Consider the following 230,686-nt stretch of genomic DNA (forward strand, 5'->3'; position numbering starts at 1 on the left):
AAGGCTCCAGTAAATCCACTGTGTCCAAAACTGGAGTCACTGGTACAATTACAGGTGTTTCCAACGCTATCTAACGCAGGTTTGTCCAATCCGATTCCTCTTCTCACCTGATCACCTGCAAAATATCGATGATTGAATTTGTCAAAAGTTTCTGATTTAAAGTAGGTTTTCCCACCGTAAAATCCTTTTTGAAGGTACATCTGCATCATTTTAGCCACATCGTTTGCTGTTGAAAAAAGTCCAGCGTGACCACCTATACCACCTTGCATCGCCGCACCTTGGTCGTGAACATAACCACGGATTTGCTGTCTTCTGAAGGTCTGATCATTTTCAGTGGGGGCGATTTTATTTTTGGGGAATTTCTTTAAAGGCAAATACGTAGTGTGCGTCATACCCATAGACTGGTAAAAATGATCTTGTGTCAATTCATCCAGATTTTTCTTGTAATGCGATTCTAGATAATTCTTTAATATGTAATAAGGTAAATCACTGTATTTGTAATTGAGTTTGTCCAGCAACTCACTATTTGCTATTCGATTGAAAATAGTGTCCTTAACCATGGTACTGGCATAAAAGTGATCGGCTACTTCTATTGGATAAATGTCACTTCTAGTCGTAGAATAATACTCTTTTAAAGGTGTTGAATCTAAGCTGTCTAAGGTGTATTTATAAAAAGGAATCCATGCCTGTAATCGTGCATAGTGAGAAAGCATTTCCTTCAGCTTGATATCAGATTTATTAGTATGAGCAAGTTTAGCGTTTAATTTGCTCAAAGGTTCATTTAAGGAAATCACCTTACGATCTACCAGTTCCATCACCAGTGGTAAAGTCGCTAGAATTTTAGTGACTGATGCGATATCATACAAGTCTGTAGAAGACACAGGATCATCCTTTCCATAAGTATGTCCTCCATAAGTTTTATCAAAAATTACTTTTCCTTTACGCGCTACGAGAATTTGCATTCCAGGCGCTCCTTTGTTTTCAATTGTATATCGTGCAACCGAATCAATTTTAGCAAGTATTGCGGCTTTCATACCCACACTCGCAGGTGTATCGCCGTAAGACAGTCTACTAATTCCGTCCAACTGTAAACCATCACCTACATCAAATTTTCCTGCAGATACAGGCAGTCTACCCTTGATAGCTCTCGCGCCAAAAATCATTTGAGCACTAATTTGCTGGCTCCAATCGCTGTTTTGATACGACATGAGGATTGCTTCCATTGGGGCAGTGGCTTTAAGCTGGCTCAGCATATATGGATTCACAAAAGCATCAAAAATGACTCGGTGTTTCTTGCTTATTTCAGTTAACCAATTCAACTCTTTCGCTGTCAGTTTGTATGATTTCCAAGGCGTTTCATTACTGCGATGTGCACCTATGATTACGGTATTATAATCTGACAACATTTCTAGCATGGTGTTCAAATCATCTGTGATGATTTGATCGACATTGGCATACTTATTCAATTCCTTTAAAAACACAGCTCCAGAATCATCCCCTAAATGGACGTAAGCGATCCTTTTAGTCTCCAAGTTCTTGATGGGAAGTATTTTCTTTTCGTTTTTTAATAAAGTAATCGCTTGTTCCATGGCAGATTCATAAACCATATCATCTTCCTCCGTATGTAAATCTGCTACTAGATGTTCAGTATCTATGGGAACATATTGATGAAGACCTACTTTGTATTTGGCCATCAAAATCTTGCGAACACTTACCTCTAAGCGCTCCTTAGTGATTTCTCCCGTCTTGATAGCAGCATTGATCTTAGCAATTGCGGTTGGAATATCTTCAGAAATCAATAGCACATCGTTACCAGCCTTAAACGCTGCTAGATCAATATCTCCAGGTTTACTGAAGTTGCTCGCTCCTTTCATATTCAAAGCATCAGTAAAAATGAGACCTTCAAACTTGAGTTTATCAATAAGAAGATCTGTAACTACCTTCTTGCTGATGCTGGTTGGGTAACCTGATCTAGATTCTAAACTTGGTATATTTAAATGTGCCACCATCACACTAGCCAGACCATGATTAATCAAGCGGCGGTAGGGATATAATTCTATACTGTCTATGCGGGCTGCGGTAAAGTCTACCGTAGGTAAAGTTTTATGACTGTCTTGATCGGTATCGCCGTGTCCAGGAAAATGTTTGGCACAGGCTAATGTCCCTGTACTTTGCATCCCGTTCATAAATGCGTACGACTTTTGGGTGACGTTTTCTTTATTCTCGCCAAAACTGCGATTTCCAATTATAGGATTATCTGGATTTGTATTGATATCCACATCAGGCGCAAAATTGATGTGCACACCTAGTCGTTTACAATGTTCCCCTATTCGCTTACCCACTTCATAGCTGCTAGTAGAGGTTCTAGCCGCACCTAGTGTCATATTCCAGGGAAAAGCATACACACTGTCCAGTCGCATGGCCAGTCCCCATTCTGCATCCATGGCAATCATTAAAGGTGTTTTAGATTTGGATTGCAGCTCATTTGTCAAATGAGCTTGCTGCAATGGACCACCTTTAGAGAAGATGATTCCTCCTATTTTTTGTTGCTCTACTAATTTTCGAACCTTGTTGACGTGCGCTGCTTCTTTGTTAGAGAAAAGGTCTACCATAAATAGCTGACCAATGCGCTCCTCTTGCGATAGTGAAGAATACACGCTGTCCACCCAATGTTTCTGGGCGTCTTGATCTATGGTTACTAGTGGATTTAAAGTTTGTTGGGAGTTCGCTTTCGCGAAAGCGAATACCATCAACAACCAGTACATATTCTTCATCATAATCTTCTTAAAGGCTTGTAGGCAAAGGAAATCAAGAACTGTTCCCATAACCGAAATATACCTAAAAACCTAGGGATTGAAGAAGCCTAGGAAAGATATTTCCAGCTGTTTTTAACCAACTTACCAACCATCGTAAAACTATGATTTTAGTATTCTAAAAGAATCTACTATGCCAACTTTCAGAAGCTGGAACTTCCCAGTAATCTTTGTATTCACCTACCGTTTGTACCAGATTATTAAATACTATAGTATTTGCAGTTACAGATTTTGCCTTTGCCATTTTCCTGAAATCTGCAAGCTCTTTGTAAGCAACGTATGGTCCGTTTTTAAAGGATACGTTCATCTTATCCATCAAATCGATATCGAACTCCTTCTCTACCGCTTGAATAAAATGAACAGATGCATCAATAGAACATCCTGTAGCACCGGCTTCTGTCTGATCTAAACCTATGACAATAAATCGATTGTAAGGGATCTCGTAACCCGCTTTCAAATCCTTGCCGTGAGCGGTCCACTGCTGTAAGAATGCTTCTAGTTGCGGTCTCAAAATTTCTAATTCTTCATCACTTAAAGTGCGATTTGCCTGATAGATCCACACTCTAGCATCCTCTGGTAATTCTTGAAAATCTACGAACATAATTAATTGATTTTAGTCACTTTATGACGGAAGGCAAAGCCCATAAGGGAACCGAAAATTAGAAAAGTAAAAAAGTATTGAAATGGCTTAAATGGTTCGCCATCATAGTAATCCCATCCCGCTATTAGAATAACATTGAACAAACCACACAGAAATCCTGTGAAGAGGATTGATTTAAGAGGGCGTTTTTCAATCTTGTTTGGCATTCTTGCTCCTTAAGGTGTAATACGATATTAAGAAATAGACAATGAAATTGAGAATCAAAAAGGTGATAGTACGGGTAATATGGAAAACGTATTCTTCATCAAATGATAGAATCAATTCATAAAGGAAAGTACTTATGAATGATGCAATCAATGAAAATATAAATCGCAATTTGAGACTTGGTTTTTCCTTATTCATCTTCCAAAATGCCATAAATCAGCTATTGAACTTTAACCGCATTAAGAACTTTCATATAGCGATATTCCTTAATTCGATCATCGTATAGTTCTGATTCATAATATTCTAGAACGAAGTTCTTTTCCCCTTTCAAAGCTTCTTCAAAAAGCACTGGGTTATCTATTATGGTCAACCATAGCAAATTATGTTTTCTGCCATCCACATCAATTATTTTAAAAATGGGAAAGGTTCCCTTTTCTATTTCAGTGATTTTACCAACTACATAAGGTAATTCTTCATAAACCTCTTCTCCACTTGCTTCTGCTTCTTGATTTTTTTTCCTATTTAACCCTAAGAATAGATCTGGGCAAGTGGTGGCAGCAACAATTCCAACCTGTTCCCATAAGGCTCTATTGGCCTCCATATCAGTATCTAATTTAAAACCAAGTTCATTCAATGTGTTCTTATTATCGCCATAAAACTTTAAGCCGCAAGAGGAAAAGATATTTGTTGCTTCAGCAACTGAAGCGTTTTTAAACTCATCACTTTTGAAATTCGAACATTCACAAATATGGTCTGCAATTATTCTATAGGCCTTATCAAGATCACCTTGAGCATGTGAAAAAGAAAAGATGAGTACAGTAACTAGTGATATTAAAATTCGTTTCATTCTATAAATCTTCCGCATTAGCAATCATTTCAGCGACATCTAGAACTTCTACTTTTCCTTCTTGATTTGCAGCTTTTATTCCATCAGTCATCATCGTGTTACAAAATGGACAGGCGGCAACGATTACCTCAGCTCCAGTGTCCAGAGCTTCTTCTGTGCGTTCTATATTGACGTCCTTTTTTCCTGGCTCTGGTTCCTTAAACATTTGGCCACCACCAGCGCCGCAACACAAGCCATTGCGCTTGCTGCGTTTCATTTCTACTAATGCTGCATCTAACTTTTCAATCAGGTCTCTTGGAGCTTCATAAATATCATTAGCACGTCCTAAATAACATGGATCGTGATAGGTGATTTTTTTACCCTTAAACTTACCTCCTTCAATAGTGAGTCTTCCTGTAGCAATAAGATCTTTAAGAAATGAGGTATGGTGAATCACTTCATAATTACCACCCAACTCTGGATACTCATTTTTCAAGGTATTGAAACAGTGTGGACAGGCGGTAACGATGCGCTTGATCTCGTACCCGTTAAGTACTTCAATGTTCATCATCGCTTGCATCTGGAATAAAAACTCGTTACCGGCTCTTTTTGCCGGGTCACCTGTACAGCTTTCCTCTGCTCCTAGTACGGCAAATTCAACACCTGCTTTATTTAAAAGTTTTACGAATGCTTTCGTAATTTTTTTGGAACGATCATCAAAACTACCGCTACATCCTACCCAAAATAGGACCTCAGGTTGTTTTCCCTGTGCAATAAATTCTGCTACCGTTGGTACTTTTATAGTTTCACTCATTTCTTAGTTATTCAGAATGTTGAATTGAGAATTCAGAGTCATGACGTTTATGCTGTACTTTAAAACATCAAATGAAGCACTGAAACTGAATGTATTTCGCTTTCGCGAAAGCGAACTCAACTTTGATTTATTTATGATTTTTAAATACTTCTATGGTCACTTCTTTTTCTATCAGGTGCGTAAACTCCCCAGTAAATCGAGTCGCGCGTACCATGTGGTTATCAATCCAATGATAATTCCCGCCTCGTGGCTTGCCCATCAATAAGCTGTGGTATTTGAACCCGTGCTTTTTCAACCAATTCTCTGTGACTTCTCGATGATCATCAGTTCGTGAAGTGAAAAAACAAATGATATGACCATCATGAAACCATTCATTTAAAGTAGCCAAAGCATCTGGAAAAGGTTTGCAAGTTGCCATGCGTTCTGGCTCCTCATTTGGCACATCCTCTGTAATGGTGCCGTCTATATCTATCAAATAGTTTTTCACGCCTTCTCGAAGTATGGGACTGTTAAGTGATCCATCTTCCGCTTTAGATTCTAGAAAGTTATTTTCTGCGCTCATTAAATTTCGTTTGCCCAGTTTAAACGGTCCATCTGGTTGTAAGGCCATGGCGCTCCGTTATTCTCGATATTACTCATGGTTGCATTGAGTTCTGTTGGTGCTGCGCTATTTTCTAGCACCAGATACCTTCTCATTTCCATGATAATACTTAGTGGATCAATGCCGATAGGACAAGCTTCTACACAAGCGTTACAAGTGGTACACGCCCACAACTCTTCCGGAGTGATGTAATTGTGCAATAAGGTCTTACCATCATCTTTCCATTCACCTTGCTTATTAATCACTGCTCCCACTTCTTCCAATCGATCGCGAGTATCCATCATGATCTTGCGAGGACTTAATTTTTTGCCTGTGATATTTGCCGGACATTCTGCACTACATCTACCACATTCTGTACAGGTGTAAGCATTGAGCAGTTGTACCTGGTTTAAATCAAAAATATCATTTGCCCCTAATGCTGCTGGCATCGCATCATCAGCACCTTCTGCCGGTGCTGCAAATGGGTCAGCATTAGGATCCATCATTAATTTCACCTCAGCGGTTACAGCTTCCATGTTTGTGAACTGGCCTTGAGGAGTCAACTTAGCTAGGTAAACATTAGGGAAGGCAAGCATGATATGTAAATGCTTAGACCAATAGAGGTAATTAAGAAAAATTAAGATTCCAGCAATGTGCAACCACCAGCAGGTACGTTCTATGATCAATAATGTTTCAAAACTAAGATCTGAAAACCACGGAGTCATCCAGCTGCTAATAGGAAAACTTCCTGCGCTTATATAATGTGTTGCTGCCTCACTAGTAAATCTTCCTGCTTCTACCCCTTGTTGTATGGCGAGGTCAGTCGCGTTCATAGTAAGGAATAATGCCATAAGCACCACCTCAAAATAGAGAATATAATTGGCATCATTCTTAGGCCATCCTTTAAGATCTCTAGCCAAGAAACGACGAATATTCATAATATTCCTGCGCAACAGAAAAACGATGACACTAACTAAAACTAGAAATGCGAGAATTTCAAATGTCGCGATTAATACGTCATAAACTGGACCTAGAAAAGGGGCGAAAATGCGGTGCTGTCCCGTTAAACCATCGATGATAATCTCTAAAACCTCTATGTTGATAATAACAAAACCTACATAAACAATGACATGAAGAAATCCAGCGATAGGACGCCGTATCATTTTTGATTGACCTAGTGCTATTCGTGCCATTTGCGCCCATCGTTCTCCCTTACGGTCTGATCGATCTACTTCTTTACCCAACTTGATGTTGCGTATCATCTTGCGAATATTAGTGGCAAAAAAGACTACCATTCCTATTAATAGAATGGCAAAAATGATATTAGGTAGGTACTCCATGAGTTATTGCTTTCGGTCTTCTGGTTCTTCGTATTCCTTGTTCTTTTTACCAAAAACAGAAATATTTATATATCTAGTAGGATTAAGCTTGATGTCTTGAAGCAACATCTCTGCTTGTCTAGTAGCTCTTTCTAGGTTTGTATACAGTCGGTCATCTGTCATTAACTTACCAAGACTCCCTTTACCTTCTGCCACATCATCCATAACAGCATTGAATTTGCCAATGGTCATCTCTAGGTTTTTCACTACACTCGCGATCTCAACTTTTGACAAAGTATCAGAAATAGCGGCGAAATTTTTTGAAGTTTTGTTCAGGTTTTTAATGGTAGCTGTCAACTCTTTATCATTGTTAGCTAAGAATTTATTAGCATTTGCAGATAAGCTTTGAACTTGAACTAAGGTTCTATTGAGCTCTTCAATACTTTGACCAATTGCCTTTCTAGTTTCTGGATTCAGGGTTTTATTGACTGCCATGAGAACGCTATCTGCGCTCACCACCATGTTTTCAATTTTATCTTTTAAAGGTAAAAATTCTTGCATGATTTGACCCTCGAGACCACTGTCAGTATCGGATCGCAAGGTATCACCTGGTTGTGCTATACGAGCATCTGATTCAAAATTAGGAATAATAGCAAGTGCCTTTCCTCCTATTATTCCTGTGCTGTAAACCGTTGCTGTGCTTTCTTTTGAAAAGGTAAAGGACTCTTCCACATGAAATTTTACCAATAAACGACCACGAGAATCAAGAAAGGATATATCGTCAATATTACCAACAATAAGACCGTTGATAGTTACTGGCGCTGATTTAGTCAGACCTTCTACATTATTATACACTGCATAATAAGAACGATCTGCTTTTAAAAGATTACGCCCGTTAAGAAAGGAATAGCCAAATATGAATAACGCGACTGCGGCCACTGTGAGTAGGCCGACTTTAATTTCTTTGGTAAATTTCATGTTATAGCAATTTCAGCAAATGTAAATATAAGGCTTGCCCAAATATTATGAGTAACATTTTATTAGGAGTTCTTATAACCTGCGGCGTACTCCATTTTCAACCACCACTATAAATGCTGTCTTATACCCTTTACTCACGGCTTGTGCTCTTAGCTCACTAGCCTCTTCTAGAGAATCTGTCTCCCCAGTAAAATATCGATAAATGTTACCCTCTTTTTCTCTTGAAATTTGAGGAAGCTTTTTAAAGTTCGCTGATCGTGCTTCTACTGACTTACTTCCAGCGGCAATTTGAACCATATAAACAGCATTCGAGCTTATGGGTTGAATCGCTGTCGCACTGCTAGAAGGTCTGTTTTCTTTTACTGGAGTGAAATTGACATCTCTAGTTTTTATATAAGAAATAATACCATCATGGATAGATTGTACGATTTTTAACTGACCACTTTCACTAGTTATGTAACTGCGTTCATTATTATTTGACAAGAAGCCGATTTCTACTAAAACGCTTGGCATGTAAGTTTTCAATAATACGACAAACCAGTTCTGTTTTACACCCCTATTCGTTCTCTTTACATTAGAAGCAAAGTTATTTTGAATCATTGCTGCAAGCTCTATACTCTGCTCCATATTGGCTTCTTGAGTAAGAACCCCAGTCGCATAAGAGGATGGATCGTTTGGGTCAAACCCATTATAATTCTCCTTATAATTTTCCTCCAGTAAAATCACACTATTCTCCTTCATAACTGTTTCTAGGTTATCCTTGCTTTTTGTCAAACCTAGCACCCATGTTTCATTGCCATTAGCACTTTCTTTAAAAAATGCATTACAGTGAATAGAAACAAAAAGATCAGCCTGTGCATTATTTGCAATTTCTGCTCTCTTCCATAAATCAACATATACGTCCTTTGTACGAGTATAAATCACCTCTATATTAGGATGTTCTTCCAGTTTTTTTCCGAGCTTTAATGTTACCTCAAGTGAAACCTCTTTCTCTTGAGAGTTGCCCGAAATATTTCCTGGATGCTTCCCACCATGACCTGCATCTAGCACAACCACAAATTTTCTAGGAGGATCTGGAGTCGCCGCGGTTGAAAAAACCGACGCAAAAATCAAGGTCGGTTGTAGGAGTAAGACAATAATGAACTTTAAATTCGTTTTCATAGAATGCAAATAGGTTGCAGGATGCTGCTGTTTAGTTCGCTTTCGCGAAAGCGTAATTATCATAAAAACGCTGCAAAATTATATGTAGTTTTGACTTTTCAAAAACCAGACCAATTCTGTTAACGAATATACCTTAGTCCAGATTGTATCCCATTTTACGGCATATCATTTTATCAATAGTTTTTTTAACAGGATTGTGCAGCGTGTACAGCCAGGAATTGCCTATTACTCAACGACCTATCCCTAAGGTTGTCGATACACCAACCACTGAAGTCACCCTCCCAGCGGAAGAAGCGGTCCAATTGATAGCCGAGCCAGCGCAAGACACAACGAAACCCAAAGCCTTTTTACAGTATAAACTAGAGTCCAATGCCCTAGGTTATAGCCAGCTTGACCGTAAAAAAAATATCATTACGCTATACGATCAAGCGCTTATTATTTATGGAGATATCAAGCTGGAAGCTGGGAAAATAATTATTGACAACAATACGGGAGATGTTTATGCCTATGGTATTGTAGAAGATTCCACCGGTAATTATGTTCAAAAGCCCGTTTTTACTCAAGGTGCTAATGTGGTAGAACCAGACTCTATCATTTTCAATAAGAATACTAAAAAAGCACTGACGTACAATTCAAAAACAGCGCAAGGCGAATTTAATGTAGTGGCGGAAATCACTAAAAAAGTGAACGATTCCGTTTTCTTTATGCGCAACGCACGGTTCACCACTTCAAAAAATCCTGAAAATCCCGAGTATTATTTTTTAGCACGTAAGATCAAATTTGTCCCTAAAAAGAAGATTGTCACAGGACTGGTCAATATGTACATTGCTGATGTGCCTACACCTTTAGGATTGCCGTTTGCCTTCTTCCCTATGACTACTGAAAGGCGTAGTGGTATCATCATACCATCGTTTGGAAACAATAATAACCAAGGCTACTTTTTGCAGAATGGAGGCTATTATTTTGCCGTCAACGACTATGTGGATTTAACCTTACTTGGGGATTATTTTACAAACGGTAGTTATGGAGCTCGAGTAGAAAGTAATTATAGAAAGCGCTATAAATATAATGGTAGTGTGCGATTCTTGTATGAGGTGTCGATTCAAAGTGAACGCGGATTCTCAGACTTTAGAAAATCAGGTCGTTATAATTTGAACTGGCAGCACAGCCAGGATCCTAATTCCAATCCTAATTCCAGATTTAGCGCCAGTGTCAACTTAGGTAGTCCTGATTTCTATCGGAATTCTTTTAATCAGACCAATCAAAGTGCAACGCTCATCAACAACTTGAGCAGTTCGATCTCTTATACTAAAACCTTTCCTGGAGAACCTCAAGTAAATTTAAACACTACGGTATCTGTGAATCAGAATGTGAACACCAGTCAAACAACTATGAAACTGCCTAATTTTCAAGGTAGTGTTTCCAGGGTGTATCCGTTTGAACCTAAAGTAGGTGCTAAAAAAGGAATCATAGAAAACATCAATTTACAATACACCGTAAATGCTGAGAATACGATCAATTCCCAAGACACAGAATTCTTCGGTCCTGGTTTTTTAGATCAAGCACGTGCTGGTGTACAGCATACCATACCTGTAGCGACGAACTTTAAAATAGGCTATTTCAGTGTTAGTGGTAATGCTAACTATGAGGAAACCTGGGTATTTGACACGGTAGATCAAACCTCCTTCTTTGATGAGAACGGGACGGTGCGAGTACAACGAGACACCATCAATGGATTTGACAGCTACCGCACCTATAATTATGGCGCTAGCATAGGGACTACGGTTTACGGACAATGGAATTCAAAAAACAAAGATTCTAAAGTACAAGCGATACGTCACATCCTGAGGCCTTCCGTATCCTATACCGCAAACCCTAGTTTTGATCAATATTACGAGCGCCTTTTAGACGAGAGCGGTGAGATCATATCTGATGAGGAGCGGTTCTTTAGCCGGTTCGAAGGTTCCATCTATAGTGCTCCAGGTCGGATTTATTCGAGCAGCCTAGGTTTTAGTGTTCAAAACACGCTAGAAGCCAAAGTAAAAGATCCTGAAAATGAAGACGGCGAGCTCAAAAAAGTCCAATGGATCAAAAGTTTAAATTTTGATACCGCTTACAATCTAGCAGGAGATTCCTTGAATTGGAGTCCACTAAATATACGTGGTGTAGTTCCCGTTTTTAAAGATGTGGACTTACAATTAAATGCAACTTTAGATCCTTATGCCTTAGACAACTCTAACCAGCGCATTGATCGATTCAATATTGAAAATGGGGGAAGCCCTTTCCGTTTGACAAATGCTGGGGCGCGTTTCAATTTCAAATTGAGTAACAAAGATTTTATCAAAGGTGATTCAGAGGAAGAACTAGGAAAAGTAGAAAATGAAACCTTGCGCAACGGTGGTCGCGCTGATGACTTATTTGGAGATCCTATTGACCCGGCTGATGGGGTGTATTATGAGGAAGAGCCCGCGGTGGAACAAGAGGTAGATTTGAAAAAAAGCCGTTATAATTTTGAATTGCCCTGGACCTTGAATTTTGCCTATACGCTGAACTACAACAATACCGGACGGCAAAATGCCATTACTGGCAATAGCATCATGGTGAGTGGTGATCTGGAACTGTCCCCACGATGGAGTGTGGGCGGCAACACAGGTTATGATTTTGTAGGAGACGGAATTTCCTTTACTACCATCAGATTTCAGCGAGATCTAGAGAGTTTTAGAATGAGTTTCAACTGGAATCCCATAGGGGTCAACAACAGCTGGTTCTTCTTTATAGGGATCAAAGCAGGCGCGTTGAGCGACATCAAATACGACCAAAGAAAACAGCCGGACCCTAGGTTTTAAAGACGACAAACGCCCCATCTAAAAAAGATAGGGCGTTTTGATTTTGATTTTATTTTTGCCTAAGCTTTCGGAATCTCCTTTAAAATCTCCTGAAGCAACTTCCAGAATTTCTGTACGGATTCAATTTCAACATGCTCATCAGGACTGTGCGCCCCACGTATGTTAGGCCCGAAGGAAATCATATCCAGTCCAGGATAACGCTCGCCTAGAATACCACATTCTAATCCTGCATGGCAAGCCACCACTCTAGGCACTGATTTGAACAGCTCTTCATATTTAGATTTGGCTACTTTTAAAATAGCACTGTCTGGTTTAGGCTCCCAACCTGGATAGTCACCAGAGAATGTCACTTCTACCCCATTCAATTCCATTACTCCACGCACACTCGCCTTCAAATCATCCTTCACACTTTCTACTGACGAGCGTGTCAAACAAGCCACTTCTAGATTCCCATCCTTCAAGGTAACACGAGCTAGATTGTTACTGGCTTCTACCAGTTCTTCAAAATCTGGACTCCAGCGGTACACTCCATTGGGAATTCCCAGCAGCATATAAAGTAGGTGTTTGCTATGAGTATCGTCCAGCGCCGGTGCTGGATCTGCAGGCGTTATGCTGATGTTTAAATTTGGCTCCAGTGAATGGTACTCTTTTTCGATTGCAGTACGACACCTTTGAAAAGCACTGAGAATGTCGTTTTTTTCGCTTTCGCGAAAGCGAACTATACTAACAGCTTCCCGCGGTATCGCATTTCTCAAACTACCGCCTTGAAATTCCTGAATGTGGATGGCGCCTTGGTTTTGCATCGCATCCATAAGTCTGGTGGCAATTTTATTAGCATTTCCCAATCCTTTATGGATGTCCATACCGCTATGACCACCTTTTAATCCTTTAACGGTAATTTTTTGCGTGATAAAATTCTCGCCTAAATCAGTCAAAGCGTAATTCTTCACACCAGTAACGTCGATCCCACCGGCGCAGCCTATGTCAATCTCGTCATCTTCCTCTGTATCCAGATTAAGCAAAATGGAGGAGGTAAGTATGTTCTTATCGAGCTCTTTAGCTCCAGTCATCCCTGTTTCTTCGTCGATGGTAAATAGGGCTTCTATCGCAGGGTGTGCAATATCAGTTGATGAAAGCAGCGCCATGATCGCGGCCACTCCCATACCATTATCAGCTCCCAGAGTGGTTCCATTTGCTTTTACAATGTTGCCATCTACTTGCATTTCAATACCCTGATTGTCAAAATCAAAGTTGGTATCGTTATTTTTTTGATGTACCATATCCAGGTGAGATTGTAAAATCACGCTTTGGCGATCTTCCATTCCTGTGGTCGCTGGCTTCTTAATGATCACGTTCCCAATGGCGTCTTCTAAAACCGTAAGATCAAGACTATTCCCAAAGTCGACCATGAATTGACGGACCCGCTCCTCTTTTTTAGAAGGTCTGGGAACCGCGTTTAAGTCGGCAAAATGATTCCAAACGGATTGTGGTTCTAACTGTCTTACTTGGTCACTCATGGTACTGTGTTTTTTTATGCATTACAAAGCTACATCACAATAGACTGTTACTCGTGAACCTTATATTAAAAGACGTGGCTAGGAGCTGGAGGTTTAAGGTTTAAGGTTTAAGGTTTAAAATTTTTGATTTGAGCTCTGATAGTCAAGGCCTTTTTGTTAAAGCTGCTGACTTTCACTTCTTAAATCACCTTGCAAATTACCAGCCACGACCATCCAGCCTCAAACTTTTCACTTTCAACTTTTCACTCCTCACTTTCAACTTTTCACTTTCCACTTTTCACTCTTCACTTTTCACTTTTCACTTTTCACTCAAAACTTTTCACTCAAAACTAAACCACCTTCCTACCTCGCAGCATTTCTCGTTTTCCAGGCGGTCCAGGCAATCGTTCTACCTGAAATCCTGCTTCTTGAAGATTGCGTCGCACCTGACCGGCGGCACAATAAGTCACTAAAACACCAGTATTAGACAATGCCTTGTAAGCGGACTCAAATATCTCTAGCGACCATAGTTCTGGCTGCGTGCGTGGACCGAAGGCATCAAAATAGATCAGATCAAATGAATTGTCAAAATCGATTTGTTCAAACTTCAATTGTCTCTTAGTCAACTTAAATTGATCTGAGATGGTTTCTTGCTGCTCCCAAATAGCTTGATGCAAGCTAGAAAATAGGGCAATATCATTGAGCATGCTGCCATAATCCATGGCTTCTATTTCGTCATTTGTGATAGGAAAAGCTTCTACACCCGTATAGTCTACCTTGCATGATGTAGGATACTGAGCTGTGAGCAACGCATTAAGTCCAGTACCAAAACCGTATTCTAAAATCCGAATTGATTTCAAATCAGCGGTTACCGATTCCAGAAAATGTTGTAACCCCATTTTTATAAACACGTGACGCGCCTCTTGAAGCGCGCCGTGTTTAGAATGGTATTGTTCATTGAGCTCAGGCATGTGTATGGTTTTAGAACCATCGCCTGTAGTCATGATTTCTCTTTTCACTTACTCTGATTTTGCAGATGATGTTGCTCCAACTACATCTGGGTTCTCAAAAGGTTCCACTAAGGCTCCTGTAGCTTCAAAGCTCAACGTGATTTCATCTTGAACAATCGCGTCAATTTCTTGCTGGCTTTTGCCGCCGTCCTGGGCGTAGTGTTTTAAATCATCTATCGAAGTTTTGCTCTTATAGGCCATACCTTCAAGAATGACTTCTTGTCCCTGGCTATTTCTAGGAAGGAAAAAACCATAATCCTTAAATGTAACTCTTGCAGTAGCATCTCCTGCCGGCACTTCTATCCAGCAGCCTTTTTTTGCACAAACTTCATTGATGGTAGTACGTACCTTAACTGCAGTACTATCGTTAGGTTGAAGGTTAGCATACACATCAGCCAGCTGATCAGAACTTATCGCATCAGTATTAGTGATAAGCTCGCCATAGTTTAAGTAAGCGACTTCCTCTAATTGTTCATCGTTTACGGCAGGCATTTCTTCAGTTTCTGAGGATTCACGACAAGAAGATATTGCTAATGTGATAAAAATGAGAGTGAATAAATGTTTCATTGTTATTAATTTCATTTTAAATTATGAATTTGACAGTGGTTCTTATAATCATAGTTCTGCTATCTTTGCAAAAACAGTTAAATACAATGACTCATACCAATCAAATTGTAATAGACAAAGTTCGTAAATCTAGAATTGATTCTACTGATTTTGATAATCTAACTTTCGGGAAAACATTTTCAGATCATATGCTAGAATGTACCTGGAAGAACGGCAGTTGGGGCGATGTGGAAATCAAGCCTTACGGGCCTATTATGGTGGAGCCTAGTTGTAAAGTTTTTCATTATGGTCAAGCGATTTTTGAAGGCATGAAAGCTTTTAAAGATGACCAGGATGATGTCTTCCTTTTCAGACCTGCTGACAACTGGATACGTTTTAACGCAAGTGCTAAACGTCTCGCCATGCCAGAAGTTCCTGAAGAAATTTTTATGGATGGGCTTAAAAAGTTGGTAGAATTAGATAAAGATTGGGTGCGCAAAGGTGATGGACAATCGCTGTATTTGAGACCTTTTATGATTGCTAGTGAGAATGGAGTGGCCGCTGCCCCTTCAACGGAATATAAATTTATGGTCGTCATGTCTCCTGCTAGAGCATACTACCGCGGCGAGGTACGTGTAGTAATCGCTACTAGTTATTCTCGTGCGGCTGATGGTGGTGTAGGTTATGCTAAAGCGGCTGGAAATTACGCAGCGAGTTTTTATCCTAATAATCTTGCACTAGAAGAAGGATTTCAGCAAATTATCTGGACAGATGCTGCCTCTCACGAGTATTTAGAGGAAGCGGGAACTATGAATATTTTTGTACGCATAGGTGATAAACTGCTCACTTCACCACACAACGACCGTATTTTGAACGGTGTAACCCGACGTAGCGTTATTCAACTGGCTAAGGATATGGGTATTGAGGTAGAAGAAAGACGTGTAAGCATTAACGAGATCAATGAAGCGGCAAGAGCTGGAGAGTTGAAGGAAATGTTTGGGAGTGGTACAGCTGCAGTAATTGTTCCTATTAAAGGGTACAAGCACTTAGAGTTTGTTCATGAACTTCCAACGATGGAACATAGTTATGCAGAACGCTTCAAGAAAGAGCTTAATGACATACAATACAATCGAACTGAGGATCCACACCAGTGGCGCGTGAAGATTTAAAAGATATAAAGCCTCTAGTACAGAGGCTTTTTTTATGCCTTGACTTATTTTAACGACGCTTTCGCGAAAGCGAAATTCCAAACGGTTTATTTTTACAACTTATGAATTTTAATATAGTTTCAGAGTTTTCGCCCACTGGTGATCAGCCCGCGGCGATTAAGAAATTAGTAAACGGTATCAATGCGGAAGAAAGGTACCAAACTCTATTAGGTGTCACCGGAAGCGGGAAAACCTTTACTGTGGCAAATGTTGTGGAAGGGGTTCAAAAACCCACTCTAGTGTTGTGCCATAACAAGACACTAGCAGCGCAACTGTACTCAGAATTCAAGTCATTTTTCCCTGATAATGCGGTGGAATACTTCGTTTCTTATTATGATTATTATCAGCCGGAAGCTTTTATTCCTACCAGCGGGACTTATATAGAGAAGGATCTCTCGATTAACGAGGAAATTGAAAAGATGCGGCTCTCTACTACTTCTTCCCTCCTATCTGGTCGTCGCGATATTATCGTAGTCGCCTCGGTTTCTTGTTTGTACGGTATAGGGAATCCAATCGAGTTTCAAAAAAATGTGATCAGAATCAATCAAGATCAAGTAATTGCTAGAACTGATTTATTGAAACAATTAGTGCAGAGCTTGTACTCTAGAACCACTGCAGAATTTAATAGAGGAAACTTCCGCATCAAAGGTGATACGCTAGACGTATTTCCTAGTTATGCAGATACCGCATTTAGAATTCATTTTTTCGGCGATGAGATTGAGGAAATTGAGCGCTTTAATCCGGTCGATGGTCGTGTGATAGAGAAGTATAAGACGATTACGATTTATCCAGCAAACATGTTTGTGACCTCGCCAGATCGCTTGCAAGGTGCCATACATGCGATCCAGGAAGATTTGGTTAAGCAAGTAGATTATTTTAAAGAAATAGGCAAGCCACTAGAAGCAAAACGACTGGAGGAACGTACGGAATTTGATCTCGAAATGATTCGAGAATTAGGCTATTGTTCTGGTATTGAAAACTATAGTAGATATTTAGATGGACGATTGCCAGGAACCAGACCTTTCTGTTTACTAGACTATTTTCCAGATGATTTTTTAATGATCATTGACGAGAGCCACGTAAGTGTACCTCAAGTAGGAGCTATGTATGGTGGCGATAGATCCCGTAAGGTGAATCTAGTGGATTATGGTTTCAGATTACCGGCAGCCATGGATAACCGACCATTAAAATTTGAAGAGTTTGAAGCCTTGCAAAATCAAGTGATTTATGTAAGTGCGACTCCAGCCGATTATGAGCTAGAAAAAAGCGAAGGAATCGTGGTGGAACAAATCATTCGGCCTACGGGATTACTAGATCCAATTATCGAAGTGCGCCCTAGCTTGAATCAGATCGACGACCTGGTTGAAGAAATACGTCTAAGAGAAGAGCGGGATGAGCGCGTTTTAGTAACTACGTTAACTAAACGTATGGCCGAAGAATTGACCAAATATCTTTCCCGTATCAACGTGCGCTGTAGATACATTCATAGTGATGTAGATACTTTAGAACGGGTGGAAATCATGTCTGATTTGCGAAAGGGAATATTTGATGTGCTTATAGGCGTCAATTTGTTGCGTGAAGGGCTTGATTTACCAGAAGTATCTCTGGTCGCCATATTAGATGCAGATAAAGAAGGTTTTTTGAGGAATAATCGATCTCTCACTCAAACCATAGGTCGAGCAGCGCGAAACGTCAACGGACTAGCTATTTTATATGCAGATAAAATTACAGACAGTATGCAAAAAACGATGGACGAAACAGACTATCGTCGATCGAAGCAAATAGAATATAACACGAAGCATGGACTTACTCCTACTGCGATTAAGAAAAGTCTCGAGTCTGCCTTATCTGGAAAAACAAAGGCCGTCTATGCGATAGAAGAAACGCTCAACCTAAAAGCTGCAGAGGAGGAGGCTACTTACATGTCTAAGGCACAATTGGAGCAAAAAGTACGGGACACCCGCAAAAGGATGGAGGCAGCTGCCAAAGAACTGGATTTTATGGAGGCGGCTCGACTGCGAGATCAGATCAAGATGCTTCAAGAAAAAATCAAGCAAGAATGAACCCTTGAGTTTTTATTAACGTCCTTCAACGAATATATTAAACGTAAAACGTTTATTTGAGACCAATAACTGGAATCGCCGATTAAAGAAGAGGTTTCCTACAAGAGCTTCATTTTCAGCATTTAGAACCCTTTTCATATGCGTATTTTTGATAGACCTAACTAGTTAATTCAAGTATGAAAAGCAAAACGACTTTACTCTACTTATTTTCGCTTTTATCACTTACTGCTTTAGGTCAGGTGGGAATACGCACCATTCAGCCCACCGCAGATTTAGAAATTGTTTCCAACCCAACGCCAGGAGCAGACAATTATAATGGAGTGATCATTCCTAAAGTAAGTGCACTACCAGTTACTGGAGATGCTACATTTCCTAAAGCTGCTCAAGCGGGTTTAATTCTATATCTGGATACTACTGATACCACTAAGGGTATTTACATGTTTGATGGCACTCAATATGTAAAGTTAGAAGCTGGGGCACTAGCTGGGGCATTTTTTAATACGGGTACTACTACTATTGCAACTACAACAACTGCAAATGTTCAAAGGACTGGTAATTTGAGTTTAGGTAGCTCGCTCAATTCAGGGAGGCTCAATCTAGAAATTTTAAACAGTGAACTGGTCTCTAATGCGCCAGAGATAGGTTTAAGAATTGCTAATGCAAATAAAACTACCGCAGCAGGTACTTCGACGTATGGCATTCTGACTGAAAACACAAGTTCATCTGGTGTTAAATTTGGTATACGAAACGTAGTTACCAGCGCCGGAAATGGTAACAAAACTGGAATTGATTCAGAGGTTACGCCAAGTAGCACTAATAACGCAGTGACTATAGGTACTCAAAGTAATATCAACAATGTACCTTCTGGAGCCAGCGGTGCTATTGTTTATGGATTCAGTAATTTCATGGGTTCTCTAAATGGAGGTAGTACAAGCATTGGGTATAATACTAAATCTGGTTTTGGAGATATTGTTTCGCAAACAAACTATGGCTTGTATTCAGAAGTAGGGCGTTCCACTAGTAGAGGAACGAAATATGGAGTGTACAGCAAAGCTTTGAATACTGGTACTGAAAATGCGTATTCCGGTTATTTTGTAGGAAATAAATTTGCAATTAGAAACCAAAATGAATCTACTGGATATGATTTAACTGTGGACACTGGTACAGCTGGTCAGGTTTTGACAAGTAATGGCGATCAAACCACTTCTTGGAAAAATGCAAATGCTAACGGGTTTAAGACGAACATAAGAACTATTAGCGGCGGTACTGCACTAAGCACAGATCATACCTTGATAATAAATGGCGACATCAGTATACCTGACGCTGTTACTTCCAACGCTGGCCAAATTTATATAATTGCTTTGGGAATTAATTCAAACAATAGAGTTATCACTGCTATAGGAGGTGATTTCAGATATCCTGGTGATGCTAATGCATTCTCAACTTATGGACTCAATAACAACGGGAACGGCACGAGAGGAATTACTATTCAAAGTAATGGGACTGACTGGTATATCATTGACGTACTACGTAATTAAAAAATAAAGGCTCCTAAGCTATTTTAAATTTAAGATTCAATAAAAAACTCCCAGCTTTTTAGTTGGGAGTTTTAGTTTCTACCTTAAAGTAAATAAATCTGGTGTCCAATTTTTCATATTCACTAAAGTAAGGCGGTGAATTACTTCAAAGAAATCATTCGCTTAGGCTGTGGTAAAGCCTCCTCTTTCTTAGGTAGGGTGATGTTTAAAATTCCATCTTCATAACTACCATCAATTTCATTCTGGTTTACCGTTTCTGGAAGATTAAAGCTTCTTTTAAACGAACGCTTGGTGAACTCTTTACGAGTAAATTGCTCCGTACGTTCTTCAGAGTTTTCGGCCACTTCAGAATAAATGGTCAATACATCTTTGTCCACTTCTATGCTGACATCCTCTTTTTTGAATCCAGGGATAATCATTTCTAAAGTAAACTTATCATCAGATTCTGAGATATTCACAGCGGGTTGCGAAGCTCTTACAGCGCTACCGCCGTCAAAGTCGTTATTGAACATTTCATCAATTAAAGATGGTAACCAATTGTTTGGGGTTCTATGTGCTAATTTCATGATATATAAATTTTTAGTTATTTGACTAGAAGAAGTCAAAATAAATACCAAACACAAAAAGCGACACTATGTCGCTTTTTACCTCTTTAAACCATGACAACATGTCTTAATTGCTGGATTGAGTATGAATTGCCAATAATTCACTTGGCGGAATATTGCCATGTGGATATTTATCCATGACTTCCAGCAATGAAAGTACAGTAAATCTGCGTATGCCGTATCGCAGTGCTACTTCATGCAACAATTGCAGTTCTTTCTCATCCACATCTCCATCGATGCGCATCATTAACATAATGCGATGAAAATGAAGAATACGCTTGATGAATTCCTTAGGCGGTTTTGGAGTGCCCGTAGATGCCTGCTCTAGCATTTCAGAAAGATCTTCTTCACCTACTCCTAAGCGCTTACCTACCACTTTTACAAACTCCACTTCTTCACGTTTCAAATGTTGGTCTACATACGCCATGGAAATCAACTCCTTTAAAATATCTGTCTTTTCTTGCAGTGTATAGGTCATCAATATCTTTCTTTGTGTGAAAATAAAGAATACTTGTGAAATACTTAACCAGTTAAATCTTTCCGTCGCCTAAATTTATAGCATGATTATCATTACCCGTTTACGTTCGTTTTTTAATATTGTCACGAGTAGTATAGCCTTCTACCCTACTTTTTATGCTGTATCCGCGGTGATTTTCGGTTTTGTCATGAAAACTGCCGAGGCAATGGGGGTTTCTCGATTCCTTCAAGAAAACGCCTCCTATCTAGTCGTCAACGATATCGACACGGCGCGAAATGTTCTTACCACATTAATTGCTGGAGGCCTGAGCATGCTGGTATTCTCTTTTTCTATGGTAATGCTTTTACTAAGCCAAGCGGCAGCCAATTATTCACCAAGAGTACTGCCCAGTTTGATTTCAAACCGCCGTCACCAGACCATATTAGGTACGTTCCTCGCGATGATCCTTTACAATATCATCACAGTCATAGGGCTACAACCACATGGCGATGATTATCAACTTCCAGGATTTTCAGTACTGATAGGTATTGCTTTTGCAGTGCTCGCTTTAGCAGCTTTTGTCTACTTTATTCACAGCATATCCTCTAGCATACAGATCAATAATATATTGGAGAATATTTATTCGCTTTCGCGAAAGCGATTGCTTTTTCTAGTGGAAGAAAATAGATTCTCCAAAGATTTTGAGGATACAGACGACTGGCATACCATCAAAACTAACAGAAGCGGAACGATACAAAATATGAGTATCACAGGCTTAAAGGAGCTTGCTCGTGAATCAGAAACCAAGTTTGATATATTGATGTCTAAAGGCGAATACCTTTTTGAACATCAACCTCTAGTCAAATCAAAAAAAGAGTTAGATGAATCCGAGTTGGAAGAACTTTTCAAAAACTTCAATTATACGGAGTCCGAATTAGTGAGTGACAACTACATTATAGGATTCAAACAAATTACAGAAATAGGCATTAAAGCCATGTCGCCTGGAATCAATGATCCAGGAACAGCGCTGGATACCATTCACTACTTGACTGAATTGTTTGCCTTACGCATGCAAAAGGGCGATATAGGCGTGGTAGAAGATGAAGACGGGAATCCGGTTATCAATCTCAAAGTTATTGATTTCAAAACCCTAATGTATAATGTACTGGCACCTTTTCGCACCTATTGTAAGCATGACATAACAGTGATGCAAAAACTATTGGGCATGATCGCTTACCTGAAGACCCTAGATGCCGCAAACGATTCTTTTTATCAGGTGCTGGATCGAGAAGCCACCATGATGATTCAAGATGTCAATAGTGCCATAGAAAACCCTATTGATCTAGAAGTATTGCAAGGTATTTATGACAGAATGAATATCCAGGAAACTTAATACTGCTCAGATGTGTTAGGGAAATCACGACTTTTCACATCTGCATTGTATCTTGTAACAGCATCGCCCATATCTTCATAAAGATTCATATAGCGTCGTAAAAATCTGGGCTCAAATTCATAGGTCATCCCAAACATATCGTGGGACACTAATACCTGTCCATCAACCCCACCTCCAGCACCTATTCCTATGACAGGTATCGTTAAACTTTCTGCTACTTCTTGTGCTAATGCTGCCGGCACTTTTTCCAGTACAATAGCAAAGCAACCCCAACGTTCCATCGCCAGTGCATCTTCTTTTAATTTTTCAGCCTCTTCCTCTTCCTTAGCACGCACCGTATAGGTTCCAAATTTATAAATCGACTGTGGTGTTAACCCTAAATGCCCCATAACAGGAATTCCAGCGTTTAGAATACGTTTAATAGATTCCTTTACCTCGCGACCACCTTCTAGCTTCACCGTATGACCGCCGCTTTCTTTCATAATGCGTATGGCAGACCTCAGTGCTTCTTTGGGGTCGCTTTGATAACTACCGAAAGGTAAATCAACTACCACTAAGGCTCTCTCAGTACCACGCACGACGCTGCTGGCATGATAAATCATTTGGTCAAGTGTGATAGGCAAGGTCGTTTCATGTCCTGCCATCACGTTACTCGCACTGTCTCCTACTAGAATCACATCAATACCCGCACTGTCAATAATCTTAGCCATCGTATAATCATAAGCAGTGAGCATGCTTATTTTTTCCTTGTTCACTTTCATCTCTGTCAAGGATTTAACGGTAATGCGTTTGTATTCTTTTTTGGCTGTAGACATATCTTCGGTTTGTGCGGTAAAAATAGTAATATTAACTTAGGATCTAATTTGAAGGTTATGATGAAATATGCACTGTTATTTGTAGGGCTTATCGCTTTCGCGAAAGCGAACTCTCAAGAAGTTACATCAACCGCTAGCAGCATGGTACACTTACAGTCTCATCCTGCAGAAAAAGTTGTGGAGGACTTTTTTGAAAGTTTTCACGCTCAAGACACTACAGCATTGCGAGCATTTATGGCAGAAGGTGCCGCTCTCAAGTCCTTATCCATAAAAGGAGAGCAGCGTCAGGTTTCTTCAACTTCACTGGATCAATTTTTAACTTCCATCGCCTCCATTCCAGCGGGAGTGGACTTTCAAGAGGAAGTGACAGGAATCACCAGTTTAGGTAATGAATCTATCGCCAGTGTTCATGCTGATTATATTTTTCATCTAAATGGTAAGAAGACGCACACGGGTACCAATGTATTTACCGTGGTATGGAAAGAAAATAGGTGGTTAATTATCCAAATAACGGACACCCGAATCTATTAATTTACATCCAGCGCTGCTGCGAACTGATCACTCGATTGATGATGCTGTTTTTAAGAGCGCTTACTTCGGTTTCTTTAAAATAACGTAATCCACGAGATCCTGCAGCTGTATGCAGCTTAAAATGGATCTGCTGACGGCGTTTTAAAAATATACTGCGCCATTTTTCTAGTGCCTGCATCTTGAAAACCGGAGTAATAATGGTGCTGTGAAACAACCATCCAGATTGTAAAACTAGCAGCTCTTGATCTGCCTCAATCCTAGTGCATTGACCATCCCTATACGCTTGATAGGTGGTCCATAATAATATCAATATAGCTATAACAGTACCTATATAAATCTCAAAATAGGCAAAAACTGCAGCAGTGGCAATTAAAGGGATCGATAGAATATAGAAACTCAAGCGGGCATGGGATGAAGCAATGGATTGCAGCACCTCATGATCCTCTGTAAGACTATTTCCATGCATCAAATGCTGCAGCCTCAACACCATTGCTGGATTACAAGCAGGTACGTCGATACTCGTGGTTTTAGAACCTTCAGACTGGGCTTGATAGATCTTTGCTGTTTGGTAATTGAGCAAACGGCGCAACGGATTGCTATGAAACTCCAACAGCTGAATTTTATTTATAGGAATTTTGACCTCTCGTTTATTAAATAAACCCATTTGCGCCTCTAGATAATTTCCAGACTTGCGCAATTCAAAGCCGTAATACTTATTGAAAGTTCGAGCCAGGCTTACTAATAAAGAAACGACAATGAATAGTACTAAAGCAAAAAGCACTAAACTCAGGCTCGCATAACTGATCACGTCTTCCCATTCAAAATTTTCAAAAACATCACCGTAAAATCGTTCTACTACGTCTTTAATTTTATACCAAAAACCCACAACCACCCCAAGCGCAAGCAAGCCACTGCGCACGTGATTTTGAGTCATGGCGATCTTCAGTAGATCCGTAAATTCAAGAATTAATAAGGTATTCTGTTCCCTTTTATATGCCGTATGAGACGTGGCATCTTTTACATCTTGTTCTTCAGTAGCAATTTCTATATTAGATTCTCTAGAAATAGGCACCTGATCTTGAAGCAAGTTTTTGAAAGATGCCGCAAAAGCACCGTCCAAACCTGGAATCTCTAATTCTTTTGCTTTAGACCCAGCAGTCTCCACCTCAACAGATACCAATTGCAGAATGCGTTGTACTAAATTTTGCTGAATATTTACCGATTGAATGCGCTCTAGAGGTATCGCCTTGCGTTCTTTATTGAGAACACCCTGCTGGATGATGAGCTCGTCATCCTCGATGTGGAACGTAAAAAAATAATATTTCAAAACAGGCATCACCAGCCCCACCACTGCAAATAGAGCCGTCAAACCTATCATGACCCTTAAGTCTGTCCAATTCCCAATTCCAAAGATGGCGTAAAGAGCAAAAATCAACAGTGCTTTTACATTCTTGAGAACATAAAGCAAAATGCTCTTTTTACTTTGTCGAGTAGGAGTTGATAAATCAAGCATGTAGTGCTGTCTTACTTGAAATAAATTCTTTGAGCTTTAGCGCATCCTCTGGATCTAAACCAGATAAGCTTAGATCTGAAGCACTACCACCGGCAGTGTAAATTTCTAATTCACATAGTGTGAACAATCGATCAATGGGTCCATCCTTGATCTCGGTATGCTGGATGCGGTTAAATGGCACTGTAATTTCATGATGGAATACCCAACCATGTTTATAGGTAATATCATGCTCTCTCAATACATAACCGCGGACAAAGTATTCTTTATAAGAGAAAAATAAAGTAATCAATAAAAGTACAATCCAGGCTGCTAGACTGGCCCAAAAGATCCAAAGTGGATCTACCAAAAAAGCAATCACGATCACTCCTATTAGCAGTGGTATGAAAAACAAAACCTTAGCAATCAGCTTTTTATTCAAAAATCGCTTAGGATGTTTTTTGAAATCTGATTCTTCCACGGCGGGTAAGTCGCTTGCTAGTACCTGAACATTAGTCATATCACTTGTATTTGCTCAATATCTTGCCAAAATCTGGCTTAAAATAATCCGGACCCTTAAGAACCTTGCCGTCCTCCCTATAAATAGGCTCTCCATCAGCTCCTAACTTACTCATGTTTGATCGCTGAATCTCTTCAAAAACATCGGTAATGACTTCCTGCATACCGTGTTCTATAATAGTACCGCATAAGATGTACAACATGTCACCTAAGGCATCAGCGACCTCTATAAGATCATCATTTTTTGCAGCTTCTAGATATTCTTCATTTTCCTCTCGCATCAACTCATAACGCAATAATTTGCGTTCTAGAGAGATTTGAACAGTAGGCTCTTCTTGAATATTCAGTTTGAAGGCTTTGTGGAATTTTTGGACGGCATCAATGCTATTCTTCATGGGTAGTTGGTCATTTGTATCGTAATTTTACGAAAAAATCAGCACTATGTTATTGCCCCTGCCTTTATTAAAAGATCCTATGTTCTCACAAGGTCAGATCATCTTTGCTATAGTGTTCTTTGTCGCCTTTGTCATCTTGATCACGTTCATGTATGGAAAAGACAAATTACTACACCGCAAAAACTACAAGGGAGTGAAGTGGATTCTAGTGGGGTTTTTAGCTTTTTTCCTATTGTTGCTTGCGATAAAATTCGGGTTAAAGCAATAAATTTAAAGGTGACGGTATCATTCTGATAAGTTCGCTTTCGCGAAAGCGAACTAAAAACAACCCTCACAAATTCTCTGACTTTATTTCAAAAAAAAGAGGCCGATCTCTCGGCCTCTATTAAACTACAATCTACTCTACAAATTGTACTTAAATTGTATAATGTCTTTTTTAGATTTACTCCACATTCAAGTAAATGCTAGAGATTCCTGATACTGCTTGCTTCATTCTAGGAGACATATTGCCACCGTTAGAAAAGTTATCAAAAGCTAGAGCCATTCCACCGTTTGTACTACGCTCTGCTGCATAGAGTACTTTAGCTTTGTTATCGTACTCAAGATCAACTGGGTTACCCAACATGGTGTTTGCTCCAGTAATAGTTTTTACATCAGATGCATTGATAGAGCTGAAGGCATTCATACCACTGTAGATTACGGAGAAGTTATCGATTGTGTGAATTGCTCCATCACTATCGTTTAATGGGTTTCCTACATCTGCAAGAAACAATTTGTCTTCTACTTCATCATAAGTTACGCCTCTTAATGACTTTGCTCCTGTAACTCTAAAGATATCGTCTGCGGTTAATTCACCTGAAGTGTTAGAGAAAAAGTCATTGTAAACTGCGATTCTACCGCTGTTATCCATGGCTGCATAAAGTGTATTACCTCTTAGGAATATTCCCCAATGTTGATATCCAGTTTCATAGATATTTACAAGTCTTACAGAGTTAGGTGTGGACTCATAAACGTAGAACTTATTGCTTTCTCCAGGTCCAGCAGCATCAGATGATACAACTATGCGATTCCCTGAAACTGCAATATCTCTAGGGTTTTCAACTTGAACGTCAGATCTAAGTGAAGGCGCTAATGAAGCACCGTTTTCATTATTGTTTAAGTTTTCAAAAACCAACACATCTCTTTCAGATCTGGAGGCTTCAAATAAACAGTCGTTGATGGGATCATAATGAATACCATCACTATCACGACTTGCAGATTGAAAAGATTTGTTGGTGATCTCGTTCATGTCTGAAACATCAAACATGTTGATTTTACCTGAAGTATTACTTCCTGTAAAAAGGGTTGCTTTAGAAAGAGTTAGTGGAGCACTAGTGTCATCGATTCCTTCAGAATCAGTAGAACATGAAACAAATGCGAAAGCGCTAAAAAGTAATGCGGCGGGTAGAGTAAAATTTTTCATTGTAGAGTGTAATTGTTTAGATGCTTCAAATATGCAACGTATTCACACGTTTATCAAACATGTTTCATCGTTAAAGTGTAATGATTACGCCTTTACTACTGATATACAGTGTTTTAAAATTTTTACTAAATTTAGATCTACATGTTTTTAATCGGTTTAACGAGTTATTTATCGGTGTTTTGAATTATAGTAGCTTAAAAAGTATTTATAGATTATTGGTATGGATAGGTGCACCAAGTAACATGAGACGGGAAATAAGTGAGGTGAATCAATTATTGAAACGCTATAATTGATTCGTCAAACGTAAAAATGCTAGTGAGTTGGTGAGGTAACTTAATGATGAACGAGCGCCTCAATCGATATTTCGATTCACTTTTAGTTCTGTTGCGCATACCTTATAACAGAAACAGTAAGAGATGATAAATAGATATAATAAAAAAGAGGCCGATCTCTCGGCCTCCTCTAATCTACAATCTACTCTACAAATTGTAATCTTTATTTATTCCACATTTAAATGTATGCTAGATATTCCTGAAACGGACTGTTGCATCATTGGAGCAAAATCTCCTGCCTCGTCGAGTTTATTAAAGCCTAAAGCCATACCACCATTCGTGCTGCGCTCAGCTGCATAAAGTACTTTTCCTATAGTATCATACTCTAAAGCCACAGGATTGCCTAACATGCTTTTAGAACCACGTACTGTTTTTACGTCAACTGCTGCAAAACTACCGTAGGATCCCATCCCACTATATTTTACAGAGAAGTTTTTAATAGTATGGATAGCACCGTCACTGTCATCTAGTGGGTTCCCAACATCTGCTAAAAACAAAGTGTCTTCAAATTCATCATAAGTGATTCCTCTTAAGGATTGCGCACCTTCAACATTAACCACATCATCTGCGGTTAATACACCTGCTGGTTTATTGAAGAAGTCATTGTACACTGCGATGGAGTTACTGTTATCCATAGCGGCATATAAGCGATTTCCCTCGATAAAGATGCCCCAGTGCTGATAACCTGTTTCAAAAATCTTCACTAAACGTAAAGAGCTACCATTGGATTCGTATACATAAAATTTGTTGCTATCTCTTGGCTCTAAAGCGTCAGCAGAAACCACAATTCTATTTCCTGAGACTGCGATATCACGAGCGTTTTTCACTTCAACATCTGCTCTTAAGGATGGTGCTAGTGATGCTCCACTTTGCATGTTGTTGATATTTTCAAAAACCAGTACATTACTTTCAGATCTAGAGGCCTCAATGAGAGATCCGTTAATAGGATCAAATCTCAAACCACCACTATCCCTACTAGAAGATTGAAAAGACTTATTAGTGATATTCTTCATATCAGAAAGATCAAACATATTGATCTTTCCTGAGGTATTGCTTCCAGTAAACAAAGTCACCTTAGGACCATCAAATGCAATGCTAGTGTCATCAACACTTTCATTGTCTGTAGAACAAGATACCAATGCATAAGCACTTAAAAGGAATGCGGTAGGTAAAGTAAGTTTTTTCATGATGTAGAGGTTTTGATCGTTTTCAATGACCAAATATGCAATCATAAAATCAGCTTAACAAACACTAAAACACGATTAACGGTATTTTATATACATAATATTCTTATTTATAGTGTTTTACGTTTTTAGTTAATACTGCGTTAACTTGTTTTTAATCTTTTAAACGGGTGTTTCATCGATATTTAAACTGGTTTTTCTAGCTGTTATACCTATGTTCCTTGAATTATTTACTTAAAAATAAGACCGCAGCTTGTCTAAAAAAATGAGTAGAGAAAAACCTATGAGAGTTTATGTAATGAATTGCGCTTTCGCGAAAGCGCTATTCAAAAGCATCGATTGATCTCTTCAAAAAACTCAGAGTTGTTCCTATGAGCGGCTTAAAATGCCAACCTCACCCCTACTTTATAATTTCTTCCGCGGGTCTGGTAGCCAAATAGCTCCTGATAATCTGCATTCAATAAATTAGACACTCCCGCAAAAAAAGTAACTTGTTTCTTCTCTAATTTATAGGTCGCATCTAGGTCTACCAATTGATAACTATCTAATACCACAGCTTCACTGGCAAAGGTTTGACTGTTAAAAAAAGCATCTCCACGACCATCGTTGTATTGGTACCTGGCGGTTAGGAAGGTTCTAGGCAATACATTTACTCTAGCGGAAGCATTTATTTTATGTTTAGGAATGCGAACCAGTAAAGGCGCATTATCACGTTCAGTAAAAGAATAATTCCCGTTTACCTGAAGTATATCATTGAATAATGATGTTTGTGCCGTGACTTCTACACCTCTTGCGGTAAGTTCATTTTCCACGTTTTGATATTGGAACACAAAGTTCACCGGATCTATATTTGTAAATATCACTAGGTTTTCTTCTTTTCTATTAAAAAAGGTAACACCTAGACTAGAACTCTTGTAAAGGAATTCAACCCCTGTTTCTATGGTTCTGTTTTCTTCTGGCTGCAAATCTGCATTTCCAAAGGTGGAGTCAAACAATTGAAATAAAGATGGCGTGATATAAGCGGTGCTATAAGTCGCATATCCTTTCAAGATCGACTCTCCCACTTCTACAGAATAGGACGGGTTGATGCTGTATACAAATTGAGCATCATATTCACTGTGGTTGTTATACCGCAATCCAGCGTTCAAATTCAATCCAAAATCACTGAGGTAAACGGCATTAACATAAGGATCATAAATCTGAGCATTTGCCTGATCTGTGCTGATTTCTTGTTCAAAACTGGAACTCCCAGAGGGAATGGAAAAACTTTCAAATTGGTCTGTTCTAAAGTTAAAGCCGCCAATAGTTTTAAGTTCGTGACCTTCTTTGAATCCAAGTGTGTATTTATGATACAGATCTAAAGAATAACCATCTGCATTAAAAATACTAGGGAATCCACTGCGAGTATCTCGTTTGGTATGGGTGCTAACGTCGGTATAAACTATTTCTCCCTTATCTGAATAGTTCCAATTGACATTAGTTCCCCAGCGTATTTGTTTATTATAGGTTTCATTATCCCCATCAGTCAAATCAAAATTATCAAATTCTGCTTTGTATTCATCCAGACTGATGTAACTGGTCAGTTTAAAATTACGATCGTTGTCATAACCTATCCTACCTAGTAAGTTGATGCGGTTAAAAGCATCGGACTCGTTTGCCGGAGCATCCTCAGCCGCTTCTGCGGCGCTGAGTCCATCTGTAGATTGATGAGAAAAGCCTGCCGCATAAGTCAATCCATTAGATGCCCGGCCACTCGCATAGATATTTGTAGTAAACTCATCTACTCCATTGATACCAAGTTCTGAACTGGTGTTCGTCCCTAAAAACGAAGACAGGGTGACTTGAAGTTTCTTGCGAGCAGCTTCTTTAAGTTTGATATTAATGACCGCTGTACTGGCGTTAGCGCCATACAATGAACTGGAAGCTCCTTTCAAAATCTCTATTTCTTCTACCTGATCCAGGCTGATCAATCGTAAATCGAAATCACTAGCAATATTACTGGCATCATTTACTTGAGCGCCATCAATTAGAAATGAGACTTGTCTGTTATTCCCACCACGAATAAAATATCCTAAATTTTGTCCTGCATTACTGCGGGCTCCATTGATCTCAATACCCGCATATTGATTGAGCAGATCTGCAATGCTTGCAGCACTTTGCTTCTCAATGTCTTCCCTAGTAATCTTGATTACAGGTTTACCGCTATCCTTGCGTTTGATTTCAAACTTAGAATTTGCTGTGACCAGCACATCTTCTAGGTTGACTAATGTGGAGTCCGTTTGAGCTGAAACTATCATGCTGACGGCCAAAATACTTACTGAAATTATTTTTCTGATCATCGATCTGTTATAGATCGGGAGCGAGCGAGAAGATGGAATGCATGATCCTAAAAAAAGAGCATATCTAATTAGTATCCTACCACAGGACCATTCCATCGCATCACCTTTATCCCGAAGGTTTTACAATATAAATTGTTATGGCAGGTCTCCTGACTTGAATATCTTACGGCCTTCCCGATGACTCAGTGGCTTTTCATAAGATCCATTTTACAATGGCAGTGCGCTAGCACAGATTCTTTACAGTTGCGGGAACAGTTCTGGAGTTTCACCAGATTCCCTTTTAATACGACTTGTGGCTTTGAGATCTAATTTTAAAAGGTTTTCGCTTTCGCGAAAGCGTAATTACTAGTAACTCATTGCAACAAGGCATAACCTATAACAAGTCGCAAAAGTAGTAATTAAATATAACGGATCAAGTAGGGTAATAAAAAAAAGTAGTCTTGCCGTGTTACCGTCCTGTTTTACAAGATAAATTCTATTTTTGGAGCCTATGAAGAATATTGTTCTAGGCTGCTCACTTTTGATCATAGCCCTACTAGTTTCTTGCAAGAATGAACATCCCGCTGAGAGTTCTGCAGCAATAACAGTAATCGATACGCTGGAGGTCAAATATGCCAAAGGTTTTGATTTATTGGAAATTAACGACGGCTATAGGATACGTATTTTCAATCCCTGGCCTGGATCTAAAGACACTTTACAACTAGACGTGAATCGTCAGGCCACAGTAGGCGATGTACAGATACCTGTTCAGAAATTTATTGCTACTTCTACAACTCATATTCCGCCTCTTGTTTTATTAAAGGAAACCGATCGGTTAATCGGTTTTCCAGATACTGATTATATAAGCTCTCCAGTGATGCGCAAACGTATTGATGCAGGAAATGTGGAGGATCTGGGCTCTAATGAAACCGTCAACCTAGAACGCACGATATCTCTAGTGCCTGATCTGGTCATGGGCTATGGCATCGATGCTGACAATCCATTGTACCAGTCCATGATGGAATCAGGGATTCCTGTGCTGTATAATGCCGACTGGACCGAGGATCACCCACTAGGTCGCGCGGAATGGATTAAGGTATTTGGAGTATTGTTTGATAAGGAAAAAGAAGCTTACGAGATATTCAATAGGATAGAATCTGATTATCTAGCTGCTAAGGCTCGTGTGAAGGATCTAGAAAAACCTACGGTTATTGCAGGCGCCACCTGGAAAGATGTGTGGTATTTACCTTATGGGAATTCCTGGCAGGGAACTTTAATCAATGATGCTGGTGGGGATTACATCTATAAACATACAGAAGGCTCTGGATCCTTATCCTATAATCTAGAACGGGTACTTACAGATGCCCAACAAGCCGATTACTGGATCGCGCCTGGTCAATACACCTCCTATTCAAAAATGCTCGCAGACAACTTATCCTACCAGCGATTCAAGGCATTTCAAGAGCAACGACTGTACACTTTTGCTCTAGGGACGGGAGCTACGGGTGGTGTGATTTATTATGAAGAAGCATCCATGCGACCTGACCTTGTCTTAAAAGATCTTATTACCATTTTTCATGGGAACGCAACTAGTGATGCTCTCTACTTCTTTGATCCATTAACCGATTGAAAACCAAAACATACATAGCGCTAGTTGCATTACTCTTGCTTCTTTTTGTGGCAGACGTGGCATTGGGTTCTGTTTATATTTCCATACCTGACATTTGGGATGCCCTCGTGGGTTCTCCTGATACTACAGGTCATTACATTATTACGCAACTACGTTTGCCAAGAGCTGTTATGGCTGTTCTAACCGGCATTGGTCTCGCTATTTCTGGTATGCTCATGCAAACTTTGTTTAGGAATCCGCTGGCGGGCCCGTTTGTTTTAGGAATTTCTTCTGGTGCTGGATTAGGAGTTGCTATTTCTATTATGGGCGGTTCATTATTAGGGCTAGGAGTCTTGTCAGGGTTCGGGATCATTACTTCCAGTATTTTAGGAAGTCTGGCTGTTTTTTTATTGATTATTTTAATTTCAATGCGTATCAAAGACACGATGGGGCTGCTGATTATAGGTTTGATGGTGGGAAGTTTGAGTAGCGCAGTGGTAGGGATTTTACAATATTTCAGTCCTAGTGAGCAGTTAAGAAGGTATGTTTTCTGGGGATTGGGAAGTCTTTCCAGTTTATCGTGGGATGAATTAGCAATTATTACCGCCATTATATTCATCTCGCTCATCGGTTTGCTTTTCATCATTAAACCATTGAATGTCTTATTATTAGGAGAAACGTATGCCCGTAGTTTAGGTATCCCATTAAAACAAACGCGCTGGATCATTATTTCAATTACTTGTCTCCTGGCAGGATCCATTACCGCATTTGCAGGGCCTATTGCATTTATAGGACTCGCCGTACCTCATATCGCACGCATGCTGTTGCCTAGTATGGATCACAAAAAATTAATCCCGCTAGTCATGATCATAGGTGCTTCACTCCTACTGGCTTGCGATATTGTCGCACAGATCCCATTCTCAAACTACTCCTTACCCATTAACGCAGTCACTTCCTTAGTGGGCGCACCACTGGTCATCTGGCTCATCGTTAAAAAAAGATACCTTAGATTCTGATGCTCGTATTGCAAGATGTACATATAGGTTATGAAAATGAAGCCATTGCTCGATGTGTGGGTCATATCGCTTTCGCGAAAGCGAAATTCATCGCCATCATAGGTGCTAACGGGACAGGAAAATCAACCTTGTTGAGATGTATGGCAAGCGGTGAACACCTTTTAAAAGGAAGCGTATCGCTCAACGGGAAAGCCATTGCTCAAATCCCATTAGAAAATTTATCCAAGGATATCGCCATTCTCACAACAGATCGTGCCATCAGCAAATCCATTACTGTAATGCAGTTGCTAGAAATAAGCCGGGCGCCGTATACTAACTTTTTAGGACGCTTGACCGCTGAGGATGAACTTGTCATCCACACTGTTGTAGCTGATTTTGAACTGAAAGACTTACAATACCGGCAATTATCCACCTTAAGTGATGGACAGCTACAACGAGCCTTGATCGCTCGTGCCCTAGTGCAACAAACGGATTACATCCTGATGGATGAACCTACCAATCATCTAGACATTCACCATAAGGCGGAATTACTGATAAAACTGAAAAATCACTGCAAGGTGCATGGGAAAACTATTTTGTTCTCTACCCATGAGATTGCTATGGCCACTTCCCTAGCAGATCAAGTTCTTTATTTTAACGAGGAATACATCAGGTTCAAAAGTGCAGAAGAGTTTAAAAAGAAGAACATCTTGCAGCAATTATTTCCATCTCCTTTTCTTTCATGGAATGATGGTCAATATACTTTAAAGGATTCCAACTTGTAAATGTGGATAACTGCTCCAAGAGAATTTTAGATCGCCCAGCTTCACTTTGTAACTTTACACTAAATCAATTTTTATGACGGCAGATGTGTTTGCGGTAGTGATGCTGATCGCAGGATTAGCAGTGGGAGCTCTAGCGGGCTGGTTTTTTGCCAAAAGTAAATTCTCTTCTCCACTTCAATTTCTAGAGAATGAAAAAGAACGTTTATCCCTTCTTGTGGAAGATGGTAAACAAATTACTAGAGAACGTGACGAATTGCGCAATTCTCAAAGCGCCTTGCATGCGGAGATCAGTCAGAAAAAAGAAACTTTAGAAGACTTGCGCAGCAGACTTTCCAAAACTGAAGAGAATTATACCACGCTCAATCAAGATAAAGAAAACCTAAGTGTTCAACTTGCCCAGATGCGTACCATTCATGAAAAAGCGGAAGAAAAATACAGCGAGTCTCAGGCCGAACTTGAAAAGCTGAATGAGAAGTTCACCAAAGAATTTGAGAATCTAGCCAACAAAATCCTTGATGAGAAAAGCACCAAGTTCACCACTCAAAATAAACTCAACATTGAACAGATTTTGAATCCGCTGCAAGAGAAGATCAAAAGTTTTGAAAAACGTGTGGAAGACACACATAAGGATACAATTGATCGTCAAAGTTCCTTACGACAGCAAATTATAGGCTTGAAGGAATTAAATGAGCAAATGAGTAAGGAGACCAGCAACCTTACTAAAGCTTTGAAAGGAGACTCAAAGATGCGCGGGAACTGGGGAGAACTAGTTCTAGAACGAGTTCTTGAAAAGTCAGGTCTTGAAAAAGGCTCTGAATATGAAGTACAACAAAGCGTGCGAACTGAGGAAGGCAAGATGTATTATCCTGATGTGGTCGTTCATTTACCAGGTGGCAATAAAATGGTGATTGATTCTAAAGTGTCGCTTAACGCCTATGAACGTTGGGTCAATGAGGAAGATGAAGCCCAACAAACTCAATTTTTGAAAGCTCATGTGATGGCTTTACGCAAACACGTGAATGACTTATCAGAAAAGAACTATCATGAGCTTTATGCTATGGACAGCCCAGACTTCGTGTTGCTATTTGTTCCTATTGAACCTGCTTTTGCAGCAGCACTGAACTTTGACTCTACGGTTTATACAGATGCATTTGAAAAGAATATTGTGATTGTTACACCTACAACATTACTAGCGACCTTGCGCACCATTGATACCATGTGGCAAAACGAGAAGCAGCAGAAGAATGCGTTAGACATTGCTAAAGCTGCTGGCTCGCTCTATGATAAATTCGTAGGTCTTACCGATGATTTGATCAAAGTAGGGCAACAAATGGACACGGTTCAGAAAACCTATAAGTCTAGTATGAATAAGTTGAGTGAGGGCTCTGGAAACTTGATAGGGCGTGTGGAGCGTTTGAAGAAACTAGGAGCTAAAGCTAATAAGGCTGTGAATGAAAAACTCGTACGTCGCGCCGTCGATAACGACCCAGACTATTTAGAACTGGATAGTTCTGACGACACAGAAGAATAATTATTACACTTTTACGTAATAATTTTAAATATTACGCTTTTATGTAATACATTTGATATATTACATATTTACGTAATACTTATGGAAGTAGTCATCGCAGGAGATATCGTCAACTCACAACAAAACAATCCAGATGAGTATCTAACGGTACTCAAATCAGTTTTGTCTGAATATTCCCAAGACGGAATGTTTCAGATTTATAGAGGCGATAGTTTTCAAGCGGTATTGAATCGACCACAACTTGGTTTGTATGCAGCTTTAAAATTAAAAACAGCCTTAAAGCGTTTAAGTTCTTTAGATGTGAGGGTTGCAATAGGATTAGGTGATGTAAATATCATCGAGAATAACGTAGCTATATCTACTGGAAATGCGTTGACACGATCTGGTGAACTATTGGATTCTCTGAAAAACAAAGAACAAAACATTATGGTCAGATCTGATCATAAATTAGATAATTATATGAATGCGGTTCTTAAAATGGCTTTGCTGTACATGGATGATTGGACAGAAAATTCAGCGTCAGTAGTATATGAACTGCTTGATAACCCTAGCTTGACCCAAGAAGAATTAGGGAAAAAATTAGGAATTCAACAATCAACAGCAAGCCGCAGACTCAATCGAGCAAACTGGCAGGAAACTCAAGAACTATACGGATTATTCCATCAATACTATAATGATGTAAATCATGACGCTAGCCATACTCGTTAAACTCATCCTCGCTCATCTGATAGGCGATTTCTTTCTTCAGACCACTAAAAGTGTCAAGAGCAAAGAAAAGAACAAACTCAAATCTGCAGCACTTTATTTTCATGTTCTGATTCATGGGATCCTTGCAGCTATTGCTGTCTGGGATATTGAGCTATGGTACATACCATTGATCATCATGATATCACATTTATTGATTGACGCAGGGAAGTTGTATGCTACCAATAAAAAAAACAAACGCTGGTTATTCCTGGCAGATCAAGTAGCTCATATTGCGGTAATCATATTGATTTTCATAGAGTCAACATCAAATTTTGCAGACTTTGAATTGGAAATACCTATTCAAGTATGGATTCTTATTTTGTGCCTAGTGTTCCTGACCACACCTGTAAGCATTGCCCTTAAAACTTTTTTTACCAGATGGAAGTTGAGCCCAGGGAACACTGGAATCAATTCCTTAAAAAATGCAGGTAATTGGATAGGTATTATTGAACGTTTATTGGTGTTCATTTTTATTGTTGTGGGGCAATTTGGAGCTGTAGGTTTTCTATTAGCAGCCAAATCTGTTTTTAGGTTTGGCGACCTTAACAGAGAGCACAATATGAAACTAACGGAATATGTATTGATCGGGACTTTGCTTAGCTTTGGCATCGCGATTCTTACAGGGCTTGCGTTTCAAAAACTCGTACAACTATGAGAAAGATCCTCGGTGTTATTCTTGCCACTATTGCCATAATGGCGATTTTGTGGTATACCTTTTTATATTTTGCGACTTATTCTGACGGGTACCGTAGTGGAGAATTGATCAAATTTTCCAGCAAAGGGTACCTCGTTAAAACTTGGGAAGGTGAGATTTCACAAGGCATCAGTGGCGCACAGATATTTTCATTCTCCGTACTTGACGAGGAAAAGGAAGTGATTGATAAATTAAAGGAATATCAAGGTCAATATGTAAAGCTCGAGTATGAAGAGCGGTTTGGAACCTTCTTCTTTTGGGGCGATACTAAATACTTTATTACAGGGGTTACGCTAGAGCAATCGCCGCATTTTAATAGAAACTAGAGTTTCTGGTCCAGTAACCTTTTTTTAGTTGTTTTCGCTTTCGCGAAAGCGAACAAACCCATCAACATGTCTGCAAAATTCAAAACACCAGAAGAATCCAGAGTTACGCTTTCCATGCTGATGTTGCCATCCCATGCTAATTTCTCTGGAAAAATTCATGGAGGCCACATCTTATCATTAGTAGATCAAATTGCATTTGCCTGTGCATCAAAACACAGCCACAACTACTGTGTAACCGCTAGTGTTGATGTTGTAGATTTCTTAGCTCCTATAGAAGTTGGCGAAATGGTGACGCTCAAAGCCACTGTAAATTATGTAGGGAACACCTCTATGGTTATAGGAATACGAGTGGATGCAGAGGATATCAAGTCCGGAATATCCAAACATTGCAACTCCAGCTATGTTACCATGGTTGCCAAAGATGAAAACGGAAAAACGGTTGCCGTTCCTGGATTGAAATTAACGACAGAAACTCACATACGTAGGTTTGCACGTGAAATAAGACGTAAGAGCATCAAGCGAGAGTCCGCTCGAGAGATGAAGGCTACCAACTTTTCGGCTGCTGAATTTGTGAAGCAGTTGAAGGATTATAATGTGGAGCTGCCATCTTAGAGAGACAAACTTATTATATAAAATAACAACGCCTGCTTGAAAAAGCAGGCGTTGTTGAGTTTAGTTCCTTTATTTACTCAAATACATCCTACGTCTTGCATACAACTCGTAAAACTCATCGTCTTTCAAGCTATCTACAAATAAGATACTTTCTCCTGTGGATTTCATTTCTGGGCCTAGGCGTTTATCTACGTTCGGGAATTTATTGAAAGAGAATACTGGTTGTTTAATCGCATATCCTTTTAATTGTGGATTGAAGTCAAAATCAGTGACTTTCTTCTCCCCTAGCATCACTTTGGTGGCATAATTCACATAAGGTTCACCATATGCCTTAGCAATAAACGGGACCGTTCTCGACGCTCGCGGGTTAGCCTCAATGATATAAACGATGTCATTTTTTATAGCAAACTGAATGTTAATCAAACCAACGGTCTTTAGCGCTAGTGCAATCTTCTTAGTATGATCCTTGATCTGCTGCATTACTAAATCACCAAGGTTAAATGGCGGTAAGGTGGCATTAGAATCTCCAGAGTGAATTCCACAAGGTTCGATGTGCTCCATAATCCCGATGATGTAGACATTTTCACCATCACAGATAGCATCTGCCTCCGCTTCTATCGCACCATCTAGGTAATGGTCGAGTAGTAAAACATTGTTTGGGATCTTTCTCAAAATGTCCACGACATGCTCTTCCAGCTCTTGTTTGTTGATCACGATCTTCATTCCTTGTCCACCTAGAACGTAGGATGGTCGTACTAGAATGGGAAAGTCTAATTTATCAGCCACTTTCAATGCCTCATCTGGTGTGGTGGCAATATCAAATGGTGGGTAAGGAATATCAATGTCTTTCAACAGTTTGGAAAAACGACCACGGTCTTCCGCTAGATCAAGCGCCTCATAACTGGTTCCTAACACTTTAATACCGTATCGATCCAACTTCTCTGCGAGTTTTAAGGCAGTTTGCCCACCTAGTTGTACGATCACGCCTTCTGGCTTTTCGTGACGTATGATGTCATATATATGTTCCCAGAATACGGGCTCAAAATAAAGTTTGTCAGCCGTATCAAAGTCGGTAGAAACCGTTTCTGGATTACAGTTGATCATAATAGCTTCATAGCCGCATTCTTGTGCCGCAAAAACTCCATGAACACAGCAGTAATCAAACTCTATTCCCTGACCTATACGGTTAGGTCCTGAACCTAGGACAATGACTTTTTTCTTATCAGTTACGATGCTTTCATTTTGCGCTGCTCGTTTCCCGTCAGGCGTTTCTACATCTGCTTCAAAAGTGCTGTAGTAGTAAGGCGTATCTGCTTTAAATTCTGCAGCACAAGTATCTACGAGTTTGTATACTCGATTGATATTCATCTCATCCCGCTTTTTATAAACTTCGGACTCTAAACAACCTAGCATATGTGCTATCTGACGATCTGCAAATCCTTTTTGTTTAGCTTCTAGAAGTAGCTTTCGCGAAAGCGAACTAATATCAAATTTTCCTATTTCCTTTTCAAGCTCATGTAATTCCTCAAATTGCTTTAAGTACCACATGTCAATACGTGTGATCTCGTGGATTCTAGATAAGGAAATTCCCATCGTGATTGCATCGTATAATGCAAAAACGCGATCCCAACTGGCATTTGTTAATTTATCAATTACTTGATTGTAGTCGGTATAACCTTTCCCATCTGCCCCTAGTCCATTACGTTTGATCTCTAACGACTGTGTGGCTTTATGCAGGGCTTCTTGAAACGATCTTCCTATTCCCATCACTTCACCTACAGACTTCATTTGTAAGCCTAGCGTGCGGTCAGATCCTTCAAATTTGTCAAAATTCCAACGTGGTATCTTCACGATGACGTAATCTAGAGTTGGCTCAAAAAGCGCAGAAGTATTCCCTGTGATTTGGTTGTTCAATTCATCCAGGGTATAGCCTAATGCTAGTTTAGTAGCCACTTTGGCTATAGGATAACCGGTTGCTTTACTTGCTAATGCGGAAGATCTTGACACACGAGGATTAATCTCTATCGCTATGATTTCTTCTCTCTCATCTGGGCTAACAGCAAACTGTACATTACAACCACCTTCAAATTCACCTATACTGCGCATCATATGAATAGCCATATCACGCATCTTTTGGTAGGTACGATCTGATAAAGTCATGGCTGGCGCTACTGTTATAGAATCACCCGTATGGATTCCCATAGGATCCATGTTTTCTATCGTACAAATGATAACCACGTTATCATTTTTATCTCTTAATAATTCTAATTCATATTCCTTCCAGCCTAATAGGGCTTTATCAATCATTACCTCATGAATAGGAGACACCTCTAGACCAAGAGTCAACAGCTCATCATAGTCTTCTTCTTTATGAACAATTGCCGCACCTGCACCTCCTAGAGTGAAGGATGAGCGTATACAAAGAGGAAAACCAAATTCTTGAGCAATTTCCTTTCCTTTCAAAAATGAGGTAGCAGTGGCTTGCGGCGCCATACCTACTCCTATTTTTTCCATTAGATTTCTAAACTTCTCTCTATCTTCAGTGATGTTGATAGCGTCGATATCTACTCCTATCAAATCTACATTGTGATCTTCCCAGATTCCTTTGTCCTGAGCCTCAATACATAGATTTAGAGCCGTTTGCCCACCCATTGTAGGCAATACTGCATCAATTTGCGGGTGCTCCTCTAAAATTTTACGTAAGGATTTAGTGGTAAGCGGTAAGAGATATACATGATCTGCCATCGACGGGTCAGTCATGATGGTGGCAGGGTTTGAATTGATCAGGATGGTCTCGATTCCTTCTTCCCTTAGTGATCTTAAGGATTGTGATCCGGCATAGTCAAATTCACAGGCTTGACCTATAACAATTGGACCGCTACCTATGAGCAGTACAGATTTGATGTCAGTTCTTTTCGGCATTGGTTTATATTTCTGGGTGATGCTAAATTTCGTTAATTAAAAGGCATAAAAAAAGGCGTTACTTCTAAAAAAGTAACGCCTATAATTTATAGATGATAAGTCATTATCTCTTATGTCTTCTTTCAGTTGAAACAGAAAGTTTCTTACGCCCTTTTGCTCTACGACGTGCAAGAACCTTACGACCATTTGCAGATGCCATGCGCTCTCTGAAACCGTGCTTGTTTCTTCTCTTTCTCTTACTAGGTTGGTATGTTCTCTTTTGTGCCATCGTGTAATTCTATATAATAAAAGGGCGAACCTTAATTTTTAATCGGGTGCAAAGATAGGAAGTCTTTAGAACTACACAACGTTTCCTTGTAAAAATAATTAGGAAAGTTAACCGGTTATCAACAATGCTTCTAATCTATAGGTATACAAAAGTCCACAATACATTTTTTCTCAGGGTGTTCCTGATAATTGTTATGATAAACCTCAAATGGATTTGCATCTGATTTTTGATAATCATTTTCTTGCATCCATATAAAAAGGCTTTTCCACGCCTGTTCAAACTCCTGCAATCCTATTTCCATAGGCGCGATGATACAGCGATGGGGCTTAAAAACGATCTGCTCAAAATCGTCAGTGTTCGTAACTTCTTGATCCACCAAGACACAGGCGCTGATTCGCACTTTATCATGCTGTGTGTCCCTGGCACTATCGTGATAGATGGTCACCATTTTTGTTTTGGCTAATTCAAGCAAACCATTCGGTGCAGCCCATTTGACCAATTTCTCATAAGCTGCAGCGACTTTATCAAAGCCTTTTACAGTCATGGCTACCAATTGCATGTCTTCTACCTCTTTAATTTCAATGCGCGTGTTCATGAAGTTGTTTTAGTTCGCTTTCGCGAAAGCGAAATATTTTCAAGTATACAGCAACTAAAAGACTTCTACCCTATCGATTACTAGTGCGTTAATCCTGCGGAAATCTCAAGCGTTGTCTATATTTGCAGCCCAAACAAAATTACAGATGTTTAATAAGAATATAAAATTGGTTTTGGCTGGACTGGTCATAGCTTTCGGCATTTACCAATTCACTAGAAACGAAATACTTACAGGGATTATGTTGATCCTGTTATCAGGAATTTTTGTATTCCTTTACTTCAAGAATGAAATCATTTTATTAGCATTCTTACGCTTAAGGAAGCAAGATTTTGAAGGTGCTCAAAAATGGCTTGCTAAAATCAAAGATCCAGAAGCTGCACTGGTGACTAAACAACAAGGGTATTATAACTACCTACAAGGCTTAATGATTTCTCAAACTAACATGACGCAAGCAGAGAAATATTTCCGCAAAGCGATTAAATTAGGTTTGAATATGGATCAAGATCTTGCAGTGGCAAAATTGAACCTAGCAGGTATTGCGATGACTAAACGCCGTAAGCGCGAGGCCACTACCCTACTTAATGAAGCTAAGAAACTAGACAAACACGGCATGCTGACTGATCAGGTAAAAATGATGAAGCAGCAGATGAAGAAGATCTAGTTCAAGACAGTTGACTTGATGATGACCGAAGATTGACTTAAAGGCGAATCAAGAAAATAGATCCAAGACACCAGAGTTTTTTGGTGTTTATAAGTAAACATGTATTTGTGCTTTCTAATTGAGTTGTTTGTAATTCCTGTTTCGAGCGAAAGTCGAGAAAAGGAATTTGCAAGAAACCTAGATTGGAACTTAAACCATATCTCGACTGTCGCTCGATACTGGTTTCACAGACTTATTTGAAGTAAAATCTAATTCGTTTCACTCTTCTATATCTTGATTCTAATTCCGACTAGAACTCAAAAACCTTCCCATCCAGCGCACAATGGGAATTCTCAAAAATAGGTCGCGCCTCGTCCGTAAACATATCATAGGATTTGTAACGAGAGGAATAATGCCCTAGGATCAGCATGCCTACATCGGCTTTCTTAGCAATCGTTGCCGCTTGCGCAGCGGTGCTGTGTTTTGTTTTCTTGCAAAGATCCTCGTGAGGTTTTAAGAATGTACTCTCGTGGTACAGGGCGGTCACTCCAGTGATCTGCGGGATGATATCCTCTTTATACATCGTATCGCTGCAAAACGCATAACTCTTGGGCGGCTTTCCAGGTGTGGTAAGTTTCTCATTATTAATAACCTCACCATTCTCCCGCACATAATCTGCTCCTTGCTTGATTTTTCGGTAGTAGGCTTTTTCTACATCCAGCTCTTCGCAGGCTACTACATCGAGATGTCGTTCACCTGGCTTTTCTCTCACTAAAAATCCGTGAGTATAGACTCGGTGATTTAGCGGTATGCTGGTGACGGTCAAACTATCATCTTCTAGAAGTAGTGTGGCTGTGGGTTCCACGCTTTCGCGAAAGCGTAATTCAAACGGCATGTAGCTACTACCGAGTCGCATTTGCAACTCGATCATCTCTTTGATCCCTTTAGGACCATACACGTGTAAAGGTTGCTCGCGACCCAAAAGGCAAAATGTGGAAATCAAGCCTACTAAACCATAAACGTGATCGCCGTGCAAGTGGGAAATAAAAATATGCTTGATTCTAGCAAACTTAACGCCATGCTTGCGCAACGCCATCTGTGTTCCTTCCCCACAATCGATCAAAAACAGATGCCCTTTCACCTCCAGCACTTGAGCGGTAGGTCTGGCATTGTCTCTAGGTGTGGCGCTATGGCAACCGAGTATGGTTAGTTTCAAAAGCTTTTTATCAGTGGATTAGTAAGGTAAACACGGACTCAGAATAGTTGATATAACTTAGTATCATTAAGTCAGAAAGACTGGCGTTGGAACAAGAAATCTTTTTAAAACCCTAAGTCCCGCTCGATCTCTTCCATATCAATAATGTCCTCTGCCTCTTTTATGGTAGGAACCACTAAAATCTCATCAGGAATCTCGTCTCTAGATAATGCTGTGTTTACAATAACTAAAGACTGCTTTCCTGCTCTATGTTGATTGCTCAAAGTCAAAAAACACAGCAAATCTTGCAGATTCATATCATCATACTTCAACAAGTCGATGACTAAGTTGACGTCAGCAAACTTTTCATGTATACGAGTTAGGAAATTTGCAAAGTCACAAACACCATCTTGGTCGTCTTGTAATAAGGTGTATTTCTCGGTAGTCTTACTGGTCATGATGTTGAATTTTTGAGGCGATCAGGTACAATACCGCCATGCGAATGGCCACCCCATTCTCTACTTGGTTTAATATGATAGCTTGGTCAGAATCTGCTACCTCGCTAGTAATTTCTACCCCACGATTGATAGGTCCAGGGTGCATGATGACAATCTCCTTATCCAGACCATCTAAAATTTCACGAGTCACTCCATATTGCTGAACGTATTCTCTAACACTAGGGAAATAAGAAATGTCCATGCGCTCGTTTTGTACGCGCAACATATTAGCTACATCGCACCATTGTAATGCTTTTTTCAAATTGAGCTCTACCTTAACTCCTAAATCTGCTATATGTCTAGGGATTAATGTTGCAGGTCCACAAACCATAACCTCAGCACCTAATTTTTTTAAGCAATAGATATTTGATAAAGCCACTCGACTGTGAAGAATATCTCCAACGATCACTACCTTTTTGCCTTCTAGACTTCCTAGCTTCTCCCTAATGGAATAACTATCAAGCAAAGCCTGAGTAGGATGCTCGTGTGCTCCATCGCCGGCATTGACAATTCTCGCCTTAACGTGTTTAGAAAGAAAGACTCCTGCACCAGGATTAGGATGGCGCATGACAACAATATCCACTTTCATAGCAAGAATATTGTTTACAGTATCAATTAGGGTCTCCCCTTTCTTAACGGAGCTTTGTGCAGCGCTAAAATTGATGACGTCTGCACTCAGTCGCTTTTCTGCAAGTTCAAAGGAGAGCTTGGTTCTTGTGGAGTTTTCAAAGAATAAATTAGCGATAGTAATATCCCGTAAGGAAGGTACTTTCTTAATAGGCCGATTGATTACTTCCTTGAATTGATCAGCAGTTTTGTGGATCAATTGGATATCCTCTGTAGTGAGGTATTTGATTCCTAACAAATGATCGACACTCAATTGACTCATTGATCTTCATTTTTAAGTAAGTACACTGCATCCTCGCCAGCAGACTCTTTCCACATCACCTTCACTTTTTGATTGCCAATAGCGTCTACCTGACGGCCATTATAGTCCGGCTGTATGGGCAAGTGTCTGGAAAAACGTCTATCAATAAGAGTAAGCAATTCTATGGTCTTAGGTCTACCAAAGGATTGCAGCGCGGTAAGAGCTGCACGTATGCTGCGACCTGTATACAAAACATCGTCTACGATTACTACATTCTTATTTTCTAAGATAAAATTGATCTCTGTACTATTTGCTTTCAAGGGTTCTTCTCCACGTCTAAAGTCATCGCGGTAAAAGGTGATATCTAGCAAGCCCGTTTGTAGGTTTTCTATTTGATACTGTTCTTTAAGCAAGCGCTCGAGTCTTTTAAGAACAAAGACTCCTCGCGGTTGTACACCTATAAGCGCAGTATTGTGAAAATCACCATGATTCTCAATCAATTGACAGGCTAACCGGTGCAATATGATGTCCAACTGGGCAGCGTTGAGAAGAATTTTCTGGCTCATGAGCGATTCTGATGGGTACAAATATAAAGTATTTGGATAACGCTTGGTTTGTAGTAGTAGGTCAAATTATTCCTTGTTGAGTAGGTCACTAGTCTTTCTCGGTAAAACTAGAAGTAGTAAGGTTTGCGGCGCCAAAGACTTAACGGGAACTAGGTATGTGGTATGTGGTATGTGGTATGTGGTATGTGGTATGTGGTATGTGGTATGTGGTAAATTATTTTTTTTTCAATCACAAATCATAAATCGCTAATCTTAAATCGTTATTCAAAATCGCGTTAGGGATCGAAGTGAAAATCCTTTTTTACGAACGCATGCAATGCGTCGTATAAAAGATTGAAGCGCAGAGCCCGACCGCAGATCGAGCGATAGCGAGGTCCAGTGGAACGCCCCATAAATTACCATAGTAGATTGAAAAAAAAATCCCTTGCCATAGTAATGACAAGGGATTCCTATTTATAAAAGTTGAAGACTATTCTTCTTCTTTAGCTGCTTTTTTAGAAGACTTTTTGGCTGGTGCAGCTTCCACTTTACCTTCCATTCTATCTTTCAATGCTTGAAGTTTAGAGTTAGCATCTCCTAGAGTTGGCTTGTCAGCGTCTTGCTGCTGCTTAGCAGCTTGCTTAACGATCTTAGCTTCCTCTTCCTTATGGATAACCATATGAGAACCTACGACACGCTTGAATTCTTTATTGAATTCAATGATTTCGATTTCGGCTTTCTCACCTTTTCCTAATTTAGATCCATCTTCTTTTTCAAGGTGACGGCTAGGGATGAATACAGTGATGTCGTCATTAAATTTAACAACAGCTCCTTTATCCACCATTTCAGTGATCTCTACTTCATGTTTAGTTCCAACACCGAATTCTCCCTGGTACTTATCCCATGGATTGTCTTCAGTCTGCTTGTGTCCTAGGGACAACTTGCGACCTTCAACATCTAATTCAAGTACTACAACATCTAGCTTATCGCCTACCGCGCAGAATTCTGATGGGTGCTTGATTTTCTTAGTCCAAGAAAGGTCAGAGATGTAGATCAATCCGTCTACTCCTTCTTCCAATTCTACGAATACTCCAAAGTTGGTAAAGTTTCTAACCACACCAGTGTGACGAGAACCTACAGGATACTTAGTAGTAATGTCAGTCCATGGATCTTGAGTCAATTGCTTCATACCTAGAGACATCTTACGATCTTCTCTGTCAAGCGTTAGAACCTCAGCATCAATGATATCTCCTACTTTTACAAAGTCACCAGCACTTCTTAAGTGCGTAGACCATGACATTTCAGATACGTGAACTAATCCTTCAACACCTTCTTCTACTTCTACAAATGCACCGTAGTCTGCAATAACAACTACTTTACCTTTCACTTTATCACCTGGTTTGATCTTGTCAGACATCGCCTCCCATGGGTGAGCTTCAAGCTGCTTCATACCTAACTGGATACGTGACTTATCTTCATCAAAGTCAAGGATTACCACGTTAAGCGTTTGATCTAGCTCTACAACCTCATTAGGGTGGTTGATACGAGACCAAGAAAGGTCTGTAATGTGTACCAATCCATCTACACCACCTAGATCAACAAACACACCGTAAGAAGTGATGTTTTTCACAACACCTTCTAGTACTTGTCCTTTCTCTAGACGAGAGATAATTTCTTTTTTCTGCTCTTCAATATCTGCCTCGATAAGTGCTTTGTGCGATACAACAACGTTTTTGAATTCGTGGTTGATTTTCACCACCTTAAATTCCATTGTTTTATCTACGTATGCATCATAATCACGTATAGGCTTCACATCGATTTGAGATCCTGGAAGGAACGCCTCGATACCGAATACGTCTACGATCATACCACCTTTCGTACGGCATTTTACGTATCCATTAACGATCTCACCTGTATCATGTGCATTGTTTACACGCTCCCAAGCTTTGATCAATCTTGCCTTACGGTGCGATAGAATCAATTGTCCTGTTGCGTCTTCACGTACATCTACAAGAACCTCTACTTTATCACCTTCCTTAAGGTTAGGATTGTAGCGGAATTCGTTAAGGGAAATAACACCTTCAGATTTAGCATTGATATCAATGATCGCATCACGATCAGTGATTTTAATTACCGTACCTGTAATTACATCGCTATCGATAGTATCTACAAAGTTCTCGGCAACTAGCTTTTCAAAAGACTTTAATTGCTCCTCATCAACCTTCTCAATACCTTCACTGTAACGTTCCCAGTCGAAAGTATCCAAAAATTCTTGAGGATCTTGTTGTTTTTTAGGAGCCTCTAGAGGAGTTTCCTTTTCTACTTGTTCTTGAACAATTTCTTGAGTGGCACCTTCTTGTGCAGCCTCTAGTTCTTGTTTTGTTGTTTCTTCAGCCATAATAGGTTGCTGATTAAAATTTGTATTCCAGGGTCTGCCGGAAACTTATAGAAACTTCCCTAGAAGATTTATATAAAGTTTTGATTCCCAATCGGTTTCCGTATTCTCGATTTGGGCTTGCAAAAGTACAGTAATTTTAAAATAATTGCAACACTTCTTTAAGGTAATCGATTGTTTGTGAGTTCGCTTTCGCGAAAGCGAAAACCTTTTTAACTTCAACGCACCATTAAGATTCACCACATGACTTCAAAAACTACAACACCAGAGGAGTATATAAAGGAACTTCCAGAGGACCGAAAGCCTGCCGTGCAGCAATTAAGACAAACCGTCCTAAATCATTTACCAGAAGGTTTTGAAGAAGCGATGAGTTATGGAATGCTCGCCTATCATGTGCCTTTAGAAACCTATCCTGCAGGCTACCATGCTGGAAAAGCATTGACACCATTGCCTTTTATAAATATAGCTTCCCAAAAGAATTACATCGCTCTTTACCACATGGGAATTTATACAAACCCAGATGTTTTAGAATGGTTTAAAAATGAATATCCTAAACATTCTAAAACGAAACTAGACATGGGAAAAAGCTGCATACGTTTTAAAAAGATAGATGCAATTCCTTATGACTTAATTGCAGAACTTTGTGGCAAGATTTCTGTTAAAGAATGGATTGAGACTTATGAAAACCAAATCAAACGTTAGCCTTTTGAAAAATTTATTTTACGCCTTTGCCTCACTACTCCTATTGAACAGCTGCAATGAAAAACCAGTGGTTATTGAGGATCCTAGAAACAATCCTGAACAGTTCAAAAAAGTGGATCCCTCGATCAAACTTCCACAAGTATTAAAACAAGACACTTACCTCAATGATCTAGACACAAGCGCAGGAATGGAAATCTCCAGCGATCGCATCAATATGTTTTACCGTACTGAGACAGATACCATAAACGATTACTACGATTATATAGTAGATCAAGAATTTAAAGGAAACAGCACGGCAGATGACGGTGTGAGTTATTTACACTTGATACGTGACGGAGACACATTAGATTATGAGATCCTTAAAAATGACCGATCTGTATTAAGATTCAAGTTTATGAGAGACAGCACGGTACATGAATATTTCCCAGAAACACGGCCTGGAAAAGCGCCTACCGTAATTCCTGATTGACCCAGTGCAGGAGAGTATCAAATTGCTGATCTCGATCCATATGACTTGTATCTAGCAATAATGCATCATCAGCCTGGACTAGCGGGCTGTCTTCGCGATTGGAATCGATGTGATCCCGTTCAATGACGTTCTTAAGAACATCATCATACTGAACTTGCTGTCCGGCCTTAGTTAGCTCTTCATAACGTCTTTGTGCACGAACATCGGCCGCGGCTGTCATAAATACTTTCAACTCTGCATCTGGAAAAACAACCGTACCTATATCGCGACCATCCATAACCACACCTTTTGCAGCTCCCATCCTTTGCTGTTGTTCTACAAGTTTGGATCGCACTGCAGATACAGATGCTACTTTACTTACCACACCACTTACTTCTAGGGTTCGTATTTGAGATTCAATATTCTTTCCATTGAGGCAAACCTCGTTTGTTCCAGTTTCTGGGTCACGTTCAAAAGAAATGTTGATATCCTTCAACCGTTGTTCTAATGCAGCTTCGTCCAGTTGTCCATCGTTGATTAAGTTTTCGCTTAAAGCGAAAAATGAAACTGCGCGATACATCGCTCCAGTGTCTACATATAAGTATCCTAATTTGTAAGCTAATTCTTTGGCTACGGTGCTTTTTCCCGTACTGGAATGGCCATCAATAGCAATAGTAATTTTACGCTGCATATTATTGCAAGTTAATATTTACACCTAAAAAACTAGTATGAGAAGCTAGGGTATATCGCGCATGAGAATAACTAAAGCGCATCTTATTGACTTTCAATGAAAAGCCAGCACTCAATCCAGAAAAAGCTCTGGTATCTTGTATGCGCAACTCCTCTGCCCTGCGGAAACTATAACCCAACCGCAATTCAAAAGCACTTTCAGGAAATATTTCTACACCTAAAACTGTATGCCTCAAAGCATTATTGAAAAAACCAGGTTCTTCACTCACCACATTTCCATCTAGATCCCGCTGCGCGTTTGCCTCATTAGAAAATGCAATATTCCATTTTTGCAGATTTTCAAGAGTCACGTGCAGCCTTACAGGCAAGGTGCGCATCGTGTTAGAAAAGCCTAGAGCGATCTCTAACGGCAAACTTTCATATATCTCATTGTATGCGGTAAACTGGGTACCCAAGTTGCGAACTACCAGCGCACCACGCATGGCTTTCTCCTCATCATAATAGAGCAAACCTAAATCTACAGCACCGCCTAACGAGGTGAAACTCTCTAGTTTAGAAGAGATTAATTTAACATTTGCACCTACATAAAAATCGGACCAGGGAATATTGTAGGCATACCCTACAGAAACAGCGACTTCATTTCCTCCAAACTCGCCAGTCGCATTACCCTGCTCATCAAAACCATTGAATTTACCGTAGTCGAGATAGGTTACTCCTGCATGAAAAGTTTGGGTGCGGCGGTCCCAAGTGTAGGCATAACTGGCCGTACCATAATTCACATCGCCTAGGTAATTAGCATAATTCACTTGCAACTGATTGTCCATTTTGGCATTGATCGTTGCCGGATTGTACAAGGCAGTGGTAGGGTCGTAATCCACAACGGTCAACACTCGACCGCCTAGAGCTGCCTGCTTAGTACCAGTAACCAAATTCAAAAATTGATACGTTGCCTCGCCACCTATTTGCGCTTCGGCAGGTGCTATCAAAACAACAGTTATTAAAAGGACCAGGTACCGGTAACGCATCAAATGCTTTGTGGATTGCACATACTTAACGACTGCAAGTTTAATTTATTTTTGACGGGCTGTAAAGTACAGGCTGGTATTTGTTGCGATATCGCTTTCGCGAAAGCGTATTAAACACAACCTTTACAAGATTTCTACCATTGAAAACAAAAGTAAACTCATGACATTTACAATTTGGGAACTTCTTAAACTACTGACAGACGTTGGACTCGTTGTGCTCATCTGGATGGTTCAACTGGTCATCTACCCTAGCTTTTGTCATTATGAAAAGTCTGGATTTGATCGCTGGCATCGCATCTACATGCGGAACATTACTTTTATCGTTCTTCCCTTGATGTTAGGTCAACTGCTACTTTCTGGTTATTTACTGTTTGATTCTGGGTTTGCAATCATGAATATGATTGATTTTATATTAGTAGGTAGCATGTGGTTATCTACTGCTTTATTTTATAAACCACTGCATGAAGAATTGCTAAAAAAACAATTTGATATTCCGTTATGTGATAAGCTTACTTCTACTAATTGGTGGCGAGTTGTGGTGTGGACGGTGATTATGTTACTTAATATTATCTAAGGTTATTTTTATCAATGAGATTTCCCAAATAATTACTATTAATAATCCTACACTTTAATATATCTTCGAATCATAATCATAAAATCAATCAAAAAATGATGAAACAAATTTTACTTATTGGAGCTGTAATTTTCAGCTCAATTGCCGCTAAAGCTCAAACGTCAAATAACGGTATCAAGGCAGGTTTCAACAGTCTTAGTTTAAGTGTATCAGACGAAAACGTATCTGCAAACTCTGATTTATCTGGATTCTACATCGGAGTTTATGGAGAGTTTGGTTTGAGTGAAAATTTTAATATACAACCAGAATTACAAGCGATCTTGTCGTTTTCTGAAGGAGAGTCTTCAAGTACTCTAGCATTACCAGTAATGTTTGAATACCTTGCTACACCTAAGCTTGCCTTGCAAGCGGGACCTCAATTTGAATTTTTACTTGATGAAAATTCGGAAGGTCTCAGGAAATTTGGTGTAGGTTTTGGTACTGGACTCTCTTTTGACCTTACAGATAAATTATTCATTGATGGTAGATATGTATTTGGATTAAACAACCGTTTTGAAGATGATTTAGGTTTTGGAGATGACATCAAACTTAATTTTAATTATATTCAAGTTGGTTTAGGATTCCGTTTATAATATTTCAATAACGTTGTACTGTTAAAAACCAAAGCCTTCGCTTTGGTTTTTTTTGTGTCTCAATTTTAATAAAACCTTGAAATAAAATTATTTTCAAGGTTCTAATGATTTAATTATTTAGCTTTTTCGAAAGCTACTTGTAAAACCAAGACTAAGGTTTCAAATCCAATTTCATGAAACTTACTCTACAACTCGCAGCTATCTATAATATTCTTTGGGGCGCTTGGGTCGTGTTATTCCCTCAAATGTTTTGGGAACTAGTGGGCATGGAGCCACTTAACCAGCCTATGGTATGGCAAGGTATGGGAATGGTGATAGGGGTTTACGGTTTGGGCTATTGGTGGGCAAGTTATGATCCCATGCGCCACTGGCCTATTGTTGCCGTTGGGATGCTGGGAAAGATTCTAGGACCGCTAGGGTTTGTTTTTAATTATGCCCAAGGCAAGGTTCCGTTTGAGTTTATCTATACATTGATCACAAACGACTTCATTTGGTGGATTCCATTTTTCTTGATTTTAAAAAAGGTTCATGTGGATTATAAGTGGAAGTTGACTTGATTAATTTGAAATAGAATCTGAACTTAAATCAAAAGTTGTGGATACGCTGAATTAGACAATACAACTTGTTCAATCATTGTAAAAGCCGCTAATTCTAGATTGACCTGTAATCTTTGTCATGCTGAACTCGTTTCAGCATCTCTTGAAATTGTGTTCTCAAGTAGATATTTTTCAACAAGGCTTTTTTCTCATGCCCTTACTTAAGTAAATGAAAATAATCAGAGCTTTATTCAAGAAGACCCTGAAATAAATTCAGGGTGACAGTAAGTTTCAACTTTTCTTCAACACATCATTAAAACGACTGGAATAGCGACAGCACCAATTGCCCTTTTGAAGTGTTGCTCGTGATTTCTCGCATATAGCCAGCTTGTGCGCGTAATGCTGGCGAGATACGGTAGCCTAGCCCTCCAAAACTCCAGTTGCGGTCAAATCTATTGACAGTGGAGTTGCGCAATTCAGTCTCGCCGTTGATAAATACCTCATTCCAGAATGGTAGGTAAAATTTAGACAACTGATCGTCTTTGTAAAAATCAATGTTTACAAAAATGGTGTAACGCGCCCTGCTACGGAAATCCTGATCTTCTATAAAACGTTCCTCAAAACGGAAACGGTGTCTAATGCTCACCGTTTTGCCAGCATTGGTATCCATCCAGATGTCCTGATGCAGTCGATGTTCTGACGTACCGGCATCACTGTCCCCAAACGGTTCACCATAAAAATAGCCGTAACCTGCATGTAGTTCTAGGGTTCCAATTTTGGGAGTATATGCGATAGCCGCTCTGGCGATAAATTGTTGGAAATCATCAGCAAGCTCATAAGTGCGGTATTGAAAATCGCCAGCGATCCTAAAGTTTTCCGCCACGGGAGCGTTATAAAAATACTGACTCCACAAGCCAGTTTCTGAAATGCCACGCTGTGCCAATCCTACCTGACAGGTAATTAGAAAAACTAATGCTGGAAGAAATGTTTTCATGCGGTGATTTAAGATTTCAAAGATAAGAATCTGCCATCGGGCCGGCAAAATAAAACCATCTGCAGCTTTTTATGGTGAGTAACTAAAACGTTGTAGTACTAGAACTTTGAAGTAATTCCGCGTTCGCGAAAGCGAAAAAATCATCTTATAGTGTAACAAGAATGATCCTCTATCGACTAATAGAAAAGTAGCGAAAGTCGCGCCAGTGCTGGTCTGAATAAGTGTCAGAGAATTCCTGTTTGGTACGATTATTGCTACATTGAATACGACTGTCAAAAGCTGTCAGTCACCTAATTTTTTAATCTTTTTATTTTAATGAGACAACTCAAAATCACCAAGCAGGTTACTAACCGTGAGTCTAAATCGCTAGATAAGTACCTACAAGACATCTCTAAGATCGACCTGATCACTGCAGAGGAAGAAGTGGAACTGGCACAGCGTATTAAAAAAGGTGATCAGAGAGCTCTAGAGAGACTGACGACTGCAAACTTACGTTTTGTGGTTTCTGTTGCAAAACAGTATCAGAATCAAGGGCTTAAATTACCCGATCTTATTAATGAAGGAAATGCAGGTCTTGTAAAGGCTGCCAAAAGGTTTGATGAAACTCGCGGTTTCAAATTCATATCGTACGCGGTATGGTGGATACGCCAGTCGATCTTACAGGCACTAGCAGAGCAGTCCCGTATCGTGCGTCTTCCATTGAATAAAATTGGTTCGATTAACAAAATCAACAAGGCTTTTTCCCACCTCGAGCAATTGCACGAGCGTCCACCATCTCCTGAAGAACTAGCAACTGAGCTGGACATGACGGTGAGTGACGTGAAACAATCGCTTAAAAATGCCGGGCGTCACGTATCCATGGATGCGCCGCTTAAAGAAGGTGAGACTTCTAACCTTTACGACGTGGTTCGTAGTGGTGAGTCACCTAATCCTGACAAGGATCTATTGCATGAATCTTTAACACTAGAGATTACTCGTGCATTAGAAACTCTTTCTCAAAAAGAGGCAGATGTTATTTCGCTATACTTCGGTATTGGAAATCAGCAGCCGATGAGTCTGGAAGAAATAGGTGAAACTTTTGACTTGACCCGTGAGCGCGTGCGCCAGATCAAGGAAAAAGGAATCAAGAGACTGCGCCAGAACAGCCGTAGTAAAATCTTGAAGTCTTATCTAGGATAAGCCATTTTATCATATTGAATTACTGAAGCGCCTGAAAGGGCGCTTTTTTATTGGGGTTGTTTGAAGTTTTTCGCTTTCGCGAAAGCGTGCTCTACAACCATCATCATAACTTGTTTGATCATCTAATTAACTACTAGGCATTCTAAAAACAATGAAAGGATAATCATGTAGAGCGCGAGTCTCGACCGTTTTCCTACTATCTTAGTTGACTATAAAAATTACCAATACATGGCATTAAGCTGGAATGAAATCAAGGACAGAGCACTGAAGTTCTCTATTGAATGGGCAGATGAAACCAAGGAACGAGCAGAGAAGGACAGCTTTTGGAATGATTTTTTCAATGTGTTTGGAATCTCCAGACGTCGTGTGGCGACCTTTGAAGAACCTGTCAAGAAATTAAGTGGCAATCAAGGTTTCATCGATTTATTCTGGAAAGGTACCTTACTTGTGGAACACAAATCCAAAGGCCGTAACCTTGACAAAGCATACACTCAAGCTACCGATTATTTTCCTGGACTCAAAGATCATGAGTTGCCTAAATACATCCTGGTGTCTGACTTTGACCGCATCAAACTCTTTGATCTTGATGAGCGTACAGAACATGAATTTCCAGTCTCAGAACTCTACAAGAATGTAAAGTTGTTTGGCTTTATCGCTGGATATCAAAAAAGAACCTTTCAAGAAGAAGATCCCGTAAACATCAAGGCGGCAGAGTTGATGGGCAAGCTGCACGACCAACTGGAAGAATATGGCTATGAAGGCCATGATCTGGAAGTCTACCTGGTACGACTGCTTTTTATTTTATTTGCTGATGATACCAGCATTTTTGAAAAAGACACTTTTAAAGAGTTTGTCGATCAAAAAACCAATGAGGACGGCAGCAATCTAGGCGCTCTAATGGCACAATTTTTCCAAGTGCTCAACACTCCACGAGAGAAACGCTTTAAAAATCTTGATGAACATTTAAATGCGTTCCCTTATGTCAATGGAAAGTTATTTGAAGAAGTACTGCCTATTGCATCATTTAATTCCAATATGCGTAGTGTGCTACTGGAAGCCTCTGGACTGGATTGGGGAAAAATATCTCCGGCAATTTTTGGATCGCTGTTTCAAAGTGTGATGAATCCTGAGGAACGTCGCAATCTGGGCGCCCACTACACATCTGAGAAAAACATTTTTAAACTGATCAAACCTCTGTTTCTGGATGAACTGCGAGCAGAATTTGACAAAGTAAAATCTTCCACTAAAAAGCTTCAAGAATTCCATCAAAAACTGTCCACACTTAAATTTCTAGATCCAGCCTGTGGTAGTGGTAATTTCCTGATCATTACATATCGCGAGTTGCGCCTATTAGAAATAGATATCCTGCGGGAGCTTTTCAAAAAAGGTGAGCAGGTGCTGGATATCTCGTCCATTCTTTGGCTGGATGTGGATCAATTTTATGGAATTGAGTACGACGAGTTTGCTTCAAAAATTGCCGAGGTCGCCATGTGGCTGATTGACCACCAGATGAATATGTTGATCTCTGAGGAATTTGGCCAGTATTTTGCCAGATTGCCCTTAAAGAAATCTGCCACCATCGTTCATGGCAATTCCCTAAGAATTGACTGGGAAGAAGTGGTGCCTAAAACAGAGTTGAAGTATATCATTGGGAATCCGCCGTTTATTGGGCATCAATGGCGAACTAAAGAACAAATGCAAGATATGGATCTTGTCTTTGGCAAGAATTCAAAAACCAAAAGACTAGATTATGTTGCAGCGTGGTTTTACAAAGCCGCACAATATATTCAGGATTCAAGTATTTCAGTCGCGTTAGTAGCAACCAATTCGATATGTCAAGGAGAGCAAGTTCCTATTCTCTGGAACACACTGTTCAATGATTTTGATATCAACATACATTTTGGTCATCAAACGTTCAAATGGACCAATGAAGCAAAGGGAAATGCTGGGGTTCATGTGATTATTGTTGGATTTGGAAGTTTTCAACCAACTGAAAAAATTCTTTATGAATACGATAATGTGAAATCAGAAGCATATTCTAGAAAAGTGGATAATGTCAACGGTTATTTGGCTGCTGGACCAAATGTATTTATCACTAGTCGAGGAAAACCAATTCATAATTATCCGCCATTATTTAAAGGAAGTCAACCTACCGATGGTGGAAACCTGATTTTAAATGAACAAGAGAAAGAAGAAATGATCATGGCAAATCCAGCTTCTAAAGATTGGATTAAGAGCTTTTTGGGTGGAGCAGAATTTTTAAGAAATAAAAAGAGATTTTGCTTGTGGCTAAAAAACTGTCCACCAGCAACACTTAAACAAATGCCTCTAGTTTTAGAACGCTTAAAACTAGTTGCTGAGGCAAGATTGAAAAGTCCTACGAGAAGCGTCAATGAAGCTGCACGGTTCCCTTCACTATTCACTCAGGATCGACAACCTGAGACCGATTATTTGTGTTTATCAGAAGTTTCGTCCGAAAACAGAGAATACATTCCAATTGGATTTTTGGATAAGGATGTAATATGTAGCAATACGCTACAAATAATACCTACAGCAAACATTTTCATGTTTGGAGCACTAATGAGTAAGATGCATATCACTTGGGCTAAATACACCGCTGGCAGATTGGAAAGTAGGATAAGATACACTCCTTCAGTATACAACAACTACCCATGGCCCAAAGATCCCAGCGATAAAAACAAATTGAAAGTCGAGCAAAAGGCACAAAAGGTACTGGATGCGCGCGCCTTATTTCCTGACAGCAGCCTGGCAGATCTTTACGATCCATTGACCATGCCGCCAGCATTAGTGAAAGCGCATCAAGAACTAGATAAAGCGGTAGATCTATGTTACAGACCACAAGCCTTTGTCAATGAAAATTCCCGCATCGAGTTTTTATTTGACCTGTACAATCAGTACACAGCGCCTTTATTGAGTTCAAAAAAGCAAAAATCATAGCAATCTACGACCTCCTGCTCCCAAAGCAGGCGTTAAGGGGAACTACTAAAAAACTACATAACAACTTTAAATCCTCGCCTCATACGTATACAAATCAAAATACCTGCCTTCTTTAGCGATCAATTCCTCATGCGTTCCACGTTCAATGATTTTTCCCGCTTCAATAACTAAGATTTGATCTGCTTTTCTAATCGTACTTAAACGATGTGCGATCACTATCGAGGTTCGATCCTTTACAAGTTCTGATAATGATTTTTGAATCAGCGCTTCACTTTCTGTATCAAGGTTGGAGGTGGCTTCATCAAGAATGATGATCTTAGGATCTGCTAGAATGGCCCGCGCGATCGCAATGCGCTGGCGTTGACCACCAGATAATTTCACGCCACGCTCGCCGATTAAGGTGTCCAGTCCATCATCAAACCGGTCTGTGAATTCGTTGACGTACCCAGCTTCTACCGCGGCGAGCAAACGTTCCTCGCTGGCATCTGGTCTAGGGAACAAAATGTTTTCTCGAATAGTGCCTTCAAATAGGAATTCATCCTGCAGCACCACACCCAAATGCTTTCTAAAGCTGGCCAATTTGATTTTAGACATATCCTGTCCATCAATAGTTACCAGACCTTGATTAGGATTTAAAAAGGTGGCGGACAATCCTGCAATCGTCGATTTTCCAGATCCAGAACTCCCTACTAATGCAATGGTTTGTCCTGCATTTGCTTCAAACGAAATATTATGAATGACTTCTTTGCCTTTTTCATAAGAAAAGGATACGTTCTCAAACTTAAGATTGCCTTTAAATTGTTCCAATTCGATGGTTCGCTCTCCTAATTGATCTTCTGGAATCAGATTCATCAATTCCTCCGTCCGGTCCAGTCCAGCTAGCGCTTCTGTAAGTTAGCTGCCTATATTGCTCATTTGTATGATAGGTGCAATCATAAAACCCAATAAGATGGTGAAGAATAAAAATTCACCCGTGGTCATATCGCCTTCCATCATGAAGTAACCGCCTATTCCCATGATCCCAACCGATGCCAAACCTAGCAAGAAAGTAGCGCTACTGGTAACAATAGCGGTGGAGGTCAAGCTTTTTTTGACATTTTGGTAAAGCTTTTCCACGCCATCTTCAAAGATTTTATTTTCCTGTGCCTCGGCTCCAAAGCCTTTGATGACTCTAACACCAGCTAGGGTTTCTGTCAATCTTCCTGTTACATCTGCGCTAATTTTTCCTCGGTTTCTGAAAATAGGTCGGATGTATTTGAAGGCTTTCAATGCTACAAATCCGAAAACCGCTACCGGTAGGAATACGAACAAAGTCATCCAGGCATTAATTCTAATAAGCAATACAAGAGAGACTACTGCGGTAATCGCACCACCAACTAACTGCACCAATCCCGTTCCTATCAAGTTACGCACACCTTCTACATCATTCATGATTCTAGAGACGAGTGCACCAGATTTTGTATTGTCAAAAAAGCTTATCGGTAGCGACAAAACTTTCTTTTGTACTTGAGCGCGTAATTCTGAAATCAAAAATTGTGCTTGAACACTTAAGATTCTAGTCAATAAAAACGACGTGACCGCTTGAACTAATAAAGCTATACCTACCAGCCACAACAAATCATAAAGTGCATCAAAGTCTTGGTTAGGAATCACCTCGTCTAACAATGCTTTTGACTTCCAGGGCAGTACCAGACTTGCCAGCCTGCTAATTACAATTAGAATTAATCCAATAAAGACCAACTTCCGCCGTGGCCAGATGATGGTCTTGAATGCCGATGTCATGGTCACTTTTGACTTGATGGTGCTAGATTCTTTCATAGGTGGTAAAGATAGTTGGTGGGTTTGTTCCGCTTTCGCGAAAGCGAACTAAAAAAAACGCCTATCCTCTAGAGAGAATAGGCGTTTTTAAGTCAGAACGACTGGACTTATTTTGTCGCGTCGTAAATCATTTCTGCTACTTTTTTAGAAGAAGCTGGATTTTGACCAGTGATCAAATTTCCATCTTTAAGAGCATATTCTGACCAGTCATCACCTTTAGAATAAATCCCGCCGTTTTCCTTGAGCATATCTTCTACTAAGAACGGAACTACATCTATCAGCTCCACGGCTTTTTCCTCGCTGTTAGTAAATCCTGTTACTTTTTTGCCTTTTACTAATGGTTGTCCATCAGTTCCTTTAACACTTTTCAATGCTGCTGGTGCGTGACATACAAATCCAATAGGTTTTTTAGCGGCATTGAATGTCTCAATCAATTTGATTGAGGTCGCATCATTGGCAAGATCCCATAGAGGTCCATGACCTCCTGGATAAAATACTGCGTCATAATCGGCTGCATTGACTTCAGACAATTTATGAGTAGTAGCAATACGTTCTTGCGCTTCTTTATCGTTTTGGTAACGCTGCGTAGATTCTGTTTGAGCATCTTCTGTTTGACTAGAAGGATCAATGGGTGCTTTACCTCCTTCTGGAGTTGCTAAGGTTATGTTGACTCCTTTATCCTTAAGAGTGTAGTACGGTCCTGCAAATTCTTCTACCCAGAAACCGGTTTTTTTTCCTGTGTCTCCTAGTTTATCGTGTGATGTTAGTACAAATAGTACGTTCATAGTTTTTGATTTAAGGTTATTAATGTCTGAGAATAAGCTTAAAGATGTACAACAATTTGTGCCAATTCTATGTAAAAAAAGAAGGTCAGCTTTTGCTAACAAAATGGAAGTATTCCATGCCTGTATTCTCAATTACAAAATTAAGTGAGAACGACGGCTAGGGTTGTTAAGACAGACAGAAAGTATGCCTTCTGGAAATGCTAATTGTTTCGTAACATCTGACAATTACATTGAGAAATGTACAAACGATTAGACTGGAAAAAACTAAGAGTATACCATAAAAAAAGCCTCGCATGTTGCGAGGCTTTCTAGTATCAGATAAAAGTTCTTAAGCTTTCTTATCGAACTTCTTGTATTTGTTTTTGAACTTGTCAATACGACCAGCGGTATCGATAAGTTTACTTGTTCCAGTATAGAAAGGATGAGAAGTTCTAGAGATCTCCAATTTAATCAATGGATACTCCGTACCATCTACATCGATAGTCTCTTTAGTATTGGCAGTAGATTTAGTGATGAAAATCTCATCATTAGACATGTCTTTAAAAGCGACTAATTTGTAATCTTCTGGGTGAATTCCTTTTTGCATGATCTTGTACTTTGTTCTTTAGCGGCTGCAAACTTAATCAATATTATGATATACGCAAAGCCTAATCCTGCAAAAATACATCATTAAATGGTAGGAATGCAACTCTAGAGATCGGCTATATTTGCAAGTGAACTTAAAACCAAGTTGAAATTTGGATTCACTAGTCAAAAAAACCGGAGTATTATTTGGGGTCGTAGGTGCAGCAATCGTCATCGCTTGTTATCTATACATCTGGCAAAATGAAGATTTTGCAAACATTGCATTAGGAATAGGTATCTATATCATACCTCTAGCTGTAGGTATAGCCGCTCAAGTGTATAGTAAAAAGAGGCAAGGTGGTTTACTTACTCTCAAACAGGCGGTGCTGGCATTTTTCCTATCAGTGCTCATAATTTTTGTGGGAGAGGCCGTGATCAATTATTTGATTTTTGTTGTTTGGGATCCTGAGGCACAGGAGACCGTACGAATTTTACAGGAAAGTATGGTAGAACAAGAAAAAGCAAGCTCTAATGCTGCAGTTCAAGTGAGCGAAATCGATTATAGCTTTAAAGGGTATGCTATTGCCACTGCTTCAAAATTGCTTTTTTACACCGTGATTGGAATAATTACCGCATTCTTTATAAAGAAAAACAAACCAACCACATAGATGCAGCTTTCCATCGTCATCCCATTACTTAATGAAGCCCAGTCCATCCCTGAACTCCAGCAATGGATAGAGCGCGTCATGGCGACTACAGACCTTTCCTATGAGGTCATTTATATAGACGACGGCAGTACAGATGGTAGTTGGGACTTATTGAGTTCGCTTTCGCGAAAGCGTGACAACCTCAGCGCCATCAAATTCCTAAGCAATTATGGAAAATCCCAAGCGCTTCATGCAGGTTTTGAGCGCGCTCAAGGCGAAGTGGTCATTACCATGGATGCTGATTTACAAGACAGCCCAGAGGAAATACCAGAATTATACGACTTAATTGCCCACGGTAAATATGATCTAGTCAGCGGTTGGAAAAAGAAACGTTACGACAGTTTGTTGTCTAAAAATATTCCTAGCAAGCTTTTCAACTGGGCGGCGCGTCGTACTAGTGGTGTACAACTTCATGATTTCAATTGCGGACTGAAAGCTTATCGCCGTGAGGTAATAAAGAATATCGATGTGCATGGAGAGATGCACCGTTATATTCCTGTATTGGCTGCAAATGCTGGGTACAAAAAGATCACTGAAAAAGTAGTGCAGCATCAAGCCCGTAAATATGGGGAGACGAAATTTGGTTATGATCGCTTTATCAAAGGGTTTTTAGATCTTGTAACGATCGCCTTTATCTCTAGGTTTGGGAAACGACCCATGCACCTATTCGGCACCCTAGGGTTTATCATGTTTGTGGTAGGTTTTGTGTTGGCAGCTTACGTTGGGGTTTCTAAACTCTATAAAATGGCTCAGGATCTGCCGTATCAATTAGTAACTACAAATCCGTGGTTTTACATCGCGCTTACAGCCATGATTTTAGGAAGCCTGTTTTTTATCGCTGGATTCTTAGGCGAGCTCATCATTCGCACTGGCAAACCATTGGAACGCTACAAGATCGCCGATGAACGAGCCACTATGTAAGTTTTTTATGGTGTTATGACCCGTAACGGTTAATTTAGAAAGCTCTAATTAACGTTCATGAAATTTCACCTTAGATTTTTACTATTTGCTATCCTATTATTACCTGCTTCTAAAGGATTTGCTCAGGAGCAATTTGGAATAAACATTCCAAGTGGGAATGAACGCAACGCAGTCTGCTCCTATTTTGAGCAATCCTTTCAAAACAAGCCCAAGGAAACTTCTTTTGTCATCAAACGAGAAGGCAATCAATTGTTTTTTGAAACCAATGACGAGAAATGGGTCAAGCAACTCTTCAAAAAACCTACTGATGGAATTGCCGTTGATATCGTATCTAAAAAACGATACGATTGCGAAACTACTTCACAGCCCTCACAAGTAAAAGGGAAATTACTCGCTCCAGTTTATACCAGCGAAATTAGAAAAGGATTGAAACCATTTGAGAACACCAGATACAGGGTTGCGGTAGGTACCATTCCTATTTCTATGCTCAAGGAAGAGTTAGAGTTCAATATTCTTTTTTTAAATGAAAATACCCTCTGCAAGTACTATACTATTTACAACCTCGCTTCCTACCCATGGGATTTGTTAGACATGGGTGTGTATTTAGACTCGTTGACCTTTAAAAATGAGAAGATTGTTAGCGATAGTGAGCAAGCCGTCACTCGCTACAAAACTCTAAGGTTTGTAATCCCATTTGAGAAGAACAAGTCTGTTTATGATGTTTCAGACATTAAGCCGCTGTATGATTCCCTGCGATTAACAGATTTCAATATTAAAACCATAGATATTAAAGCTTATGCAAGTGTGGAAGGAAGTACGCAGCGTAACATGGAATTGCAGCAAGAACGCGGCAGCAGTATCGCTAGTTCTTTACAATCCTTTCAATCTCCAGAGATTGAGACAGCGATCACAACTTCTGAGAATTGGGTAGAATTTTTCAATGACATTTCTCGCAGCAAATATGCCAGTCTGAAATCATTATCTAAAAATGAAATCAAATCTCAATTGGTAGGTCAATTATCTAAAGACCTAGAACCTATTCTTGCTGATCATCGTAAGGCCGTGGTGACTCTAGAGTTGAACCGCATAGATGTTTACAAGGATAAAAGTATGGAGGAATTAATAGGCTTATTCAACACCAGTATAGCTGCCGACCAATTAGAAGAGGCAACGGTTATCCAAAATTCCTTATTTGAAAAGATTAAAGAAAAGGTTTCTCCTGAGGCATTAAAGCAGCTGAATATTCCCGATCAAAAGAAATACCTGGAGTTTTTAAATAAGAACACGATGTACAGCTATTTAATGGACATAAGACTGTCGTTGATCGCATACAATGAAATGAAAAAGCTAGCAGAATTAGATCCTAGCAATCCTAAAATTCAATACAACCTTGCCGTTCTCAAATTTGTATTGTGGCGCAATAATGCAGCTCCTATAGATGCAAATCAATTCAAGTCGCAAATCAATGACTTGAATAAATTTAATATAGACCGGGCATTGATTGATCGAATGATGATCAATTACCACATCGTACGTGCAGAGCGTGAAATGCGGAAGCGTAACTTCAATGAAAAGGACAAAAGCGTCTTGAGTATTCTAAGCACCTACAAAAAAGTTCCATTAACAGATACAGATTATTTGAGCCTAGCACAGTTCCTTACCTATTATGCACAAAGTAGTGAAGCAGTGAAACTTGTTGAGCCTCGTGCACAACAAATAACCATCGATGAAGACCTCCTATTTTATTATTTAAATCTCACGATGATAGATAAGAGAATCACGCAAACCGATGCATACCGTACCATAATGTTAAATGCAGTAAATCAAAATAAGGAACGGTACTGCAAACTCTTTGATCCTTCTTTGGAAGGTGGTGTCACTTTTCAATTGTTAGAAGACGCCTTTTTGAAAAGCACCTATTGCGAGAACTGTCAAGAGTGATAGCATTGTTTGAGGGCTGGTTAGCGTTTTATAAAATACTACCTTTGTCTTCTTATTTATTGATAGCCACTTATGGACAAAGATCACATTCAAATTGTCGCTAACGCCTGGACGAAAGCACCGTTTGACACCGATACTATTTCAAAAACACAAATTCTGATTGACTCTCAATCTGATGAATATTTAGAATCCTTTTATAAGAATTTGGAGTTTGGAACTGGAGGAATGCGAGGCATCATGGGAGTAGGAACTAACCGCATCAATAAATATACGTTAGGAAAAAACACCCAGGGCCTTTCAGAGTATTTGAAAAAATCATTTCCTGATGAGCAAATCAAGGTAGCAATTGCCTACGACTGCCGCCACAACAGTAAGGAACTTTCCCTAACAGTAGCTGAAGTATTAAGCGCTAATGGCATAGTAGTATACCTGTTTCCTGAATTACGCCCTACTCCATTACTTTCCTATACGGTAAAACGTAAAGAATGCCATGCTGGTATCGTTCTAACGGCAAGCCATAACCCGCCAGAGTATAATGGGTATAAAGTGTATTGGCAAGACGGTGGACAACTGGTGCCACCACAAGATAAAGAACTTCTCCAAACCATTGAAAAAACTGATTTCGCAGATATCAAATTCAACGGTAATAATGACTTGATCCAATTATTAGATGAAAGTGATGATCAAGCATTTATTGACGATAGCGTTAAAGCTGGTAAAATCGCTGGTGATGTAGATCGATCTAAAGTCAAAATTGTTTTTACCAGCCTACACGGTACCAGTATTACGATACTGCCAGACACACTCAAGGCGGCAGGATATACAGATCTTCATATTGTGAAAGAGCAAGCAGTTCCAGATGGAGATTTCCCAACGGTAGCCTCTCCTAATCCAGAAGAGCCGGAAGCGCTGGCCCTTGCGGTACAATTAGCTAACAAATTGCATGCGGACATCGTCATAGGTACTGACCCAGATAGCGATCGATTAGGGGTTGCTGTACGAGACAACAATGGCGAGATGTTGTTATTGAACGGTAATCAAACCATGATCGCCATGACTGCATTTTTATTAGAGCGTACCGCATTGAAAGATTTTAATAAACCATTTATAGGATCCACAATCGTGAGCACGCCCATGATGCACGATCTTGCCCTAACTCATAAGGTCGAATGCAAGGAAGGCCTGACAGGCTTCAAATGGATTGCCAAAATGATTGAAGATTTCCCAGAACAGGATTTCGTTGGTGGTGGTGAGGAAAGTTTTGGATATATGGTTGGTGATTTTGTGCGAGATAAAGATGCCGTTACCGCTAGTTTATTGGCTTGTGAAATGCTCGCTTTCGCGAAAGCGAACAAAACATCAGCCTACAACTACCTGCTAGATCTGTATGTAAAACATGGATGTTACCAAGAGCGATTAGTGAGCCTGGTTAAAAAAGGAATTTCTGGAGCGCAAGAAATCAAGCAAATGATGATCGACTTGAGAGAAAATCCACCTACTGAAATTGCAGATAAAAAAGTGATAATTATTGAGGATTACCAGGCTGGAACTCGATTTAATAAAAATTTAGAGAAAGAAGAGGCTATGGATATCCCAACCTCAAATGTGTTGATTTTCTACCTAGAAGATGGGACTAAAATCGCAGCCCGACCTAGCGGTACAGAGCCTAAAATCAAGTTTTACATGTCAGTAAAAGAAACTTTATTAAATGTAGAAGATTATCCAGTCGTACAAAATCGGCTGAATGAGAAACTAGATGCCATTTTAAAAAGCCTAGAGATTAATTAATGAATTACTTCAAGGAAATCCTCCAGTTTGCAAAGCCCTACCGCAAGTATGGCGTTGCAAATATCATTTGTAACATTTTTTATGCGCTTTTCGGGACATTGTCCTTTGTGGCATTGATCCCGGTAATGAAAGTGCTTTTTCAAACCACTAAAGAGCAATACGTTGAACCCACGTGGCAAGGCATTACTAGATCTAAAGAGTATCTAGAAAGCTACGTCAACTGGTACGTGACTGATGTGGTGAATGAAAATCAAGAACAAGCATTGATCGCGATGATTGCGCTGGTTTTGATTTTGTTCTTACTTAAAAATCTAGCGGGATATTTTGGCACCTATTTTATCACGTTCTTGCGCAATGGAGTGATGCGAGATATTAGAAATGCTTTATACCATAAGATTGTCAACCTACCTATCTCCTATTTTTCAGAGAAACGTAAAGGCGATGTGATCGCTCGCGCTACTAGCGATGCCCAAGAGGTTCAGACCAGTTTCTTGTCCATCCTAGAACTGATTGTAAAGGAGCCACTAAACATCCTCTTTGCTCTAGCAGCTATGCTATTGATTAGTTACCAATTAACCATTTTTGTTTTGGTATTCATTCCGGTATCTGGGTTTATCATCTCTTTGATAGGAAAACGATTAAAAAAGCAATCGGACAACGTGCAACGTGAGCAAGGTTTTTTCTTGTCGCTATTAGAAGAAACTCTGGGCGGTCTTAAGGTCATTAAAGGCTTTAATGCAGAAGGTCGCATGGAAGACAGTTTTAAAAACAGCACGCAGCGCTATTATAATTTTGCCAACAAGTTAGAACTGCGTAAAGGTCTAGCGAGTCCTGTAAGTGAATTTTTAGGGATTTTAGTTATAGGCGTGTTGCTTTGGTTTGGTGGTCGTATGGTATTTAATGGGAGTATCGACGGCGCAATTTTCATTTCGTTTATGGGGCTGGCATATGGAATATTAACACCTGCTAAAGCTATTTCTAAGGCCAGCTATGGTGTCAAACAAGGAAATGCTGCTGCAGAGCGAGTCTTGCAAATTCTTCATACAGAAAACCATATTAAGGATAAAGAAAATGCGGTGGAGGTTTCCGCTTTCGCGAAAGCGATAGACATACAAGGCTTGACATTTGCATATGAAGATGAAGATGTCCTGAAAGACTTCTCGCTTTCCATCCCAAAAGGTTCTACTGTTGCTCTTGTAGGTCAATCTGGGAGCGGTAAAAGTACGATTGCAAACCTTGTAACACGATTCTATGATGTCCATGACGGCACGATCACCATTGATGGGCATAACATTAAAGATGTGAAATTAAAAAGTCTGCGCGATCAAATGGCTATAGTTACTCAAGACAGCATTCTATTTAATGATACTGTGGCTGTAAATGTCGCCTTGAGCGATAAAAGTGCGAGCGATGAACAAGTGATTGAGGCTTTAAAAATTGCTAATGCTTGGGAGTTTGTTTCACAATTGCCTAAAGGCATTCATACGAACATAGGCGATAGTGGTAATAAGTTGAGTGGCGGACAAAAACAACGCTTGAGTATTGCCCGTGCGGTGCTTAAAAACGCTCCAATTCTTATATTAGATGAAGCCACCAGTGCGCTGGATACAGAAAGTGAACGACTGGTACAAGATGCCTTAGAAAAAGTGATGCAGAATAGGACTTCAATCGTGATTGCGCACCGTTTGAGCACCATTCAAAAAGCAGACCAGATCATTGTGATGAACCGTGGAAATATTGTGGAACAAGGTACCCATGAAGAGCTCATCAGTCTTCAAGGAGTGTACAGCAATCTGGTCAATATGCAAAGCCTGGCATAGCCATGAAATCCCTATTTCACTCTTTTAAGACAGATGTTGCTCATTTAGAGAAACCATCACAATTTAATTATCCCTTTTATTATGAGCCACACCCGCTAGCTCTAGTTGCTACCCGTGAATTGCAAACGTATCTTGAATCGCAAACCCAGTGGTTTCAAGAGGGCAGCTTACAAGAAGCTGGAAAAATGTTCGGTGTACTGGTAGTGGAAACAGAGACTGGTAAGCTAGGGTACTTAGCAGGTTTTTCAGGCAAACTGGCTGGTGAAACGACACAAGATTTCTTTGTACCACCTGTTTATGAATTGGAACGAGTAGATTCCTTTTTTAGACAAGAAACTGCAAAATTAGACGAACTTACTAAGGTGCTACAGAGTTTAGAAACTGATCTTAGTAACATTCAACTACAAGCTGATTACAAAAAGGAATTAACCAAAATAGAACTTCAATTAGAAACTGAAAAAGAACGCATACAAAGTCGGAAAAGGAAACGGCGCATTCACATAAAAGAGCAGAAAAGAACATTATCTGAATCTAAATTCCAGCAATTTGAAGCGCAGCAGCGACAACTTAGTCTTAATGATAGTTTTTTCCTAAGAGAATATGAGGAGTACTTACTTGAAAAATTTAGACCTCTACAGCAGCGCTTTGAGAAATTAGAATCCGAGCTCGAGACCTTGAAAACAAAACGTCGGGAAGGTTCGAACTGGTTACAAGATTGGCTCTTTGACGAGTATAATTTTTTAAACGCTCAAGGCGAAATCAGAAACGTCAAAGACATCTTTAAATCCAGAATTCCTGATACACCACCCGCTGCAACCGGAGATTGTGCTGCGCCCAAATTGTTGCAGTATGCCTATGAAAATAACTTAAAACCCATCACTATGGCGGAGTTTTGGTATGGAGCATCTCCTAAATCCAAAGTACGCCAGCATGGAAATTTCTACCCTTCCTGCCGCAGCAGGTGTGAGCCAGTGTTGGAATTCATGCTACAAGGAATAGATGTTGAAGAGAATCCGTTATTAGAAAATCCTGCGACACATAAAGAGCTAGAAATTATTTATGAGGACGACTATTTGCTAGCCATAAATAAGCCGTCAGAATTTTTATCAGTTCCCGGGAAATCTATTTCAGACTCTGTTCAAAGCCGAATGAAAGCTAGATATCCTGAAGCAACAGGTCCTATGATTGTACATAGACTAGACATGTCAACTAGCGGGATTTTGCTTGTGGCAAAAAACCTTGAAATCTATCATGACTTACAGGAACAGTTTGTCACTCGCAAAGTGCAAAAACGCTATGTAGCTGTATTGAAAGGAACAGTAAAAGAGGATCATGGATACATAGACCTGCCGCTGAGAGTTGACTTGGACAATCGGCCTTACCAGCTCGTTGATTTTGAGTATGGGAAGTCCGCTAGAACTCGATATGAAGTGATTCATCGGGTTATGGATAGCACTAGCGTTTACTTCTACCCCATTACGGGTAGAACACACCAGTTAAGAGTCCACGCCGCTCATGTAGATGGATTGAACGCACCGATTGTGGGCGATGATTTATACGGCACTAAAGATCAAAGGCTTCACCTGCATGCACAGCAATTAACATTTACACATCCCGTTGCTCAAAAAACCGTGGTATTACAAACCAAGGCTGACTTTCTCACTTAAACTGATGTCAAAAAAAACCACCGTTTTCACGGTGGCTTTCATAAAATCTCGATGAGTTTTATAGGGATAAACTCAGCGCGACTATAAGTTGTTCTGGTCTGGTGTCGATGCGGCTGCGGTTAATACCACTAAACTCCACCTCATTTTCCTTGAAACCTCGCTCATATCTTAAGTCGATTCCTAACCTACCTAGATCTATGCCAACTCCAAATTGCGCTCCGACTGAAAATTCTTCCATGACATCATCTACATCAACATCTTCAAGCTCCGTATCTAAAATGTACTGTAATGAAGGACCTGCAAAAACATTTAGTGGTCCTATTATATTTAAACCTACTAGAATAGGCGCATCAATTTTATTCACCTCAAATTCTCCAACTGAATATTCACTATTCAATTTAGTGTACAGCAATTCTGGCCGTATGTAAACTCTGCCTAGATCTGCTTTAGCAAAGAATCCTAAATGGTAACCGATTTTGTCATCAGGATTTTCGGCACGATTGGGAATTTCATTTTCAAAATCTCCGGTAGAACCATAATTCAATCCTCCTTTGATCCCGAATGCGCTACCTGTTTGGGCAAAGGCTGCTGCACTTAGTAGCATGAACGCTACACTCCATAATATTTTCATAGTAATAGGGTTTTATGATACTCAAAACGTATCTGTTCTCATTTTATTGAATTAAAAACCATGCCACAGGGCAATTTTAAGATAAGCTGCACAAATTGAAGCTATTTCGTACAAGGTTTTCCCAATTTCTAGGCAAATCATAAATAATAATTATTTTTGTATCTACAATAATTGAGATGAAAAAAAGTGCACCTGCAGCTATTCCGCTTTCGCGAAAGCTAATAACCACCATTATCAAAAAAGCGACGGAGCTTAATGAAGCTATCGCTCAAGTCTTAAAAGAAGAGAGCTTAACCACTCAACAATTTAACGTTCTTCGCATTTTGCGAGGCCGCCACGGTGAGCCTGCTAGCTTGCAAGATGTTTCAAAAGATATGTTGCATTCTAATTCCAACACCACTCGTGTGGTGGATAAATTAGTATCTAAAAACTATGTGGATCGCATTCAAAGTCCAGAGGATCGCAGGCAGATAGAGCTAACAATTACAGATAATGGTTTAGAATTATTATCAAGACTGGATGCACGAGTAGATCAGATAGAAGCTCTATTAACAAAAAATATTTCAGAAATTGAAATGCAGGAATTGATAAATAAACTTCATCATATTAATAATTGATACTGTTAAGACTTCGTCTGACTAACATCAATCTCGTTCACAAAAGACGCTCTCAGGTACCACAGATAGTTCACTTTAGTTCTCTAATTTAATTAGATCTTTAGCTATCAACACCATCTGTAAATCGTAACTATCTCATCCTTTATTTCATTATTCTTATTTCCTTGTAACTAAGAAATTGTCAGATTTCTTGATAAAACTCGAAGCTTACTCAGCTAATAATCAAAGTGGATTCCTTGACGGCCATCAATTTGTAAGCGATCTTTGCTATATGGAATCAACCACTACAAAAACCACTCTTGGTCTTAACCTCCCAACAGACCCTCGTTGGGTTGATCTAGCCGCTATGAGTCTTCAAGATATATTGACAGACCATGCTTTTTGCGAGCAAAAAGCAGCGAGCACCATGATTTCTATGGTTCAAATGCATTCTGACAAACCTGAATTAGTAGATGCACTTTCCCCAGTAGTCACTGAGGAATGGGGACATTTTAGAATGGTGCTGGCAGAGCTAAAAAAGCGCGGCTTAGAGTTGGGATTACAGCGACCCGACGACTACATCAAAACATTGATGAAAGGAAAGCCTAAAGGCGAAAGTCGCGATTTTCTATTCCTTGATCAATTGCTCATTTGCGCCTTGATTGAAGCTAGAAGCTGTGAACGGTTCAAAATGCTCTCTGAAAAATTAGAAGATGAAGGTCTTCAAAAATTTTACCACCAATTCATGGTGGCAGAAGCGGCTCATTATCGATTGTTTTTAGATTTGGCTAAAACCTATTTTCCGGAGGACCGAGTTATGAAGCGCTGGGATTATTGGTTGAAGTATGAAGCAGATTTTTTGAGCAAAATGGAGGTGCGTGGCGATAGAATGCATTAGATCAGTCTGTGAGTTTTAGAGTTAAGAGTTAAGAGTTAAGAGTTAAGAAAAATGCTAATAAAGTTGTTTCGAACGAGAGTCGAGAAAAGGTTTAGCGATATTAATTTAATGCTTCTAGAGCCTGAGTGCTCAATTTAGAATTTGAAAATCGGCAAATACGATTTGTGCAGCAAATCAAGAATTGGTAATTGATAATAATGTTTACAGAACAAAACTACCGTCGCTGGCTACGCCTAAGTATTTTAGTCATTTACCTGATCATCATTGCCGGTGCAGTAGTGCGGATGACAGGTAGTGGTATGGGCTGTCCTGACTGGCCCAAATGTTTTGGCTATTGGATACCACCCACTGAAGAAGCAGAATTAGAGTTCTCCCCTAATACGTCCTACAAAGAGGGAATGGTCATCATAGTCGACCAAGAGTTACGAGTTGCTAAAGAAAGTTTCTTCAGTACAACTTCCTACAGCGAGAGCGATTGGAAACCCTATACCAAACATGACTATGCTGTATTCAACAAGTTCCATACCTGGACAGAGTATATCAATAGACTAATAGGTGCTTTAGGTGGTTTGGTGGTATTAGTTGCTGCATTTCTCTCTTTACAATTTATAAAAACCAGACCTAAACTTACTGTACTTACGATTGCTGCCTTATTAGCGATGCTCATTCAAGCTGTCATAGGTAAAATAGTGGTAGACACCTTATTATCGCCAGTGCTCATCACCATTCACATGATCGTGGCATTACTCATTGTGGGGCTTTTGATTTACTTGCTGTATGAAGTATTACCTCCAGATTCTAGCTATAAGAATCAAGGTCGGCTGCCTAAATTTGCCTTGTTAGTTATCTTGTTGACACTAGCTCAAGTAGCGTTAGGTACTCAAGTACGACAGTTTATAGATCATCAAGTAGATCTTTTTGGGTATCCGCTCAGTTCTGAGTGGCTAGAAAATGGTCCTGCACTATTTTTCATTCATCGCAGTTTTTCCATTCTTCTAGTATTAATTCATGGTTGGTTTTTTTATGAAGCCATTTTCAAATGGAATCACCCTATACGATCTTACTACACTTTAGGTGTTCTCATCATTGGAACTATAATAAGTGGGATATTAATGAATTATGCAGACTTCCCATTTGGGTCCCAAGCGGTACACCTCGTTCTAGCCTCGCTCATTCTAGGATTGCAATTCTACATTTGGATGCGATTGAGGTCGGCAAGAATAGATCCATAACTTCTATGGGAAAGCTGGGAAATGGTCGAGGAACAATTCTTTAAAAACCTATCTTTGCGCTCCTTAAAAATTTCATGAAATGATCTATAGATTAAGAGCTATTCTGAACGCGTCAGATGATGTTTTTAGAGATATTGAAATCGCAGCAGATGCGACTTTGGAAGACCTACACAACGTGATCTCACAATCCTTTCAATTACAGGGGGATGAGATGGCGAGCTTTTATTCCAGTGATGAAGACTGGAACCAAGGGGAAGAATTCTGCTTATTTGATATGAGTGAAGGCTCCTCTTCCATCAAAAAAATGTGCGATACTCTCATGAGTGACGTCATGGATAAAAGCAATACACGGCTCATCTACATCTACGACTTTTTAAACATGTGGACCTTTTTAATAGAACTGGCTGATATTGCTGGTCCTGTGGATGGTACTGCTTACCCACAAGTGATCTTTGCCATGGGAGAATTACCAGATTCCCCTCCAGATCCAGAGTTTGAAGCAGATCCTCGCTTTACTGAAGAAGATGATGAAGACGAATATGGCGATGACGAGGAGTTCTATGAAGACTATGACGATAACGAGTTTTATTAAAAACACATGATCAATCTATACAATACGAGAATTGAAGACCTAGCGATACACCGTGTAGGTAATAAAAATAAGGGGGAAATGCTCTTGACCTCTAGCAGCAGCACGCCGCTGGATGATGAGATGCACTCGTTATTGAAAGAATATTTCTTAAAACCCTTCCGTTCTAAGGAAGAGGCGTATTACAGTTTCCATCATGAGGAAGATTTGGAGTTTCATGAGATGTTCGCTTTCGCGAAAGCGATATTCTCGACCCCTGCCACCTTATTGGAAAACTCTAAAAAGATTGCGAAACAGCTGTACCAACAGTCTGTTCATCCACACATAAGAAGCGGCGAGGTATACGTGTGTCACTTTACAAATGTGATGCTGGACAACAACAAGACTGATGCGATTGGTATTTTTAAGAGTGAAATCAAACAGGATTTTTTACAGTTTGAAGAAACAGAGAGCGATCTTAAAATGATCTTGAAGCAAGGTGTGAACCTTAACAAATTAGATAAAGGCGCCATCATTTTTAATGTCGAGCAAGAGAATGGATTCAAAATTCTATCTGTGGATTCCAATAGATACGACGCTAAATATTGGCTAGACGATTTCTTAGGAGTTGATGTGTTTGAAGATGAGAACTTCTTCACTAAAAAATATTTGAAGTTTTGTCAAGATTTCGCAAAAGACGTAGTACTTCCTGCTGAGGATAAAAAGGAAGAGGTGATGTTTATGAATCGGGCAGTCAACCATTTTGCCAAAAATGATAGCTTCGAAGAGTCTGCTTTCCTGAATGACACATTTGAGAATCCAGATTTAATTCCTGAGTTTAAGCATTATAAAACTGAGAAAGGTCCTAAATACAGTATTGAGGATGTTTCCAGCTTTCCTATCTCGAACACCGCTGTAAGCGCTGCCCGAAAAGGCATAAAAAGCGTGATTAATCTAGACACGCACGTGCAAATTAAAATGGACTTTACCAACAGCGATAGTGCTGAAAAGTTCATTGAAAAAGGCTGGGATGAAGAACGACAGATGTATTACTACCTTGTTTATTTTAATAGAGAAGAAAAAAAATAATTACGCCTCGTTAGAATAATTGCGTCTTACAAATTCTAGAGCGGTATTAAGTACAGAACCCATATTACGGCAGTTCTTGAATTTCACATCGCCTGTGAAGTTCATCAATTCTTTTTTTAATTCCTTGAGTTTTACTGTAGAGGTTAAATAATCACTGCGCATACAGCGTATTAAGGCTTTATATCTAGACTGTGTATTGATCAATCGCTTTGCAATCAAGGCACGCTCCTCTTTCTTATACTGCTCGATGCTTTCATTTTTCAGACAGTCTGCTACGTTCATAACCATAGGCACATTCTCTTTAAAGAATTGAGGCCTATAGACTTTCAAGCGACCTTCATAACTTTGCTGATCAAAGTCGATGGCACGTATCGCATAACTTACCCTATCAAAATCGTGCGTGGGAATAATGACATAATTGTAGGCTCTCATGTCTCCTAGCAATCGTATTAAACAGCGTTCATTAAACTTCACGAACTCTTTAGCAATTTGAGTACGCTCTTGATGATCACATGATTCAAGATAGTCCTCAATAAATTCGTCACCAGGAATTCCAGCAATATGCTCCTCAATTAAAGTATCCCCATGAACTAAAAAGTTAATACGGTGAGGCGATAATAAATGCTCAAGTTCTAATCCATAAATACGAGAAGAATCGGCTTTTTTAATGTAAAAATAAGTGTGCCCATCATTTAGGACATTCCTGATTTTTATGCGGAAGGGCTTGGTATTTCCAAAAGTACAGTAATCTACTGCATCCACATTCAAGAAATCCAGCGATTTATCCCGACCATCACTGTGTAAAATGTCATAAATATGCTTCAGATCACGATCAATGTGCTCGCGTTCATGATCTGGATAGTAACAACGCACCCATAGGGTATCATTCTCGTTTTTATCGTAAACGGTTATGGCTCCTTGAAATCTTAAAAGGTCATCATAAGATACAGTGATGTTCGATTCTCGATTGTATCTTTTAAGGTAATCTTTGAGCTTTTGGTGGACAGGAAAAGTGGGTTTTTTCCTAGACAATAATTTGTCATCTTCAACATCATTCATGTAGGGCGTAACGTTTAATAAATTTTATAGTCTCATAATACAACAAAAACACCAACTGTGGAAAAAATCCTAGAAATAAACCAACTCACAAAAAACTACGGCGCCTTAACTGCTGTGGACAATGTCAGTTTTACGATAGAAAAAGGCCATGTATATGGCATCTTAGGACCTAACGGTAGCGGAAAGTCTACGACCTTAGGCATGGTCCTCAATGTTGTCAACCCTAGCTCTGGTAATTACAGCTGGTTTGAAGGCACAGTAAATAATCATGATGCGTTAAAGCGCATCGGTGCTATTATTGAAAGACCTAATTTCTATCCAAGCATGGACGCTGTTCAAAATTTAAAATTGGTTTGTAAAATCAAGAACATCAGTGAGGATAAAATTGATGAAAAACTGGAGTTGGTGGATTTGCTTTCGCGAAAGCGATCTCCATTTAAAACCTATTCTCTGGGGATGAAACAGCGTCTAGCTATTGCCAGCGCCTTGTTAAACGATCCTGAAATATTAATTCTAGATGAACCTACCAATGGTTTAGATCCACAAGGAATTAGGAAAATACGAGACATCATTCAGCATATTGCTAAAACTGGTACTACCATCCTACTGGCTTCTCACCTATTGGATGAAGTTGAAAAAGTGTGTACTCATGTAATTGTATTGCGTAAGGGTCACATGTTGTATTGTGGTCCCGTGGAAGAAATGAATAAAAACTTCGGTTCCATATTTATTGATGCTAAAGATAGAACAGCTCTCCAAACCTTTCTCAAAACCCAGCCCTATGCTGGAACTACCGAAGACCAAGGCGATGGGCTGGAGGTAAAGCTATTAAGCGATGTAGATACTACACAGATCAATCAAGATGCTTACCACGCAGGAATTGTATTGAGCAAATTGATGTTTAAAAAACAAAGTCTAGAAGACCAATTCATAGAACTTACTAAAAACTAACCTAGAACAGATGAAAAGATTACTTGATATAGAATTCCATAAATTTAAGTATAGTCGTAGCAGTAAGGTGTTGACCATTATTTATTTGGTCATAGTTGCACTGATGATGCTTGTAGGAATGATACGAATTGATTTTAATGGGTTTAGTGGTAGCTTCTCTGATTTGGGGATTTTTGACTTTCCATATGTATGGCACGTCAGCACCTATTTCACTAGTTTCCTTAAGATTTTTATAGCCATAGTTATTGTTTCCTTGACAGCGAGTGAATACAGCAACCGGACGATCAAGCAAAATCTAATTGATGGCTTAAGTAAGAAAGAGTTAATTCTTTCTAAGTTCTATCTAGCCCTAGCACTAGCGGTACTTACTACACTTGTTGTTTTTGTCGCCTCTTTAATTTTGGGATTGATATACTCAGATTACAATGAAATAGGCATCATTTTCTCTGATTTAGAATTCATGGGAGCTTTCTTTTTAGGACACTTAGTATTCTTTTGTTTTTGTCTTTTTGCAGGGATTTTATTGAAGCGTAGTGCGTTTGCTTTAGGTTTTGTTGCAGTATGGTGGATGTTTGAAGGAGGTATGAATATTCTTTCTTATGTTCTTGATAAAGCCTATGGAACTCATATCTATGATTATGTGACGCACATTCTCCCTTTAAATGCGATGACTAATTTGATCAAACAACCATTTACTAGGATTGATCTAATTGGGTCTAGTTTAGACCAAGTCACCCAAGGTTCGATGGTTTTTGACTATCATATTGATTGGGTGGATGTACTCTCGGTTCTATTGTGGAGTACTTTATTTATTTATTGGTCTTATGCCCTACTCAAGCGCAGGGATTTATAAAACATAACTTGTAAATTAGCGGCATGATAAAAACAGGTTACGTTTTATTTGTGCTGCTTTTTTGTGCATCACAGTTAAGCTACGGCCAGCTTGAGGCGGCTAATTGGTATTTTGGTTTCAATGCAGGACTGCGATTTGACCCAGACACTGGAGCAGTTACACCGCTTACAGACAGTGCGATGTCTACTAATGAAGGTTGCGCAACCATTTCAGATTCTGACGGGAATTTATTGTTCTATACTGATGGAAGCACAGTGTATAACAGAAATAATATCGTAATGCAAAATGGTTCTGGCTTGCGAGGTAATGCTTCAAGTACACAAAGTGCTATCATCATTCCAAAACCACAAGATTCAAATATCTATTACATATTTACAGTAGACACTGGTGTTAGTGGTGGTGGTAGTGACGCTGGTCTTAATTATTACGAGGTAGATATGACTGCTGATGGCGGATTAGGGGCTGTAGTTACTGATATTACTAATCCAACTAATTTACTTCCTTTTTGTTCTGAAAAGATTACAGCGATAAATCACGAAACTCGCGATGAAATTATTGTTGTTGCCTATGCCAATAGTGCAGGTTTCAGTCTTCCATATGATACATTCTATAGTTTTACTATAGACGCTAGCGGTGTTAACACAACTCCTGTAGCTTCTATTCAACCCAATTCAGTCGATGATAGAAGAGGTAATTTGAAAGTTTCTCCTGATGGAAAGTATTTGGTTTCTTGCAACTCCACATCCTCTTCTTACATATACGATTTTGATCAGTCCACTGGAGCCGTAACTAACGAACGTTTATTACCACTCCCTTTTCCGAATTTTGCAGGCTATGGAGTGGAGTTTTCGCCTAACAGCAGTCTGCTGTACATACTGGCAACCAACGCCGGCGGCGGCGGACCTTCAGGCCATTCCAGCGGTTTGTATCAATTTGATCTAGATGCAAGGGATGTAACTTCAACAGGTATTGTTATTGATTCAAGGCAAGGGTATCGTGGCTCCCTCCAATTAGGAATTGATGGAAAAATATACAGAGCTCAAGCTGAATCTTTTTTTGACGGGTCTAGCTTTTTAGGTCGTATAAATAATCCAGACATTAGAGGCGCTGGTGCAAATTACCAGCACAATGCGGTAGAGCTCGCTGGAAAAATGAGTGCACAAGGTTTGCCTCCATTTATCCAAAGCTTTTTTGCCGTAATTAATATTGAAAATGTTTGTTCTGGAGATACCACATTATTTTCTTTTGAAACAGATACAACTCCAGATTCCGTCCTTTGGGATTTTGGAGATGGAACAACATCAACTGAACTATCTTCTTCTCATGTATATACTAGTGCAGGGATTTACGAGATATCTCTAACTCTTGAATTTGGTGGTGCGACAAGAAAGTATTTTAAACAAGTAGAAATCTTTGATAGCCCAGTAGCAAATAACGCGTCAGACATAATAGCCTGCGATGACAATCTAGATGGAAGGGAGACGTTTGACTTAACCGCTACTAGTGCTGAAATTTTAGGTACTCAAGACGCGCAAACTTTCCCTATCACTTATTATTTGAATCAGGAAGATGCAGATATGGCTCAAAACAAGATCACTTTGCCCTTTACAAGTGATGTCCCACAACTTGCAATTTACGCTAGAATTGACAATACGTTCAATTCAGATTGTTATGACACCACTTCATTCCTTGTTAATATATATGACCAACCTGTAGCAAATCAAGTAGAAAATTTAGAGCAGTGCGACGACAATTTTGACGGTATAGAAACCTTTCAATTGACCAGCCAAAACGCTGGCATTCTTCAAGGTCAGAACCCATCTCAGTTTACAATATCTTACCATTTAAATGCTACTGATGCTGCAGGAGATCTTAATCCATTACCAACTTCTTACCGTAACACTACTACTTTCCAACAAACTGTTTTTGCAAGGATTGAAAATAATGCTGAAACTAATTGTGCAGCAGTTACAAGTTTTGATCTTGTAGTTCAAGCCAAACCCGTAGCCATAAACTTTGATGCATTTCAGTGTGACGAAGATGGAATTCCTGATAGCCGAACTAATTTTAATTTGTCCAGTTTCAACAGTTCTGTGTCTAATAACGCGGCAGGAGTTACCGTGGCTTATTATTTAAATCAAAACGATGCAGACAATGAGCGGAATCCATTAAATGATAGAGATTATGTCAATGTAACTCCTTTGCAAACTATAGTTGCCAGAGTGACTGATACCAATACTGGATGTTTCAATACCTCAACTGTGACCTTATCAGTTAGTGCTAGTGATGCACAGGATACTTCATTAGAATTATGCGACGATGATGGAGTACAAGACGGTTTCAGAATTTTTAGTTTGGACAATGCAAATAATGCGGTGCTAGCTAATGCACCATCAGATGTTACTGTTAGTTATTATGCAAGTACCAGCGATGCTTTAGCTGAGCGCAATTCACTCCCTTTACAGTTTACCAATACCGTTATTAATAGACAGGTGATTTATGCTAGAGCCGAGTCTCCAGACGGAAACTGTTATGGAATCAGTAAGGTGGAACTTATTGTCAATGAGCTGCCCCAAGTAGAACCAACCGCTTATTTTGAATATTGCGGAAATGACCCACAAGCATTAATCATAGATGCAGGTCCGCTGTCTGGTTCTACGACTGACTACACCTATGAATGGAGCACAGGCGCCACAACATATGCAATAGATGTTCGAGATGGAGGGTTGTATACTGTTGTAGTAACTAACAATAGTGGCTGTAGTGGTAGCAGAGAAATTACAGTAGTTATCAGTGAACCAGCGACTATCAATTCTATTGATGTGATCAATGCTAATGGAGAGAGATTTGGGTCTGCCACTGCTGTAGTTTCTGGGTTGGGTGATTATGAATTCCGTATAGATCCTAATGCAAGCTACCAAGAAAGTCCTGTTTTTAAAGACTTACCTCCTGGCTTTTATGTTCTAGAAGTGAATGACCGCAATGGTTGTGGTACGGTATTCCAAAAATTCAGTATCGTGGGATATCCTAGGTTCTTCACTCCCAACGGTGATGGTTTTAATGACTTTTGGCAACTGAACGGCGTCAACAACATTTTTGAACCAGACGCTACCATCTTCATTTTTGATAGATTCGGTAAACTTTTAAAACAGCTATCTCCCAGCAGTCAAGGATGGGATGGCACCTTTAATGGCGAGCCTTTACCAGCTAGTGGTTACTGGTTCAAAGCTACTTTAACAGATGGTACTGAGTTTTCCTCTCATTTCACATTAAAACGATAATTATTGCGGCAAAGCTTCGGATTATACTTGAAAGCAAAATTACTTTTAGTACTGCTTTTGGTATGTTCCGCTTTCGCGAAAGCGCAATTAGAATCTTCTCAGTGGTTCTTTGGGAATAGAGCTGGCATCGACTTTAGATCTGGTGCTCCCGTATCCGCCGCCGATAGCGCCATGAATACTGGAGAAGGCTGTGCCACCTTATCAGATGCAGACGGCAACTTACTGTTTTACACCGATGGGAGTACGATTTATAATCGCAACAATGAGGTGATGCTCAACGGTAGCGGTCTTAAAGGAAATTCCTCAAGTACCAGCAGTGCCGTCGTCGTTCCCCTACCCGATTCAGATACCCGTTTTTATGTTTTTACGGTAGATACAGACGATTTAGTTTATACCCGGGCAGAGGGAATGCATTATTCCATTGTAGATATGGCGCTCGATAACGGTAAGGGTGCTGTAGAGTTAAATTCAAAAAACACAACTGTTCTAGCCCGAACTTCAGAAAAGTTAACTGCTGTAGAAAATGCAACGGACACTGGATATTGGATCATTACACAATTTGAGGATCGATTTTACAGCTATGAACTCACGGCAAGCGGACTCCATCCACAACCCGTAATTTCCCAAGCAGATCCATTTATTGAACTTGTCACCGTGCCTATTACTAATGTAGATGTAGCTGCCATGCGTGGTTACATCAAAGTAAATAGCACTGGTGATCGACTAGCAGCCGCTCATTTTTCCAATAATATAACGGCTGACTTTGACAATGTAACCAGTATTCTAGAAGCTCGCAGCATTGCATATGCTCAAGGTGGGGAGTTGTATCTATACGATTTTGACAATGCCACTGGAGAAGTTAGCAACCCTATCCCACTACTGACCAGAATTGACGAAGGTTCTTATTATGGTATCGAGTTTTCTCCAGATGGGAGGTATCTGTATGCTGAGATAGATTACCAGAGGGCTTCTAGATCCAGCATTTTTGTTTTTATAGGTGGAGAAATAGCGCAATTTGACCTTACCGCTTCTGATGTTGCAGCATCAAAGCAAACAATTCATCAAGATAACAACCTTCCATTTAGAGGCGCTATGCAGTTAGGCATCGATGGCAATATTTACCACTCCCGGCTCGATCAAACAGCGCTTAGTGTGCTCAGTAATCCAAATGATGACAGCGTGCCCGTTAACTATTCTTTTAATGGTTTTAATCTCGCGTCTGGCACACGCAGTTTCTATGGACTTCCCATTTTTGTCCAAAGCTTTTTTCAGCAATTTGAAATCAAAGCTACTGACGGCTGCGAGGATCAAGAAATAGGATTCACATTAGACACCACTACAGAAGATTTTCAAGTCGTTTGGAACTTTGACGATCCAGATTCCAGAGCTAGCAACACCAGCAACGAGATCAGCCCGATTCATATATATAACACGGCAGGAACATATGAAGTCACCGCCAGCATTCAAACCTTATTTCAACAAATTACTAGTAGTAAAACGATCCAAATATTCCCACAAGTGGAGATCAATCCCGTAGAACCTTCACTTATAGAATGTGATCTAGGTTTCGCTACGGCCAATTTTGACTTAACTGTCATCAAAAATTCTGTGAGTTCCATTGCAGACCAAACAGTGGAAATCTATGCTTCAGAACAAGAAGCATTGGAACAGGCAAATGCTATCGACACAACAATTCCATTCAACAGCAGTAGTACCACTCTATTTATAAGAGTCGATAATGAAAATTGCTTTAAATTAATAACTGTTGACTTGATTGTGGAGCGCTGCTCTATAGAGGTGTTCAATTTGATAACCCCTAATAATGATGGAAGAAATGATGTTTTAAATGTAACTGGATTGCGCACTGTTTATCCAGACTATACCATATCCATATTCAACCGGTATGGAAGGCTGGTTTGGGAAGGTGGACCAGAGTCTGAAGATTGGGATGGAAGCTCTAACCAGATCAACAGTAAGAAACTTTTACCTTCTGCTACTTATTTCTATACTATTGAGTTGAACGACCCTACCGTCAAAAACATATCTGGATATCTTTATCTTTCCTATTAGATACTAGCAGCATGAGATTTATGGTTTTTTCGCTTTCGCGAAAGCGAAATTATCCATGTCCTCAATACTTCGCTTTATAATCCTCCATATCCATAATTATACAGCAATAATTTTAACAATAATACTATGCATGCATAATACTTTTGTTTATATTTGAAATTGGAATTTTATGAAAGACAAAACCATAGATTATGTACTTCGGTCGACCTGGATGTCGGTTGCTAAAATGTACAACGAGCAAGCCAGCGTTAAAGGTAGCACCATGGCTACAGGATTTGCATTGATAAGTATTGATCCTGAAACTGGAACACCTAGTACAGCTTTAGGTCCCAAAATGGGAATGGAAGCCACTTCATTATCTCGCACCTTAAAAGCCATGGAGGAGAAAGGTCTGATTGTAAGAAGTCGAAATCCAGAAGACGGTCGTAGTGTATTGATTCATTTGACAGAATACGGTAAGGAGATGAGAGACTTTTCTAAAAACGTCGTTAAAACCTTTGATAACGTGGTTAAATCAGAAATTTCAGAAGAAAAATTAAGTATATTTCTAGAGGTAACAAGCCGGATCAATGATCTGGTGAGCTCCAAGAAGATTTATAAAAAAGAACAAGCATTAGTTAAAAAATAAAAATGGGAAAACGCAGAATTAAACATGTAACCGTTATAGGTTCAGGAATTATGGGAAGCGGTATCGCTTGTCATTTTGCTAACATAGGTTGCGAGGTATTATTGCTGGACATCGTTCCTAGAGAACTGACAGATAAGGAAAAGTCACAAGGGCTTACCCTAGAAGACAAGGAGGTACGCAACCGCATGGTTAACGAGAATCTAGCCAGTGCAATTAAAAGCAAACCAGCACCTTTATATCACAAGGATTTTGCTAACCGCATCTCAACTGGTAATCTAGACGATGATCTTAAGAAGATCAAGCATACAGACTGGATTATAGAAGTAGTCGTGGAGCGTCTAGACATTAAAAAGTCTGTGTTTGAGAAAATTGAGGAACATAGAACTAAAGGAACATTAATTACCTCCAACACTTCTGGAATTCCTATTCAGTTTATGAATGAAGGACGTAGTGAGGATTTCCGTAAGCATTTTGCGGTCACACACTTCTTCAACCCACCACGATACTTGAAATTATTTGAAGTAGTACCAGGACCAGATTGCGATCCTGAAGTGACTGACTTCTTGATGAATTATGGAGAAAACTTCTTAGGTAAGACATCTGTCCTTGCTAAGGATACTCCAGCATTCATAGGTAACCGTGTAGGGATTTTCTCTATTCAGAGTTTGTTCCATACCGTAAAAGAAATGGGGTTGACCGTTTCTGAGGTTGATAAATTAACTGGTCCAGTGATCGGTAGACCTAAATCCGCTACATTTAGAACGGTTGATGTTGTAGGATTGGACACACTGGTGCACGTTGCCAACGGTGTTTATGAAAACGCTCCAGAAGATGAGCATAGAGATATGTTCAAACTTCCAACCTTCATCGACACGATGATGCAAAACAAATGGCTGGGAAGTAAATCTGGCCAAGGTTTCTACAAAAAAGTAAAAGACAAGGACGGCAAGAGCGAGATTCAGGGCTTGAATCTGGATACTATGGAATATGAGTTACAGGACAGAGCTAAGTTTGCTACCCTGGAACAAACTAAAACTATTGACAATGTTCCAGATCGTTTCCCTGTATTGATCAAAGGAAAAGATAAAGCTGGCGAATTCTACCGCAAGAGCTTTGGTTCTTTATTTGCCTACGTGCAGCATAGAATTCCGGGAATCTCAGACGAATTATATCGCATAGACGACGCAATGAGCGCCGGATTCGGTTGGGAAAACGGTCCTTTTGAAATTTGGGATGCTATAGGCGTACAAAAAGGTATTGACCTCATGAAGGAACAAGGCAAAGAGCCAGCTTCCTGGGTGAATGAAATGCTCGAGAAAGGTTTTGAATCTTTCTATAAGGTAAAAGACGGAGCAACCTACTACTACTCTATTCCAGATAAAGATTATGTGAAAAAACCTGGTCAGGATAGCATCATTATTCTAGACAACATCAGAAAATCACAAGAAATCTGGAGCAATTCAGGAGTTTCTATTCAAGATCTAGGCGACGGGATCATCAACTGTGAATTCCGTTCTAAAATGAATTCTATTGGTGGCGATGTTCTCGCTGGAATCAATAAAGCCATTGACCTAGCCGAAAAAGATTACGATGGATTAGTAGTTGCCAACTCTGGAACCAACTTCTCTGTGGGTGCCAACATCGGGATGATCTTTATGATGGCGGTGGAGCAAGAATATGATGAGCTCAACATGGCCGTGAAGCAGTTCCAAGATACCATGATGCGCATGCGTTACAGTAGTATTCCTACTGTCGCTGCACCACATCAAATGGCGCTAGGCGGTGGATGTGAATTATCACTTCATGCAGATACCATCGTTGCCCATGCAGAAACCTACATAGGTCTGGTAGAATTTGGCGTTGGATTAATTCCTGGCGGCGGTGGTTCTAAAGAAATGACCGTGCGCGCTGCAGAAGGTTTTGGAGAAGGCGATGTAGAATTGAACCGATTGAGAGAATATTTCTTGACCATTGGTCAGGCAAAGGTTTCGACCAGTGCTTATGAAGCTTACGACCTGGGTATTTTGAAAAAAGGAAAAGATAGTATTGTAGTTAATGCTTCTCAACAAATCGCTTTCGCGAAAGCGGAAGCCCGACGACTCGCTAACATGGGTTACACACAGCCGCCACCAAACAAGAACATAAAAGTTCTAGGCAAGCAGGCACTGGGAATGTTCCTTGTAGGAACAGACGCCATGCAAGCTGGAAAATACATCAGTGACCATGATCAGAAAATTGCTAACAAATTGGCTTACGTAATGGCCGGCGGAGATTTGAGTCAAGCACAAGAAGTTAGCGAACAGTATTTATTGGATCTAGAAAGAGAAGCTTTCTTAAGCCTAGCTGGAGAACGCAAGACATTGGAGAGACTGCAGCACATGTTGCAGAAAGGGAAACCACTTAGAAACTAAGAAAATGAACAAAACAGCATATATAGTAGCCGCAAAAAGAACCGCGGTAGGAAAATCAGGAAGAGGCGTTTTTAGGTTTAAAAGACCGGACGAACTTGCTGCCGAAACCATTCAAGGAATGTTGAAAGACCTTCCAGACTTTGACAAAGGTCGCATTGATGATATGATTATCGGTAATGCAATGCCTGAAGCAGAACAAGGTTTGAACATGGCTAGACAAATATCACTATTGGCCCTTGATAGAGTCGATGTTCCAGGAACAACCATCAACAGATGGTGTGCTTCTGGACTCGATGCCATCGGTGCAGCAGTAGCACGTATTCAGTCAGGAATGGCAGAATGTATCGTTGCTGGTGGAGTTGAAAGTATGAGTTACGTACCAATGGGCGGCTACAAACCAACTCCAGATTATAAGTTGGCCAAACAAGGTCACGAAGATTATTACTGGGGAATGGGATTGACCGCCGAGGAGGTGGCCAACGAATACAACGTTTCTCGCGAAGAGCAAGATCAATTTGCTTACGAATCTCAAATGAAGGCTTTGAAAGCACAGGAAGAAAATCGTTTTCAAGATCAAATAGTACCTATTGACGTAGAAGAAGTCTACCTAGATGAAAACGGTAAGAAACAAACCAGAACTTATACAGTAACTAAAGATGAAGGCCCACGTAAGGGAACTAACGTAGAAGCTTTATCTAAACTACGCCCAGTATTTGCTGCTGGTGGTAGCGTTACCGCTGGTAACTCCTCACAAACCAGTGATGGTGCAGCATTTACCCTTGTAATGAGTGAAGACATGGTCAACGAATTAGGAATCAAACCTATCGCCAAAATGGTAAGCTTTGCCGTTGCAGCCGTAGAGCCTCGCGTTATGGGAATAGCTCCTATTATCGCTATTCCAAAAGCATTGAAACAAGCTGGTCTTAAAAAAGAAGACATGGCCTTGATCGAATTGAATGAGGCATTTGCCAGTCAATCCGTTGCTGTGGTAAGAGAATTAGATCTCAACAAGGATATCGTTAATGTAAATGGAGGCGCGATTGCATTGGGTCACCCATTAGGATGTACCGGTGCAAAATTATCGGTACAGATTTTTGATGAAATGCGTAAGCGTGGCCATCAAGGTAAGCACTGTATGGTAACCATGTGTGTGGGAACTGGACAAGGAGCTGCTGGGATATTTGAGTTTCTGAATTAGTGTTCAGAGTATTAAGTATTTAGTACAAAGTATTAAGATTGAAAGAACCTTTTCAGCAATGGTTTTAATGACATTTCCGCTTTCGCGAAAGCAAAATAGATAACAATAGGGGTATGCATAAATTCGAAAAATTGAAAATTTGGCAGAAAGCAATGGATTTGACAGTTGATGTTTACAAAGCCACAGAGAAATTTCCAGTTGATGAAAGATTTGGCTTGACTTCTCAAATGAGAAGATGTTCTGTTTCAATCCCTTCAAATATAGCCGAAGGTTCGGGAAGAAATAGCAATCCACAATTCAATCAATTTTTAGGAATTGCAAATGGAAGCACTTCTGAGCTAATTATTCAAACTTTTTTATCAGAGCGTCTTGGTTTACTCGGCACGGAAACGATGAGAACACTTGTAGAACAATGCGTCGAAATATCAAACATGAATTACGGACTTCAAAAGAGCCTGAAATAATAAATAAATCCAACTTTTTAACCGAAGTCTTTGTACTTAATACATAATACTTTGTACCAAGAGCGAAGCGAAATAAAATAAGATTATGAGTAACGAAACAGCAGAAAAGAAAATGATCCGCGGTGGTCAATTTATCGTAACAGAAACAGCCGCAGAAGATGTGTTCACACCAGAGGATTTCTCTGATGAACAGCAAATGATGAAGGAGTCTGTCCGCGAGTTTGTGGATAAGGAGATCGTCCCACATAAAGAACGTTTTGAGAAAAAGGACTATGCGCTTACTGAAGAAGTGATGCGCAAGGCTGGCGAAATGGGCTTTCTAGGAATTGCCGTACCTGAAGAATATGACGGTCTGGGAATGGGGTTTGTATCCACGATGTTGGTTTGTGACTATATTTCTGGAGCTACTGGTTCTATCGCAACTGCTTTTGGTGCGCATACAGGAATCGGTACCATGCCTATTACTTTGTACGGTACTGAAGAGCAAAAGAAAAAATATGTTCCAAAACTTGCAACTGGTGAATGGTTTGGAGCTTACTGTTTGACAGAGCCAGGCGCAGGATCTGATGCCAACTCTGGAAAAACCAAAGCAGAGCTTACCGAAGATGGAAAACACTACAAGATCAACGGTCAAAAGATGTGGATCTCAAATGCTGGTTTTTGTAATGTATTTGTGGTTTTCGCAAGAATGGGCGATGATAAGAACATTACAGGGTTTATCGTAGAAAATGATCCTAGTAATGGTATTTCTATGGGTGAAGAAGAGCACAAACTAGGTATTCACTCCTCTTCTACACGTCAGGTATTCTTCAATGACTGTCTGGTTCCTGTAGAGAATATGCTAGCTGGTCAAGGTGAAGGATTCAAAATTGCAATGAACGCCTTGAACGTAGGTCGTATCAAGCTTGCTGCTGCCTGTCTGGACGCTCAACGACGCGTGATTTCACTAGCAACTCAATATGCTAACGACCGTGAGCAGTTCAATACGCCTATTGCTAAGTTTGGCGCCATACGCAAGAAGATTGCAGATATGGCAACTAACGCTTATGTAGGTGAAAGTGCGTCTTACCGTGCAGCAAAAGGCATTGAAAATAGAATTCACGCAAGACAAGAGGCTGGAGAAACATTTGCCCAATCAGAACTGAAAGGTGTAGAAGAGTTTGCTATCGAATGTTCTATTCTTAAAGTGGCTGTTTCTGAAGATATGCAGGAATGTGCAGATGAAGGAATCCAAATTTATGGTGGTATGGGCTTCAGCGCTGATGCTCCTATGGAAGCTGCATGGAGAGATGCTCGTATTTCTCGTATTTATGAGGGAACTAACGAGATCAACCGCATGCTAGCCGTTGGAATGTTAGTGAAGAAAGCAATGAAAGGTCATGTGAATTTATTGGAGCCAGCAATGGCTGTAGGTCAAGAATTGACTTCTATTCCTTCCTTTGACACACCAGATTATTCTCAACTTTTTGCTGAGGAAAAAGAGATGCTTGCCAAACTCAAGAAAGTATTCTTGATGGTTGCTGGTAGTGCCGTTCAAAAATTGGGAACTGAATTAGAAAAGCACCAGCAGTTATTGCTTGCCGCTTCTGATATCTTGATTGAGATCTATATGGCAGAAAGTGCAATTCTTAGAACTGAGAAGAATGTGAATCGCTCTAGTGAGGAAGCTCAAAAAGAGCAAATCGCCATGTCTAAGTTGTACTTATATAAAGCCTCTAAAGTCATTCAAGCAAAAGCTGAAGAAGGAATCGCTGGATTTGCTGAAGGTGACGAGCAACGTATGATGTTGATGGGCTTGAAGCGCTTTACCAAATATGCAAACCTACCTAACGTAATCGAATTGAGAAATACGATTGCAGACAAGGTAACTGAAGAAAACAAGTACCCTTTCTAGAGTACATTAAAACGTAAATTGAAGAAATGCCTTGGAGAAATTCAAGGCATTTTTTTTGTTTCTATCTATATAAATAAAATAATTCCTTTTTCGAGCTGCAGCGCTGCACTAAGGTTATCGAAGTGTCCAGAAAAGGAATTTGTTCTAATGCTTTTAAAACAGCTCGCTTTCGCGGAAGCGAACTCCTACCCCATCAAGCTACACTTAACAATTTACTAAGGGGATTTGAGACTTAAGGCAATATATTTGCCAAAAATTCAATCTATTTATGGAAGAGTTTAAAATCGAGAATGTTCTAGAATTATTGTTGGAATATGGTATTCCCGTTCTAAAAGCTATTGTCTTATATATTATAGGTGCCTGGTTGATCAGTAGAGCTATAAAAATCACTGGTAAAATCATGACCAAGCGGGAATATGAGATGACGCTTCAAAAGTTTCTACTCAATATTATTCGATGGGTACTTTGGATATTATTGATTGTTGCTATTGTTGGGACTCTAGGTATAGAAACCAGTGGTTTTGCCGCAGCCTTAGCAGCAATGGGTCTAGCTATTGGTCTTGCTTTACAAGGATCTCTATCTAATTTTGCCGGTGGCGTTCTCTTATTACTCTTCAAACCTTTCAAGGTAGGTGATACGGTAGAAGCTCAAGGTATCTCTGGGACTATTCAAGAAATTGACATTTTACAAACTAAAGTGTTGATGTTTAACCGTAAAACAGCGATCATACCTAATGGTCCATTACTTAATGGTAACATTATCAACTTCGATTCTTCTGGTATCCTGCGCGTGGAAACTGAAATAGGTGTAAGCTATGATGCAGATATTCCAAAAACCATTGAAGCTCTCAGGAAATTAGCGACAGATCATCCTCTAACCTTAGAAGATCCAGCACCCATCGTGGAGGTTGTCACTAATGCAGATAGTAGTATTAATATTTTAGTAAGACCGTATACGTTGACTGAAGATCACTGGACAGTTTATTTCTATCTACAGAAAAATTTCAAACCAACTCTCGATGCTATAGGAGTGGAAATTCCTTATCCGCATCATGTGGAGATTCGCAAGCAGAGCTAGTTGAATCAAAATACCGAAAAGCCGTTCGACATAGAGCGGCTTTTTTAATGGCATTAAATCTAAGCTTTGAATCTGCCTATCTTACTCATTTACTGCCTTCTTTAGGTTCATTTTAGCAAAAAAATGAATTCGTGGGCAGTACCTTGTAGCAGATAAATTGACTTTTATGAAGTATCACATTAGTATTGAAGATATAGACTCCGTTTATCAGATAGAAGATAAATGGAAGCATGAGGATTATATCAATCTCTTAGAACTGGTTGAATTTGGTGATCCTGGAGATGCGACAGATCAAGACTTAAAAGAGTTGCTCTATCTCGCGTTATCTGAGTATGAACCTCAAGAGGCCGCTGAAATTGTATTAAGATATACTTTCAATGATGAGCTTAATGATGGACAGTACGAGCAAGTCTCAAACGATATGCTCAAAGAAAATGTAGCGGAAAAACATTCTGATATTTCTTTACACAGCAGATTATTTGACGTCAATGAGCTCCTCTATAAAGCCTATAACGGTAAATTCCCGCACGCTAAAGCCAGTGTGATTCAATTTACCGCAACCCCATCTCACGAGACAGGGCATCAACTCGATAAAGCAGACGCGCTACGTTTGTTAAGTCCAGGAATTGAACCACATGCGATCTTGCAACGCTTGTTTAAAGATCAAATTGATGGTATAGAGGATTTTGAAGAAGCAAAGGATATTGCTTGGTACTTCCGTAAGACTGGAGATCACAGCTATGAATTAATAACCTCAGACTATTGGATCAACAGCGAGGACGTGATCAAAATAGAATTTGATGCTGCGCTGGAACTGGACGAGTAGTACAAGATCAGTATCCAGCAGTTCTATAATACGTTTCATATTTTTTTTGATGCAGAGTTTTATGAGGTTTCCGCTTTCGCGAAAGCGCAACATCCAGTATCTTTAAAACAAAAACACATGCGCATAGCTATCTTATTATTCCTTGCAGCTGGAATTGCCGCTGCTCAAGTACCTTCACAAAACCAACAGGACATTTACAACATCATCGACGATGTAAGTGCAGATCGCATTGAGTACGATGTACGAAAATTGGCTGGGTTTGGGACAAGAAACACCTTCTCTGATACCATAAGCGATACCCGTGGTATAGGCGCGGCTCGCCGCTGGATCAAAGCAGAATTTGATAAAATTAGTGCTGACTGTGGTGGTTGCCTAGAGGTATTCTATCAAAAAGACTACGTAACTAAAGATATGGGTAGCCGTATTCCTAAAGATACGTGGGTGGTCAATGTGATCGCTATTCAACGCGGTACTACAAATCCCAACGATTTTGTCATGATGAGTGGGGACATTGACTCGCGTAATAGCGATGGGTCTGACTTTACTAAGGACGCACCTGGAGCTAACGATAATGCGAGCGGTATGGCAGGAACCATAGAAGCTGCAAGAGTATTGACAAAGCGTACTTTTAAAAACTCTATTGTATATGTAGGGCTGAGTGGTGAGGAACAAGGATTGTTTGGAGGTAAAGGACTGGGAGAATATGCTAAAAAGAACAATTGGAACGTCATCGGTTTTTTGAACAATGACATGATAGGAAATATTGAAGGTGTGGACGGCGTGATCGACAATCGCGAGTTCCGCATTTTCTCTGAACCTACTGACCCGACTGAAACAGAAAGAGAACGAGGTGCCCGCCGTTTTTATGGTGGCGAGGTAGATGGAATTTCCCGACAACTAGCACGGTACATTCATAAAAGCGTCAACCACTACATGCCAGAAATGGACCCTATGATGGTATATCGACTGGACCGCTTTGGTCGTGGTGGTCATCACAGACCTTTTAATGATTTAGGGTATCCAGGAATTCGTATTATGGAAGCACATGAAAATTATACTCAACAACACCAGGACATACGAGTGGAAGATGGTATCGCTTACGGCGATGTAGTAGAACACGTGAATTTCCCTTATGCTAAAAAGCTGACTGCTGTAAATGCGATCAACCTAGCACAACTCGCTTGGGCTCCTACGCGACCACAAAATGTAAAAATTGGCGGTATTGTGGAAGCAGATGTGAAATTAGCCTGGGATGCAGTTAAAGGTGCAAAGGGTTACCGTATTTACTGGCGTGACACTACCAGTCCTACTTGGGATTATTCTCGATATGTAGGTGATGTTACTGAATTCACTCTGGACGGCATTGTAATCGACAATTATTTCTTTGGAGTAGCAGCCGTTGGCGAGGATGGTATTGAAAGTATCGTCTCATTCCCCAGCGGGACCATGAGATAATTGATTTCAAATTCAAAAAAATACCCAATAATGGGTATTTTTTTTTGCCTAATTTCAAGGCATATTTGAAACCATTCTTTACCAACCCCAAAAACCTAATCACATGACCGATTCCAATCCTCTACAACCACTTATCGTGGTATCACAAGACACGTGCTATAAGCCCATATGCCTCCTTGACAATAGCGGTTTGCAATTATGGGCATTCTTTGAATGGAGCGATAAAAAATCGTTGAGCAATGTTGTTTTTTGCCAGTTAGATGGTAACCAACAAGTAAGCTATGCTGATTTTCAAAAAGACGGAAGTTTTCTTATCAAATTGGATAAAAATGCAAAACCCTTAAAGGTGTTTTCTCTTAAAAACAAACTTTTAATAAAGGATCAAGAATATCCTGTGCTCATTCATTTGAACCAAGAGCTAGAAATGGATGACCCGACTGAAGGAGGAGTAATAATTAGGCATAAACCTTAATGAAGCTAATCAAAGTACTTTTATTTTTATTTTCTGTCACTAGTCTTGCTCAAGTAAATTTACTAGATCAAGTACGCCGCAAAAATGATGTAGGCAAATATCAAGAAGGAAAAGATATCCTAGTTAAGATTGATACCACTGGCTTCAACAGCCTTAACAAGGCAAAATATCTTTATGAAGTTGCCCTTGGTAAAATTAACCTAGAAGGTGAAATAGTCAAGTCTTATCAGATCTTGTTGAATGCTAAAAAGCTTCTTAAAGATCAAAACGACAACTTATTATTCAAATTGAACGACGAGCTTATTTATGCCCAGCTTGCTTTTGATGACAGCGAGAACACGGCTAATGAGTTAATGGCAGAAAATTGCGCAATCGCAGAAAAAACTAAGGATCCTGAACACATTATTTATTGCAATGGATATTTATTTCATCAAATTGATAATGATGATCCATTAAAGTTTAAAAAGCAATTGGAACTATTACATAAGAATCGCGTGATTGCTGAAAAAGCGAATTTAAAAACGATTCATGGTAATGAAATTATAAATATCGCTACCATTCATGAAAGGGCAAAGCAGTTCGACTCTGCGATGTTTTACTATGAAAAGTCCAAGGAATATGTGGAGAATAAGGAATACGTACCCACAAAAATTGCTTATTACAATAACGTCGCAAATACCTTAAATAACCTCGGCCGTTACGAAGAAGCCATTGACAATTTGAATAAGGCCTTGCAATTATCTAAAGATGAGACTGTAAATACGACAAAACTTAATATCCTTTTTAATCTGGCGCAAAATTATGACTTGAATAAGGACTATGAAAAAGGTTTAGCAGCATATAAAGATTATATGTCCTATTACGACTCACTTAATAGGACTGAACGTTTTAGTGCGGTAAAAGAATTAGAAACAAAATACCAAGTCCAAGAACGTAAACTTGAAAACGCAGAATTAACTGCGGCTAACGAACGACAAAAACTACTGATTATTTCCATTGCAGGAAGTGCGTTAGTTCTTCTGTTGATCGCGGGATTTGTCTACAACAACCAGCGCAAAAAACAACGCATTGCTAAACAAGAGGCAGAACTGGAAAAACAACGTGCCGACAACTTGATGAAAAATCAAGAACTCGCCACGATTGATGCCATGATTCAAGGTCAAGAAAAAGAGCGCAAAAAACTAGCCGAGGATTTACATGATAATTTAGGGAGTTCGTTAACGACCATCAGATTGTATTTTGACAACCTCAAAAATCATTTCAAACCAGAAACCTCATCTGAGATTTATGAGCGTACAGACAAATTGCTAGAAGATACCTATGCTACCATACGCGGTATGTCGCACAGCCGCCATAATGGAGTTTTGGCTAGTAAAGGATTGATCCCATCACTACAAACTCTTGCAGAGAATATTACCCAAAGCGGTAAACTCAAGGTCGATATCTTTCACCATGGGATGGATCGCAAGTTGGAGAATTCACTAGAACTCAATTTGTTCCGCATGCTGCAGGAGTTGGTCAGTAATGTAGTGAAACACGCCGGAGCGACCGCTGCTAGTATCAGCATTATAGGGTCGGAGAATTCCATTAATATTATGGTAGAAGACAACGGAGTAGGCTTTGAGCCTAGTCTTTCAAAAAAAGCAGATGGGATGGGACTTTACAGTATTGAAACCCGTGTGGAAGAAATGGACGGTGTTTTTGAAATAGATTCGAATACTGGCCATGGCACAACCATTTCCATAGAAATACCCACATTATGATACAATTAATTATTGTTGAAGATCATGCTTCACTAATTGACGGCCTTCAATTACTGTTTCAAAACGATGCTGAGATCAATGTGATAGGAACCGCCCCTGATGGCGTTGAACTGATCAAATTATTAGAGTATAAAAAAGCGCATGTCATACTTACTGACATCAGCATGCCACGAATGAACGGCATCGAATTGTGCAAGAAAGTAAAAGAGATAAATCCGTTAACTAAGGTCGTTGCTTTTACCATGTTTGACGATCAAGTAGCAGTACAAGATATGTTTGATGCTGGTGCTGATGGATACATTTTGAAAGTACGCCCGCTGTCAGTGGTTAGAGAAGCAATTATAACAGTGATGCGAGGGAATAAATATATTGACCCTTCTATAACGGTAACGGCAAAAAAATCAAAAAACAATCCTGACGATAATATTCTTTCTCCTAGCGAACAGGAGATTCTCAAGTTAATTGCTGCGGGCCATCGCTCGTCTGAAATTGCAGAGATTCGGCACACCGCAGTGGGTACTGTCCATAAGCACCGCAAAAATATGATTCAGAAATTAGGTCTTGAAGGCAAAGGTGAATTGCTGCGTTATGCATTGCAAAAACATCCTTATTATAGTTGATAATGTAGCAGAGTTCGCTTTCGCGAAAGCGAAACACGTTTAAAGAACCTCCTTATTTTTCATAATATACCCATTAGTGGGTATTCCCTGCAGGCATCCTTACCTCTATTTTTATACTGGTTTAAACGTATTAAAGAAAAGGGGAAAGGAAACGCCAGCGTTTCCTTATAGCTACCAGGTATCATGCCTGGTAGTTTTTTTATGTGGCAAAATACCGTTTTATAAAAATGTTATCTTTGAGCATCAACGCATACTCCCCATGAAAGCTTTAAAGTACACCTTCATTTTATTATTGGTCGCCGTTGTAGCAGGCGCTGTTTATTTTTCACTACAAGATGGTCATTATAAGGTAGAGCGATCTGCCACTATCGATGCACCGCCAAGTCTTGTGTATAAGCAATTAGAAGACTTTGATCAATGGGCCAATTGGAACGCCTACCACATGCAAAATGATGTGGACGTACAATTAGGGGAGCAAACGAATGGTGTAGATACTTCCTTCATATTTACTGACGAGGACGGCGAAGGTAAAATGACAATCACCCGCTTGGATCCTAATAAATTAATAAGCCTTAATATGGTGTATGAGCATGGCTTAGGAACTTCTAGAGCGCAGGTGGATTACATTCTTACCCAAGTTGAAAATGGGACATTAGTTACCATGAAGGTAGAAGGAGATAAGGATCTTGTGGATAAAGCCATCAGCACTATTATGGGTACCGACATGGATGCAGAAATTGGAGCACTTTATGAAGCCAGCTTGACAAACCTCAATCGCTACTTACAGGACGAAATGAAAAAATACACGGTCAACGTGGACGGTTTAATTGATTATAGCGGTGGTTATTATCTGTACATGTCTTCAAGTTCCAGTCTTGAGAATTTACCACAATTACAATCACAAATGTTGAGAAGCATACATAGTTTTATGGCAGATAACAATATAGACAGTTATGGTGCCGATATGGTGATCTATGAAAAATTTGATGAGTTGGGTGAAAATGTGATTTTCTCTGCTGCTGTCCCTGTGAGAGAGCGCGTTCTTACGGCTGCAAATTCTAGAGTCTTGGTAGGGCTTATGGATCCACAACGTGCAATAAAAGTGACATTAAAAGGAGACTATTCTAACCTCGACGAGGCTTGGAAAAAAGGAATAGAATACATTCAAGTGAATGGATTGCAGCGATCAGAGCAACCGGTATTTGAAGTTTACAAAACGGATCCTTACAAAATTGACAATCCCGCAAATTATATAACTGAGATCTACTTACCTGTTTTATAATGTGGAAACCCTTGCTGTTCGTTTTTTTAGGTGGTGGTCTGGGCAGCGCTCTGCGCTTTGCAGTATCCCTATGGATGAATACAGGTCAAATTAAGTGGATACCAACACTTGCTGTAAATGTCTTGGGGTGTCTTCTTCTAGGAAGTGTGCTAGCCTTAAATGATAAAAGCCAGCTACAAGAATCCATTTTCCTGTTACTGGCTGTTGGTTTTTGTGGTGGTTTGACCACATTCAGTACCTTTTCGGCAGAACTATATTTTTTGCTAAAACAAGCCGCCTACCTTCAGGCAGTAACCTATTTTATGTTAAGTAGTTTATTAGGCATTACTGCCGTGCTTATCTCTTATCAAATGGTAAAGTCCATTTCATAGGTTATCGCACGCGCACCCTCTGGCGCAATTGCTTTCCTTTCTCTGTAAAAAACAAGTATTTTCCAAGCAATAGAATCACAGCAATATCTGCAGTGATCAAACATAGTATTCTTAAAAAAGAAGAAGCTGCAAAATCAAAAGAGAATCCAATGATACCACTGACCAAAGCCAGTACAGAAAGTAAAAGTATAAATTTAGTCATGATGCCATTATTTGAAACAAATCTACCTTTATCTCACTACTGATCTAGTTAACACAAAATCAATTACCTAATAATTAACTATAGGTGGATGGAATAATAAAAAATAAGAGCTCCCATTGTGGATGTGTGACGAAAACCCACTCTAGTGTTAATAGTGTTATTACTGATGCAACTTTTTAAGCTACTACAACTAAGTTTAATTAGAAATCAAATTTTTAAGTCCCGCAGGAATCTCCATAAAGCTTTCCAGTCCCTTAGTATTCATTTGATCTCTTGCTTGTTTCCAGTTTTCCTCAGTAGGCTCTACGGCAGCTTGCTCGCTGGCTAGCTCTGGTTCATAAGTAAGTGTAACGTATGCCGGAAAGTGATCGCTTCCAAACCCAACACCTGTCCCAGATTTTTCATGTCTAAAGTCTGAAGACACTAAAATATGATCTAGAGGCCATCTCATGACAGGGTTTTTAGCGCTGAAGGAATTGTAGAATCCACGCCCTACTCTATAGTCTAATAATTTTCCGATTCTCATGGTTAATTGAGTTCCATCAGACCAGGTGACATCATTGAAATCTCCCATGACAATAACTGGCAATTCCGACTGATAACTCATAATAGCTGTTTTCATCAACTCAGTATCGCGGTCTGTACTTTTAGGGTTATGTTGAGGCATAGGCGGTGTTGGGTGGATCGCATAATACTGTAACCATTCGCCATTACGCATTTGAACCTGAGTGTGAATCGATGGGATTTCTGGATCTACCATGTATTCAATAGACGTGTTTCTTAAGGGTAACTTTGAGTACACCAGCATTCCATAGGTGTTGTCTAAAGGCTCTTCTACTTTATAAGGATAATCTGCGCCTATTGCACTGTTAATCTCTGTACTCCAACGGTTGTTAGTTTCTGTAAACAGTATGATGTCAGGTTGCATCTCTTGTATTTCTTTATAAAGCTCTGCACCTTCTTCATTTTTTTGCAGCACGTTTGCTCCATACACGTTCAGTCTGTTATCATTAGAAATATTTTCAGAACTATCTGCTACTTGCAAAGAGTAGAATGGAGTAAACTCAATAATCTTTGAAATTTGGAAAGCAAAACAACCTAAAAGTATAGTGATGTACAAATAGTCATTCACCCATTTAGGCTTAAAAGTAAAAAAGTACAGGATGATCGCTATAAGCGTAAATCCCGTCAATAGTAAATGTGGAAAATCAAAAACTCGAATCCACCAGTAGTCTGCAGCTACCAAAGGAAACAAAGATAAAATAGCGGCAATGATGCCAATTACTTGAAACGTTACACGCCAGTTCATAAGAGTTGATTTTCATCAAATATAGCTTTATGAAAATTCCTATGTAGGCGTATTGGGTGAACTTTAATTCTTTTAGCTACCTAAAAGCATCCTCATCAAAATCTTCATTCCCAATTCCTTTAGGATTAGGACCCCATTGATTAGTACCAGGTTTGCTATCCTCTACAAAAAATATAATCATGATGATACCACCTACTAAAGGAATAAAATTGATCAAATAAAACCATCCACTGCGTCCTGTATCGTGTAACCTACGAACAGCAACCGCTAGGCTAGGAATTATAGTTGCCAGTAGATACAACACTAGTAAGATTGCTGGTCCAAATACTAGATTACTATCTGCTACTCCAAAGGCAATAATAGGAACATAGATAACCATCACGGCTAGAACATTGAATAATTGGAAATACCAATATTCAGACCTGCGAGCACGACCACTAAAATCAGCGTATTTGTTAAAACAGGTTTTGACATAATCCATCATTCCGTCGGCTTTGACAGTATTGTCTTGAGGATAATCTATAGGCTTGTTGCGGTTCCCTACTGGCTCTTGCATAACATTTTTAGTCTTTAAATGTTTGATGGGTATTACGCTTTCGCGAAAGCGGGCAAAAAACATATTTACAATTATAAACCATTTAAAACGGATAACCAATGGCAAAGTTGAACACTGGATTGCTAAAATCATTGACCCAGCGCGCACCTTCTTCTTCTGATGGATCGTGCAAGGGCGCCGCGAGATCAAATCGTATCACGAATCCCTGAACGTCAACACGTATTCCAGCACCAGCACCTATTCCAAGTTCATTGATGAAGTTGCCTGAGAATTTGCCCCCTGGCAGTCCATCGTCACTAGTATTCCAAACATTACCAGCATCAGCAAACACAGCCCCTTTTAAGTAGCTGTATATGGGGAATCGATATTCCACATTGGCCTCCAGTCTCAAGTTACCGGATTGATCAAAAAACGATCGATTATCACCCATGGGAGGATTATAAGTTCCCGGACCTAAGGATCGTGTTCTAAAGGCGCGAACGCTATAAGCACCTCCTGAAAAATATTGCTTGCTGAATGGCATCACATCACTATTTCCATATGGAACACCTAATCCTGCAAACAGTCGCGTAGCGATACGCTGCTCTTTACCGGTGATATAATGATACCTAAAATCAACATCTGCCTTTGCATATTGCGCATATTCCAGTCCTAAAAAATCACCTTTTGTATCACCAGTAACAGGGTCTGGATCACCTTGTTGACCTAATAAACTAATAGAGTTTCCAGCAATGTCAACCGTACTATTCACAAAAAACAAGCTTTTTTTGTCCTGACGTATCATTCCATTATACGTAAATGAATAGATCAATCCAGAAATAAACTGTTGCTCAAAGCTGTTATTCAAAAAAGGGTTGTCATCCAAGATTTCCTGAAATTCATCCGACTTATATAGCAGGTTCACATAATTAAGGGAAATAGGATCGAACTCATGGGTCACATATTTATTAGCCTGCCATACATAACCGAAGCTTCCTGAGAAGGTCAATAGGCCGTACAGCTTGCTCCTGTTTAATAAATCAGCCTCAGCACTGATGATTGTTTTAGGTATAGAATATTCGAAATAATCTGTGTCAATAGTGATGGGAAAAAGAACTCGCGGGAAAATCAAATCGGCACCCAGGCCAAACTCGGTACTCGTCAACCCTGCCTGAGTATTGCTTGCGATTTGAACTTCATACGCTGCTTTGGCATTAATATTTAAGGTTTCTCCACCTCTAAAAAGATTGCGATTGGAAAAAGTCAAACCAAGAGCAGGTCCTGCAAAATCATTCGATTTAGTAACCCCCTGCAATTCTGCTCTTATCGCCCGCTTATTAAGCGGCGATAGATAAATATTAGCTTCTAGGAAATTGAGCGTGTCGTTTTGTAAAGAATCGACCTCAGAATATTCAATATTTACAAATTTATAAGCTCCTATAGAACCTAACCTGCGGCTGGTAGCTTTGGAAGTTTTTGGACTGTACAAATCACCTTCTTCAATCAGGACAAAGGGATCTAGACGGTCTGGTCTAAAAAACCGCTTATCCTGAATGTAGTTTTTGTCTGCAAATCTCGTGGTGTCTTTTTGAATAGTGTCCATTCCCGCAACGTTGTGGGGATAAATATTGACCTTATCGATTTTGTAAGGCTTTACCGCCTTACTAGGCACGTCCTTTTTGAGCTTTAGGAACAAGTCAAACTTGCGATTATCATATTGATTGGTGTCGGCTTGAAAGATTAAAAAGCCAGCATTGAAGTTGTAATATCCCTTTTCTTTTAGTCTCTGGTCAATGCGCTCTCGCTCCAGTTTCATAGCTGATAAATCAAATCTGGAACCTTTTTGAATGGGCGAGTCTTCAATTTGATTTTCAAGAACGGCATAAAACGGGATCGAGTCTCTATCAATTTGATAGGTTTCTAAAGTGTATGGAGAAGGTAACTGTACTCTATAGGAAACTGTTGCCTCCTTTATATCCTCATTACGCTCTACTTCAGAAAAGATATTGCTGAAGAAGAAACCTCTATTTTCCAATCGATTGCGGATGAGGTCTCGAGTTGCTTCCTCTTCTACATCTGATAAATATACCGGCTCCTCTCCTATTTTACGATTCAAGAACCTACTGATAAAACCGGCACTGTCCTGATTGACCTTATAGTAATAATGCAATCCAGGTCGCATGCCTAGGAATTGAGCATTAGGTTTAGGAGACAAGGTTTGCTCCAGCTCTGCCTTCAACAAATCCATATCTTTCACCACTGCGGCAGAGTCTAGTGAAACTTCAAGCTTATAACCATCCAGCAATAATTCATCCTCTGGGACATATTTCTTGACCGCACAAGAATACACCATACCTGCTAGTAGGATGATCCAAATATGCTTTATGAAATTTCTAGTTTTCAATTGTATCGTTGTTTGTTGATGGTTCGATCTGTTTGCAACAACTGATTTAGTTGTTTTTATCCACTTCAGTTTCTTCTTCTTTCCTTGCGTTCTTTTCCTCTTCTTTTTTGGCTTTGTCTGCTTCCTCTTTCACTGTTTTAGCAAATAGATTTTTGAATTCATTGAACTCCTTAGTAAATATCAAGCTGATCCCGCTTATTATCAATTGCCCATCTATGACATTATCATATTGATTTCTACGGAAACCTTTTAAACGCCATTGACCGCTTTCGGTTAACAGGTATTCAATACTAACATTACCTATAACTGGTGTGGGACCTTCTTCCTCTGAGGCGCTTCCTTGAAGATCCACCTCGCTACCCACACTTACAATCAATCGATCGTCTAAAAGTTTCTTACTTGCAGTGACATCTAGTTGCGTGCGTTCTTGTGGACTGTTCCCTTGATAATCCGTATAACTATCCAGGCCAAAATTTAAATCCACTCCAGTATTACCCAGTAATTGACCACCAAACTGATTTAATTGATCACTCAAAGCCTGATTGATATTATCTCTTGCGATCGCTGCCGTACCTCCAGAACTACCGTCAGCACCGCTGGTCGGGAAAAATTTATTCAATACCAATAGAGAAAATACTTGTTTATTCAACTCTTGATCCTGATTGTTCAATTGTTGTACCCGACCATAAACTTGGCCGCCTATAGCGCCTTGTTCATCTTCCGGCATGTCTAATCTGAAACTAATGACAGGCTGCATCAATTCCCCATCTACATTTAAGTAAACTAAAAAAGGTAATTCTTGACGGAATCTGTTTTTAGTTGTCACATCAGCACCACTCGTTTGTGAGGCCATTAAAGCGCTTGCGCTAGTTTCTACTTTATAAATGGCTCGAACATCAAGGTTTGCATCAAATGGATCGCCTGACCATGAAACACTGCCGCCTTTAGCCAACTCAAATCTTCTAGAAACAATGTCGTACAAGCTTAATTCGTAGAACCCATCGCTGATTTCATACCTACCAGCTAGTGTCATGCGACCATTAGGCGTCATGCGGAATTTCAAATCTCCATCTCCCGCAACTTGCAGATTATCACCTGTGCTAGGATCCACTATAACATTGATTTTGGCACCACTGGATATTTTTAAATCGGCTGTGATGTCGTAGCCGGTCAGCGTCGCGCTCTCTTCCTCTGTTTGAGTTAGGATGTCATCTGGGTTTTCTTTATTCACAAACTGCACGATGCCTTCCCGCTGCACAATGTCCAACTCAGTGGGTGGAATTACATAAGTCACATTAGTAGAATCATCCACATCTAGTGTTAGATCTACCACAGGAACATTTAAATCTCCAGTAATTGTAGCTCGAGCGTCAAATGTGGCTTTCCCGTAGTACAACTCGTTGTCTTTTGCGGTAGAATTAAGCGCAGTGAAGTTGTTAGCCGTCATGCGTAGATCGAAGGTGGGATTTAGTAGATTTTCAGTTCCAACCGTTCCATCCACGATAAAACTGTTATTATCCGCATCAGTAATTTCAAAGTTATTCATGGTGATGCCCTTGTTATCCACTTGCAAGATTTCATCTTTCACGGTAAACGGCGCATTAAGCATATTCACGGTGAACCCTGCATTATTGAAATTGAATTGACCCTCATAAACAGGATCTAGGGTAGTACCTGTAAGTTTCATAGAACCAGACACATTTCCTTTTCCTTCAGACAAAAATTCACTGGCAATTCCAGTGACCGTAGACATGTTCAGTTTTTGCAAATCAAGACCTAGATTAAGCTCGGCTGCTACAGGATCTACTCGATAATCACCGGTCAAATCCAGGTCAACATTTTCTCCTTTTACGGTCATGTTCATGGAATACAGATCGCCATTTCCAGAATTAGCATCGAGGCTCAACACTCCTAATGGTACTTGCAGTACATTAAAATCATCAATTCTCAAGTCAGCCGAAAAGCCCATTTTTTGAAACACATCTTCTAATACAAACTGTCCATTCAAGCGCCCGCTGGCAAGCTTTTCGTCTGGATTTAAAAAGCTTAAAAAAGCCTGCAATCGGAAGTTTTCCAAAAGCAATCCCACATGCTGTTTCTCTATGCCTGTAATATCGTTGCGCATTTCAATGCTTTGAGCATCATTTGACAATTTAAAATTATTGAAGAGTATTGTTTCATCTGTATAAACCACACTGTTTCCATCGGGAATACTCCAGCGTTGCTTGTTAAGAATTAGGTCTTCTAGTTTCAATTTGAATATGAGGTCTTCAGTTCCTTGTTGGTTACGCTTTCGCGAAAGCGTACTTCCAAACTGCATCAGTTTCTCATCGTCATCATAAGAAATGAAATCCAGATTCAATTCATTCTGTGCAATAACTCCAGTCAGCTTAGTACGTTTGATGCCCAAAGGGCCTGCTTCTAAGTCTTTAAACCCTACGGAAAACCTCAAGTCTGTAGCATCAGATCTAGATGTAATTAATAAACTGTCGATCTCGCTGCCCGCATACCTAAAGTAAGGAACAGTAATATCTGTATTCAATTTGCGATCCCGTTCATTGAAGTCCACTGAAATATTAACGGTATCTAGCGCTTCTAAACTAGGCAATATGACATCCCTCAATATAGGGGAGGGACTTACGGTACCCTTAATTTTCATTACCACAGGCGGGATGGTATCCATGGCTGTACTGGTGGTTAAATACCGGTCGATGTGCCTTTGCAATGCGCTGGCGAGGTTTGCGGGATCTGTATTAGAACGCAATTGCAAGTCGAGCATTTTATTTTTGACATCTACTGCAGTGCTGTCTGGCTGGACGTAGGCTCGCAAATTAACATTACCTAGCAAATAGGATTGCTGATCATAGACCGCAATACCGTCAGCAACGTTTGTGGTTACTTCATAATTCTCGAGATTGCCTTTAAAGTTTGCAGTAAGCTTACCTGCTGCCTTCACGTTTTGATTTGTGATCCCAAAAGCACGCAGATCCACTCCTTCAATGTCCAATTGAAGATTTGCCTGAGTAGCCACACTGTCTAAAACAATTTGGCTGTTCAAATCCAAATCAATATTGTCATCTCTATAAGTAGAAGTAACCGCTCCATTCCCATCCTTAAAATTACCCGTGATAGGTAAGTTTTGAATTTCATAGCCGCTATAGGTAAAACTATTGATCGTAGCGTCAACCATGGCATCCAGATCATTCAAGCTATTCCCAGAACCTCTAGCTTCTATATCTAAATTTAATTTGCCGTATTGCGGATTTTGCAACAATACTCCCAAATCAACCTCTTGAGCCTTGACAATCGCATTAAAAGATAGTACCTCTTGATTTTTGAAACCACCATTAAGTTCTATGGAACCATTTGAAGTGGTCAGTGTGGCTTTCGTTTCTATGTCATCCAGGCGCCCTTGAAGACTTCCTGCTAGAGAAAATCGTTCTGGCGGCTGTATGCCTAACTCTTTTTCACTAATGAACTTAGTCAAGTCCTTTCTTGTCGAGCGCATCTTGATGGATGGAAAATCCACATATAAATTTTCTACATCTGTAGCATTGCGCAGGGAGCCGCTGGCGATGATGGCTGTTTCATTACCCCAATTTGTAACTAAATTAGGTATGCCCAAATTCTTTGTAGAACCTGAGGCTTTCAAACTTCCCGTTAACAGACGCTGGCTCAAGGTCGCTAGATATTTATTTGACCGCAACTCTGGAGCAAATAAGAAAACGTCAGATAAATCAATTTTATAGCTAGGGATCTGTGCATCGACGCTTAGGTTCTCTGGATTAACCATGAATTGATTCATACTAGAAAAACCTAATTCAACCTTTCCCTGAAGGCTGTTGTTATTGACTTGAGCATTCAAATCAGCAACCATAATTTTAGTATCACTCATGTAAGCTTGGGCACCCAGCTGATTCACTACAATGCCAGAAGCTTCTGATCCTGAGAGTTCCTTAATGTCTACAGATGCTTCAGCATTTTGATAAACGAAATCCTCAGCGACCAGGTGTACCTTATCAAAATCTAATGCATTAGGGTTAAAATAACCCTTTGTTACCGTTGCATCATCTAGAGTGTAGAGCAAATCGTTGTTGTTGAGATCGATATCTTTTACCGCAATATCTAACTCTGGCCATTCAAAAACGAAAGGCTCAGGAGCGCCCACCGTACGCATTCTCAAGGTGATTTCTGAATTGTTTAGCGTAATAAAATCTACTACATAGCTGCTGTTTTGGACATCAGCCTTAGAAATAGAGGTTTCTAAAAACCCAATAAAACTATTAAGATTGATTGCGTCAGGAACGGATTCATAAGCTAATTTGACTTGATCCAATTTTAAATTTCCCACTGTGATTAGGGGTAATGGGGAGTCGCCAGCGTCATCAGTGATTGCTTCAGCAATGGTGGAATCCGTGTTGGGATCACTGTCTTTTTCCGCTTTCGCGAAAGCGGCAACCGTATCCTTATCGTAACTCACAATGGCATTTTTAAGTGAAATCTGGTCGATATCTACAATCATCTTCTCTAAATCCAACTCATTCATGGAAAGCTGAAATTCATCAAATTTGATAACCGCATTTAGATTATCTACCTCATCCTTAAGAGTGATGTCAAAGTTTTTAAAGTCCAGATCGCCAATGGACAGCTGCAAGGGCTCTGTGGTAGTAGTCGTATCCTCCACCGCAAAAGCGTCGATTAAAAACTGGTAATTGAATCCTGAAATAGTGTCCTTACGGGAAATGCGTGCTTTGAAACCATTCCAATTGGCATTTTCAATAGAGTAACCATTGCCTTGAATGATAGGCCAGAGCGGTACATCGGCTTCTAGATGTTTGGAATAGAACAAGGTATCACCCTGTTGATCTGCCAGATACAGACCGTCTAGTTGTATATCTCCATCAAAAGTTACAAACAGCTTCTCTACAGAAACTTCTGTTCCTGTTTTTCCTTCTACATAGTTAACCACTTGATCCACTATAATTCCTTGACCCCACGGACTGCGAATAAAAAGCACTAGAGCAACCAAAAAAATAAAAAACCCTAAAAAAATACGCCCCAGCCTGCGCAGCCAGCGGTATTTTCTAGGGGAATTTTCGGTTTTTTTATTCTCTTGATCACTCAAAAAAGCACAGGTTTAATAGCAATGTATCTGGATTGTGCAAATTGCTAAATAACAAGGGTTTTCTTACGCTTAGTTAGAATAAAATTGTGTTAAGAATGCATGATTTAAGGATGACGGAGATAGTTCTGAAACATTTTCAAAGAAGTTCGGTTTCAATCAATTTCCTAAGTAAACAAAAATATTAGTTACGATACTGCTAGGAGTATTTATTATAGAGGTAGGATTGGCATTACCAATGGTCACTGTATGGCTATGACTTCCTGCATCAGAAGTGGTTCTAGCAACATCAGAATATCCGTTAAAGTTTTCTCCAGGGCCATTATTCCTAAGTTGATTATCTGAAAAAGTCGCTCGAGCGTCTGAGTAACCGTGATTATGGCTTCCACCACTTGAGGTGTTTGAAGTTAACTGCGGAATATTGTTTGGCGTTAAAGTAATTAAGTTACTACCTGCTTGAGATCCTATAGTTTCCGATCCATTTCTAGCTTTTAAAACTCTGTTAGTTGCATTAGGTAAGTTACTTGAAAAACCAAGGCTCTGTGCTGCACTTTGTGCAGTAGCAGGAAGTGTACTAATTGCTCTACCATTTAACAAGTACCAACCTTGGTGATCAGTGGTTTGAAAGCCGTGTTTAATATCTCCTTCTGTATAAAATGAATTGTTTGATGAGGAGGTAACCTCTACATAGCTAGACCATTTTGCACCATCCCAAAAATATAATCCTTCCGCTGAAGAGTTAGTATTCCAAACTGTCAAACCTTTTTCTGGGTTTGAAACTGGGGCAGCATTATTTAAATCACCTAAATCCATTCTAGGAAAAAGGACTCCTTTATCATTGGAAGAGATGTCTAAAATCGACGACTCATTAGGACTAATCGTATTAATCCCTACTTGTGAAAAGGCTAGAGAACTAAAACAAAAAATTACTAAGAGGACGTAAAACTGCTTCATCATATTGAATTTTATACAAATTTATATGTACATACGTGTAATTTAAAAGTGTAGTTGTTAAGATGAATGTTAAACACATCGCCCTTTTATGCTTATAGCCGATAAAAGCTAGGTTTAATTTGCTTGAAATTCAGTAAACTGCAATTCACTTGGAATCTTAAAAAGATATTAAACAGCAATTCACAGTAGATGAAATACTCTTTTACTAGATAAAAAAAAAGATTGAATTGTCCTCAAGTAGAAAACGTATGAATAATATAATAAAACCTTTTTGTAAGATTTTTCTATTTTCAAAAAGAAAAAGGTTAAAATCAAAAATGTTGTTTTTATAAATATTTTCTTAGCAATAGGTACTTAGACTCATAACTCAACATCTTCAATAAAAAAATCGCAACCCTAAGGATTGCGATTTTGCTGTATTTATACAGGTGTCTTGTTAAAACACATACTGCCTATGGTATGTAAGGAACTACTATAAGTTAATTACATATTTCTCCTATACTGACCTCCTACTTCAAAAAGAGCCTCGGTAATTTGTCCTAGGGAGCAAACTTTAGTGGCTTCCATCAAGTGTTCAAAAATGTTTTCTTGATGTACCGCTGCTTTCTGGATGGAGGAAAGCTGTTCTTGTTGCGCTTTCGCGAAAGCGGAATGTAAATTATCCTTTGTGGTAATTTGAGCTTTTTTCTCTTCTTCCGTCGCACGAATAACCTCAGCCGGCAAAACGGTTGGACTACCTTTTGAACTCAAGAAGGTATTCACTCCTATGATTGGGAACTCTCCTGTGTGTTTCAACATCTCATAATGCATGGATTCTTCCTGAATCTTACTGCGCTGGTACATGGTTTCCATGGCACCCAACACACCGCCACGTTCTGTAATGCGGTCGAATTCTTCTAAAACTGCAGCTTCCACAAGATCTGTCAACTCTTCAATAATAAAAGCTCCTTGGATAGGATTCTCATTTTTGGCAAGTCCTAACTCCTTATTGATAATCAGCTGAATTGCCATCGCACGTCTCACAGATTCCTCAGTCGGCGTCGTGATAGCTTCGTCATAAGCGTTGGTATGTAACGAATTACAATTGTCGTTGATGGCATAAAGCGCCTGCAATGTCGTTCTTATATCGTTAAAGTCAATTTCTTGAGCGTGCAGTGATCTACCGCTGGTTTGAATGTGGTATTTCAACATTTGCGCCCGTTCATTAGCGCCATATTTAATCTTCATCGCTTTTGCCCAGATTTTCCTAGCCACACGACCGATTACAGAATATTCTGGATCGATACCATTAGAGAAAAAGAAACTTAGATTAGGACCAAACTTATTAATGTCCATCCCACGACTCAGATAATATTCTACATAGGTGAAACCGTTTGCTAGTGTAAAAGCCAGTTGCGTGATCGGATTTGCTCCTGCCTCAGCAATGTGATAACCAGATATGGAAACACTATAGAAGTTACGCACCTTTTCTTCAATAAAATATTGCTGCACATCACCCATCAATCGCAGGGCAAATTCGGTTGAGAAAATACAGGTGTTTTGAGCCTGATCTTCTTTCAGGATATCCGCTTGTACCGTTCCTCTAACTTGTGCTAGCGTCTCTGCTTTTATTCTTGCATAGTCTGCTGGTTCAAGTATTTGATCACCAGTTAAACCTAACAACATCAATCCTAGCCCATCATTACCTTCTGGCAATTTATTGACGTCTACTTGGCCGTTTTTAGAATATACTTTATCGCCATCTGCATTGAGGTAGGAAGGGCGCTCTAGATTGTTGTCATCATAAACTTCTTTCAGCTTTTCTTCTACCTTGTCGCCCAGGTTATTTTCTGTAATGAATCGCTCGCAATTTTGATCAATCGCAGCGTTCATGAAAAAACCTAACAACATAGGCGCTGGTCCATTGATCGTCATGGAAACCGATGTCATGGCATGTGACAAATCAAAACCAGAATACAATTTCTTAGCATCATCCAGACAGCAAATACTTACTCCAGCATTACCGATTTTTCCATAAATATCTGGACGCAATCCTGGATCATTACCGTAGAGCGTTACACTGTCAAATGCAGTACTCAAACGCTTAGCTGGCATTCCAAGACTTACGTAATGAAAACGTTTATTAGTACGTTCTGGTCCACCTTCACCTGCAAACATTCTGGTAGGATCCTCTCCAGTTCTCTTGAAAGGATATAATCCTGCCGTATAAGGAAACTCGCCAGGAACATTTTCTTGCAAACACCATTTTAAAATATCGCCCCAAGCACTGTATTTAGGCAAGGCAACTTTGGGAATCATTTTATGGGAAAGTGATTCCGTATGTGTTTCAATTTTTATGACTTTATCGCGTACTTGAAATTCATAAATAGGTTGCTTATACTTATTTACTTTCTCATCCCACGTGAAGATAATTTCCCAATTGTAAGGGTCTAGATCTTTAAGTGTTTTGTTGAACTGGGCAATGAGCAATTCTGTGAAGTCTTTGTCATCCTGAACTTGTTTCAGGATCTCTTCTTCGTTTAATCCTTTATCTGTCAATAAACTGTTCTCGACTGTACTTCGACTGCGCTCAGCAACCGCGCTCGAACTAACATTCTCTTTTTGATCAATAACCGTTACGATCGTTTTATAAATTCCAAATAGTTTCTGAGCTACATGAGACTGTACCGCAGCAGTATTGTCATAGGCTCTATTACTTTCAGCAATCTCGCTCAAGTAGCGAGTTCTTGCTGGTGGAATCACAAATATCTTTTCGCTTTGCGTGGTATTTAGCTCGTTGGTAGAACTAAAATCTACTTTAGTCTTTTCTGTAATCTCGCCCATTAAAGCTTCATACAAGGCATTCATTCCTGGATCGTTGAATTGGCTCGCAATAGTGCCGTAAACAGGTAGCGTGTTAGGATCTGCTTCCCATAGATTATGATTGCGTTGGTATTGTTTTTTGACATCTCGCAAGGCATCCAGTGAACCACGCTTGTCAAATTTATTGATGGCAACTACATCAGCAAAATCAAGCATATCGATTTTTTCAAGCTGAGTCGCCGCACCAAATTCTGGTGTCATTACATATAAAGACACATCGCTATGCTCTAAAATCTCGGTATCGCTTTGCCCTATTCCACTGGTTTCAAGAATAATCAGGTCATAGTTGGCTGCTTTCAAAATATCTACTGCTTCTTGCACGTGTTTAGACAAAGCTAGATTGGACTGTCGAGTGGCCAGCGATCGCATATAAACGCGGTCGTTATTAATGGCATTCATGCGGATTCTATCTCCCAATAAAGCGCCTCCTGTTTTTCGCTTAGATGGATCAACAGAAATTACCCCTATATTTTTTTCTGGAAAATCGATTAAAAATCTCCGAATCAATTCGTCAACCAAAGATGATTTCCCTGCCCCACCAGTTCCGGTAATTCCTAGTACTGGTGCTTGTTTTTCAGTTTTATCAGCTTCTGCAAAGTGTTTTTCAAAATCTTCGTGGCGGTTTTCTGCCAGCGATATCAATCGTGCGATAGTCGGCACATGGTTTTGCAGTAATTCTCCGTTTAATTTCGCTTTCGCGAAAGCGGGAACTTCCACATCACAACGCTCCACTAGATCATTAATCATTCCTTGCAGACCCATTTCACGACCGTCGTCTGGACTGTAGATGCGTGTAATTCCATAGTCCATCAATTCCTGAATCTCTGAAGGAAGGATCACACCACCACCGCCACCAAATATTTTGATGTGGCCAGCGCCCTTTTCTACCAATAGATCTCTCATGTACTTAAAGTACTCCGTATGCCCACCTTGATAGGAAGTCATGGCAATACCACTAGCGTCTTCTTGAATCGCTGTATTTACTACTTCTTCCACACTGCGGTCGTGACCCAAATGGATCACCTCACAGCCAGTAGACTGTATGATGCGACGCATGATATTGATTGCGGCATCGTGACCGTCAAAAAGACTGGCGGCAGTAACGATTCTTACTTTATTTTTGGGAGTATATGGGGTTTGGTCTTGCATTGCGAATTCCTTATTTAATGTGCTGCAAAATTACGAAAACCATAGGGTTACTTAGTGCCAATGCTATTTTAAACTTTCAAGATTCCTAAGAGTCGTAAAAACATGAAATCTACTGCGCTTTTATTACTTGCTTTTATCTGTCTTGCCTGCTCCAGTCAAAACGATGATGACGCAGCGGCTGAAGTAGACACCTTATACTTCCCGTCATTAGATCAATCTGCTTGGGAAACAATGACGCCCACACAGTTAAAGTGGGATGACTCTAAGTTGCAAGAGTTATATGGATTTCTAGAACAAAATGAGACTAGAGCATTTATCGTACTCAAAAATGGTAAGATGGTGGTAGAAAAATATTGGGGTAAAGAGTTGCAAGGTAGTAATAACTTTGACCAAAATTCCAATTGGTACTGGGCTAGTGCAGGCAAGTCCTTAACGGCTGTACTGATAGGCATTGCTCAGGAAAATGAAAATCTCAATATTGATAACCAGACATCAATATATCTAGGAACTAATTGGAGTTCCATGCCTATAGAAAAGGAAAACCTGATTACTGTGAGAAATCATTTAACCCTAACGACTGGTGCAGACTTCACGGTTCCAAATCTAGATTGTACCACACCGGGCTGTATTCTATATTTGAGTGATGCAGGTACGCAGTGGTACTATCACAATGCCACATATACTATACTGCACCAAGTATTAGAAAGTGCCACTAATCAGACCAATAATGAGTTTACTACTGCCGCTTTGAAAAGTAAAACAGGAATGGATGGGTCGTGGGTCAGTACCAATGGTTTCAATGAAGTCTTTTTTAGCACTCCTAGAAGTGCAGCCCGATTTGGTTTATTGATTTTGAATAAGGGAACCTGGGCTGAAAATGAGGTTTTAGGGGATCAAAATTACTTCTCCTCCATGACTACCGCCTCGCAACCCTTTAATGCATCTTATGGATACTTGTGGTGGTTGAATGGAAAAGAATCGGTTCAATTTCCATTGAGTACAAATGTGATCCCATCTTCTGTGACACCTTCAGCTCCTGAAGATATGATCAGTGCTTTAGGGAAAAACGGACAGTTTATAGACGTTGCCCCCAGCCAAGGTCTTGTGGTTGTCAGGATGGGGGATTCCTCAAATCAAGAGCCAGTTCCTATTCTTTTTCATGAGGAGCTATGGAAAAGATTGTATTCAATTACTGCAAACTAGCAAACGGGTCCATTGTTATTTAATTAACATTAAAGGCTAGCAGTACCTAAATTCATCTTAAACCTCTTGTAATATTTTCTCATTATTTAAAAGTGTTAATCTGAACTTGACTAGCTTTAAAATAAAACATGAGTTCTAGTAAGAAGGAAAAGTTTGCAAGAGTGGGTATCGCCACTAAAGGTTTAATATATGTGATCCTAGGTGGACTAACGGCGTTTGCCGCTTTCAGTTCACAAGAAAGCATCACGGCAAGTAACGGTGCATTAAAGTACATTGCTGGGCAAAGTTTTGGACAAATTCTTCTTATTATTACTACTATTGGTATCATCGCTTATGTTATGTGGAGGTTGTATTTAGCCTTCCAAAATCCAGAGAACAGATCTGATTCTGACACAAAATCAGCCGTGAAGCGCCTGGGTTATTTCTTCAGTGCAATCTCATACGCGCTTCTAGCGTACACTGCCATAGAAATTTTATTGAATAATTCTACAGGCGGTTCTGGCAAGCAGAGTTGGATTTCTACCATTCTAGACCAATCATGGGGGGTTTACCTTATTTATTTTATTGCTTTAGTACTATTAGGTAAAGCTTTATATGAATTATACCGTGCTTATTCAGGAAAATTCAAAAGCAAAATTCAAAACGCAGAACTGGACAGAAAGGCACAGTCATTTCTTATTAAAGCCGGTAAAGTAGGGTTTACAGCACGCTCTATTGTATTTGCAATAATTGCCTATACCTTTTTCAGAGCAGCATCAGCCACAAACGCGCAAATGGCTGGAGGTACTAAAATGGCTTTCGCATTTTTACAGGAGCAAGGTGGCCAAATATTACTCGCAGTAATTGCTTTTGGGTTAGCCTTATACGGTGTGTATCTTCTTGCCAGCTCCCGTTATCGTAATATACCTATTCGATAAACTGATTAATTTTTTGTAACCAGAACTAAGCATTCACGACCGTATTATAGCTAGATAGCAAAGTTGAAACCTCTACTTTTGACTGAAATTAATTGAATGCCACTCATTGAAGAATTACAGACGTTTTGCCAGATTTGGTATTGCTACTAAAGGATTGGTTTACTTTCTAATCGGGTTTATGGCATTCATCACTGCGTGCAATCTAACTGAGTCCGTTAAAAGTGAAAAAGACATATTACAATGGATTTATGATCAAGATTTTGGGTCCATTGCTTTACTAGTAATAATTGCTGGCCTTACTGGTTACATATTTTCTCGCATTTACTTAACGTTTAATAAAAACGATTATGATGGGTCTGACCATAAACCTTATGTAAGACGTTTGGGTTATATTGTCAATGCTGTAGGTTATATCCTATTATGGTACACCTGTTGGACTATTTTTATTGGGTATATAGATAATGATAATTCTGCCGTGAACGCATTTCTTACCGGATCCACATTTGGAACTGTAGTCATTTATGGAGTGGCTGTTGGACTTGCCATAAGCGCTATCAATGAATGGTGGATTACATTTTCTAGTATGATGGATAAAATGGTTGTAGACAGCGTTTTAGACCCTAAACAATATAAATACCTCTTACTTTTAGGGAAGTTCGGTAGGTTCAATCGTGGAATCGTATTTGCCGTTTTTGCATATATCTTGGCCCGGTCTGCTTACTATAATCTAGATAGTTTTCCAAAAGGAGCGTTTGAAGCATTCGCATTTATAAATGCCGCCTCTGGCGCGTATGTGATGGGGTTCATCGCTTTTGGCGTCATATGCTATGGACTTTTTCTATTGTTGAGCGCAAGACATAGGAATATCCCAATAGAATAATGACTCCGACTCTTCAATATCTGTCTGATATTCAAGGTGTGCCTGTAGATTAATTATCCTCTCTATTTTCTATCTTCACGCGGTATGAAAAATAAAATCTTACTAACATGTCTTTGTGGGCTACTCATCTCCTCGATCTATGGACAAGAGAACAGATTAGGTGACACACCTACCAGCAGTTCAGAAATCTTCCATAAGATTGAAAAATTAGGTTTCCTAGGGTCTGCTCTATTCATTGCCGCACACCCAGATGATGAAAATACCCGTTTGATAGCATGGTTAGACAATAAAAAAATGGCTCGAACGGCCTATCTTTCTTTAACTCGCGGCGATGGCGGACAAAATTTAATAGGGCCTGAATTGCGTGAACAACTGGGAATGATACGTACTCAAGAGCTTTTAGAGGCTAGAAATATTGATGGCGGCGAGCAATTTTTCACGAGGGCAAATGATTTTGGATACTCTAAAGATCCAGAAGAAACTTTAGAGATTTGGAATAGAAATGAGGTGTTATCTGATGTTGTTCAAGTCATCCGTAAATTTCAGCCAGACATTATCATTAACCGTTTTGATCACAGGACGGCTGGGACTACACATGGTCACCATACTAGCAGTGCGATTCTGGCAGTTGAAGCATTTGATTTGGTAAATGACCCTACCGCTTTTCCAGCGCAATTGAAATATGGAGATGTTTGGAAACCAGAACGACAGTTCTTCAATACCAGCTGGTGGTTTTATGGTAGTGAGGACGCTTTCGCGAAAGCGGACAAAACAAATCTTCTGGAAATAGAAGATGGAGATTTCCTAGACAACAGCGGCTATTCCATAGGCGAAATTGCAGCGTTGAGCCGAAGCAGACATCAGTCCCAAGGTTTTGGGTCATCAGGATCTCGCGGATCCTCTATTGAGTACTTAGAATTTCTCAAGGGTACTTTTCCAACCGATAAGTCAGATCCATTTTCAGGCATCAACACTACATGGACCAGAGTTGAAGGAGGCAAAAAAGTCATGTCAAAACTGGAACAGGTTACATCCAATTATGACTTTAAAAATCCAGCAGCAAGTCTTGATGGGCTGCTCGATCTACGCAAAGAAATCAATGCCTTGCCAGAAGGTTATTGGAAAAATATTAAGCTAGATGAAGTTGATGGAATCATAGCAGATGTTATAGGACTGTATGCTAAAGCCTATGTAAATCAACCCTACGCTACCGCTGGGGAGTCTATAAAACTCAATCTAGAAATCGCCAACCGTGCGCTGGATCAATTAAATTATCAGGTCAATGAAAAACAAACGATTTCATTTGACAAATCAGTTGGATCCTTATCACGAAATACGTCGGTTACCCTGGCAGGAACACTTAAGGTTCTAAATGACGCGCAACCATCGAACCCCTATTATTTAGAAAAAGAAGGAAGTTTAGGTATGTACGTCGTGGATAATCCCAACATGATTGGAATGCCAGAGGCAGCGGCTGCTTTCCAAGTTCCTTTGATTCTAAATTTTGGCGATCAAAAGATTGAAATGTCGTTGCCGGTGATCTTTAAAACTACAGACCGCGTGCGAGGGGAGATCTATGAGCCGTTTTTTGTGGTTCCAGATGTCTCGATATCAGTAGAGAATCCTGTTTATGTTTTTGGAAATAATGAGATGAAAAATGTTTCAGTCAATATAAAGGCTTACAAAGATGTGTCAGGAGTTGAGGTTTTTTCTGATATTCCTAAAGACTGGATTCAACCTAAGGTGAAACAAAAACCTTTTTCCTTATCCAAAGGCGAATCAAAAGTTTACACATTTATGATCTCAGCACCTGAAGGTTTTTCCGAAGGGGCCATGGAAATTTATGCCCTTACTAATGAGCGGAAATTTGACCGAGAAGTCATCAATATTGAATACAACCACATTCCAGACCAGCAGTTAGTGCGCAGCGCGACAGCAAAACTTGTGAATCCAGGTTTACAGAACCTAGCCCAAAGCGTTGCTTACATCAACGGTGCTGGTGACGATGTTGCCCAAGCCATTGAGGCATTAGGCAGCAAAGTATTCAAATTTGAGCCTAACGAAGTTCCTGCTGATTTAACTAAATATGATGCTGTGGTTGTAGGAATCAGAGCTTTTAATGTGGCTCCAGAAGCCATGGCTAATCTGCAAACCAGACTGGACCAATTTGTAAATAATGGAGGTACCTTGGTAATGCAGTACAATACGGACCGCGGGATTCCAAATGATGCACTGGGACCTTTACCTATTTCGCTTTCGCGAAAGCGAGTAACTGATGAACATGCAGCAGTAACTTTCCTTAATCCAGAAAATAAAGTTCTCAATATTCCCAATAAAATTACACAAAAGGATTTTGAAGGTTGGGTTCAGGAACGTGGATTGTACTTCCCTGAAAAATGGGATCTCGCATTCCAACCTATTTTAGGAATGAACGATAAAGGAGAAGCCCAAACCAGTGGCAGTTTGCTCGTCGCAGAATACGGTAAAGGACATATCGTTTATACAGGATTGAGTCTATTTAGAGAATTACCTGCTGGAGTTTCTGGAGCTTATAAACTTCTAGCTAATATGATAAGCTTGAGTAAAAACAAACCAAATCTTGAAACAGAAGAAGATCAAAAGTTCTAGAAAGTGGAACTACATTTATGCCATCGTGATTGTTGCTAACCTGTTGTTTGCTGTGGCATTCTACGTTCTAAGCTCGGTTTATGGGAATAGTTAATTGGATCACGGGCAGTTTAGGAGAATTATCTATCATAGATTGGTTCATTCTGGCTTCCACATTAGCATTTATAGTACTCTACGGCGTGTATAAAACGCGAGGTAAACAAACCAGCGAGGAATATATTAAAGGTGGAGATGCGAGGTGGTGGACGGTTGGCTTATCTGTGATGGCAACGCAGGCGAGCGCGATTACATTTTTGAGCACTCCTGGCCAGGCGTATACCGATGGGATGGAGTTTGTTCAATTTTACTTTGGGTTGCCTATTGCAGTCATCATTATCTGTGTTACGTTCATTCCTATCTATCATAAACTCAAGGTATATACAGCTTATGAGTTTTTAGAAAAGCGATTTGATGTAAAAACCAGGTCGCTTGCTTCGATTTTGTTTTTAATACAGCGAGGTCTGGCAGCCGGAATTACCATTTATGCGCCGGCCATTATTTTGAGTGCCGTATTAAATTGGGAACTGAAATACCTCAACATAGTTATAGGAATTTTGGTAATTATCTACACCGTTTCTGGTGGTACCAAAGCTGTAAATGTTACCCAAAAGCAGCAAATGATCGTGATCATGGCTGGAATGGTTACCGCATTTGTATTAATTGTTACCCAACTACCAGATAGCGTTTCATTTGACAATGCGCTAACTATGGCAGGAAACGCAGATAAGATGAAAATCTTGGATTTTAATTTCTCACTTGATGATCGTTATAATGTCTGGACTGCTTTATTTGGTGCAAGTTTTTTGATGTTAAGTTATTTTGGAACTGATCAATCTCAGGTACAGCGTTACTTATCTGGTAAATCTGTAAAGCAAATGCGTATTGGTCTTCTTTTTAATGGATTGCTAAAAGTGCCCATGCAGTTCTTTATCCTGATGGTAGGTGTGATGGTTTTTGTTTTTTACCAGTTCAACTCTACCCCATTGAATTTTAATCCAGCAGCAGAGAAAGCGGTACTGGATAGTGAGTACGCCGGCGATTACCAGGACTTACAACAAGCACACGCCGCTATTCTCGAAGAAAAGCAGGAGAAGCAAATTGCCTACGGCAAGCTATTGGAAAAAGGCACTTCAACCGAATCCAACCTACTGAGTAACGAGCTCAAATCACTAAGAAATACAGAAGAACTCAATCGCGAAAAAGCCCGTGAACTCATTACGAAAGCAGATCCAAGCGCCGAGACCAACGATAAAGATTTTGTATTCATCAACTTTATTTTGAATCACTTGCCTAAAGGATTGATCGGATTATTGCTTGCCGTGATCATAAGCGCTGCCATGTCTTCTACGGCATCAGAATTAAATGCACTGTCTTCCACTACTACCATTGATATCTATAAACGATTTCGTGGTGCAGGAAAAGACGATGATCATTTTGTAGTGGCTAGTAAATGGTTCACGCTGTTGTGGGGAATTATTGCTATCACATTCGCAAGTATCGTTTCTCTATTTGATAATTTGATTCAGCTCGTGAATATTATTGGATCTCTGTTTTATGGAACTATACTGGGAATTTTCTTAGTGGCTTTTTACTTCAAAAAAATCAAGGGTCATGCTATTTTCATCGCTGCATTAATCTCTGAAGCTGTTGTGGTCGCCTGCTATCTTATCGATCTCGCAGATAATGGCATTGATATATTACCGTTCCTTTGGTTGAATCCGCTGGGGGCTTTGTTGACCATTGGCCTCGCCTTGTTAATACAGTCGGGAAAAGGATCAAACACAGTAGAAACTCAGCCTATATTAAATGATTCACTCACCTAGAGAATCGCTCTATTTATCAAAAAGCCCGCTACAATTACTTGTGGCGGGTTCTTAATGTTATTTGAATACTAGCCTATTTCAAAGTGGCATCTAGATTGACTTTTGCTTTGAACAGTTTAGAAACTGGACAAACCTCTTTAGCCTTGTTAGCGATCTCTTTGAACTTATCAGCACTTATTTCTGGCACTTCACCAGTTAAAGTTAAATTGATTGTAGTGATCTCTCCGTCTTCAAAAAGAACTTTAGCATCCGTATGTAAGTGTGTCGCAGTAAAGCCATCCTCGTTCAATAAGAAGCTCAATTGCATGGTATAGCAACCTGCGTGTGCTGCTCCTAACAATTCTTCAGGATTAGTCCCTTTTTCTTCACCCTCAAATCTGGTTCCAAAGGAATAAGGTACATCGACCATCACTTTGCTATCAGTACTTATATGACCTTTTCCTTCTTTTCCAGTTCCTTTCCACTGTGCGGCTGCTTTTCTCGTAAATTTCATAGTTTTTGTTTTTATTAAAAATAATAATCGTGCACGGCTTGACCATGGCTTTTAACTAAGGTTTAAATCAAAAAACCACCCTGTTTAAGGATGGCTCTTATGATAAGTTCGCTTTCGCGAAAGCGAAATAAACCTCAAAAACTATATTCCAATCCCAATTGTGCATTGAACGTAAAGGGTGAGTCGATTGCCGAAATGCGATAAACACGCAATTGTTTCTTGATCATGGGCTCAAGATTGACGTTTATCCTGCGAGCAAGGTGATATCTAAACTGTACTCCAGCGCCTATGGCAAAAATATTATCATAATAGATACTTGATCTACCCAGGTCAGTGCGATCTGTATTTGAGATGGCACTTACCCTGTCCTCTAAAAGTACCATATAGCTCACATTCCCCATAATAGCTAGATCTACCTTACCTCGAATTAATCTATACCCAAGATCTAAAGGAATATTGAAATATCGCGCCTCTACCTCAACCAGTTGTGTGCCAGTTAGACTGGAAACATCCAGGTTGTTGCGGTATTTTACGTATTGAAGATTTGCCGCATCTATATTTTGAGGTAAAGGAATCTCGCGATTCAAGGTGACGCGTCCTGCTCCCAGACGGATAAACGCCGTGTTATCACCACCATAAACCAGGTAAGCCACCGGATCGAATTTTATAGTATTGGTACCCTTTACACCGTCCAATCGGTTATCCAATTGTGATTTTTTAAAGCCGCCCATATAGCTGTTTACAGATCCATATAATGCAACTCCCCAATCTGCCTTAAATTTATTCTGCTCTATGCTGACTGGTTTAGTTTCCTTAGGCAATTTGGATGACTTTGCGTTTTCAAATGAGAGCGAATCAGCTGTTGATGGTTCAGAAATTATATCCATTGTCATGCTGTTTAAATCCTTTAATTTCTCTTCAGCTGACGGATTTGCATATTCGTAATTTGTAATAGCGCCGTAGCGTGCATAAGTGGTGTCTGCAATAGTTAATAACATTTCCCTATGAGCAGATGATTGCTTGTTGTTTGCATTGGTTAATGATTTTGAGAATGACACAACACTTTTATTAATGGGCTTTGATGCTTCCTGTATCGTGTTATTCTGGTTGATTTTATCTATACTATCTGTGTTAACAGATGATGCTGGAGTCTTTTGATCGCTACCTTTAGAGTCTATGATAGTAGATTCTGGCATCCATTCTACCGCTGCTAAATTATTAGTAAATGAGGCGAATAATAGAGCCAACAAGAGAAAAAGCCCGAGAGCAAAAAGTATCCAAAATAGAAATCTACGTCTACGTTTTTTCTCTAAGTCTGATCTTATCCTTTCCCAAACCCTATCATGCGGAGTCTTATCCAATTGTCCCAATCGCTGCGAGGTAACCTCTACTATGTTCTTGCGATTCTCCATGATTAATACTGTTTATTATTTCGTAAATCAGTCAATTTTTGACTTAATATTTTCTTTGACCGTGATAAATTGCTCTTGGATGTGCCTACCGTAATACCAAGAGAGTCCGCTATCTCTTTATGTGAAAAACCATCCATCTGGTAGAGGTTAAAAACCAGACGGTACTGGTCTGGTAATTCTTGAACTACCTGTAGTATCTCATCAATTGTAAAAAGGTTACCTGTATCAAATTCTTCCTCATCCACTTGAGCCTGCTGATCTGTGATCTGATGTTTAGATTTTCCAAGTTTGTATCTATCTATCGCTTTAAAAATGACGATCCTTTTCATCCAACCTTCAAAGGAGCCAGTTTCTTTGTATTTACGTATAGTTTTAAATATCACGATGAATGCATCGTGGAGAATATCCTCAGCGTCTTCCGTATTTCGGCTGTATTTTAGGGCAAGGTTGTAGAGGTCTTTCTTATATGTATGATATAGCTTCTCCTGATCACCCAGCTTTTGCTTACGGCAACCTATTATGATTTGAGATAATGAAGAGTTATTTTGATTCACTAGTTGTATTGCGCTATGTGCTTGAACAAGGTAAATAGATTGCCATCATTTGTGGAAGTTGAATAAGAAATCTCCACAGATCTATTGTCACTTCCTTCTTCAATATCTATCTCATAAATAAAATTTTCGAACGCAGAAGGGGCAAATGTTTCCATGATATAAGGAGAAACAGCTTTAGGTCTAAAGGTATTGACAGCTGTTGAGATTTGATCCTGGCGTAATAGGAACATAACCTTGCGTCCATACACCTTTTCATAGATTTCATAAAAGATATTACGCTGAGAAGTATAGGTCATTACTTCACGGTAAAGATTGCCACTGGCAGTGTTTGCATCGCTTGACCTATCTGTATGTTGTATAACATTTCCTAGACTATCAAACTGTATATCAACCTCCTGAGAATCCATGCCTGAGTTATCTACCAGCGATCGATTTAGGGATAACCTGTTTTCGTCATCGTCAAAACGCATAGTTCCCGTCGCTAGCCGCGCTAGTTGGGCGTTGCCGTCAAGTCTGAACTCGTCAAAGGTCACGGTATTATTTTGATGAGAGTAAGTATAGTTCAAGTATTCAGTCCCAGAGCCATCTTTAAAATTTGTATTGACAAGATTGTCGTTTTCGTAAATGAATTCTTGAGTATATTGAATAGCTGATCCCAAAGAGTAGGTGATTTTTGAAATACGATCATCTTCATAGGCATATCCCTTAGTTCCCTGAAGTAAGTCATCACGATCGTAATAATTGATCTGTGAGAGTTTACCTGCGTCAAATACGTACTCTTGAATGGAGTTGGGAAGTGGTGGGGTCTGGGTCGTGTTGTAGATGATGGTTTTAAAACTAGCAATACTTGGCTCTTCGTTTTCTTCGTTTAAAATGGGTTCAACACTACAACTGTTAAGAGTCAGTAAAAATAACAGGGAAAATGAATGATGTTTCATGGATGCCTTTTATTAATAGTATATCAAACTCCAAAAGGTTGCGTCTAAAAGTCAAAAAACCGCTCTGGTGTAGAACGGTTTTGAGATAAGCTCGCTTTCGCGAAAGCGAAATAAACAAGGTTGCATTACATTTTAACGCCCCACTCTTCTAATGAAATTTTATTCAATCTCACATAATCAGGGTTAGGTGCCGCGGCAGCAAGTGCCATAGATTTCTTTGCACTCTCGATAGCAGCATTTTTGTCTCCCATTTTAGCCTCGATCAAAGATTTAGTTCTCCACATCCAGTAGGCATTAGGGCTTTTAGCTGCAGCCATATCTATCCATTCTTTTGCTTGCTTGATGTCTTTTCCAGTTTCCAGATAAAAACTTGCGGCACTGAAATAGTCTGCAGCAGTAGGACCAGAAATGATGCGGTTGATGCTTGCCAGCATCTTCTCATCAGTAGGTACATTGAATGGAACTGAAACCATGGTCTTATCCCACATCATGTCTAGACTTGCACCATCCGTTTTCAAATTGTTGATGGCAATGGTAAAGTTTTCTGAAGCATTCGCCATTTTTACTGGCGTTGCCATTACTCGGGCTGCTACTAGACTATCGTCCCAATCTGCTGGTGTACCCCAGTTGTCTGTATTGCTGTAAAAGATAACTTCCCACTGATCTTTACCTGGCTTTGTATATAGCGCGTAATCACCAGCTTTTAGTTTCTGACCTCCTAGCGTTATGCTGTCTGTAAATGTGACTATGGTATTAGCATTAGCACCTGTTCTCCATACTTGATTAAAAGGAACTAATTCTCCAAAAATTTCACGACCGCGCATCGCTGGTCTTGAATAGGCGACACTAACATCAGTCAGTCCAACCGTTTGCATCAGTTTTGCACTAGGACTAGGCTGTACTGGAGTAATTTGAGCGTATGCTCCTAAGCTAATAAGGCAAAGGGCAGCTAGTAAAATTCTGTTTTTCATAGGTATTATTTAAGTGAATAAAATATCTTATGCTTTAGCGCCTGAAAAGAATATCATCTTTATAGCGACGATAAGCAATATAGCACCGAAAATCTTTTTAAGCATCTGTTGATTTAAATCTACGGCTATTTTAGATCCTAAATAACCTCCTACCACAAATGCTACGGCAATGACTAGCGCATAACGCCAGTCTAGTTGATGGCCACTGGTGTGATATGTATAAGCAGCAATAAATGTAACTGGCACAGCTAGCACGGCAAGGCTTAACCCTTGAGCTTGATGCTGGGTATAACCTAGAAACCAGATAGCCAGCGGCACCATGACTACTCCACCACCTACTCCTACACTCCCACTTAAAAAGCCTGCAATCAGGCCTAAAAGCAAGAGCAGCAATACAATTTCTACAGTCATAGCTCCTTTTTTCATATTATAATAATGGTGCCCACAACTTACAAAAAGACTCTTTAAATTTGTAGGTTAAGGATCGTTCTTTCCATTCTTCAAGATCTATTTGTTCGCACTCTTTTTTATCCTCATCAAACTTATCGTTGAGCTCCTGAGCAAATTCTTTGTCAAAAACGAGGGCATTGATCTCAAAGTTAATATCAAAACTGCGATAATCAATATTACAAGTCCCTATAGTCGCAAACATGCCATCGACTACCATTGTTTTGGAATGCAGCATTCCCTTGCAATACCAGAATATCTTGATCCCACATTCCATAATTTCCTCAAAATACGACCTGGAAGCGTATCGAGCCGCCCAGCTATCCCCTATTCTAGGCACCATAAGCTCTACCTCTACACCTGATCTTGCGGCACTTTTGATAGCTGTCAGAATAGCCTCGTTAGGAATAAAATAAGGTGTAGTGATGCGTATACGGGTATCAGCACTATTGATTCCTGTAAAAATAGCTTCCATGATATTGGACCAATCGGTATCAGGACCACTAGCTGCAATTTGTACAGGCTTGTTTTTTTTCTCGTCAATTTCAGGGAAAAAACTTCCTTCTATTTCTTCATCAGCGTCTTTAGAATACTGATCGTCACAAACAAAAAACCAATTGAGGAGCCATTGGGCTTGAAGACTTTTTACTGCATGACCTTCAATTCGCAGGTGGGTATCTCTCCAATAATCTTTAGGGTCACGGTCTGGCGTGTTCACATAATCATCACTCACGTTTATTCCTCCTAGAAAACCTATGTGACCATCTACAATAACAATCTTTCTATGATCTCGATAATTGGCTTTTCTAGTAAACCTTGAAAAGAGCACTGGCATGAATGGATAATGCAGGATACCAGCATCTGTCATTCTCCGCTTTGCAGCGTTGGACAGGTCGCTCCCAACGGAATCATAGATCAATTTCACGTTCACATCGCGTTTCCTTGCTGCTATCAAATGGTCAATAAATTTATTGCCGATGTTGTCATCATTGAAAATGAAGTATTCTAGATGAATATGATCCTTAGCTTGATCCAGCGCTTCAAAAATGGCTTCAAACGCATTTTCTCCGTTGTAAAGAAGCTTGAGGTCGTTACGCAGGGTCAATGGTGCTCGCTCATTATGCCTTAAAAGTTTCACCATTTTAAGACGATCTTCTAGAAATGTGGTCTCGTATTTTCCCAGTTCTTCTTCATCGTTCATCAGGCGCTTGTTCCACTTTGTTACATGCTCATGTGAATTGAGATCTTTACGTTTAAATATCTTTTGTTTGCGGTACTCCAGCCCAAAAAAGTAATAGATCGCTAGGCCTACAAATGGCAAAGCGACGAGAAAAAGTAAGGAGGATAAGGTTTTGTGAGGGTTCTGATTATTGCGTATTAAGAAAAATGCAGCACCAGTGGCTACCAGATAATTGCCGATCAATGATGCCAAAAACCAATTTTCTTGAACCCAATTAATCATGCTTATTTGTAATATCCAGCTTCAGGAATAGAAAGGTAGTATGTTTTTCTAGATTTATTGTTGAGTTTTGCCTCTCTCAACCATGGATTGTGAAGCTTGAGCACTTTGTAGGTGATTTTGTTCGCTTTCGCGAAAGCGACTAAATCATCCACCTCATAGTCCACTTTAATTTTAGTCACAGGTACATTTTGATATAAATGCTCTGGTGCCACGTGAAATCCATAGGATTCTGGCTTCTCAAGAATTTCTTTCAATGCCAAAATACGGAAGACATATCGCGCCGTCTCACTGTTCAACAATAAATCATAGTATTCGTCCTCCTCTTGACGGTCTTGCTGACGGTTCACACCTGCATTACCAGCATTATATGCAGCAGCAGCAAGCGTCCATGAACCGAAGTTTTTCTTGCTCTCTTTTAAATATTTGCAAGCGGCACGAGTGGACATTTCCATATCATAACGCTCGTCAACATTATCGTTTACTTCCATTCCCAACTCCCTTGCTGTGGCAGGCATCAATTGCCAAAACCCCTTTGCTCCCGCAGGAGATACGGCGTTTGACAAAGCACTTTCTGCAACTGCTAAATATTTAAAGTCATCTGGAATACCTTCTTCCTTGAGGATAGGTTCAATGATTGGAAAATATTTATTTGCCTTTTTGATCAACTTGATTGCGTTGGATTGAAAATATACATTAGAAAGCAATTCGTTATCAAAGCGCTCTTCAATATCAGGATCTGTCAACGGGACGTCTTCCCCTGCAAAGGAGAGACCTTCAGGCATGGGTAAGGAGTATACCTTGTAATCATTTACCAGCGAGTCTAACTGACCTCCAGTAGAACTACCAGCATTTTTTTCTGACAATTTCACCGCACCTAGGGCGATGAGAGAAACAACGGCTATAGAAAAGCCTAAGACAATCTTTTTCATCAGGAATTTTTTTTTAAATATATGAAGAATCCCAGCACAAGAAGTCTATTTACCTGCAATGATTTCAGGCAAATTTTCATTGAACCAGCGGTATCGATTTATAATCATAACGTGGGTTCCTCCCTTAACTGTAATGCAGTCTTTAATGTACTTAATAGGGAAAATGTGATCTTGATCTCCATGAATATGCACAATGCCTTTTAATGGTGTTGTTTGATCCCATTTGATCATTGTATCTAGTGCCCAGTCCAGGTAGCGCTGATTATTCATGTTCAAGTACCTTTTGTACAGCTCCATTTTTTTAGGGGCTATGCCGCGGCCAAACTTGCTCCACCAATCAAAATTTGCGATCAAACTTGTAGGTAATAGTTTATGTAATCCCGTTTTTTTTGACACTCTCATACGCCTGGGAAATTCTTGGGTAGATTTCACACTAGAAATGATAATCAATTTTTCCACCTCTATCAGCTTAGCCAATTCTTGCACGATCACACCACCAAAAGAAACACCTACCAAGACCGGTCGCTCATGATGAATTCCCTTCATCAACCTGCGGCAATAATGATCAAGTGGCTCTTTAGATTCTGGTAGAAGCCAGTCTAAATGATGTACCTCAAACTGACCCACGGGCAACGCAATATTTTCATAAATAAGCGGTGAAGCAGCCATTCCTGGCATAAAATACACGTGCGTCATGGGTTTGAGATTTTGTCAATCAAGGTTTTAACTTTAAGATACGAGCATTTCTAAGCGTATTGAGGTATCTTTACAAAGTTAAACAAGCAATTTTTACTCTTCTGCTAACCAGCTACATCTTTGCTTGAATGGTATAATAATTCTCAAAAAAGTAGAATGAGTCAAAAAGAATGATATGGATACGACTATGATTGAAATTACTGATAATGAATTTTTAAGACAATATCAGTGTAAATTTGATGGCACCCTAGCTAAAATCGAATACGCGCAGCAGGAACGCAAAATATTCCTGACTAAATTGATAATTCCAGAACCTCTAGACGATAATCCTACTTTTAAGGAAGATTTTTTGAAAGCGGTATTTGCGGACATTAGAGATAACAAGAAGCTCAAAGTAGTTCCTACACACCCTACCATAGCAGGATTTGTGCGCAAGCACCGCAATGAGTATAAGGAAATGTTACCTGTAGGAATCAGCATTTAAAAAGTAACTCTTCTAAGATTTCCATAGCAGTCGCGCCTCCTCAAGATCAGTAGGCGTATCAATGCCTATCGTGTGATTTGAAGTCTCGACCATTCTTATTTTTTTGCCGTACTCTAAGTAACGAATGCATTCGATCTTTTCTGCCAATTCAAGCGGTGTAGGGTCTGCTTTATAAAACTCCATCAAGGCTTTTTTACGGAACGCATAAATCCCTACATGCTTATAGGTTTTCACCTCAATATTCTTATCACGATGGAAAGGCAAAGGCGATCTTGAAAAATACAGGGCATTGCTCTTATTGTCTACAATCACTTTTACATTGTTAGGATTTTGAATGTCCTCCTCATCCTTTATGGTATGCATTAAAGATGCTAGGTCAATTTCAGCATCAGGATCATTTTCAAAAATCTCAAGCAAACGCTCAAGATCACCACGATTGGTGAACGGCTCATCACCTTGAACGTTAATCACGATATCTACCTCCATATCCTCCACTGCTTCTGCAATTCTATTGCTGCCGCAATCGTGATCTTTAATGCTCATGACAGCTCTACCATCGTATTGCCTTACCGTTTGATAAATATCCTTACTATCTGTCACTACGATAACTTCATCAAATAAACCAGTTCTTAAAACCGCCTCATAGGTTCGCACAATCACTGGCGCACCACCCAGATCTTGTAACAATTTTTTAGGGAAGCGTTGAGCCTCTAACCTAGCGGGTATTACAGCTATTTTTTTAAGCATATTAATAATTTACAGGCAGCGCCCAATAGAGTGATCTTTCCTCTTTAATAATGTTATGGCTATTCAAGAAATTTAGGAACTCCTGATACTGAGATTCCGTTTTAAAATACAGCTGGCGGTAACGGCCGTTAGAAAGCTTGAGACTTATGGTTTGATGCGATTCTTTTCCTTTGGCCACTGCATTTTTAATATCCGAAAAGCAGATGTTCGAACGAAATGAAATGGTGAAAATACCTAATGCAGTCAACGACAAAACGGAAATTGACTTCATACTATAAAAAGCTATCAATGTCAACTTTAACCAACCATCTAATGGTGTAAAGTATTGAGGCAAAAGAAATATTCCAGGTACAAATATTATCAGTTGAATAAACGCAATAGACTTTGCATTATCATTCAGTTCCAACTGCTGATCTTCTTCAGTCCAGCTCCATTGCGTTGCTTTGCGTTCTAGAAAACTCATGATTGTTCTTCTACTGCTGGGTTATTTCGCTTTCGCGAAAGCGAACTTCTCTTAAACATCTTGCGATACAGTTTACGGATGCCAAAAAACGTAAGAATTACCAGAATAACTGCAACAAAAGGGGCTAAAAGAGATACAATGCTTAAAACGGTTGAAAACAAGCCTTCTAGTGCGCTAATTACTGGATTTCCAACTCCAGCAGTCATAGTGGTACTCGCAGCTCGTGCTGCACTTGTGGTTGTCGCGATAGCTGCCGCAGTGCCACCACCAGCAATAATCGCTAGCGTCCAGCTATACAAAGGATCTAAATCACCTACAACGGTGACCATTGCTAAAGTTCCCGCAACTGTTGCTAATGGGATAGAAATCGTATCTAAAGCATTGTCCACGTAAGGGATAAAATAGGCGATTAACTCAAAAATTGAAGCTGCAGTCAACACTAAAATTGCGGTTAAGCTTCCCGCCCACTGCCAATTCTCACTCAGCGGAATCCAATCCATGTATCCCGCAAAACTAAGAAGTAACAAGGGTATAAATACCCTGAAACCTGCGCTGGCGGCAAGTCCCACGCCTAGACATATGCTTATAACTAACTCTAACATTGTTCTACTCTATAAAATTTTCATTTTTGAAGCCTATAAGGTACAAATTTGTTTTGGCTCTTGTTACTGCTGTATACAACCACCTCAAATACTCTTTACTAGGCCCTTCTGGCAAATAGGGTTGTTCTATAATGACATTTTCCCACTGACCTCCCTGCGATTTATGACAAGTGATCGCATAAGAAAACTTGACTTGAAGCGCATTAAAATATTGGTTTGCCTTGATTTCTTTGTATTGCTTCCATTTAGGTAACTTCAAGTAATCCATCCGTACCTCTTGATACAGTTTATTGCTTTGCTCATAAGTCAGCGATGGGGATTCTGAAGTCAAGGTGTCTAATAAAAGAGTGGTTTCAAAAGGTCTCGCATTTGGATAATCTACCATGCGCACCTTAACGTTAGCAAACTTAAAATCATAGATCTCTTTAAAATCAAATATTTCTAGTACCTCAATGATATCACCGTTTGCTATAAAACCAGCGTCACTGCTAGATTCCAACCAGTGGTAATTATTCTTCACTACCATCAGATAATCGCCTGTGGCCAGTTCGCTTTCGCGAAAGAGAATACGCGACCGTATTTGTTGGTTATAAAGATTTGCGCGTTTGTTAGAACGTACAATAATCGCTGTTTCCTCATGGCCCTGATTGTCATACGCACTCATGACCGTTTCCATGATCTCGTGACCATCAATCAACCGATGAATGTCAGGAAAAGGCATCACATTAAATTTAAAACTGGGGTCATCTTGCTCAATATGCTCTCTTATTTGAGTCGCGTTGTACAGAATACCAGATTCTACACTTTGCCTTTTAACCTCGTCAAGCTCAATATCTGTAACTTCTTTCAAATACCGTTGGCCTATTAAACCAGCATCCAGCGCTGGAGAGATATCCAGTTTGACTGGAGGTAACTGTGCCGTATCCCCTATAATGATAAGTTTACACTTATAACCGTTATAAACGTATTCAATCAAATCATCTAGAAGCGATCCATTACCGCCGAACATTTTATTATCTGCCGCAACATCAGGAATCATGGAGGCTTCATCCACTATGAACAAAGAGTTTCTATGCTTATTTACCTTGAGGCTGAATTGGACATTTCCTGATCCCTGACCTTTAGGAAAATAGATCTCGCGATGAATGGTAGCTGCCTGTTGATTGGAATAATTACTAATGACCTTAGCGGCTCTTCCAGTAGGTGCTAGAAGCACTGCACTTTTTTTTATTTTCCAAATACTCTTAACCAGGCTACTAATTATTGTAGTCTTTCCCGTACCTGCATACCCACGCAACATAAAAATACGGTCCTTTTCTGGATCGAGAATAAAGTCTGCAAGCTCCTCTAGGGCACGTTCTTGCTGGAAAGTAGGTTCAAATGGAAAGTCAAGTTTGAGAATCTTAAAGAAATCTTGTGGAGTCATGAACTTGTTCTGGAAAACTTGAGGATAAACTTAGTTCAAAAAAAACGGTGCTCACTAGGACGAGTGAAAAAAAATTGTAGATTTGTTTCCTTTGAAATTAAGCTAATAAACAATTCTTCTTATGTTCAATTTGATCTTATCGGTAGTCTTAGGTATTATAGTGCTGGTACTACTTGCGATATTCATCAATAAAATCCCTCGTAAACTACATATCATTATCATATTGGTATTGTTAGCACTCATCGGATTTTTCGGTTACAAACTTTATCAATCCATCGCAGAGCCTGTCAAATTTGAAGAGGTAAAAGAGGAGCGCTACAAACAAGTAGTGGAGCAATTGATCCAACTTAGAGATGCAGAAGTTGCTCATAAGTTAATCACTGGTAAATACACAGACGATATCGAGGCTCTAGCTCGATTTATAGATACTGCGCAGTTTGCGTTGATCTCTAAACGTGATAGTAGTATTGTTGATGTTGAGAAAAACAAACGTTACGGTCTGACTGGAACTGGTGGATATTATAAGGAAATTACCATTATTGATACCTTAGGATTCAAATCAGTAAAGGATTCTCTTTTCAGCAATGTAGATGTACGTAACTTGTTGAAATATAAAATTGAGGGAGCTCCTGGGCAAATTTCTCTAGAAACTGGAACAGTAGCCGATGCGGATAACCAAATAGGTGTATTTGCTGCCAAAGCTTCTAAAAAAGACATTCTATTTGACCAACCGGAGCGTCTGGTACAAAGAGAACTAGAGATAAAAGCTGTAGAAGCCATCGATGGACCTGAAATCACTGTGGGGAGCTTAGAAGAAGTTTCTACTAGCGGTAACTGGCCTAGACAATATGCAATCAATCGCAACTAGTACTAAATCTCACAACCACAAAAGTCTGTCCGTCTTGATTCATCAAGATGGACTTTCTTTTTATATACATACGACAGACCAGATCCTATCTGCCATTAATAAGCAGTTCAAGCATTCTTCCAACCCCATCGAGATCTTGAAAAGCGTCGAAGATTGTTTTGCAAAAGAGTCAGAATTGAACCAAGATTTTGATCAAGTAAAACTGATTTACCATCACGATATTTTCACGCTGGTACCCAAAGAGTTGTTTAAAGAATCTCATGCAGCAGACTATTTGAAATACAATACCAGGCTCTTGCAAACTGACACACTGAGTGTGGATGAAGAACTCTCTGATACTGGAGCAAATTTGGTCTACGTGGCCTATTCTAATATCAACAACTATTTCTATGAAAAGTATGGTAGCTATTCTTACTTCCACTATTCTGCCTTGGTATTACAACAACTCGGTAAGTTGGGCGATGGTTTGTTTATAGAAGTAATGCCATCTCATTTTTATTTGACCATTTATAAAGAGGGAAAACTGATCGCACATAATTTGTTCCAGCATGAGCAAATAGAAGATATATTATTTTATACACTCTATGCAGCGGAGCAGAATCAGTTGGATCCAGAACTGTTTCGTTTGACTATTATTCAAGAGGTACAAGATCAAGAGTTATTTGATTTGCTTTATACCTATGTGAGAGAAGTTTCCTTTATACCCAACTACTCAGATTACCTAAACCATCTCGTATGCGCATAATCTCTGGCATTCATAAGGGCCGTAGAATTCAAGCTCCTAAGAAACTACCCGTTAGACCTACCACAGACATGTCTAAGGAAGCTCTTTTTAATATTCTGCGTAACCAAATACATATTAGTGGCATCAAGGTTTTAGAGCTTTTTGCGGGCAGCGGTAACATGTCCTATGAATTTGGTAGTCGCGGCGCAGGGTCGATCCTTGCGGTAGACGAGCATATGCCATGTATTGCATTTATCAAGAAAACAGCAGAGTTGCTTGATCTGCCTATTGACACGGTAAAAGCAGATGTTTTTACTTTTCTCAAAAATCATAAAGGCAGCTACGATATCATATTTGCTGATCCACCCTATGCGCTAGAAGAATCTCAATTTCTAGAAATAGTCGATTCGATCATGGAGGGCAACCTGGTCGCTGAGGACGGCCTGGTAATTATAGAACATTCTAAGCATACAGACCTGAGCAGTCACCCGACCTTTGATAATGCTCGCAAATATGGCGGAACTGTATTCAGTTTTTTCAAAGCTCCTGATTCTCCAAACGAGGGATAATGGACCGAATTAGAAGGTAGTGAGGCATGAGGCATGAGGCATGAGGCATGAGGCATGAGGCATGAGGCATGAGGCATGAGGCATGAGGCATGAGGCATGAGGCATGAGGCAAAATTAAAAATTCGCAATCACAATGTTTGCATCAAATTGAAAATTGACAACCGGAAATTGAGATTTGGAACGTTAGACCTGAAACTTGGAACTTAAAATCAATAATTAAAAAAAGCAGGCCTATAAGCCGGATCCTGTAGCCTCGCACAAACGAGACTCTCTATCATTTATCTAGGATCGCAATTACTCACGACCTCAAACTGCCTACCCTTCAGAATCGCGCGGATCGCGCTCAAACTCTAATTTACGCGACATTTCACCACATAGAGTTTACCTGGTTTCACTACAGCATTACCTGTACATTCTTTCTGTTGCACTGGTCCTAATTCGTTCTCGCTTTCGCGAAAGCGAACCGACGGCCGTTAGCCGCTATGTTATCCTATGGTGTCCGGACTTTCCTCCCCAACTTGCGTTGCGACGATAGAGCGGCCTGCTGTGGCAAAATTAGAAGAATAATCGGCTAACTGTTGATAATTTTAAGAAAAAGAAACACAACTTACCATGTGTTACCGATGGTTGATTTTATCTTTGGCGCGCATGGAACCCTTTATAGTATCAGCCCGTAAATACAGACCAGAGACCTTTGAAGATGTCGTGGGACAATCTGCTATTACTAAAACGCTGGAAAATGCTATTGAAAGCAATCACTTAGCACAAGCTTTGCTATTCACTGGGCCTCGTGGCGTAGGTAAAACTACCTGTGCTCGTATCCTTGCTAAAAAGATCAATCAACACAATGTTGCCTATGATCCAGATGAGGATTTTGCGTTCAATATTTTTGAGCTGGATGCTGCGTCTAACAACAGTGTTGATGGCATACGTGAGTTGATCTCCCAAGTGCGTATTCCTCCACAAGTAGGTAAGTACAAGATCTATATTATTGATGAGGTTCACATGTTGTCCACACAGGCATTTAATGCCTTTTTAAAGACTCTTGAAGAGCCGCCAGCGCATGCTATTTTCATACTCGCAACTACTGAAAAGCACAAGATCATCCCTACGATTCTTTCTCGTTGTCAGATATTTGATTTCAAGCGCATCACAGTCAGCGATATGCGCGAGCATTTGAAACGCATTGCGATCAAAGAAAATATTGATGCTGAGGAAGAGGCACTCCAGATCATAGCCCAGAAAGCAGACGGAGCCTTAAGGGATTCCCTGTCTATTTTTGACCGTGTCGTTAGTTTCTCTGGTAAAGATTTAACCGTCCAAGCAGTGACGGAAAATTTGAACGTACTGGATCGAGATACGTATTTCAGCATGACGTCGCTGATTTTAGAAAATAATATCCCTCAACTATTGATTGACTATGACCAGATCATGGTCAAAGGATTTGATGGGCAGCACTTTTTAAATGGTTTAGCATCTCACTTTAGAGACCTTATGGTTTGTAAAGATGAGCGCACCCTTGTATTGCTAGAATTAGGGGAAACTACTAAGCTAAAATATCAAGATCAATCTCGTGTGACCGGTATGGAGTTTCTCAAAACTGCCATCGAAATCACAAATGATGCAGATCTAAAATACCGCAACAGCCGCAATCAGCGTTTGCTTGTGGAGTTATGCTTGATGCAATTGGCCTCCATCCTACTTTCAGAGGATGGTCAAAAAAAAAAGCCTCTAAAGTACATACTTCCAGCTAGCACCTTTGCTGATATGCAAGTGGCTGAGCCTGCCACCGATAAAATACCCAATCCCATAAAAGCAGAGGTTCAAGAGAATACTACCAATACTCCAAGTCCCTCGCTAGATGTAGCTTCCCATTCCACAGAAGGAACTCAAACAGTTTCAGTCAAGGAAGAGAAAGCACAACCATCTCCTTCAGAAAACCCTGATCCTGAACAATCATTGATGGAGAGAAGGAAAGCATTATTAGAAAAAAGCAAAAATAAGGTCAGTTCACTATCGCTGCAAGGAATTGAACGCAAGAAAGAACATTTAGAGAACAAAAAAGAAGCCACTGTTGTCCATGATAGCTTGCCTGAACGTCCTTTTACGGAGGAAGAGCTGGTATTAGTCTGGGACAAATATGTAGAACACCTAAAGGAACGCGGCTCACTCATACTCGCTAGTATTTTAAATGTTGATAGCCCTAAACTTAAAGGCACAAAGGCACACTTAAGGTTTCCTAACGCTTCTATGAAGGAAGATTTGGATAAAAATATGGGCCAAATTCTTGAGTTTTTAAAACGAGAATTGCAGAACTATCAATTAACAATAGAAATTGCTGTAGACAAATCTGTACAGAAGAGATATGTGTATACAGATCAGGAGAAATTTCAAAAGCTGGTAGACAAAAACCCTTCGATAGATAAATTGCGACAAGCTTTCGATTTAGAATTTTAAACAAAAAAAACTGCACCTGTTGGATGCAGTTTTTTTTGTTCCGCTTTCGCGAAAGCGATTACAATTTATAAGTTACTGTAAGTTGGTAAAATCTGTTTTCAGCTTCAAACCCTTGATCTCCTAATGCGGTACCTTCAAAAATGTTAGTAAAGCCATAGCCATATCTAGCATCGATGCTAAAGCTGTTCGTCAATTGAAAACCTACACCACCAACGCCTAACAAATCACTAGCATAATAATCCCCATCGTCATTGTCAGAAACATTCAGTGCAAATTTAGGCCCTGCATTAAGGTACAAAAGGTCAGTAAGGTGAAATTGCGCTAGAAAACCAGCAGTCAACCAGTTTGTTTTGAAATCAATGTAGTCTCCATCAGCAGCTTCAAATGAATCTTCTTTTGCTCCTAAAGCACTAAATCCCAGCTCTGGAACTAATGAAAATGTATTTCCTAGAGGGATTTCTGCAAAAAATAAAACTTCAGGAGCGATTCTAGAATCGGAATCTGAGAAATAATCCGTTTCTAAATTAGAGTAATTAAGTCCCAAGCGAATGCCATAAGTGGTTTCACTGCGCACTTGAGCGGCACTGAAATTAAATACTCCTAAGGCAATACATATAAGTAGTAGTTTTTTCATGTTCTGTTTTTAAAGATTTAAATGTAGCTAAAAAAGTCTAATGACTGGACTTCTGTATTTTGGAATTGTAAATTGATTTGATAATTCCATCGGTCAAACCGATTTTCGGTACGTGAATATTCTTAGCCTCACTCCATTTCATAGCTCTCAAATAGATGCGACATGCAGGGATAATAACATCTGCCCGGTCTTGATTAAGGGCAAGGTGGTACACACGTTCTTCATAAGTAAAACTTTGCAGTTTTTCATAGTAGCTTGCTAGATAGAAATAGGACAATGGCTTACCGTACAACTTCCCGCTATTCTTAAATATGTTATTGATATTCCCTCCAGATCCTATCAGTTCAATTCGATCGTAAGGTTCGCAAACTTTTTTCACCCATTGCTCTGCCTCTGTCCACAGATTGCTTTTCACCATGTCATTTAACAAACGAACGGTTCCTATTTTAAAAGATTTGGATTCAACTGCATTACCATTAGCAAAAAGTGTAAACTCTGTACTACCACCACCTACATCAACGTACAGATACACCTTGTTTTCATCAATAATATCATGTAAGTCAGTCATCGCAATCATTGCAGCTTCATGTGAACCATCAATAATTTCAATATTAATTCCTGAGAGCTTTTTGATAACTTTAGTTACCTCCTTACCATTATCAGCATCACGCATGGCACTAGTGGCGTAGGCTTTATAATCTGCCACCTCGTGAACATCCATCAAATTTTGGTAGGATTTCATGGTTTTCACCATGCGTTCTACATTATGATCAGATATGTGCCCTTTAGTGAAAACGTCCTGTCCTAATCGTATGGGAACACGAACAAGACTCGTCTTTTTAAAAACTGGTGCTAGATCATCAAAGGTATTTACAGTCGCAACTAATAATCTAATCGCGTTTGATCCTATATCTATTGCTCCATATTTTACTGTTTTGAATCCCATCAAGCGTCATTTTTATTTTCGTAATACTGGTAGGTGGCATATTGTGACCTGATCTTAGTTTTACCATTTGAAACGTAAGAATTGGATTGCTCTTTATCAATAACTCGAGCTTTCACATTGTCATTCCAGCATATATCAAAAGTTTCCAAAATTTCTCTTTTCACATCTTCATCATAGATAGGACAAGCAATTTCCACACGACTGTCAAGGTTGCGCTGCATAAAATCTGCACTTGAAATATAAACCGAACTATTGCCGTCATTATGGAAGTAATAGACTCTAGGATGTTCTAAGTATCGATCGACAACACTGATAGCTTTGATATTCTCACTCATTCCCGTTACCCCAGGAACCAGACAGCAAATACCACGCACAATGAGCTCTATCTTTACACCGGCCTGCGAGGCTTGGTAGAATAAGTCAATCATTTTGAAGTCAGAGAACGAATTTAATTTTAAGCGAATGAGTGCATGTTTTCCTGCTTTCGCGAAAGCGATCTCTCGACGAACCAATTGCTCAATTCTAGATCTTAAAAAGTTAGGACTTACTAGCAGGTGCTCGTATTTATGCTGTTTGTAGTTGACCTGGAAGAATTCAAAAACGCGTTCTACCTCCTTTAAAATTCTCTTATCTGCAGTAAACAAAGTATAATCTGTGTATACACCCGCAGTAGATTCATTGAAGTTACCGGTGGAAACAAAACCATAGCGCTTCAACTTGCCCTCTTCTCGCCTTGTGATCATACAAGCTTTGCAATGCACCTTCAGACCAGGTACTCCAAATATCATCTGGATGCCTTCTTCTTGCATCAATTCGGCATAATTGATATTTGCCTGCTCGTCAAATCGGGCTTGTAATTCTATGGAAACAGTAACCTGCTTTCCGTTTTTTGCAGCATTGATAAGAGAACCCGCAATTTGTGAGACTTCAGCAAGTCTGTATATGGTAATCTTCACCTCTTCTACATGAGGATCTAATGCAGCTTCTCTTAAGAATTTAGTAGTATTTGCAAAGGTGTGATATGGAGCGTATTGTAATATATCTTTCTCTGCAATACGCTTTAAGAGCGACCCTTTAATGTCAATACCTTTTATAGGTAATGGGGCTTGCTGTTCATAGAGCAAGTCTTTACGTCCCAAACTAGGAAATTTGAGATAATCACGGCGGTTATGATACCTACCACTAGGAATGATGGAATCCATATCATCAATCTCCAGCTTACTCATGATTAAATCAATGGTGTCTTTACTTATTTCTCTGTCAAATACAAATCGAACAGGATCACCGTCTTTACGATCATAGACACTGTCCCTTATCTTCTCAAGTAGACTCTTCTTTAAGTCCAGATCTATATCTAGTTGAGCATCCAGGGTCACCTTAATCATATGCGCCTCAATTTCTTGATACTCAAAGATGCTGAACAAGTAATGCATCCTGTGGCGTATCAAATCATCAATCAATATAACATACTGCTTCCCATCTTCTAGATCTGGTAGTACTACAAATCGATTGAGATGTTTAGGTTTTTCAATAAGAGCGTGTCGTATTTCACCATTTTTGAAAGTCATACGTACTGCTAAGTACCCCATTCCATCCTGTAAAGGTGGGAACGGTGCTTTGCCATCAATCATGATGACCCCTAAAGCTGGACTTACTTTCTCATTGAAATATTTACGGATGTACATCTCGTGTTCTTTCAACACTTCCTTCTCATCAACGATGATGATATGTTCTTTAGCCAGTTCATTTTCCAAATCATTCAAAATTTGAAAACTCAGCGTTTGATCTTCTATTACCGTTTGATTGATCTCGTTCAACAAATCCCCAGCAGATATACCTCCTAGAGACTTAGTAGCATTCTTACCTGCACGGTAAATGCGTTGAATCGTGGCATACCTGACCTTAAAAAATTCATCTAGGTTATTCGAAAAAATACCTAAGAATCGCAAACGTTCGATAAGTGGTACTGTAGGATCATTAGCTTCCTGAAGGACACGAGCATTAAACTTGAGCCAGGATAATTCCCGGTTGAAATAGCGTGGGGTCATTATAAGTTTTTAGGGAATAAATGGAATGTTGTTTTTCCATTTGTAATCGTTTTCCAAGTATTAGATTCAAACTCGATCATTACCGTTCCCGTAGTGGGCACATTGACAAAGCGTTCACTGCCTAATAAATTGGCAAGGTCTGTCAAACCATGATTATGGGAAACTAACATGGCACAATTGATATTCTCATCAATGGTCTTTACTATTTCTAGTAAATCTTGAGAATCAAAAGTATAGAGCGCTCTCTTTAATTGAAGCTTTTTAAGATCATAATCTATATATTCTGTAAGTATGGTAGCCGTTTGCAAGGCTCGAGCCGCAGTGCTAGACCATATCACATCTGGTCTACTAGGGAATTCTCTTAGTGATTTTCCTATGGCATGCGCATCATCAATACCTTTTTGAATCAATGGGCGGTCATGATCTCTAACATCAAATTCCCAGCTGGACTTCCCGTGACGAACTAAAATTAACTGCTTTCTCATTAAGGTTGTAATCTTTTAAAACTCCAGGCATCCTCTTCCTGAGTATACAAAATTCGATCGTGAAGTCGATTGGGACGCCCTTGCCAAAATTCAAAACATACAGGGGTGCATTTATATCCACCCCAAAATTCAGGAATAGGAACTTCTTGATTTTCAAAACGCTTCTCTACTGCAGCTAATTGTGCCTCGAGAGCCTCCCTAGAAATAATAGTTTCACTTTGATCACTCGCCCAGGCTCCCAACTGGCTGCCACGAGGTCTGCTGTTGAAGTAAGCAAGAGATTTTTCCCGGCCCACTCTCTCCACATGGCACTTCATCATTATTTGCCTTTCCAATGCTGGCCAAAAAAAGTGAACGCCTATTTTAGGGTGAGAATCTATAGCTTCCGCTTTTTCAGAAGTATAGTTGGTATAAAACAGAAAACTCCCTTCTTCAATTTCTTTTAAGAGAACCACTCGGGACTTAGGAAAACCATCTTTACTTATAGTACTTACGATCATTGCGTTGGCCTCTTCGACACCTGGACTATTTTCAGCATCTCGAAACCACTGTTCAAACGTCTTGAATGGATCCTGGCTCAGATTCGATTCTAGTAATGCATCCTTTTCATAGGATTTTCGGGAATCGTGGAGGTCTTTTTGCATGAACTTTATTTCTATGCAATTTAAGGATTTGGCTATAGAAGTCATAACCATAAACAAAGCTTTCACATTCCAATTAAGGAATTTAGTTAAGAAGTAAAAGTAAGAGAGCAATGTGTTCGCTTACGCGAAAGCGAACATATCTTAATCTCAATTGCTATAAGGATGAGAGCAATCAGTACATTGTGCATTTCTGAAAATAGGGCGATAAAAAAAGTCCATCAAGCAAAGCTTGATGGACTCATGACTACATCCTTGCGGATCGTCGTCGGGGTGGCAGGATTCGAACCTGCGACCTCCTGCTCCCAAAGCAGGCGCGATGACCGGGCTACGCTACACCCCGATTTTAATTTGTGTCAGTATCGGTTCTGACATTATTTTTTTGCGGAGAGACAGGGATTCGAACCCTGGCGACGGTTACCCGTCGACAGATTAGCAATCTGCTCCATTACCACTCTGGCACCTCTCCAATTTTAAAGAACGGCTACCATTTCTGAAAGCGGATGCAAATGTAAACTTTGTTTGCATTTGTCCAAAGGATATTATTGAATTTTTTGAGATTTTACTCTGGATATTCTATTCGCAAATGGTACATGCTGGCTAACTTCTTTTTTATCACAGTTTTAATGGATTCAATTTGTTTAAAAGTAATATCAGCATTGAGAAATTGTCCTGCTGCCATTTGAGAATTGATAATACTTTCTACTAATTTATCTATGGCAACACTGCTAGGTGCTTTTAAACTTTTAGAGGCAGCTTCTACGCTATCAGCTATCATAAGGATGGCGGTCTCCAGACTGTAAGGTCTAGGTCCTGGATATCTAAATAAGGATTCGTCTACGTCAGGATTTTCTTCTTTGGCTTTTTTATAGAAATAGTACACTAGACTATCGCCATGATGGGTTCTTATAAAATCGATGATGCGATCTGGGAGATTGGATTTTTTAGCAATTTCAACCCCATTTATGATATGATCGATAATGATTTGAGCACTTTCTTCTGGATCAAGGTCGTCATGAGGGTTGATTCCATTTCCTTGGTTTTCTGTAAAGTATGTAGGATTTGCCATTTTCCCTACATCATGATACAAGGCTCCAACTCGTACAAGCATGGAGTTTGCCCCTATTTCATTAGCAGCAGTTTCTGCAATATTGGCTACATTAAGAGAGTGATGAAAGGTTCCAGGTGCTTTGTTGGAAAGTTCTTTGAGTAGTTTAGAGTTGGTATCTGATAATTCTAGCAAGGAGACATCACTAACCAGGTTGAATATTTTTTCAAACACATAAATCAACGGCCACACAAATAACATGGCCAAACCACAGAGCACAAAATAGATGATGCGACTCCATTCCCAGCCTATAACTCCACCTTGGTAAACCGCATAAAAGGCAAAGTAGGAGATAAAATAGACGGTAACTATCTGACCTACTGTAATAAATAGATTCGCACGTTTATAAATTTCTTTACCTGATAGGATCGTAACAATTCCTGCCATCATCTGTAAGAATAAGTATTCACCACTTGATGGTACCACAAAACTCAAAATGAAAATGATGATAACGTGACTGAAAAGTCCCAATCGTGCGTCAAAAAATGCCTTGATAATTAAAGGCAACATGCACACGGGTACGATATAAACAAAGTCTGCATCTATTTTAACCACAGAGGCGGTCAAGACAACAAATAAGCAAAGGTTAAAGTATATAAAGAGTAACTTCTTGTTGCTATTATAGACCTCATACCTGTATTTATGAATGAATAGCATGAGCATAGTCAACGCCATACCTATAAGTACTAAATACCCTAGTAATTTCCAATTGTACTGAGAGTCAGACCAAGTCTGAGACTCATAGGTGTTATTAAGCGTATTAAGTATCTGGAGTTTGTCACCCTCTACAATTTCGCCTTGAGCGATAATCCTAGCATTCTGAGCGATAAGACCTCTGGTGGGAAGGATCTTTTCTACCTCGCTTTGAATATTGAGATCCGTAAGCTCTTTATCATAAAAAACATTAGGCTGTACTAGCACTAAAAGCCGTCTAGTAAGTATGCCTTGAAGATCGTTTGAAAAGCTAGCGTAAACCGCACTCAAATTTTTCTGCAATTCGCCAGGCAATATCAGATCACCATAAGTCAACTGGGTCAACTCGTTATCTCTTTTTAGCACAATAGGGTGGATGTCTTTTAGGTCCTGTAGATCCTCTAGATAGCCTACTTTATAAAGGTCTTGCAAGAAACTGCGAGTAACTCTTTGATACCGTCTGGAGGTTGCTTTATACAAACTATCACTGATGGCTGACTTGACACTTTCATCAAATCGATCTAGAAGTTCATTTGTATTTACAGGTTTACTGTAAAAATGCCTGGGCGTCTGTTCAATCGCCTGCTGCTTTTCCTCTTCTAAAACCTCTTTGTCTTTGAGAATGGCAAATGAAAAAGGTGCGTATAAGGTTTCATACTCCCAGGGCTCCCCTTGAGCGTAATCATACTTAAATCGATCACTTTTAGGGAAAAAATAGACAATAACTGCAGTACAAGCTGCGATTAAGAATATTTTGACGATCAAATCTTGATGCCTGTACAATCGATTCTTTGATGTATTCATGTTGCAAAATAACGACTTAGCTAGCAATTTACGGGAGGAATCTCTTACGGTATAGCTTTTCCTTGATTATTGATAAAAAATAGGAGCTTAAATTGTTATTTTCGCATAAAAAGTAAGAAATGAAAAAGGTTGTTATTGTATCCTATGCGAGAACCCCAATAGGAAGTTTTATGGGTGCTTTGAGCACCGTACCAGCTACAGAGTTGGGTTCCATTGCAATTAAAGGTGCCTTAGAAAAGATTCAATTAGACCCTAAAGAAGTTCAAGAAGTTTACATGGGTCATGTAGTTCAATCCAACTGTGGTCAAGCTCCAGCAAGACAAGCCGCAATAGGCGCTGGTCTCAATATTGAAACTCCAGCTACCACCATCAATAAAGTTTGTGCTAGCGGGATGAAGAGTATAGCTATGGCAGCACAAGCGATCGCTTTAGGCGATCAAGATGTTGTAGTCGCAGGTGGAATGGAAAATATGAGCATGATACCACATTATGTGCACATGAGAACTCCACAAAAATTTGGTCCTTCCACAATGGTGGATGGAATGCAAAAAGATGGTCTCGTTGATGCCTATGACAAAAATGCCATGGGAACATGTGCAGATTTATGTGCCCAAGAAAATGGATTTTCTCGAGAAGACCAAGATGCCTATGCCATACAGTCTTATAAGAGGTCTGCTGCTGCGTGGGAGTCAGGAAAGTTCAAAGACGAAATAGTTCCTGTAGCCGTAAAACAAAGACGTGGTGACGACATCATAGTCGATCGCGACGAGGAATATACCAATGTCAAACTGGATAAGATTCCTACATTAAGAGCTGCCTTTAGTAAGGACGGTACAGTAACCGCAGCAAACGCGAGTACAATTAATGATGGTGCGGCTGCTTTAATTCTTATGAGTGAGGAAAAAGCCAAGGAATTAGGAGTTACACCACTAGCAACAATACTAAGTTATGCCGATGCAGCAGGGGAACCGGTAAGATTTACTACAGCACCATCTAAAGCAGTCCCTAAAGCTCTTGAAAAGGCAGGACTCTCCTATAATGATGTCGATTATTTTGAATTAAATGAAGCTTTTGCTGTGGTTGGTTTGGCTAATATGAAAATCATGGGCTTGACAGATAAAAATGTGAATGTCTATGGTGGTGCAGTTTCATTAGGACATCCATTAGGTTGCAGTGGAGCACGTATTGTGGCAACTCTTCTAAGCACGCTCAAAAATGAAGGTGGTAAAATAGGTGCTGCAGGTATTTGTAATGGTGGCGGTGGAGCTACGGCTCTAGTAATCGAGGCATATAAATAAATGAAATACGGGATCTGCCCCATTTCTATTGTTCCATTACGATTGGAAGCAAGAGATCAAAGCGAAATGATCTCTCAGGTGTTGTATGGTGAAGTTTTTAAAATCATAGAGTATCGTAAAAAATGGTCCAAAATCAGGCTGCATAATGATCAATACGAAGGTTGGTTAGACAATAAGCAACTACTAGAAATTTCTAGCGAGGAATATCATGAATTAGCTGATGGCCTTGATATCGCTTTCGCGAAAGAACCACTGAGCATCGTAACTCACAAAGACAGCACATTGAGTACTCTAGTTTTAGGATCTCAAGTGTCCTCAGCTAGTTTTTTGGGAGATAAATTCCAAAGTGACACAGTTCGGGAGCAGGCCCAGGCTAGTAACAAAGAACAAATAATTGACCATGCACTTTTAATGTTGAACGCTCCTTATCTATGGGGTGGCAGGAGCTGTTTAGGTATAGATTGTAGTGGGTTTACCCAGCTTATGTACCGATTGAATGGATATCGTCTTTCAAGAGACGCTAGCCAACAAGCCACACATGGTCAGGTATTGAGTTTTATAGAAGAATCAGACCCTGGAGATCTCGCCTTTTTTGATAATACTGAAGGAGCTATCACTCACGTAGGGATCATCATGAAGGATAACCATATCATACATGCCCACGGAAAAGTACGAATTGATAGGCTTGATCAAAGCGGTATCTTCAATTTAGATTCTGGTAGTCATACTCATAAATTGAGAATGATTAAAAAAATATTGTAAACTCTATTGGTATTGTCAAACAATAAAAAATCCCGCTTAAAGCGGGATTTTTCATCCAATATATTTCAAGTGATCTTTACATCTTTGTTTCCAATGCCGCAGCCTTATCATTCATTTCTAGAAATTTGTAAAGGCCTAGTAATGTCTGTTTTGCACTGGCTTGCTCTGGTTTGATTTCAACCACTTTTTCAAGATGCTTTGTTGCCATAGTGTAAAGTTTAATTTGATCTTCAGCACTAGTTTCATCCAAATTTCCTTTATTGATATAGGCAACTGCTATGTTGTTTTGAGTTACAAAGTTGTCTGCTTTCAACTCAATGCTCTTATTGTAATAATCAATCGCCTGATCCCAATTTTCCTTCTCACCAGCTGCAATACCTAGATTCTCAAATACTCTAGGATCTTTAATTTCAGTGTTTAATTCTTTGATCGCCTTCTCATACTCGTCTTTCATACCTAATAAAAGATAAATGTCTGCGGAAGCGGTTGAAAGACTAGCATCATTTGGATTGTTTTTCATAGCATCCATAGCCAATTTTCTTGCTTTGTCCACTTCACCATCATTCTTATAAATCCACGCAAGATTCGTGATCAAAGACCCTAGTTGAGAATCTGATTTCTCGATTCGTACATCTTTAAAATCACCTGACATCACTGCATATTCAGCCGCTTTTTTATTGGGGAATGTTGAAACCACTCCATCCTTAACGCCTGTAGCAACTACAGTTTCCTCTTCACCAGTATAACCTTCTTTTACCAACTGCTCGTAATTAGCCTTTGCAGAGGAAAACTCACCAATCCTATAAGCTAAATTCGCGGCATTTTCTCTCATTTTCTGATTGTCTGGATTAAGCTCTAGCAGATAAATTACATTATCCAATGCTGCCTTTTGATCTCCAGACTTTAGCTTTTTTTGAGCATCTGAAAAAATAGCATCTGCTGTAGTTTGCTCGTAATAAAGAATCTGATCCTCATCACTATAACCTAAGGATTCCGCTTCTTCAAGCAAATCGATGACCTGTCTTAATTGCATACCATCTGCTGCAATTCTTGTAGGGTTTCCTAAAATAGTAACCGCTTTATAAAATTTGTAATCAGCTAAATATTTAGACTCAACTTCAGATTCATTGATTTTTTCAAATTCTGAAGTTGCCTCGCTATAATTTTTATCCTCAATGGCCTTCTCAACCTTTCTTAGCTCTCTTTTCTGAGCAAACCCAATGGTCGTAACGGCTAGAGCTGCAACAATTAGTATTTTTTTCATTGTATATGTTTTAATTATTATTCTTCACTATCGTCTTCTGCAAGGGTTGTGCCATCTTCAGGTGCTGATTCTGCAGTAGCTTCAGCTTCAGAAATTTCTGCTCCTTCCTCCTCATCTTCTTCTTTAGCAACTTTCGCGACAGCGGCAATGCTATCGTTACCTTTAAGATTGATTAATCGAACACCTTGAGTTGCGCGTCCCATAACTCTAAGATCGGAAACATCGATACGAATTGCAACTCCTGATTTGTTGATGATCATTAAACCGTCATCATCTTGGACGTTTTTAAGCGCTACAAGGCCGCCAGTTTTATCAGTAACAGATATGGTCTTAACACCTTTACCTCCACGGTTGGTCTCACGATAATCTTCAAGGCTGGAACGTTTTCCATATCCTTTCTCAGAAACCACAAGAATCTCAGAATCCATTTCATTTACTGCAACCATTCCGATCACCTCGTCATTATCGTCTGCTAGACGTATTCCTCTAACCCCACTGGCATTTCTACCCATAGGGCGGGTTTTAGACTCGTCAAATCGGATGGCTTTACCACTTTTAAGACCTAGTAGCACGTGACTGTCACCTGTCGTTAATTTTGCTTCTAACAACATATCCCCATCACGAACGGTAATCGCATTAATACCATTAGATCGCGGTCTAGAATATTGTTCTAAGGATGTTTTCTTAACGATTCCTTTCTTAGTACACATGATGACGTAATGGCTATTGATGTACTCTTCATCCTTAATATCTTGAGTACAAATGACTGCTTTGACATTGTCATCTTGCTCGATATTGATCAAGTTTTGAATAGCTCTTCCTTTTGAAGTACGGCTGCCTTCTGGGATTTCAAAGACTCTCATCCAGAAACATTTTCCTTTCTCTGTAAAGAACAACATGTACTGGTGGTTTGTCCCAACGAAAATATCTTCTAAGAAATCTTCATCCCTAGTGGTGCTGGCTTTTTGCCCTACTCCACCTCTATTCTGAGTTTTGTATTCGTTAAGGCTTGTCCTTTTAATATAACCTGCATGTGATATGGTAATGACTACTTGCTCATCAGGAATCATATCTTCCATGCTCAAGTCGCCACCTGCATACTCAATTTTTGAACGACGCTCATCACCATACTTGTCACGCACCATTGCCAATTCCTCTTTGATAATCTCCATTCTGCGCTCTACTTTCTCCAGAATTTCCTTTAAGTCTGCGATAGTGAGCAACAATTCATCATACTCAGTACGTAGCTTGTCTTGCTCTAATCCTGTCAATTGACGTAGACGCATTTCTACAATGGCACGAGCCTGTATTTCAGACAATTCGAATCGTTGGATCAAATTCTCACGAGCTTCCTCTCCATTTTGACTGGCACGAATAATTTTGATGACCTCATCAATATTATCGCTGGCAATGATCAATCCTTCTAAAATATGCGCTCGCTCTTCAGCCTTGCGTAAATCATAGGTAGTTCTGCGTACAATTACATCTAGACGGTGTTCCACAAAATAGTGGATCATATCCTTGACGTTTAGCATTTGTGGCCTTCCTTTCACAAGCGCGATGTTATTCACGCTAAATGAGGATTGTAATGCCGTGTGCTTATACAATGTATTTACAACGATGTTAGGAATCGCATCACGCTTCAATATGTAGACAATACGCATCCCGTTTCTATCCGATTCATCACGGATGGAAGAAATACCTTCTAGCTTCTTATCATTAATAAGGTCTGCCGTTTTCTTGATCATATCGGCTTTATTGACCTGATATGGCAATTCGTCCACAATGATACACTCACGACCTTTCACCTCTTCAATTCTTACACGACCACGTATTTTCACACGTCCACGACCGGTATGCATGGCTTCCTTTACACCGTCATAACCATAAATAATTCCTCCTGTTGGGAAATCTGGCGCTTTGATGTGTTGTATAAGCTCGTCGATCTCTATGTCTGGATTATCCATGTAAGCAACGATTCCATCCACAACCTCAGTTAAGTTGTGTGGAGGCATATTTGTCGCCATACCTACAGCAATACCACTCGCCCCATTTACTAAAAGGTTAGGTATCTTAGTAGGAAGTACCGTAGGCTCTGACAAGGTGTCGTCAAAATTGAGCTGTGTATCTACCGTCTCTTTATCTATATCTGCAAGAAGTTCTTCAGAAATTTTGCGCATACGAGCCTCTGTATAACGCATTGCTGCTGGCGGGTCGCCGTCAACAGATCCAAAGTTACCTTGACCATCAACAAGCATGTATCTTAATGACCATTCTTGAGCCATACGAACCATAGTGTCGTAAACTGAAGTATCCCCATGTGGGTGATACTTACCTAATACCTCTCCTACGATCCTGGCACTCTTTTTATATCCACGGTTGGAAAGAACCCCCAGTTCATACATCCCAAAAAGCACGCGCCTGTGTACTGGCTTCAAACCATCTCGTACATCTGGCAGTGCCCGTGACACTATGACTGACATCGAATAATCGATGTAAGCTGACTTCATCTCATCCTCAATGTTGATTGGGATTAACTTTTCTCCATCTGCCATTTAAATCTCTTTTATTTACTTATAATTTTAACAAAGAGCAATTTAAGTAAAAAGTCAGTAAGGCTAAGGCTCTAGACTCGTTCTAAGCTTGTTTTTATTAACAGATTAGGCCGCACCATGTGGATAAGTTGTAAAATGCTTTAAATGACGTGACAATAACTGTAAATAGCCCGCTTTCGCGAAAGCGTAACTCCTCTTTAACCCTTTATTATACCTTGGAATGCTTTTTGAAACATATCTTTAATTACATTTAGACAAAGAAGCGAAATGGACGATAATTTTTCACCAAGAGTTAAGGACGTGATCGCCTACAGTAAGGAAGAAGCACTGAGGTTGGGTCATGATTTTATAGGAACTGAACATTTAATGCTGGGATTACTGCGCGATGGCGATGGCAAGGCGATAGAGATTTTAAACAATTTATCTGTTGATCTAGATCATTTAAGACGTAAAGTAGAAATCCTAAGCCCTCCCAACCCTGGGACTGGCGCAGCTATTAATGAAAAAAAGAATTTGCACTTAACCCGTCAGGCAGAGCGTGCACTTAAAACAACTTTTTTAGAAGCCAAACTTTTTCAAAGCACTTCCATCAATACCGCTCACTTATTGCTATGCATATTGCGTAACGAGAATGACCCTACAACTAAGTTGTTGAATAAGCTGCGGGTAGATTATGATAGTGTTAAGGAGGAATTCAAGTTGATGTTATCGCAAGATGATGGCTCATTTGAGGACCCATTAGCAGAGTCATTCAGCGATGATGCAGATGATATGAAAGACGATGATGGAAAAGAAAATCTTTTCTCTCAGTCTGGCGACAAGAAAGTGAACAAAAAATCTAAGACACCCGTTTTAGATAATTTTGGTCGGGACCTAACTCGCATGGCCGAAGAAGATAAACTGGATCCTGTTGTAGGTAGAACTGAAGAAATACAGCGTGTTTCTCAAATCTTAAGCCGTCGTAAAAAGAATAACCCTTTATTAATAGGAGAACCTGGAGTTGGTAAAAGCGCCATTGCTGAAGGTTTAGCATTGCGCATTGTCCAGCGTAAAGTTTCTAGAATTCTATACGACAAGCGAGTGATTACACTTGATCTTGCTAGTCTTGTAGCCGGTACTAAGTATCGTGGCCAGTTTGAAGAGCGTATGAAAGCCGTGATGAATGAGCTGGAGAAAAATGAAGATATCATTCTGTTCATTGATGAGATTCATACTATAGTAGGCGCAGGTGGTGCCGCTGGATCTTTAGATGCCAGCAATATGTTCAAACCGGCATTAGCACGCGGAGAAATTCAATGTGTTGGGGCTACTACGCTAGATGAGTATCGCAACAGTATTGAAAAAGATGGTGCATTAGAGCGACGTTTCCAGAAGGTAATGGTAGAACCTACCACTGTTGAGGAAACCATTGAAATACTAAACAATATTAAGGACAAGTACGAAGACCACCATAATGTGGCTTATACTCAAGGAGCTATTGAAGCTTGTGTAAAATTGACAAGTCGTTATATGACGGATCGCTTTTTACCAGATAAAGCCATCGATGCGCTAGATGAAGCAGGTTCTCGAATTCATATTGCAAACATTGAAGTTCCACAACAAATTCTAGATTTAGAAAAACAGTTGGAAGATGTGAAGCAAGAGAAAAATAACGTGGTCAAAAAGCAGAAGTATGAGCAAGCTGCAAAATTACGGGACGACGAGAAAAAACTTGAAAAAGCATTAACTGAAGCTCAAGAAGAGTGGCATGAAGCCTCAAAATTGCAGCGCGATACAGTTACTGAAGAAAATGTAGCTGAAGTTGTAAGTATGATGACAGGAATTCCTGTGAATCGTATTGCTACCAAAGAGATGAAAAAGCTTAAAGATTTAGATCACAGCATTACTGACTTAGTGATAGGTCAAGATAAAGCGGTGAAACAAGTGGTTAAAGCTATACAGCGTAATCGCGCAGGATTGAAAGATCCTAATAAGCCTATCGGTTCTTTCATCTTTTTAGGACAAACTGGAGTTGGTAAAACCCAACTTGCAAAAGTCCTTGCTAAAGAATTATTTGATTCTGAAAACTCATTGATACGAGTGGACATGAGTGAATATATGGAGAAATTTGCCATATCAAGATTGATAGGCGCACCTCCAGGATATGTAGGGTATGAAGAAGGAGGGCAGTTAACTGAAAAAGTACGCCGCAAGCCTTATTCTGTGATCTTGCTGGATGAGATTGAGAAAGCTCACCCAGATGTATTCAATATGTTATTGCAAGTACTGGATGATGGGTATTTGACAGATAGTTTAGGTCGTAAAATTGATTTTAGAAATTCAATCATCATCATGACTTCTAACATAGGAGCCCGTAAGCTGAAAGACTTTGGCTCTGGAGTAGGATTTGGTACGGCAGCTCGTAAAGAGGCAGAAATGGATAATGCTCGTAGCGTTATTGAAGGTGCTTTGAAAAAGACTTTCGCTCCTGAATTCTTAAATAGAATTGATGATGTGATTGTATTTAATGCGCTAGAACGCGAGGACATTCATAAAATCATTGATATTGAACTAGCGAAATTATATGCTCGTATCGACGATCTGGGTTATAAATTAAATCTGAGCGATACCGCAAAAGATTACATCGCGGACAAAGGATTTGATAAACAATATGGAGCACGACCTTTAAAAAGAGCAATTCAAAAATATATTGAAGATGCATTAGCTGAAGAAATCGTCAATAGTCAACTAGAAGAAGGAGATTCAATCTTCATGGATCTGGACAAGGATTCTAATGAGTTGACTATTAAAATTGAAAAAGCTACAGAATCTACAGAGTAGTTTGACTACACGTAAATTTAATAAGCCCTAAGCATTAATCGCTTAGGGCTTATTTTTTACTACACACTTAAAGAATTTAGGAGTAGAGTGCTAAAGGCCTAACTGTGAAGCTATGCTCTTTGTGCAGTATCGTTACGGAATAATTGTAAAATAGCTGGGCCGACGAAATTTGAAATAATCCCAGCTTTAAGTCCTTCGTGTGCATATGTTTGCGCCGCTAGATCTCCCGCAGCGCCATGAATATAAACGCCAAAAACAGCAGCCATCAGCGGTTCATATTTTTGAGATATCAAGGATGATATGACACCACTCAACACATCACCACTACCTGCAGTCGCCATTCCCGCATTCCCACTGTCGTTAATGTACATATTAGTTCCAGATACCGTTATAGTATGAGCACCTTTAAGCACTAAAATTAAATTGTGCTTTGAAGAAAAGGTTTTGGCCAGCTCTAATCGTTCCATACCACTACTCCACTTGCCTAACAGGCGTTCTAATTCGCCATCATGAGGCGTGAGCACAGACGACTCTGGTACATCTTTAATTAATTTTTTATTTGCAGATAAAATGTTGATACCATCTGCATCAATGACTACCGGTGCAGATTGTTGTTTTATCGCTTTCGCGAAAGCGGAAACCACAGCATCACCAGTACCTATTCCAGGCCCCACGCACAAATTATAGTTGTCCAACTCTACATCAAAACCTTCAAAATGCTCCGACCCAGCATCAGTTAAAGTCATTACTTCAGGAACCGAAGTTTGAAGAATATTGTTGCCGCAAGAAGGTACATAGGCAGTTACTTTTCCAGAACCCGTATTGATCGCCGCTGATGCGCTTAAAACTGCAGCTCCTATTTTCCCTTTGCTCCCTGCCATTACTAACGTGTGACCATAATCTCCTTTATGAGAAAATTTAGTTCTAGGTTTATAAATAGCTTGGGCAGCCTGGTTGGTGATCAATGTAGCTATAGGCTCCGTATTATTAACAAACTCAGGGTCCAGACCTATATCAATTACTTCAAAAGATCCAGCAAAGACACCCGTGTCCGGCAAAAAGAAACTTAGCTTAGGATTATTGAATGTAAAAGTATGACTTGCTCGCACAACAGCAGAATCCGCTGGTTGTGCTGTATCAGCATAGAGGCCGCTAGGCATGTCGATGCTTACTATGAATGCTTTGGATTCATTGATCTGTTTGATAAGGTCCGCCATCCAGCCATCAATAGGTCGGTTAAGCCCTATTCCAAAAATCGCATCTATTACAATGTCACCACCGTTTATTACAGGGATGTCATCTTTACAATCCAGTAACGTAGGCCAGTCTTTAGTGACATTTTTAATCTTATCATAATGGGTAAGGAAGTCTTCAGATCTATGTTTGCTGCAATTGGTGATATAGACTTTGACCTGATACCCATGCTGTATCATATGACGAGCGATCGCTAGTCCATCGCCTCCATTGTTACCTATACCGCAAAATATTTTAATAGGTACAGGAGCACCGCCTAAACGCTCGTGAATTTTATTAAAAACGAGCATGGACACACGCTCCATGAGCTCTTCACTAGAGATATTTTGCTTTAACAAAGTCACTTTATCGGCTTCCGCCAATTGTTGCGCTGTCAATAATTTCATACCTTGATTTTAACAAGGCAAGTTACTAAAATCGTGGAAGTAAAAATTTAGATGAATTCCTCACCAGTGCATTAGGAAGCTTCTTAATTCGCATTAGATTTTGATACCTTTGCCGTCCTTAAAATATTAAAGAAATGAAGAACACAGCTCTTACTACAACCCATGAATCCTTAGGTGCTAAAATGGTTCCTTTTGCTGGATATAATATGCCAGTACAATATGAAGGTGTTACCCTAGAACACCACACAGTTCGAAATGATGTAGGTGTATTTGATGTGTCTCATATGGGTGAGTTTATTGTCAGTGGTCCTAAGGCGTTAGAGTTAATTCAGAAAGTTTCTGCAAACGATGCTTCAAAGCTTCACATAGGAAGAGCTCAATATTCCTATCTACCTAACGAAACGGGTGGTGTTGTTGACGATTTGCTTATTTATAAAATAAAGGAAGAACAGTACCTATTAGTGGTGAACGCCTCGAATATTGAAAAAGACTGGGATCATATATCCTCCTACAATGAGGAAATAGGTGCAGACTTGAGAGATTTGAGCAATGATTATTCACTACTAGCTATTCAAGGACCTAAGGCTGTAGAAGCAATGCAATCCTTGACTAGCATTGATTTATCTGCCATTAAATATTATCACTTTGAAGTCGCTGATTTTGCTGGAGTAGAGCATGTTATTATTAGTGCTACTGGTTATACGGGTAGCGGCGGTTTTGAAATCTATTGCAAAAACAACGAGGTTCAACAAGTTTGGGATAAAGTGATGGAAGCCGGAGCAGATTATGGTATAAAGCCCATAGGACTTGCTGCACGAGATACATTACGTCTAGAAATGGGCTTTTGCCTTTATGGAAATGATCTTGATGATACCACAAGCCCGCTAGAAGCTGGATTAGGCTGGGTCACCAAATTCACAAAGAATTTTGTTAATTCGGAAGCGCTTGCACTGCAAAAAGAAAACGGAGTTCATCGCAAATTAGTAGGTTTTACTATGGACGAGCGTGCTGTGCCTAGAGGGAGCTACGCGATTAAAGACGTGGATGGAAATGATCTAGGTATTGTTACCAGTGGTACTATGAGCCCATCGCTCAATCAAGGTATAGGAATGGGATATATCCCCTCTTCCATGGCCGTACCAGAGACTAAAATTTATATACAAATACGCAAGAAACTAGTTCCTGCAACTGTTGTTAAGTTACCTTTTTACAAAAAAGTATCCTAGTATTTGAATAAGATCTTAATTATAGGTGGTAGTGGGTTTGTAGGTAATGCGATCTATAAAGAGTTGGCACCCTATTACGATGTCCATGCTACTTATTTGACGGATAATCCTTCATTTGAGAAAAATAAGCATTTCCATCAATTTGACATGGAGATGGAAGAGGTCGCTCCTTTATTGGATCAACTAAAACCTAGTTATATTATTAGTGCCTTGAGAGGTAATGTAAACGGTCAGCTTCACTTGCACCATCAAATGATCAGCTGGGTTATGAAAAACGATAGCCGAATCCTATTTCTGTCTAGTGCTAATGTTTTCGATCGTTTCACTAATTTTCCTAGCTATGAATACGATAAAACTTTTTCAGAAAGTATTTATGGAAGGTTTAAAATCAAGATTGAGAACAGTCTATTACGCTTACCTAATAATAAATACTTAATCTGCAGAGTTCCAATGATTTTTGGCGCAAAGAGTCCGAGGGTTCAAGAACTTAAAAAGCAAATTTCCAATGGAGAAGCTATTGAAGTTTTCCCAAATGTGGTCATTAACGCTGCTCATATTGATAAGTTAGCACAGCAAATTCATTACTTAATAAATAGACGTAGAAGAGGGATTTTCCACTTAGGCAGTAGTGACTTGATTCACCACAGTGATTTGATCAAAGGTATTTGTAAAAAAATAACCGATCAGAAAATTGTATTTAAAAACGTATTTGATTCTAATGAGGATAGGCAGCTGTCTGTACTACCTAAGGAACACATCCTGCCCAAACACCTTCAACTGACTATTGAAGAGGTGATAGAGAGAACACTTATTTGATCATTCTACGGGTATGGCGAGGGTATATCTAGTTCCAACTCCTTTTTTACTTTGTACATTAATGTGGGCTCCTATACCTTCAAGGTATGTAAAAGCAAAAGTCAATCCTGAATTGAGACCTTGAAATTTTCGTGTTTTACCATTAGCAATCGCAACTGATGATTTGGATTCATCTTCTAAAGCCGAAGTAGAGAAACCAGAACCTGTATCTTCGAGAACAATTTCGGCATGGCCGTTTTTAAGGTCTGTGGTGATAGATATCCTTCCTGTTTTTGTCAATTTGAAAGCGTTTTCCAACAAGTTTTCCAGAGATTGTTTCAGGAACACTTGATCAGCCTTTACAATTACTGGAGTCGCGAAATTTTTGAATAAAAAATCCAAACCTCTGAACCCTGCTCTTTTATTAGCGTTAGGACGCATGCTTTCAAGCGTGCTGGTAAGATCAACACGTTCTCTAAACATTGAAAAATTATCCTGAAGTAAGGAACTGTTGATGATATCATCAACCGACTGAAAAAGTTTTTCTGTAGTATGCTGTTGCGCTTCTACAAAACTGATGTTTTTATCTTTCAGTCTTTCTTTTTCGGCATTCAACAAAGTGGATTTCAGTAATTCGTTGAGTTGCGACTTGATGTCATCTCCTATCTTAGATATCAACTGATTTTTGAAATGATGCATTGTCTGCAATTTGTTCTGAAAGGACTGCAATTCCTCCTCAACTTTTAAATGCTCTGTCAAATCAAAAAAGTAAAACACATAACCATCTATATCTCTGGAATAATCCAGAATAGGTTTAAAAAGAGCGTCATAGTAAGTGCGGCCCTCCTCAAATAATTCTAAATGCATTTCTTTTCTAAACTCCAGCCCTTTATCTAAAACTCGCTCTATGATGTTAAATTTTAGTTGATCGTGAGAGGATAGAATATCCCTAAAGTTTATTTTTTTAAAAACTGGAGGAACACCTAGCCTTTCTTTAAAAAGTTTTGCCGTCATCCCGTCGAGGCCTATGATATTCCAGTCCTTATCCAGCATAATACTGCGTACAAAAGTATTGTCCAGTAAAGTCTTAATGTGATACCTGTGTTTGTCCTGTAGTTTATTTAACCTGTATTTGTCATCTACGTCAATAAAGTTTCCTACCAGTTTTATAGGCTTATTCTGTGAATTAAACACTTTAAATCCATGGACTTCATAATGTTTATAAGGCTGATTAAATGCCTTCATTCTGTAGGCATTGACATAATAGACATCACCTGTGTTTATTTCCCTGATATGTTGTTGATAGGCTTCATCTCTGTCTTCTGGATGTATGCTGTTAAGAAATTGCTCATTATTCAAATCCTGGGGTAGATTCATCTCGCTTTTGAAAGAACTGTTTAAGGTGATTTCTTCCGCGATTAAATCATAGGTGAAATATCCTGAGTTCATTGCATTAAGCGCAAGCTCCATATTACTTTTAGTCTCCTCGAGCTGTAAGGCCTGATTTTTAGATTCGGTGATATCCTGAGCAGCTCCTGCTACATAAGTAACTTCATTTTCAAAAACTTCGACTGTTGAGACTATTTGAACCCATAATATCTTACCTGAACTTGTGACCACCTTCACCTCCACGTCATAAGGCTTCTGATTTTCCAACAACTCTTTGACAGAATGGGTCATGAGATCTAGGCTGTCAGGATGTATAAAACTGAAAAAGACTTCCAGATCTATGTGCCGACCCTTAGAAACTTCCAACAAATCATAGATGAAATCTGTCCAGTAAATACGGTCCTCTGAGGGTACATAAGTCCACCCTCCTATTTTGGCCATACCTGTTATAGTCTGTAGGGTTTCAAATTGTTTCCTTTGTTCAGTTACGTCGGCAGCGATCACATAAATTTCCCCAGATCTATACCCCATGTTACATTTTAAACGAACGGGTTTACCACTTTTATCAAAAAATTTAAGGACAGCGGTATGTGGCTCTTTTGTTTTTTCAAGAATCTCAACACATTCCTGCCAAGAGTGTTTTTCTGATAAAATGCTAGAGATATTATTATTTATGAAATATTCCCTGTCATGACCCAGTCTTTCATAAAAAGCTTCATTTGCCTGAATGACTTCTGATTCAATACCTAGGACTAGACATATCACCCAGGTATTTTCGATCAAGTCCTTATAGGGAAAATCATTTTTGTGAATATCGTCTACCATTATATATCTTCTTCTTTAAAAAAAGAAGAAAATTAAAGAAAATATACGGAAATAGAACACCGCGAACGTAACTATTTTAAATAATCTCCTGATTTACAGGTGATAGCAAACAATTGTTAAACCTCAATCCCGATTAAGGAATCCATCGGTCTTTCCCAAAGTCAGGTTTGCGCTTTTCTAAAAATGCATCCCGACCTTCCTTAGCCTCGTCCGTCATATAAATCAAACGAGTCATCTCGCCTGCAAAGACTTGTTGGCCAACCATCCCATCATCAGTAGCATTCAAAGCAAATTTTGCCATCTTGATGGCTGTAGGCGATTTTTCCATGATTTCTTGTGCCCAGTCATATGCCGTTTGATCCAGCTCCTCATGAGGCACGACTGCATTGACCATACCCATATCCATAGCTTCTTGAGCGTTGTAATTGCGACCTAAAAAGAATATTTCTCTAGCCTTTTTTTGCCCCACCATTTTGGCAAGGTAAGCACTTCCATAGCCTGCGTCCACGCTGGCAACATCTAGATCAGTTTGTTTGAATATGGCATGTTCTTTACTGGCAATGGTCATATCGCAAACCACGTGTAAGCTATGACCACCACCTACTGCCCAACCAGGCACGGCGCAAATCACCACTTTAGGCATGAATCGGATCATGCGCTGTACTTCTAGTATATTCAATCTTCCAGTTCCTGCGCTGTCTTTATAACCGTCTTTGCCTCTAGCATTCTGATCCCCACCACTACAAAATGCCCAGCCGCCATCTTTTGAGCTAGGTCCTTCACCGGTTAAAATCACAACTCCTATAGAAAGGTCTTCCTGTGCATCATAAAATGCATCAATCAATTCGCTGACGGTTTGTGGTCGGAAGGCATTGCGCACTTCTGGTCTATTAAAAGCGATGCGAGCTACGCCGTCTGCTTTTTTATAGGTAAGATCTTTATATTCTTTGGCGGTTTTCCAATTGATGGCACTCATAACATATGGTTTATAGTTCAAAGATAGATTCCTCTAGCCTTTATACCATACTCTAATGATCTGGAAATTTTGAATGGAGTGCCCACCGGTGTAATATTGAGATACTTCCTTAGAATTTGCGGTTCCCTTAGCGTAAATATTCGGCAATACGACCGTTTCTACATTTACAATTTCTCTACTGTAGTTCCTGCGTATCCACTCATTAGCACGTTCCAGAGTAGCATCTAAATTTTCGTAGGATTTCACTCCCCAGAAACTACGGTCTGTTGCCTCTGGAATAAAATCGATGTAATTAATGGTTGTTGTCATATCTATAAGTTGCCATGTGTGATGATTTGTTACGCTTTTAACTAGTTCGCTTTGTTTTATTTCGCTTTCGCGAAAGCGAAATAAAAGAAGTTTATGCCGCACTTGTGTCATGCTGAGCTTGTCGAAGCAATGCGGAACCAAAGCGAACTTCTCTAAAGAAGCATTACTGTTTAACAAAATCCCGTTAAGATTCCACAATCCAGCTAGAGATCTAGTAACTTTGCCGCATGAGCGAAGAAAAAAAACCAGATGCTGTAGTTTACGATGCGGAAAGCGGGACGTATAATGCCGCCTTACTGCCCTATGCCAGTGGCGTGGGAGCTCCTAAAATCACAACGCCAGACATCACGTCCTGGAAGCAAAACAATATCAATAAGGTCAATCATGAGATGAAATCGCAGTTTGACCAGCTCAAGGCGCAATACGATTCCATGCTCAAAAAGTATGAGGATAACCAGCTTGTTTACGGTGCTAAATTTTCTTTCGAACCTATTGTAGGCGAGACCTATCATTTATACGAAGGCAAGGAAGGACCTTTCTTATCGGTTATTTCTCCACAAGAATGCCGCTGGGATCATCTGGGCACCTATCGCCTATCTTCAGAAAAGCTATGGGAAGAGATCAAATGATCTCTTTTTATTTCAACAATTCAACTAAATAATTAGTTTAACTAACATATTAGTTTATATTTGAACTAAAGTTATAGTTAAAATGAAAACACTCACCCAAGCTGAAGAAGAGATTATGCAGATTCTATGGAAACTGCAAGAAGCAAATGTGGCTGGCATCATCGATCAGATGCCAGAACCTAAACCTGCCTATAATACGGTTTCTACCATTGTGCGCATTCTGGAAAGTAAGGAATTTGTGGATTACCGCAAGGAAGGTCGCGGTCACATCTATTTTCCAAAAGTTACTAAGCAAACCTACACGCAATCCACTACTGGTAAACTCGCCCGCAACTATTTTAAAGGATCCTATAAAAGCATGGTTTCCTTTTTTATGGAACAAGAAAAGTTGACCGTGAGCGATCTTGAAGAAATTTTAAAAGAGATTCATAAAAAAGACCCGTCATGATGCACTTCACTCACAGCTGCCTATTGGCACTCGCACTGTACGGTATCTATCAGATATTCCTGAAAGGTAGTTCTGGTTTTCAATGGCACAGGCTTTACTTATTGTTATTGCCTCTAGTATCTGCACTCCTACCCCTTATGGTGATTCCTATAGAACAAACCGCCGTAACTCCAGAGTTTTGGACGGCAAATTTTTCTGATGCGGCAGCACCGGTACTGATTAATTCAACCAACCCTATAGCTGCAGATGCTGCAACTCCTTTTGATTACATGAGCATATTATGGATGGTATACTTTATAGGCATTGGTATTTCTCTATTGATGTTCTTCTATAAACTGGCTCGCATTGCTGTTTATAATGGTCAAGGTGTTACCACATATGAGAAGGGTTGCTACATTACAAAAGTACCCGGACTGCCAACCGCATTCTCATTTTTGAACCGTATTTATATCAATGACGCTTTCGCGGAAGCGAGGTACGAGCAAATTCTTTTGCACGAGATGACTCATGTGCGCCAGCGACACAGTTGGGATTTGCTATTCTATGAAAGCTTGCGGATTCTATTTTGGTTCCATCCCGTAGCCTACCTGGGACAGCGCGATCTTAAAATGATTCATGAGCACATCGCGGATGCTGAAACCATTGCGGTTCATGGAAAGAAATCCTATTACCAGAATTTATTGCGGGAAGCATTGGATTGTCCAGACTTCTCTTTTGCCAATCCATTTTTTAAATCTAAAACCATTAAAACCCGTTTGACCATGATACAGAAATCAAAAAATCAAAAATTCCCATTCCGCAAACTGTTGTGGATATTGCCTGTCCTATTTGCAAGTTTGACCTATACGGCTTGTACTACGGAGTTAGAAGCTGTTGAAACTAAAACCGCAACGACAGTTGAAGATCTACCAACTTTACAAGGTTTCGTTTATGGAACTAAAGATTATTATCGCGGAGTTACTCAAAAAGAGAGAGATTTTGTTGATCAACAGGCTCAGAAGATGGATGTTTGGAGAAGGATGGATCCAAGACCAGCGTATAAGGATTATTTTGATACGAAGGACATGCTCAAAAGTTTCGATATCCAGAGAAAAATTAGTGAAAATGGATCCACTGTTGTGGTAGATACCGATAATGGAATGATATTGACAATTACCGAATCTCCTAACGGAGCAGTTCATTATACTGGTAATTCCTTTGACGAACAACAGCGAATGAGCCTAGAGGAATACAATGCGTATATTATAAAATTGAAAAATAAGACCGCAGATCAGAGAGAAATAATCGAAGAAATAGTTGAGGTTGAAGAGGAATCTGCTAAGAACTCTAAGTCACGAAATATAGCTCTCGTCCCGTTCGCAATTATCGAGGAAGTACCAACGTATCCAGGATGCTCCGGTACAAATCTAGAACGCAAACAATGCATGCAGGAAAAAATCACAGCTCATGTTGTAACAAACTTCAATACTAAAATAGCAAAGGAAGTTGGGCTCAGTGGAAAACAAACGATATCTGTTCAGTTTAAGATTGGAGCTGATGGTAAAGTAGCTGATATTAGATCTAGGGCACAGGCTCCAGAATTGCAAGCAGAAGCAGCTCGTGTAATAAATTTACTTCCCAAAGTGAAACCTGGAGTTCAACGAGGTAAGGAAGTTGGAGTTATTTATGGATTACCTATAATTTTTGAAGTCGCTGAAGACTCTAAAAATGACGATTAAAATCTCGATCCAAAATTTAAAATGACACTTAAAATTAAGTCCAAGTCTAAAGATCTGGACTTTTTCATGCATTTCACCCGTAATTTAATACTAATTATCGAATTCACTACTTTGTTTTACATAGTACTGTAACATATCTAGGAATTGGTCGTCTATATAGTATAACCTTAAAACTATATATTATGATACCTTCAAACACCTTCAACGAGACCAGAGAATTAATCAACAAAAGATTCCGTCCAGAACGCGGCTTCTCTGAATCATGGAACACTAGAAGAAGATATAGATTAGCTTAATGCGAGCTAAGTCCACACTTCTGAAAGACCATTTACTCTTATTTTAAAATCCTTAACCGTTTCGCTTAAGGATTTTTTATGTTTAGAAATCTGTCTTTTCCATTGGTTCAAGGTACTTTTATAAAAATTACCATTATGAAAGTTGTTCTTCTTCTCTCTTGCAGTTTACTATTGCTTTCTTGCAAACAAGATTTTGACGAAAATAGAACTGTAGAGGTTCTATCCGATTCCATATCTGATACTACCACGATATTGACACAGCCTGTTAACCAGGTAGTTCCTAATGTGGAGAACATACCATTGATAGAGGATCAAAAGAATTATACCGTAACTCCTGTGGTTGAGGGACTCAACATTCCTTGGGGAATGGATTGGTTGCCTAATGGCCATATGATCTATACAGAAAAAGAAGGTAAAATGTTCTTGTACGACGGTAAGAAATCTACTGAAATACAAAATGTACCAGATGTTTACGTAAGAGGTCAAGGAGGATTGCTGGACGTGATTGTTCATCCAGACTTTTTCGCAAATAATACGATATTCTTTTCCTATGCCAGCTCCATGGGTACAGGGGATGGTGGAAATACTGCTATTGCAAGCGCTGTATTAGATAAAAACAACCTTACGAACATCAAAGTGCTTTACAAAGCAGAACCGAACACCAAAAAAGGACAACACTTCGGCAGTAGGTTTGCTTGGGGTACTGATAAGAAATTGTACTTCTCCATAGGTGAACGTGGGGAACGTGATGTCAATCCGCAAGACATCACCCGTGACGGTGGCAAGATCTATAGAATCAACGACGACGGTACCATTCCAGAAGACAATCCATTCGTAGGAATCAAAGATGCTAAGACAGCAGCTTATACCTATGGAAATAGGAATCCGCAAGGTTTGTTACGCCATCCAGTCACTGGGCAAATTATTGCTCATGAGCATGGACCTCAAGGTGGTGATGAAATCAATATTATAAAGGCGGGTGTTAATTACGGGTGGCCAGTAATCAGTTATGGGATCAATTATGACGGTACAGATTTCACGGACATTACCAATAAAGAAGGAATGGCTCAACCGATATATTACTGGGTGCCTAGCATTGCTCCTAGTGGTTTTGCTGTGATCGACAATGACTCTTATGCAGACTGGAATGGTAACTTTTTAGTTGGAAGTCTCAAATTCCAATACCTAGAAATGCTTTACATGGATGGCAATCAGGTCACGAAGCGGGAAAAATTAGTCGATGGTATTGGGCGTTTGCGTAATGTGAAAATGGGTCCAGATGGACACATTTATGTAGGTGTGGAAGGCAAGGGAATTTATAAAATAAGCAAGTAATTCAATCAACTCATAAAAAGACATACATGAAATATTTCATCATACTTGCTGTAGGTTTAATGTTGACCGGTTGTGGAGAACAACCAGAAAAGCAGACAGAAACTGCCGCATCATCAGTGCAGGAAAAAGTTCAAAAAGACCCTTTGACTGAAAGCGTGGAACGAGGCAAAGAAATTTATGGGGATTTGTGCATCACCTGTCATTTACCTAGTGGAAAAGGTGTTCCAGGCGCGTTCCCACCACTCAACCCTTCTAACTGGTTGACTAAAAAGAGAGCGGAAAGCATTCATGCCGTTAAATATGGTTTAAAAGGAGAAATTGTTGTCAATGGTAAACCCTACAACAGTGTGATGCTGCCTTTAGGACTGGATGATCAAGAGGTCGCTGATGTGATGAACTACACCATCCAAACCTGGAATAAAGGGGACATGGTCACCGTAGAAGAAGTACGAGCGGTCACAGAGTAATTATAAGATGGTATCTAATTAAAAATCCCTAAGCACAACGCTTAGGGATTTTAGTTGAAAGCAATCAACAATTTGGTCACTAGTATAAGTTTTAAGGCAGGATTGAGAATCTGATGCGGACTTTAAACAAATACAGCTTTACTCCTATTTCAAATCAATCTATTAGTGAGCACTAAAAAGTATAGCAACTGCTTTTACTTCAAGTACTTGAAGTAGCCCAATAATATTTCATCGTTCACTTCCCGCGGTGTAAATATCTCTAACAATTGTGGTCTTGTGTTATCGTTGATGAAGCTGTTGTACGCTTTCGCGAAAGCGAATTCATCTCCAACCTTGTGGTAGCCTACATCATGCATCTTACATAAATGCGTTGCATCAAGCTGGTGTGTTGTCTCAAAAAAGGTTGAGAAATACGATTCATCCTTCTCCCCTGGTAAAATCCGGAAGATCCCGCCACCACTATTATTGATCAAAATAATTTTGAAATTATCAGGTATGTAGTTATTCCATAAGGCGTTTGAATCGTAGAAAAAACTCACATCACCAGTGATTAAAATCGTTTGCTGTTTACCTCCCACAGCCGCACCTATTGCAGTGCTGGTGCAGCCATCAATACCACTAGTTCCACGATTGGAGAAGACGCGATGCGTATCATTCATTTTAAACAATTGGGCATACCGTATCGTACTGCTATTCCCTAACTGTAGTGTGATATTGCCTGGTAACTGATTGAAGATCAGATCAAAAATCTTGAAATCACTCCAAGGGATTCGTTGTATATACTCAGGTTTCTTGTCTAAATACATCTTGAAATGATCCAACCATTGTTGCTGGTAATTACTTTCTAAATAGTCCGTTGGTAATTGTTGCAACCATTTTCGCGGAGGCATTTTAATGTGTGCAGCGAGTTTAAAAAAGGTGTCATATGCTCTACGTTTCCCTATATGATAATGAATCTTTGTTTCAAACCGGCGCAAGTATTGCTTGATCTTTTTAGAAACGATCATACCGCCAATAGTAACCACAAGATCAGGCTGCAACGCTGCAATTTGCTCATCATCAAACTCTATGGGAGCGATAAGGGTGTCGATACCCCAAACGATATTTTTATGAACTACATTAGCACTTACCTCACTCATGATCAAAACACTAGGGTCAGAACTCAACAAGTCCAAATCCTCCTTTTCAAATACTGGCGGATTCAAAGTGGAAAGGATGATCAATTTACGTTTGGCTTTATTCCAGTTTTCAAAGAATTGATCAGGAATAATGGTGGTTTCATCCTTAAGTACGTCCATTACTTTGACCTCTAGAGAGAACTGCTCCACTTTTTTATAGAGAGGTTCTTCAAAAGGAATATTTAAATGTACTGGACCGTTTTTAGATATAGATATATTGATCGCTTTATTAATCGCTCTCTCGTTGGTTACCAGATATTCTGTCTGATCCTCATTATGAATCATTTCTAACTGGGTATCAAACAGGATGTGATTTGCATATACATGCTGCTGTCGTATGGTTTGTCCATCCCCTATATCAATTTTATGAGGTGGGCGATCTGCACTTAAAACAATTAACGGGATCTCACTGTAAAAAGCCTCTGCAACTGCTGGGTAGTAATTGAGCATGGCGCTACCGCTGGTACATAAAATAGCCACAGGTTCCTGTAACTGCTGGGCAATTCCTAAGGCAAAGTGAGCCGCACAACGTTCATCCACAATACTATAGCATTTGAAAAAATCGTCTGCCGTGAAACCTATGGTCAAGGGAGCATTCCGAGATCCAGGGGAAATAACGATATGAGAAATACCTCTTTTCTTAAATAGAAGGATGACTTGCTGCGCGTGAAGGATGGATGTCGTCATGAAACAAAGATAACTTTCGAATTGCGGCTTTAAGAACCGATTTAAATCAACTTTAGCTTAATACTTAGAAGAAGCAAGAGTCGATACCTTGGTGAGGCAGTAGTACTATACAATGGAAGCCATCGTCAACAGTTTGTTTTGCACTTCCTCAAACTCTGCAGTCGGATCACTCATAGCAGTGATTCCGCCGCCAGCATACAATTGAATTGCATCTTCTTGCAATTCCATGCATCTTAAGTTCACGTAATAATCTGCCGTTTGCGATTGAGGATCGTTCCAACCCAAGTAGCCTGTATAAAATGACCGATCGTAATTTTCATGATCAAGAATATATTTCAAAGCTATAGAGCGAGGTAACCCACAAACAGCAGGTGTGGGATGTAACTCGTTAATACAATTCTGTAAATTATAAAAGGTCGTGGTTGCTTGAATTTGAGTTCTCAAATGCAAAAGGTTTCCTGCTTGTACCGTTTCAGTTTCTCCTGATTTGATCTTCTCCACTCCTGCAATTTGAAGTGCTGAAATGATAAAATCAGTCACAAGATTTTGTTCTTGTTTTTCCTTTTTTCCCCAAGTAACTTTAACTCCATTTTGAAGCTTTTGCGTACCCGCTAGAGACATGGTTTGAAGCACTCCATTCTTGTAGGAAAGAAGTGTTTCAGGTGTTGCTCCCATCCATTTTCCCACAGCGGGATGATAGAAGAAATAGCAGTTAGCAATCGGGTAAGAATCTAGTAGGTTTTCCAATATTTGGATGTCCGAATGATTCCTGACAACCGATTCCTTTCTTGACAGTACTACCTTTTGAAGTTCCGTATTTCTGATCGTTTGTACGGCGTCTGAAACTAGTTTTTCATGATCTTTTCTAGCTTCTGAATTGCTAGATATGCTTTGATGACTCGCTTTTGTAACCTCAACACTCCACTCAAACTCTTGAATCACTTCAGCATATACAAATATCTGGTCTTCTGATTTTTGAAATTTTGAAAAAATAGCGTAAGCCATTTTGTCATGTGGCTGATTATAGAGTTTTTTAGACTTTTGACTACTTACTTGAATGTGATTCTCGCCCGATTTTCTTAGTAGAAAAAAAGGTGTTTCATCCCTCAGTAATTGCGATGTATATGTGAGTAGATTTTCGCGCAAGCGATATGTTTTTTAGATTATTTCTTAAGGGCGATGGTGGTTAATTTACAAATAGAAATGAGTCGCCCCTCTTCATCTGTAATCCGTATTTCCCACAGCTGAGTCGTGCGTCCTTTGTGTAGGAATCGAGCCGTAGCAAAAACATGTCCATCCACTTTGGACCGGGTATGATTTGCACTGATTTCAAGACCTCGAATTGCAAAAGAATCGGTATCTAAAAATAGGTAGCTGGCGGCACTACCCACTGATTCTGCCAGTGCAACACTAGCACCTCCATGAAGCACTCCATCGGGTTGGTGTACTTTTGAAGTTACCGGCATTTGAGCCGTCAAAAAATCCTCCCCCACATCTACAAAAGTAATGTCGAGTGTTTCCATCAATGTGTTTTTGCAAATCTGGTTGCAGCGCTCCAGTATATTTTCTTTGTCCATATCTTTATCAAAAATAAGCCTTCAATTGCATTTCTATGGTCAAAACAGTAAGCTATACGCATTCCAATAGCTATGAAGTTCTCTACCCTATTCTTCCTACCACTAAAAACATATGGCTTTGTTTCCACGGGCTGGGTTATTTATCAAAGTTCTTTAAAAAATATTTTGAATCCCTTGACTCCACTACCAATGCTGTCATTATACCACAAGCCCCATCTAAATTTTATCTAGGTACAAAGTTCAAGCACGTAGGCGCCAGCTGGCTCACTAGGGTGGATACCAATCAAGAAATGCAGAATAATTTGAATTATTTGGACCAGGTTATGTCACAAGAAAAGATAGTAGGCGATCCTCGGCTGATATTGATGGGATATTCTCAAGGCGTGTCGATCGCCACACGCTTGTTAAAAAACTACGCACAACCTATCAAAGCATTGATCATGCACAGTGGAAGTATTCCTGCAGAATTAACCGCTGAAGACGGAAAATTATTTCAAGCTAATTGCAATCGGTTTATTCATATCGCAGGAACTAAAGATGAATATTTAACGGACGAACTGATCGAACGAGAAGAAAATAAAATAGAGCTGTTATTTGGTACAGATTGTGAACTGCATCGTCCCGACATCAAACACGAGGTAGATGCAGGATTAATGGCAACTATTTCTAAAACGCTGTAATCAAATTCTATGGAACTCATATTTGCAACACACAATCCTAATAAGCTTGAGGAAATTCAAGCGATGATGCCGGGAGGGATTAAACTATTGAGCCTTGAAGATGTCGGATTACACGACGAAATTCCTGAAACTGCGTCAACCATAGCAGAGAACGCTGTGCTGAAAACTGATTATGTGAGAAAACGATTGAACAAACCAGTTTTTGCAGACGACACTGGGCTTATCATCCCAGCTCTAAATGGAGCTCCAGGAGTAAGGTCAGCGAGATATGCGGGAGAAAACAGGGATTCGAATGATAATATTGACTTGGTATTAAAAAACTTGAAGGGGAAACAGGACCGGTCAGCTCATTTTTTGACGGTGATTTCGCTATACTTAAACGGTGTACAGCATTTGTTTGAAGGGATTTGTACAGGTGAAATATTAGAACACAGGACAGGCAATAACGGCTTCGGCTACGACCCTGTATTTCAACCAGATGGATTCAGTCAATCCTTTGCAGAAATGGATCTTCAAGAAAAGGCTGCAATTAGCCATCGCGGTAAGGCCTTTCAAAAAATGGTACAGTTTCTGGAGACATTAAATATTGACAACTAATTATTCTAGTAAATACGCAAGATCCCTTATTTTAGTAGCCTATATGAAATCGAACTACCTAGCCTTTTTGCTTCTTTTTATAGCGTCCATTAATTTGGTTATCGCTCAAGGCGAAAACAGCTCCTCCACCACCTCACCTGCAACTAATGGCATCGTTAGAGGAAAAGTGCTCAATGCTAAGGATGACAGCGTTTTAGAGGACGTAAATATCGTTAACTTAAATAAGGTTATAGGTACCATTACTAAGACAGACGGGACCTTTGAAATAAGAGCAGCCGTTAACGACACGCTTTATTTTTCCTATTTAGGATTTCAAACCATCAATGTAAGAGTAACGGAAGACTGGTTGAAGTATGGTGATGTTACCATTTCCATGACTGAAAAAGGAATTGCTCTAGAAGATGTAGTCGTTACTGATAGTGGTCTTACTGGATATCTAGAGATCGATGCAAAACGAGCTCCTATATATGCGAGTAGACGTTTCAGCATTAGCGGATTACCTGAATCTTATGAAGCCGGTGGGTCAGGCCCTGGTGCTGTGAACAAAGTATTAAGTTCCATCTTCAATCCAGCGGACTTTCTCTTTAATGTTTTTGGGAAAGAAGGTAAATCTTTACGTAAAGTAAGACAAATCAAAGAACAAGACGAAATACGTAATCTCCTACAGTCCAAATACGATAGAGAGACCTTAGTCAACCTATTACAGATGGATAAAATAAGCATCGATGCTATTTTAAGAAATTGCCAATACTCAAAAGAATTTATAACCGGAGCTAACGACCTTCAAATCCTCGATGCCATAAGTGAATGCTATGAGGAGTATAAGGTGCTCAACAAAAATTAATGAATATCACTATGACCCGAATCAATTTTCTAGCAGCTGGTATGGCTGTGGCTATCTTAGCCAGCTGCAACAGTGTGAAAAACCAAAGCACTGAATCTAGCTCACCAGCAGTATCATCTACTAGTGCATCCACAAACGATGTAGATTTAGTAGCAAAATACATGAACACCATTACAGCTGCAGAGCTCAAGGAACAACTCTACGTCTATGCAGGCGATGAAATGGAAGGTCGTATGACAGGGACTCCAGGACAACGTAAAGCTGTAGAGTACCTGAAAGGAAAATACATGGCTATGGATGTGCCTGGCGGTGCTGGTAATGGAGAATATTTCCAACCCATACCAGAAGAGTTTTTTGGGAAGAGAAAGATCACTTCTGAAAACGTTTTAGCGTTTATAGAAGGATCTGAAAAGCCAGAAGAAATCTTAGTTATATCAGCACACTTAGACCATATAGGAACTCGCAATGGCGAGGTTTACAATGGAGCTGACGATGATGGTAGTGGCACTATCGCTTTAGTAGAAATTGCTGAGGCTTTCCAACAAGCCAAAAAAGAAGGTCATGGTCCTAAAAGGTCTATCCTGTTTTTACATGTTACTGCAGAGGAAATAGGCCTACAAGGAAGCCAATTTTATACTGAAAACCCTGTATATCCCTTAGCAAACACTATCGCAGACTTAAACGTGGATATGATAGGGCGTATTGACCCAAAAAGAGAAAAGGAATCCAACTACGTTTACCTCATCGGTAGCGACATGTTGAGTCAAGATTTGCATGAGATCAGTGAGATGGCTAACAAAAATACGGTCAATCTAGACTTAGACTATACCTATAACGGTAAGGATGATCCTAACCGCTTCTACTACCGCTCTGACCACTATAACTTTGCTAAAAACAATGTTCCTGTAATCTTCTATTTTAATGGAACTCATGCGGACTATCACAAAGCATCGGACACTCCAGATAAAATTGAATATGATCTTTATGCACAAAGAGCACAACTCATTTTTGCAACGGCATGGGAATTAGCAAATGGCGATAAACGTCCTGCGTTGAAATCATAGACAACTTTTCCTATAAAATTGAAAAACGCACCTCACGGGTGCGTTTTTTTTGTGTAGTCTGTAGAGCAGTTCGCTTTCGCGAAAGCGAACTCTTTAAAATCAACTCTCTACCCCAGCAAATTCTTGCTGCAATGCAATGCGCAACCTGCGGTAGTAATCTTCTTCCAGCCAATCTTTGTAATTATTAGTATTGTTAATAATACAATAGGAATACCTGCGGATGCGGTCCTTGATATCGTCCTTAAGCAGTTTAGCCAAAATACGTGCGTCAAACACATCCTCACTATTCTCCACACACCACTGCACGTGTTGAGCAATGGACTCATCCAGTACTTCTTTTGACTTACGGTTCTCTTTAGTAATTCGCTTATAGGCTCCTCGTACGTCAAACGCAAAGTCTGAAGTATTAGGGAATTCTGCTTTAACTGTATCTGGCAGCTTGTAGACAAAATTGCGCTCTATCTCTTCATCTGATACAATATTCTCTGTATAAAAATCTGGAGACCTGAAGATTTGTTGCCAGTCAACGGGTTCATTCCACAAACCAAATCTCGCAACGTTATTACCTAAATCTATAATTTGAAACTCTTCCTTGTCCTTATAAATACGTGAGCCTCGACCTATCATTTGATAGTACAGGGTCAAAGACTTTGTCGCCCTATTCAAAATAATAGAATCTACAGATGGCTCATCAAATCCTGTGGTCAAGATGCTTACAGAGGTCAATACCGCGTCTGGCTTTTTCTTAAACCAGCGCAGGATTTCTTTACGCTCTTCTTTAGTATTGGTATTATCAAGATGTCTGATTTCAATCCCAGCACGTCTAAAAGTATCTTCCACCTCTATACTGGTGCGTATACCGTTATTAAAGATCAAGGTTTTCTTCCCTTTGGAGGTTTCCATGTAAGACTGCATCAGTTTGTCTTGCATGCTTTGATCTGTATAGAGCTTCTCACTGGATTTAACCGTGTAATCTCCATTCATACCTATGGTCAGTCCACTCAAGCCTACATCATAAGTATGCGTTACCGCTCTCGCAAGAAATCCATTTTCTACTAGAGAGGTAATGCTGTCTCCCACGATCAATTCATCATAGTTGTCTTTCATAGGCAACTTGAAGTTGGAACTTAAAGGTGTTGCTGTAACGCCCAGCATAAAGCAATGTTCAAAATACTTAAATAGCTTGCGGAAGCTATTGTAATGCGCCTCATCCACGATGACTAGACCTATTTCTTCCAACTTAAGTTTATCGTCTTGAATACGGTTATTCAAGGTTTCTACCATCGCAACAAAACACTGAAACTCTTTTTGATCGTCCAGTTCCTTGACCTTGGAATTAATGATTTTATTCTTGACGTTAAAGGTGTCCAGTACTTTAGAAGTCTGTTTGCAGAGCTCGATCCTGTGGGTAAGAATCACCACCTTCTTATTTTTCTGCTTGATGTACCTGCGTACAATCTCAGAAAAAACTACTGTTTTACCACCACCTGTAGGCAGTTGATAGAGTAATTTATAGTCGTCTGGCTTATCGTCGATGCGGTCAAAAATCGCTCCTAGATCACGTTTTTGATAATCGTAAAGAGTTTTGATTTTCGCCTGAGGATCGGGAGCCATAAATTTATTGTTTTTCATTTTTGAGATTTGCAAAAATAGGGAATTTAAATCCTTTGAAACGAGCGATGCCGTTGACTTTATTGAAAAAAATTTATTGTTGAGAATTTAACAGCGAAGAGGTATTGTTATTGTTAATTTTGCAATCTCGAAATAAAGTATGTCTTCTTTTAAAGATAAATTTCAACCGCAACGCGCTCATAAATATTATAAGATCACAGGATTTTATTCCTTTGTCTTAGAGAGCATCAAGAAATCTATGCCCCCTGTTTTAGTGGTGGTAGGACTTTTAGTGATCTTTCATTTTTTCGTCATGCCATTGCCAGAGGCCTTGGATCTAGCCGTTTCAGAATTACCTAGTTATGGAGTTTTGGCTTTTTTCTTTGTATCAGAGACACTCTTAGGTCTTGTCCCGCCAGAACTTTTTATAGCATGGGCTGGTAAAACATCAGAGCCTGAGCTCAACCTATTTTTGATTGCGCTCTTATCCTACTTAGGAGGGATGTGTTCCTATTTTTTAGGACGGTGGTCTCTTAAAATACCTGCTGTTCACAATTACCTTGAAGTTAAAATGGCCAAACAGCTGATCATGGCTAGAAAATGGGGAGGTATTCTTATCGCTGTTGGCGCCTTGTTGCCCCTTCCTTTTTCAGTAGGAAGTCTTGTAGCTGGTATGTTACGTTATCCTTTTAAGAGTTGGGTAATCATTGGGTTGCTGCGATTTGTACGTTTCGCACTATATGGCGCGGCAATCTTCTCCATCGTTTAGTTAAGTTTCTAATTAGCCGTCTACCCACAAGAGCGCTCTGCTGTTTGTGCTTTGCTTTAAAACCCATATGATTATGCTGTTTTCGCTTTCGCGAAAGCGAACTATAATCGCACCAGCAACTTATAAATAGAGCTTATTTTTACTTAAGGCTTACGATCTGGCATAAAAAAAGCCCCCTTTGAAAAGGAGGCTGATTCTTTAAGAAGCATTTGGTCTATTTACCAGCTTTAGCATTTGCTTTAGCTTGCTCCATTCCTTTCTCTACCATATCAAAGAATTGGTCTAGTTTAGGAAGTACAATGATTCTTGTACGTCTGTTCTTAGCACGACCTTCAGCAGTGTCGTTGCTTGCTACAGGAACGTAGTAACTTCTACCAGCAGCGGTCATGCGCTTAGGGTCAACATTGAAATCCTCTTGTAGCAATCTGGTTACAGATGCAGCACGAGCAGAACTCAATGCCCAGTTGTCTTTATAAAGAGGAGTATTGATAGGTTGATTGTCAGTGTGACCTTCTACCATGATTTCAATCTCTGGCTTGTCATTTACAACTTTAGCGACCTTGCCTAATACATTTTTTGCAGCGCTGTTGATATTTGCACTACCGCTAGCAAACAACAACTTGTCGCTGATAGAAACATATACTACTCCTTTTTCTACATTGATGCTGATATCCTCATCATTCAAGTTTCCAAGTGAGCTTTTCAAGCTTGTAACTAAAGCTAGAGTAACACTATCTTTTCTAGTAATAGCATCGTTTAGGGTGCGTATTTGCATGTCTTTTTCACGAAGGCTTTCTAAAGACTTCTCAAGATTCTCTGCTCCTTTCTTAGAAAGCGTGGTCAAATCACCTGTATTGTTGATAAGCGATTGATTGTTTGCTCTCAAATCTGCTACTTGGCTGCGCATTACGGCAAGTTCTGCAGCTGCAGCTTTCTCTTCTGCAAGGCAGGCGTTTAACCTAACGGTTGCTGAATCAAGTAACTCTTGAGTACGTTGTTGTTTTTCTAGAGCTGCGTCTAGATCCTTTTTTGATGCACAGGATACTGCCATTAAAGCAGTTAGGGCAACTAGGGCAATTTTTTTCATTTGTGGTTTAGGTTTAAAATTAACATTCAAAAATAGAAACCTCTATACACCTTGTAGCAAAGTTAACATAGGTTTATAATAGGATTATTCGTTGTGCAAACGTCGGTGACCCAATATATAGTATGAAATAACAATAGATTTTACACCTTGATTTACAGCGCTTCGCGCATTATTTTCATTTATTTTTTTTCTTATTGCTAAAACCTTGGAAAATTGGCGGTAAAAATCGAAATGAGCCTTCAATATCGCCATCACATGTGCAGGTTTTAAACTGAACAAAAACTTGACTGCCGCTAGACCGTCAAGTATCAATCTCCCGACAATCAATAACCACCAGTACGAACGTTTATCGTTTTTAACAACCGTAAACAAGCTGTTCCTGAAATTCAAAAATGTCTTTCTGGGGTTTGAATTATTGAGGGTTCCGCCACCTATATGATACACTTGAGAACCTGGTATCACTTGAACTGAGTAATCCAACTGTCGCATGCGCCAACATAGGTCAATCTCTTCTTGATGTGCAAAATAATCTTCATCAAAACCATCACAATCTTCAAAGACGCTTTTGCGAACAAACAACGCTGCACCGCTCGCCCAGTCAACTTCTATACGATAATCGTACTGACCATGATCCATTTCTAAAAAATCAAATACCCGCCCGCGGCAATACGGATAGCCCAGCTGATCAAGGAATCCGCCGGCAGCTCCGGCATATTCGAACTTGTCCTTATTATAATAATCTAATATTTTAGGTTGCGCAGCGGCTAAATTAGGATCACTACTAAAAGCCTGCTCCATGGCTTCACACCAGCCAGGAGCTACCTCAACATCGCTATTGAGCAGACATAAGACCTCCTCTTTTATTAATGGGACTACATGATTATAACCTCCTGCATAACCCAAGTTCGTAGGAATCTGGTGAATCTGCACTTCAGGATGATTTTCTTTCACCCATTTTACACTATCGTCTGTCGAGGCATTATCAGCTATATAGACCGCATGACCCTTAGAATGATCTAAAACAGTAGGCAGAAACTTTTTGAGCAGCTCTACTCCATTCCAGTTGAGAATAACAATTCCTATTTTCATGAGTGGTATTCTGGTAAATCTGGGATAAAGTCGTAGCGCTGATTTTCATAATCCATGGTGCAAAAATAGTGTTCCATGCCATTACTTACCATCAAATAGCTAGCATCTGTAGTCAAGTTGTATCTGGCAATTTGATCAAAGACGCTTTGATCTATAGGAATCTGGGGCGCCTTACACTCTACTATAATGTTTACCCTGCCATCAGGAAAGAAAACGACAATATCGTATCTTTTAGAAGTACCCGCAATAAGCAATTGCTTTTCTACATTGATCAAACTTGCTGGAACATTCTTGTACTCTTGCAACCAGTGAATGATATGCTGCCTTACCCACTCTTCAGGTTGTAGGGAAACAAACTTTTTACGGATGGGATCAAAAATGAAACGCCCTTTTTCAGTACTTTTAACCCTGAAATTTGCAGGCGGCAATCGCAGTGCCTTCATTCCACAATATTACAAAAAGCAGTACGGCTCTACATGAGTGATCTCAAGAATATTCTAACTGATCTTAAGAACAAGAAATATGCTCCTATTTATTTCTTGCATGGGGATGAACCTTTTTTTATAGATCAAATAAGTGATTACATTGAAGATAATGTCCTAGATGAATCTGAAAAAGGATTCAATCAAATGGTGCTTTATGGTAAAGACGTTAAGGTGGAAGAAATTGTGGAAGCTGCTAAAAGATTTCCAATGATGGCAGAGTATCAAGTCATCATCATTAAAGAGGCTCAGCATCTGGCCTCTAAAATGGCGCAAATGGAAAGCTATATGGCCAACCCATCTTCCAGCACCATTTTAGTATTCAATTATAAATACAAAAAGCCAGATGGGCGTACTAAGGTGTTTAAAAACATCAAGAAAAATGGACTTGTCTTTGAAAGCAAACCTATTTATGACGACCGTATGCCGGCCTGGATCACCAGCCATTTAAAAGATCGAGGGTATTCTATTGACCCTAAGGCCACACAAATGCTAGTAGAGTTCATAGGTAATGATTTGAGCAGGGTGAGCAATGAACTCGACAAACTGACCATTGTACATAAAAAAGAGCTACCTATAACCCCACAGGTAATAGAGGAAAACATAGGGTTTTCTAAGGATTTTAATAATTTTGAGTTGCGCAAGGCAATAGGATCCAGAGATACCGTTAAGGTGCACCGCATTATCAATTACTTTGCGGAAAATCCAAAAGACAATCCTATTGTTCTAACAACCGCTCAACTACACAGTTTTTTTGTTCAATTATTGAAGGTGCACGGTTTGAATGACCGGTCCCCTAAGAATGTCGCTAGAGCGGTGGGTATAAACCCGTTTTTTGTAAATGAACTAATGGTCGCCGTGCGCAACTATCCTATGAAATACTGCAGTCGTGCCATCAAATTGATCTTGGAAATGGATGTGAAGTCGAAAGGTGTAGGAGCTCATCAACTTTCTCAAGCTGACCTCTTGAAAGAAACCATGGTAAAAATAATGGCAGCATGACAGCAGTGACTAGAGCCTGGATCAGCGCAGCACGCCCACGCACCTTACCATTGAGCATCAGCGGGATTCTTGTGGGGAGCAGCTATGCTTATCTTGATATCGCTTTCGCGAAAGCGAACTTCTCACAAATAGTCTTATCTGTTATAAACCTGGAACTTACTTTCAACTGGTGGATCCCTATTCTTGCTTTGATCACTACACTAGGATTTCAAATACTATCAAATTTTGCCAACGATTATGGCGATGGTGTGAAAGGCACTGATAATGAAGACCGGATTGGCCCAATGAGAGCGATCCAAAGTGGCTTGATTGCACCCTCACAAATGAAAAAAGCGATTATTGTTACAGCAATTCTTGTTTTTGTATGTGCTGTTCTCCTTATTTATGTGAGTCTAGGTATAGACCAGTTACTGATCTCTATTTTGTATTTAGGACTAGGAATAGCTGCTATTTGGGCAGCTATCAAGTACACTATAGGCGATAATGCCTATGGTTATCGTGGGCTAGGTGATTTGTTTGTGTTTATCTTTTTTGGTCCTGTAAGCGTGATGGGGATTTACTTCCTGATTACAGAACGCATGGAATGGGAACTACTACTTCCATCAATAACGATTGGTTTGATGAGCACAGCAGTATTAAACTTGAACAATATGAGAGACATCGAGTCCGATAAAAAGGCAGGTAAGAATACCTTACCAGTCCAAATAGGACTGGATCGTTCTAAAAAATTACACTACGCTGTATTGATTACTGCGGCTGTTTGTATGTGTTTGTTTAGTTTCTGGATTTATGATGAAGCGAATCATACGAGTTCGAACACCTCCATTATCGCCTTCCTTCCATTACTTGCATTTATTCCACTTGCTATACATACCATCACTGTTTATAAGAACAATAGCGCTGCTCTACTTGATCCAGAATTGAAAAAAGTGGCGTTGTCAACTTTTTTACTCGCGTTGCTCTGCATTGTTTCGACAGCTGTGCTCGTGTGGTGAATAGTGCTGTAGATTCTAGTGCACATTGAAAATTAGAATAGTTTTTACAGAATTTTGATTTCCTTAACGCTGTGTGTTCTCAATATTTTTCCTATATTTAAAAGACCAAAATTAGAAATATCGCAATAACACTACTCTACTTTTAATTCAAGAAATTATGGCCCGAGCAATGTTTGAGTATACCTTAATGATTCTGGAAAAAGTAAGCTTTGACGCTACTTTATTTTGTAAAGAACTTCATAAAGCCATGAATCGATTGCTTCCTTTTGAGATCCAAGAACTCCAAATTTGGCTAAGAAATCTATATAAGACGCAACCAGAGTTAAGCGTTTGCCTTCCCCATTATATTATGGTAAATCAACCCACCTAGTTCTTTAAAGTCATCTCACTTCTAACAGTATAGACCTATAAATACAAAGCCGCGGTTACTTTTTAGCCAGTGGGCTTACGATTTGAACGTTACTAAATGCAATAGCTCCTTTGATAACTCCGGCGATTACCGTTTGTAAGGCTTCAATAATTTGCATTTTTAATTCAGACTTGTGATAAATGAGACTTACCTCTCTAGCTGGTGAAGGGTCTTCAAAATACCGTAGATTTTCCATTTTATGAGGTGATAGATCTAGGGTGTTCAAGTATGGAAGTAGTGTCATCCCTAAGCCCTCATCAGAAAGTTTGAGCAAGGTTTCAAAACTCCCGCTTTCTAGTGTAAATCGTTCTTGATCTGTATCTCTTGAGCTTCTACATAAATTCAAAATACTGTCTTTAAAACAGTGACCATCTTCCAGTAAAAGTAAGTCGTCTGTATCTATATCCTCCACTTTCATTTTTTGCTTTGACTTACCAGCGTTTTTAGGATCGTAGCATACAAAAGGTTCAAAATAAAGGACTCGTTCCTTAATCAAATCATGCTCTAGGGGTGTGGCCGCTATTGCGGCATCAATCGACCCTTCTAAAAGTCCCTCGATAATATTATCAGTGGTCATCTCTTCAATACGCAATCGCACTTTTGGGTATCTATTGATAAAGTTAGTGAGAAACATAGGTAATAAGGTGGGCATGACCGTGGGTATGACACCAATCTTAAAGTCACCACCTATAAAGCCTTTCTCTTGATCGACAATATCTTGAATACGATCGCTTTCATTCACGATATTATGAGCCTGTTGCACAATTTTTCGACCCGTTTCTGTAAGTTCTATAGGCTTTTTAGTTCGGTCAAAAATTTGAACATCTAGCTCATCTTCAAGCTTCTGAATTTGCATACTCAATGTAGGCTGAGTTACAAAAACCTTGTTTGCCGCTTTAGTGAAGTTTTGATATTGAGCTACAGCAAGCACATATTTCAACTGAGTGATCGTCATTATAGATATTTTCTACAAAATTACCGAAAAGCATGTGATTCCTCTATGGCTACAAAGAATACTTTTTGATGCTTCTTGAACATTTTAATTTAACATTTTGTGAACTTAAACCGTTTCATGGTTCAATAATTTCGTAGAACACATCAAAAAATTACAACAATGGCAACTATTACTCTAGGAGGAAATGAAATCCACACTGTAGGCACACTTCCTGAGGTGGGATCTCAAGCACCCAATTTCAATTTGATAAAAACAGACCTTTCTAAAGTAACTTTAGAAGACTTTAAAGGTCAACGAGTTATTCTGAATATTTTTCCAAGTATTGACACAGACGTTTGTGCGACCTCAGTACGCAATTTCAACAAACGTGCGACGGAATTGGACAATACTCAGGTTCTATGTATTTCTAGGGATACTCCATTTGCTATGAAGCGTTTTGCAGATGATGAAGGCACTAAAAACGTAACGAATTTGAGCGATATTAAGGACGGTAACTTCGGTGAATCTTATGGGTTGACGATTGAAGATGGACCATTTGCAGGATTTCACTCGAGAGCTGTTGTGGTGCTGGATGAAAATGGTAAGGTGATTTACAACCAGCAGGTTCCAGAAATAGGTGAAGAACCAAACTATCTAGAGGCCTTAAAAGTTCTTTTATAATTGTCTTTTAGCCTATTTATAAAGGGAAGGATTAAAGGATGCAAATACGCATTCAATGGTGCCGTCGCTTTAATTAAACAGGAACCCAGCATAAAAGTTCAAGTGTTTTTAGCATTGATCGTAACCATTATGGGGTTTCTGTTTCAGATTACTTCGACCCAATGGATGTTTCAAATTTTTGCTATTGGTCTAGTGTTAACAGCTGAAGGTTTAAACTCTGCCATTGAAGCGGTAGCTGATTTTATACATCCAGATTACCATGTCAAGATTGGGCATATCAAGGATATTGCTGCTGGCTCCGTGTTTTTTGCGGCTGTGATTGCATCAATAATAGGTTTGATTATTTACGTCCCATATTTTGTCCTCCTCCTTGAGCCACTATTTGTTTAAACATAAGTAGAGCGACCTCTTAATTGCGCAACAATATTCCTATTTTTGCTCGTTCACTAAGCTTTATGGCTCGCAAAAAAACTACAACTAAAAAAACGTCGTCTAAGAAGGGGAATTCCCCATCAATACCGTCGTTCAAGTTATCTCGACTTCAAGAGATCATCGTTGGTTTTTTCATGATTGCTGTAGGCGCAATATTGCTCCTCGCTTTTACTTCATTTTTATTATCCTGGCGCAGTGATCAGAGCATTCTTGGTCGACTGTCAGAGAGAGAGTTAGTGGCTCAAAATTGGTTAAGCAAACTAGGGGCTTGGTTAGGCGATTTATTTGTTTACGATGGTTTTGGAGTAGCGGCGTATTCTATCGCGATACTGGTCATTATCACTGGAATATACCTTTTTGCAGCAAAACGTGGGGCTTTTTCGCTTTCGCGAAAGCGTATTTCCCTCCTATGGATCTGGGGTTTGCCGTTGATGGTTTGGTTTTCAATTTTCTTTGGATTTTTTCATACTGCAAATCCACTTTTAGGAGGCAAAGTAGGATACGAACTCAATGATTTTTTGCAAGACTATATAGGACTGATAGGTGCCATCATATTTATGGTGTTTACAGCGATTGTTTACCTTGTATTACGTTTGAAAGTGACTCCCGAGAAAGTGAGCCTTTACTTCAAGTCCAAAGCCCGTGAAGTCCAAGAAGGCTTTGAACAAGAGGACCTGACCACCGCCAGTCTTACTGATGAAGAGAAGGAGTGGGAAAAATCTACACTAGAAGGACAAGCGGAATCTTCCCAGGATATCACTCAACCAACAGAAGAGGATGAAGAGGTAGCAGAGCCACATTTGAAATCATCAGAATCAGCACCTCCAATAATCACCTCCATCCCAGCAGCCGATGGCGAGCTAGGCATGGAAATAGAGCAAGCTGTGGAAGAGGAAGAGTTATTTGACAATAAAGCTTCAAAACTGGTTCAAGATTTTGGCGAGTTTGATCCTACGTTAGAATTGAGCAATTATCAATTCCCTCCCATCGATTTATTGAAGGATTATACTAAGGGAAAAACCATAACGATTAACGAACAAGAGTTACAGGCAAACAAGGATCGTATTGTAGACACTTTAAAAAACTACAAAATTGGTATTGCTAAAATCACAGCAACTGTAGGTCCTACCGTGACCTTATATGAAATCGTACCTGAAGCTGGTGTACGTATTTCAAAAATTAAAAATCTGGAAGACGATATTGCGCTTTCATTAGCAGCATTAGGCATCCGCATTATTGCACCTATTCCTGGTAAAGGAACTATTGGTATTGAGGTGCCCAACCAGAATCCGTCCATAGTCTCCATGCGATCTGTTATCGCATCTCCTAAATTTCAAAATGCAGAGATGGCATTACCGATAGCTTTCGGTAAAACCATTAGCAATGAAACCTTTGTGGTCGATCTTGCTAAAATGCCTCACTTATTGATGGCTGGTGCTACAGGGCAAGGAAAATCTGTTGGATTGAATGCAGTGCTTACTTCCCTACTCTATTCCAAACATCCCGCGGAAGTTAAGTTTGTACTGGTGGACCCTAAGAAAGTTGAACTTACCTTATTCAACAAAATTGAACGCCATTATCTCGCAAAGCTTCCCGACAGTGCAGAGGCTATTATAACGGACAATTCTAAGGTAATCAATACATTGAACAGCCTGTGTATTGAAATGGATCAGCGTTACGACATTCTAAAAGAAGCGATGTGTCGCAACATTAAAGAATACAATGCGAAGTTTAAAGCTCGCAAACTGAATCCTGCTAACGGTCATAAGTTTCTTCCATACATTGTTTTGGTAGTTGATGAATTTGCAGACCTCATCATGACCGCTGGTAAAGAAGTGGAAACTCCTATTGCAAGGCTTGCACAGCTTGCCAGAGCTATCGGGATTCATTTGATCATTGCTACCCAGCGTCCTTCTGTAAATGTTATCACAGGTATGATCAAGGCGAATTTTCCTGCCCGTGTATCTTTTAGAGTTCAACAAAAAGTGGATTCCCGTACGATTCTAGATAGTGGCGGCGCCGATCAGTTGATAGGACGTGGAGATATGCTGTACACCTCTGGAAACGAGATCATAAGAATACAATGTGCTTTTGTTGACACGCCTGAAGTAGAGAAAATCGTCGATTTTATAGGCTCTCAAAAGGCATATCCGGACGCTCATTTGTTGCCAGAATACGTAGGCGAGGAAGGTGGCACAAGTCTTGATATTAGTATCGAAGAGCGAGATGGAAAATTCCGAGAAGCTGCTGAAATCATAGTGATAGCGCAGCAAGGAAGCGCCTCATTACTGCAACGCAAATTGAAACTGGGGTACAATCGTGCCGGTAGAATTATCGACCAGTTAGAAGCTGCAGGAATTGTAGGTGGTTTTGAAGGAAGTAAAGCTAGACAAGTGCTAATTCCAGATCTCGCCTCACTAGAAGTATTTCTTAATGAAGAAAAGAACAATTGAAATGAAAATGATGAAGATGTATATGGTAGCTTTTATGGTTTTCGCTTTCGCGAAAGCGGCCATCGCACAATCCAACCAAGCCTCTAAATTGCTAGATGAAGTAGCAGCAAAATACAATGGCTATGAGAACGTCATGTTTACCTATAAAGGAAACCTGAAAAACACCAAAGCCAATTTTGACACTGATTTACAAGGGGAAGCAAAATTGAGCGGCAATAAATACAATGCAACTTATAATGGTACCACCTATATGTTTGATGGTAAAAAATTGTACACCATCAATCGTGAGGATGAACAGGTAACTGTGGCTACCCAAAACAATGATGGCAGTGAGATGATCAACCCTTCTAACATCATGACCTTTTATCAAAAAGGGTACACGAAAGAGCTAGATATCGTGCAGAATATGAACGGTAGAAAAATTCAATATGTCAAATTGAAGCCTATCAAATCTGGATCTGATTATAAAAGTATTTTGTTAGGTATTGATGCGAACACAAAGCATATTTACAACACCATTATCACAGAGCGTAGCGGTACGGTCATCACTTTTACCTTAAAGTCATTCAAGACCAATCAACCGCTGCCTAAAAGCAGTTTTATCTTTGATCCTAGTCAGTACAAAGGCTGGGATATTGAAGAAATGAACTAGATTGAAAATACTAGATCGTTACATATTGACACAATTTATAAAGACGTTTTTAAGCGTCTTTATTGTGTTAATGTTCATTCTTATCCTTCAAGCGATCTGGCTTTACATTAAAGATATTGCCGGTAAAGACCTGGACTTTGTAACTATTGCAAAGTTCATGGCGTATACCATTCCAGTAATTGTTCCTCTAGCCTTGCCTTTGAGTATTTTGCTGGCGTCGATTATGGTTTTTGGTAACATGGCAGAAAACTATGAGTTTGCTGCAATGAAATCTAATGGTATCTCGCTACAACGTGCGATGCTCAGCTTAACTGTTGTGATAATCACCCTGGGAGTCACCAGCTTTGTATTTGCCAATACTGTGATCCCCTGGGGTCACCTAAAACAGCGGAACCTGCGCAGGAATATCGCCCAGGTGAAACCTGCCATGGCGATTAGCAAGAATGTTTTTAATCAACTGGCAGATATCAATATTAAAGTAGCTGATAAAAGTGGTGATCGTGGTCAATATTTGACTGACGTTATCATTCATAGAAAAAATCCACTACGTTCTGGAAACTGGACTGTCATTAAAAGCGAAAAAGGAGAGCTGAAGAGTTCATTAAAGTCTGACATTATCCAATTAGTCCTTTCCAATGGGAATTATTATGAGGATTTATTCGTTGAAAATCCTACTAAAAGAGCCTCCTCTCCTTTTGTAAAAAGTTATTTCGACACCTATACTTTAAATGTGGACGTTTCTGCTCTCAACGATGTGGACATGGACAGTGAAAATGTGACGGATGATCATCAAATGCTCAAAATTCATGAGCTTAAATCTCAAATCGATTCCTTTTCCTATAAGTTCAATGAAAACAAGGATGTTTACAATCAAACCCAACATTCTAAATGGGCTCCGAATCGTTTGACGAACATCATTAAGGATTACATGAAAGAGGAACCTGATGATTCCCCCTTTTTTGAAAGACTAAATGCGTACCAACAACGGCGAACCATAGAAGACGCTATGAATAAAGTGACTCAGCAAGAGTATGTCTTACGAACGAGGCAAGAGCAATTGCAGCGTGAATTAGTTCGACTGAATAAGTATGAGATGGAGATTCATAAGAAATATGTGCTGGGAGTGGCTTGTATCATTTTGTTCTTTATAGGAGCACCTTTAGGTGCTATTATTAGAAAAGGCGGTATGGGACTGCCATTAGTAGTGGCCACTATGTTCTTCCTCACCTACCACTTTATAGGGATTTTTGCAGAAAAAGCCGCCGCAGAGGGCGCTTTCCCTGCATGGATAGGGTCATGGATGAGTACCCTAATAATTTTTCCTATTGGTGTGTTTTTAACCTACCGCGCTACTACAGATCAAGGCTTTTTCAATATTAACTTCACCTTGGATTCTTTGCTCAAACGCTTCAAAAAGAAGCGGAAGACTCCAGCTGCAACGCCTTAATCCTTATCTTTGTCTTCAAATTGAGAGCAAGACAAATGGTCACAGTACAGCAGGATACCACGGTCCAATTAGATCGTATAGAAGATGCCATCGAGGATATCAAAAACGGTAAAGTTATCATCGTTGTAGACGATGAAAACCGAGAAAACGAAGGCGATTTTCTAGCTAGCGCACAATCCGTCACCCCAGAAATGATCAATTTTATGGCCACTCATGGCCGTGGATTGATTTGTTGTCCCATCACAGAAAAACGAGTGAAAGAATTGGACTTGAGCATGATGGTCAATAACAATTCCGACCCCATGGAGACGGCTTTTACAGTTTCTGTTGATTTACGTGGGCATGGAGTAACTACTGGAATTAGTGCACAAGATCGTGCTCTTACAGTACAATCTATCATCAATAAAGAAACTCAGTCCCATGATTTGAGTAAGCCAGGACATATTTTCCCTTTAAGAGCGAAAGATGGCGGCGTATTGCGTCGTACTGGCCATACAGAAGCGGCAGTGGATTTTGCAAGGCTTGCAGGTCATGAGCCAGCAGGGGTTATTGTAGAGATCATGAATGAAGACGGGACCATGGCTCGACTTCCACAATTAGTGGAGGTGGCTAAGAAACACGATCTAAAATTAGTGAGCATTGAAGATCTAGTTGCTTACAGAATGAAGCACGACAGTCTTATTGTAAAGAAGGAAGACTTCATGCTCAAGACTAGATTTGGAGAATATCGACTGCGCGCGTACCAGCAAACTACTAATGATCAAATTCATATAACCTTGACCTTAGGCGATTGGGATCATGATGATGTGGTGCTGACTCGAATGAATTCTACACAAGTTAACAACGATCTTTTTTCAACACTAACTTCAGAGGCAGATCGTAAGTTAGACGCCATGTTTGAACGTTTGAATCAAGAAGGCCGTGGTGCGATTGTATTTATCAACCAGCAGTTTGAGCCAGAAAATATGTTAGGCCGTTTGGAACAATTAAAAGAGCTTCAAGAAAATGGTACCACTAAAGCTCCGAGAAGAAACCTAGACAATAAAGATTACGGTATCGGAGCTCAAATTTTACACGATCTCAATATTTCAAAATTAAAATTGATGACCAACAGCGAGCAGAGCAAACGTATAGGAATGATAGGTTACGATTTAGAAATTGTCGAAATTGTAGGTTATTAAAGTTTCATAGCTTCCTTTCTGGCAGACTAAGGCGCTTAAGTATCAAAGTTGACTCATACATACAGAAGCATATTATGGAGTTTAGGAATATAACAGAGCAGGATTCTAATCATAACGACCTAGAAAAAATGGATACGGCTGGATTGCTGCATGCTATAAACTCTGAAGATCAAAAGGTAGCACTAGCGGTCCAAAAAGTGATACCTCAAATAGAAGATTTTGTAAACGCTGTTGTTGAAAAGATGTCGGCTGGCGGAAGGCTATTTTACATAGGCGCTGGCACCAGCGGTAGATTAGGTATACTAGACGCTAGCGAATGTCCTCCTACTTTTGGTGTAGCACCAGATAAAGTCATAGGAATCATTGCCGGTGGCGACCGGGCGATTCGAAATGCTGTAGAAAATGCAGAAGATGATCGGGAGCAAGCTTTCAAGGATTTAAAAGAGTTTGGTATTACCAGCCAAGACACCGTTATAGGCATTGCGGCCAGTGGGAGAACACCCTTCGTTATCGGCGGGCTAGAAGCTTGTAATACAGCAAATATTCTTACCGGTGGAATTTGTTGCAACCCTGGAAGCCCGTTAGATCAAATCGCTACATATTCCATGGTACCAACAGTTGGTCCTGAATTTGTGACAGGGAGCAGTCGGATGAAAGCGGGAACCGCACAAAAAATGATTTTAAATATGATTAGTACTAGTGTCATGATCAAGCTGGGCCATATCAAAGGAAATAAGATGGTAGATATGCAATTAAGCAATGATAAACTGGTAGACCGTGGAACCAGAATGATCATGGAAACCACTAAGTTAGATTACGAGAGAGCGCAAGAACTGCTAAATAAATATGGCAGTGTGCGCAACGTGTTGGATCATATAGGTATGTGCTAATGTCAGAACAACCCTCCACAGACCGTGACGTATTAAGCAAAGGAATCAAAAAGCTAATGCTATCCATTCCTTTTTTTGTTCTAGGACCAGTCTTGATTTATATAGGTGCTGGAAGCGATCATCCCATTATTTTCTTGATGCCGGGAATTGCATTTGCCATTTTGGCCATCGTATTTATGTATAACGGCATTCAAATCATTTTGGATTCCATGTTTAAAACCAATAAAACCAGGTAATGAAAAATATTTTATATATAGTTTGCGCTCTAATGACTCTGGTAGCATGCAAGGCAGACTTAGAAAAAGAGGTCTCAGAGAATAATGACTTGGCAATCGACAACACCTTGAGCGATGCCGAAAAGTTTGTTGAAAAGATTGAAACAGCTCATCATAAAGGGGCTTTTCTTCAACAGGAAGTGGTTTCGTTTGATATAGACCTCAATTTTGGAGGGCAAGATCGGTTGGATGCTACAGTCTTTATTTCTACCGATTCTAGATTTGTGCGTATCGAAAAGAATAATGGAGAAGTCCTGCTTTATGACGGTACAAACGTATGGCTTGCGCCACAAAGCGCTTCTCAAAATGGAGCAAGATTCGACGTTTTTACTTGGAGTTATTTTTTCAGTTTGCCTTATAAATTAACGGATCCCGGAACTCAAATCACGTTGAAGAATCAAGACGCTGTGAACGAGCATTTAAGACTTTCATTTGAAGCAGGCACTGGCGATGCGCCAGACGATTGGTATGACTTATACACCTATGCAGACACTAATTTACTTCATTATGCCGGCTACATTGTTACTTATGGTGGAACGCCGGTAGATCAAGCCGCAGAAAATGCTCATGCCATCGCCTATGAAGATTATAAAGAGGTAAACGGCATTCCTATCGCTCATACCTGGAAATTTTATAATTATGGGGAATCAGTCGATACAACACAAGTGATAGGTGAGGCGAAATTGTCAAATTTACGTTTCAGCGCCATGGACTCCTCTTTATTTCAGAAACCTAGCGATGCTTCACAAATCCAACTCTAGTTTGAAAATCAAAACCCTGCTTCTCTGTTTTACAGGTTTCCTTCTTTTAACCAGTTGCAAAAAACCTGAGGATAAAAATGGAAAGGCTATAGAACTCACTGGCACCTTAACCCAATGGGATCAGGGAGCAGCATCCGTTAATGGTATGGGCTTTTTTGTCGAACCTCATATCATTGGATACATCAACCCCAATGGTGAATTAAGTATCCAACTCCCTGATCATTTTTTAAAGATGACGCAGGACGCTTTCGCGAAAGCGAACTCTCAAGAAGGTGCACCCTATGAAATGATGATTCCTACAGCTCGAGAATCATTTCAGCAAACCGAAGGACTTTCATTTCAAGGAGCCGAAGTACCTTTAGCACTCGCTGGAAAATACTATGGCTTTGAGGTCTTGCAAAATGATGCAGCTAGTACAGCAATTTTTGCAGCATCCAGTGAAGCTTTTATGCAGCACCTGCTCTATCCCTCACAACATCAAGCGGTTGAAGGTTGGCTCTACTATTTTCTGTATGCTGAAAAACCAGTACGCTTAAACGGTACTAGTGCTGTAGAAAATCTATTCTCCAACGATAATGAGGATAGTTATAGCTCTTCAATAACATATCAGGTGGATATCCAGCAAGGATGGAATATCGTGAAATATGAAGTAAAAGAAATTGTACAAAGTCCAGATGCAAAATATAACGCAGATTCTAAAGTTATCATTAGTACTGTAGATGCACTACCCACTGGATTGGAATGGATATCTATATCTTCATTGAATTTAAACTTATGATGAAATCACTTCAATTCATTCTATTTTTTATGGTTGCTGCATTGTCCATGGCTCAAACCCAGCCCGATGCAAGTTCCATACAGGTAGAATCGCCATTTACTACGGTCGATGAGGCGCAGTTCCCTGGAGCGATTATTTACTTAAGAAATACAGGAAACCAAGTGTTTGTAAACCACCGCGGCATAGAAATGTATTGTGACAAGGCTGTGTTTTATCAAAACAGTAACTTCATTAAAGCCATAGGAAATGTGCGCATGAATCAAGGCGATACGATCCAGATGAATTCAAAATATGCAGAATACAATGGGAATTCCCAATTGGCTTATGCCAGCGGCAGCGTCAACATGCGCAGTCCTGAATCTACCTTACAAACCGATACTCTCTATTTTGACCGGGCAAAACAGCAAGCCTATTACCGCAGTGGTGGTACTGTAAGGGATACTGCGAGTACTCTCAAAAGTCGTGTGGGACGCTATTTTATGAAAGATAAGAAATACCAATTTCTTTCAAATGTGGTAGTGACTAATCCTGAATATGTGATTAATTCCAATCATCTTAATTTCTATTCAGATACAGGTCATGCCTATATGTATGGACCTTCTACCATCACTGGAAAAACAAGCAAGGTATATTGTGAGAGGGGTTTTTATGATACCAGGGCAGATCAGGGTTATTTCGTCAAGAATTCAAGTATAGATTATGACGATAGGAACGTCAAGGGCGACAGTTTGTATTTCAATCGAGGGAGAAATTTTGCCAGTGCAGTAAATAATATCGTCATTACAGACACCATCAACAACTCAGTCATAAAAGGCGATTATGCGGAAGTGTATCGAGATAAGGATTCAGTGTATATGACAAAACGGGCTGTAGCAATTTCTGTTCAAGACAAAGACAGCGTGTACATTCATGCTGACACCCTGATGGTCACAGGTAAACAAGCGAATCGCTTAGTTCGTGGATTTTATGGAGTGCGCTTGTTCAAAGAAGATTTAAGCGGGAAGTCGGATAGTATTGTGTCCAGGCAAACCACAGGGCTGACTAAAATGATAGGCAAACCCATTTTATGGATTGGAAAAAGCCAAATGACAGGCGACAGCATTTTTATACAAAGCAACGTAAAGACGGAAAAGCTGGACTCGCTTCATGTGTTTTACAATGCTTTTATAGTTGATAAAGATACACTGGGAGGTTTCAATCAAATTAAAGGAAAAGAGCTCGTCGGTTTTTTTAAAGACAATCAGTTGGACATCGTGAACATCAATAAAAATGTAGAGCATTTGATCTATGTGCGCAATGACATTCAAGAATTGATAGGTATTGATAAAAGAACCAGTGGCCGTATGGTGCTGGAGTTTGAAGATGGCGATGTGATCTTAAATACTAATTTTGATGATGTGCGAGGTACCACCTTCCCTCCAGACGAATTACCTGAGAATGCGAGAACGCTTCGAGGGCTGAATTGGCGTGGAGAGGAGCAATTATTTTCCATTGAGGATTTATTCAAAGGAAAACCAGTACCCAAACAAATTAAAATTCAAGGGCTACCACTCCCACAAGCAGAAAAAGACTTTTTTGACGTAGAGAATTCTAAAGAATTGAATGAAAATAGCGAATTGAAGAAGGATCAATTGAAAACCAGGAAAAAAGATAAACTGGAAAATATAGAAGGAACCGGCGAGAATTGAAAAAGGACTTCTTCACATACCAAGCCCCTACCACTCCTTATGCACCTGGATTAGAAATTGCTCGTGCAGAAGGCAGCTATATCTATGATATAAATGGAAACTCGTATTTAGATATGGTTGCGGGAGTCAGTGCCTTGCCGCTGGGACATTGCCATCCTAAAGTTACCCAGGCGATCAAAGCACAAGTAGATCAGTATATGCATGTCATGGTCTACGGTGAGTATGCACAAGCGCCAGCGGTAGAGCTTTGCAAGAAGATCGCTTCCACATTACCAGAGCCGTTGAGGATGACCTACCTGGTCAACAGCGGTACAGAAGCTATTGAAGCTTCTATCAAACTAGCTCGTACGGTTACTAAGCGCAGGGAAATTATTGCGATGCATCACTCCTATCACGGCAACACCATGGGCTCGCTGAGCCTCATGGATTATGAAGAACGCAAAGCGCCTTTCCGCCCGCTGCTTCCAGACATTAGTCATATCAAATTTAATTGTATTCCTGATCTGCGACGTATTAGTAACAAAACTGCAGCCGTGATTTTAGAAACCATACAAGGTGCTGCCGGTTTTATCCTACCGCATCCAGAATGGCTCAAACAATTGAGAAAGATCTGTGATCAGCTGGGCGTATTAATCATTCTAGACGAGATCCAGCCAGGTGTAGGTCGCACCGGTACCATGTGGCATTTTCAGAACTATGATTTTATACCAGACATGGTGGTGAGTGGCAAGGGCTTGGGTGGTGGACTCCCCATTGGTGCTTTGACGGCTAGTGTGGCTCATTTATCGCATTTTAAGAGCGCCCCTATGCTAGGACATATTACCACATTTGGCGGTAATCCGGTCATTGCATCGGCAGCACTCGCAACCTTAAATGCGATTGAAGAAGAAAGCTTAATGGATGCTGTGAAATTGAAGGAAGCACGCTTTCGCGAAAGCTTAAACTCCTCAAACATCAAACAAGTAAGAGGTAAAGGGCTCATGCTGGCTGCCATATTGCCCGACGATAAACACACGGCTGCCATAGTTGACGAGTGTCGAAACCGAGGTGTCATTTTCTTTCTGCTTCTTTTTGAAAAGCGCGCTATACGCATCACGCCGCCCTATACAGTGACAATGGAGGAGATTGATAAAGCATGCACAATTCTATGCGATGTGGTGGATGAATTCTACCCTTAGAACCTCCTGTTTTCACTGTTTATAAGATGTTGACAATAGATTTAGGGTAAGTTGCGAGACTTTGGCAATAATTTTGAACTTAGTAAGAAGCGAATCAATAAAAATTCGGCCTATGGAATTCAACCTTAATAATGACGATGAGATGAGCATTGACAAGTTTGAGTTGATGCTTAAAACTAACGAAGTTGGTTTCTTTGACAGCGATGAGTTTGAAGAAATCATTGAACATTATCTGGATGAAGGGAAAATGGCACTCGCTCGCAAAGCGATACATCTAGCTATCAATCAGCATCCCGCCTCAGTCAACTTAAGATTGTTCCATGCGGAAATGTTGGTTTTTGACGATAAGTTTGAAGCCGCACATGAGTTGCTTAATGAATTGCACGATTTAGAACCTCTAAACTCTGAAATATACATCCAGAAGGCCAATATCTATTCTAAGACAGAAGGACACGACAAGGCTATTGAATTGTTGAATGAAGCTTTAAAATTGACTGATGATCAGGCAGACGTTTACAGTCTGATAGGAATGGAATTTCTCTTTATCGAGGATTATTCCAATGCAAAGCTTAATTTCATGAAGTGTTTAGAGTTGGACGAACTCGATTATTCTGCCTTATACAATATCATTTACTGTTTCGACTTTTTACAAGAAAACCAGCAGGCGATTGACTTTTTGAACATGTTCTTAAACGACAATCCGTATTGCGAGGTGGCGTGGCATCAAGTAGGTAAACAGTATTTTGACTTGAAAATGTATGAGAAGTCACTTGCTGCTTTTGAATTTGCTATTATCTCAGACGATACATTCATCGGCGCTTATCTTGAAAAAGGTAAAGTCTTGGAAAAACTAGGTCGTTATAATGAGGCGATAGAGAATTATCAAATCACATTAGAATTAGACGACCCTACTTCCTTTGCTTACTTAAGATTAGGAAAGTGTTTCAATAAACTAGGAAATAAAGAGCTTGCCTTAAAATATTTCAAAAAGACTATTAACGAAGATCCGTTGTTGGATAAAGGGTGGATCGCAATTGTTGATTACTATTCTAAAAACCTAAATTACCCGAAAGCTTTAAGTTATATCGAGAAAGCGGTGGAGGTAGATGGAGAAAACGCGTTATACTGGATACGTTATGCCGATTTGAATAAGCGACTCAACTTTTTTGAAGAAGCGGAATACGGCTATCGTAAGGCTATAGAACTTGGTAATTACGAAGAGAAGACCTGGACTTCTAGAGCGGACATATTATTAGCTTTAGGAGAAACTGAAGCGGTAGTTTCTAACTTAAATCATGGCTTAGAGTTCTATCCAGAACATGTAGAGATGGAATACCGAATAGCTGGAGCCTATTACATGCTCAACGAAACGGTAAAAGGCCGGTTTCACTTACAGAATGCCTTAAAGGCAGATCCTGAGTATGTTATTATTTTAGAAGAATTGTATCCTTCTGTTTACAGTGCCATGGAGGTGCAGGATTTATTATTGAAGTACGCGTCTAAATGATTTTTTTTAGCAAAAAGTATTTCATAGCTGATTTGCTGGAAGGCATTGTGGATATACACAACCACTTGCTACCAGGAATTGACGATGGAGCACCGGATTTAGAGACGACGCAAGAGATGATCCGGCTTTATAAAGAGTTAGGGTTTAAAGGAGTTTATACCACTCCACATACCATGGAAGATTACTATGGGAATGATGTGGCTAGCATAACAACATATTACAAAGAAACCTGTAGGCTATTAGGAGACGAATCCAGCTTCCTTTTAGGTACATCATCAGAGTACATGATGGATGGCGCTTTTGGAAAGCTGTTGGAGTCGTCAGAAATTCTGACGTTACCTAATAAGCGATTGTTGTTTGAATTTAGCTACTTCCAAAAACCAGTTGAAGCAGAGCAATTGATTTTTGAAATGAATCATAAAGAATATAAACCCATCCTTGCGCATCCGGAACGCTACAGGTATTTAAGTGTTCCAGAAATGATGGATTTGAAGCAAAGAGGGTGTGAGTTGCAGCTCAACCTTCTTTCCTTATCAGGACATTATGGGAATGATGCAAAGACGAAGGCCTTAGAGTTGCTAGAAAATCATGCCTACGATTTTGTAGGAACTGATGCCCACAAGCCAGAACATTTAGAAAAGCTTAAAAATATTAAGCTACCTAAAAAAACATTCAACCAGTTTCGACAAGCCATCTCAAAACATAACAGCCAGTTCTCCTAAAAGACCGCTGGCTGTTTTAAATGTCTCTTTAGTTACTACTTTACTTCTTAAGTTTGATTGCTTTTAAGAATTTTTCCCATGTGGTATCTTGATCAACACCATAGGAATAGGCATATTTATTACCATATCCAAAGTTGGCAATCTTCACGTTGTTCAAGACTATCGCCACATTTTTAAGCTTGCCACTTTCAATGGTGTCGCTAACAAAGTCGAGTAGAGGTTTTTCAGTGTAATTGGCTCTAGAAACATAAACGGTAACGTCTGCCTTATCGCTTATTAATAAGGTGTCTGTGACCAACATCGATGGTGCAGAATCAATAATTACCAAATCGTAGTTATTTCTAGCATAATCTAACAAGTCCTCCACACGATCACTTAGCCACAATTCTGCTGGATTTGGTGGTATAGCACCAGATAACATAATGTGTAGGTTTTCATTATCATCGCTGGTATGAATAAATTCTTCCGCTTTGTATTCTGGATATACCAAGAACTCTGTAACACCATTTAAGCTTTTGCTGCCTTTTTGCAGGTAACGGTGCAGCTGTGGATTTCGAATATCCCCACCAAGTAAGAGCACCTTTTTACCAGAATTTGCCATGGTCATGGCAAGATTGAAAGAAACAAATGTCTTCCCCTCTCCTTTTACGGAAGAGGTAACAATGATTATAGGCGCTTTGTCCGTTTTTTCTAATGCTGCAATTTTATACTGGAGATTGGTCCTTAAAATTCTAAAAGACTCTGCCAGTACAGATCTATCGTTTTTCGCAATCTTATCTGCTTCGTCAGAAGCTAACTTAGGAACCTCCCCTAAAAATGGAACAGAAGGTAACTTTCTAGTCACATCTTTTCTGTTTTCTATTTTATCATAAAATAATCCTTTTAGATAAATAAAAGCGAATGGAATCAAAAGCCCAACGATTAAAGCTCCCAGTAATATAATACTAGGTTTAGGAGATATGGGCTGATCAGCAACTAAAGCGCTATCGACAATTTTAGCCTTTGGAGCCGTAACCGCTAAGCTGATCGCTGTTTCTTCTTTTTTCTGAAAAAGATAGAGGTAAATCGCTTCTACTATGGTTTGATCTCTCTCAATATCTCTTGCCGTTCGCTCGGTACTAGGCACCTCTCCTATTCTTCTGGAAAGACGGTTGTTTTGTGATAAAATACTACCCAATCGGGTTTCTAAAGATTGGATATAGGAATTCAATGAAGCTGAAATACCCCCCTTCAACTTCGTCAAACGAGACTGCAATTCTTGGATTAACGGATTCAATTCCGTAGCGGTCTCTCTTCGCTGGTTTAAAGTAAGTAACAACTCATTGTATTCGTTAATCGATTGATTAATAGAGCCGCTATCTAAGGTCAAGTTTGCAGGAATATAATCATCCTCTCCCAAATTAGAAAGATAAGTTCTCAGATCACGAGCGATTCTCAACTGGGTTTGCGCTTCAATTTGTTTAGCTGTGTATTCTGCACTAGACTCTAAGTTCATGGTCGCTTCAGCAACGATATCCGAAATGCTATTTTCTTGTTTAAATTGCTGTTTTTTAAGCTCAACCGAGTCAAGTGATAATTCAATAGTAGCCAATCGATCTTCAATAAAGTTCACCGTATTCTGCGCAACTATATTTTTATCTTGGGTAGCATCTTTATTGTACTCCACGATCAATTGATTCAATATAGCAGCTGTTTTTGTGGGGACTGGATCTGAAATAGATAAATCAATCACACTCCCTCTCTTAACGGATTGATCTACCGTTAATTTATTGGCATATCGAACGACACTGGACTCAAAACCTGAAACTTTAATTAAGTATATAGGAGCTTCCTTGCTTTCGGTTTCCTTTATAGGTCTTTTGGCATCTAAGATGGTTAAAATAACCTCTTGATCAAAAGGTATTGGCTCTCCGAGTATAGCAGTTTGGGTATCATCACTGTTTTCTTCCCAATATTTTACTTCAGTACTCGAAATACGCTGGACATAAAATTGAAAAGGGTCGATAACGTCAGTGTTTGACGATTTTATAATTTTAAAACTAGCGCTTTGAAAAGATTCCGACGTTTTCACATTGCCTTCGTTGAAATATTGAATATCCAGATTCAACTCCTCTACCACTTTTGACATCAATCTTCTAGAGCTTAAGACTTCGATCTCGTTCTCAACACTGTTAAAACTGTTACCCAGCATTCCCAAGTCCCCAAGAGCAGCAAGCTCTGAAATTCCTCCCCCAGCTTGAGTATCTTTGATAAGAATAGAAGCCTCCGCTTGATAAATATTCGTGGAGTAGCGTAAATAAATTACGGCAACGCTTAATAACACTAATGAGGATACAATGAACCACCACCACTTATTAAAATAAGGCTGAATTTGTTGGATTAAGCTTTCATCAGGAGTTGTAGATGTAGTATTCAAATCTAGCATTAACGAGCAATTAGTATGATTACAGATAATAGAACTGAGGCTATAGAAACGTATAGTGAGTTATTACGGTTGAAAGAAGCTCCATTTACTTGAGCATTATTCGGTCCAACGTACAACACATCGTTTTGCTGTAAGTAGAATAGATCACTTTCCAATACTTCCAATGAAGTCAAATCAATTTGATGGCTTTCTTGAACGCCATTTCTATCTCTTAGTAATAAAATATCGTTTCTCTTACCATAAAGCGTCAAATCTCCAGCAAGACCTAGTGCTTGGGGAAGTGTTACACGCTCATCAGGAATGGTGTAGGTTCCAGGACGCTGAACTTCTCCTAAAACAGTTACTTTAAAATTTGTGATTCTAATGTTAACAATGACGTCCTTAATAAACTTTCGATAATCATTAGATAACTCTTCTTCAAGCTCAAAACGAGACTTCCCAGCTACTTTTCTTCTTCCCAGTTTTGGTAAGTCTACATATCCATTGTTATCTACAAGATAGTCTTGGAGCAAAGGTTGACCATTTACTCTAAAATCATTTGCGTCATTAACTCCAGGAACAAGTCTATTGTATGGACTAACCGTAGTCATATCAGAACTGCTTACGATAATCGACAACCTATCATTATTCTTTATAATCGATTTATAAATTTCTGGTTCATAACTCCCTTTAGACTCTATATCTTGAAAATACAATATCTTCTTTTTAGTGGTACAACTAGATAAAAAAAAGAATGCTAAGAGGTATACTAGTAAAAAACGAAAATGGAACATCTTTAAAATTTGAATTTGCAAATGTAAGAAATCATTCATCAGAACAAGATGGTAAATCTAGTAGTTCGTATACGCTATTCTCGCTTTTGAATTCTGGAACAAGAACCTTCAGTTTGCCAATCATACCTAAATCATCAGATTGCTCAGCGGCCGCAGCTATTTCTATGATAAGATTCATAACGTCTTCTAAGAACATCGTATCGTCCTTAGCCCTCATGATTTTTTCATGATGTGTTGGTAACGTAGTGGATTGATCGCTTAGTAATTCTTCATACAACTTTTCACCAGGCCTTAAACCAATCACAGATATTTCAATATCCTCTCCAGGTATCAATCCAGATAATTTAATCATTTTTTTGGCCAAATCCATGATTTTCACAGGCTTACCCATATCAAACACAAATACTTCTCCTCCTTGCCCCATGGTCCCTGCTTGAAGCACCAATTGACACGCCTCTGGAATGGTCATAAAGTAGCGTATGATATTTTCATGAGTCACTGTGACTGGACCGCCGTTTTTGATTTGTTCTTTAAAATGTGGAATAACAGACCCATTAGAACCTAGTACGTTGCCAAATCGCGTAGTAATAAATTTTGTGTTTGACTGGCGTTCTTGCATCAATGCTTGTACATACATCTCTGCGGCCCTCTTCGTAGCACCCATCACATTGGTAGGGTTTACCGCTTTGTCCGTGCTTACCATTACAAATCGATCAATACCGTATTGTGCAGACAAATCTGCTAAAGTAACGGTGCCTATGATGTTTACCTGAATAGCTTCCGTAGGGTTTCGTTCGATCAACGGAACATGCTTATAGGCAGCTGCATGAAAAACAACTGAAACTTCGTAGGCTTCAAAAACCTTCTCCAGTCTATTCTTTTTTCTAACATCGGCGAGGATGAATTCATAAGAAACCTCAGGGAATTGTTGTCGAAGCTCTAACTCGAGTGTATGCAAAGGCGACTCTGCTTGATCAAGAATGAGTAGTTGCTTCGGTTTGTACCGGCTCACTTGCCGTACTATTTCACTACCTATAGATCCAGCGCCACCTGTGACTAAAATAGTTTTATCGTTCAAATAGCTATTGATTTGTGTATCATCAAGCTTTATAGGATGGCGCTCCAAAAGATCTTCTATTTGAATTTCTTTGATGTTGCTTGTGACATCGGCATCATTTTCCCATTGGGTAATTGAGGGAGCATGATAAATTCTAAGGTTTTGCTCTAAGGCTTTATCGACAATATTATTCTTTTCGCTAGTGTCCAATTGATTTCCGACAAGAATTAATCCATTTACCTTTAATGGTAAGATCGATCCAAAAAAAAGATTATCAAATTTAAAAATGGGAACTCCTAAGATTTTGAGTTTTTTGTAACGCTTGTTAAAACTTACAAAACCTACAAGTACAAAATTCTTATGGTCTGCAATAGACAATGCCTCACCTACGGCTATACTATCATCATTGACACCTAATATCAGAACCCTATGACGCTTCCTACCCATATTCATTATAAAAGAGTACAAGGATTTAACTGTAAGTCGCAGCATCAACATCCCAGCAAACGTCAATACGGAATTAATTAAAAGAAACGGAAAAAGAAAAATCTTTTTCTCAAAAATTCCGTAGTAAGAATAACTAATGATACTTAAAAACAAAGCACTAGCTCCACAGGATATCGCGATCTTAAAAATATCTACGAAGGTACTATGGCGTATAAGACCAGCATAGGTAGAAAATATAAAAAAAGAGGCAAAATAAACTAAGGATATGAAAACACACTCTTGAGGTCTCGTCAGCACATCATAAAACGACACGTTGAGATTTGAAACCACAAGAAATGACAAGAAAAAAGAAAAAATAACTATAGCTAAGTCAATAGCGATAACAAGCCATCTAGGAAGATAGTTGAAGTTTCTTAACTTCACCCGATTATCTTCATTCCAAAGTATTTGTTTGCTACGAACTCTAAAATACCTCCACTTCACCTAAGATCATTTTAATCGATGTAATATACGCAAAAAGGCAATGCTGTTGAAGCACTGCCTCTTTGTTATTATCAAGTAATTAATCAGTCTTTATTGGTACGCACCGCTTTGAAACCAAATGCTAATCCTACTGCTATTACTAAAGCTATACCTGGTATTGCAGCAGCTGGAACATCATCAACTCCCTCATCGAAAGGAGGCTGCGCTGATAGAGTTGCACTGAATAATATTGCTGCAAAGCATATTATGTTTCTTTGAAGTTTCATAAGCATGTGATGGTTTGATTTATTTTACTTATCGTATGGACAGCTTTATAACAAAATTTAAAAGTAAATATATTAGATAACTTATACAAAGCATATCAATACGACTAATATTTTAAAACATTTTTTATGGCTAATTCGATACGCTTTCTATCGATAGCTGTTACATTGGAGCCAGAAGGGAGGCACAAACCTTTTTCAAATAATTCCTCACATACGGTTCCTCCATAATAAGCATAGGTTGAATAGAGCGGCTGTAAGTGCATAGGCTTCCATATGGGGCGGGATTCTATGTCCTCAGCTTCAAGTGCTAATCTCAAGTCCTCTTTGGTGACTCCACCCGCTTCTGACGGATCGACCAGGATGGCACTTAGCCAGTAGTTGGACTTAAAATCATCATCAGGTGCTGTATGGACGCTGATTCCTGAAATAGGTTGAAATGAATCTTGATAAAAATTATGCATCTGCTTACGCATGGTAATTCTTTCGCTCAATAGGGGAATTTGCGACAGCCCCATCATAGCGTTCAAGTGACCCATCCTGTAGTTGAAACCTATTTCTTTGTGCTGATAAAAAGGCTCGTTTTCCTTAGCCTGCGTGGCCAAGAATTTCCCTCTTTCATAACTTGCTGCATCTGGGCAAATGAGTAAACCACCTCCTGTTGTCGAGATGATCTTGTTGTTATTAAAAGAAATTATGCCAAAATCACCTAAAGTACCATTGCTTAGATCTTTATAAGAGCTTCCCAAGGCCTCTGCACTATCGTCTATGATGGTTAGGTTGTTCGCTTTCGCGAAAGCGAAAATTCTCCCATAATCATATGGCATTCCATAAATACTCGTAAGAATAATCGCTTTAGGTCGCTTGTCATTGCGGACTAGATCAAGGAAAGCCTCCTCTAGTCGCTCGGGATCCATATTCCAGGTTTGTCGCTCACTATCTACAAAAACAGGAATTGCACCTATGTACAACACCGGGTTTACACTGGCAACAAAGGTCATGGATTGGCAAATGACATGGTCACCAGCGGTGATTCCCGCGAGCAACAATCCCAAATGAATGGCGGCAGTGCCGCTATTGACCGCAAGGACTGGTCGGTCTGTTTTTAAAGTTTGCTGACACCGTTTTTCAAACTCTTCTATATCTTGATAAACCTCTTTGCACCCCACTTCCCTACCTGCTTGCGATTGGGTGTTCAATGCAGCGTAGTTAAGTGCGGAAAGGTATATCTGTTTAGGCTTAGGCATTTTTCAGTCCCAAGGTTTCTGGGATGAATTTATAGTTCAATTTTAAATAAACCAGCGTCATGGCAAACAAAGTAACGAAAGAAATGATGACTTGCTCTAAAATACTCATCTGATAAATCCCAAGAAAAATTAAAAACAGAACGATCTGTAAGCCGCAATATATGATAGCAACGCTCAAATGGGAAAGCCCTGCTTTATCCACAAGAATCTGATACATGTGATGTCTGTGGGCCTCATGAATAGATTCCTTGAGCTTGAATCTTTTTAATATCGTAATGCACGCATCAATCCCGTAAACGCCAATAATCAATACGATTGCTGGTGCTTCAATCAACGCATAAAGCTTGAAAAGCAAGTAGAAAAGAATTACCGCCATACTGATGCTTCCCACATCCCCAGAAAAGAAAAGTGCTTTTCCCCTCACATTGTAAAAAGCAAAAACAAGGATGGATAAAACCAAAAAAACCAGCAGGTCAAAATCCACCAATGGTTGTACCCATTGATGGAAGTAAACAAAAGAACCAACTACCACCAATGAATACAAAGCGGTCAAACCATTGATGCCATCCATAAAATTGTAGAAATTGATAAATCCAACTCCGCAAATGATCAAAGCTGCTAAGGCAAACCAAGGGTATCCTAAATCCAGTTCTATTAAAACTAATGCAATGGATAAAAACTGCACTGGCAACCGCAGCATGGGAGGTAATGGTTGCAAATCATCAATAAAGCTAACTACTGCGATAAGCGTAACTCCCAAAAACAAATAAGGCAATTGAAAACCGCTCCAAATAAAATAAATAAAGATTGAAGCATAAAATAAAATCCCACCACCACGTATGGTAGTCAGCGTATGGGAACTGCGATGATTGGGCTTATCGACTATATCGAAACGATCTGCAATGCGATAATACACGTAAGAAATAGTGACTAGAAGTAAAAAAACAAGAAGGTAGGTCATTCTTTTGATTCAAAGGATTCAATAGTTTTCTCGAGACCGTGAGCGGTGTCCCATGGGTCTGCAATATTAAGTGCCTTTTTTAACTTATAATTGCTAACCACATAATTCTCTGTAAGCTTTTGCAGAGAATTGCTATTAAATGGAAGGTTCAAAAGCGTACCACCACGCGCTACCGTGTTCATAATGAATGCTGGCACTTTAAGTATAAGCGGTTTTTTATTTAGCACTTTGCCTATTACACGGACTAGTGCTAGGGTTGATAAAGGCACATCATCTGCCACGTTATAGATTCCGGAAGCTGGTGGTTGTGTAATACATTCTAGAATTACCTGTTTAAGACTTGTAATAGAGAGGAAAGAACGTTGATTGTGATAACCCCCTAGTGGGTAGGGAACATTTTTCTTCACTAAACTATAAAGAAGGTTCAGGTTCCCTTTATTTCCAGGGCCGTGAATCATGCAAGGCCTTAGGATGATGACCTTCTTATCGGTGCGGTGTATATGCTTGAGCAAATACTGTTCTGCCTCTTGCTTTGATAGGCCGTAAGCTGTTTTGGGTTTAGGGATGTGTTCTTCAGTAAGTATACCTTCCACTTGATCTGCTGCTGCTTTTACTGAACTCAGAAATATAAAAGTCTTGCAATCGCTGGCTAGGAATTGATCAAATAGGTCGATGGTAAGATCCCTATTTACTTTAAAATACTCTTCAGGATCTGCGGTATTTTTGACATCATGTGCCTTGCCCGCTAGGTGAATGAATGCGGATGCTTTGTTCCAGTCTTTTTCTTGTATATCGTTGTAAGTGAGGGTATTTTCTTTAGTTCGCTTTCGTGAAAGTGAAATTACTTTGAGATTTTTATCAACTAAATACGGAAGGATGTGTCGACCCACAAAACCCGATGCACCTGATATTATTATTTGATCGTGATTCAACATTTATTTTTTATTGATAAACCCTACAAGCTTCCAGACCCAGCGGTTATTGATTCTTAACTTGCTAAACTTGATCCCGTTTCTCGAAAGAGCTTTGGCAATTTCAGTAGAAATCAGCTTATAACTAGAGATACCAGAACTGCTTAAACCTCCTACTAGCATTGATGTGGTTGTGATTCCCGAGTATTGCCAACTTATACCATTCTTCAAAAAGAATCTAGTAATCAACTCATAGTCTGCCCCAATCGTAAAATCGAGGTGGTAGTTTCCAAATTTTTCAAAAAGCTCTCGCTTAAAAAATATAGCTGGATGCGCAGGCATAAATCCGACTTTCAATTTTTCTGGATTCCAGTTTTTTGCACTGTAAACGCGTTTTACTTTACCAGTTTTATCATGCTGTATGATGTTTCCTACACTTGCTTCAATTGAGTTGTTATGGTGAAAAGCAGCTACCTCTTCTAATACAGTATCGTGATGAAAGGTGTCGTCTGCATTAAGGATCCCTATCAAATCACCAGTCGCCATGGATATTCCTTTGTTCATAGCGTCATATAGGCCTTTGTCAGGTTCTGAAACATATGTGTTTATGGTATCTGGATGATCCTGAATAATTTTAAGGGTTCCATCATTGGAGTTTCCATCCACGATAATGTATTCCACATTTTCAAAGGATTGATTTCTTACCGACACGATGGTTTCATTGATCGTGGAGATACTATTATAACAAACGGTTATAATCGATATTTTCATATTTTAAATAAAGTTCTCAAAGAATAGATAATTTTCAAATAGGCCCTAACAGATCATAAATTTTTAGTTGTTACCGTATTTTCACGTTTCATATTAATATCAGTTATAAACCACGAATGATCAGCGCACCTAACACCAAGCAAGTTTAGAGAGTTAAAGTAGCCTATAATTTATGTTTTAGGGAATTTAATGCATTAGTAGGCTTCCAATCTGGAACAGAAAGTGCTTTTTCATTAGAAAACGTTAAATCAGAATTCATCTTTTTGAACTTAGAGGAATTTATAGGCAGTATTTTCAGAGTATCACCAAGCTTAGCTATTAACAAACCAAAAAAATACGGAAGTTTAAAGATATAATTCTTACCAAGGTCGTCCTTTATATGATCTTCAACCTCATAAAATTGATGATCTATACCGTCTGTCAAATTAAACACTCCATTAGAACCTTTAGGCATAGCCTTTATAAAAGAGCTCACATCAGAAATCGCAATCATTGATTTTTTTGCTTGAGCCTTACCAAAGCGAACATACTTCCCGTTTTTTATAGCATTAATGAGAGAGCCTAAATTCCCAGGCGGATTAACACCGCAAATCAACGGCAGCCTCAAGCATACTACAGCTACATTAAAGTTCTTGCCAAATGCTACAAGCTCTTTTTCTGCAAGAATTTTACTTAAAGCATATGGACTATTACCTTTCAACTTGAATTCCTCATTTATATTTATTCCTTCCTCAACACCATAAACAGCAACACTACTGATAAAAACTATCATTTTCGGCAAGTTCGTAGATAGAGCCTTTAATAAGTTTATTGTTGACTGATGATTTCCCTGAAGGAATAAATCGTTTTCAACTTCATTAATTGGAACTGAATGGGCCTTACCCGCTGCGTGTATAACTAAGTCATAGCATTCCTTCAACGCAGGGATCTTATTTGAAAGATCACAAACAATATCGTTCTCAATTTTTCTACCTAGCGTATGAACTTGATAGCTAGAGAACTCTTTACATAGATCTCTACCCAAAAAACCTGAAGCTCCCGTGATTAATATTTTATTCATTTAGGGATTTCTTGTCAAAAAAAAATTGCCTTAACTTGGGCAACAGTCGATAAAATAAATACAATAATTTATTCACCCTAATATCATTAATTTCAAAAGCTTTTAGACATTCTAAATTTTGATGGTAAATATTACTCAAACTTTGATTCGTAGCTCCTCCCAATCTCATTTTAACTAGGGGTTGATTTAGATAAACTGTTGATAGATTCTCTCTCTCTAGAAACCTTAACATGATTTCAAAATCAGCAGCTAGTTTTAGATCTAAATTAAATAATCCGTACCGTGAATAAAAACTGCTTTTCACGTAAAATGTCGGATGCGCAGGATGCCAGCCGTTACTAAACGGCTTTTGCTTACCTGATTTCCAGTTCCTAACTATTTTGTCCGTATTATTTTGACTTACATAATAGATATCAGCAAATATAGAATCTGCCGTAGGATTTTCAGCGAATGTTTCAGCAACAATTGAAATTGTATGCTTATCTCTAAATATGTCATCTGAATTTAAAATCGCGATGACATCACCAGTCGACAATTGTATTCCTTTGTTCATAGCGTGATACAATCCGTTATCTGATTCAGAAACCCACTTAGTTATTATGTGATCATACTCTTCGATAATTTGTTGAGTTCCATCGTTCGAGGCACCATCAATTACAATATATTCTATATCATCATAAACCTGTGCCTTTACCGATTCAAAAGTCTCACGTACTGTGGCTGAGCTGTTATAACAAACTGTGATAATTGAGATTTTCATCTTACTGAGAAATTGTGTTTAAGTAATTAAGTGCAACATTTTCATCAGTCAATTTTGAAGCAGTAGCCATCGCGTTTCTTGAGATCAATTTCTTTTGCTCAATGGACATCAAATTTATTTCTTGTATTAAACTAGTTAACTCATCCAAATCCCCTGCGTTACACAAAAACCCGTTAACACCATGCTCAATTACACCATCAAAACCTTCATTTTTTGCAGCAATAGTTATACAACCAGATGACATAGCCTCGAGATATACAAGACCATATGCCTCGTTTTTACTAATCATTATGAAACAGTGTGAGTCTAACAATAGACGCCGTGCTAAAGATCTTTTAACATATCCATGACGAGTAATATTGTTCTCTAAATTTCTTGATTTGATAAAATCATCAATCTTTTTAGCTTCTCTACCTTCCCCAACATATTCCAAACTAAAATCTATTTTCGGATATACTTGCATCAATGCTTCTATTAAAATCACCGGATATTTCCGTTTAATAAGAGATCCAATAAAAATAAATGATCTTAATTTTTTTTCAAAAGACTTTTCAAACTCTAAGTTTATGAAGTCCCTTGGTATTCCAGATGGACAAATGAAAGTGTTTCTAATCTGACCAAAACAAGATTCAAATTCAACCTTCAAGCTACGTGATCTGAAACCCCATTTGTCTATTTTTGTCATTAAGAAGGCATAATTGTCTGGATAAAGCCTAAGAATATCACCCCCATTTGAATGTAAAGTCAAACAAGTTGCCGCCTGAGGATAGATTGATTTCAATTTAGCTATGAGTTCCAACTGAGGGTTCAACCAATGCCCTAGAATTATATCAGGTTTGAAGTTCGTAGATTCCAGAAGTTTTGAAATCTTAAGAATTTGCTGATCAATATTGAAACTACTAAACCTTGATCTTGGAATTTTTTTGAATATTGGAATCCTAAACACCCTTACATCTTCTAAATTAAAATTTTTAGGCTTGTGTAGACGTTTTGATGGAATGTTAGTACCTGTGAAGGTTGCAATTATCTTACTAAAAAGATTTGCTGCGAGGTGAAATATTTCATGATAAAATGCTTGATTATGAATAACTATAACATTGTGTTCTTGCTTCACCCACTCTCTTACAAAATAATGTACAACTGGTGTAAATTCTTTGTCAACATCCTCCGCGGGATATATAGAACTTAAAATTAAAACGCTCTTTTTCATATCTTACGAATTAAGGCTCCAAGCATTTGAATTTATAATAGGTGGCTGTTTTGATAGGATCTCTGCTATAATTTCTCAACCTACTATAAGTCTCAAATAAATTCTTAAAAAACAGCTTAAAATAGCCTGCTCTCAATGCGTAAAATGGATATACGCAATGATAATAAACAAAAAATTGTAAAAATTTTAAACTAGGATATAATTGATAAGCATTGACTAAGCTATTTGACCATTTTCGTATCGTTTCAATCCCATTATGCCGCGCAAATTCTGATTTCTTATGCCATAATATTACTTGGTTAGATTTCATAATTTTAAAACCAAAATCAAGAAGCTTCAATGATAAAAATGTTTCTTCACCTCCGTACATGTAATCATCAGGATACTTGCTAACTAAGTCATAAATTGATTTTCTATGCATTGAAATTCCACCTTGAAATAAATTGGTTATAGATTGTTTTGGGTCATCAATTATTAAATTTGAAACGATCTGTTCGGGATCGTCAAAATCCATGACTAATCCAGTCAAAATAGCAATATCATCATCCCGAGTTATAAGTCTTATTGCATTCTCAATAGCTTTTTCATGCAGTACTCCGTCATTATCAACATGAAAAATATATTCTCCATTGCAATATTCTAGTCCCCTGTTTCTGCCACCTGGACAACCAAAATTTTGAGCCAATTCAATTAAAGGAATATTTGGATATTTATCCTTAAGAAATTGAACCGATCCGTCATCAGATCCATTGTCAACGATAATAATTTCTAAATTGTTATACGTCTGTCTTTTTACAGAATCAATGCATCGTGCAGTTTCGATTTTTCTATTCCAATTCAATATAAGACATGACACCAAAGGGCGAAGATTATCGTGCATGAAACCTAATTTTTTTAGTGGATAAAAATAATAGTACCAATACAAACCAAAAAAACTTTTGCTTGTAAGATGTCAAAAGTAACGAACTGGATAACGAGATTAAAGCTATCTGAAAAAACACAGATTGTATTTTGTTTTTAAGGGAGTTTAATAATCCAGAAATAATTAAAACGATAATATAAATAACGAAAATCGATCCAACAACCAAACCTTGCTCCAAAAATATGTCAACAACCAGGTTATGTGGGTATTGACCATGAAGATTAAGATAGTTTTCAAGAGAAAATCCTACTATATTAGATTGTCCCTTATCCACCAAATCTAAAAAGTTTTGTAAATGAGTTAATCTTGCGTTTTCTATTGAGTTACCACTTGGATCTTCATCCTTAAATCTATAAAGAACAGCATCCAAAATATTGAAGTTTCTACTAAAACCAAGGTTGTCCATCCTATTCTTGAGATAAGTAAATAGGAAAACCGCTGATCCTAATAAAATATAAAACTTCTTTCTTTGAAAAAAAAAACAATAAGTTATCAAGCAAAGCACTGCGCTCAATATACCTAGTCTTGACTGAGAAAACGTAATTAGAGCCAAATCCAAAACGATAAATAATATGTAAATATATGTCTGTCTTGGCTTAAATAATTTTATGTAATTTAATTTTGCAACAAGAGCTGCATTAATATACATACACATAAAGTTCGGATCGATATGTAATCCGTGAAACCTACCATTTTGATTAGCAAAGTTATCAAAATCAAGAAAAATCCAAAGAAGAAAGGCGATGTATTGAGGAATAGAAAATAAGGCTAGCGTTTTTAATATTTTCTTTGAAAAACCATATTTAGTGAAGTAATTTAAAAGAAAGAAGATGAACATAAAAATCCCAACAGCATTCAAAAATCCAATCTGAAAATCATCACTATTCGCTGCAGATAAGAGATTAGCCAATAGCCCTAAAACTACAATAATATAGAAGCCACTTTGTCCTTTCCCAACTGATGGATTGATTATAATTAGTCCCAGAAAACTCAAAGGAAAGATTAAAACCCTAAATACACTAAACACCTCACCAAAGGAGACATATTCAATAGAAAATAAGGCTATAATAACGAGCAGGATGTTATCTAAAATCTTCTTTTTATCCATTAAGTATTCGATAAGTATGATAAGCTAGTTTTTCAAATAAATTTGGGTTGGGAATCTTAGTTTTTCTAAAATGATCTCCTTTCCAATATTTAAACTTTTCACCCGCTGCCATTTGATAAAACCCATACTTTAACGCTACATCCGTATCTTTAGAAATTAGATTCTTAAATAAGAAGTCTCTCAAGTTGTAATCAAAAATGGTATATGCTGCTCCAATTTTTGAGTAAAAACAGTCGCTAAGAGTCATTGACGGTTTTCCCCAATAAGTTGCCTCAACACCAATTGTGGAACCAAATGTTACAACTTTAGAAGCATTCTCCAAAAGCTTATAGGAGGATATCGGTGATTCTGGAGGGATGATCGTGATATTTGACTTACGATCCAGTTCCAATAAATCAAATAAAAATTGAGACTTCACTCCAATCAAATTTGGATGGATTCTAAGGTATAGGTGATAATCACTATTTCCTTCTAATAATTCGCTAATTGCAATTACCCCTGCCTCTTGAGAAGTAAATTCTTTCCTCCATTCTGGGCCAATTGAAAAGATCTCATCTTCAGAGCTGTTAAATACGACTATGTTTTTTTTTGTGACATCAAAATTTTCGGGCAGCAAATCTCGATTTTGACCACCCACATGACTTTTATCATTTGTTTTAGCTCCGGATTTTCTCAACTCATAAAAACGAGCACCGACTTTTTGTCTTTTCAATTCATCCAGCTCCCCCTTCCAGGTATCTATTAATTTTTGAGAATAAACGTTTAAATCATGTGGGAGTGCATTTGGATATATATTCCAATTTCTACCTTCAAAAGCAGCTATTTCAAGAACATCACAATGTACGTTCAATGTCTGACAGCCCCTCAATACTGCTCTCGTTTCAAACAGTCTCCCATTGAATATCATCACTCTATCTGGATGATGCGCTTTTAAAAAAGACTTTATTTTTTCGTAGACCTTAATACAATCTAGATAATTTTGATTTAATCTTTTAATATTTTTTGTATTCAATTTATTAGAGATATCTCTCGTTGCTGATACAAAAGTTGAAACAATTGACCATCCGACATCTAGCTTTTTGTCGTCCCAGTACGCATTTTGAAAATCCTCTAATGTATTAAAGTTGCAATCGTTTAATTGATAACTGTCTTCACAAAAAGAATCAAGTTTCAAAACAGTAACCTTTTGCAACAATTCAAATTTCTCAATTAACCTATCGAAATTATTCAAGCAGGCAAAACATATTAAAGGATTACCTATTGGATTTACACTGCATGTTTTGATCGCTTTACCGCAGATAAGAACTGTAACCTCGTCATTATTATCTAATGCATATTGTATATGTTCTAGAATTGGCCCTGTTTTATTTTTATCTAAGGAGGAAGGAAGGAAGAAGGTTACTTTCATTATCTAAGATATATAGAGCATCAAAATTACGTTAACAAAAACAAATGATAAGGTATAATTGTCCCAAGATTTAAAGAATCCGTTTTTTGTATAGACTATGACTCTCAAAATAACCATTGTAGAAAATGCTAGCATTAAAGGTATGAAAGGGTATTCATTTAAAGTTGAATTGGGTATTGCTATGTAAGAAATCATGCCTACAACAAATCCACATATAAAAACTACGCTTATTAAATACGTTTTATTAGCTATACTCGCAGCAGTATCAATCATATTCCCCAAAACGGAAATCACGTAGACGCCAATAAATCCTATTGCAATATGTTTTGAAGAAAGAAAGGTCTTATTGGAAATCAAAAGCGTCAACCAATCAAAAGCGAAATAAATAACCCAAGACAAGCTTATCAATAATACAGAAAGGCTCTTAAAAACTGTCTGATGAAGTTTTTGTTCTTGATATTTATAAGCAAAATAAGGCCATGCTAAAAAAACAATTGACTGTAATGCAAAAATTACTAGGGAAATTTTATTAGCATAATTGATACGTCCAAGATTTTCGTCTGTTGTATCTATCATCATTAATGGACTTTGTTGAAGAAACGTTTGTATAAGGTATGCCACTAAAGTTGGTAATGAGTAAAACAAAGTCCTTCTAAAAAGAATCTTAGAATAACCTAATCTAGTCCATGATTTTTTATTTAAAAAGAAATAAAGTAACGTTAAATACAAAAAGTTACATAAGCATAGTGTGTAGAGAATAGAAATTATAGTGAGGCTGGAATAGGAAATTATCAATAGTAAAATACCAAAATAGGTTAGGTTTTTACCTATCTCTACAGCACTGTATACCCTAGACTTGTTTTGTGCCCTAATTAACGAAATAAAGTAGCTGTAGATAGCTTGTGTTAAAATGAGTAAAACACCAGGTAATTTATATGGAGTTTCCAAAAAGAAAAGCGAACATAAACTAAAAAAAACAGCGCCTAAGATTACAATGGAGTTTGAGGAAGCGATGAGATGCTTGTTATATTGCCTCACATACTGATTATCTGTATATTTTAAAAAACGGAAATTAGAACTTGCTATATTTAATGTTGCTACAGAAACTATAGTCATAACAATAGCTTGAACATAACCTAGTTCTCCATATTCTTTAATAGATATGTTTTTCAATATCAGAGGGATGGAGAAAAAAGGAGTTAACCTCATAAATATTATAGCAATACCATATGAGGACATGGATTTAAGTATCTCTAATAATTTAAAATTCATTTTAATGTAAGGCTTTGAAATTATTTTGAATACTATCTTTCTTAAAAGGTTTAAAAATCAAAGAAAACCACGCGCATCTTTAATATGTCTAGGTTCTATCAATAGTAGTGTGAACTTGATCCTGTTTTCTTTTGCAAACTGCAACCATCCTAAATTCATTATTTCAAACCTCTATTATCTACTGTATTTGCCTATTTATTAATTAATAGTGAAGACTGTAAAAACTTCTTAAGGGTCAAAACAATTGGCTATCGTTATAGGTTCAGTGATTTAAAAGTTCTAGTCATAAAAATTAAGCAAAATGAATCTCAAGGATTAAAACAGTAAGTCTTGATTTTATTCTTGAAATGTTTACTTTCCGAGGAACTCGGCAAATTTCCAATCCAAAGGTGTGTCAATATCAATTGACGACTTTTCATCCATTTCATACTTAATTATTTTCTGAAAATGTCCAATGGGCTGAGCTCTTATTGATTTAGGATTAATTATATAAATAGCACCATTAAATTCCCAAACTTTTGGACAGTCCTGTCGTCTTGTGAAATTACTTTCTTTAGATCTTCTCAAAAAATTGTTTTCGTCTTCCTCAAACAAAACATAGTACGGGTTTGAATCTGTTTCTTTGACAGAGACCACCATATCTATATCATCATTATATAATTTTAGTGCTTCCCTTATATGAGTATGATTTCTATAAGGTGAAGTTGGTTGCAGCAAAATGATCAGATCTGGATCTTCGTTGTTGTTTGACAGCTTAAATTGATCCATAGCGTGTAAAATAACATCTCTAGAATTGCTCTTATCTGTTGCTAAATAGCTAGGCCTTAGCTTTGGGATGTCGACTCCTGTCTGCTCTGCTATGGATTTAATAGCTGGAGAGTCCGTACTAACGTATATATGTTTATTGTCAAAGACGCACTGAGCTGCTTTAATTGTATAATGAATTAAAGGTGTTCCATTTAATAACTTAATATTTTTTCCAGGCACACCTTTAGAGCCTCCTCTTGCTGGGATTACTATTAACATTAGCTCAAATGTTTAACAAATTCCTTAGCCTGCTTATAATCTGTCGGGCTACCAATATCAATCCAGTAACCAACTATGGGATTGTGGATCAGTTTTCCACCTTCGTTTACCAGTTTCTCCATTAAGTCTGTGATATCATAAAACTGGTTCTTTGGTATTTTTTGAATCAGTGATCGGTTCAATAGATATATTCCTGCATTGGAATGGTACACGTATGAAGGCTTTTCTTTGAAGTTGATAACTCGATTATCCTCGGTTTCAAATACGGCAAATGGCACATCAACTTTGTACTCAGTAGAAGCAACTGTCATATCTGCACCTGTTTTAATCAAGTCAAGATACATATCCTCAAAATTTACGTTAGTAAACAGATCACTGTTCATTAAGATTACCTGTTCAGATTTAAATTCTTTTACCAGGGACAAAGCTCCAGCAGTACCTAAAAATTCCTTTTCCCAGATATATTCAATGCTAATTCCTTTACTGCTACCATCTCCAAAATAATCTTCGATTTGCTCGCCCAAATATTTTACCGATATATATATTTTTTTTATTCCAAAAGCTATTAGTCGATCAATATTATACTCAATTATAGGTTTATCACCTAAAGGCAACATGGGCTTTGGAATAGAATCAGTTAATGGACTTAATCGTTTACCACGCCCCCCAGCCATAATCATACATTCCAATGGTAATTCGGATTTAGTTTTCTCCAAATCAATTATTCGAATCAATCTATTTTTAGAATCTAGAATGGGGAGAATTTTAATGTCCTTCTTTCTATAAGATTTTAAATTTAAGAACTTCTTACTTTCTTGCTCAAATACAAAACCTTTAAAGCAAACATCGCCTACATGCTTCTCTACATCTTTGTCTTGAGCTAATGATCGCCTTATGTCTCCATCAGTTAATGATCCAATAATGGAATTGTCATCATCTTGTACGAATAATATAAGTCTGCTAACATCTTTAATAACGTTAAGTTTTCTTAGAGCATCCAATATTGTCTTATCCTTACTGATTAAGATATGATTCAAGTCCATACTTATTTATCTATATATTTTATTAATTGAAAGGCCTCGGCATACTCTACTCCAACACTAGCGCCTCGGAAAACTGCCAGAGCTTCTATATTTCTCAACGATCTTGGAAATGGATGCTCTTCTAATTCTGACTCGTAAATCTTCATTATTTCTAGCTTTTGATCAAAATGTTTGGAAACATCCACAAAGAAATTGGGAAGGAACACTTTCTCGGGAAGGGCGGGTGCAAATTCCGTTTCAGAAATACATTCATATAACAGCACTTGTTTAATGAATGGATATCTAAATGATTTAGTACAAGCCATTACTGCATCAAAGGTGACCCGATGATCTGAATGTGCATCAGACCGATTGAGACAATATATCACCTCTGGTTTGACTTTATTAAAGATCTTAGATATTCTAGGAACCATATCCAAGATAGAGCTATACGATAACTGCATTGTATGATAATTTAGAAGAAAAGTCTCCTTAATACCTAGCGTCTTTTCCACTTTTCTTATTTCCTGCTGCCTTGAATCAACCCTTTGTTTGCTGAAGCCTTGTGCCTCAAAAATGTTTGTTGTTATTAACCAATAAACTTCATCACCGTTCGCTATATGCTTGAGTAAAGTTCCGCCAGCACCAAGAATTTCATCATCAGGATGTGCAGAGATAACTATTATTTTTTTCATAAATACTCATTTACAGAGGGAAGTGTCACAAATTCATGTTGCATCAACCGAATAGCACCGTCATAGGTTTTAACAAGCACTTCCCTCTGTTTTATTTCTAGGACTTTCCCTGGTTCTATATTATTTAAAGAATACTTTTCTTCCTTTACTTTCCAAATTTTAACTTCCTTACCATAATAATCAATATGGGCACCAATGTAAGGCTTAGTGAGCGCCCTTACTAAATTATATATAGCTGTTGAGGTCATTCTAAAATCTATTTTGCCGTCTTTAATACCTCTCTTCCGCCATAAATTACCCAAAGTCAGATCTTGTTTTCTTCGTGAATAATTCCCTCCCTGTAACTTAGGAAGAAATGCTTCAATTTGAATAAGGGCATTTTCTTCTATTTTAGTATAGACCGTTGAAGCATCATCTTCATAAGTAATGCAAAACGGTTTTTGCGATAATATATCCCCATCATCCGCACCTTCTTCCATAAAGAAAAATGTAGTCGCGCTATTTTCTAGCCCAAGAACTAATGTCCAAATCAAAGGATGTCTTCCTCTATTGAAAGGCAAAGCTGTCGGGTGAAATCCAACTACACCTATTCTAGTCATAAAGAGAAGCTCTTGTTTAATTAAACTGGACCATCCGAAGCAAAAAATAGCATCAGGATTTAAACTACGTATCCATTCGATGATATGTGGAGCATTAATATCCTTAACGTATTTCCAGGGTATTTTATTTTTTTCAGAAATTAAAGATAAGTCTGCATGATCAGCATTAAAATTGGACTTTGATTTAGTTGCTACACCAACTATATGTGCATTTAAATCTATAATTTTTAATAAAGCTTTTTCAGAAAATGAAACGGATCCAATAAAAAATATCTTCATAACTAAATGGAATAATTTATATCGTAAAATTTCTTCTTCAGAATATCAGAATAATCAAAATCTTTTAATATTTTGACGATTTTCTCAGAAGCTCCCCCTTCTCCATAGGGGTTTTTAACATTCTTTAAGCTTTCTTGAAAATGCTTAGAAAATGCCAACTGGAGAGCCTGACTGATCGATTCTTCCGTGGGATCACAACTAATCACGCTATCCGCTTTTATTCTTCCTTTTTGTCGATCACCAATATCTATCGTAGCAACTTTGAAGCTTGGTGCTTCGGCAAGACCACTCGAAGAATTACCCAATACCACATCCACGTATTTAAGAGCAGAGAGGTACCTCAATTGACCTAATGATTTAAAAGCACAAGATGTTTTCGGATTTTTTGAAACATATTCGTCTATCAGTTGAATAATTATTCGACCATCCGTATCAGAATTAGGCTTAGTAAAAATAAAACTGGTGTCTTCTAAATTAGAAATTGAGTGTAATAACGCCTTAAATTGTTTTTTTGAAGTGTTTTTTTCCAAAGTCACAGGATGGAAAGTAATCAGGATATTTTTCTGATTTAATTTAAAATCTATTGATTTTTCAAACTGCCTCTTATCTAGAAGAGTTAATCTATGAATGTTATCTAAACCAGGTGATCCAACATTGAAAACTCTAGATGGATTTTCCCCCATCTGTATAACTCTCTTGCGATAAACTTCAGTAGCTGTAAAATGTAGTTGAGACATTTTTGTGATGGAATGCCTTATTGGTTCATCAATCAGTCCTTGAGTGGCTTCACCTCCATGCAAATGAGCAACTGGTATTCTAGCGATCATTGCCGCAGCTACAGCAGAGAATATTTCAAATCTATCTCCCAATACCAATATCACATCTGGAGCTAAATCCTGAAAAGCTTCAGAGAAGCTAATCTGTGCCAAGCCCATTGATTTTGAGATTCCCACCTCGGAATCTGAAGATAGTAGCATTTCAATTTTTTTATCGATTTTAAAGCCTACCCCTTCTATTTCCTTATAGGTTGAACCAAATTCAGGAGATAAATGCATTCCTGTTACGATCAACTGCAAATCAATATCTAAATCTTCTTGAAGAAATTTAATAAGCCAATACATGATTCCATATTCCGCTCTTGTTCCAGTTACTATGCAGATTTTTTTGTTCATTCTAGATCGGATCGTCTTGTTTATAGTCTTTGCTTGCCTTAGTGCCTAAAACATCATACCAGGTCATAGGATCTATTCCAGTTCCTGGACGTTTAACAGATAAATTAATTTCGCTGAAAGTCTCGCCTTTCTTAATATCGGTGGCTGCTACTATACTTTTACGTACTATGCTTTTATTTTTGGATTCGGAAAGCGAAGGTTCTTTAATACCAGATCCTCCAATAGCCTTTTCAATATTCCTGATGGCATTTACCATACTTTTAAGCTCATTAGCTTCTAAGGACGCACTATGATCTGGTCCTGTCATATTTCTATCAATAGTGAAATGTTTTTCTATAATCGTCGCGCCTAAAGCTACCGCCGCTGTAGGAACTTCAATACCTAAGGTATGATCTGAATACCCGATTTCAACATCCAACTCGTTCTTTATGTGTAACATTGCTTTAAGGTTCACATCTTCCATGGGAGTTGGATACTCTGTGTTACAATGAACAATTGAAATTTGACCTTTTTCCAACCCTGCTTTTTTTAATATGTTAAAAGCATTCCTAACCTCTTCCATACTCGCCATACCAGTAGACATGACTACATCACGACCAAAACTGGCGATTTTTTTTAAATAAGGTAAATTGGTGATTTCCCCTGAAGGTATTTTATAAAATTTAGGATTCAAGGTTTCCAAAAAATCAAGACTAGGGGTATCAAATCCTGTTGATAAAAACCCAATCCCACAAGAGTCACAGTAATCCTTAACTATGGTAAAATCATCAAATGAAAGTTCCAGTTTTTTGACCATCTCAAACTGAGATTCACCAATTCCTGTGCTTAACTCCTGATATTCGGCTTTTTTAGCGTTTTTAGTAATGTTCAACTCCGTTTTAAAAGTTTGAAATTTAACAAAATCCGCACCGGCCCCTGCTGCAATCTCAACCAGTTTTTTGGCATTTTCTAAGCTCCCATTATGGTTAACGCCTGCCTCGGCAATAATTATAGTTTTATGTTTCATTTTGAAAATTTTATTTCAAATTTTGTTTAGTTCCACTTTAAACGCTTAAGCACCTTAAGCTGCCTGGTACTAGAACATATCATGTTGCTTCCAATATCTCTATTTATATAGGTCATAGCATCAATCAGTACGTCATTTCCAACCTTTATTCCCTGATAAATTATGGAATTAGTACCTATGAGTGTTCTACCACCAATATGGGCATGACCGCTTATGCGTGCTCCCGGATTTATCATTACATGATCTTCCAGTATCGCATCATGGCCTACGATGGTATCAAAATTTATAATGCAATGGTTTGCAACCTTTGCATTGACTGAAACTATAGCTCCAGCAGCTATGTAGTTTCCCAAACCCATTTTTACGGTAGGTGAAACCAATGCGACTGGGTGAATAATATTCACAGCCTTTAAACCTTCCCTTTGCATAGCTTCCACTATCTTCAATCGCAACGAATGATTGGTCAAAGAAATGATATATGAAACTTCTTTACCACTCACATACTCGCTTACCTCGCTATCCCTAATTGTATTCAGGCTGGCGTCAGCCTTTTCATTGTCACCTATCACAAAAGTTACTGCACAATAGACGTCCATATAACCTAATTGTACAGCCTCATTAATTTCAAGAGCTGTACTGCTGCCACCTATGATGAGTAGTTCCTTATTCATTGTTTATATAGTTCCAGAATCTACATGAATATTTTGCCCGGTTACTGAAATTGCTTTATCGGAAAGAAGAAATTCAATCATAAGAGCCACACTTTGCATGCTAGTAGGCACTTTGAGAGATGTCCTTTTGTAAATACGATCCTTTTGGCTAGTGTCCAAAGTGGCAGACATTGCTGTTTCCATAAATCCCGCTACCAAACAATTGGAACGCACTCCACGCTCACCCCACTCTCGGGCTGTGTTTTTTGAAAAACCTTCCAGCGCTGCTTTTGATCCAGCATACATAGATAAACCTTTATAACCAGTATGTGCACTAATAGACGATACATGAACTATACTTCCATGTACCCTATTAAAAATCATGTTGCGGATTGCATACTTTGTAATGTTAAAAGGTGTAAATACATTTACTTCATACATTTCTTTGACCCTATCCACATTAAGGTTGGTAATAATATCATCATAAGCCATAGCTGCATTATTTACAAAACCATGCAATGGAGTTTTGTTGGGAACAAAGTCCTTAAATAAATCTTCGCGCACAGTAGCCGCACTGCCAAGATCAAGAGCCTTATGAAAAAGGCTTTTAGGGTATATCTCTAACAGTTGAGTAAGCTCTTTAGGCATACTCCGGCTTACAGCATATACATTGTAATTTGATTCCAATAACAGTTTTACAATCTCAAAGCCCAAGCCACGAGAAGCCCCTGTCACCAATATATTCTTCCTCATCTTTTTAATTTTCCGGTTCTGGTAAGTTTCAACTTTTCCACTCTCTTCAAAATCCTTGGGATCTTAAAGTCCTGTAGTTGGGCAGCTAAATGTTTCTTAATATCGTTGGCTGTTATATCAACTCCATTTTGAGGAATATACTCGGCACAGAGTATCGAACCCAGTACAGAATTTGGCTTACCGAAAACACGGCAGTCTATTATGCCATCTATCATCTGCATACTTTCTTCCACCTCATTGGGATTAACCTTATAACCACCGACATTAATTAGCTCGTTACCACGAGAAGCGATCTTAAACCGCAATGGGTCGCTAGATGTTATTTCCACTATATCATTCGTATGATACCATTCTCCATCCATTTTAAAATCTGAACTATCGCCTAAAAGGGTTTGGTGTACTAGTATCTCGTTGTCACGGATTACTACCTTACCAATTACCTCCTTCTTAATTTCAAATTCATCATTTCGAGCAGTCAGTATAGCACCTGACTCAGTAGTTGCGTAAATATTGTTAAGTCGGGCTCTAGGAAAAAGAGCGCTAATTTTATCATGAAGATTTTTATCAGACCTCTCTCCACCAAAGGTGATTCGGTTTACGTTGCTAAAAGTTGCATCTGCCGGCATCAACATTCTAAAAAAGGTTGGAGTGGCGGAAAGGTGTGTAATACCGGCACCTTCAATGTTATCGAAAATAGTAGCCCTTGATTTACCAAAGATATTTACCATAGGGTTAAGGTTATACAGGGCCTGAAAAAAAACCTGCAATCCCGCCATGTGCGTTGGATTGTAAGCAAGAGCCCATATATTGTCACCATGGTCATTTGATCTTCTTACACCTCTTATAAAATTCCCAACAGTATGAGTTATTATTTTGGGATGTCCTGTTGTACCAGAGGTAAAAAGACTTAGACTCCCTTTATTTTTTTCTATGTTATTAAGCAATTCCTCTATGCTTCCAGCGTTTATTTGAACAGGAATCCTTTCATTCATTAAATCGACAGATCCCAAAAGCTTTTCAATCTCAGACATTGAAAAATCAGGATCGAGTAAAATCAGTCGGTTTCCACTAGCTAACCCAATAAGTAAATTGGTGTAGAATTGGGGTAAAGATGTGTACTTAAGGTAGGGTGTAAAATATTTTGCAGAAGTTACTTCATTCAATAATTGAGGGTAGGAGAACTCCAATCCTGCTTCCACATCTATTAAAAACATATTGTGAATTAAACTCATGCTTAAGAGTTTAGCTTTGCCTTAATTTCACCAACCGTATTTACAATACCATCCTCAAAAATGTCAACTCCAAATTCTTCTTCTACATGAACGGTAAGTTCAGCAAGATTAAAGGAGTCGAATCCAATATCTTTCCGAAGGTCCATTTGATCATTAATAGTGGTTAGGTCTCCAAGCCCTGACCCTTCTCTTACAGTATTGAATATTGAAATTAATTTTTCTTCCATCTCATTTTGATTATTAAGCCCCTTTGTTTTTAGGCTATAGCAATTAGTATTTTATTTTTATGCTTTGGCGGTGATAACACTACTAGGAATATTAACTATTCTATCCACTAAAAAATTAGCATTCACCTGGTCGTCTTTAAAACAATCTATATACATCGGTAATTTATACATAAGTTGCCAGATTGGTCTAGTCATTACGTTGGCTGCATTGGTTTCTTTTAAAAATGAATCTCTAGCATTTCTGTTTTCCAGTTCTACACACATTAACCAGTAATTAGCTTTCGTTTGCGACAGTTCTGTCCTCAATTTAATATCTCCTTCTGTAAAAAACTCTTCATATTTTTTTGCAAGCTCTCTCTTTTTCATGAGAAACCAATTGAGATTTTCAAGTTGTGCACAAGCCAAAGCTGCATTTATATTAGGCATTCTAAAATTATATCCCAACTCATCGTGAATATATTCATAGGCGTGAGGTTGCTTTGCTGTTGTGGTTAAATATTTGGCCTTAATTCCTAAAGCAGTATTATTGGTAACAATAGCTCCTCCACCTCCACTGGTTACTATTTTGTTCCCGTTAAAAGAAAAGACACCTACAGCCCCAAAACCTCCTGTCGGTTGCCCGTTGTATTCACTACCTAAAGATTCTGCAGCGTCCTCTACTACGGGAATTTTCCAATTATCACATATTCCAATGATTTCTTCAATACGGACTGGGAAACCAAAAGTATGCATAGGTAAACACGCACTTATACGATTGCCCGTCTTCTTATTGTAACATCCATCTTCGCGAAGATCCCCATATTCTTCTAGGAAACTTCTAACGGAATCGGGAGATAATCCCATTGTGTCTAGGTCAACATCAAGAAAAACCGGCTTGGCTCCATTATAAGCGATAGCATTGGCTGTAGCTACAAATGTGAGCGCCTGTGTTATAACTTCATCGCCACCTTTAACTCCGACTAGACGCAGGGCTACCTGAATTCCAGAAGTCCCATTAACTACCGCTATCGCTTTTTTAGTATGGGTGATCGCTTGCATCATTTCTTCAAATCTATCCACATATGCACCTACTGAAGAAACAAACGTAGAGTCAATGGTGTCAAGAACATACTTCTTCTCATTTCCCACAAATCGAGGTTCGTGAAGTGGAATAAAATCGTGAGATTGGTACTGTTCTCTTATAAATGAAATTGTATTCTTTATTTCTGACATTACATTTTTGAATCTAAATATTTACCGGTCTCTTTATGACCAAAATCTGGAATCATTTTGTTAAACAAAACCAGAATTTCAGTTTTTGACCATATTCCCGAACTAATTAATTCTGAGATAGATTTCTCAAATAAATGTAGTTTATCTTGTTCAATTTTTAGTTCATTCTTAATAACCCCTAGGTTATTAAAACTTTCCAGATCTAATTCCTCATTTGCAGTGAAAAACTCCTCAAAATCTTTTTCACCAGTAGTATCACTATTGGTAAATAGACAAGGCCATTTTTTTTCCTGAGGTAAGGTTTTCACTAATTCCCTGGCTTCATTTTCAGATTCGCAAAGAAAAGGTTGGTATCCCAATTGCTCTAAGTATTTTACAGCGATATCTGCAAAGGATATCAAATGCAGACCCTCGCTTAATTTAGGAAAATAAATATCCCGGTTTTCACCAAAGATGCATGACAGCAAACAAAGTTCTCCGGATTCCTGCGGTGTAACGAAATATCTCTTCACATCTTTAGGTGCTACTATAGGTTGTTTTTTTTGAATTCGTTCATTGAATCCATGCAATAACGAACCGTCCGAAAATGCCACATTAGCAAAACGGGCTGTTGATATATTAATTTCCTTACTTCTTCGCATTAAAAACATTTCCATAATCCGCTTTGAGGCACCCATCATATTTACTGGATTTGCAGCTTTATCTGTGGAAACACAAAAATATTTTTTTACTCCACTATCTATGGATTGTTGAATTGTCTTGTCTGTGTTAAAGATATTTACGTTAATCATTCGCATCAACGTATAAGGATCCTTTTCGCTGCGTACATGTTTCAAAGCAGAAAGGTTTAGAACATAATCATATTTTCCATCGGCTTTTATAAATGCATCATATTCTAGTGATCCAATATCTAAAGCGAAGGTTTTGAAATCCCCATCAATGTATCCGTGAGAACTTCTTACATCCCTAACTAATTCAACCATGTTGTTTTCACTAATGTCGACAACATGCAATTTATTTGGATTTCTTTTGAAAATCTCTTTAGTAACTGCCTGACCTATCGAACCAGCCCCTCCTAAAACTAAAAATGAAGAGGAATTTACTATAGAGCGAATCTTATTCTCGTGTTGGGAAATATCATCAGTCAATAATTCAGTATTCCTGCCAATTAAAGATAAAATGTTCATTTGATATTAGTTTGGAAATATGTATTGATAAAGAGTATATTCATTATTAGCAACGTTCAAATTAATATTTAACTTGCTTATAATCGTTTGTACTCTCTAAAAACCAATGATAAGTTAATTTAATCCCTTCTTCAAGTTCTATTGAAGATTCCCAGCCAGCATTTTTCATCTTATCTATATTCATCAGTTTTCTCGGAGTGCCATCGGGTTTCGAAACGTCCCAAATTATATCGCCTTTATGACCAACAACTTTTTGTATCAACTCAGCGAGTTTTTTTATAGTCAGATCTTTTCCTGTTCCAATATTGTAAAGGTTTTCAGGCATCTTATTTTCCAAAGCAAATACAGCCGCATCAGCCATATCCTCAACATGTAAAAATTCCCGTAACGGTGTTCCACTCCCCCATAATTCAACAGACTCATTATCATTTAGCTTTGCTTCATGAAATTTACGGATCATTGCTGGAAGCACATGCGAGGTCTTTAGATCAAAATTATCATGACTACCATACAAATTAGTGGGCATCAAGCTGACAAAATCCTTTCCAAATTGTTTTCTTATGGCTTCACAAGCCTTCACCCCAGAGATTTTTGCTAAAGCATACCACTCATTAGTTGGTTCTAGACTTCCCGTTAGCAAATACTCTTCCCTTAATGGTTGAGGTGCTAGTTTAGGATAAATACAAGAGCTTCCTAGAAAGATAAATTTTTTGACTTCAGCAATATGAGCAGTATCGATAAGATTATTCTGTATCTGCAAATTTTCCATTAAAAACTGATAAGGATATTCAGAGTTTGCCAATATTCCACCCACTCTAGCTGCTGCATCAAAAACGACTTCTGGTTTTTCATTATTAAAAAAATCTTTAACCGCTTGCTGATTCTTGAGGTCTAACTCTGCACTGGTTCTACCTATCAAGTTGGTATAGCCTTTTGCTGTCAATGCTCTCCATATGGCAGAGCCCACCATGCCTCGATGACCGGCTACATATATTTTTGAATCTTTATTCATTTACAAATGATTAAATTAATTCCACTTTCGCAATTCGACTACGCTCAGCATAAACTTCTTCGTCGTTTCACTCCTTGAAAGCGAACTATTCGAAATAATTGAGCGTATCATACCCACCATCCTTCAAGTATTGATCTTTTTGCATCAACTTAACGTCACTTTTCATCATATCTTTAACTAGATCTTGAAGGTCATATTGACATTCCCATCCTAATTTAGTTTTTGCTTTTGTGGCATCTCCAATAAGAAGGTCTACCTCAGTAGGTCTAAAATATTTAGGGTCTACGGAAAGTACTTCTTTCCCTATTTCCAATTGGAACTGCGGGTGCGAACAGGATACTACAAAAGCCTTTTCTTCAACTCCTTCGCCTTTAAATTCCAGCATAATTCCTACCTCTTCAAACGCCATACGTACAAAATCCCTTACTGGAGTTGTTGTCCCAGTTGCAATAACCCAATCCTCAGCATCTTCTGTCTGAAGAATCATCCACATCATTCTTACGTAATCTTTGGCATGTCCCCAATCACGCTTAGCATCAAGGTTTCCTAGATAAAATTTATCCTGAAGACCTAAAGCAATACGAGCAGCAGCCCTTGTAATTTTCCTGGTTACGAAAGTTTCCCCACGAATAGGCGATTCATGATTGAATAAGATTCCATTACATGCATATATTCCATAAGCTTCTCTGTAGTTTACGGTAATCCAGTACGCGTACATTTTTGCTACAGCATAAGGAGACCTGGGGTAGAATGGAGTGGTTTCAGATTGAGGAACCTCTTGTACTTTCCCGTACAACTCAGAAGTCGATGCTTGATAAATTCGGGTTTTCTTTTCAAGTCCTAACAGGCGAACGGCTTCCAGTATTCGTAGTGTCCCTAGTCCGTCTGCATTACCTGTATATTCTGGCATTTCAAAAGAAACCTGGACATGGCTCATTGCCGCCAGATTGTAAATCTCATCTGGCATAATTTCTTGGATCAAACGAGTAAGATTCGTACTGTCCGTCATATCCCCATAATGCAATATGAAACGTTGATTTTCAACATGTGGATCTTCATACAGATGATCAATGCGATCTGTATTTAAAAGCGACGAACGCCTTTTAAGACCATGTACAGTGTACCCTTTCTTTAAAAGAAATTCACTCAAATACGCCCCATCTTGACCAGTTACTCCTGTAATTAACGCTACTTTCATTTTAAATTGTAAATATGATAGTGATTTATAATATTGATTTGTGAGCTAGGAAAGCTAACTCCTCTGATAATCGTCTTCTATTCGTACGATATCGTCTTCTCCAAAATAGGTACCATATTGTACCTCTATAAAAGTCAAAAGTTCACGTTCAGCATTTTCAACCCGATGCTTTACACCTTGAGGGATTTCTACCACTTCACCAATTGAATAATCTTTAGTAGCATCATCTAGAGTGATTCTAGCCACTCCACAGACCACAGTCCAAACTTCCGATCGTTTATGATGGTATTGGTAAGACAACCGCCCTCCTGGTTTCACCTCTATTCTTTTCACTTTGAAATTTTCTCCCTCGTCAAGTATGAAATACTGTCCCCAAGGTCTTTTGGATTCATCCATCAAATTCTATTTATGTAGAATGTATCTAATCCAATTATTAAAATAAGATTAAATGTATTAAAAATTGAAGGGCAAAGATAAAGCTTTGAATGAAAGAGGAGCTTTGAAATTAAAGCCAAATTATTTTCGTCATGCTCTTATATTAACAAATCTGTGAAATTCTTCGCATGAACTGATTTTGGCTAATAATTTCATTCTTTAATTCAAATGAAGTTATCAAATTGACAAAGACTGATTTAAAACAAGTTGAAAAGTGAGTTATACTTGAAAGTGTTACCCTAATAATGAAGCAAGCGGTTGCTGTTTTTGATCTTTAATAGATAATACCTGATGTTCTTCTCCAATCTTCCAGTCTATTCCTAAACAAGGATCATTATATGCTATTCCACAATCACTTTGTGGGTGATACACCTGATCACATTTATAAAAAAACAGAGCTGTTTTGGAAAGCACGGAATATCCATGTGCGAAACCTCGAGGTACGAAAAGCTGTTTTTTGTTGGAAGCTGAAAGCTCTATGGAGAAGTGCTTTCCATAGGTGGCGGAGTCCTTTCTTAAATCTACCGCTACATCCAGGACTTTCCCTTCCATCACTCGAACCAACTTTGCTTGCGCATAAGGCTCTTTCTGGAAATGTAAACCACGGATGACCCCATAAGAAGAAAGGGCCTCATTATCCTGTACAAAGGAGATTTCTCTACCAATAGCCGTTTCAAATTTTTGTTTATTGAAACTTTCCATAAAATAACCACGTGAATCCTCATGAATTTGCGGTTCAATAATGAAACATCCTTTTAAATAGGTCTCAGTCACCTTCATTTCAGCAGATCCTTGAGGTTGGTGCCGTAACCACTTTTTAAAAGCGGAGCAATTAATTCTTCAAATTCCTTTCGGGAGATAAAGCCCATCTCTAGGGCAGTAGCCTCGATAGAGCCTATTTTTAGACCTTGTCGCTGCTCGATGACCTCAACAAATTGAGAGGCTTGCATCAAGGAGTCAAAAGTCCCTGTATCCAGCCACGCTGTTCCCTTATCCATAATCTGAACCTGTAATTTTGCCTGTTTCAAATAAATTTTATTTACATCAGTAATTTCAAGTTCACCACGTTTACTGGGTTTTAGATTCTTAGCAATTTCAACCACTGTGTTATCATAAAAATAAATACCAGGAATTGCAAAAGAAGATTTAGGCTTTTCAGGTTTTTCTTCAATGGATATTGCGGTGCCATTTACATCAAACTCTACCACACCGTAACGTTCGGGATCCTGGACGTGATAGGCAAACACGATTCCACCATCGGGATCTGTGTTTTTCTGTAGTAATTCGGCCAGACCTGAACCGTAAAAAATATTATCTCCCAGAATTAGAGCTACTTTATCGTTACCAATAAACTTTTCTCCTATAATAAATGCTTCTGCAAGACCGTTGGGGTCTTGCTGTTGAGTATATTCGAAAGTGCAGCCGTATTTTGTTCCGTCGCCTAGTAACTCTCGAAATAACACCGCGTCTTTGGGAGTTGTAATTATTAGAAATTCCTGTACTCCAGCAGACATCAACGTGGATAGCGGATAATAAACCATGGGCTTATCATACACCGGCAAGAGTTGCTTGGAAACCACAGCAGTCAACGGATGCAACCTGGTTCCTGACCCACCTGCTAGTATGATACCTTTCATAAAACTTGTGATTTGTTCCGCTTTCGCGAAAGCGAAAATACCAAAAGCATTTTACTCATTCAACATGCATGACGCTAACTTCCTAAATAGTCTCTATTATCCAAAAACCAATCTAGGGTCTTTTCTATACCTTCTTCAAAATCGACGCTAGGTTTCCATCCTAGTTCTCGCTGAATTTTACTGGCATCAATGGCATATCTAAAATCGTGACCTGGACGATCATTTACAAACTTTATTAATTTTCTGGATGTGCCAGAAGGCTTATGTGATTTTTTGTCCATCAAATCACAAAGTAGATGAATCAAATCTATATTCTTCCACTCGTTATGGCCACCTATATTATAAGTTTCACCAACCCTGCCATTATGGAACGCGAGATCAATAGCCCGTGTGTGATCTGCAACGTATAGCCAGTCTCTAGTATAGTTTCCATCACCATAAACCGGAAGTGGTTTCCCTTCTAAAATATTCTTAATAAACAACGGAATCAATTTTTCTGGGAAATGGTACGGCCCGTAATTATTGGAACAATTGGAGATGATATATGGAATTTTATAGGTTTCTCCATAAGCTCTCACAAAATGATCACTGCTGGCCTTTGATGCACTATAAGGCGAATTAGGGTCGTAGCAAGTTTGCTCAGTAAACAATCCTCTTTCACCAAGACTGCCATAGACTTCATCAGTACTCACATGGTAAAATAAATGATCAGCACCAAGAGTCCAGTGTTTGCGGCAAACTTCTAATAATTCTACCGTTCCCATAACATTTGTTCTCACAAACTGCAAAGGATCAGCAATGGAGCGGTCTACATGCGATTCTGCAGCAAGGTGGATGATATGAGATATTGCATGCTTAGAAAACAGTTCTTCCAAAAGCTGAGAATCTGTAATATCTCCGTGAATGAATGTATAGTTTAGCTGTTGCTCGACATCACTCAGGTTTTCTAAATTGCCCGCATAAGTCAATGCATCTAGGTTGATGATCTTATAATCAGGGTACTTTTGAATAAATAAACGCACTACATGACTTCCTATAAAGCCAGCACCGCCTGTAATTAGTACATGTTTGGTTATTTCTTGTTGCATTATCTATCTCAATAGTTCGCTTTCGTACCACAACAAGTGCGGCATTAACTTCTGTCCTGCGGACAGAAAGCGAAATTATCCTTTACCTATAGCAAAGCCTGTGAATCCAATACCCTCAAGAGCTTGCATATCTAAAATAGCACGACCATCAAAAATAAAGGCCGGTTTGAGCATGTCGATATAAACCTTTGACCAATCGATGGTTTTGAACTCATCCCATTCTGTCATTACAGCGACGGCATGAGCATCCTTAAATAAATCTTCATAATTCTTTGCAACTGTTACCAGGCTTCTGTTTCTTTCTTCACTTCTTGTGTTTAGATAGTCAAGGTCTGCATAAACCTGCTCTTGGGTGACTTTGGGGTCATAAACTACTATCTCTGCCTGCTCACTCAATAAATAGTCTGCTACATAAATAGCGGCGGATTCTCGAGTATCATTGGTATCTTTTTTAAAAGCCCAACCTAATAGAACTATTTTCTTACCATTGACGGTGTTATATAAGGTACTGATGATTTTTTGTGCGAATCGGCGTTTTTGATAATCATTCATCTTGATGACCTGATGCCAATAGTCTGCTACTTCATTCAATCCATAAGTCTGACACAAATAGACGAGATTAAGAATATCTTTTTGAAAACAAGAACCTCCAAAACCTACACTTGACTTTAGGAATTTAGGGCCTATTCTTGAATCCTGTCCTATAGCTCTAGCCACTTCATCCACATCTGCCTCGGTAGCCTCACATAGAGCGCTCAAACTATTGATACTAGATACCCGTTGTGCAAGGAATGCATTAGCCGTCAATTTAGAAAGCTCAGAAGACCAAACATTGGTCAATAAAATACGTTCTGTTGTGATCCAATTATTATAAACATCATGTAGCGCTTGTATGGCCTCTTCACCTTCTAGAGTCCGTTCACCACCTATTAAAACACGGTCTGGTTGGAGCAGGTCTTGTATTGCAGTACCTTCTGCCAAGAACTCTGGATTAGATAGAACCTGAAATTTCACTCCATTACCACTGCTGGAAAGGATAGACTTCAAGGCTTCGGCAGTTCTTACCGGTAAGGTAGATTTTTCTACTATGATTTTGTTTGAAGTTGCTACTCTTGCGATCTGTCTAGCACAAAGTTCTATATACTTCAAGTCTGCCGCCATTCCTTTACCGATTCCATAAGTTTTGGTAGGCGTATTTACCGATATAAAAATCATATCTGCTTCCTGTATTGCCTGATCGACATTGGTACTAAAAATCAGGTTGCGACCTCTAGCTTGAGCCACTATATCTGATAATCCAGGCTCGTATATAGGTAAGTTATCTAGATTTACATCATTCCAAGCGGCAATGCGTTGCTCGTTTAGATCAACCACGTGGACATCAATATCAGGACACTTTGCTGCGATTACAGCCATAGTAGGACCACCCACATAACCAGCACCAATACAGCATATATTTTTCACTTTCATATTATAGTCGTTTGTCAGCCTTATCTCCTAAAAATCCTTTTATATCGTAGACTATGGCTTTTAATTCTTTTAATTTGTTAAAATCTATATTTGAAAATTGTTTGTGTCCAACAGCTAGCACAATGGAAGAATATAAAGTCGTGGGCAATTGATTAACTATTGATATCCCATGAGTTTTGTAAACTTGTTGTTTATCTGCTAAAGGATCCCAGACATCTACCTTGATTCCATATTCCTTAAGGCTATGTATCAAGTCTAATACTTTGGAGTTTCGAACGTCCGGACAATTTTCTTTGAAAGTTACCCCTAATACTAGAGCTTTAGAATATTTTATTTCAATTCCCTTTTGAAGCATGAGTTTAACTACTTCTCCAGCGACATAATTCCCCATTCCATCATTTACACGTCTACCAGCGAGTATAATTTCAGGATGATAACCTACCTCCTGAGCTTTTTGAGCTAAGTAATAAGGATCAACACCTATACAATGTCCACCTACTAATCCGGGAGTAAATGGTAAAAAATTCCATTTTGTTCCTGCAGCTTTCAACACTTCATGAGTATCGATATCCAGTAAATTGAAAATTTTAGCAAGTTCATTCACAAAGGCGATATTAATATCTCTTTGAGAATTCTCTATGACCTTAGCAGCTTCTGCCACCTTGATAGAAGGCGCCATATAGGTTCCGGCAGTAATGACTCTTTTATATAATTTATCTATTTCTACTGCACTTTCTTTAGTACTTCCAGAAGTTACTTTAAGTATTTTATCTATTGTATGTAATTTATCTCCAGGATTGATACGCTCAGGGGAATAACCTACGTAGAAATCCTTATTGCATTCCAGTCCACTGATGGCTTCTAGGATAGGTATGCAAAACTCTTGAGTTGCACCCGGGTAGACTGTAGATTCATATACCACTATATTGGAAGAAGTGAGAAATCGAGCTACAGTTTCACTAGCTGAACGTAAAGCCTCCATGTCTGGTGCATTTTTTTCATCTACCGGAGTAGGGACCGTTATTATATACGTGGTACAATCTGCAAGCAGATTTTCATCTGATGTACAAAAAAGACCTAAACCAGAATTGGTTTCTTTTTTCAAAACGGCGCCTAGTTGCTCTTCCGATACTTCTAAGGTAGCGTCCTGACCTTGTTTCAATGCTGAAACACGAGAATCATCAATATCATAGCCTACTACATCATATTTGGTCGAAAATAACCGTGCTAATGGCAGCCCCACATATCCTAAGCCTATGATTCCTATCTTAATTTTCATTTTTTGATAATGAGTTCGCTTTCGCGAAAGCGAAATTATCAAAGATTTTCCCAATACCATTGAATTGAACGATCCAATCCTTGTAAAATGTCGAATTTAGGGTCATAATTAAGTAAAGATCGTGCTTTTTCTATCGAGGCTAGAGAGTGTGGAACGTCCCCAGCTCGTGCCTTGCGATGGAGGATAGGGACATCTGCAATACGTGCATCCTTGACAATTAATCGAGTTTTAAT

General features: G+C 39.1%; 203 protein-coding genes, 2 tRNA genes, 1 other RNA gene, 2 pseudogenes and 1 riboswitch (2 of these 209 only partly in view). Of the genes and pseudogenes, 93 read left to right on the forward strand and 115 right to left on the reverse strand.

What is annotated here, in order from left to right:
• The 8 genes from NMS_RS12070 to NMS_RS12115 all read right to left on the reverse strand — a co-directional run.
• Positions 1–2,825: the 5' portion of a glycoside hydrolase family 3 N-terminal domain-containing protein gene (locus NMS_RS12070; protein WP_231862394.1), read on the reverse strand. The gene continues 142 nt to the left of window position 1, outside the view; only the first 2,825 of its 2,967 coding nucleotides appear in the window; the start codon lies at positions 2,823–2,825; its stop codon lies beyond the left edge, outside the window.
• Between the two features lie 106 nt (positions 2,826–2,931).
• Positions 2,932–3,414 (reverse strand): hypothetical protein, encoded by a 483-nt coding sequence (locus NMS_RS12075; protein WP_041497038.1) that lies wholly within the window; start codon positions 3,412–3,414, stop codon positions 2,932–2,934.
• Between the two features lie 424 nt (positions 3,415–3,838).
• Positions 3,839–4,465 (reverse strand): hypothetical protein, encoded by a 627-nt coding sequence (locus NMS_RS12090; protein WP_041497043.1) that lies wholly within the window; start codon positions 4,463–4,465, stop codon positions 3,839–3,841.
• Position 4,466: 1 nt separating this feature from the next.
• Positions 4,467–5,258: a (Fe-S)-binding protein gene (locus tag NMS_RS12095; RefSeq protein WP_041497044.1), complete on the reverse strand. Its 792-nt coding sequence runs from the start codon at positions 5,256–5,258 to the stop codon at positions 4,467–4,469.
• A 127-nt stretch (positions 5,259–5,385) separates the two neighbouring features.
• Positions 5,386–5,820: an LNS2 domain-containing protein gene (locus NMS_RS12100; RefSeq protein WP_041497046.1), complete on the reverse strand. Its 435-nt coding sequence runs from the start codon at positions 5,818–5,820 to the stop codon at positions 5,386–5,388.
• A complete protein-coding gene (locus NMS_RS12105; protein WP_041497047.1) occupies positions 5,820–7,178 on the reverse strand; it encodes a (Fe-S)-binding protein in 1,359 nt (452 codons plus the stop codon). The genes NMS_RS12100 and NMS_RS12105 overlap by 1 nt, the downstream gene beginning before the upstream one ends.
• Before the next feature lie 3 nt (positions 7,179–7,181).
• Positions 7,182–8,135, reverse strand: coding sequence for an MlaD family protein (locus tag NMS_RS12110; protein WP_041497048.1), 954 nt, complete (start codon positions 8,133–8,135; stop codon positions 7,182–7,184).
• A gap of 72 nt (positions 8,136–8,207) precedes the next feature.
• Positions 8,208–9,296 (reverse strand): N-acetylmuramoyl-L-alanine amidase, encoded by a 1,089-nt coding sequence (locus tag NMS_RS12115; protein WP_041497716.1) that lies wholly within the window; start codon positions 9,294–9,296, stop codon positions 8,208–8,210.
• 203 nt (positions 9,297–9,499) lie between these two features.
• Here NMS_RS12115 and NMS_RS12120 point away from each other — a divergent pair, with 203 nt between their 5' ends.
• On the forward strand, positions 9,500–12,142 hold the full coding sequence (locus NMS_RS12120; protein ID WP_231862395.1) for a putative LPS assembly protein LptD: 2,643 nt from the start codon (positions 9,500–9,502) through the stop codon (positions 12,140–12,142).
• A gap of 59 nt (positions 12,143–12,201) precedes the next feature.
• On the opposite strand, the gene NMS_RS12125 is transcribed toward NMS_RS12120, so the two are convergent.
• From NMS_RS12125 to NMS_RS12135, 3 genes are all read right to left on the reverse strand, one after another.
• Positions 12,202–13,659 carry an aminoacyl-histidine dipeptidase gene (locus NMS_RS12125; RefSeq protein WP_041497052.1) on the reverse strand — a complete coding sequence of 486 codons (1,458 nt, stop codon included), beginning with the start codon at positions 13,657–13,659 and terminating at the stop codon, positions 12,202–12,204.
• 329 nt (positions 13,660–13,988) lie between these two features.
• Positions 13,989–14,657 carry a tRNA (5-methylaminomethyl-2-thiouridine)(34)-methyltransferase MnmD gene (mnmD, locus tag NMS_RS12130; RefSeq protein ID WP_041497053.1) on the reverse strand — a complete coding sequence of 223 codons (669 nt, stop codon included), beginning with the start codon at positions 14,655–14,657 and terminating at the stop codon, positions 13,989–13,991.
• A complete protein-coding gene (locus tag NMS_RS12135; protein WP_041497054.1) occupies positions 14,658–15,215 on the reverse strand; it encodes a DUF4920 domain-containing protein in 558 nt (185 codons plus the stop codon).
• Between the two features lie 86 nt (positions 15,216–15,301).
• On the opposite strand from NMS_RS12135, the gene NMS_RS12140 reads away from it, so the two are divergent.
• The 3 genes from NMS_RS12140 to NMS_RS12150 all read left to right on the forward strand — a co-directional run bounded on the left by NMS_RS12140 (position 15,302) and on the right by NMS_RS12150 (position 20,003).
• Positions 15,302–16,363 (forward strand): branched-chain amino acid aminotransferase, encoded by a 1,062-nt coding sequence (locus NMS_RS12140; RefSeq protein WP_041497056.1) that lies wholly within the window; start codon positions 15,302–15,304, stop codon positions 16,361–16,363.
• Positions 16,364–16,464: 101 nt separating this feature from the next.
• Positions 16,465–18,465, forward strand: coding sequence for an excinuclease ABC subunit UvrB (uvrB, locus tag NMS_RS12145; RefSeq protein ID WP_041497057.1), 2,001 nt, complete (start codon positions 16,465–16,467; stop codon positions 18,463–18,465).
• A gap of 176 nt (positions 18,466–18,641) precedes the next feature.
• Entirely contained in the window at positions 18,642–20,003 is a 1,362-nt protein-coding gene (locus tag NMS_RS12150) for a hypothetical protein (protein WP_041497058.1), read from the forward strand.
• Between the two features lie 140 nt (positions 20,004–20,143).
• On the opposite strand, the gene NMS_RS12155 is transcribed toward NMS_RS12150, so the two are convergent.
• Positions 20,144–20,569, reverse strand: a complete 426-nt coding sequence (locus NMS_RS12155) for an Hsp20/alpha crystallin family protein (RefSeq protein WP_041497717.1) — start codon at positions 20,567–20,569, stop codon at positions 20,144–20,146.
• Positions 20,570–20,675: 106 nt separating this feature from the next.
• A complete protein-coding gene (locus NMS_RS12160; protein WP_041497059.1) occupies positions 20,676–21,086 on the reverse strand; it encodes a tellurite resistance TerB family protein in 411 nt (136 codons plus the stop codon).
• Between the two features lie 82 nt (positions 21,087–21,168).
• Here NMS_RS12160 and NMS_RS12165 point away from each other — a divergent pair, with 82 nt between their 5' ends.
• Positions 21,169–22,458, forward strand: a complete 1,290-nt coding sequence (locus NMS_RS12165; RefSeq protein ID WP_041497060.1) for a DUF2254 domain-containing protein — start codon at positions 21,169–21,171, stop codon at positions 22,456–22,458.
• On the opposite strand, the gene panB is transcribed toward NMS_RS12165, so the two are convergent.
• On the reverse strand, positions 22,455–23,273 hold the full coding sequence (gene panB, locus NMS_RS12170; RefSeq protein ID WP_041497062.1) for a 3-methyl-2-oxobutanoate hydroxymethyltransferase: 819 nt from the start codon (positions 23,271–23,273) through the stop codon (positions 22,455–22,457). The genes NMS_RS12165 and panB overlap by 4 nt on opposite strands.
• Before the next feature lie 57 nt (positions 23,274–23,330).
• On the opposite strand from panB, the gene NMS_RS12175 reads away from it, so the two are divergent.
• Positions 23,331–23,804 (forward strand): nuclear transport factor 2 family protein, encoded by a 474-nt coding sequence (locus tag NMS_RS12175; protein WP_041497063.1) that lies wholly within the window; start codon positions 23,331–23,333, stop codon positions 23,802–23,804.
• 1 nt (position 23,805) lies between these two features.
• On the opposite strand, the gene NMS_RS12180 is transcribed toward NMS_RS12175, so the two are convergent.
• The 3 genes from NMS_RS12180 to NMS_RS12190 are packed head-to-tail and all read right to left on the reverse strand — an operon-like array spanning position 23,806 to position 26,207.
• Complete coding sequence (locus NMS_RS12180) at positions 23,806–25,317, reverse strand: PH domain-containing protein (protein WP_041497064.1); 1,512 nt, start codon at positions 25,315–25,317, stop codon at positions 23,806–23,808.
• The gene (locus NMS_RS12185; RefSeq protein ID WP_041497066.1) at positions 25,310–25,813 is read right to left on the reverse strand and encodes a PH domain-containing protein; all 504 of its coding nucleotides are present in this window, start codon (positions 25,811–25,813) and stop codon (positions 25,310–25,312) included. The genes NMS_RS12180 and NMS_RS12185 overlap by 8 nt, the downstream gene beginning before the upstream one ends.
• Position 25,814: 1 nt before the next feature.
• Positions 25,815–26,207 carry a pyrophosphohydrolase domain-containing protein gene (locus tag NMS_RS12190; protein WP_041497068.1) on the reverse strand — a complete coding sequence of 131 codons (393 nt, stop codon included), beginning with the start codon at positions 26,205–26,207 and terminating at the stop codon, positions 25,815–25,817.
• 46 nt (positions 26,208–26,253) lie between these two features.
• Here NMS_RS12190 and NMS_RS12195 point away from each other — a divergent pair, with 46 nt between their 5' ends.
• Complete coding sequence (locus tag NMS_RS12195; protein ID WP_316931171.1) at positions 26,254–26,475, forward strand: hypothetical protein; 222 nt, start codon at positions 26,254–26,256, stop codon at positions 26,473–26,475.
• 174 nt (positions 26,476–26,649) lie between these two features.
• On the opposite strand, the gene NMS_RS12200 is transcribed toward NMS_RS12195, so the two are convergent.
• The 3 genes from NMS_RS12200 to NMS_RS12210 form a co-directional block, all read right to left on the reverse strand.
• Entirely contained in the window at positions 26,650–27,669 is a 1,020-nt protein-coding gene (locus NMS_RS12200) for an LVIVD repeat-containing protein (RefSeq protein ID WP_041497069.1), read from the reverse strand.
• Positions 27,670–28,168: 499 nt separating this feature from the next.
• Entirely contained in the window at positions 28,169–29,233 is a 1,065-nt protein-coding gene (locus tag NMS_RS12205; RefSeq protein WP_041497070.1) for a YncE family protein, read from the reverse strand.
• A 332-nt stretch (positions 29,234–29,565) separates the two neighbouring features.
• On the reverse strand, positions 29,566–31,524 hold the full coding sequence (locus NMS_RS12210; protein ID WP_041497072.1) for a TonB-dependent receptor plug domain-containing protein: 1,959 nt from the start codon (positions 31,522–31,524) through the stop codon (positions 29,566–29,568).
• Positions 31,525–31,646: 122 nt separating this feature from the next.
• Positions 31,647–31,839: riboswitch (cobalamin riboswitch) on the reverse strand.
• A 175-nt stretch (positions 31,840–32,014) separates the two neighbouring features.
• Here NMS_RS12210 and NMS_RS12215 point away from each other — a divergent pair.
• The 8 genes and pseudogenes from NMS_RS12215 (at position 32,015) to NMS_RS12250 (ending at position 38,802) form a co-directional block, all read left to right on the forward strand.
• Positions 32,015–33,133: an ABC transporter substrate-binding protein gene (locus NMS_RS12215; protein WP_041497073.1), complete on the forward strand. Its 1,119-nt coding sequence runs from the start codon at positions 32,015–32,017 to the stop codon at positions 33,131–33,133.
• Positions 33,130–34,128 carry a FecCD family ABC transporter permease gene (locus NMS_RS12220; protein WP_231862396.1) on the forward strand — a complete coding sequence of 333 codons (999 nt, stop codon included), beginning with the start codon at positions 33,130–33,132 and terminating at the stop codon, positions 34,126–34,128. The genes NMS_RS12215 and NMS_RS12220 overlap by 4 nt, the downstream gene beginning before the upstream one ends.
• A 71-nt stretch (positions 34,129–34,199) precedes the next feature.
• Positions 34,200–34,892, forward strand: a pseudogene (locus NMS_RS12225) (ABC transporter ATP-binding protein); the annotation flags it as partial.
• Positions 34,893–34,965: 73 nt separating this feature from the next.
• Positions 34,966–36,423: a DNA recombination protein RmuC gene (rmuC, locus tag NMS_RS12230; protein WP_041497077.1), complete on the forward strand. Its 1,458-nt coding sequence runs from the start codon at positions 34,966–34,968 to the stop codon at positions 36,421–36,423.
• Positions 36,424–36,504: 81 nt separating this feature from the next.
• Positions 36,505–37,131, forward strand: coding sequence for a SatD family protein (locus NMS_RS12235; RefSeq protein WP_041497078.1), 627 nt, complete (start codon positions 36,505–36,507; stop codon positions 37,129–37,131).
• On the forward strand, positions 37,109–37,825 hold the full coding sequence (locus tag NMS_RS12240) for a DUF3307 domain-containing protein (RefSeq protein WP_041497080.1): 717 nt from the start codon (positions 37,109–37,111) through the stop codon (positions 37,823–37,825). The genes NMS_RS12235 and NMS_RS12240 overlap by 23 nt, the downstream gene beginning before the upstream one ends.
• Positions 37,822–38,190, forward strand: coding sequence for a hypothetical protein (locus NMS_RS12245; protein WP_041497081.1), 369 nt, complete (start codon positions 37,822–37,824; stop codon positions 38,188–38,190). The genes NMS_RS12240 and NMS_RS12245 overlap by 4 nt, the downstream gene beginning before the upstream one ends.
• Before the next feature lie 66 nt (positions 38,191–38,256).
• A complete protein-coding gene (locus tag NMS_RS12250) occupies positions 38,257–38,802 on the forward strand; it encodes an acyl-CoA thioesterase (protein WP_041497083.1) in 546 nt (181 codons plus the stop codon).
• Between the two features lie 69 nt (positions 38,803–38,871).
• Here the strand turns inward: NMS_RS12250 and carB are convergent, their stop codons facing one another.
• The 3 genes from carB to NMS_RS12260 all read right to left on the reverse strand — a co-directional run bounded on the left by carB (position 38,872) and on the right by NMS_RS12260 (position 42,587).
• Positions 38,872–41,724, reverse strand: coding sequence for a carbamoyl-phosphate synthase large subunit (gene carB, locus NMS_RS12255; protein ID WP_041497085.1), 2,853 nt, complete (start codon positions 41,722–41,724; stop codon positions 38,872–38,874).
• Between the two features lie 103 nt (positions 41,725–41,827).
• Positions 41,828–41,992 carry a 50S ribosomal protein L34 gene (gene rpmH / locus NMS_RS13770; protein WP_082438615.1) on the reverse strand — a complete coding sequence of 55 codons (165 nt, stop codon included), beginning with the start codon at positions 41,990–41,992 and terminating at the stop codon, positions 41,828–41,830.
• Between the two features lie 130 nt (positions 41,993–42,122).
• Positions 42,123–42,587, reverse strand: coding sequence for an AraC family transcriptional regulator (locus tag NMS_RS12260; protein WP_052476961.1), 465 nt, complete (start codon positions 42,585–42,587; stop codon positions 42,123–42,125).
• 145 nt (positions 42,588–42,732) lie between these two features.
• Between NMS_RS12260 and NMS_RS12265 the strand changes: the two genes are divergently transcribed.
• Entirely contained in the window at positions 42,733–43,248 is a 516-nt protein-coding gene (locus tag NMS_RS12265) for a hypothetical protein (RefSeq protein ID WP_041497086.1), read from the forward strand.
• A gap of 289 nt (positions 43,249–43,537) precedes the next feature.
• Here NMS_RS12265 and NMS_RS12270 read toward each other — a convergent pair whose 3' ends face one another.
• From NMS_RS12270 to rpsA, 5 genes are all read right to left on the reverse strand, one after another.
• Positions 43,538–44,443, reverse strand: coding sequence for a ribonuclease Z (locus NMS_RS12270; RefSeq protein ID WP_041497087.1), 906 nt, complete (start codon positions 44,441–44,443; stop codon positions 43,538–43,540).
• A gap of 104 nt (positions 44,444–44,547) precedes the next feature.
• Positions 44,548–44,880 carry a hypothetical protein gene (locus tag NMS_RS12275; RefSeq protein WP_041497088.1) on the reverse strand — a complete coding sequence of 111 codons (333 nt, stop codon included), beginning with the start codon at positions 44,878–44,880 and terminating at the stop codon, positions 44,548–44,550.
• Positions 44,870–45,808, reverse strand: a complete 939-nt coding sequence (locus NMS_RS12280) for an aspartate carbamoyltransferase catalytic subunit (RefSeq protein WP_041497090.1) — start codon at positions 45,806–45,808, stop codon at positions 44,870–44,872. The genes NMS_RS12275 and NMS_RS12280 overlap by 11 nt, the downstream gene beginning before the upstream one ends.
• Positions 45,805–46,353 carry a bifunctional pyr operon transcriptional regulator/uracil phosphoribosyltransferase PyrR gene (pyrR, locus tag NMS_RS12285; RefSeq protein ID WP_041497091.1) on the reverse strand — a complete coding sequence of 183 codons (549 nt, stop codon included), beginning with the start codon at positions 46,351–46,353 and terminating at the stop codon, positions 45,805–45,807. Before pyrR ends, NMS_RS12280 begins: the two co-directional genes overlap by 4 nt.
• A 469-nt stretch (positions 46,354–46,822) precedes the next feature.
• Positions 46,823–48,730: a 30S ribosomal protein S1 gene (rpsA, locus tag NMS_RS12290; protein WP_052476963.1), complete on the reverse strand. Its 1,908-nt coding sequence runs from the start codon at positions 48,728–48,730 to the stop codon at positions 46,823–46,825.
• A gap of 240 nt (positions 48,731–48,970) precedes the next feature.
• Here rpsA and NMS_RS12295 point away from each other — a divergent pair, with 240 nt between their 5' ends.
• Positions 48,971–49,429 carry a DUF1801 domain-containing protein gene (locus tag NMS_RS12295; RefSeq protein ID WP_041497092.1) on the forward strand — a complete coding sequence of 153 codons (459 nt, stop codon included), beginning with the start codon at positions 48,971–48,973 and terminating at the stop codon, positions 49,427–49,429.
• A gap of 4 nt (positions 49,430–49,433) precedes the next feature.
• Entirely contained in the window at positions 49,434–49,898 is a 465-nt protein-coding gene (locus NMS_RS12300; RefSeq protein WP_148311393.1) for a hypothetical protein, read from the forward strand.
• On the opposite strand, the gene cmk is transcribed toward NMS_RS12300, so the two are convergent.
• Both cmk and porQ read right to left on the reverse strand, forming a co-directional pair.
• Entirely contained in the window at positions 49,879–50,568 is a 690-nt protein-coding gene (gene cmk / locus NMS_RS12305; RefSeq protein ID WP_041497095.1) for a (d)CMP kinase, read from the reverse strand. The genes NMS_RS12300 and cmk overlap by 20 nt on opposite strands.
• 1 nt (position 50,569) lies before the next feature.
• Entirely contained in the window at positions 50,570–51,592 is a 1,023-nt protein-coding gene (porQ, locus tag NMS_RS12310) for a type IX secretion system protein PorQ (RefSeq protein ID WP_041497096.1), read from the reverse strand.
• A gap of 160 nt (positions 51,593–51,752) precedes the next feature.
• On the opposite strand from porQ, the gene NMS_RS12315 reads away from it, so the two are divergent.
• From NMS_RS12315 to NMS_RS12325, 3 genes are all read left to right on the forward strand, one after another.
• Positions 51,753–52,166, forward strand: coding sequence for a hypothetical protein (locus tag NMS_RS12315; protein ID WP_041497097.1), 414 nt, complete (start codon positions 51,753–51,755; stop codon positions 52,164–52,166).
• Between the two features lie 98 nt (positions 52,167–52,264).
• Positions 52,265–52,798, forward strand: a complete 534-nt coding sequence (locus tag NMS_RS12320) for a porin family protein (protein WP_158449012.1) — start codon at positions 52,265–52,267, stop codon at positions 52,796–52,798.
• A gap of 173 nt (positions 52,799–52,971) precedes the next feature.
• Complete coding sequence (locus tag NMS_RS12325) at positions 52,972–53,355, forward strand: hypothetical protein (protein WP_041497099.1); 384 nt, start codon at positions 52,972–52,974, stop codon at positions 53,353–53,355.
• Positions 53,356–53,647: 292 nt separating this feature from the next.
• Here NMS_RS12325 and NMS_RS12330 read toward each other — a convergent pair whose 3' ends face one another.
• Positions 53,648–54,328, reverse strand: a complete 681-nt coding sequence (locus tag NMS_RS12330; RefSeq protein ID WP_041497101.1) for a DUF2490 domain-containing protein — start codon at positions 54,326–54,328, stop codon at positions 53,648–53,650.
• A 315-nt stretch (positions 54,329–54,643) separates the two neighbouring features.
• On the opposite strand from NMS_RS12330, the gene NMS_RS12335 reads away from it, so the two are divergent.
• Together NMS_RS12335 and NMS_RS12340 are read left to right on the forward strand one after the other, a co-directional pair.
• A complete protein-coding gene (locus NMS_RS12335) occupies positions 54,644–55,507 on the forward strand; it encodes a sigma-70 family RNA polymerase sigma factor (protein ID WP_041497103.1) in 864 nt (287 codons plus the stop codon).
• Positions 55,508–55,735: 228 nt separating this feature from the next.
• Positions 55,736–58,465 carry a DNA methyltransferase gene (locus NMS_RS12340; RefSeq protein ID WP_041497104.1) on the forward strand — a complete coding sequence of 910 codons (2,730 nt, stop codon included), beginning with the start codon at positions 55,736–55,738 and terminating at the stop codon, positions 58,463–58,465.
• A 66-nt stretch (positions 58,466–58,531) separates the two neighbouring features.
• Here NMS_RS12340 and NMS_RS12345 read toward each other — a convergent pair.
• From NMS_RS12345 to NMS_RS12355, 3 genes and pseudogenes are all read right to left on the reverse strand, one after another.
• Positions 58,532–60,283, reverse strand: a pseudogene (locus NMS_RS12345) (ABC transporter ATP-binding protein).
• 107 nt (positions 60,284–60,390) lie between these two features.
• On the reverse strand, positions 60,391–61,068 hold the full coding sequence (locus NMS_RS12350) for a type 1 glutamine amidotransferase domain-containing protein (RefSeq protein WP_041497105.1): 678 nt from the start codon (positions 61,066–61,068) through the stop codon (positions 60,391–60,393).
• Positions 61,069–61,396: 328 nt separating this feature from the next.
• The gene (locus tag NMS_RS12355; RefSeq protein ID WP_041497107.1) at positions 61,397–61,654 is read right to left on the reverse strand and encodes a type B 50S ribosomal protein L31; all 258 of its coding nucleotides are present in this window, start codon (positions 61,652–61,654) and stop codon (positions 61,397–61,399) included.
• A gap of 151 nt (positions 61,655–61,805) precedes the next feature.
• Between NMS_RS12355 and NMS_RS12360 the strand changes: the two genes are divergently transcribed.
• From NMS_RS12360 to NMS_RS12385, 6 genes are all read left to right on the forward strand, one after another.
• Complete coding sequence (locus NMS_RS12360; RefSeq protein ID WP_041497108.1) at positions 61,806–62,300, forward strand: DUF4199 domain-containing protein; 495 nt, start codon at positions 61,806–61,808, stop codon at positions 62,298–62,300.
• Positions 62,301–63,260 carry a glycosyltransferase family 2 protein gene (locus tag NMS_RS12365; protein WP_041497110.1) on the forward strand — a complete coding sequence of 320 codons (960 nt, stop codon included), beginning with the start codon at positions 62,301–62,303 and terminating at the stop codon, positions 63,258–63,260.
• Between the two features lie 57 nt (positions 63,261–63,317).
• Positions 63,318–65,201, forward strand: coding sequence for a hypothetical protein (locus tag NMS_RS12370; protein ID WP_041497111.1), 1,884 nt, complete (start codon positions 63,318–63,320; stop codon positions 65,199–65,201).
• A 72-nt stretch (positions 65,202–65,273) separates the two neighbouring features.
• Positions 65,274–66,989, forward strand: a complete 1,716-nt coding sequence (locus NMS_RS12375) for a phospho-sugar mutase (RefSeq protein WP_052476966.1) — start codon at positions 65,274–65,276, stop codon at positions 66,987–66,989.
• Positions 66,989–68,809 (forward strand): ABC transporter ATP-binding protein, encoded by a 1,821-nt coding sequence (locus NMS_RS12380; RefSeq protein ID WP_041497112.1) that lies wholly within the window; start codon positions 66,989–66,991, stop codon positions 68,807–68,809. Before NMS_RS12375 ends, NMS_RS12380 begins: the two co-directional genes overlap by 1 nt.
• A 2-nt stretch (positions 68,810–68,811) precedes the next feature.
• A complete protein-coding gene (locus tag NMS_RS12385) occupies positions 68,812–70,476 on the forward strand; it encodes an RluA family pseudouridine synthase (protein ID WP_041497113.1) in 1,665 nt (554 codons plus the stop codon).
• Positions 70,477–70,534: 58 nt separating this feature from the next.
• On the opposite strand, the gene NMS_RS12390 is transcribed toward NMS_RS12385, so the two are convergent.
• Positions 70,535–71,107, reverse strand: coding sequence for a porin family protein (locus NMS_RS12390; protein ID WP_041497114.1), 573 nt, complete (start codon positions 71,105–71,107; stop codon positions 70,535–70,537).
• 176 nt (positions 71,108–71,283) lie between these two features.
• On the opposite strand from NMS_RS12390, the gene NMS_RS12395 reads away from it, so the two are divergent.
• From NMS_RS12395 to NMS_RS12415, 5 genes are all read left to right on the forward strand, one after another.
• Positions 71,284–71,724 (forward strand): MarR family winged helix-turn-helix transcriptional regulator, encoded by a 441-nt coding sequence (locus tag NMS_RS12395; protein WP_041497115.1) that lies wholly within the window; start codon positions 71,284–71,286, stop codon positions 71,722–71,724.
• Between the two features lie 271 nt (positions 71,725–71,995).
• The gene (gene miaE, locus NMS_RS12400; protein ID WP_041497117.1) at positions 71,996–72,601 is read left to right on the forward strand and encodes a tRNA-(ms[2]io[6]A)-hydroxylase; all 606 of its coding nucleotides are present in this window, start codon (positions 71,996–71,998) and stop codon (positions 72,599–72,601) included.
• Positions 72,602–72,798: 197 nt separating this feature from the next.
• Complete coding sequence (locus NMS_RS12405) at positions 72,799–73,833, forward strand: COX15/CtaA family protein (protein WP_041497118.1); 1,035 nt, start codon at positions 72,799–72,801, stop codon at positions 73,831–73,833.
• A 79-nt stretch (positions 73,834–73,912) separates the two neighbouring features.
• Positions 73,913–74,425: an IS1096 element passenger TnpR family protein gene (locus NMS_RS12410; protein WP_041497119.1), complete on the forward strand. Its 513-nt coding sequence runs from the start codon at positions 73,913–73,915 to the stop codon at positions 74,423–74,425.
• Positions 74,426–74,431: 6 nt separating this feature from the next.
• Positions 74,432–75,490, forward strand: coding sequence for a nucleoid-associated protein (locus tag NMS_RS12415; protein WP_041497120.1), 1,059 nt, complete (start codon positions 74,432–74,434; stop codon positions 75,488–75,490).
• Here the strand turns inward: NMS_RS12415 and NMS_RS12420 are convergent, their stop codons facing one another.
• Positions 75,491–76,549: a hypothetical protein gene (locus tag NMS_RS12420; protein WP_041497121.1), complete on the reverse strand. Its 1,059-nt coding sequence runs from the start codon at positions 76,547–76,549 to the stop codon at positions 75,491–75,493.
• A gap of 57 nt (positions 76,550–76,606) precedes the next feature.
• Between NMS_RS12420 and NMS_RS12425 the strand changes: the two genes are divergently transcribed.
• From NMS_RS12425 to crcB, 17 genes are all read left to right on the forward strand, one after another.
• On the forward strand, positions 76,607–77,500 hold the full coding sequence (locus NMS_RS12425) for an ABC transporter ATP-binding protein (RefSeq protein WP_041497123.1): 894 nt from the start codon (positions 76,607–76,609) through the stop codon (positions 77,498–77,500).
• Positions 77,501–77,510: 10 nt separating this feature from the next.
• A complete protein-coding gene (locus NMS_RS12430) occupies positions 77,511–78,353 on the forward strand; it encodes an ABC transporter permease (protein WP_041497124.1) in 843 nt (280 codons plus the stop codon).
• 23 nt (positions 78,354–78,376) lie between these two features.
• The gene (locus NMS_RS12435; protein ID WP_052476968.1) at positions 78,377–81,634 is read left to right on the forward strand and encodes a T9SS type B sorting domain-containing protein; all 3,258 of its coding nucleotides are present in this window, start codon (positions 78,377–78,379) and stop codon (positions 81,632–81,634) included.
• Positions 81,635–81,661: 27 nt separating this feature from the next.
• A complete protein-coding gene (locus NMS_RS12440) occupies positions 81,662–83,704 on the forward strand; it encodes a T9SS type B sorting domain-containing protein (protein ID WP_041497125.1) in 2,043 nt (680 codons plus the stop codon).
• A gap of 169 nt (positions 83,705–83,873) precedes the next feature.
• A complete protein-coding gene (locus tag NMS_RS12445) occupies positions 83,874–84,332 on the forward strand; it encodes a MarR family winged helix-turn-helix transcriptional regulator (protein WP_041497127.1) in 459 nt (152 codons plus the stop codon).
• A gap of 2 nt (positions 84,333–84,334) precedes the next feature.
• The gene (locus NMS_RS12450) at positions 84,335–86,743 is read left to right on the forward strand and encodes a 3-hydroxyacyl-CoA dehydrogenase/enoyl-CoA hydratase family protein (protein WP_041497128.1); all 2,409 of its coding nucleotides are present in this window, start codon (positions 84,335–84,337) and stop codon (positions 86,741–86,743) included.
• A 4-nt stretch (positions 86,744–86,747) separates the two neighbouring features.
• The gene (locus NMS_RS12455; protein WP_041497129.1) at positions 86,748–87,941 is read left to right on the forward strand and encodes an acetyl-CoA C-acyltransferase; all 1,194 of its coding nucleotides are present in this window, start codon (positions 86,748–86,750) and stop codon (positions 87,939–87,941) included.
• A gap of 113 nt (positions 87,942–88,054) precedes the next feature.
• Complete coding sequence (locus tag NMS_RS12460) at positions 88,055–88,405, forward strand: four helix bundle protein (protein ID WP_041497130.1); 351 nt, start codon at positions 88,055–88,057, stop codon at positions 88,403–88,405.
• Positions 88,406–88,490: 85 nt separating this feature from the next.
• Positions 88,491–90,299 carry an acyl-CoA dehydrogenase family protein gene (locus NMS_RS12465; RefSeq protein ID WP_041497132.1) on the forward strand — a complete coding sequence of 603 codons (1,809 nt, stop codon included), beginning with the start codon at positions 88,491–88,493 and terminating at the stop codon, positions 90,297–90,299.
• 268 nt (positions 90,300–90,567) lie between these two features.
• The gene (locus NMS_RS12470; RefSeq protein WP_041497134.1) at positions 90,568–91,377 is read left to right on the forward strand and encodes a mechanosensitive ion channel family protein; all 810 of its coding nucleotides are present in this window, start codon (positions 90,568–90,570) and stop codon (positions 91,375–91,377) included.
• A gap of 166 nt (positions 91,378–91,543) precedes the next feature.
• The gene (locus tag NMS_RS12475) at positions 91,544–92,203 is read left to right on the forward strand and encodes a hypothetical protein (protein ID WP_041497135.1); all 660 of its coding nucleotides are present in this window, start codon (positions 91,544–91,546) and stop codon (positions 92,201–92,203) included.
• Positions 92,204–92,320: 117 nt separating this feature from the next.
• Positions 92,321–93,658 carry a M28 family peptidase gene (locus NMS_RS12480; RefSeq protein WP_041497136.1) on the forward strand — a complete coding sequence of 446 codons (1,338 nt, stop codon included), beginning with the start codon at positions 92,321–92,323 and terminating at the stop codon, positions 93,656–93,658.
• A gap of 103 nt (positions 93,659–93,761) precedes the next feature.
• Positions 93,762–94,130 (forward strand): hypothetical protein, encoded by a 369-nt coding sequence (locus NMS_RS12485; RefSeq protein WP_041497138.1) that lies wholly within the window; start codon positions 93,762–93,764, stop codon positions 94,128–94,130.
• The gene (locus NMS_RS12490) at positions 94,130–95,893 is read left to right on the forward strand and encodes a tetratricopeptide repeat-containing sensor histidine kinase (RefSeq protein ID WP_041497139.1); all 1,764 of its coding nucleotides are present in this window, start codon (positions 94,130–94,132) and stop codon (positions 95,891–95,893) included. Before NMS_RS12485 ends, NMS_RS12490 begins: the two co-directional genes overlap by 1 nt.
• A complete protein-coding gene (locus NMS_RS12495) occupies positions 95,890–96,513 on the forward strand; it encodes a response regulator (protein ID WP_041497141.1) in 624 nt (207 codons plus the stop codon). Before NMS_RS12490 ends, NMS_RS12495 begins: the two co-directional genes overlap by 4 nt.
• Positions 96,514–96,772: 259 nt before the next feature.
• Entirely contained in the window at positions 96,773–97,795 is a 1,023-nt protein-coding gene (locus tag NMS_RS12500) for an SRPBCC family protein (RefSeq protein WP_041497142.1), read from the forward strand.
• Positions 97,795–98,166 (forward strand): fluoride efflux transporter CrcB, encoded by a 372-nt coding sequence (crcB, locus tag NMS_RS12505; RefSeq protein WP_041497143.1) that lies wholly within the window; start codon positions 97,795–97,797, stop codon positions 98,164–98,166. The genes NMS_RS12500 and crcB overlap by 1 nt, the downstream gene beginning before the upstream one ends.
• 1 nt (position 98,167) lies before the next feature.
• Here crcB and NMS_RS12510 read toward each other — a convergent pair whose 3' ends face one another.
• The 7 genes from NMS_RS12510 to NMS_RS12540 form a co-directional block, all read right to left on the reverse strand.
• On the reverse strand, positions 98,168–98,368 hold the full coding sequence (locus tag NMS_RS12510; RefSeq protein WP_041497144.1) for a hypothetical protein: 201 nt from the start codon (positions 98,366–98,368) through the stop codon (positions 98,168–98,170).
• A gap of 196 nt (positions 98,369–98,564) precedes the next feature.
• Positions 98,565–99,677, reverse strand: a complete 1,113-nt coding sequence (locus NMS_RS12515; RefSeq protein ID WP_041497146.1) for an endonuclease/exonuclease/phosphatase family protein — start codon at positions 99,675–99,677, stop codon at positions 98,565–98,567.
• 76 nt (positions 99,678–99,753) lie between these two features.
• The gene (locus NMS_RS12520; protein WP_231862397.1) at positions 99,754–100,296 is read right to left on the reverse strand and encodes a DUF805 domain-containing protein; all 543 of its coding nucleotides are present in this window, start codon (positions 100,294–100,296) and stop codon (positions 99,754–99,756) included.
• Between the two features lie 19 nt (positions 100,297–100,315).
• Positions 100,316–102,616, reverse strand: coding sequence for a translocation and assembly module lipoprotein TamL (gene tamL, locus NMS_RS12525; RefSeq protein WP_041497147.1), 2,301 nt, complete (start codon positions 102,614–102,616; stop codon positions 100,316–100,318).
• Between the two features lie 46 nt (positions 102,617–102,662).
• A complete protein-coding gene (locus NMS_RS12530) occupies positions 102,663–107,741 on the reverse strand; it encodes a translocation/assembly module TamB domain-containing protein (protein ID WP_041497149.1) in 5,079 nt (1,692 codons plus the stop codon).
• Positions 107,742–107,897: 156 nt separating this feature from the next.
• Positions 107,898–108,692: a hypothetical protein gene (locus NMS_RS13570; RefSeq protein WP_052476972.1), complete on the reverse strand. Its 795-nt coding sequence runs from the start codon at positions 108,690–108,692 to the stop codon at positions 107,898–107,900.
• 483 nt (positions 108,693–109,175) lie between these two features.
• Positions 109,176–112,703 (reverse strand): methylmalonyl-CoA mutase family protein, encoded by a 3,528-nt coding sequence (locus tag NMS_RS12540; protein ID WP_041497150.1) that lies wholly within the window; start codon positions 112,701–112,703, stop codon positions 109,176–109,178.
• A gap of 102 nt (positions 112,704–112,805) precedes the next feature.
• On the opposite strand from NMS_RS12540, the gene NMS_RS12545 reads away from it, so the two are divergent.
• From NMS_RS12545 to NMS_RS12565, 5 genes are all read left to right on the forward strand, one after another.
• On the forward strand, positions 112,806–113,906 hold the full coding sequence (locus tag NMS_RS12545; protein ID WP_041497151.1) for a serine hydrolase domain-containing protein: 1,101 nt from the start codon (positions 112,806–112,808) through the stop codon (positions 113,904–113,906).
• Positions 113,907–114,034: 128 nt separating this feature from the next.
• Entirely contained in the window at positions 114,035–114,823 is a 789-nt protein-coding gene (locus NMS_RS12550) for a DUF1206 domain-containing protein (RefSeq protein ID WP_041497153.1), read from the forward strand.
• Between the two features lie 106 nt (positions 114,824–114,929).
• Positions 114,930–115,703, forward strand: coding sequence for a DUF1206 domain-containing protein (locus tag NMS_RS12555; RefSeq protein WP_041497154.1), 774 nt, complete (start codon positions 114,930–114,932; stop codon positions 115,701–115,703).
• Between the two features lie 84 nt (positions 115,704–115,787).
• The gene (locus NMS_RS12560) at positions 115,788–118,331 is read left to right on the forward strand and encodes a PIG-L family deacetylase (RefSeq protein ID WP_041497155.1); all 2,544 of its coding nucleotides are present in this window, start codon (positions 115,788–115,790) and stop codon (positions 118,329–118,331) included.
• Between the two features lie 80 nt (positions 118,332–118,411).
• Positions 118,412–120,193, forward strand: coding sequence for a sodium:solute symporter (locus tag NMS_RS12565; protein WP_052476974.1), 1,782 nt, complete (start codon positions 118,412–118,414; stop codon positions 120,191–120,193).
• A 73-nt stretch (positions 120,194–120,266) separates the two neighbouring features.
• Here the strand turns inward: NMS_RS12565 and NMS_RS12570 are convergent, their stop codons facing one another.
• The 9 genes from NMS_RS12570 to NMS_RS12610 all read right to left on the reverse strand — a co-directional run bounded on the left by NMS_RS12570 (position 120,267) and on the right by NMS_RS12610 (position 128,095).
• A complete protein-coding gene (locus tag NMS_RS12570) occupies positions 120,267–120,686 on the reverse strand; it encodes an OsmC family protein (protein WP_041497157.1) in 420 nt (139 codons plus the stop codon).
• A 134-nt stretch (positions 120,687–120,820) separates the two neighbouring features.
• Complete coding sequence (locus NMS_RS12575; RefSeq protein WP_041497158.1) at positions 120,821–122,098, reverse strand: porin family protein; 1,278 nt, start codon at positions 122,096–122,098, stop codon at positions 120,821–120,823.
• 2 nt (positions 122,099–122,100) lie between these two features.
• Complete coding sequence (locus NMS_RS12580; protein ID WP_084217714.1) at positions 122,101–122,652, reverse strand: RNA polymerase sigma factor; 552 nt, start codon at positions 122,650–122,652, stop codon at positions 122,101–122,103.
• Positions 122,652–123,590, reverse strand: coding sequence for a hypothetical protein (locus tag NMS_RS12585; RefSeq protein ID WP_041497159.1), 939 nt, complete (start codon positions 123,588–123,590; stop codon positions 122,652–122,654). Before NMS_RS12585 ends, NMS_RS12580 begins: the two co-directional genes overlap by 1 nt.
• 125 nt (positions 123,591–123,715) lie before the next feature.
• Positions 123,716–124,561, reverse strand: coding sequence for a DUF2911 domain-containing protein (locus NMS_RS12590; RefSeq protein ID WP_041497160.1), 846 nt, complete (start codon positions 124,559–124,561; stop codon positions 123,716–123,718).
• Positions 124,562–124,588: 27 nt separating this feature from the next.
• On the reverse strand, positions 124,589–124,972 hold the full coding sequence (locus NMS_RS12595; protein ID WP_041497731.1) for a sulfite exporter TauE/SafE family protein: 384 nt from the start codon (positions 124,970–124,972) through the stop codon (positions 124,589–124,591).
• Positions 124,973–124,988: 16 nt separating this feature from the next.
• On the reverse strand, positions 124,989–126,440 hold the full coding sequence (cls, locus tag NMS_RS12600; protein ID WP_231862398.1) for a cardiolipin synthase: 1,452 nt from the start codon (positions 126,438–126,440) through the stop codon (positions 124,989–124,991).
• A gap of 32 nt (positions 126,441–126,472) precedes the next feature.
• Positions 126,473–127,399 carry a lytic transglycosylase domain-containing protein gene (locus NMS_RS12605; RefSeq protein WP_041497162.1) on the reverse strand — a complete coding sequence of 309 codons (927 nt, stop codon included), beginning with the start codon at positions 127,397–127,399 and terminating at the stop codon, positions 126,473–126,475.
• Positions 127,400–127,444: 45 nt separating this feature from the next.
• On the reverse strand, positions 127,445–128,095 hold the full coding sequence (locus NMS_RS12610) for an alpha/beta fold hydrolase (RefSeq protein WP_041497163.1): 651 nt from the start codon (positions 128,093–128,095) through the stop codon (positions 127,445–127,447).
• A gap of 175 nt (positions 128,096–128,270) precedes the next feature.
• Here NMS_RS12610 and NMS_RS12615 point away from each other — a divergent pair, with 175 nt between their 5' ends.
• Positions 128,271–128,579: a GNAT family N-acetyltransferase gene (locus NMS_RS12615; protein WP_173405826.1), complete on the forward strand. Its 309-nt coding sequence runs from the start codon at positions 128,271–128,273 to the stop codon at positions 128,577–128,579.
• A gap of 12 nt (positions 128,580–128,591) precedes the next feature.
• Here the strand turns inward: NMS_RS12615 and kdsB are convergent, their stop codons facing one another.
• From kdsB to NMS_RS12635, 4 genes are read right to left on the reverse strand one after another with little or no spacing between them, the layout of a single operon-like run.
• Positions 128,592–129,326, reverse strand: a complete 735-nt coding sequence (gene kdsB / locus NMS_RS12620) for a 3-deoxy-manno-octulosonate cytidylyltransferase (protein WP_041497165.1) — start codon at positions 129,324–129,326, stop codon at positions 128,592–128,594.
• A 1-nt stretch (position 129,327) separates the two neighbouring features.
• Positions 129,328–129,789 (reverse strand): hypothetical protein, encoded by a 462-nt coding sequence (locus NMS_RS12625; protein ID WP_041497166.1) that lies wholly within the window; start codon positions 129,787–129,789, stop codon positions 129,328–129,330.
• Entirely contained in the window at positions 129,786–130,391 is a 606-nt protein-coding gene (locus NMS_RS12630) for a DUF4126 domain-containing protein (RefSeq protein WP_041497167.1), read from the reverse strand. The genes NMS_RS12625 and NMS_RS12630 overlap by 4 nt, the downstream gene beginning before the upstream one ends.
• Positions 130,392–130,395: 4 nt before the next feature.
• Positions 130,396–131,817, reverse strand: coding sequence for an ATP-dependent DNA helicase (locus NMS_RS12635; protein ID WP_041497169.1), 1,422 nt, complete (start codon positions 131,815–131,817; stop codon positions 130,396–130,398).
• A gap of 121 nt (positions 131,818–131,938) precedes the next feature.
• Here NMS_RS12635 and NMS_RS12640 point away from each other — a divergent pair, with 121 nt between their 5' ends.
• From NMS_RS12640 to rsmD, 3 genes are read left to right on the forward strand one after another with little or no spacing between them, the layout of a single operon-like run.
• Positions 131,939–132,685, forward strand: a complete 747-nt coding sequence (locus NMS_RS12640; RefSeq protein WP_052476976.1) for a hypothetical protein — start codon at positions 131,939–131,941, stop codon at positions 132,683–132,685.
• Positions 132,666–133,430 carry a DUF3822 family protein gene (locus NMS_RS12645; RefSeq protein ID WP_084217715.1) on the forward strand — a complete coding sequence of 255 codons (765 nt, stop codon included), beginning with the start codon at positions 132,666–132,668 and terminating at the stop codon, positions 133,428–133,430. Before NMS_RS12640 ends, NMS_RS12645 begins: the two co-directional genes overlap by 20 nt.
• Positions 133,421–133,978, forward strand: coding sequence for a 16S rRNA (guanine(966)-N(2))-methyltransferase RsmD (gene rsmD / locus NMS_RS12650; protein WP_041497170.1), 558 nt, complete (start codon positions 133,421–133,423; stop codon positions 133,976–133,978). The genes NMS_RS12645 and rsmD overlap by 10 nt, the downstream gene beginning before the upstream one ends.
• 218 nt (positions 133,979–134,196) lie before the next feature.
• Here rsmD and rnpB read toward each other — a convergent pair.
• An RNA gene (gene rnpB, locus NMS_RS13600) (RNase P RNA component class A) lies at positions 134,197–134,526 on the reverse strand.
• A 100-nt stretch (positions 134,527–134,626) separates the two neighbouring features.
• Between rnpB and NMS_RS12655 the strand changes: the two genes are divergently transcribed.
• On the forward strand, positions 134,627–136,435 hold the full coding sequence (locus NMS_RS12655; protein ID WP_041497736.1) for a DNA polymerase III subunit gamma/tau: 1,809 nt from the start codon (positions 134,627–134,629) through the stop codon (positions 136,433–136,435).
• A gap of 58 nt (positions 136,436–136,493) precedes the next feature.
• Here the strand turns inward: NMS_RS12655 and NMS_RS12660 are convergent, their stop codons facing one another.
• The 8 genes from NMS_RS12660 to NMS_RS12695 form a co-directional block, all read right to left on the reverse strand.
• Positions 136,494–137,069, reverse strand: coding sequence for a porin family protein (locus tag NMS_RS12660; protein WP_041497172.1), 576 nt, complete (start codon positions 137,067–137,069; stop codon positions 136,494–136,496).
• 37 nt (positions 137,070–137,106) lie between these two features.
• Positions 137,107–138,015, reverse strand: a complete 909-nt coding sequence (locus NMS_RS12665; protein ID WP_148311395.1) for a Ppx/GppA phosphatase family protein — start codon at positions 138,013–138,015, stop codon at positions 137,107–137,109.
• On the reverse strand, positions 138,015–140,063 hold the full coding sequence (ppk1, locus tag NMS_RS12670; protein ID WP_041497174.1) for a polyphosphate kinase 1: 2,049 nt from the start codon (positions 140,061–140,063) through the stop codon (positions 138,015–138,017). The genes NMS_RS12665 and ppk1 overlap by 1 nt, the downstream gene beginning before the upstream one ends.
• Positions 140,063–140,548, reverse strand: coding sequence for a SixA phosphatase family protein (locus tag NMS_RS12675; RefSeq protein WP_041497176.1), 486 nt, complete (start codon positions 140,546–140,548; stop codon positions 140,063–140,065). The genes ppk1 and NMS_RS12675 overlap by 1 nt, the downstream gene beginning before the upstream one ends.
• A complete protein-coding gene (pdxH, locus tag NMS_RS12680; RefSeq protein WP_041497737.1) occupies positions 140,548–141,192 on the reverse strand; it encodes a pyridoxamine 5'-phosphate oxidase in 645 nt (214 codons plus the stop codon). The genes NMS_RS12675 and pdxH overlap by 1 nt, the downstream gene beginning before the upstream one ends.
• A gap of 265 nt (positions 141,193–141,457) precedes the next feature.
• Positions 141,458–141,532, reverse strand: a tRNA-Pro gene (locus NMS_RS12685).
• Between the two features lie 42 nt (positions 141,533–141,574).
• Positions 141,575–141,658 (reverse strand) — tRNA-Ser (locus tag NMS_RS12690).
• Between the two features lie 93 nt (positions 141,659–141,751).
• Complete coding sequence (locus tag NMS_RS12695; RefSeq protein WP_041497177.1) at positions 141,752–143,794, reverse strand: HD family phosphohydrolase; 2,043 nt, start codon at positions 143,792–143,794, stop codon at positions 141,752–141,754.
• A gap of 119 nt (positions 143,795–143,913) precedes the next feature.
• On the opposite strand from NMS_RS12695, the gene NMS_RS12700 reads away from it, so the two are divergent.
• Complete coding sequence (locus NMS_RS12700) at positions 143,914–145,092, forward strand: acetyl-CoA C-acyltransferase (protein WP_041497179.1); 1,179 nt, start codon at positions 143,914–143,916, stop codon at positions 145,090–145,092.
• Positions 145,093–145,854, forward strand: coding sequence for a C40 family peptidase (locus tag NMS_RS12705; RefSeq protein ID WP_041497180.1), 762 nt, complete (start codon positions 145,093–145,095; stop codon positions 145,852–145,854).
• A 76-nt stretch (positions 145,855–145,930) separates the two neighbouring features.
• Here NMS_RS12705 and NMS_RS12710 read toward each other — a convergent pair whose 3' ends face one another.
• Positions 145,931–147,118 (reverse strand): tetratricopeptide repeat protein, encoded by a 1,188-nt coding sequence (locus NMS_RS12710; protein WP_041497181.1) that lies wholly within the window; start codon positions 147,116–147,118, stop codon positions 145,931–145,933.
• A gap of 17 nt (positions 147,119–147,135) precedes the next feature.
• Positions 147,136–149,673, reverse strand: coding sequence for a DNA gyrase subunit A (gene gyrA, locus NMS_RS12715; RefSeq protein WP_041497182.1), 2,538 nt, complete (start codon positions 149,671–149,673; stop codon positions 147,136–147,138).
• A 267-nt stretch (positions 149,674–149,940) separates the two neighbouring features.
• On the opposite strand from gyrA, the gene NMS_RS12720 reads away from it, so the two are divergent.
• Positions 149,941–152,493 (forward strand): ATP-dependent Clp protease ATP-binding subunit, encoded by a 2,553-nt coding sequence (locus NMS_RS12720; protein WP_041497183.1) that lies wholly within the window; start codon positions 149,941–149,943, stop codon positions 152,491–152,493.
• Positions 152,494–152,603: 110 nt separating this feature from the next.
• On the opposite strand, the gene NMS_RS12725 is transcribed toward NMS_RS12720, so the two are convergent.
• Complete coding sequence (locus NMS_RS12725; protein ID WP_041497184.1) at positions 152,604–154,133, reverse strand: bifunctional ADP-dependent NAD(P)H-hydrate dehydratase/NAD(P)H-hydrate epimerase; 1,530 nt, start codon at positions 154,131–154,133, stop codon at positions 152,604–152,606.
• Positions 154,134–154,267: 134 nt separating this feature from the next.
• On the opposite strand from NMS_RS12725, the gene gcvT reads away from it, so the two are divergent.
• Both gcvT and NMS_RS12735 read left to right on the forward strand, forming a co-directional pair.
• Entirely contained in the window at positions 154,268–155,359 is a 1,092-nt protein-coding gene (gcvT, locus tag NMS_RS12730; RefSeq protein ID WP_041497185.1) for a glycine cleavage system aminomethyltransferase GcvT, read from the forward strand.
• Positions 155,360–155,362: 3 nt separating this feature from the next.
• The gene (locus NMS_RS12735; protein WP_041497186.1) at positions 155,363–156,175 is read left to right on the forward strand and encodes a sugar nucleotide-binding protein; all 813 of its coding nucleotides are present in this window, start codon (positions 155,363–155,365) and stop codon (positions 156,173–156,175) included.
• Here NMS_RS12735 and NMS_RS12740 read toward each other — a convergent pair whose 3' ends face one another.
• From NMS_RS12740 to NMS_RS12750, 3 genes are all read right to left on the reverse strand, one after another.
• Positions 156,176–158,368 (reverse strand): PAS domain-containing sensor histidine kinase, encoded by a 2,193-nt coding sequence (locus tag NMS_RS12740; RefSeq protein WP_041497187.1) that lies wholly within the window; start codon positions 158,366–158,368, stop codon positions 156,176–156,178.
• Between the two features lie 133 nt (positions 158,369–158,501).
• Positions 158,502–159,344: a 1,4-dihydroxy-2-naphthoyl-CoA synthase gene (locus NMS_RS12745; protein WP_041497188.1), complete on the reverse strand. Its 843-nt coding sequence runs from the start codon at positions 159,342–159,344 to the stop codon at positions 158,502–158,504.
• A gap of 33 nt (positions 159,345–159,377) precedes the next feature.
• Positions 159,378–159,653, reverse strand: coding sequence for a hypothetical protein (locus tag NMS_RS12750; protein ID WP_148311396.1), 276 nt, complete (start codon positions 159,651–159,653; stop codon positions 159,378–159,380).
• A gap of 227 nt (positions 159,654–159,880) precedes the next feature.
• Here NMS_RS12750 and NMS_RS12755 point away from each other — a divergent pair, with 227 nt between their 5' ends.
• The 5 genes from NMS_RS12755 to NMS_RS12775 all read left to right on the forward strand — a co-directional run bounded on the left by NMS_RS12755 (position 159,881) and on the right by NMS_RS12775 (position 164,546).
• A complete protein-coding gene (locus NMS_RS12755) occupies positions 159,881–160,282 on the forward strand; it encodes a DUF2452 domain-containing protein (RefSeq protein ID WP_041497190.1) in 402 nt (133 codons plus the stop codon).
• An 82-nt stretch (positions 160,283–160,364) separates the two neighbouring features.
• The gene (locus NMS_RS12760) at positions 160,365–160,730 is read left to right on the forward strand and encodes a BlaI/MecI/CopY family transcriptional regulator (protein ID WP_041497191.1); all 366 of its coding nucleotides are present in this window, start codon (positions 160,365–160,367) and stop codon (positions 160,728–160,730) included.
• A complete protein-coding gene (locus NMS_RS13575; protein WP_084217717.1) occupies positions 160,727–162,448 on the forward strand; it encodes a M56 family metallopeptidase in 1,722 nt (573 codons plus the stop codon). The genes NMS_RS12760 and NMS_RS13575 overlap by 4 nt, the downstream gene beginning before the upstream one ends.
• 431 nt (positions 162,449–162,879) lie before the next feature.
• On the forward strand, positions 162,880–164,079 hold the full coding sequence (locus tag NMS_RS12770; protein ID WP_084217752.1) for a PQQ-dependent sugar dehydrogenase: 1,200 nt from the start codon (positions 162,880–162,882) through the stop codon (positions 164,077–164,079).
• A 26-nt stretch (positions 164,080–164,105) separates the two neighbouring features.
• The gene (locus NMS_RS12775) at positions 164,106–164,546 is read left to right on the forward strand and encodes a c-type cytochrome (RefSeq protein WP_041497192.1); all 441 of its coding nucleotides are present in this window, start codon (positions 164,106–164,108) and stop codon (positions 164,544–164,546) included.
• Between the two features lie 194 nt (positions 164,547–164,740).
• Here the strand turns inward: NMS_RS12775 and menD are convergent, their stop codons facing one another.
• The 3 genes from menD to NMS_RS12790 form a co-directional block, all read right to left on the reverse strand.
• Entirely contained in the window at positions 164,741–166,411 is a 1,671-nt protein-coding gene (menD, locus tag NMS_RS12780; protein ID WP_041497193.1) for a 2-succinyl-5-enolpyruvyl-6-hydroxy-3-cyclohexene-1-carboxylic-acid synthase, read from the reverse strand.
• A 105-nt stretch (positions 166,412–166,516) separates the two neighbouring features.
• Complete coding sequence (locus NMS_RS12785; protein ID WP_052476979.1) at positions 166,517–167,557, reverse strand: isochorismate synthase; 1,041 nt, start codon at positions 167,555–167,557, stop codon at positions 166,517–166,519.
• Between the two features lie 17 nt (positions 167,558–167,574).
• On the reverse strand, positions 167,575–167,988 hold the full coding sequence (locus NMS_RS12790; protein ID WP_041497194.1) for a PaaI family thioesterase: 414 nt from the start codon (positions 167,986–167,988) through the stop codon (positions 167,575–167,577).
• A gap of 35 nt (positions 167,989–168,023) precedes the next feature.
• On the opposite strand from NMS_RS12790, the gene NMS_RS12795 reads away from it, so the two are divergent.
• The 4 genes from NMS_RS12795 to NMS_RS12810 are packed head-to-tail and all read left to right on the forward strand — an operon-like array spanning position 168,024 to position 171,173.
• Positions 168,024–168,668 (forward strand): alpha/beta hydrolase, encoded by a 645-nt coding sequence (locus NMS_RS12795; protein WP_041497196.1) that lies wholly within the window; start codon positions 168,024–168,026, stop codon positions 168,666–168,668.
• A gap of 9 nt (positions 168,669–168,677) precedes the next feature.
• On the forward strand, positions 168,678–169,265 hold the full coding sequence (gene rdgB, locus NMS_RS12800) for an RdgB/HAM1 family non-canonical purine NTP pyrophosphatase (protein WP_041497198.1): 588 nt from the start codon (positions 168,678–168,680) through the stop codon (positions 169,263–169,265).
• Positions 169,266–169,308: 43 nt separating this feature from the next.
• On the forward strand, positions 169,309–170,109 hold the full coding sequence (locus NMS_RS12805) for a carboxypeptidase-like regulatory domain-containing protein (protein WP_041497199.1): 801 nt from the start codon (positions 169,309–169,311) through the stop codon (positions 170,107–170,109).
• Between the two features lie 11 nt (positions 170,110–170,120).
• Positions 170,121–171,173 (forward strand): M28 family metallopeptidase, encoded by a 1,053-nt coding sequence (locus NMS_RS12810; protein WP_041497200.1) that lies wholly within the window; start codon positions 170,121–170,123, stop codon positions 171,171–171,173.
• Positions 171,174–171,272: 99 nt separating this feature from the next.
• Here the strand turns inward: NMS_RS12810 and NMS_RS12815 are convergent, their stop codons facing one another.
• Positions 171,273–172,805: a DEAD/DEAH box helicase gene (locus NMS_RS12815; RefSeq protein ID WP_231862399.1), complete on the reverse strand. Its 1,533-nt coding sequence runs from the start codon at positions 172,803–172,805 to the stop codon at positions 171,273–171,275.
• A gap of 139 nt (positions 172,806–172,944) precedes the next feature.
• Between NMS_RS12815 and NMS_RS12820 the strand changes: the two genes are divergently transcribed.
• The gene (locus tag NMS_RS12820; protein ID WP_041497202.1) at positions 172,945–173,553 is read left to right on the forward strand and encodes a YqaA family protein; all 609 of its coding nucleotides are present in this window, start codon (positions 172,945–172,947) and stop codon (positions 173,551–173,553) included.
• A 214-nt stretch (positions 173,554–173,767) separates the two neighbouring features.
• Here the strand turns inward: NMS_RS12820 and NMS_RS12825 are convergent, their stop codons facing one another.
• The 3 genes from NMS_RS12825 to NMS_RS12835 form a co-directional block, all read right to left on the reverse strand.
• Positions 173,768–174,640, reverse strand: a complete 873-nt coding sequence (locus NMS_RS12825; protein WP_041497743.1) for an OmpA/MotB family protein — start codon at positions 174,638–174,640, stop codon at positions 173,768–173,770.
• A gap of 84 nt (positions 174,641–174,724) precedes the next feature.
• The gene (locus NMS_RS12830; protein WP_041497204.1) at positions 174,725–175,729 is read right to left on the reverse strand and encodes a glycosyltransferase family 2 protein; all 1,005 of its coding nucleotides are present in this window, start codon (positions 175,727–175,729) and stop codon (positions 174,725–174,727) included.
• Complete coding sequence (locus tag NMS_RS12835; RefSeq protein WP_041497205.1) at positions 175,726–176,172, reverse strand: type I restriction enzyme HsdR N-terminal domain-containing protein; 447 nt, start codon at positions 176,170–176,172, stop codon at positions 175,726–175,728. Before NMS_RS12835 ends, NMS_RS12830 begins: the two co-directional genes overlap by 4 nt.
• Positions 176,173–176,205: 33 nt before the next feature.
• Here NMS_RS12835 and holA point away from each other — a divergent pair, with 33 nt between their 5' ends.
• From holA to NMS_RS14050, 3 genes are all read left to right on the forward strand, one after another.
• Positions 176,206–177,213, forward strand: a complete 1,008-nt coding sequence (holA, locus tag NMS_RS12840) for a DNA polymerase III subunit delta (protein WP_041497206.1) — start codon at positions 176,206–176,208, stop codon at positions 177,211–177,213.
• Positions 177,210–178,208 (forward strand): 1,4-dihydroxy-2-naphthoate octaprenyltransferase, encoded by a 999-nt coding sequence (gene menA / locus NMS_RS12845; RefSeq protein ID WP_041497208.1) that lies wholly within the window; start codon positions 177,210–177,212, stop codon positions 178,206–178,208. Before holA ends, menA begins: the two co-directional genes overlap by 4 nt.
• Positions 178,209–178,365: 157 nt before the next feature.
• Positions 178,366–178,578, forward strand: coding sequence for a hypothetical protein (locus NMS_RS14050; RefSeq protein WP_041497210.1), 213 nt, complete (start codon positions 178,366–178,368; stop codon positions 178,576–178,578).
• 55 nt (positions 178,579–178,633) lie between these two features.
• Here the strand turns inward: NMS_RS14050 and NMS_RS12855 are convergent, their stop codons facing one another.
• Positions 178,634–179,572: a LysR family transcriptional regulator gene (locus NMS_RS12855; protein ID WP_041497211.1), complete on the reverse strand. Its 939-nt coding sequence runs from the start codon at positions 179,570–179,572 to the stop codon at positions 178,634–178,636.
• A gap of 159 nt (positions 179,573–179,731) precedes the next feature.
• Between NMS_RS12855 and tpx the strand changes: the two genes are divergently transcribed.
• The 14 genes from tpx (at position 179,732) to NMS_RS12925 (ending at position 194,196) form a co-directional block, all read left to right on the forward strand.
• Positions 179,732–180,232, forward strand: coding sequence for a thiol peroxidase (tpx, locus tag NMS_RS12860; protein ID WP_041497212.1), 501 nt, complete (start codon positions 179,732–179,734; stop codon positions 180,230–180,232).
• Positions 180,233–180,622, forward strand: coding sequence for a diacylglycerol kinase (locus NMS_RS12865; RefSeq protein ID WP_041497214.1), 390 nt, complete (start codon positions 180,233–180,235; stop codon positions 180,620–180,622).
• A gap of 65 nt (positions 180,623–180,687) precedes the next feature.
• Positions 180,688–183,117: a DNA translocase FtsK gene (locus NMS_RS12870; protein ID WP_041497215.1), complete on the forward strand. Its 2,430-nt coding sequence runs from the start codon at positions 180,688–180,690 to the stop codon at positions 183,115–183,117.
• A complete protein-coding gene (locus NMS_RS12875) occupies positions 183,098–183,769 on the forward strand; it encodes a LolA family protein (protein ID WP_231862400.1) in 672 nt (223 codons plus the stop codon). Before NMS_RS12870 ends, NMS_RS12875 begins: the two co-directional genes overlap by 20 nt.
• Before the next feature lies 1 nt (position 183,770).
• Positions 183,771–185,216 carry an LptF/LptG family permease gene (locus tag NMS_RS12880; protein ID WP_052476981.1) on the forward strand — a complete coding sequence of 482 codons (1,446 nt, stop codon included), beginning with the start codon at positions 183,771–183,773 and terminating at the stop codon, positions 185,214–185,216.
• A gap of 35 nt (positions 185,217–185,251) precedes the next feature.
• The gene (gene ribB / locus NMS_RS12885) at positions 185,252–186,397 is read left to right on the forward strand and encodes a 3,4-dihydroxy-2-butanone-4-phosphate synthase (protein ID WP_041497217.1); all 1,146 of its coding nucleotides are present in this window, start codon (positions 185,252–185,254) and stop codon (positions 186,395–186,397) included.
• Between the two features lie 74 nt (positions 186,398–186,471).
• Positions 186,472–187,287, forward strand: coding sequence for an N-acetylmuramic acid 6-phosphate etherase (gene murQ / locus NMS_RS12890; RefSeq protein WP_041497218.1), 816 nt, complete (start codon positions 186,472–186,474; stop codon positions 187,285–187,287).
• The gene (locus tag NMS_RS12895) at positions 187,287–187,523 is read left to right on the forward strand and encodes a DUF6095 family protein (protein ID WP_041497220.1); all 237 of its coding nucleotides are present in this window, start codon (positions 187,287–187,289) and stop codon (positions 187,521–187,523) included. Before murQ ends, NMS_RS12895 begins: the two co-directional genes overlap by 1 nt.
• Positions 187,523–188,323: a hypothetical protein gene (locus tag NMS_RS12900; RefSeq protein ID WP_041497221.1), complete on the forward strand. Its 801-nt coding sequence runs from the start codon at positions 187,523–187,525 to the stop codon at positions 188,321–188,323. Before NMS_RS12895 ends, NMS_RS12900 begins: the two co-directional genes overlap by 1 nt.
• On the forward strand, positions 188,301–189,101 hold the full coding sequence (locus tag NMS_RS12905; protein WP_041497222.1) for a hypothetical protein: 801 nt from the start codon (positions 188,301–188,303) through the stop codon (positions 189,099–189,101). The genes NMS_RS12900 and NMS_RS12905 overlap by 23 nt, the downstream gene beginning before the upstream one ends.
• Entirely contained in the window at positions 189,098–190,789 is a 1,692-nt protein-coding gene (locus NMS_RS12910; RefSeq protein ID WP_231862401.1) for an OstA-like protein, read from the forward strand. The genes NMS_RS12905 and NMS_RS12910 overlap by 4 nt, the downstream gene beginning before the upstream one ends.
• A complete protein-coding gene (locus NMS_RS12915) occupies positions 190,786–191,967 on the forward strand; it encodes an aspartate aminotransferase family protein (protein WP_041497223.1) in 1,182 nt (393 codons plus the stop codon). The genes NMS_RS12910 and NMS_RS12915 overlap by 4 nt, the downstream gene beginning before the upstream one ends.
• A gap of 112 nt (positions 191,968–192,079) precedes the next feature.
• The gene (locus NMS_RS12920; protein WP_041497225.1) at positions 192,080–193,474 is read left to right on the forward strand and encodes a tetratricopeptide repeat protein; all 1,395 of its coding nucleotides are present in this window, start codon (positions 192,080–192,082) and stop codon (positions 193,472–193,474) included.
• The gene (locus tag NMS_RS12925) at positions 193,471–194,196 is read left to right on the forward strand and encodes a tyrosine-protein phosphatase (RefSeq protein WP_041497226.1); all 726 of its coding nucleotides are present in this window, start codon (positions 193,471–193,473) and stop codon (positions 194,194–194,196) included. Before NMS_RS12920 ends, NMS_RS12925 begins: the two co-directional genes overlap by 4 nt.
• 40 nt (positions 194,197–194,236) lie before the next feature.
• Here the strand turns inward: NMS_RS12925 and NMS_RS12930 are convergent, their stop codons facing one another.
• The 36 genes from NMS_RS12930 to NMS_RS13105 form a co-directional block, all read right to left on the reverse strand.
• Complete coding sequence (locus NMS_RS12930) at positions 194,237–196,621, reverse strand: GumC family protein (protein WP_041497227.1); 2,385 nt, start codon at positions 196,619–196,621, stop codon at positions 194,237–194,239.
• Positions 196,621–197,316 carry a polysaccharide biosynthesis/export family protein gene (locus NMS_RS12935; RefSeq protein WP_231862402.1) on the reverse strand — a complete coding sequence of 232 codons (696 nt, stop codon included), beginning with the start codon at positions 197,314–197,316 and terminating at the stop codon, positions 196,621–196,623. The genes NMS_RS12930 and NMS_RS12935 overlap by 1 nt, the downstream gene beginning before the upstream one ends.
• Positions 197,317–197,425: 109 nt before the next feature.
• Positions 197,426–199,381 carry a polysaccharide biosynthesis protein gene (locus tag NMS_RS12940; RefSeq protein WP_041497228.1) on the reverse strand — a complete coding sequence of 652 codons (1,956 nt, stop codon included), beginning with the start codon at positions 199,379–199,381 and terminating at the stop codon, positions 197,426–197,428.
• Positions 199,382–199,464: 83 nt separating this feature from the next.
• A complete protein-coding gene (locus NMS_RS12945; RefSeq protein ID WP_041497229.1) occupies positions 199,465–199,647 on the reverse strand; it encodes a hypothetical protein in 183 nt (60 codons plus the stop codon).
• A gap of 104 nt (positions 199,648–199,751) precedes the next feature.
• Complete coding sequence (locus tag NMS_RS12950) at positions 199,752–200,891, reverse strand: DegT/DnrJ/EryC1/StrS family aminotransferase (RefSeq protein ID WP_041497232.1); 1,140 nt, start codon at positions 200,889–200,891, stop codon at positions 199,752–199,754.
• Positions 200,884–201,852, reverse strand: coding sequence for an MraY family glycosyltransferase (locus NMS_RS12955; RefSeq protein WP_041497233.1), 969 nt, complete (start codon positions 201,850–201,852; stop codon positions 200,884–200,886). The genes NMS_RS12950 and NMS_RS12955 overlap by 8 nt, the downstream gene beginning before the upstream one ends.
• Entirely contained in the window at positions 201,849–202,787 is a 939-nt protein-coding gene (locus NMS_RS12960) for an NAD-dependent epimerase/dehydratase family protein (protein WP_041497234.1), read from the reverse strand. The genes NMS_RS12955 and NMS_RS12960 overlap by 4 nt, the downstream gene beginning before the upstream one ends.
• Positions 202,788–203,534: a glycosyltransferase family 2 protein gene (locus NMS_RS12965; RefSeq protein WP_041497236.1), complete on the reverse strand. Its 747-nt coding sequence runs from the start codon at positions 203,532–203,534 to the stop codon at positions 202,788–202,790.
• Positions 203,535–203,697: 163 nt separating this feature from the next.
• On the reverse strand, positions 203,698–204,594 hold the full coding sequence (locus tag NMS_RS12970; protein ID WP_041497238.1) for an NAD-dependent epimerase/dehydratase family protein: 897 nt from the start codon (positions 204,592–204,594) through the stop codon (positions 203,698–203,700).
• Entirely contained in the window at positions 204,587–205,354 is a 768-nt protein-coding gene (locus NMS_RS12975; protein ID WP_041497239.1) for a glycosyltransferase family 2 protein, read from the reverse strand. The genes NMS_RS12970 and NMS_RS12975 overlap by 8 nt, the downstream gene beginning before the upstream one ends.
• A 1-nt stretch (position 205,355) precedes the next feature.
• On the reverse strand, positions 205,356–206,564 hold the full coding sequence (locus tag NMS_RS12980; RefSeq protein WP_041497240.1) for a glycosyltransferase: 1,209 nt from the start codon (positions 206,562–206,564) through the stop codon (positions 205,356–205,358).
• Positions 206,565–206,574: 10 nt separating this feature from the next.
• Positions 206,575–207,444, reverse strand: a complete 870-nt coding sequence (locus NMS_RS12985; RefSeq protein WP_041497241.1) for a glycosyltransferase family 2 protein — start codon at positions 207,442–207,444, stop codon at positions 206,575–206,577.
• Entirely contained in the window at positions 207,434–208,594 is a 1,161-nt protein-coding gene (locus NMS_RS12990) for an O-antigen ligase family protein (protein ID WP_041497242.1), read from the reverse strand. Before NMS_RS12990 ends, NMS_RS12985 begins: the two co-directional genes overlap by 11 nt.
• Positions 208,587–210,002, reverse strand: a complete 1,416-nt coding sequence (locus NMS_RS12995; protein WP_041497244.1) for a hypothetical protein — start codon at positions 210,000–210,002, stop codon at positions 208,587–208,589. Before NMS_RS12995 ends, NMS_RS12990 begins: the two co-directional genes overlap by 8 nt.
• 3 nt (positions 210,003–210,005) lie before the next feature.
• The gene (locus NMS_RS13000; RefSeq protein ID WP_148311397.1) at positions 210,006–211,274 is read right to left on the reverse strand and encodes a lipopolysaccharide biosynthesis protein; all 1,269 of its coding nucleotides are present in this window, start codon (positions 211,272–211,274) and stop codon (positions 210,006–210,008) included.
• Positions 211,275–211,625: 351 nt separating this feature from the next.
• On the reverse strand, positions 211,626–212,300 hold the full coding sequence (locus tag NMS_RS13005) for an acylneuraminate cytidylyltransferase family protein (RefSeq protein WP_041497247.1): 675 nt from the start codon (positions 212,298–212,300) through the stop codon (positions 211,626–211,628).
• Positions 212,300–213,343 (reverse strand): nucleotidyltransferase family protein, encoded by a 1,044-nt coding sequence (locus tag NMS_RS13010; protein ID WP_041497248.1) that lies wholly within the window; start codon positions 213,341–213,343, stop codon positions 212,300–212,302. Before NMS_RS13010 ends, NMS_RS13005 begins: the two co-directional genes overlap by 1 nt.
• 2 nt (positions 213,344–213,345) lie before the next feature.
• Positions 213,346–214,017, reverse strand: coding sequence for a PIG-L deacetylase family protein (locus tag NMS_RS13015; RefSeq protein ID WP_041497250.1), 672 nt, complete (start codon positions 214,015–214,017; stop codon positions 213,346–213,348).
• A complete protein-coding gene (locus NMS_RS13020; RefSeq protein ID WP_041497252.1) occupies positions 214,014–214,895 on the reverse strand; it encodes a formyltransferase family protein in 882 nt (293 codons plus the stop codon). Before NMS_RS13020 ends, NMS_RS13015 begins: the two co-directional genes overlap by 4 nt.
• Positions 214,896–214,897: 2 nt before the next feature.
• The gene (gene neuC / locus NMS_RS13025; protein ID WP_041497253.1) at positions 214,898–216,067 is read right to left on the reverse strand and encodes a UDP-N-acetylglucosamine 2-epimerase; all 1,170 of its coding nucleotides are present in this window, start codon (positions 216,065–216,067) and stop codon (positions 214,898–214,900) included.
• A 1-nt stretch (position 216,068) separates the two neighbouring features.
• Positions 216,069–217,073, reverse strand: coding sequence for an N-acetylneuraminate synthase (gene neuB / locus NMS_RS13030; RefSeq protein WP_041497254.1), 1,005 nt, complete (start codon positions 217,071–217,073; stop codon positions 216,069–216,071).
• A gap of 26 nt (positions 217,074–217,099) precedes the next feature.
• The gene (locus NMS_RS13035; RefSeq protein WP_041497255.1) at positions 217,100–217,744 is read right to left on the reverse strand and encodes an acetyltransferase; all 645 of its coding nucleotides are present in this window, start codon (positions 217,742–217,744) and stop codon (positions 217,100–217,102) included.
• A gap of 3 nt (positions 217,745–217,747) precedes the next feature.
• Positions 217,748–218,476 carry an SDR family NAD(P)-dependent oxidoreductase gene (locus tag NMS_RS13040; protein WP_041497257.1) on the reverse strand — a complete coding sequence of 243 codons (729 nt, stop codon included), beginning with the start codon at positions 218,474–218,476 and terminating at the stop codon, positions 217,748–217,750.
• A complete protein-coding gene (locus NMS_RS13045) occupies positions 218,473–219,708 on the reverse strand; it encodes a class I adenylate-forming enzyme family protein (RefSeq protein ID WP_052476983.1) in 1,236 nt (411 codons plus the stop codon). The genes NMS_RS13040 and NMS_RS13045 overlap by 4 nt, the downstream gene beginning before the upstream one ends.
• 2 nt (positions 219,709–219,710) lie before the next feature.
• Positions 219,711–219,935, reverse strand: a complete 225-nt coding sequence (locus NMS_RS13050; protein WP_041497258.1) for an acyl carrier protein — start codon at positions 219,933–219,935, stop codon at positions 219,711–219,713.
• Positions 219,936–219,992: 57 nt separating this feature from the next.
• Positions 219,993–221,147: a LegC family aminotransferase gene (locus NMS_RS13055; RefSeq protein ID WP_173405827.1), complete on the reverse strand. Its 1,155-nt coding sequence runs from the start codon at positions 221,145–221,147 to the stop codon at positions 219,993–219,995.
• Complete coding sequence (locus NMS_RS13060) at positions 221,147–222,334, reverse strand: UDP-N-acetylglucosamine 4,6-dehydratase (RefSeq protein ID WP_041497259.1); 1,188 nt, start codon at positions 222,332–222,334, stop codon at positions 221,147–221,149. Before NMS_RS13060 ends, NMS_RS13055 begins: the two co-directional genes overlap by 1 nt.
• Before the next feature lie 61 nt (positions 222,335–222,395).
• Positions 222,396–223,346 carry a GDP-L-fucose synthase family protein gene (locus tag NMS_RS13065; protein WP_041497261.1) on the reverse strand — a complete coding sequence of 317 codons (951 nt, stop codon included), beginning with the start codon at positions 223,344–223,346 and terminating at the stop codon, positions 222,396–222,398.
• Between the two features lie 85 nt (positions 223,347–223,431).
• Positions 223,432–224,544: a GDP-mannose 4,6-dehydratase gene (gene gmd / locus NMS_RS13070; protein WP_041497262.1), complete on the reverse strand. Its 1,113-nt coding sequence runs from the start codon at positions 224,542–224,544 to the stop codon at positions 223,432–223,434.
• A gap of 54 nt (positions 224,545–224,598) precedes the next feature.
• Positions 224,599–224,940: a phosphomannose isomerase type II C-terminal cupin domain gene (locus NMS_RS13075; RefSeq protein WP_041497264.1), complete on the reverse strand. Its 342-nt coding sequence runs from the start codon at positions 224,938–224,940 to the stop codon at positions 224,599–224,601.
• Between the two features lie 273 nt (positions 224,941–225,213).
• Positions 225,214–225,759, reverse strand: a complete 546-nt coding sequence (gene rfbC / locus NMS_RS13080; RefSeq protein WP_041497265.1) for a dTDP-4-dehydrorhamnose 3,5-epimerase — start codon at positions 225,757–225,759, stop codon at positions 225,214–225,216.
• Complete coding sequence (gene rfbA / locus NMS_RS13085; RefSeq protein ID WP_041497266.1) at positions 225,756–226,616, reverse strand: glucose-1-phosphate thymidylyltransferase RfbA; 861 nt, start codon at positions 226,614–226,616, stop codon at positions 225,756–225,758. Before rfbA ends, rfbC begins: the two co-directional genes overlap by 4 nt.
• Before the next feature lie 74 nt (positions 226,617–226,690).
• Positions 226,691–227,704: a dTDP-glucose 4,6-dehydratase gene (gene rfbB, locus NMS_RS13090; RefSeq protein WP_052476985.1), complete on the reverse strand. Its 1,014-nt coding sequence runs from the start codon at positions 227,702–227,704 to the stop codon at positions 226,691–226,693.
• Positions 227,705–227,779: 75 nt separating this feature from the next.
• Positions 227,780–229,174, reverse strand: a complete 1,395-nt coding sequence (locus NMS_RS13095; protein WP_041497268.1) for a nucleotide sugar dehydrogenase — start codon at positions 229,172–229,174, stop codon at positions 227,780–227,782.
• Position 229,175: 1 nt separating this feature from the next.
• Complete coding sequence (locus NMS_RS13100) at positions 229,176–230,453, reverse strand: nucleotide sugar dehydrogenase (RefSeq protein WP_041497753.1); 1,278 nt, start codon at positions 230,451–230,453, stop codon at positions 229,176–229,178.
• Between the two features lie 38 nt (positions 230,454–230,491).
• Positions 230,492–230,686, reverse strand: the 3' end of a protein-coding gene (locus NMS_RS13105) for an SDR family oxidoreductase (protein WP_041497269.1). Its footprint extends 804 nt past the window's final position; 195 of the gene's 999 nt are visible here — the last part of the coding sequence; its start codon lies off the right edge, out of view; the stop codon is at positions 230,492–230,494.

Origin of the sequence: Nonlabens marinus S1-08 (genome assembly GCF_000831385.1) — a bacterium.
Lineage (GTDB): Bacteria > Bacteroidota > Bacteroidia > Flavobacteriales > Flavobacteriaceae > Nonlabens > Nonlabens marinus.

Bases quoted from the DNA above. Each gene is read 5' to 3' on its own strand.
- NMS_RS12185 (WP_041497066.1), bottom strand. From the start codon at position 25,813: ATGACTAATGTTCAGGTACTAGCAAGCGACTTACCCGCCGTGGAAGAA.
- NMS_RS12635 (WP_041497169.1), bottom strand. From the start codon at position 131,817: ATGACTCCACAAGATTTCTTTAAGATTCTCAAACTTGACTTTCCATTT.
- NMS_RS12910 (WP_231862401.1), top strand. From the start codon at position 189,098: ATGATGAAATCACTTCAATTCATTCTATTTTTTATGGTTGCTGCATTG.
- NMS_RS12975 (WP_041497239.1), bottom strand. From the start codon at position 205,354: ATGAAAATCTCAATTATCACAGTTTGTTATAACAGCTCAGCCACAGTA.
- NMS_RS13065 (WP_041497261.1), bottom strand. From the start codon at position 223,346: ATGAATAAAGATTCAAAAATATATGTAGCCGGTCATCGAGGCATGGTG.
- NMS_RS12135 (WP_041497054.1), bottom strand. From the start codon at position 15,215: ATGAAACATTTATTCACTCTCATTTTTATCACATTAGCAATATCTTCT.
- NMS_RS12150 (WP_041497058.1), top strand. From the start codon at position 18,642: ATGAAAAGCAAAACGACTTTACTCTACTTATTTTCGCTTTTATCACTT.
- NMS_RS13045 (WP_052476983.1), bottom strand. From the start codon at position 219,708: ATGAGTTTAATTCACAATATGTTTTTAATAGATGTGGAAGCAGGATTG.
- NMS_RS12205 (WP_041497070.1), bottom strand. From the start codon at position 29,233: ATGATTGCATATTTGGTCATTGAAAACGATCAAAACCTCTACATCATG.
- NMS_RS12960 (WP_041497234.1), bottom strand. From the start codon at position 202,787: ATGTTGAATCACGATCAAATAATAATATCAGGTGCATCGGGTTTTGTG.
- NMS_RS12825 (WP_041497743.1), bottom strand. From the start codon at position 174,640: ATGAAAAAAATTGCCCTAGTTGCCCTAACTGCTTTAATGGCAGTATCC.
- NMS_RS12645 (WP_084217715.1), top strand. From the start codon at position 132,666: ATGCAATCAATCGCAACTAGTACTAAATCTCACAACCACAAAAGTCTG.
- NMS_RS12095 (WP_041497044.1), bottom strand. From the start codon at position 5,258: ATGAGTGAAACTATAAAAGTACCAACGGTAGCAGAATTTATTGCACAG.
- pdxH (WP_041497737.1), bottom strand. From the start codon at position 141,192: ATGCAAAAAGACCTCCACGATTCCCGAAAATCCTATGAAAAGGATGCA.
- NMS_RS12970 (WP_041497238.1), bottom strand. From the start codon at position 204,594: ATGAATAAAATATTAATCACGGGAGCTTCAGGTTTTTTGGGTAGAGAT.
- NMS_RS12100 (WP_041497046.1), bottom strand. From the start codon at position 5,820: ATGAGCGCAGAAAATAACTTTCTAGAATCTAAAGCGGAAGATGGATCA.
- rfbC (WP_041497265.1), bottom strand. From the start codon at position 225,759: ATGAAGGTGACTGAGACCTATTTAAAAGGATGTTTCATTATTGAACCG.
- NMS_RS12335 (WP_041497103.1), top strand. From the start codon at position 54,644: ATGAGACAACTCAAAATCACCAAGCAGGTTACTAACCGTGAGTCTAAA.
- miaE (WP_041497117.1), top strand. From the start codon at position 71,996: ATGGAATCAACCACTACAAAAACCACTCTTGGTCTTAACCTCCCAACA.
- NMS_RS13055 (WP_173405827.1), bottom strand. From the start codon at position 221,147: ATGTCAGAAATAAAGAATACAATTTCATTTATAAGAGAACAGTACCAA.
- NMS_RS12320 (WP_158449012.1), top strand. From the start codon at position 52,265: ATGAAACAAATTTTACTTATTGGAGCTGTAATTTTCAGCTCAATTGCC.
- NMS_RS12575 (WP_041497158.1), bottom strand. From the start codon at position 122,098: ATGGAGAATCGCAAGAACATAGTAGAGGTTACCTCGCAGCGATTGGGA.
- NMS_RS12965 (WP_041497236.1), bottom strand. From the start codon at position 203,534: ATGAAAATATCGATTATAACCGTTTGTTATAATAGTATCTCCACGATC.
- cmk (WP_041497095.1), bottom strand. From the start codon at position 50,568: ATGCAGCGTAAAATTACTATTGCTATTGATGGCCATTCCAGTACGGGA.
- NMS_RS12725 (WP_041497184.1), bottom strand. From the start codon at position 154,133: ATGAAATTATTGACAGCGCAACAATTGGCGGAAGCCGATAAAGTGACT.
- NMS_RS12770 (WP_084217752.1), top strand. From the start codon at position 162,880: ATGAAAGTTGTTCTTCTTCTCTCTTGCAGTTTACTATTGCTTTCTTGC.
- NMS_RS12740 (WP_041497187.1), bottom strand. From the start codon at position 158,368: ATGGTAGACGATATTCACAAAAATGATTTTCCCTATAAGGACTTGATC.
- NMS_RS13040 (WP_041497257.1), bottom strand. From the start codon at position 218,476: ATGAGGAAGAATATATTGGTGACAGGGGCTTCTCGTGGCTTGGGCTTT.
- NMS_RS12810 (WP_041497200.1), top strand. From the start codon at position 170,121: ATGACCCGAATCAATTTTCTAGCAGCTGGTATGGCTGTGGCTATCTTA.
- NMS_RS12420 (WP_041497121.1), bottom strand. From the start codon at position 76,549: ATGAATGATGTTGAAGATGACAAATTATTGTCTAGGAAAAAACCCACT.
- NMS_RS12155 (WP_041497717.1), bottom strand. From the start codon at position 20,569: ATGAAATTAGCACATAGAACCCCAAACAATTGGTTACCATCTTTAATT.
- NMS_RS12500 (WP_041497142.1), top strand. From the start codon at position 96,773: ATGAAAGCTTTAAAGTACACCTTCATTTTATTATTGGTCGCCGTTGTA.
- menD (WP_041497193.1), bottom strand. From the start codon at position 166,411: ATGACGACATCCATCCTTCACGCGCAGCAAGTCATCCTTCTATTTAAG.
- holA (WP_041497206.1), top strand. From the start codon at position 176,206: ATGAGTGATCTCAAGAATATTCTAACTGATCTTAAGAACAAGAAATAT.
- NMS_RS12375 (WP_052476966.1), top strand. From the start codon at position 65,274: ATGGACAAAGATCACATTCAAATTGTCGCTAACGCCTGGACGAAAGCA.
- NMS_RS12710 (WP_041497181.1), bottom strand. From the start codon at position 147,118: ATGAAAAAAATACTAATTGTTGCAGCTCTAGCCGTTACGACCATTGGG.
- NMS_RS12075 (WP_041497038.1), bottom strand. From the start codon at position 3,414: ATGTTCGTAGATTTTCAAGAATTACCAGAGGATGCTAGAGTGTGGATC.
- NMS_RS12275 (WP_041497088.1), bottom strand. From the start codon at position 44,880: ATGACCAGTAAGACTACCGAGAAATACACCTTATTACAAGACGACCAA.
- NMS_RS12175 (WP_041497063.1), top strand. From the start codon at position 23,331: ATGATGAAATATGCACTGTTATTTGTAGGGCTTATCGCTTTCGCGAAA.
- NMS_RS12750 (WP_148311396.1), bottom strand. From the start codon at position 159,653: ATGACAACAACCATTAATTACATCGATTTTATTCCAGAGGCAACAGAC.
- NMS_RS12995 (WP_041497244.1), bottom strand. From the start codon at position 210,002: ATGAAAGTAACCTTCTTCCTTCCTTCCTCCTTAGATAAAAATAAAACA.
- rfbB (WP_052476985.1), bottom strand. From the start codon at position 227,704: ATGCAACAAGAAATAACCAAACATGTACTAATTACAGGCGGTGCTGGC.
- gyrA (WP_041497182.1), bottom strand. From the start codon at position 149,673: ATGGCAGATGGAGAAAAGTTAATCCCAATCAACATTGAGGATGAGATG.
- NMS_RS12390 (WP_041497114.1), bottom strand. From the start codon at position 71,107: ATGAAAATATTATGGAGTGTAGCGTTCATGCTACTAAGTGCAGCAGCC.
- NMS_RS12385 (WP_041497113.1), top strand. From the start codon at position 68,812: ATGAAATCCCTATTTCACTCTTTTAAGACAGATGTTGCTCATTTAGAG.
- NMS_RS12245 (WP_041497081.1), top strand. From the start codon at position 37,822: ATGAGAAAGATCCTCGGTGTTATTCTTGCCACTATTGCCATAATGGCG.
- NMS_RS12705 (WP_041497180.1), top strand. From the start codon at position 145,093: ATGAAATACGGGATCTGCCCCATTTCTATTGTTCCATTACGATTGGAA.
- NMS_RS12905 (WP_041497222.1), top strand. From the start codon at position 188,301: ATGCTTCACAAATCCAACTCTAGTTTGAAAATCAAAACCCTGCTTCTC.
- NMS_RS12585 (WP_041497159.1), bottom strand. From the start codon at position 123,590: ATGAAACATCATTCATTTTCCCTGTTATTTTTACTGACTCTTAACAGT.
- menA (WP_041497208.1), top strand. From the start codon at position 177,210: ATGACAGCAGTGACTAGAGCCTGGATCAGCGCAGCACGCCCACGCACC.
- NMS_RS12380 (WP_041497112.1), top strand. From the start codon at position 66,989: ATGAATTACTTCAAGGAAATCCTCCAGTTTGCAAAGCCCTACCGCAAG.
- crcB (WP_041497143.1), top strand. From the start codon at position 97,795: ATGTGGAAACCCTTGCTGTTCGTTTTTTTAGGTGGTGGTCTGGGCAGC.
- NMS_RS12700 (WP_041497179.1), top strand. From the start codon at position 143,914: ATGAAAAAGGTTGTTATTGTATCCTATGCGAGAACCCCAATAGGAAGT.
- kdsB (WP_041497165.1), bottom strand. From the start codon at position 129,326: ATGCTTAAAAAAATAGCTGTAATACCCGCTAGGTTAGAGGCTCAACGC.
- NMS_RS12265 (WP_041497086.1), top strand. From the start codon at position 42,733: ATGTTTAATAAGAATATAAAATTGGTTTTGGCTGGACTGGTCATAGCT.
- NMS_RS12210 (WP_041497072.1), bottom strand. From the start codon at position 31,524: ATGATCAGAAAAATAATTTCAGTAAGTATTTTGGCCGTCAGCATGATA.
- ppk1 (WP_041497174.1), bottom strand. From the start codon at position 140,063: ATGACCCCACGCTATTTCAACCGGGAATTATCCTGGCTCAAGTTTAAT.
- NMS_RS12760 (WP_041497191.1), top strand. From the start codon at position 160,365: ATGAAAACACTCACCCAAGCTGAAGAAGAGATTATGCAGATTCTATGG.
- NMS_RS12665 (WP_148311395.1), bottom strand. From the start codon at position 138,015: ATGGGATTCAAAACAGTAAAATATGGAGCAATAGATATAGGATCAAAC.
- NMS_RS12815 (WP_231862399.1), bottom strand. From the start codon at position 172,805: ATGAAAAACAATAAATTTATGGCTCCCGATCCTCAGGCGAAAATCAAA.
- NMS_RS12805 (WP_041497199.1), top strand. From the start codon at position 169,309: ATGAAATCGAACTACCTAGCCTTTTTGCTTCTTTTTATAGCGTCCATT.
- NMS_RS13575 (WP_084217717.1), top strand. From the start codon at position 160,727: ATGATGCACTTCACTCACAGCTGCCTATTGGCACTCGCACTGTACGGT.
- NMS_RS12660 (WP_041497172.1), bottom strand. From the start codon at position 137,069: ATGAAAAAACTACTACTTATATGTATTGCCTTAGGAGTATTTAATTTC.
- panB (WP_041497062.1), bottom strand. From the start codon at position 23,273: ATGTCTACAGCCAAAAAAGAATACAAACGCATTACCGTTAAATCCTTG.
- NMS_RS12895 (WP_041497220.1), top strand. From the start codon at position 187,287: ATGTCAGAACAACCCTCCACAGACCGTGACGTATTAAGCAAAGGAATC.
- NMS_RS12200 (WP_041497069.1), bottom strand. From the start codon at position 27,669: ATGAAAAATTTTACTCTACCCGCCGCATTACTTTTTAGCGCTTTCGCA.
- NMS_RS12625 (WP_041497166.1), bottom strand. From the start codon at position 129,789: ATGAGTTTTCTAGAACGCAAAGCAACGCAATGGAGCTGGACTGAAGAA.
- NMS_RS12795 (WP_041497196.1), top strand. From the start codon at position 168,024: ATGGTCAAAACAGTAAGCTATACGCATTCCAATAGCTATGAAGTTCTC.
- NMS_RS12790 (WP_041497194.1), bottom strand. From the start codon at position 167,988: ATGGACAAAGAAAATATACTGGAGCGCTGCAACCAGATTTGCAAAAAC.
- NMS_RS12540 (WP_041497150.1), bottom strand. From the start codon at position 112,703: ATGCAAGACCAAACCCCATATACTCCCAAAAATAAAGTAAGAATCGTT.
- NMS_RS12365 (WP_041497110.1), top strand. From the start codon at position 62,301: ATGCAGCTTTCCATCGTCATCCCATTACTTAATGAAGCCCAGTCCATC.
- NMS_RS12280 (WP_041497090.1), bottom strand. From the start codon at position 45,808: ATGAGTCAATTGAGTGTCGATCATTTGTTAGGAATCAAATACCTCACT.
- NMS_RS12215 (WP_041497073.1), top strand. From the start codon at position 32,015: ATGAAGAATATTGTTCTAGGCTGCTCACTTTTGATCATAGCCCTACTA.
- NMS_RS12515 (WP_041497146.1), bottom strand. From the start codon at position 99,677: ATGAACTGGCGTGTAACGTTTCAAGTAATTGGCATCATTGCCGCTATT.
- NMS_RS12355 (WP_041497107.1), bottom strand. From the start codon at position 61,654: ATGCAAAAAGGAATTCACCCAGAAGATTACAAATTAGTCGCTTTTAAA.
- NMS_RS12260 (WP_052476961.1), bottom strand. From the start codon at position 42,587: ATGAACACGCGCATTGAAATTAAAGAGGTAGAAGACATGCAATTGGTA.
- NMS_RS12090 (WP_041497043.1), bottom strand. From the start codon at position 4,465: ATGAAACGAATTTTAATATCACTAGTTACTGTACTCATCTTTTCTTTT.
- NMS_RS12415 (WP_041497120.1), top strand. From the start codon at position 74,432: ATGATCAATCTATACAATACGAGAATTGAAGACCTAGCGATACACCGT.
- NMS_RS12875 (WP_231862400.1), top strand. From the start codon at position 183,098: ATGAAGAAAAGAACAATTGAAATGAAAATGATGAAGATGTATATGGTA.
- NMS_RS12105 (WP_041497047.1), bottom strand. From the start codon at position 7,178: ATGGAGTACCTACCTAATATCATTTTTGCCATTCTATTAATAGGAATG.
- NMS_RS12395 (WP_041497115.1), top strand. From the start codon at position 71,284: ATGAAAAAAAGTGCACCTGCAGCTATTCCGCTTTCGCGAAAGCTAATA.
- NMS_RS12110 (WP_041497048.1), bottom strand. From the start codon at position 8,135: ATGAAATTTACCAAAGAAATTAAAGTCGGCCTACTCACAGTGGCCGCA.
- NMS_RS14050 (WP_041497210.1), top strand. From the start codon at position 178,366: ATGGCCCGAGCAATGTTTGAGTATACCTTAATGATTCTGGAAAAAGTA.
- NMS_RS12330 (WP_041497101.1), bottom strand. From the start codon at position 54,328: ATGAAAACATTTCTTCCAGCATTAGTTTTTCTAATTACCTGTCAGGTA.
- NMS_RS12520 (WP_231862397.1), bottom strand. From the start codon at position 100,296: ATGTTTTTTGCCCGCTTTCGCGAAAGCGTAATACCCATCAAACATTTA.
- NMS_RS12460 (WP_041497130.1), top strand. From the start codon at position 88,055: ATGCATAAATTCGAAAAATTGAAAATTTGGCAGAAAGCAATGGATTTG.
- NMS_RS12980 (WP_041497240.1), bottom strand. From the start codon at position 206,564: ATGAAAAAGAGCGTTTTAATTTTAAGTTCTATATATCCCGCGGAGGAT.
- NMS_RS12830 (WP_041497204.1), bottom strand. From the start codon at position 175,729: ATGAAAATAGGAATTGTTATTCTCAACTGGAATGGAGTAGAGCTGCTC.
- NMS_RS12870 (WP_041497215.1), top strand. From the start codon at position 180,688: ATGGCTCGCAAAAAAACTACAACTAAAAAAACGTCGTCTAAGAAGGGG.
- NMS_RS13010 (WP_041497248.1), bottom strand. From the start codon at position 213,343: ATGGACTTGAATCATATCTTAATCAGTAAGGATAAGACAATATTGGAT.
- NMS_RS12675 (WP_041497176.1), bottom strand. From the start codon at position 140,548: ATGAGAAAGCAGTTAATTTTAGTTCGTCACGGGAAGTCCAGCTGGGAA.
- NMS_RS12745 (WP_041497188.1), bottom strand. From the start codon at position 159,344: ATGAGTGCCATCAATTGGAAAACCGCCAAAGAATATAAAGATCTTACC.
- uvrB (WP_041497057.1), top strand. From the start codon at position 16,465: ATGAATTTTAATATAGTTTCAGAGTTTTCGCCCACTGGTGATCAGCCC.
- NMS_RS12475 (WP_041497135.1), top strand. From the start codon at position 91,544: ATGAAGTATCACATTAGTATTGAAGATATAGACTCCGTTTATCAGATA.
- NMS_RS12495 (WP_041497141.1), top strand. From the start codon at position 95,890: ATGATACAATTAATTATTGTTGAAGATCATGCTTCACTAATTGACGGC.
- rpsA (WP_052476963.1), bottom strand. From the start codon at position 48,730: ATGGCTGAAGAAACAACAAAACAAGAACTAGAGGCTGCACAAGAAGGT.
- NMS_RS12855 (WP_041497211.1), bottom strand. From the start codon at position 179,572: ATGACGATCACTCAGTTGAAATATGTGCTTGCTGTAGCTCAATATCAA.
- NMS_RS12485 (WP_041497138.1), top strand. From the start codon at position 93,762: ATGACCGATTCCAATCCTCTACAACCACTTATCGTGGTATCACAAGAC.
- NMS_RS13570 (WP_052476972.1), bottom strand. From the start codon at position 108,692: ATGAAGCAGTTTTACGTCCTCTTAGTAATTTTTTGTTTTAGTTCTCTA.
- NMS_RS12405 (WP_041497118.1), top strand. From the start codon at position 72,799: ATGTTTACAGAACAAAACTACCGTCGCTGGCTACGCCTAAGTATTTTA.
- NMS_RS12180 (WP_041497064.1), bottom strand. From the start codon at position 25,317: ATGCTTGATTTATCAACTCCTACTCGACAAAGTAAAAAGAGCATTTTG.
- NMS_RS12250 (WP_041497083.1), top strand. From the start codon at position 38,257: ATGTCTGCAAAATTCAAAACACCAGAAGAATCCAGAGTTACGCTTTCC.
- NMS_RS13060 (WP_041497259.1), bottom strand. From the start codon at position 222,334: ATGAACATTTTATCTTTAATTGGCAGGAATACTGAATTATTGACTGAT.
- NMS_RS12655 (WP_041497736.1), top strand. From the start codon at position 134,627: ATGGAACCCTTTATAGTATCAGCCCGTAAATACAGACCAGAGACCTTT.
- NMS_RS12445 (WP_041497127.1), top strand. From the start codon at position 83,874: ATGAAAGACAAAACCATAGATTATGTACTTCGGTCGACCTGGATGTCG.
- NMS_RS12450 (WP_041497128.1), top strand. From the start codon at position 84,335: ATGGGAAAACGCAGAATTAAACATGTAACCGTTATAGGTTCAGGAATT.
- rdgB (WP_041497198.1), top strand. From the start codon at position 168,678: ATGGAACTCATATTTGCAACACACAATCCTAATAAGCTTGAGGAAATT.
- NMS_RS13000 (WP_148311397.1), bottom strand. From the start codon at position 211,274: ATGAATTTTAAATTATTAGAGATACTTAAATCCATGTCCTCATATGGT.
- NMS_RS12630 (WP_041497167.1), bottom strand. From the start codon at position 130,391: ATGTTAGAGTTAGTTATAAGCATATGTCTAGGCGTGGGACTTGCCGCC.
- rmuC (WP_041497077.1), top strand. From the start codon at position 34,966: ATGACGGCAGATGTGTTTGCGGTAGTGATGCTGATCGCAGGATTAGCA.
- neuB (WP_041497254.1), bottom strand. From the start codon at position 217,073: ATGAAACATAAAACTATAATTATTGCCGAGGCAGGCGTTAACCATAAT.
- NMS_RS13015 (WP_041497250.1), bottom strand. From the start codon at position 214,017: ATGAAAAAAATAATAGTTATCTCTGCACATCCTGATGATGAAATTCTT.
- rfbA (WP_041497266.1), bottom strand. From the start codon at position 226,616: ATGAAAGGTATCATACTAGCAGGTGGGTCAGGAACCAGGTTGCATCCG.
- NMS_RS12115 (WP_041497716.1), bottom strand. From the start codon at position 9,296: ATGAAAACGAATTTAAAGTTCATTATTGTCTTACTCCTACAACCGACC.
- NMS_RS12820 (WP_041497202.1), top strand. From the start codon at position 172,945: ATGTCTTCTTTTAAAGATAAATTTCAACCGCAACGCGCTCATAAATAT.
- NMS_RS12945 (WP_041497229.1), bottom strand. From the start codon at position 199,647: ATGAAACTTCAAAGAAACATAATATGCTTTGCAGCAATATTATTCAGT.
- NMS_RS12775 (WP_041497192.1), top strand. From the start codon at position 164,106: ATGAAATATTTCATCATACTTGCTGTAGGTTTAATGTTGACCGGTTGT.
- NMS_RS12465 (WP_041497132.1), top strand. From the start codon at position 88,491: ATGAGTAACGAAACAGCAGAAAAGAAAATGATCCGCGGTGGTCAATTT.
- NMS_RS12755 (WP_041497190.1), top strand. From the start codon at position 159,881: ATGAGCGAAGAAAAAAAACCAGATGCTGTAGTTTACGATGCGGAAAGC.
- NMS_RS12545 (WP_041497151.1), top strand. From the start codon at position 112,806: ATGAAATCTACTGCGCTTTTATTACTTGCTTTTATCTGTCTTGCCTGC.
- NMS_RS12925 (WP_041497226.1), top strand. From the start codon at position 193,471: ATGATTTTTTTTAGCAAAAAGTATTTCATAGCTGATTTGCTGGAAGGC.
- NMS_RS12240 (WP_041497080.1), top strand. From the start codon at position 37,109: ATGACGCTAGCCATACTCGTTAAACTCATCCTCGCTCATCTGATAGGC.
- NMS_RS13020 (WP_041497252.1), bottom strand. From the start codon at position 214,895: ATGAAGATATTTTTTATTGGATCCGTTTCATTTTCTGAAAAAGCTTTA.
- NMS_RS12370 (WP_041497111.1), top strand. From the start codon at position 63,318: ATGAAATTTCACCTTAGATTTTTACTATTTGCTATCCTATTATTACCT.
- NMS_RS12195 (WP_316931171.1), top strand. From the start codon at position 26,254: ATGTTATTGCCCCTGCCTTTATTAAAAGATCCTATGTTCTCACAAGGT.
- NMS_RS13100 (WP_041497753.1), bottom strand. From the start codon at position 230,453: ATGAAAATTAAGATAGGAATCATAGGCTTAGGATATGTGGGGCTGCCA.
- NMS_RS13075 (WP_041497264.1), bottom strand. From the start codon at position 224,940: ATGGATGAATCCAAAAGACCTTGGGGACAGTATTTCATACTTGACGAG.
- carB (WP_041497085.1), bottom strand. From the start codon at position 41,724: ATGCCGAAAAGAACTGACATCAAATCTGTACTGCTCATAGGTAGCGGT.
- NMS_RS12560 (WP_041497155.1), top strand. From the start codon at position 115,788: ATGAAAAATAAAATCTTACTAACATGTCTTTGTGGGCTACTCATCTCC.
- pyrR (WP_041497091.1), bottom strand. From the start codon at position 46,353: ATGAGCCAGAAAATTCTTCTCAACGCTGCCCAGTTGGACATCATATTG.
- NMS_RS12315 (WP_041497097.1), top strand. From the start codon at position 51,753: ATGACATTTACAATTTGGGAACTTCTTAAACTACTGACAGACGTTGGA.
- neuC (WP_041497253.1), bottom strand. From the start codon at position 216,067: ATGAACAAAAAAATCTGCATAGTAACTGGAACAAGAGCGGAATATGGA.
- NMS_RS13005 (WP_041497247.1), bottom strand. From the start codon at position 212,300: ATGTTAATAGTAATCCCAGCAAGAGGAGGCTCTAAAGGTGTGCCTGGA.
- NMS_RS12435 (WP_052476968.1), top strand. From the start codon at position 78,377: ATGATAAAAACAGGTTACGTTTTATTTGTGCTGCTTTTTTGTGCATCA.
- NMS_RS12695 (WP_041497177.1), bottom strand. From the start codon at position 143,794: ATGAATACATCAAAGAATCGATTGTACAGGCATCAAGATTTGATCGTC.
- gmd (WP_041497262.1), bottom strand. From the start codon at position 224,544: ATGAAAGTAGCGTTAATTACAGGAGTAACTGGTCAAGATGGGGCGTAT.
- NMS_RS12900 (WP_041497221.1), top strand. From the start codon at position 187,523: ATGAAAAATATTTTATATATAGTTTGCGCTCTAATGACTCTGGTAGCA.
- NMS_RS12510 (WP_041497144.1), bottom strand. From the start codon at position 98,368: ATGACTAAATTTATACTTTTACTTTCTGTACTGGCTTTGGTCAGTGGT.
- NMS_RS12410 (WP_041497119.1), top strand. From the start codon at position 73,913: ATGATCTATAGATTAAGAGCTATTCTGAACGCGTCAGATGATGTTTTT.
- NMS_RS12955 (WP_041497233.1), bottom strand. From the start codon at position 201,852: ATGACCTACCTTCTTGTTTTTTTACTTCTAGTCACTATTTCTTACGTG.
- NMS_RS12950 (WP_041497232.1), bottom strand. From the start codon at position 200,891: ATGCCTAAGCCTAAACAGATATACCTTTCCGCACTTAACTACGCTGCA.
- NMS_RS12340 (WP_041497104.1), top strand. From the start codon at position 55,736: ATGGCATTAAGCTGGAATGAAATCAAGGACAGAGCACTGAAGTTCTCT.
- NMS_RS13035 (WP_041497255.1), bottom strand. From the start codon at position 217,744: ATGAATAAGGAACTACTCATCATAGGTGGCAGCAGTACAGCTCTTGAA.
- NMS_RS12235 (WP_041497078.1), top strand. From the start codon at position 36,505: ATGGAAGTAGTCATCGCAGGAGATATCGTCAACTCACAACAAAACAAT.
- NMS_RS12835 (WP_041497205.1), bottom strand. From the start codon at position 176,172: ATGAAGGCACTGCGATTGCCGCCTGCAAATTTCAGGGTTAAAAGTACT.
- gcvT (WP_041497185.1), top strand. From the start codon at position 154,268: ATGAAGAACACAGCTCTTACTACAACCCATGAATCCTTAGGTGCTAAA.
- NMS_RS12595 (WP_041497731.1), bottom strand. From the start codon at position 124,972: ATGACTGTAGAAATTGTATTGCTGCTCTTGCTTTTAGGCCTGATTGCA.
- porQ (WP_041497096.1), bottom strand. From the start codon at position 51,592: ATGCGTTACCGGTACCTGGTCCTTTTAATAACTGTTGTTTTGATAGCA.
- NMS_RS12430 (WP_041497124.1), top strand. From the start codon at position 77,511: ATGAAAAGATTACTTGATATAGAATTCCATAAATTTAAGTATAGTCGT.
- NMS_RS12640 (WP_052476976.1), top strand. From the start codon at position 131,939: ATGTTCAATTTGATCTTATCGGTAGTCTTAGGTATTATAGTGCTGGTA.
- NMS_RS12990 (WP_041497242.1), bottom strand. From the start codon at position 208,594: ATGGATAAAAAGAAGATTTTAGATAACATCCTGCTCGTTATTATAGCC.
- NMS_RS13050 (WP_041497258.1), bottom strand. From the start codon at position 219,935: ATGGAAGAAAAATTAATTTCAATATTCAATACTGTAAGAGAAGGGTCA.
- NMS_RS12930 (WP_041497227.1), bottom strand. From the start codon at position 196,621: ATGCTAGATTTGAATACTACATCTACAACTCCTGATGAAAGCTTAATC.
- NMS_RS12920 (WP_041497225.1), top strand. From the start codon at position 192,080: ATGGAATTCAACCTTAATAATGACGATGAGATGAGCATTGACAAGTTT.
- NMS_RS12610 (WP_041497163.1), bottom strand. From the start codon at position 128,095: ATGACGCACGTGTATTTTATGCCAGGAATGGCTGCTTCACCGCTTATT.
- NMS_RS12160 (WP_041497059.1), bottom strand. From the start codon at position 21,086: ATGACCTATACACTGCAAGAAAAGACAGATATTTTAAAGGAGTTGATT.
- NMS_RS12570 (WP_041497157.1), bottom strand. From the start codon at position 120,686: ATGAAATTTACGAGAAAAGCAGCCGCACAGTGGAAAGGAACTGGAAAA.
- NMS_RS12605 (WP_041497162.1), bottom strand. From the start codon at position 127,399: ATGAAAAAGATTGTCTTAGGCTTTTCTATAGCCGTTGTTTCTCTCATC.
- rsmD (WP_041497170.1), top strand. From the start codon at position 133,421: ATGCGCATAATCTCTGGCATTCATAAGGGCCGTAGAATTCAAGCTCCT.
- NMS_RS12565 (WP_052476974.1), top strand. From the start codon at position 118,412: ATGGGAATAGTTAATTGGATCACGGGCAGTTTAGGAGAATTATCTATC.
- NMS_RS12165 (WP_041497060.1), top strand. From the start codon at position 21,169: ATGATTATCATTACCCGTTTACGTTCGTTTTTTAATATTGTCACGAGT.
- NMS_RS12455 (WP_041497129.1), top strand. From the start codon at position 86,748: ATGAACAAAACAGCATATATAGTAGCCGCAAAAAGAACCGCGGTAGGA.
- NMS_RS12480 (WP_041497136.1), top strand. From the start codon at position 92,321: ATGCGCATAGCTATCTTATTATTCCTTGCAGCTGGAATTGCCGCTGCT.
- NMS_RS12615 (WP_173405826.1), top strand. From the start codon at position 128,271: ATGGATACGACTATGATTGAAATTACTGATAATGAATTTTTAAGACAA.
- rpmH (WP_082438615.1), bottom strand. From the start codon at position 41,992: ATGGCACAAAAGAGAACATACCAACCTAGTAAGAGAAAGAGAAGAAAC.
- NMS_RS12470 (WP_041497134.1), top strand. From the start codon at position 90,568: ATGGAAGAGTTTAAAATCGAGAATGTTCTAGAATTATTGTTGGAATAT.
- ribB (WP_041497217.1), top strand. From the start codon at position 185,252: ATGGTCACAGTACAGCAGGATACCACGGTCCAATTAGATCGTATAGAA.
- NMS_RS12295 (WP_041497092.1), top strand. From the start codon at position 48,971: ATGACTTCAAAAACTACAACACCAGAGGAGTATATAAAGGAACTTCCA.
- NMS_RS12140 (WP_041497056.1), top strand. From the start codon at position 15,302: ATGACTCATACCAATCAAATTGTAATAGACAAAGTTCGTAAATCTAGA.
- NMS_RS12190 (WP_041497068.1), bottom strand. From the start codon at position 26,207: ATGAAGAATAGCATTGATGCCGTCCAAAAATTCCACAAAGCCTTCAAA.
- NMS_RS12490 (WP_041497139.1), top strand. From the start codon at position 94,130: ATGAAGCTAATCAAAGTACTTTTATTTTTATTTTCTGTCACTAGTCTT.
- NMS_RS12125 (WP_041497052.1), bottom strand. From the start codon at position 13,659: ATGAGTGACCAAGTAAGACAGTTAGAACCACAATCCGTTTGGAATCAT.
- NMS_RS13095 (WP_041497268.1), bottom strand. From the start codon at position 229,174: ATGAAAGTGAAAAATATATGCTGTATTGGTGCTGGTTATGTGGGTGGT.
- NMS_RS12325 (WP_041497099.1), top strand. From the start codon at position 52,972: ATGAAACTTACTCTACAACTCGCAGCTATCTATAATATTCTTTGGGGC.
- NMS_RS12550 (WP_041497153.1), top strand. From the start codon at position 114,035: ATGAGTTCTAGTAAGAAGGAAAAGTTTGCAAGAGTGGGTATCGCCACT.
- NMS_RS12720 (WP_041497183.1), top strand. From the start codon at position 149,941: ATGGACGATAATTTTTCACCAAGAGTTAAGGACGTGATCGCCTACAGT.
- NMS_RS12590 (WP_041497160.1), bottom strand. From the start codon at position 124,561: ATGAAAAACAGAATTTTACTAGCTGCCCTTTGCCTTATTAGCTTAGGA.
- tpx (WP_041497212.1), top strand. From the start codon at position 179,732: ATGGCAACTATTACTCTAGGAGGAAATGAAATCCACACTGTAGGCACA.
- NMS_RS12985 (WP_041497241.1), bottom strand. From the start codon at position 207,444: ATGCACGATAATCTTCGCCCTTTGGTGTCATGTCTTATATTGAATTGG.
- murQ (WP_041497218.1), top strand. From the start codon at position 186,472: ATGGAGTTTAGGAATATAACAGAGCAGGATTCTAATCATAACGACCTA.
- NMS_RS12350 (WP_041497105.1), bottom strand. From the start codon at position 61,068: ATGAACGTACTATTTGTACTAACATCACACGATAAACTAGGAGACACA.